Below are 230,686 nucleotides of genomic sequence, written 5' to 3' on the forward strand. Positions count from 1 at the left end.
GCACCATTTGATTTTCAATCAGGTACATCTATAAAAAGAAAACCTGCAGTGTCAATGCTAGCTGACAAAGCCATAAAAGCTATTTTGCATCTGGCCGCCATGAGTGCTATCAGATTAGATAATGATTTAAGAAAATATTATATCAGAAAAGTTGAAGAAGGAAAGAATAAAATGAGCATTTTAAACGCTGTAAGAAATAAAATAATCCATCGGGTTTTTGCGGTAATAAAAAACCAAATCCCTTATCAAAAAGATTTGGTTTTATCATAGAAATCGAAATGACAAACAGTACGTTTGAGCATTACATTGTGAGAGATTTATCCGCCATAAGATTGAAGATATTTCCTTAGATTAAGACATTGACTTCTCGCTCTTCAACTGCAAAGCCCTCTGCAAAAAACTCTGATGCAGTATTTTATTTTCAGCCTCATTAATAGCCTGAAGTAAATTATTCTGATTGTCTGCGATGTCACTCAAAATCGTCGTCATAATTGCCCACACGGGTTTCATTTTTTCGATAAGCTCCTGCCCTTTTGGGGTTAACTGAAGCAATCTTTTGCGTTCGTCGATTTTGTCTTTTTTAGATTTAATCAGTTTTTGTTTTTCAAGTTCTTTCAATAAACTGATGGTCGACGGATGTGTGTAACCAATTTCGTTGGCAATTTCAACAACGCTCAAAATTTCTTTATGATATAATGTATAAATTACAGGAAACCATTTGGGCTCAAAGTCAATTCCGTATTCTTTATAAAGCAGAGCGCCATCTTTGCGCAATTGCTCACTCAAACGCTGTAATCTTGTGGAAAGGGCTAAAATTCCTGATTCATCTATGATATTCATTCTTCTTATTTTAAAGGTAAATGACGGAAAACATGGTCCGGTTTCATTAACGGAAATTTCTCCGGAAGCAATTCTTGTTCGATGGCAACAAAATGATTTCGCTCATAAAAACGCAAAGCAGCTTCTAATTTCGAAATGGTTCCCAAATATATAGCATCAATTCCGTTTTCTCTAGCATATTGAATTAAAGTATCTAATAATTTTTGGGCAATCGAGAACTCTTTTCCGCGATATTCTTTTTTTACAAACATTTTTCTGATGGCAGCTTCTTTTTCATCAAACTTAATCAAAGCAATGGTTCCCACTAGTTCATCATTTACAAAAGCGCCCCAAAAACCGCCACCACCGCCATAATAAAAGTCTTTTATATTTAATAAATCAGGCTGGTCTTCTATTGTAATAGGAACATTAAATTCTTTCTGCTGAATGGTTAATATTAAATCTATAGCAGCTTCTGAATATTCATTTTCGATTGGAATAATTAACGGTTTCATATTTTTCTGTTTTTATAAAACAAAACTACGTAGTTAACTACATAAAAACAAATTTCACTCAAAAAAAGTTAGAAGTTAATTGTGAGACATTAGAAGTTCTTCCAAAATAAGCTTCAAACTTTTAACTTCTAACAAATAACTTCTAACTCCAAGTAATTTAAATGGTCGGAATTGTTCCTCCATCAATAACATATTCTGTTCCTGTGAGATAACGCGCTCTTGGTGAAACTAAAAAACCTACCAATTCGGCTACTTCTTCCGGTTGTGACGGTCTTCCAAACGGAATTCCGCCCAAAGAATTCATGACACTTTGAGTTGCTTCTTCAATGGTACTTTTGGCACTTTCTGCAATTCGTTCCATCATTCTGGTAGACGCTGTTGTCATAATCCAGCCTGGGGAAACGGTTAATACGCGAACTCCTTTTGAAGAAACTTCTTTTGATAATCCTTTGCTGTAATTGATTAATCCGGCTTTTGCTGCTGCGTAAGGTAAAGTCGAATCAAACAATGGCAACTTGCCTTGTATGGATGCAATGTGAATAATCACGCCTGATTTTTGCGCTAACATCGCTGGTAAAAAACCTCTGTCTAAACGAATGGGAGCCAGTAAATTGGACTGAATCGTGTTTTCCCAATCTTCATCATTCAAAACAGAAAATCCACCGCCCGGAGTTTCTGAACCGCCAAGATTGTTAATTAAAATATCAATCTTTTTGTGCGTTTTTAAAACTTCTTCAATTACTGTTTGAGTTCCTTCGCTTTTGCTGAGATCGGCTGCAATGAAATGAAAATTTTTGTTTTGATTTTCGTCTTCCGGTTTGTTTCTTGCGCTTATAATCACGGTTGCTCCCGCTTTTAGTAATCTTTCGGCAATGGCTTTTCCGGCTCCTTTTGTTCCTCCGGTTACTAATGCGATTTTGCCTGATAATTCGTTATCGAAATTAAATGTATCTCTCATGTCGTTTTTATTTTTTACAAAATTCTGACATATAGACGATTACCACAAGTACGGTAAATCGAATTGCATAGTGATAATTTTATCCCTATTGTGTTCTTTAGAATATTAGGCTAAATTTGTAGTATGCAGCCAAGAAAAATTCCACTCAACCTAAATTGCGGACTCGACCTTATTGCCGAAGTACTTTACGGCAAGTGGAAAATACGTTTGTTATGGTTTATTAACGAAGGACATAAAAGACCCAGCGAACTCCAGCGTAAAATTCCGGATGCTTCGAGACGCGTACTTCATATTCAGTTGAATGAACTGGAGAAACACGAGTTAATTTCGAAAGTTATTTATCCGGTAGTTCCGCCAAAAGTCGAATACAGCCTTACTGAATTTGGAAAAACCTTGATTCCTGTTATTTCTGCTTTGGGAAACTGGGGTGATAAAAATGAAGAAAGATTGCGTTCGCTTATTACAAAAAACACCTAATTCTCTATTATTAAAATGGAAAACCGAGACCATGAATATTACATGAACAAATGCATTGAACTTGCAAAAGTGGCCAAACGTAATGGCGACAGTCCGGTTGGTTCTCTTTTGGTGCTAAATGGTAAAATTGTTGGTGAAGGTATTGAAGGCGGAAAAACATTTAAGGACATTACTTTTCATTCAGAAATTGAAGCTGTTCGAAATGCCAGAGCCTTTCTTAAAACGCATGACCTTTCTGATTGTATTATGTACACAACGCACGAACCTTGTATTATGTGTTCATATGTGCTTAGGCATCACCAAATTAATACGATAATTATTGGTTTAGCTTCGGGAGATATTGGTGGTTTTAGTTCGCAATATCCTTTACTTAAAGATGAAACTATTAAAAAATGGAAAAAACCGCCGACACTTGTTTTTGGAATTCTGGAGGAAGAATGTAAACAATTGTCTTTATAATTCCTGGCTATTATTTTCTATAGTTGTAATGTATATTTTTTATCATTTGACTTACAATATTATTTTAAAATTATATTTCACCAGTCATTAGAATATTTTCTTTTACACCTTTATTTTTTAGCATTCTAAAGTGAGAACGCACCGCATGGTAAAAAGGATAAGAAGTATAAGGAAGATCATATTCCTGAGCATATCGCCTTATAATTGGCGTAATATAAGGATAATACGTATGACCAACTCCGGGGAAAAGATGATGTGCTACATGATGCGTGAATCCGCCGTATAAAAAATTGGCCAATTTACTATCTGTACTAAAGTCCTTCGTTACAATCATTTGATGCAAGGCCCAGCTCGCAGATAGATTCCCTTTATCATCTGTTACAGGAAAATGGGCATCTTCGTCAACATGTGTAGATACGAGTGCTACAACTCCCAGCATGCTTCCGGATAAATGCATAGCAAACCAGGCGCCTAAAACAACGTACCACGGCTGATTTAAAACCATCATGGGAATAAAAAGCAAATAGATAAGATTGAATGCTTTTGCTGCGAATAATTTATAAATTTCTTTTTTCGGGATTTGATCCACTACTTTCTTTACATAATTGTCTTTCTTTCCAAAAAAATCTTTAAAATCGCGAATATAAATCCAATTCAGGCTATACAACGGATAAATAAACCACATATAAATATGCTGATATTTATGGTAATTAAAAAGCGGACTGTTGGGAAAAATCCTGATGATGTCACTTTGTTTGATATCAATATCCCAATCGGGAACGTTAGGATACGCATGGTGAAGGCCAACATGACGGCGTATCCAAAGCCAGTGATTACTGCCAAAAAGTTCTAATGCATACGTAAACCATTCGTTGTGTTTTGGTTTTTTAAATAGTGCTCCATGCGCCGCATCATGAAATGCATTGATAAAAAGTACAATCATGTTGATACCGCACAAAATATAAAAACTATAAAGCAAAGGCGTGCTGTTACCTAATAACAGAATACAGGCATAAAATAAAAAAAAGAGTACTAAAAGTCCAATAGACTTAATGATATTCAATTGGTACAAAAATGAATTTTTTAAAACTGTTTCTCTGACTTCTCGTTGCAACATTTTAAAAAAATCATCAGTACCAGGTTTTAAATAAACCGGGCGTTTTAATTTTTCCATAATGGTTATTGGCTAGAAATTCTTATATCAAATTTAAAAAAAATATAAAAGACAATTATAAAATCCAACCAATTTTAACGCTGAATTTCATTCATAAAATACTAAATATTAAGTTATTATAGATGATTTTATATTTTTTATTGATTCAAAATCGGGTTTTATTTCTTCTAAAAAAAAAATATCCTTTTGATTACTATTCTTTCAAATTAAAAGAAAACTTCACGTATAGTTTTATAGAATATTATTTTATTCTTATAAAAACTCTATTTCTAAAAATGAAATTCTATTTATAATAAAAACAACTTTAGTAGTAAAAAAAATGTTAATTTTGATTGCCCCTTTACCAAAATCTACTAAAAATAACTTATGAAAAAAAATTTACATCTTCGATTAAATCAGATGAAAAAATTAAAGCCGCTATTCCTTTATGCTTTTTTTTTACTGATTTCATGGCAGGCCAATTGCCAGTACATTACAGAAACCCTCGCTCCTACGGCGGTTATTAAGGAAGGTTTATCATTAGAACAATCTTCAGACGGTCGAATTTTTATTGCCGAAAGAGGCGGAATCGTCAAGGTTTTTCAAAACAATGCTGTTTCAACCGTTTTTACCGTTACTACCGTTACAGATGCTGAACAAGGACTTCTTGGACTTACGCTGCATCCTGATTTTGCTACAAACGGTTACATTTATGTTTTTTATTCGATCGATGATGCAGGTGTGGTCAGACACCGCATTGAAAGAATACAAATCAACGCTGCCAATCAGGTTTTGGGCAGACAGGAAATTTTATTATTAGAACCTATTGGCGGCGGATTTCACAACGGTGGAGATTTAAAATTCTTTAACGGATTTCTCTATGTAACCGTTGGTGATAGTCAGCAAAATACAAATGCCCAGGATTTAGATACTTATAAAGGAAAAATTTTACGTTTGACAGAAAACGGATTACCAGCACCCGGAAATCCTTTTTACGGAAGCGGTTCTGTACAAAGACAAAGCATCTGGGTTTACGGTTTTAGAAACCCGTGGCGATTGGTGCCAAATACAAAAGCCAATAAATTATTTGTTTTGGATGTTGGAACTTCGTGGGAAGAGATCAACGAAATCAGCAATCCGACAATTCGAAATTATGCGTGGGGACACCCGCAAGGAAGCGACGGAAAACAGGATGAAACCAATTTGTTTACTAACCCGATTTTTACATACGCAACAGGAAGTATTGGTAATGCTTTGACAAACGGGCTTTTATATAATCCAACAACGTCTCGTTACCCAAATCTTTTAGGTAAATTTATTATTAAGGATTTTGTTCGAAATGCCATTCGTTCTTTTGATCCCAATGTTGAAGATCCGGTTTCTACCGAGTTTTATGAAGCTCCACAGCAACAGGCACTTGGTATGATGTTAGGTAACGACGGTTACATTTATTACTGTGCTTACGGAAATAACGGTTCGTTAATTAAATTAGATTATATTGAAACTGCAGCGCCAACAATTGTCAATCATCCGCAATCTCAAAGTATTATGGCAACAAAACCGGTTACTTTTGAGGTAACGGCAAGCGGTGTTGGGCAAACTTATCAATGGCAATTTAATAATGTAAACATTAACGGAGCAACGGCTGCCAGTTATACTATTGCAAGTGTAACCAATGCAAATGCAGGACAATACAAAGTTATTGTAACCAATACAGCAGGAAACGTAACGAGTAATCCGGCAACACTTACGGTAACACCGTTTAGTAATTCGCCTACGGTTGATTTAAAATTTCCCTTAGCGACTTTAAAATGGAATGCTGATGATGTTGTTAATTTTGAAGCTACAGCAACCGATATAGAAGATGGCGTATTGCCTGCCAGTGCTTTTTCCTGGAGTTTGGATCTTTTTCACGAAGATATTCCCGGCGCCGGACATTCACATCCCGGCGCGAGTCCGCAGGGCGTGAAATCGGGAACTTTTGTGGCATCCAATCAAGGTGAAAAAACACCAAACGTTTGGTACAGGTTTACCGTAAAAGTAACGGACAGCAACGGATTGACCGCAACAAAATTTGTGGATATCAAACCTAATTTAGTCGATGTTACCGTGACAAGTTCACCAGCGTTGCTTAATTTAGAATTCAACCAAAAACCTGTCGTTGCGCCTTCAACCAAACAAGTTGTGGCCAATGCCAAACTACAAACACTTAATGCGCCAACTCCGCAATATGTTGGTAATATTCAATATGATTTTGACCATTGGAGTCAGGGTGGAATTGTAAACCAGACATTTCAGGCACCAGCAACAGGTACTATAACTTATACAGCCTTTTACACAGCGACGACCCTTCCTTCCGCCCCATATCAGGGATTAATTTCTCAAATTCCCGGACTTATTGAAGCAGAAAATTACGACATTGGTCCTTCTTCTGTTTTTGACAGTAATGGCGGCGGCGATGCAGCATACAGAGCCGGCGACGGCGTGGGAACCGAAGCTTGTAATGAAGGCGGATTTAACATTTCGTATGTAGCTAAAAACGAATGGCTCAAATACACCGCAAAAGTCAATACAACAGGTAATTATGATGCAAAACTAAGAGTTGCAACGCCATACAATAATAAAGCACTTCACATTGAGGTTGACGGCGTTAATGTTTCCGGTCGATTTGCAATTCCAAATACAACGGGTTTTCAGGCATGGCAAACGGTAACCATACCAAATATTCCGCTAACTCAGGGTGTTCATGTTATCACGCTTTGGTTTGACGAAGCCGACGTTAACGTCAACAAAATGGAATTTTCATTATCAGGAAATGCAACAACTCCGGTTGCTGATTTTGAAGTTAATCAATCGATGGGATGTATCAATACTGGTGTTACTTTTACCTCTGTTTCGATTGGCACAGTTGATACTTATGTTTGGAATTTTGGTCAAAATGCAACACCGGCTACCGCAACAGGCGTTGGGCCCCATACGGTATTATATGGCACAGAAGGCGACAAAACCGTTTCTTTAACCGTGACTAATACGGCAGGAACGAACAAAAAAGAGATTACTTATATGGTTCATAGTTGTACTCTTGGTGTTGATTTCCCATCTGAAGATTCAAAAAATGTAATCGTTTTTCCGAATCCTTCTAACGGAATTTACAATCTTTCAAAGGAAATGGAATGGAAAATTTATTCCACTTCAGGAGCTAAAATTAAAGAAGGAAAAGGAAATCTGATCAATATTTCTGATCAGGCTTCGGGAGTGTATTTCATTAAAAATAATGAGAGCAGTAAAGCTATTCATATTGTAAAACAGTAACATTTTATAAAACACAAATTTCACTGATTTTCCCTAATTTAAATTTTTGTTAATTAGTGAAATTCGTGTTTAAAACAGAATTTAATATCTTTACTACATGATAGAAATAGGAATAGACAGTTTTGCTTCGGCAATGTATGGCGACAATAATACGCTGAGTAGTGTTGACGCTATGGAGCAATTGCTTCAAAGAATTGAGCTTGCCGATCAGGTGGGTCTTGATGTTTTTGGAATTGGAGAACATCATAAAAAAGAATTTTTAGATTCGGCTACAGCTGTCATCTTGAGTGCGGCTGCTGCACGAACAAAAAACATACGATTGGCAAGTGCTGTAAGCGTTTTAAGCGCTGCAGATCCGGTTAGGGTTTATCAGGAATTTGCCACTTTAGATTTGGTTTCAAAAGGAAGAGCCGAAATTGTTGTTGGCCGCGGATCTTCGATTGAAGCTTATCCCCTTTTCGGATTTAATCTAAATGATTATGATGCCCTTTTTAAAGAGAAATTAGAGTTATTATTGCAAATTCGCGACAATGAATTTGTAAGCTGGTCAGGAAAATTTCGTCCGGCCATCAATAATTTGGCCGTTTATCCGAGGGCTTTACAGGAAAAATTACCAATATGGCTTGGCGTTGGCGGAACTCCGGAATCGTTTGTACGTGCGGGATCACTTGGTTTGCCTTTAATGGTGGCCGTTATTGGTGGACAAACGTATCGTTTTCGTCCGTTGATCGATTTGTATCGCGAAGCCGGAAAAGCAGCCGGTTATAAACTAGAAGAATTAAAAGTAGGTTTGCATTCTCCTGGTTATGTTTCGGGATCTACCGAAAAAGCAATCGAAGAATATTATCCGGGTTATGCTGAACTTTGGACAAAATTAGGACTAGAGCGAGGCTGGCCACCTGTAACCAAAGACAAATTCAACGGTTTGATTGACGATAAAGGTGTTTTAGTTGTGGGAAGTCCAGAACGTGTTGCTGAGAAAATTTTGGGGCATAGCGAATCTTTGGGAGGAATTTCGAGATTTACTTTTCAAATGGATAATGCGGGACTTACGCATAAACAATTAATGAACTCTATAGAATTTATTGGTACAAAAGTTATTCCTTTGGTTCGTAAGGGGTAATGTCTTTTTACCACAAAGGCGCAAAGGTTTTACGCAAAGTTCGCTAACTTATTTCTCAAAGTCGCAAAGACGCAAAGTTTATTTTCTTTGCGTCTTTGCAACTTTGATAGATTAAAATAAACAGCTTTTCGGTAAAAAAACTTAGCGAACTTTGCGAAAAACCTTTGCGTTCTTTGCGATTAAATACGCCACGAATTTCACGAATCTACACGAATTATTTTTATCGCTAATTAGCATAAAACTTGTCTAATTTAGAGCTAAATCTAAAACGCTACTCCTCATACATTTCCATCCACAAACGTGTTTCTTCCAGGTCGAGTTCTTTTTCTATTTTTCTGAAAATTTCCTCGTTTACAGAACCTGATTTGTGCATTGTTTCCAGTTTTGAGCGCTCTACATTCAGTAAATCGATTTGTATTTTGGTGAAATCGTTGAAAATTTCACCTCCCATTATATTTCCTTTTCCGAAGAAATTTGCCGGAAGTTCGGTTTTCTGCAAACGGTTAAACTTTACTTCATACTTACTTTTGATATTATGCAGCAAATCATCATTCAATAAAGAAAAATTATCTTCGATGTGTGTAATAGTTTGAGAAACAATGATATTTCGAATTTCATATTCTTCGGCTAAAATAGAATAACGCTCAATTTTTAATTTTTTAATTACCCAGGGAAGTGTCAATCCCTGAATCACCAAAGTGGAAAGTATCACACAAAAAACCAGATAAATAATCAGGTTCCGCAACGGAAATACTTCTGTATCGTTATTAATCGTTAATGGCAAAGCCAAAGCCGCCGCCATGGATACAACACCGCGCATTCCGGACCAACCGAAAATAATCATATTGCGATAATCGAATTCTTCTTTTTGCCTAATTTTTTTACTGAGAAATCTTGGAACCAACGTTGCCGGAACCACCCATAAAAAGCGAACTAGAATAACCACGGCACTCACAGAAGCTCCCCAAATAAACAATGACAGACCAGAATAATCGCCAATTCCAGAAATAATCTGACGCAACTGAAGTCCGATTAAAATGAAGATTAATCCGTTTAAAATATTCGTAAGCACGCTCCAGATTGTATTGGTCATAATCCTGCTTTCGTGCGTAAAAATAGTTCCAGATCTGGCCGAAAGAAACAAACCCGTTGTTACAACCGCCAAAACACCCGAACATTCAAAATGTTCTGCTATTAAATAAGAAGCAAAAGGCGTTAAAAGTGTTAATGTCGCCTCGATAACATCGTCACATACAAACCTTTTATGAATAATACTCATGGCATAACCAACGACTAAACCAATCGCAATTCCTAATGTCGACATGATAAAGAAATTTAATCCTGCCTGCCAAAGCACAAAATTACCCGCTGTGATGGCTGCAAGTGCATATTTGTAAGCTACAAGTCCGCTTGCATCATTCAACAAACTCTCGCCTTCTAAGATCGCAATAAGGCGTGGATGCAAGCCCAGTCCTTTGGTTATGGCTGTCGCCGAAACAGCATCGGGTGGTGAAACAATAGCACCCAATAAAAAAGCCAACGGCCAGGAAATATCATCTATAAGATAATGTACAGCGACTGCAACAGAAACTGTTGTAAAAAGCACCAACCCAACAGCCGCAAGTGTTATGGGGCGAATTGTTTGTTTAAACTCAGACCAGCTTGTATACCAGGCGGCATGATACAAAAGTGGTGGTAGGAATATAATAAAAACGACTTCGGGATTTAATGCAATAACCGGAAGCCCGGGAATAATACTAATTGTAACACCACAAAGAACCAATACAATAGGAACGGGAAAATTATACCTTTTACTTAAAAGACTCAGGAATGCAACCCCGAATAACAACATGATGATTACTGTGATATTCTCCATTTTTAAATTTACTTTCTTGTGGTTTTATATTCGTTTTTGAAGAGTACGAATATAATATTTTACAAAATAACCGCCAATCTTTGTCAAAGTTTAAAACTTTGACAAAGATGACTCGCATACATACCAAAAAAAACGCCTCATTTCTGAGGCGTTTTTCAAGTCATGTTTTTTAATTAGTGGTGACCATCGTGGCTATGATCATTATTTTTGGAATTATTCCCTTTTGAGTTTTTTGAATTACCCTTTTTTGCATTATCCTTGTTCGGTTTCTGCTTGTTGTCAGGTTTGTTTCCTCTGTTTTTCTGAGGTTTTCCTTTATAACCTTTTGGATAATTGGTAACGTGTTTTTTATGATATGAATAAGGAGAATCTCCTTTGTAATCATTCAACACTACTTTGTAACCATCGTAAAGATCATAATTTCTGTATCTTGAAGGCAATCTTTTATCACGAACCCATTTACCGCTATTTTCATAAATATACTGGCTTTGAGCAACATCATAATAGATATCGATATCTGGCAAATAGTAATATCTGCTTTCATCATTTCCTTCAGGTCCCCAGCTTGGCGGTGTACCAATATTTACGTTTATTGATACTTGTGCATGTGCAAAAACACTCATTAAAAGCATTAGAGCAAGTCCTAATTTTTTCATTCTTTTAGTTGTTAAGTTTAAATTTGATTTGAATAAAGCGAAAGTAATGCCATTTTTCAGGTTTATCGAACTCATTATACCGAACCGCTAAACCAATCGACGAACACCTCTTTTTAACCGATACTCTTTATCAAATTTCAACCTTCAACTCAATATTTTCAAGAACTTTATTTCCATCCACCGCCTAAGGCGCGATACAAATCAACCAAAGCCTGCAACTTTTGCAAATTATCGTTTATACCGTTCAATTGTGCCGACAAAAGATTTTGTTCTGATGTTAAAACATCAGTATAATTTGTCGCTGAACTGTACTCTAAAAGCTGTTGTGTAAAATCAACTGCTTTTACTAGAGATTCAATTTGTTTCTGTCTCGAATCTTCTTTTTCAACCGCCATTTGGTACGAATACATTGCATTAGAAACCTCCTGTCCGGCAACCAAAAGACTCTGCTGGAAGTTATTTAAGGCTTGTAATTGTTGTGATTGCGCCGTTGTTAACCTCGCTTTGTTTAATCCCTGATTAAAAAGTGGCTGTGTTAATCCTCCAATTATCGAATAAAAAATAGAATTATCGAAGAAGTTTTTCAACTCTAAATTAGAAAATCCACCACTGGCCGTAAGCGTCAAACTTGGATAAAAATAAGTTCTTGCCAAATTTGTGTTTTCAAAAGCAACTCTGAAATTAAACTCTGCCTGACGTACATCGGGACGATTTTGCAATAACTGAGACGGTAAACCTATCGCGAGATTATCAGGAGTTTGCTGTTCTCCCAAAACACCTCTTTCGATTGGTCCCGGAGCCTGTCCTAATAAGATATTCAAAGCATTTTCGGTTTCACGAATGCTTTGTTTAATATCCGGAATCAATACTTCGGCAGCATAACGATTGGCTTCACTTTGTACCACGGCAGCACCAGTAACAATTGCACCTTCTTTTAAGGCTTTGATTGTTTCTACGTTTTTAACACGGGCTTCCAAAGTTTGCTGTGTAATTTCAAGTGATTTATCATAAGACAACAATAAAAAATAATTGTTGGCAATATCAGCAATCAATTGGGTTTGAACCGCTTGTTTTGCAGCATCTGTAGCAAGATAAGTGGCCAAAGCTGCTCTTTTTGTACTGCTTAGTTTTCCCCAGATATCTGCTTCCCATGACGTACTTAAACCTAATTTATAAGTTGTGGTTAACGTATTAATATTGATTCCTGCCGGAAAGTTAAGTCCTGCTTCTGATTGTTTGGTGCGTGTTACATTGGCATCCAGATTTAAATTTGGATAATAAGCCAATTTGCTTTGACGTAAACTGGCACGCGCCTGAACAATGTTTTCAATAGCATTTTTCAAATTCAGGTTTTGATCAAGGCCTTTCTGAATTAAGGCACTCAATTTTGCATCTTTAAAAACACTTTGCCAAGGCATATTCGCCAGATTTGTAGAATCGGCAGCGGCCTGATCACGAAACAGCTTATCTGTAGAAAGTGTCGTGGGACGTTCGTATTTTTTGGTAACGCAGGCACTTAAAAGTGTGGCTGCGATTACCATTAAAATATATTTATTTGAACTATGAGTCATTTTTTGTCTTTTAAATTACTACTCTTTATGAGCTTCTATCAATTGAACTTCTTCATCATCATCTTCATCGTAACCCTCCTTTGCAGGTCCGCTCACTTTTTCCTGTAAAGTCTGGAAAATGATAAACAATACCGGAATTACGAATACTCCCAAAATGGTTCCGATTAACATACCTCCAACAGCTCCCGTACCAATCGATTTGTTACCAACAGCTCCGGCTCCTGAAGCAAACATCAAAGGCACAAGTCCTAAAATAAAAGCAAAAGAGGTCATTAAAATTGGTCGCAAACGCGCTACAGCTCCTTCAATGGCAGCCTGAACAATTGGCAATCCTTTTCTTCTTCTGTCCAAAGCAAATTCGACAATCAAGATACCGTTCTTCGCCAGCAATCCAATCAGCATGATTAAGGAAATCTGCAAATAAATATTACTGTTTAATTTGAATATAATCGAGAACAAATAAGCGCCGGCCAATCCAAACGGAATGGAGAACAATACAGCAAAAGGCAAAATATAACTCTCATATTGAGCACTTAACAAGAAGTAAACAAATACAAGACATAATATAAAGATGAAAATAGTTTCACTTCCTGATGCTAACTCCTCACGCGTTAAACCTGAAAATTCATAACCGTAACCTGCAGGTAAATTTTCTGCCGCTACTTCCTGAATCGCTTTAATGGCATCTCCTGAACTAAAGCCCGGATTTGGCGCACCTGTAATCGAAATCGAAGTAAACAAGTTAAATCTTGAAATAGATTCGGGACCAAAAACCCTTGTCATTTTTACAAACTCTGTAATTGGCGCCATGTTTCCTGAAGCGTTTCTAACAAAAATTTTATTTAGTCCTTCTGTATTCGTTCTAAATTCTGGTGATGCCTGAATCATAACACGGTATTGTTTCCCGAATTTATTGAAATTCGAAGCATACAAACCTCCATAATACCCTTGCATTGTAGACAAAATTGTATTGATTGGGACTCCTGCATCTTTGGCTTTTGCCAAATTTATATCCATCATATATTGAGGAAAACCAGGATTAAATGGCGTTGTAGCGTATTGTATTTCAGGACGTTTTGATAATTTCTCCAGAAAATCAACATTTACTTTATAGAATTCGGCCGTTGTATGGCCTCCTTTATCCTGAAGCTGAAACTCGAATCCACCACTTTGCCCGAATCCCTGAATGGTTGGTGGTGAAATAAAGAAAATATTAGCTTCGCGAATACCGCTTGTTTTGGCAAAAAGCTGACCAATTACATCATTTACACTTAATTCACGTTTGTCCCAGGTTTCCAGTTTTACAATAACCATACTGTAAGCACTACCCGCTCCGGCCGTAAAGTTTTGCCCCACAATACGAAGTGTGTTTTTAACTCCCGGAATAGTCTTAGCAATACTGTCAACTCTTTTGGCAATTACATCAGAACGTTCCATAGAAGCTGATGGCGGTAAACTAATATTGGCAAAAACAGTTCCCTGATCTTCTGCCGGAACGAAAGCAGACGGCGTGGTTTTCATCATATAAAATAAAGCTGCACCGGCAATTAGAATCGAAGCCAATACAATCCATTTTTTAACCGAAAGGAAACTTACCGAACGTTTGTATCGCTCTGTTACATTATCAAATGCCACGTTAAACGCAGTGTAAAAACGCTGAATGAAACTTTTATGTTTGTGATCGTCTGCATGTGGCTTCAATAATAAAGCACATAAAGCCGGACTTAATGTCAAGGCATTAATCGCCGAAAGAATAATCGCAACGGCTAACGTAATACCAAATTGTTTGTAGAAAACTCCCGTAGATCCTGTAATAAAGGTAACCGGAATAAATACCGCTGCCATTACAAGTGTAATCGAAATAATCGCTCCCGAAATTTCATCCATCGCATCGATCGTAGCTTTCTTAGCCGATTTGTAACCGTGATCGAGTTTGGCATGCACCGCCTCGACGACCACAATGGCATCATCGACCACAATACCAATGGCAAGAACCATCGCAAAAAGCGTCAATAAGTTAATCGTAAACCCGAATAGATTCAGGAAGAAAAATGTTCCCACAATCGCAACCGGAACCGCAATGGCCGGGATTAATGTCGACCTAAAATCCTGAAGGAAAATAAAAACTACGATGAAAACCAGAATAAAAGCTTCAACTAAAGTGTGAATTACTTTTTCGATAGAAGCATCCAGATTTTCGTTAACATCCACAAGAAGCGTATATTTTACTCCTTTTGGGAAATTTTTTGCTGCCTCTTCAATCAGTTTTTTAGAGTTGTTAATTACGTCACGGGCATTAGAGCCGGGCGTTTGGCTAATTGCCATCGCTGCAGATTCTACACCGTTTGTTTTAATTGTTGACGAATAGCTCAAAGATCCTAATTCTACTTTTGCTACATCTTTCAATCGTAAAACTTGTCCGTTTCCAACAGATTTTATAACAATATCGCCAAATTCCTGAGCGCTTGTTAAACGTCCTTTGTATTTAATTACGTATTGAAAAGCCTGATCTCCGTTTTCACCGAATTTACCCGGCGCAGCTTCGATATTTTGTTCTGCCAAAGCAGCCGAAATATCACTTGGAATCAGTTTGTATTGCTGCATGATATCCGGTTTTAGCCAAATTCTCATCGAGTAATCTTTGGCACCAAAAACGGTTACATCTCCCACCCCAACAACACGTTGAATTTGTGGAACAAGATTGATCTTAGCATAATTTTGAAGGAAAGTCTGGTCGTAAGCTTTATCATCGCTATATAGCGAGAATATCAACAAGTTACTACTCTGGCTTTTCGTAACTGTTACACCGGCCTGAGTTACTTCTACAGGTAATAAACTTGTAGCTCTTGAAACCCTGTTTTGCACGTTTACCGCAGCCAAATCGGGATTTGTTCCTACTTTAAAGAATATTTTTATAGATGCATTACCGTCGTTTGTTGCTGTAGAAGTCATGTAAGTCATGTTTTCTACACCATTAATTTGCTCTTCCAGCGGAATTACGATACTTTTTAGTACCACATCTGCGTTGGCTCCTGTATAACTTGCCGAAACGTTTACCGTTGGCGGAGCAATATCGGGATATTGGGAAATAGGAAGCTCTATAAGCCCTAAAACACCTAGAATGACAATAATAACCGAAATTACTGTCGAGAGTACAGGTCTTTGAATGAATATTTTAAACATGTATTTTTATTTTAAGTCTGCGTAAACAGTTTCAGCATTCTGATTTTGAGTTTTAATCTGAGTTCCTTCTTTTAAAGAGGCAACTCCTTCTAAAACAATCTGATCTCCGGCTTTTAAACCGCTTGTTACCACATAATAATTTCCGGCTTTATTTTCTAAAATCGTAATATTTGCGTTTTTGGTTTTACCGTCTTTTCCAACTGTTACTGCGAAAATTTTATCCTGAAGTTCAAACGTAGCGCTTTGCGGAATAATTAATCCTTCTTTTACCTGAGTCGGAATTCTGACTGTTGCGCTGCTTCCGCTTCTGATGATTCCTCTTGGGTTTGGAAAACGAGCTCTGATGTTTACAGAACCGGTTTCTGTATTAATCAATCCGTTTACGGTTTCAATTTTTCCTTTTTCTCCGTAAATTGATCCATCAGAAAGCAATAAAGAAACTTGTGGCAATTGTTTGATTTTTTGTGCCAATGTTCCGGAACCTTCACTAAAACTTAAAAGTACTTTTTCGTTCATTGCAAAATAGGCATAAACGTTTCCGATACTGGAAACTGTCGTTAACGGTTCGGTATTATTGGAACTTACCAAACTTCCTAAACGAAATGGAATTGAACCTACAACACCATCAACCGGACTTGTAACTGTAGTATAACCCAAATTAGTTCTGGCATTTACCAGACTTGCATTGGCCTGAGCCAAAGTTGCCAAAGCAGAATCATAATTATACTGAGCTGTCTCCAGTTCGTATTTACTAATGATTTCTTTCTCAACAAGCGGTTTTACTTTATTTACAGCCAATTTTGCTGAACTTACAGCTGCCTGAGCGCTTTTAATGCTTGCTGTTGCGGTACGAACTTCCTGTTCATATTCCGGAGCGCTGATTTTAAACAAAGGCTGTCCTGCTCTTACAACCGCACCTTCATCAACAAAAATCTTGTCGATGTAACCTTCTACTCTAGGACGAATTTCTATATTTTGCTGTCCTTGTATACTCGCCGGATAATCAGTATTTAAAGTTGCTGATTCTGGCTGTATTACCAGTGTTTTATATTCCTTAACTTGTCCTGCAGCAGCGGCCTGAGCTGCTTTGTCATCTTTTTTACCACACGAGACGATAATAACTGATGCTGCGAAAATGCTTAAAAGTGATTGCTTATTCATTGGATATAATGTGATTTCTATAATTACGTTAACAAAATAAATGAATTAAGTTACGTAAAAATTTTCGAATAGACGAAGAGCGACGCACAATCGATAGAGATAACCTTAGAACCGACGGATTTTTATTCAAATTAAACAAGCGTTTAATTTTAAAATTCGTCGGTTCTAATATCGTTTTTAAAGGCTGTAAAACTCTCTATAGCGATTGCTTTAAAATTGCATTCAAATAAAATGTAATATTGTCCTTAAAAAAAAGAAAATATAATGTGGACAAACATCTTTAGACCCTATTTATTTGCAGGATTACACCTTTTGGGCTGGTTGTTATTGGGATTTCTAATGTTGTTTTACATTCCTTTAACCTGGAATGTAATTCTGCCTTCTGTTTTTTGGCTGTGGCAGATTATTGTACTCCTTTTGCTGATTATTATATTTTATTCTAATGCCAAAATCATCGTTCCAAAAACTATTATAAAAGACAATACTTCTCTGTTTTTAATCTGGGCTTTGCTCGCCATTGTTGCCATGCAGCTTATCGCCTATTTTTATACTTCGCAAACCGATCTTCATGCCAAAGTGAGCCTTGTTCTGGGTTTTAAAAAAAATAGAAATCCTTATTTTGATAATTATGCTTTTATGCTGACTTTAATGGTTTTAGGCATCAGTACAAGTTTGTCGATGTTACAATATTGGCAGAAAGCCGCACAACACAAACAAAAACTGGAACAGGATAAAACAATGGCCGAACTGGCCATGTTGAAAGCACAGATAAATCCGCACTTTTTTTTCAATTCGCTCAATAGTATTTATTCTCTTACTTATACTGATATCGAAGATTCGAGAAATGCGCTGCATACTTTAAGCAGAATGATGCGCTATTTACTTTATAGTACCGAAGAAACTACAACTTTGCTGAAAGAAGCCGAATTTATGAGAGATTTTATTGCATTGATGAAACTTCGTGCCAACAGCAAATTAACGATTACGACTGATATTCCGGAAAAAATACAGGATTATCCAATTGTTCCAATGTTATTACTACCTTTAGTAGAGAATGCTTTTAAACATGGAATTCATGCTACTGACAAAAGTGAAATTCATATTTCGCTTAGGCAAAATGGCAGCAATCTTGAATTTGAAGTCGAAAATACGTATTTTGAAAAATCTGCCACGACCAATGAAGGTGGTATCGGGTTAACAAATACAAAACGCAGACTTCATTTAATTTACCCGCACAAGCATTCGCTAACCGCGGGAATAGCCAAAAACGGCATGTATAATGTAAAACTGCAAATAACTTTAGAATAATGACAATATTAAAATGTATAGCAGTCGATGATGAACCTCTCGCATTAAAATTGGTGCAGACCTTTATTGAACAAACGCCTTTTTTAGAATTAACAGCGAGTTGTGATAATGCCGTTGAAGCCCTGACTTTAATTCGGGAAAAACAGCCCGATCTTGTTTTTTTGGATATTAATATGCCCAATTTAACGGGAATGGAGCTTGCCAGACTGTTGCAGGAACAACCCGGAGCTGTGCCAAAAATTGTTTTTACAACAGCTTATAATCATTATGCTATTGAAGGTTATCGTGTAAATGCCATAGATTATCTTTTAAAACCTTTTAGTTACGAGGAATTTTTGCGCGCTGCCAATAAAGTATTGCAAATAACAGAAGAATCTTCAAATCAATATCAGCCTATTACGGCAGATGATGAATTTATCTTTTTGAAAGTAGAATATCAATGGGTCCGAATATCCCTTAAAGATATAACCTATATCGAAAGTTTAAAAGATTACGTAAAAGTACATTTTGACGATTCTCAAAAAGCAATTCTTTCACTGATTTCCTTAAAAGCACTGGAAGAAAAATTACCATCATCAAAATTTATGAGAGTGCATCGTTCCTATATAGTATCTCTCGAAAAAATAAGCGCCATCAGTAAAAACTCAATATTTATCGACAAAGCCGAAATCACTGTTGGCGAACAATACAAAGAAACCTTTAAGGCAATTGTCGATAAATGGATTAAATAAAACCTATTGGGTGTAATACAAAAAGAATTAAACACATAGAAACATAGATTTTACGTTTTTTGAAAAAGTAAATCAAAAAAGAAAACCTGTTTCTAACACATAGCTATGTTTGTTAATGCAAGTGAAACGCCTTTTTTGAGTTTAACAATCTATGTTTCTATGTGTTAAAACAATTACAACTCAATACATTAAATAGATTAAACACCACATGTTATGGAAAAAAGAGCAAACAAATATTATCTTACACTAAGCCTGAAAGAATATGCAGACGGCCAAACTGAGCCGGCAAAAGAACTTGGAATAGAGTTTACTAATCACGACGAAATCTTCAGTATCATCGAAAGAATAAAAGACAAAAATATATTCGAAAATGATTCTGAAGCCACACAATTTGCACTTGGTTTGAAATTGTTCAGCGAAATCAAACTGAAACACCGCAAAAATCCGTTGTTTGACGAATTAAATGACGTGTTTCCTGTATTTATGAAGAAGCTTAAAAGTTTATAAAAAGTTTGCCACAAATTACACGAATTTTCACTAATTTTTTTTCTAAACTTCGCGGAAAACTTTAAGTCATTCGTGAAAATTCGTGCAATTCGTGGCAAAAAAAATAATATTTCTTTTAAAATTATGCTGTTCCCAAAGGAGCCTTTATCTTTGAAAAAAAAATAAAAAATGCCATTTGTACGTATCAGTCTTCCTAAGAAACTTTCGCAGGAAACAAAAAATAAAATCTCACAATCTGTTCATCAGTCATTAATAGCAGAATTTAATATTCCAAAAGATGATTATTTTCATGTTATTGAAGAACTCGAAACACAACAAATAAAATATCCCGAAAGCTATCTTGGAATTTCACATTCTGAAAACATAATCTACGTTCAAATCATTGCAGGACAAGGAAGAACATTAGAACAGAAAAAGAAATTATACCATACAATTGCTGCTACAATTTCTTCCGAAACTGAAATTACCATTAATAATATAATTATCGTTCTTTTAGAAAATAATGGATTAGAAAACTGGTCTTTTGGCAATGGCGAAATTCAGGAACCCAAACATTTAAAGAAGTAAAAGCTACCGCGAATTCACATTCTTATTCCTGAAATTAGTGCAATTCATGGCAGACTTCTTCTAATTATGAAACAATTTTAAAATTTTATGTAAATCTAAGCTCATTAAATTTTGGTAATTTTAGATTCCAAAATAGGAGATTATGATACGTAAACACGGATTAATTATTACAAAAACAGCAATAGATTTTGAAGTTGAAGGAGTTTTAAATCCCGCTGTTATTGCTGTCGACGGAAAAATTCATATTTTTTACAGAGCTGTTGCTTTAGGAAATCATTCTACAATAGGCTATTGCCGGCTTTCTGATCCTCTTACTATCGAAGAAAGATACGATCATCCTGTGATTGTTCCCGAAATGCCAAATGAAGAATACGGCGTTGAAGATCCGAGGATTGTGAAAATTGATGATCTTTATTATCTTTCCTACTGCGGTTATGACGGCGCAAATGCTTTTGGCTGCGTTGCCACTTCCAAAGATTTAAAAACTTTTGAGAAACATGGTATTGTAGTTCCGCAAATGAGTGGTGATGAACTTCGGTCTCTTATCAAAAATCAACAGGATTTAAATATAAAATATTTTCAGCCAAGTACCGGAAGCGCTTATGTCTGGGATAAAAACGTAGTGTTTTTTCCAAGAAGAATAAACGGAAAATTGCACTTTTTACACCGCATTCGTCCCGGAATTCAAATGGCGGCCGTAAATGAACTTGACGAATTAACTCCCGAATTTTGGAGAGAATATATGCTTGATTTTAAAAATCATATCGTTTTAGATCCAAAATATACCCACGAATTAAGCTATTTAGGCAACGGAGCACCACCAATAGAAACTGAACACGGTTGGCTTTTAATTTATCACGGCGTTCACGATACCATAAATGGCTACATGTACGTGGCTTGCGCTGCACTCTTAGACCTTGATAATCCTACCAAAGAAATTGCACGCTTGCCTTTTCCCCTATTTATTCCCGATCAGCCTTGGGAACTAAAAGGATACGTAAACTACGTTTGTTTCCCAACCGGAACTGTTTTAATTGATGACGAACTTTATATCTATTATGGCGCTGCCGATGAAGGTATTGCATGTGCATCTGTAAGCATCAGCACTTTATTAAAAGAATTACTGGCGAATAAAATTTAGGTCTTTTTCACGCTTTATTTGAAACAATAAGAATTATAAAGCAGTTTATTTCTTAAATTAGTTTCAAAATTAAAGTCATGGAAAAATTAACCAAAGAAGATATCAGTCAGGAAGTATTTGATTTATATGACGATTATGCGCATAATAAAATCAACCGAAGACAATTTGTCGAAAAACTTTCCATTTTTGCAGTTGGAACTGTTACATTGCCTTCTCTTTTGAGTTTTATGACACCCAATTATGTCGACAGCATTTTAATTCAACCCACAGATCCAAGAATAAAAAGCGGTTACATCAATTACGATTCTCCAAAAGGCGGCGGAAGCATTAAAGGGCTTTTGTCTCAGCCATCAGATACCAAAAAAAAATTACCCGGAATAATTGTGGTTCACGAAAATCGTGGCTTAAATCCTTATATTGAAGATGTTGGAAGAAGAGCCGCCATAGAAGGATTCATAACTCTTGCTCCTGATGCATTATCGCCATTAGGCGGTTATCCCGGTAACGACGACGACGGACGTGAATTGCAAAAGAAGCGAACCCGTGAAGAAATGCTCGAAGATTTTATTGCTGCATACGAATATCTCAAATCACATAAAGACTGCAATGGCTCTGTTGGCGTCGTCGGATTTTGTTTTGGTGGATGGATTTCGAATATGATGGCGGTAAAAATTCCGACTTTAAAAGCCGCGGTTCCTTATTATGGCGGACAGCCCACAAAAGAAGAAGCTGAAAAAATCACAACACCACTACTCTTACATTACGCTGGTTTAGATACACGTGTAAACGAAGGCTGGCCTGCGTTTCAGGAAGTTCTCAATAAAAATAAAGTCGAAAATATGGCTTATTTTTATCCCAACGTAAATCATGGCTTTCATAATAACACAACTCCAAGATACGATGAAGCCGCTGCCACTCTATCCTGGACAAGAACAATTGATTTTTTTAAGGAAAAATTGACATAACGCGCACATTCTCAAATGACAAAATTAAAAACTACGGTTTATTTTTATATTCCTAAAGACATTTCTTTACTTGATTTAAGCGGTGTTGTCGAAGTTTTTCAGGAAGCCAATAATCTGGGTTTTGATTATCAATTGAAGTTTGTTAGCAGTGAAACTTCCATAAAATCAAATTCGGGTTTAGAACTTTCTTCTTTAATGCATTTTTCTAAAACTGCCCCTCAAAAAGATGATATTGTTATTATTTCGGGATTTAGTACACAACAAATAGATTTACTTCCGGAAGATGTGCCGTTTTTTAATTGGCTTCATAAAGCAAATGCGAATAAAACCACGATTTGCAGTGTATGTACGGGAGCATTTTTATTGGCAAAATCAGGACTTTTAGATCATAAAGAATGTACAACACACTGGAAACTTCTGGAGAAACTCAAAAATGATTTTCCACTTTTAAAACCTCAAAAAAATACACTTTTCACCAAATCAGATAACATTTACACCAGTGCCGGAATTGTAACGGGAATTGATCTGGCTTTGTTTTTAATTGAAGAAAGGCACGGAAAAGACATTACCAATAAAATTGCCAAGGAACTTGTTGTTTATAAACGTCGAAACGGAACTGACGAACAGGAAAGCGTTTATTTGCAAAACAGAAACCATCGCGACGAAAAAATTCATACCATTCAGGATTGGATTATCTACAACCTAGAAAAAACATCAACTATTGAGTCTCTGGCCGACTTGGTTTATGTGAGTCCGCGAAATTTAACGCGTATTTTTAAAAAAGAAACCGGAATTACTATCGCCGAATACCGCACAAAACTAAGAATCGAAAAAGCCAAAAGTCTGCTGGCCAATTCACATTATAAAATTGAACATATTGCCCATTTATGCGGTTACAAAACTTCAAAACAATTAAGAGCGGTGCTTGAAGAACACGTTGATGCCTTGCCTTCTGCGCTAAAAATGATACTCTCTTAAAACACGAATTTCACGAATTTGCACCAATTTCTAATAGTTATCTTAGTTTGTAAAATTAATTTACACAAACTAATTAGTGTCAATTAGTGAAATCTGTGTTTGTCTTTTATAGCTTCAAATAGTTGTCTTAAAATGACTATTGTTTGTCCTTTTTCTGTAATTAGTTCCCAAGTATATTTGTATCAAACAATTAAAAACAACATGTTTGGTGTAATTGTTTTAACATATAGAGATGCGCGAAGAAACGAGTTTCTTTTTGATTTACTTTCTTCAAAATCCTAAAATCTATATTTCTATGTGTTTAATTATTACACCCATACATTTAAAAAAATACAAATGAAACTTAGAGAAAAAAATGCCGCGTTAATTTTAATTGATGTTCAAAAAGGTTTTAATGACGAAGATTTCTGGGGCGGCAACCGAAATAACAAAGATGCCGAAGCTAAAATTGCTCAAATCCTTGAAAAATGGAGATTACTTCAATTGCCTGTTTTTCATATTGTTCATAGTTCTGTACATCCAAATTCAAAACTTCACGCCTCAAACCCGGGATTTGAAATCAAAGACGAAGCAAAACCAATTGAAGGTGAACCCATAATTACAAAAAACGTGAATAGTGCTTTCATAGGAACAGATTTGAAAGAAAGACTGGATAATCAAAAAATCACAACCCTAGTTATTGTGGGTTTGACAACCAATCATTGTGTTTCTACCACAACCAGAATGGCAGGAAATTACGGTTATGAAACGTTGCTTATCGCCGATGCAACCGCTACTTTTGACCGAATTGGAATAAATGGAGAAAAATTTGATTCGGAATTAATTCACCAAACTTCTCTCGCCAGTTTAAATGGCGAATTTGCAGCAGTAATCACTACAGAAAAATTGCTGGAATTGGTATAAAAAATGTAAATTTGGACTATTAGTTTTACAACTTTTAAACTAAAACAAATAGTCCAGATGTTACGACCTTGGGAATTTGAAATTCAATTGAATAAAAAATCAGATAAAGCGCTTTACCTGCAAATTGCCGACGCTATAATTAATGCCATTAAATCCGGTAACTTAAACAGTGGCAACGCTTTACCCGGAAGCAGACAGCTTGCTGGTTTATTAAACGTAAACAGAAATACGGTAATCGAAGCTCTTGAAGTTTTAGTTGCCGAGGGCTGGTTAATTACGATGGATCGGAAAGGAACTTTTATCGCCGATATATTACCTGAGGTTATTCGAAACACAAAAAATCAGGAAAAAACTACTGTAATTATTGAAGAAGCAAAACCGCATCTTGTTTTTGATGACGGACTTCCGGACAGCCGTCTCGCTCCTATGAATGATCTGGCGCGTGCCTACAGAGAAATTTTTAACAGAAAATCGCGTTGGCAAATAATGGGTTACAGCAACGAGCTTGGAGATATCGAGTTTAGAAAAGCAATAGTGCAAATGCTCAATTTTAAAAGAGGAATGAATGTTTCTCCTGATCAAATTTGCATTACCCGTGGCAGTCAGATGGCGATGTATCTGGCGGCGCATTCCCTGTTTACAAATGGTGATTATGTGATGATTGAAAACCCCGGATATAAACCTGCCTGGGAAGCTTTTGAAAATGCCGGCGCGGGCTTGCTGCCCGTAAATGTGGCTTCAGATGGTTTAAAGGTAGACGAAGTCGAAGCATATTTGCAGCAATACAAAACCATAAAAGCCATTTATGTTACACCGCATCATCAATTTCCAACAACGGTTACGATGAGTTTAAAGAAAAGATTAAAACTTATCGAACTTTCTAATCAATACGGTTTTACAATTATTGAAGATGATTATGATAATGAATTTCACTTTGGCCAGCGCCCTATTTTGCCTATTTCCAGTTACAGCAACGCCGAAAACTTCATTTACATTGGTACATTGAGCAAAATTGTTGCCCCGGCTTTAAGAATTGGCTATTTGGCAAGCTCGGCTAAAATTGTTCAAAAAGTAGCCAAACACCGTAAAATGATTGATGTCCAAGGAGATAATATTATGGAAGAAGCCATTTTGAACCTTATAAACGAAGGAAAAATCAAAAGGCACCTAAAAAAAACAAATCTGATTTATAAAACAAAAAGAGATTTGTTCGAAGCGCTTTGCAATCAGTACCTTAAAGACAAAGTTACGTTTACAAAACCAGAAGGCGGTTTGGCTTTTTGGATGGTTCCAAATGCTAAAACGGATACAAAAGCAGTTTGCGAAAAATTACTAAGCAAAGGCATAAAATTAATGGATCCTGAAAAGTTTAGTTATGGAAGCCCGGTTTCGGGTTTTAGACTGGGGTACGCTTCTTTAACTGAACAGCAAATGGAAGAAGGAATTATAGCACTTTCAAAATTGCTGTAAACGTGCAGGCTTATAATCCTACTGCGAGAACATAAGTATAAAAACAACAAGAATTTCACTAATTGCCACTAATTTTCGTTCGTGAAATTATCTCACAAACTAAGTTAAGCATTGAAATTTGTGCAAATTAGTGCAATTTGTGTTTAAAATTGATTATACTATTTGTGTCCAGATGGTAGGTTTATGATCGAAACAATCTATTCTAATATCATTTGATTCTAATTTGATATTCATCAACTGACAATGTTTCGCTTTATTTTCTTCAGAATAATAATGACAGTTATAACACGTATTCTGGATATTAATAATCTGCAAATGATTCAATTGCTGAAGTAATGAACTAATAGTTCTCCACAAAATCAGTTTATCATTTTTATTTACTGATGTCACAATATCATATAGCGGATCTGTAAAGTTTTCTATTAAAAGCACTATTTCCAGGCCTTTTGCTGTTAACGCAACTGTGTAACTTCTGGAATCGTAAAGCTGTATTTCTTTCGATATATATTGTTTGTGTTCCAAAATCTTAATCGTATCGCTTACAGTGGCTTTGGTTAAATTAAATTCTTTTGCCAAATAACTTACAGTTGATTTATTTTTAGAATGGTACTTTATAAATATCAGAATCTGAATCTGTATTGGGCTCAAATCATATTTCTTTGCCTTTTCCCACAACAAAACCTTGAAAACCTGCGACAGACGCTCAAATCCAGCCACAATTTTCCCTTCAACATTGCTGTTTTGAATTTCTAAATCGAAAATATTTTTCATAATAATAACAAATAAAATAGACTGAAAGCCCCCAAACTTCCAGTCTACAAGATTAATACGTTGCGTTTTCAAGCTTTGTCAAAGTTTAAAACTTTGACAAAGCTCTGGCAGATAGACTAAAAACCCTAACTTTCGTCTACAACACAAAAATGAATTAATAACAATTCTCCATTTCAATAATAGAAAATCCGTTTTTAAGAATCTGATTTTCAATCTCCGTTGGCGCTTTGTCGATATGGCAAAATCTGCATTCGTTTGAACTCAAAGTCTGACCTTCTTGTAAAACAGATTTAAGATAAGTTCTTCCAAACTCATAAATCTTGTTTGCATCATCTGTATTTTCGTCAACAAGAATATCAAAATGCATCACTTTTCCGTCTTTTCTGGTTACATAAGTATCCCATACTGCTACTTTCATAATGTTATATTTATATGTTTTTAATGATTTACCCTGCTGGGTGTAATACGTAAAATTTAATTTAACACATAGAAACATAGATTTTATGTGTTTGAAAAAGGAATCAAAAAGAAACTAGTTTCTGACACATAGCTATGTGTATTAATGTAAGTGAAACGCCTTTTTTGAGTTCAATAATTCTATGTTTCTATGTGTTAAAAAAAAATTATACACAAAGAGTTAATTTATTTTTCTTAAAATGATATAAAAACCTCTCTGTAATAGTCCAGAGAGGTATTTTATTTACCCAATTACATCGGCCATTGAAGCACCAAAATTAATGTGTAATACATTTCCGTTTGGTGTTACCAGAGCCGGAACAGATTGAATACCTGCTTTTTGAGCTTCGGCAATTCGGGTTCTGTCTTCTCCTATATTGACTACTTCAACATCTTTAACTAAATTTAAAATGTCGTGTTCTGCGCTTACACAAACCGGGCAGCCTGCGTGATAAAAAATTGATTTACTCATTTGATTTGTTTTTAGTTAAACTTATTTTCTGAGACAAAATTAGTCAGGATACCTAACCATTAAATGATCCAGTTTTGTCATTTATAGGCGCTTACTGGTCCAGTTGCATTTAAATAATTGAAAGCTTAAACCAAAGACTGGACTATTCAAAATAATAAAAACTGGATTATTCATGCATTCCAGACAATTAGTAATTTTGCAATATGAAAGAGGAATTACTTTTTAATTTACAACAGATTCACACCCGTATCGAGAATGCCTGTAAAGCTTCTGGCAGAAATACATCAGAAGTTCAGCTTTTACTGGCAACTAAAACCGTTCCTGCAGCCAAAATCAGAATTGCAATTGAAGCCGGAGAAAGCTTAATTGGCGAAAATAAAATGCAGGAATTCCGTGATAAAGATGCTGAATTAAAGGATTTAAATATCGAACGCCATTTTATTGGGCATTTGCAAACCAACAAAATAAGGGACGTTTTGAAATACGTAACCTGCATTCACTCTTTAGACCGATTGAATCTTGCGCAGGAATTACACAAACAATTGAAAAAAGAAAACCGAAATCTGGATGTTTTTATACAAGTCAATACGTCATTTGAAGAAAGTAAATTTGGATTATCTCCTGTGGAAGTAATTCCTTTTATTAAAGAAATAAAAAAGTATGACACTTTAAAAATCAAAGGATTAATGACAATTGGTTTATTAGATGTCGAAAAAGAAAAAATGCTGCCGTCGCTTCGTCTTTTAAGAGAAATCAGAGACGACATTTATACTGAAAAAACCACAGAAATAACTGATTTGAAGCTTTCAATGGGAATGTCACAGGATTTGGAATTGGCTATAGCCGAAGGTTCAAATTTGGTTCGAATAGGGACTTCTATCTTTGGAAACCGGTTTTTAGGAAAAGAAATCTGGAATGAGAATATTGCAGAATAAAATCTAATTTTGCAGCAAATAAAATCCAAATGAATCTATACGAACTTACCGTAAACGATACCGAAAAAATTGCTTTGAATGATTTGCTTTTTAGCGATGAAAACAAAGCTGCCTTAATGCAAACCATCAAAGAGCATCAATATCTTGACGATTTAAAAAAATATAATCTTCAGGTTGACAATAAGATACTGCTACACGGGCATTCCGGTTGCGGCAAGACGACAACTGCAAAAGCGATTGCAACGGCTTTAAACAAAAATATCGTCATTATCAATCTAAGTACTTTAATTAATGCCCGAATTGGCGAAACTTCTAAAAATGTAAAAGCTATTTTTGACAAAGCAATTCGCGAAAAAGCAGTTTTATTTTTAGATGAATTTGACCAGATAGGAAAAAGCCGTGATAGCGAAGACAAAGATGTTGCAGAAATGAAACGTCTCGTAAATACCATTATTCAGTTGATGGATTATCTCCCAAGCGAAAGTTTACTTATCTGTGCAACAAACCATTATCATAACATTGATACGGCTTTATTGAGAAGATTTCAAATAAGATTAAAGTTTGAAATGCCAAATGAAAGTGAACTGGATCTTTATTATGATAAAATTCTAGCACCTTTTCCCCAACATTTACAAGACATTCAGCGCAAATACACTATTTCGTATGCTGAAGCCAAAGATTATGTTCATACCACAATGAAGAAGCAGATTATTGAGGAATTAGAGCTTAGAAATAATTGAAAACACATATTAATCAATTAAAAAACAACACATTTACACAACAATAGCAAACATAGCCAACGGTTTCAACCGTTGGAGCGCAATATATTTTCGTAATAATTTTACGATGCGATTTCATGAAATATTTTCATGATATATTTCATAATACGTTTTTTAATGATAGCGTTTTCATAATACGTCTCCCACAATTAAAACCGTGTATTATACCAAAATTCATTGATTTCAGCATAATATATAAAAATTTATAAAAAAAACAGAGTTTAGAAGATGAATCTAAACTCTGTCAAAATAATTAACCAAAACAAAGTAATCTTATCTTTATCTGCGGCCTCTAAAACCGCCTCCGCCTCTAAAGCCTCCACCGTTTCTAAATCCGCCGCCATTAACTCCGCCGCTTCGCTGTAAATTTTGAAAATTTCGCGTTTGTGTTTCTCCTCTGTCCCTTGCAAAATCAGAATGATTAAGACCATCAATTGTATTAGGGTGACCTGCCTGACCAAGCGGTTTATTAGGTTCACCTAAAACCCTGTCCGGTTTTTGAACATTATTATTTTGAATTTTATTTCCCGCATTCTGAATTTTATCTCCCGAATGTTGTGTAGATCCTAAAGTTCCGGCCTGAGTCCACCCTCCGTTTCCGTTATTATAATGACTCCAGTTTCCGTTGGCATCTTTTTTATAGACATGACCGTCATGTCCGGCATACAGACCATTATCTGTACGCACAGTAGTTCCTCCACCTCTGTGATGTGTAATTACACCCTCTTTTCCACCTGAAGTCTGATAACCCATTACCGTTCCACGTCTTGTGGTTACATGTCCCGACTGCACCCAATCATGTCCATTTGACGCTGCAGAATGCCCCCATTGCGCATACGCATTATGTCCTTGTGACGTAGCACCGTAATTTCCTGTCCACGGATTGTAAGCATGCGCCACCGTACGACCGCCATACCAGCCTTGTACGCTCGCTGCACGACCATATCTTCCGGTGGCGGGATTGTACCAGGCTGCAGATCCTGCAGATCCATAAGGGCCATAAACCGCTCTTCCGGCTGCCCAACCGCCTGTCCAGGGATTATAAACCGCTCCAACACCGTACGTGCAAGGCCACGGACGATAAATTGGATACATTGGACCGTAATAAAAATATGGCGGATAATAAAACCCTGTTCCATAAGTTAATATAGCGCCAAACATGGCGCCAACGATAAAAGCACCAAAATAACCTGCTGTCGTACTGCTTTCTACAGTTGTCTCAGTAACATTGGTCTGGGTAACATAAGTAACATTGTAAACCGGAGAGCTTGGCGGAATGGTATAAATTTCTGTGGGAACTGAATTTGTAACTTTCCATGGACCATTTGGAGTTGTAGACATAAACCAAACTGCCTGAAAACACAGATAATACAAATCTCCAACCTTTATTACTTTTTCCTGCGTATTGCTTGCATATTGAAGCGACGTTCCTTCAATTGGCTTAAACTGTGGGGTTCCGTCATAATTTACTTTTGCTTTAGCTTCGGCGTCAGCTTTTTTTACGATTGCCGTTGTAGGTACCTGAGCCAATAGCACGGCATCAGACGCTTCCTGAGTTCCTGGTACCGATGGCAATACGCTTGCACGCGGAGAATCTTTTGGGATTTTTGCAAAATCGGCAGGTAAACTAGTCGTCGCATAACTCCATGGTCCCGTTAACTCTTTAGATTTAAACCATCTTCCCGATAGCAAAACATAATATTGCCCGTCTTTTTCATCGGCAAAAACATCATTATCCGTATTATCAATATACATCAATTGCGTTCCGGGAACTTTTACAAATTTGGGAGCGCCATTTACGGCAATAAGTTCTGCAGGTTTATTGCTAAAGAAAACCTCTAAATTTATATTTGCCGCCGGGGGCGGAATCATTTTTTTAACCTCATCAAAATTTTGCCCCGAAGGTAACTTACTCATTTCCTTTGGCAGGCTTTGTGTTGTTGCCCATTTTCCTTTTAAATCTGTGGCAGTAAGCCATATATTTTCAACTAATAAATAGTATTTTTTTGAAGGTTTATCAAAAAACAAATCCCAGTTTGTATTGACAACATAACTCAGGTTTGTTTTTTCTATTGGAGCCAAAACAGGTTCGCCCTGAACAATTAATAAGATAGACGGATTTGCACTGTAAAAAATCTCCGGAGGATCATTTTTTACAGCCACACCTTTTGAAGGATTGTTGGTACGGCTTAAATCGGCCATAACGCGATCCAGAGCAATTGGGTTTCCTCCTTTTGGAATCAACTCTTTGAATAATTTTTCCATTTGTGGCTCTAATTTTTCTTCAAGAGCGGGAAATCTGACGTCGGCAACTTCGAGATTCTTAAAAAATACATTTCTGGAATCCTTATCAACCAGTGTTTCAGCTTTCATAGAGGCTACTCCAAGCACTTCTTTGCCGCCTTTTGGGGTTAGAGAAAATGCTATTTGAGCCGAGATTTCCTTAAAATCTTTCCATTGATCAACTTGTGGCTGGTAATAAACCAATTTTGATCCATTGAGCGTTACCTCGCGCGGCCAGCCAATATCTGTTGCTGCAATTGAATCTGAGGCGGTTGATTGGATTACTTCGGCAAAATTTTCATCTTTTTTGTCCTTTTTACAGGATAAAACAATAAAAATAGTACTAAATGCCAGTATTATAAAAAGTGCTTTTTTCATAATCTACTTTATTCTTTGATTCTACTTGATTTTCAATTCTGGATTAGGTCTATTCTTTTCTGATAAGATAAATCAGTATTTCTTCTTCTAATTCTTTTGATAAATTTTCATATTCTAATTTATGACGAAAGTCTTTTTCAAACTTTTTCCTGTATTTTTCACTATTTGCTTTACTATTACAATACTCATCACACATGGTTTTAAATTTATCATCTACCAAATACAAGATCTTTAAGGATTCTATGTATTCGGCAAATTTCGAGTTATATAGTTCGTTGGGAAGAGACATAAATATGTTTTTGTTTTAATAATTAGGTTAGATTTAAATCCTCAAAACAATACAAACAGAGTCGAAACAATCGGATCAACACCTCATTTTTGGTATCTACTAAATTATAAATAACTCTTAAACAAAATCTTACAAATAGGTTTCATTCTATAAAATGAAACATCAACTATGCTATTTTGAAACATCAAAAAACGAAAAAAAGTCATTTTTAAAGATCTGAGCGTCTTCAAAATATATTTATATTAGCGTTGCAAATTCCAACAAATCAAAAGATTAAAATCAATTTTAATTCAAAACAACCCAAACAATGACAACAGATATTATCGAATTGAATGATTTTATTGTCTTGATTGAACATTCAAACGCCGAAAAAACATTCATCCAGAAATGTGAAATTGATGGTGATACCGTTGGATTTGCTTTTTATGGTTCGGGAAATGTCGAATTGGAAATAAAACACAACCAGCAAACCAAATATCTGACCAATACAACCGGTTTGGCGATTTGTTTTTTTGGAAATCAGAAAGTAGAATTCTCTCATAAAATTGAACCTGACAAGCCTCTGCAGTCGATTAGTATTTTTTCTAAACTAAAAAATATGCACCTATTGTCTCAGGCAGAAAAAGAGATTTTTGAGAAACATTTGCCTGATTTATTAGATCCCCAAGAACATTTTGTAAAAGGTCCTTCATTTTATATGACGCTCGACATGCAGCTTGCCGTTCAAAAAATCTTCAATACAACTTATACCGGAAATACGAGATTACTCTTTTTGAAAAGCCAGATAAACGAACTTCTTTCTCATTTTTATGGATTGTTGTCAAGTGATCAAAAAAGCGATTTTTCGGAAAAAGATAAAAACAAACTATTTCAGGCCAAAGAAATCGTAACGCACAACTATTCAGAACCGCCATCAATTACACAACTCTCTAAAATGGTTGGACTTAACAGCAACAAGTTAAAAAAGAACTTTAAGGAGTTATTTGGCATTCCGGTCTTCAAATACATTCAGGAAGAGCGACTAAACAAAGCCTATGAACTTTTGCAAAACACTGACAAAACAGTACAGGAAGCTGCCTGGGATGTAGGTTATGAAAGCCTTAGTTCTTTCTCCAATGCTTTCTTTAAAAAATTTGGAACGCGCCCAAATGACGTCAAACAAAAATGCTTTTCAAACAAATCATAATTCTTTTGCAACAAATGATTTAATTCATTACGCAACACCTTTGTATCAGTATTCACTTTAAAAATATTGATATGAAAACACAGAAAATTTTAGTTCTTGGAGCTAACGGAAAAACAGGAAGCCGTGTAATTAACCGCTTGCAAAACAATAAAAATGTCGAAATTAAAGTAGGTTCCCGTACTGCAAAAACACCTTTTGACTGGCAAAATCCTGAAACATGGAACGCTGTTTTAACCGGAACAGATGCCGTTTACATAACATTTCAACCCGATTTAGCAGTTCCTTCAGCGGTAGAAATCATTCAGAAATTTACGGTTTTGGCCGCAAAACTTGGCGTTCAGAAAATGGTTTTACTATCCGGAAGAGGCGAAAAAGAAGCGCAGGTTTGTGAAGAAATAGTAAAAAACACGGCCAAAAACTGGACGATTGTCAGAGCGAGCTGGTTCAATCAAAACTTTAGCGAAAGTTTCTTTTTAGACCAAATATTAGCCGGTTTTGTGGCCTTGCCAAGAGCAGAAGCACTTGAACCTTTTACTGATGCCAATGACATTGCCGACGTTGTTACAGCATGTCTTTTGCAGGATAAACACAACGGCCAGATTTACGAACTTACAGGTCCTGAACTATTAACATTCCCCGAAGCTGTGACTAAAATTGCAACAGCCAGCAATAAAAAAATTGAATTTCAGGCATTAAGTTTAGAAGAATATACGCAAATGCTACAGGAATATCAAGTTCCTGAAGATCATATCTGGCTGATTAATTATCTATTTGAACAGGTTTTAGACGGAAGAAATTCTTCGATAACAAATGACATTGAAAAGGTGCTGGGACGCAAAGCAACTGACTTTTCAACCTATGCAAAAGAAGCAGCAAAAACCGGAATCTGGAATGCTGTAATCGTCTAATTTTAGTCTGATGAAATATCTTAAAATTCTGCTGCCAGGTACCATTGTATGGCTTTGTGTAAGTGTTTCTTTTTATATTTTAAGCTTTGTTCCACTAATAAATGGTTCCTTTAAATCACAAGCTATAATAGTAATGATATTCATTGTATTATATGCAAATGAAAGTGCGTTATTTTATTATAAAAAAGGAATAAAACTGCATGGATTGCTGCTCGGAATCATAATGTCGTTAACTGCATTACTTTTAGACGCTTTAATTACAGTTCCGTTTATCGAAATTCCGAATGGAAGGAGTTACTATAGCTTTTTCGGCAGTTCCGTTCTTTGGATTTTAGCAAGCATAAATTCCATAACGGTTTATTGTTTTTGGAGGATGAAAATTAAATCTAAAGTATAGTTTTGTATTGGAAAATTCCTTTCAAAACTTATAAAAAAATCCAATTTTGATGAATTGGATTTTTTTTATTCAATATTTGATTATCGATTTAAGTGATAAAACATAAAAATCTGGTTTATAAGATACTTATGAAAAAGTTACACAAAAGTTACATTTTTAAATTCAGCATAAAAAGGAGAAATACGGCCTTAAAAAAACTTCCTTTTTTCTTTTCAGTTACTGAATCAAAATCTTAAGATAAACTTCACCTTAAATCTTCTATTTTTGTATCGAAAGTTTACCAAAAAAATCTAAATTTGGAAACCCTAAATTCACACAAAACATTATGATTTTAAAAAGAAGTTTTATTGCTTTATTTACTCTGTTGGTCGGATTGTTTTTTGCGCCGGTTTCGTACTCGCAAAATGAGTCGCCAAAAACAGAGAATCCGAAAAAAGAAACGCGTTCAAAATTATTTGAAGAAAGTGCCACCGACAGCGATTACTTAATGGCAATTGAAAAAGCAAGTGCCGTTATGGAAACTGCTTTTAACGATGCTGATTTTGATGGCGCCAGTCATCACTTGTTTGGAGATATTAAAAGAACCCAAAGTAAACTTGATTTAATTTTAAATAGTTTGAAAGGCGCGAATCCCAATGCGCGTAACCAGCAAATGTACCGGATTGTTCTGAAAGAAATCGAACAGGAACTGGAAGAACAGAATACTGCCATCAATTTAAGAAATGAGAATCTTGAAAAAATCAAGAACCGGTTTATTGAGCTCCGCAAGGATAAAACCCTCGTTACGCTGATTAAAGATACTATTCGCCGTAAGCAGTTTAAAACAGAATTTGCCAATCTTAGAAAAAGATATAAAGCTACAGACAGCCTGATGACTAAAAATCAGGGGATTTTGAACAATAACAAGCGACTAACTGTTGAACGCAAAATTGCCGTTTCAAATGCTTTAATTGCGGTTGACAACAAGCTTGAACAGTCCGGAATCAGCATGCGTAAAAAAGAATATCCGTTTTTATGGAGCATAAACGATTCTGTACCAAAAGAAAAAGTGGCCCAAAATATTGGAGCAAAAGTAATTATTGAAGAAAGTGTTGCGGCTTATTATCTAAGCTATCGCGCCGGCGGATTAATTACTCTTGCGATTTTGATGGGAATCCTGGGCTGGTACATTTCACGTAATTTAAAATACCTGAAAGAAAACGGACATGCACAGAGCTTATCACTTTTTAATTTCAAATATTTAAATCGTGGTGTTATCATTCCCGTTGCTGTTATTGGTTTAAATATTGCAGTTGTTGGTAATTTATATGCTCCGGCATTGTTTATTGAATTCCTTCACTTGATTTTACTGGGACTTCTTACTATACTTTTCAAAAATCAATGGTCGGGTGTTTCGATGAGAAACTGGCTTTTGCTTTTAGGATTGTTTTTTATTCTTTGCTTTTTAGATTTATTCATCGGCGTAGGCTTATTTCAACGCTGTTGTTTTATCGTAATTAATATTTTTGGCATCAGATATGGTTTGGTACAAATTAAGAGCTTAAAAGAGCAATTATACATCAAAGGATTTTTTAAATGGGCTACCATTCTTTTTATCGGGCTGAATGTGCTATCGATACTGCATAATATTTTTGGAAGGGTTTCAATCTCAAACATGTTAAGTTTAACCGCTTTCATTTCGCTTACGCAGATTGTAGCATTGAGTGTTCTTTTGAAAATTATTCTGGAAATTATTATTCTACAGATCTATACAACAAGAATCAAACGCGGAATTGAAAAGATTTTTGATCACGAAAATTTATCTGAAACGCTCAAAAAGCCATTTATTATTGTAATTAGTTACATGTGGCTTGTTGTTATTGCTTCTGATTTAAATATCTGGGAAACTTTGCGTACTTCTTTCGGATCTTTGCTAAGTCATCCCAATACCGTTGGAAGTATTACATTTACTCTTGGAAACATTGTTTTGTTTTTTATTATCATCTGGGTGGCTCATTTACTGCAAAAATATGTGGCGTACTTTTTTGGAGAGATTGATGACGAAAACGAAGAAAACATCAACAAAAGACAACATTCAAAATTACTTATCACCCGACTTGTGGTTTTAATCACCGGATATCTTTTGGCAGTTGCTGCTTCGGGAATGCCTCTGGATAAATTAAGCATTCTTTTGGGAGCGTTAGGTGTCGGTGTTGGACTTGGACTTCAAAATGTTGTAAATAACTTCGTATCGGGTATTATTTTGATTTTTGATAAACCAATTCAAATTGGAGATGTTATCGATATCAGCTCAGAATCCGGCCGTGTAAAATCAATGGGATTGCGTACTACTAAAATCAACGCGCCAAACGGTGCCGAAATTATTATCCCGAATGGTAATTTATTATCTCAAAATATCACCAACTGGACTTATACGGATAATTTAAAACTGGTTGAAATTTCAATCGAAATTACTGGAGAAACAACTCCTGAAGCAATCAATGAAACAATTAGTAAATCTCTGGAAAATCTTCCGTTGGTAAATAATAGCAAACCTTCGCAAATTTATTATACTTCAATTTCTGAAGGAAAATATAAAATCCAGATTAAATTCTGGTGCAGCATTTACAAAACTGAGGAAACCGTTAGTGGTGCCCGTCAGACTTTGTTTAGTAATTTTAAAGCTAAAGGATTAACTTTTTCAACGTAAAAACTAATTCGCTTAAATTTTAAAAAGCCGTCAAATTATTTGACGGCTTTTTTATTGAGCTGATTTGTGACTTTTAAAATATGCAATTTAGTTGCATTAAATCACTTACCACTTATCAATTCATTGATTTTCAATATGCTATTAAATCATAACTTTAAGTAAATATGTAATCCCTACGGGATATTTTATCGGTGTACATTTATTTTTTCTACCAATAGTTAACTCCTAGCGGAGTAATACTAACAAATAATACCTCGAATAGATAAAATATTATACCAAAATAATATCTCGGAGAGATTACATATTGGTTGAAAAACATATTGGTTGAAAACATATTGATAGAAAATCATTATTTTTCATATTGTTTTTTGTCCCGTTGGGACTACACTTTATGAATTAAAATTTCTCGGCAAATTCTTTTGCAAAATCTTCCAATTTAATTTTCCCATCAACAGAGAAATTATTACTTAAAAAATGCGCGGCAATTTTTTCGCTTCTTAACCCTGATCCCATTTCGGTGTACATATTTGCCATTTCTTCCGGTAATCCGGCTTGCATCATTCCTTGTAAAGATTGTTCATCTGTAAATTCAATCCATGGTAAATCGGTTTTACCAATCGCATTTCCTAAAACATTGGCAACATCATTTGGCGTACGCACATCGCTAATAATATATCGGATATTTTTTCCGGTTGTGTCTTTTTGCAATTCTTCGGCTGCAGCAGCTGCAATATCTTTTGGATGCACAAATGGTATTTTAAGACTTGCAGGATAATTAGCTCCAGTAATCCCTGCTCCTTTTATCATAGGTACATCGTTATACAAATTAGTAAGAAGAATCCGGCACGTAAAAAAGTCACAGCTGTATTTTCTAATCCGTTGTATATTTTTTCAATTTGGTGCAATCCCACGATCGGACCGGTTCCTTTTTCTAAATCGGCACCAATACTGCTTAACATTACAACACGCTTTACTCCTGCTTTATTAATTGCTGCTGCAAAAGCTTTTCCTGCATTGGCTGTATTCGAAATTACATTCGAACCTCCCAAATTTGGTGGTGTCATCGCAAAAAGGGAATCAGCTCTGGCAAAAGTTGACGCCAAAAAATCAGCATCGCTAACAGAACCAATTGCAGCTTTTGCGCCTAAGTTTTCGATATCCGATTTTCTGTCAGCATTACTGCTTACAACTGTAACATCATGCCCTGAAGCAATTAAATTTTGTGCCAATGGTTTTCCTATGTTCCCTAAAGAACCTGTAATTATAATTTTCATCTTAAATTGTTTTTTATTTATAGAAACAAAGGTATATTTGTACTTACTTTTATACAAGTACTTACCCTAAAGTATGCATCATGACAGCAATTAAAGAATCATCTACTATACAGGAAAACAAGCAATACGCCTTAGACACTTGTCCGGTCACTTATGTAATGGAAAAAATTGGCGGTTATTGGAAACCCATTATTATCCACCATTTATCGATTGGCACTATGCGTTACAGCGAATTAAAAAGAACAATTCCGGCTATAACCGAAAAAATGCTGATTCAGCATTTGAAACAATTAGAAGCAGACGGTATTGTGATCCGAGAAGCAAAACCGGTCGTGCCTCCTTTTGTAACTTACAAACTGAGTAATTCAGGAAAAGGTTTATTACCGGTAATTGAAGCAATGGCGGTTTGGGCATTTAAAGAAAAAGACGGCGATTTTAGCACCGAAAACTAACAACTAAACAAACTGGCTTCTTAATAATGGACTGCCAGTTTTTTTATCATTTCATGTGACATTGCATCGGCATAAACACCAAAAGCGCTCATTAAAACACCTTTTATATCATATTTAACCGAACTGATTCCGTAAACAATATCTTCATCTCCCGGATCTGTATCGCCTTCAAAACGAAAATAATACTCAATATTAAATTCTTCCGGCGATAATGACTGCTTTCCGTTATTATACAAAATACAATCTTCGGCAATATTGAAATCTTTTGTAAATCCTTGCTCGCCCAACCAGCGAAGCGCTTCTGTAACAGTATCAAATGATGGTTTTGAATTTGAGTTTTCCATTGTTTTGGTTTTATAAATTTTAATATTAAAAACCATACCGACCACAATTTTAAAAAAATCAAGATCAATATGGCTTTGTAACTGAATTAAATAATTAGCCTATTTCTTCAGAAATTTTATAAACTCTTCATTAAATTTATCTTTTTCTTCTACAAATAAAGCGTGCCCACTTTTCTCAAACGGAACTAAAACAGAACCTAGAATAGCTTTATTCATTTCTTCCGCCAAGGCAAATGACACAATTTTATCTTCTTTTGCATTAAATATTAAAGTTGGCACTTTAATTTTAGGCAAATCAGCTCTTAAATCCTCGTCGCGCAAAGCAATCAGAGCCTGTTCCATTGCATATGGCGAAGACTGCATTTCGATTCCGCCCAACCACGCTCCTATTCCAGGAGAAACAGATGTTGGAGACAAAGTAAAATAACCGCCAATGGCTGCCAATAAAGCCGGACGATCGTTGTTATTTAATTCTACCCATTTAGAGATGTCTTCTTTTGTAAAAAACGGATAAGGATAATCGGCTTTTTTAGTATGACAGGGCGCTGCAGCAGCAAATAAGGCCAACTTATTAATATGTGCGGCATCGTATTTTGCAACATAATGCAACGCAATTGCGCCACCCATCGAATGTCCGCCAATAGTTGCATCCTTAATATCCAATTGGTCTAAAACTGCTTTAATATCTGTTGCAAACTGATCGTAATTGTATTTGCCGTAAGGTTTGTCAGATTGTCCAAAACCTCTTAAAGTAATACCAATAACGCGATAACCTGCATTGACCAAAGCATGATATTGATATTCCCACATTGCATCGCTTAACGGATAACCGTGAATTAACACGACAGGTTTTCCTTCTCCTACATCTGTAATATGCAATCTCACATTAGGCTCAACTTCAATATATTCTGCTCTTGCTTTTTTAGTTTCAGCCTTTTCGGTTGTTTGCTCTTCTTTTTTAGCACAAGATGTTAGTAAACTTATTGATAGGAATATCAATAACAAATTTGTTATTCTGTTTTTAGTTTTCATGTTTGGGTTTATTAGTTTTCGAAAAGATATTTTTTAAGTTCGGCACCAGCATGAACAAATAATGATTTTGTTTGGGGAATATGAGCCAGCGGGTTCAATAATCCGAAGTCATGAATGGTTCCGTTGTAACGAATAGTGGTTACCGATACTCCTGCTTCGTCCAGTTTTCTTCCAAAAGCTTCGCCTTCATCACGAAGAACGTCTGCTTCTGCAACCTGAATTAATGTAGGCGGAAAGTTTTTTAATTGCTCCAAAGTTGCGTTAAGCGGCGATGCATAGATTTGCGCACGTTCTGCAGGATCTGTGGTGTACAAATCATACATCCATTTCATTAACGGAGTGGTTAAGAAACGGTCTTTACCAAATTTTTTATAAGAATCTGTTTCAAAATCAGCAGCAACAATTGGCCAGAACATGATAAGAGATTTCAATTTTGGGCCGTTATTTTCGATTGCTTTTAATGCCGTTACTGCCGTCATGTTTCCGCCAACGCTGTTTCCAACTACAGAAATTGTACTTCCGTCAACATTAATTTGATTTCCGTTTGCGGCAATCCATTTTGTTGCTGCGTAGATTTCGTTTACGGCTTGTGGATATTTTGCATCTGGTGTTGGTGTGTAATTCACAAAAATTCCGGTTGCTCCAGACTGAACTACTAAATCACGAACCATTCTTTTATGGGTTGGATAATCTCCTAAAACCCATCCACCACCGTGAATAAAGATAAAAGCCGGTAATGTTTTTGTGTTTCCTTCAGGCTCCACTATATTTAGTTTTATAGTAAACCCGTCTTGTTCGATTGTTTTTTCAGATTCCTGAATTCCGGAATAATCAACTTCTACAGATTTTTGTGCGCCAACCAAAACTTGCCTTGCATCAAGAGGTGACATTGACTCGATTGGATCGCCGCCGCCTGAATTTAAGGCTGCAAGAAAAACTTTGATTTCTCTCGAAATAGCTGCATCATCTGCAACATTAGGAATGGTAATTTGATTTGTACTCATGATTTAAATATTAATTAAGGTTTCATTGGTTTACATCCAAACCGCATACCTTAATTTTAATCAATTACAAATCAATTACTTATAATTATTTTAGTTGTTCTATTTTACGAAATATCATAGATTTACAATCTCTTTTTTTTATTATTGTAAACCGGCCAATTTTTAAAAACATCTGCTATTATTCCGAAAAGTGTTCTTTTTTAATGCCGAGTTTTTTCATTTTTGAAATCAGGGTTGTCGAAGGAATTTCCAGTTTTATAGCGGCTCCGTTTGGACCGGAAATTCTGCCATTGCAAATTTTTATAATTTTAAGAATGTATTCTTTTTCAATTTCTTTTAATGGTTTTACCTGAAAAGCATTAAAATTGTTCAACGCCAGAATTTGTTCACTGTCTGATAAAAAACTCACATCGTTTATCATTGCCCCTTCTGATAAAAGAATACTTCGCTCGATGCAATGTTCCAGTTCTCTGATATTTCCGGGCCAGGAATGGTTTTGTATTGCTTTTAAAGCATTTGCAGATAAAGCGATATTTTTTTTATTGGTATTTTGAGCATATTTATTCAGGAAATAAGAACACAAATCAACGATATCATCTTTTCGGTTTCGAAGTGGCGGAATCATTATCGGGAATATATTCAGTCTGTAAAACAAGTCTTTTCTAAATCGCCCTTCTGCCATTTCGAGCTGTAAGTCGCGGTTGGTCGCGGCTATAATGCGAACATTTATTTTTATGGCTTTTTTACCTCCAATTCTTTCAATTTCCTTTTCCTGAAGTGTGCGCAGTAATTTTGTCTGCATTTCCAGAGGAAGATCTCCAATCTCATCCAGAAATAAAGTACCATTATGGGCCAATTCAAATTTTCCGATTCTTTTTTCTATTGCGCCGGTAAAACTTCCTTTTTCATGTCCAAATAATTCACTTTCGATAAGATTCGCCGGAATTGCAGCACAATTTACCTTAATCATCGGCTGATTTTTTCTGGACGAATTATCATGAATTTCGCGGGCTACGACTTCCTTTCCTGTTCCGCTTTCTCCCAAAATTAAAACGCCGCTGTCTGAAGGCGCCACTTGATCGATCAGCGTTTTTACTTTTTTAATGTGAGCGCTTTCTCCAATAATTCCGGTTGTTTTTTGATGCTGATTTTCATTAATAGACTGAAATATCTTTTGAGAAGAGACATTCCCGTTATTTTCTATTTTGTGTTTGATCAGAATATTTGAAACCGCCAATGCTAAAGGCATCGACAAACCTTTAAGCAATCGGATGGCGTTTCTGTCGAGATTTTGTGTTTTTTTAAAGAAAAGAAATAAAACCGAAGGATTGTTTTTATGATACTGCAAAGGTATTGCTGCCATTTCGCGTATTCCCTGCAAATTTATGTTGGCTAGAAAAGAATCAGACTTTGTTTTTTTATTCAAAAAAATATTATCGAGTACAACAGGATCTGCAGATTGCATTGCAACATTAAAAAGATCATCCTGAGTATCGTACAATTTTTTTTCGGTTGCCCTGAAAATTTTCTGATCGTTGTGGTAAAACAAATAATATTGTTTTTCGATGCTGTCTGTTGTTCCAATCGCAAAATAATCAAATGACAATGCCTCTTTTAATTTTCCGTTTACAATTGGAGAAAGTTCGTCGCAGGCAGAAACATTGGCAAAACTGCTGCTTAAAGAAAGCAAAAGATGGTGTTCTTTTTCGCGTTCCTGAATTGATTTTAATACTGCTTCTGTTTTGTCCATATTTATAATTTCAGAAAAAGAAGTAAATTTAAGATCAATAATGATTTACTTAATCATCAAATCGTAATAAAAATAGATTTTCTGGGCTTGTTTTCTATATTTCTAGTTTTATGTCCTTTTCCGGTTGTGTCTTCTACCAGAAGAATTTCACCGGTTTTAAAACTTCTTTTTTCTCCCAAAGAAGTCTCAATTTCTACACCTCCGTCCAACAAAATGATATATTGCTTTTGCGGAGCGTTATGAAAATCATAATCGTATGAAGCCAGAACTTCTCTGAAAATTATATTTTTGACAGGCTGAGATTCTGAAAGAAATCCAATTTCGCCTTTATCCATAAGCGGAATTATCACCTCTTCAAAATGGCTTTCTCCGGCGTCATCGCTGTATATTCGGGTTAATGAAAACATATTGTACCGTTTAAAAATTAGTTTATTAAAAGTAACCTTGTTTTATGTTGAGTTTTTTCATTTTTGAATATAAAGTCGAAGGTGAAATCTTCAACATTTCTGCCGCTCCGCCGGGACCAAATACTTTTCCGTTGGCGGCTTTTAAAACATTCAAAATATGTTCTTTTTCCATATCTGCCATCGATAAAATTTCGGTATCATTTTCTTTTTTTATGGCCGGAACGTCGTTTGAAATATCAAATTCTGTAATTTCATTTCCTGTTGCCAGTAAAACACTTCGTTCTATCAAATGTTCTAATTCTCTAATGTTTCCCGGCCAGTCATACTGTTGCAGTTGTCGCAAGGCATGATCTGAAATTATTCTGATATTCCTTTTTGCTTTCTCTGCATACTTATGGAGGAAATAATAGGCTAAATCTTCTATGTCTTCTTTTCGTTCTTTGAGAGTTGGCAATTCTAAAGGAAAAACATTCAAACGATAATATAAATCCAGTCTAAATCTTCCTTCGGCAACTTCAAAGGGCAAACATCTGTTTGTGGCCGCAATAACCCTCACATCGAGTTTGATTGTTTTTTCGCCTCCAAGTCTTTCGATTTCTTTTTCCTGCAAAACCCTCAATAGTTTTACCTGCGAATCTAGTGGCAGCTCACCTATTTCATCCAAAAAAATAGTTCCTCCGTTGGCTTGCTCAAATTTTCCAATTCTAATAGTATCTGCTCCGGTAAAAGCCCCTTTTTCATGACCAAATAATTCTGATTCTATCAGGGATTCCGGCAATGCAGCACAATTTACAACTACCAGAGGTTTTGATTTTTTTGGCGATAAAGAATGAATTAAATGGGCAATTTTTTCTTTTCCTGTTCCGCTTTCTCCCAAAATCATTACAGAAGTTTCTGTTGGCGCCACAATCTCAATTTTTTGCATTAAATCGAGCAGTTTTTTGTTTTTGCCAATGATTTCTATCTTTTTATTTTCTTTGGATGAAGGTTTTCCAAAAGTGTCATTGTTGCCATTTCCGTTTTCTACACTGTATTTATAGCGTGCAATATCCAGCATTACAAACAAATCACGTTCTCTAAACGGTTTTACCAAAAAACCATAAGGCTGGGTTTCTTTTACGGCATTTAAAATAGAATGATTGGTATTGGCAGAGATGTATAAAAAAGGTATTTTTTTAGTTTCCAATTCCCAGGCAAGATCAATTCCCGTAAGGTTTCCTTTTAAAATAATATCGAGTAAAACCCAATTTGGTTTTTGTGCGTCAATCAAAATTCGGGCTTCTTCAACAGATGCTGCAATTCCGCAAACTTCGTAACCTGATTTTACCAGAATCATTTTTAAGTCATTTGCGACAATAAATTCATCCTCAACAATTAAAATTTTCTCCTTCATTATTTATGATTTGATTCCATTTTTCTTAAAGTTTAATGTAATCGAAAGTCCGTTTTTACTTTCAACTTCAAAAGACCCTTCAATTTGATTGCTTAATCCGTACATTAAATTCATACCAAGCGAGTTTCTATTTTTCAACTCAAAATCGGGAACACCTACTCCATTATCAGAAATGATAAGCTGGTATAAATTATCCTGTTTTTCTTTAAGCAAAATTTTCACTTCGCCTTTGTGAGTTTCAGGATAGGCATATTTCAGGGCGTTTATGATGGCTTCATTCAAAATTAAGCCTAATGGCATTGCCTGCGCCACATCTAAATCGACATGATCAATATCCAACAAAAAAGCAATTTTATGGTCTGCATCAAAAACAGATTTTAAATAACTTACCAGTTCAGGAATATACCAGTGCATGTCTATCGTAGATAAATTGTCATTTTGATATAGTTTTTGATGTATCAGTGACATCGCAAACATCCTGTTTTGACTGTCTTGTATAGCCAAAAGTGCATCTTTATTTTCAAGATAAGCCGATTGGGTGTTTAAAAGGCTAATTACAACCTGCAAATTGTTCTTTACACGATGATGAAGCTCTTTTAGCAGCCATTCTTTATCCAAAAGTAGTTTTTTTAGGCTTATACTCTGGTCATTTATTTTTTCCTGTTTTAAAGCTAAATCTTTATTTATTTCATTTTTAGAGCTATAACATTTGTAGATGATCACAAAAATTAAAAAAAGTAATCCGAGTATTATTACAACATGGTATTTTGCAGTTTCCTGATAGAAATTACTTTTTTTAAGGTCTTTATAATTTAAAATATCTAATGAAATCTGTGTGAAATCAAAAAAGAAAGAAGCTTTATTGGGTTTTACAATTGTTTTTTGAAAATGCTCAGTTTCATAAATAAAAACAGAATCGTTTAGGGCATTGGTTTGCATAAAAAGGTTTTGATTCGTAATCCAGAACAGGATCACGAACCAAAAATGTATATGAAATTTTTTAAGACAGCTTTCTTTATACATAACCTGCAGCTCTGTTATTTAACTCATAACTTTGTTTCCACCTTGATATGATTGTTTTTTAAATAGCAAAAAATCATAAAAATCCCCGGAATCAAAACAGGTATTAATCCCCATTTTTTTCCGGCAATGGCGCCTAAAAAACAGCCAAGTAAAAAACCTCCAATGGTTACAAATTGCTTTTTAAAACTTAACTGACTGTTGGCGTCCTTAAATTTTGATTTTAATAAAGCACCAATATCAAGCGCTGCCTGTGTAACATTTCCGGTCATCATGGTCGTTGGACCGTGGGTTTCTTTGCTGAAGATTTTACCAAAAGCATTTTGCAGTCCCATTGCAAAAACAATTAACATGGCTATGATATACATCGTCCATAAATTATCCATTTTAAGATAATGGAATAAAACGGCCAATAATCCGCTGAGTGTTAAAATGCAGCCTTCCCAAAACAATATTCTATATTTTAAGCTGGATTTTGACGCAATATAACCGCCAATTATTACTGAAATAATGAATATGGGAAAGGTTAATAATTTTATCCAGGCATAAATATCATTTCCGTTAATGACCTGATACGCAAAAACAATAAAGTTTCCCGTTACGTGGGCAGAAAATAAAGTGTCTGCCGCAACAAAAGTCAGCGTATCACAAAAACCGGCTATTGTTGTAAGCAGCAATGTGATGTACCAAATGCTTTTGGACTGTTCCATAGTAATATCTTAATATTTATCTTAAATGAGAGCGTAACATCCACGCCATTTTTTCATGCGTTTCCATCAAACCTGTAATGTAATCACTTGTTCCTAAGTCCTGATATTCATTGGCATAAACTGTAATATTTTCACGTAAGTGTATAATAATACTTTCATGATCTATTAAAAGTTCTTTAATGAATCCTTTACTGTCGTTATTTTCTCTTACTTGTTCAGAAAGATGTGTCAATTCCAGAAATTCTTTTAAAGTCGCCGGTGCATAATGACCTAACATTCTGATTCTTTCTGCAACGCCATCGATTATTTCGTCAATCTGGTTGTATTGTCCTTCAAAAAATAAATGTTTGTTATAGAAATCATCACCTTCAACATTCCAATGTGCTTTTCTGGTTTTGGTGTATAAAATGAATTCATCTGCCAAAACCTGACATAATGAATGTGCTATTTTTGATAAGTTTTCCTGCTTGATTCCGATTTGAGTTTGCATGATTTAATTGGTTTTATAGTAAATTTAAAATATAATGATCTAAAGAATAAGTACCTGCGCCCAATGCTAATAAAAACAACAAAGTAACGGTGTATATGTACGGAACATCTCTAACTTCAAGAGAATCTTTTCTGTGAACAACAAAATATCCAACAGCTGTAACGCCAATTGTTGGCAGAATAAACAATCTTGTCCCTAGACCAAGAATGATAAAAAAGGGCACAATAGTATCTGAAAACGTGGCAACCAAACCATTTAACTTTTCCGGCAAATGCAACGGATTAGGTACATGTTCGCGTTCTCCGTTTTCGACCCTGAATTTTTTCATTCCGTGAACCCTGAACAATTCAACAGCAATTAAAATTCTAAAAACCAATAAAGCAATGTTGTTGATGTCGCTTCCAACATCTGAATAAAGTAGTAATTTAATTATTTCCATTTTTTTATGTATTAAAAAGCAAAACAAGAACAGCCCAATGCGCCCCAAAAAGCGTTGTAATTATTGACCGGAACCGTACTCAGTCGTGCGGCATTATGATCGTGGGCATGAATATCACAACTTCCTGAACAGCAATGAATTTGTGCAGCATTATTTATAGTTGAATTTGATTTTTTCAACTTTAAATCAATGGCATTTTTGTTGTGCGATTCGGCGTGATAATAACCGTTGTAAATATTGGTTGGCGACCAGTCCGGAAGTATCGGGATTGACGGCGGCGAAAACGAAGAGAAATCCCCTTTTGCATACACAATTTTTCCGTCAACAACCGTAAGAACCGATTCTATGTTTTTAATATCTTCATCGTCGACTGTAAAATAATCGCGGTCCAAAACCACAAGATCGGCCAGCATTCCGGTTTCAATATTTCCTTTTTTATTTTGTTCCTGCGAAAACCAGGCACTTCCCTGTGTATAAAGCTGTAACGCAATTTCACGGCTCAAACGGCTTTCGTTATACAATTGCAAACCACCAACGGTTTTACCAACTGTAAGCCAATACATGGAGACCCACGGATTGTAACTGCTTACTCTTGTTGCATCTGAACCTCCTCCAACCGGAATTTCCATTTCGAGCATTTTCTTGATTGGCGGTGTGTTTGCAGCGGCTTTTGCACCATAACGATCTGTAAAATATTCACCCTGATATGCCATTCGGCTTTGGATTGCGATCCCGCCGCCCAAAGCTTTTACTCTTTCGATATTGCGTTCGTCGATCGTTTCGGCATGATCAAATATCCAGGGTAAATTATTGAACGGGATTTCTTTGTTTACTTTTTCGAAAACATTCAAAAAACGGGTAATACTTTCATTATAAGTCGCATGAAGTCTGAAAGGCCAGCGATTTGCAACCAATAACCGAATTACTTTTTCTAATTCTGCTTCCATATTTTCGGGAAGATCAGGTCTTGGCTGCAGAAAATCTTCAAAATCTGCTGCCGAAAAAACCAGCATTTCCCCCGCTCCGTTATGGCGGTACATATCATCGCCCTGATATAATTTTACTTCCTGGATCCATTCATCAAAATCTTCAAACTCTTGTTTTGGGCGCTGCGTAAATAAATTATAAGCGATACGAACGGTTAGTTCTTTCTTTTCATTTAATTCATTTACCACTTTATAATCGTCCGGAAAATTCTGAAATCCACCGCCGGCATCAATAACACTTGTGATCCCAAAACGGTTTAATTCTTTCATAAAATGACGGGTCGAATTAAGCTGGTGTTCGTAGGAAAGTTTTGGTCCTTTTGCCAGGGTCGAATACAAAATCATGGCATTTGGCGAAGCAATTATCAAACCTGTTGGTTCTCCGTTTGCATCTTTTTGGATCACTCCACCCGCAGGCGCCGGAGTATCTTTGGTAAAACCTATTACTTTTAATGCCGCGCGATTCATAAAGGCACGATCGTATAAATGCAATATAAAAACGGGCGTTTCGGGAGCAATTGCATTAATTTCCTCTAGCGTTGGCATGCGTCTTTCGGCAAACTGAAATTCAGACCAGCCTCCTACTACACGCACCCATTGCGGCGATGGCGTTCTGTCAACCTGTTCTTTCAACATTCGCATTGCATCTGCTAACGACGGAACTCCATCCCAACGCAATTCAAGGTTATAATTTAATCCGCCGCGAATCAAATGAATGTGGGAATCATTTAGCCCGGGAACGACTCTTTTTTGATGCAAATCAATCAATTTTGTTGCTGCATCACTATATTCTAAAATTTCGCTATCGCTGCCAACTGCAATAAATTTTCCGTCTTTAATGGCGACAGCTGTTGCGTTTTTATAATTGGTGTTGAAGGAATGTATTTTTCCGTTGAATAAAATTGTATCTGCTTTCATATTCAAATCCTTTTTGGTTTTTATTTCCGTAAACACTCTATTCAATAAAGATACCTAAAGTTTTAAACAGTTATAATACAAGTGCTTTACCATTTTTACTCTAATTAAATTTTACGATATATCGCTAATTTATGATGCGTTTATCATATTCAGCAATTGTTACTTAATATTGTGTTTGTTTTTCTTTACTGTTATATAAATTTTCACTTGCAATAAAATCAATCTTTAAAGCTTTTATTAATTCAAAATTTGACTGGATTTTTTACTAATCGTGCACTTTTTTAGTTTTGAAATATTTAAAAGATAATTATGGTCGAATTCTTGTTTACGAAAGGATATTAAACAAAAAATGACATAGCTTTGCTATCCTGTAGTAAGATTTATATCCTCTGAAAAAGCAAATTTATTGGCCTCAGAAACTATTTATGCAGTAGTAAATTAGAACTAATTACAGCATCCAACTATACCTTTTATGTATCATTTACTTAGAAACTGTTTTTTAATTTTTCTCTTTCAATTGAGTTTTACTGCCTTGTCGCAACCTTTATTAAAACAAGAAAGTGATAAAATAAAAATTGAATTAAAAACAAAACTAAATGATACCACACGTGTTTTAAAATTGCAAAAACTGAGTTTATATTATGTTACAAAAGTTGGCGAGGAAAAAGCCGATATGGACAGCAGTTATATTTTTGCCAAACAAGCTGAATTAATCAGTGACAAAATCAGGTTTTATAAGGGAAAATGGATGAGCCATATTTTGTATTCTCAAATATATCGCGAAGGCGGAAATCCTTTTAAAGGCAAAAGAGAACTTAAGAAGGTTTTTGAAATTGCGCGAAAAAACAATACTTCCTGGCTAGAAGGCGAAGCTTACCGGGAACTGACCAATTATTATAGTCTTGACAGCGAGATTGCCGAACGAATAAAAGTGGTCGAAAAAGCTTATCAGTCTTTAAAAAAAGGCGGTTCTAAACAACAAATTGCCGATATTTTACTCTATTACGGCGGTCATTATTTTTTTATGGGAGATTTTAAAGCGGCCCTTCAAAAATTTAATGAAGCCAAAGCTATCTATGAAACCATTGGCGATACTAAAAATCAGAATTTATACAGTCATCTGGCCGAAACGTATTCGAAACTGGGTTTGTATACCGAAGCTGTAAAATTTGGACTGATTTCTATAGAAATTGGGGAACAAAATAAGGATGTCTATTATTTGACAGAAGATTATAGCAATTTGGCACTTACCTATTATAAAATGGAAAATTATGAACTGGCGTTAAAATACCACCAAAAATCTTTTGATGGCAGTTTAAAGTTATATTCTGAATTTTTACCTTTTTACAACGCGAGTTATATTATTAAAGATTTACTGAAACTTGGCAGGAAAAAAGAAGCCAAAAATTTTTTAGATACAACTGTTAAAGATTTAAAAATAACGGATGGAAGAGATTTAATCTGGCTTCAAATATCTTATATTGCTGTTTATGATGATTTTGGCTGGTACAAACTGGCCGATAAATATTGCAATAAACTAATAGAGCTTCAAAAAGAGAATAAAACACTTTTGCCTATAATTTCGAATCTTGAAATTAATAACAACATTGTAAATCATTTATTTAAAACTAAAAATTATCAACTGGCAGCAGAATATCTGGATCGCAATAAAAAACTGGGTGCTTCTATCAAAGACATTAATATGATAATTAATGGTCATATGATGGCTTTCAAATTAGATTCTGCCTCCGGAAATTATATTTCGGCAATAGCCAATCTTAAAAAATACCAAAAAGCAAAAGACAGTATCTTTAATGATGTGAAATTTTATCAGATTTCAGATTTAGAGATAAAATACGAAACGGCAAAAAAGGATAAAAACATTCAATTATTAACGAATGAAAGTGAACTTCAAAAAGTTAAAATAAAAAATGATAAAGTAGTAAAACTTATTGCGGGTTTAGTTTTAATTTTAGTACTTATTATTACCGCCTTGATTTTTAGAAGTTATAAAAATAAAAAAGACACTAATAAAGAGCTCCAGATTAGTAAAAGCAGAATTGAAAAGAAAAATAAAATCCTGCAGAATGTTGTAAAGGAAAAAGAATGGCTTTTGAAAGAAGTGCATCATCGTGTAAAAAATAATTTGCAGGTGGTGATGAGTTTATTAAACACCCAATCTGTTTATTTAAAAGAAGAATCGGCTGTAAATGCGATAAAAGACAGTCAAAACAGAATCAATTCGATGTCGCTGATTCACCAGCGATTGTATCAGTCAGAAGGGCTTTCGTGCATTAAAATGCCGGAATATATTAAGGAACTTATTAGCTATTTAAAAGACAGTTACAACACCAATTACAGTTTTGTAGTTGATGTTGAATATATTGAAATGCATGTTGCGCAGGCAATTCCGATTGGTTTAATCTTGAATGAAGCTATTACAAATGCGATAAAATATGCTTTTCCAGATGAGAAAAAAGGAAAAATTACCATCACGCTAAAACATTTTGAGGGTGATTCTTTTTTACTTGAAATTGCCGATAATGGCGTTGGGATTGAAGGGGAAATTGATATTGAAAAATACGATTCGTTTGGTATGAAACTAATGGAAGGCCTTAGTAGAGATTTAAACGGAAAGTTCAGTATTACAAGTTCAAACGGATTAAAAGTGTCTGTAATTTTTGTTTACGATTATGCTTTTACGGTCAAATAAAATTAAAATATCCAATATAAATTTAACTAAATCATTACTATGGAAAATCAGGGTAAAATTAGAAAAGTAGCCATTGTGGGTTATAACCGAATTCCGTTTGCAAGGGCAAATACTTTTTATTCAGACGTTAGTAATCTACAAATGATGACGGCAACGCTTGATGGCCTTGTGGCAAAATACAACCTGAAAGGCGAATTACTTGGAGAAGTTGTTGGCGGTGCTGTAATCAAACACACCATGGATAATAATTTGATTAGAGAGTGTGTTATGAAAACGGCTCTTGATCCTGCTACTCCTGCATGCGATTTACAACAAGCCTGTGATACCGGTATTGAAAGTGCTATTTATATTGCCAATAAAATTGCTTTGGGTCAAATTGATTCGGGAATTGCGTGCGGTGTCGATTCTATTAGCGATATGCCAATTGCGGTGAGCGAAAAATTGAGAAAAATATTGCTGGATGCAAGAAAAGCAAAATCATTAGGCGAAAAAATAAAGATATTTTTAAAATTGAGACCCAAAGATTTAGCTCCGCTTGTTCCGAGAAATGAGGAAGCACAAACCGGACTTTCGATGGGCGGACACACGGAAATTACGGCCAAATATTATCAGATTCCGAGGGAAGACCAGGATAAACTGGCGCTTCAAAGTCATTTGAATATGGCAAAAGCATACGACGAAGGCTTTTTTGATGATATGATTACGCCTTTTAACGGACTTGAAAGAGATAATAATCTTAGAAAAGACAGTACGCTTGAAAAACTGGCAAAACTTTCTCCGGCTTTTGATAAAGTAAACGGAACCCTTACGGCAGGAAACTCTACTCCACTTACTGATGGTGCTTCGAGTATTCTTTTGGCGAGTGAAGAATGGGCAAAAGAGCATAATTTACCAATTCTTGCTTACATCACGCATGCCGAAGTTGCCGCAATTGAATATGTAAAAAATCAACAAAATTTATTGCTTGCTCCGGTATTTGCTGCAACAAGAATGCTTGAAAAAGCAAACTTAACATTACAGGATTTTGATTTTTATGAAATTCACGAAGCATTTGCAGCTCAGGTTTTGGCTACTTTAAAAATTTGGGAAAGCCCGGAACTTACCACAGCATTGGGATTAAAGAAAAATCTTGGTGCTATCGACAGAAGTAAACTAAATGTAAAAGGAAGCAGTCTGGCAGCCGCGCATCCGTTTGCAGCTACAGGCGGAAGAATTATTGGCGTTATGGCAAAATTACTAAACGAAAAAGGTTCCGGAAAAGGTTTTATTTCTATTTGTGCCGCTGGTGGACAGGGAATTACTATGATTATTGAGAAATAATTTTTTTTCACCATATAAGTTATATAAGAGAATATAAGTTTTATGGTGTACTAATAAGAAATATAGTTAGCAGGCGAATTTTCACGCGGATTTTAAAAAGATTGTAAGCAGATAATCATCAAAATTAAATCTGCTCAATCTGCCAAATCTGCGTGAAAAAATTTTTACCCTTAATTTTTGTTAAATAAAAAATCCAGACGTTTGTCTGGATTTTTTTATTCTTAAAACGAATATTCTTCAACGCTTGCTAATGCTTTTGGTAAAGCATTTTCGGCAAAATCAGGAATTGCAGTTCCTTCTACACGAAAAACGGTAATATCTGTCATTCCCAGAAAGCCAAGTACGGCGCGTAAATACGGTTCTGAGAAATCGTATGCTTTGTACGGACCATCAGAAAATATCGCTCCTGAAGCAATTGACAAATACACTTTTTTATTCGTTACCAATCCTTTTGGTGATCCATCAGCATAACTGAATGTTGCCCCTGCCCTTGCCACCTGATCAATCCATCCTTTTAAAACTGCGGGAATTCCGAAATTGTACATTGGTACTCCAATTACAATAACATCGGCTTCTAATAAATCTGTTATCGCTTCGTTGGAGTATTTAACAGTTTCTTGCTGTTCTGCTGTATGTGCTTCTGCAGGTGTGTAAAATGCAGCCAAATCCAATCCGCTCAAATATGGTGAAGGCACTTTAGAAAGATCAGATGTTTTTACCTGACTTTCCGGATATTCTGCTGCCAGTTTTTCCAGAATGGCGTTTGATAATTTAATGCTAAACGATGCATCTCCTTTTAGACTTGAAGTTATATTCAGAATTTTTTTGCTCATGATTATTTATTAATTTGTTTTATGATACAAACTTATATACATTTACTATCCCTTTTATAGTACTATCCCCGAGGATAGCGCTATCCTTGAGGATAGTAACGCAATTGGTATGATAAAAAACGACGAAATAAAAGAATTTGCCCATAGACCACAGGAATGCATGGCCGCATTATTGCCTGTAAGAGACGCATTGGAAGTTTTAAACGGAAGATGGAAATTACCGATATTAATCGCTTTGTCTGACAGACCAAAACGATTTAAGGAAATTTCGAAAGACATTAACGGAATTACCGACAAAATGCTTTCGAAAGAACTTAAAGATCTTGAGATAAATAAATTGGTAACGAGAACGGTTTATGACACGTTTCCGCCAACGGTTGAATATGCGCGAACCGAACACAGCCAATCGCTTACTCATGTGATTATGGCATTGAAAGACTGGGGGAAATTACACCGCAAAGAAATTATTGGGAAATAATTAAAAATTGAGAATCTTTCTCATAACTATCTCAAAAAAAAAGCGTTTCACTTCATATTTTTTCACGCAGATTTTAAAAAGATTTTAGCAGATGCACGCAGATTATTATCGAAATCTAAATCTGTTCAAATCTGCCAAATCTGCGTGAAATAAAAATCTAAAATCTTTGTTGTTTTAAACTCTCACACTCGTAACCTACTAAGATTGGATTTACGGGATGACAATATTGGGGTTACTTTGCGTTCAAGGGATTAAAATCCCTTGAACGCAAAGTAAATCATTCCTCTGGAATTTTATATAGAGTTCCGGAGGAACGCAACATATTGTAGGGATGGATTTTAATCCATCATTTGTAATTAGAATGGCCAATCTTTGCAGAGTTTCTTGCGGAGATTTACTTCGTCTGTTCGCTATCGCTTGAGTCTCGTTCCTCGGAATAACAAACTAGACAAAAAGACTCTTATGAAAACGAGTGCCCTAGCCCCGATAGAAGTGGAAATCCTTTTGTGGCGGGGTTCGCCACAAAAGATTGGAACGGATAGCGGGATTAGCTCCTGATTAAATTCCAAATTTCAATTCTAAAATCTACACTCTAAATTCTAAAATTTTTCTTAATGCGAAAATCCAAATGAAATACTTAGGATAATTATTCCGATGACAATCGCAGTAATCGTAACATACAGATAATCTTTCTCTAAAAGAAAAGAAAACAGCGAAAGTAAAACACGAAATACCGGCGTAAGAAATAACAATATTACTCCAAAAAAGATGATCGATTCTCCGCTTCCGTGAATGACTCCGCTGTAAACATTGGCAAATACTTCAAAAATATTTCTGTCGTTTTCTTTAAATACCGAATAATCTTCGATGTCGCTTCCGTGGTGCATCAAATAAACAATTCCGCCAACAAAAGCTACTGATAATGAAATCCATACACCGTAGCGCAATAAATTACCTATAATGGTTTGAAAATCTTTTTCTCCAAATTTTTCTTGTGTCATAGTTTTAGATTTTTCCATTAATTCCGTTATAAATCATGTTTATTGCCAATACAAAAATCAGGCAGGCAAAAAAGATGCGCAGTTTTTTAGGGTTTGTTTTTACCAATATTTTTGCTCCGGCCATGGCGCCAAATAATACACCAATTACAACCGGCATACAAATTCCGGGTTCGATATATCCTTTTTGAATATAGATTACAGAACTTGCCATTGCGGTAACGCCCATCATAAAATTGCTGGTTGTGGTAGAAACCTTAAACGGAATTCGCATAATATTGTCCATTGCAATAACTTTAAAAGCTCCTGAACCTATGCCCAATAAACCAGACATCATTCCGGCAAGTCCCATCATGCTGAAACCGCCAATTACATTTTTGGTTCCGTAATGTACAACTTGCCCGTCGTGTGTAGGATATGTTCCCTGCAGATGAAGTTTTTTTGCTAAAGGGCTTGATTCGAGAACAATATGTTCTTCTTTTTTTCTTAAAGAATTTATAGCCGAGAAAATTAAAGTCAATCCGAATAAAACGGCTATGAATGAAGTTGGTGCAATAGTAGAAAGTAATGCCCCGCCAACTGCGCCAATTGTGGTGGCGATTTCGAGAAAAATTCCCAAACGCATATTCGTTATTCCTTCTTTTACATATGCCGCCGCAGATCCCGACGAAGTTGCAATTACCGAAACTAAAGCCGCTCCAATAGCGTAATGAATATCGACCCCAAGCACAACGGTTAAAAGTGGTATGATAATTATTCCGCCGCCCAGTCCTGATAATGAACCTATAAAACCGGCTAAAAAAGCCCCGAGAATCATAATCAGGGTAAATGTAAGTACTGTCATGTGGTATATTATTTGGCTACTAATTTACGAATACATATTGGCTATTGCGGTATTATACTTTTCAATATTATAATAAAAAGCTCACATTTATTTTAAACTGCTTGTTTTTCAATTAAATAACTACAACTTAAAAATGCCTTAAAAATTTTTAAAAACGTAAAAAATAGGCATTTGATTACGAAAAAAACGATTTGATGATATAATTTATTAAAAATGAAATAAATACTGCATTTTGAGTTTAGAAATGCAGATAATCCGATTTAAAAAAAATCAGCAAAAACGATACTGTTTTAATTGTTTTACACTAATTTTAAGCCGCAAAAAAAAGTTGCGTTAATCTTATAAACCCCAAATTTACAAGACTTTAACTGTAGTAATTTTATTATTGATTTATAAAACTAAAATGTATGGTACTTTGTTTTAAAAGGCTTTATTTATTGTTGTTTTTATTTGTATCAATTGGTTTGCAGGCGCAAACAGTAAGTACAAAAACGCTTATTTCATCTTCATTTCACAGTTCACATTCTTCTATCATTTTTAATACTGCTGTAAGTACTTCTGTCAAAAACTTTCTGCTTGCAATAAATGAAAAACAGGATACACAATTGTTTATCATAATTACTTTTTTATCCCTCCTGATGCTGATTTCCGGGCTTTTATTTCAAACTTACAGGAGTTTAAGCGCACAACGTTTGTTAAACAGCAAACAAGAAGAAATTAATTCTCAAAAAATAGACAGTCTGCTAAAAGAACAGGAATTAAATCTAATTAAAGCCTGGATTGATGGCCAGCAAAAAGAACGTGAACATATTTCCCGGGAAATATACAATACGATTGGTAAAAATTTAGCTGCTGTAAAACTCCAGCTAAATCATCTCAATAATAGTAATTTGAGAAACATTACAAAGATTAATGGGCAACTGGAAGAAACTTATAAACTAGTACGAAACTTATCTAATTCTTTGGTTCCCAAGAAATTTAGTCCTGATAAATTTTGCGAAGTTTTAGAAACGTATATCATCAATTTAAGTAATGCGAGCCAATTAAAAATTTCGTTTATTGCTTATCCGAAAAAAGAAATCAATTCTGTCAATGAACTGATTCAAATGGAAGTCTTTAAAATAGTTCACGAGCTTTTAAACCATACAATCAAATATGCAAAAGCTTCACAAATCGAAATTCAGATTAACCTTATTGAAGACGATTTGTGCCTTTTATTTAAAGACAATGGCACTGAATTTCATACTAAAAATTATATGATGGGATTTGGTTATATTAATTTGGAAACCCGAATTCACAATTTAAAAGGTTCGTTTGTAATGGATTCTAAGCTCAAATCCGGAACTGTTATTGAAATAGAAATTCCGACTTTAATTGAAACATCAAACACAAAAAACAAATTTAAAACTGTGAAAGGTATCAATTTAAAGAACCAGCTGGATGACTTGAAAAGCAGGCTTTAAATACACTCTAATTCGAAATTAATTACAATAATTTACTTAACAAGATGCACTTCAGCTATTTTTTGAAGTGCATCTTATTTTATAACAACCTGTAAATTATGAAATTATGAAAGCCTTTTTGTGTAAATATTTAAAAAACATAGGAGGTAAATTTGTAATACTAATTATTTTAAACCTTATTATTATGAATACTTCAAATCACAGAACCAGCAGCACTACAGGTGCAAAAATGTCGGACAAAAAATCTGATATAAAATCTACTACTTCGAAAACCAATGCGAAGTCTGCAACAGACAAAAAAGCGAATTCTAAAAAAAATTAATTTCATAAAAATAGTATTATGAAAATAGAAAAAAGAGAAGATTACGGTCGTCGCGACCGTAATTTTCATAATTCAGAAAAAGTTACGATTAGCGCCAGAGAACGAAGCATACAAGAGTTTGGATATTGGGACCTGGAAGATGATTTGAGTATTTATAGCCAAACAGACAGCCATCACCCAAGATTTGCTAAAAACCCTGATGAAGAAGAACAAATTATCAATCAGGACGATGCTATTACAAATGATGAAAATCAGGAAGAAGCAGACCAAAAGCTTGAGGACTATTATGATGAAGAAGAAAATGATATTTATGAAGAAGAGGAAGAAGAAGACTTGTTTCGAGATGCAGATTTATCAGGAAATGGCAAATTTAGAGTTGAATAAAACTTTACCTTCTTTACGTTAAAAACATAAGAAAACCGTTAGCAAAAACTAACGGTTTTTTGTTTTTATAAAACTTCTTAAAGCTGAGTCTCTTCATAGACCAAATTGGCAACTGCATCTACGGCCTGTGCGATAATTTGTTCCGGATTTCCGTCGAATTTAAATCTCTTTGCTATTTCTTTATCCGGAAAAATAATATGTACAAAAATAGTTCCAACGGGCTTTGAGGGAGTTTCGCTTCCTCCGGGACTTGCTAATCCTGTTAAGGCCACACAAATATCCGAAGTAACAAAACGATGGAAATTCTGCGCCATTAATTTTGTTACAATGGCAGATTCTGCCGTATGTTGTTCGATAGTTCCCTTTGGTATCAAAAGTAAATCTTCTTTCATCGACACATGATAACAAACCAGGCCGCCAATTAAGATTTGTCCTGAATTAATAACGGTAGAAAATTCATTACACAGTTTTCCTGCCGATGCGCTTTCTACAAAACTTATCGTCCATTTTTTGTCTATTAGTGCCTGGCAGCACTGTATTACTTTTTCACTTGGCATATTATTGAGTCGTTTTAAAGTTAATACATGTCAAAATAATTTAGTTTCAGTTTACTGTAAATTACAAATTCGCTTCTCTTTCCCAAAAACGATGTTTGGCTAATGCATCAATAAAAGAAGCCGATAAATATTCATCGCCTATTTGATCGCTTACCAAAATACCAACGTCTCTAATGGGTTTTTCGGAATCATTATTATTAACAAACGGAAGTATTTCTATTCCCTGACCTTCGGCAGCAATAAATTTGCAATGTTTGTAAGCATCGGTAAGAAATTCTTTGACATCGCCATTGTTCCTTAAACTTAAAATTCCTTTTCCGGCGGGTACAAATACAGCATCAAAAAGTACAGAAGCCGCCGTTAGGTAACTTTGATCAACCGGAATTTCTGAACCTTCTTCAGAAACTATGGTTCCTAAATGCGGCGCTATAATTTTTACAACCGCTCCGGCCTTTTTTAAAGCTGTTTTCATATTGCTTACCGATGCCGCATTTACGTCATCTGCACATAAAAAAGCAATTTGTCTTGTTACAATAGAATCTTTACCGGTTTCACTTTTTAAAATACTTAAAGCATCAGAAGTTTCTGTGGGTCTTTTTACAAAAGTCGGCTCGTATTTATTTGGGTCGGCATCTGCTCCTACTCCATGATTAAGGGGTTTTTCAAGTTCTTTGGGAACTTTCAATCCTAATCCTTTGGCCACTTTACTTACCAAAATCTGATCTACACGCGAGAGCAAACCAAGCATTCTTTCTCTAATGGCAACTGTTTCTACTTTTCCCAATTCAAAAGTCAAAGCTTTAATAATATGTTCTTGTTCTGTATCGGTCTGACTTTGGTAAAAAAGCGTTGCCTGACTAAAATGATCTGAGAAACTCGCACTTCTGTCGCGAACTTTATGCGCATCGATTCGCTCGTTAAAACTTGCAAATCCCCCTTCGTCTATTTTTGCCTGAAACGGGCATCCTCCTCCTAATGAATTTGGGTGATAACTTACTCTGCCTGTTGCAATTTCCTGACGCATATGTCCATCACGCTGGTTATTGTGCATTGGCGCAATGGTGCGGTTAATGGGGATTTCATGAAAATTCGGACTTCCTAATCTTGACAATTGCGTATCTGTATAAGAAAATAAACGTCCTTGTAATAAAGGATCATTTGTAAAATCAATTCCGGGAACAACATGTCCGGGATGAAAAGCAACCTGTTCTGTCTCTGCAAAGAAATTATCGGGATTTTTATTTAATGTCATCTTACCAATAATCGTTACCGGAACAAGTTCTTCGGGAACTAATTTAGTTGGATCCAGTAAATCAAAATCAAAAATATGTTCGTCTTTCTCCGGAATAATCTGCACTCCTAATTCCCATTCGGGGAAATTTCCTGATTCTATGGCTTCCCATAAATCCTGTTTATGAAAATCAGAGTTTTTACCGGATATTTTTTGTGCTTCATCCCATAAAACACTATGGGTTCCTAATTTTGGTTTCCAATGAAATTTTACAAAATGAGATTCGTTTTTATCATTTACAAATCTAAAAGTATGGACGCCAAAACCTTCCATCATTCGCAGGCTTCTTGGTATTGCGCGATCGCTCATTACCCACATAATCATGTGCATGGATTCTGGCATTAGCGAAATAAAATCCCAAAAAGTATCGTGTGCAGATGCTGCCTGCGGAATTTCGTTATGCGGTTCGGGTTTTACGGCATGAATTAGATCGGGAAACTTCATGGCATCCTGAATAAAAAAGACAGGCATATTGTTTCCTACCAAATCAAAAATTCCTTCCTGTGTATAAAATTTTACGGCAAATCCGCGAACATCACGCGCCAAATCTGTAGAACCTCTTGAACCTGCTACTGTAGAAAATCGAACAAAAACCGGTGTTTTAATACTCGTATCGTTTAAAAAACCCGCCTTAGTATATTTGTCCATTGGTTTATAAAGTTCAAAATAACCGTGTGCTGCAGAACCTCTGGCATGTACAATACGTTCTGGAATGCGTTCATGGTCAAAATGGGTAATTTTTTCTCTCAGAATAAAATCTTCTAATAAAGATGGGCCTCTTTCGCCGGCTTTGGCAGAATTATTATTGTCGTTTATTTTAACTCCCTGATTTGTCGTGAGAAACTGATTTTCGGCATTAGATTTATTTATATCCAGATCTCTGTCCTTATCATTTGGATGATCTTGGTTTGGCGTGGAATTTTTCATTTTAAATGGGTTTTATATTTTTAAGTAGTATCGTGATTGATCTGAATTCATTTGGCCAAATGACAGTTGATCGCTTCAACAAAAGTAATTTACAAACAAAACCAACCCATTACATGATTGTTTACAAAGCTTACAATATTTAAACATTTGATAATCAAACAATAATTCATAATGTTAACTATAAAATAAAAAATGATAAATTAAGATCAAACTGTTAATTATGAAAATAGAATTGATTTTTCTGTAAGATGTTAAACCGATTTCGATGGTAGATTTGTAATGAACATTTTTACAGACCTGAAACATTCTGCACTGATATGAGAAATCTTTATCAATTAAAACAATTTCAAATTTTACTTGCTATGAAAAATGAAAACAATAAAAATTACGGACAAGTTGAACGTAATTTTCACCACGATGATACTATTACAGAAACACATAATGATGCTTCGGTAAAAGATTTATTTGATAACGATAAACTTAAATATCAGGAAGATGATCTTCAATATAAAGAAGATGACCTTCAATATAAAGATGAAGAACTGCACGACGTAAATCATGAAACAAATGATTTTAACCGAAACGAAAATATTCCGAATGAGGAACGTGTGATTGATGAAGATGATTTATCTACAAACGATGATCGTGAACTTAACGAAGAAAATCTGGATCAGGAAGTTGAAAAAGATGGAGATCTCGACAACAACGAAAATGAAAAACTAGAGGAAAATGACGAACATTTTCACGAAAACCATCCTCGCGAATAACATAATGCCAAAAAAATTGTAAATCGAAAGCCGTTACATTAAGTATGTAACGGCTTTTTGGTATGCGAAATTCTGTAAAATTAACAGAAAACTATATAAAGATGAAAAACAGGACGAATTGTAACTTTAAAAGATTGATTTCATACCAATTAAACTAAAAACATATAAACATGGACATTACAACTCAAATTGTCTGGCTTTTTATTCTTGCCATTCCCATATCGTGCATTGCATGGACTGTAACTCATGAAGAAATTTTTAAGGAACCGCGGGAATGGTGCGTAAAACGTTCTCAAAATGGCCGCACAATAATAATCAGAAAAGCTTTTTATCTTTTTACCTGCGAATATTGTTTTAGTCATTATGTCACTATATTTTTTATCGCCTTGTGTGATTATAAACTTTTAATTGATGATTGGCGCGGTTATCTCATTGCCGGTTTTGCACTGGTTTTTGTTGCCAATGTTTATATGAGTCTTTTTGGTTTATTGAGACAGGCAATTAAGAAAGAAAAAGTCGAAATCAAACAAATAGAAACGACTGAAGAAGAACATAAAATACTGTATTAAAGGTTAAAATATGGGAATTATATAACAATCTGAAAAAATTATGTAAAAACATGATGGGTCTCCCCTATATTTTTGTCGTAATCCTAAGAATAACCCCATAAAAAAATCAGACAATATGAAACATTTGAACTTAAAACTTATCTTTTTTATTCTTGTTATCTGCGTTGCAGGAATTAGCTGTAGCGGTCATTGTGATGACGAAGATTTGGTAAGAAGAGAAAAAGAAGCGAATATGGCAGCAATAAAACAAACAGATTCTCTTGAAGTAGATTAAAAATAAAAAAGCCTGTAATTTTTTACAGGCTTTTTCATCTTTGGGCATTATGGTTTTTTATTTGTATCAGTACCTGTTCCTAAACCGCCGTCAGAACCAGATCCTGTGCCTCCTGTTCCTGTACTATCTCTACGTGTGGTAGAATTAGGAGTAGAAGGACTTGTAGTTTTAGACTTATCTGTATGCTGCTTATGGGCAGGATCGTTTTTATAAGTCGTTGTACTCTTTTTATTCGTCTTCTGTACGGTTGTAGTATCGGTCGTACTTTTAGATTGCTTTTTTTTCTGGGTATCTTGTGCCATGGCTGCACTTCCTAGAAACATAATCATTGCACATGTTAAAAATAAATTTTTCATAATATTGATTTTTACAATTAATAATTTGATTATAAACTATCTACATTTTTGTATTTAACTTACATGTACAAATTTTATAAAGAATTGCAACACCTGCTTATATTTTAAAGTTTTCATTTTTATAAGATTTCCACTTCATACTCACCTTTTTTAATTGTAAAAGGATTCATACCTTTGATCATGTTTAATAATTAAGTTTTATGAATATTCCTGATAATACACGCCCAAAAAAAACAACCCAGGATTTTCCCGTAGTTGGTATTGGAGCCTCTGCCGGAGGTTTGGATGCCTTTAAAAAACTACTTAAAACCATACCTCAAAATTCGGGTATGGCTTATGTTATCGTACAGCATTTATCACCGGATTATCCTAGTAATTTAACCGAAATATTAGCCCAGCATACTAAAGTACCGGTTCATGAGATTGTTAATGATATTAACCTCTCTCCCAATCACATTTATATTATTCCGGAGAGCAATAATTTGATTGCCGAAGACGGAGTTTTAAAACTGCACAAAAGAACCCGCAGTGATAAAACAAACAAAAGCATTGATATCTTTTTTGAATCACTTGCTCAGGTACATAAAAGTTTTGCCATTGGGGTAATACTTTCCGGAACTGCTTTTGACGGTACGATTGGGTTAAAAAAAATAAAAGAATTAGGCGGCGCAACAATTGCGCAGGAGCCTGAAACTGCTGCTTTTAAAGGAATGCCGCAAAGTGCGATCGATGCCGATGTGATCGATTATATACTGGCTCCTGAACAAATTGCCTCTCAGTTAATCGAAATTCGCAAAAGTTATATTACCAATCACGCTTACAGCGAAGAAGAAGACATTCTGAATCAAATTATAAATCTGGTGTTTTTAAGAACGGGAAATGATTTTCGTCATTACAAACAGCCTACAATAAGAAGACGTATTGCCCGCCGAATGGTTATTTTAAGAAGAGAAACCATGCAGGATTATTACAATATTCTTCGAAATGACAAAAACGAACAGGATGCGCTTTTTAACGATTTCCTGATTCCGGTTACGTATTTTTTTAGAGATGAAAAGTACTTTGAAACCTTGCCAAATCTGGTTTTTCCGCAGCTGATTAATAATATCGTAAACAATAATTTAAGAATTTGGGTAGCAGGCTGTGCTTCCGGCGAAGAAGCATATTCGCTGGCAATTTGTCTTCATGAATATTTATCTCAAAAAAATCTAAAGGAAGTCAGAGTTCAAATTTTTGCTTCGGATATATCCGAAAAATGCATTGCAAAAGCCCGGGCAGCGTTATATACGCCTCAGGATGTGCAGCAAATTTCTGAAATGAGACTGCACAATTATTTTACCAAGAGAGACGGGCATTATCATATCAATAAGGTAATTCGTGATATGTGTATTTTTGCGGTTCACAATTTTATAAAAGATCCTCCTTTTGCGAGAATCGATTTGGTTTCATGCCGAAATGTTTTAATATATTTTGACCCGTTTTTACAAAATAAAGTGTTGAGCTCTTTTCATTATTCCTTAAAAGAGAAAGGCTTTTTATTTCTCGGAAAATCAGAAACCGCAAGCAATGCCCCAAATTTATTTGAAAATGTGGGCAAACATGAAAAAATATACACACGCAAATTTGCTCCCGGACGTTATGTACCCGAAGCATTTAAGCCTGCACACGTTAGTGCGCGTGAAAAAACGACGAACTACGATGTGAAAAATGTTCCGGAAACTGATTTTAAAAAAATAGCTTCTGATATTTTATTTTCAAAATATACGCCGGCAAGTGTTATCATAAATGAGCATTCAGAAATTGTTCATTTTCATGGAGACACAAGTCCGTTTTTATTACCTTCTCCGGGTAAACCGAATTTTAATATCCTAAAAATGGCACGCGAAGGCATTAGTTTTGAGCTTCGCAACGCACTTTTAAAAGTAAAAAAAGAAAAAGAAAACCTCATAAAAGAAAATATCAAAGTTAAGGATCAGGATTATCTGGCATCTTTTGAGATACTTACGCTACCTTATGATGATTTGCACCTTATGGTTCTCTTTCATAAAAAACCTACTCCTGAAATCGATAATGATGCCAAATTAAATGCAAGTGCATCTGATAAACAACGAATTAAGGAACTGGAAAAAGAGCTTAACCAGATGCGCGAAGATATTAAACGCGTTACCGAAGAACAGCAGACCGCTTTTGAAGAACTGCAGACTACAAACGAAGAATTATTAAGCAGCAGCGAAGAACTTCAGGCAATGAATGAAGAACTGGAAACTTCTACAGAAGAACTTCAGTCGAATAATGAAGAATTAATGTGTGTAAATGATGAACTTCTGGATCGTCAGGAACAGCTTATTTCGACACGCAATTATTCTGAATCGATTGTAAAAACGATTCGCGAGCCTTTGCTTATCATCGATAAGGATTTTATTATAAAAAGTGCCAATCCTGCTTTTTACAAATATTTTCAAACAACAGAAGCAGAAACAGAAGGTCATGCCTTTTTTGAAATTGGCGACTGTCAATGGGATATTCCTGAATTTAAAGAACAAATTTTTCAAATGCTGGGAGAAAAAAATACCCTTGAAGATTTTAAGGTTGATACCTTTTGTTCCGGAATTGGCAAAAAAGTAATGATGGTAAATGCGCGTAAAATTGCACATTCAAAACCGGAAGGAATGATTCTTTTGGCACTTGAAGATATTACAGATTTAAGTGTTACAAATGAATTGCTCAAAACTAAAAATGCAGAATTAGAAAGATATAACAAACAGCTGGAATTGTTTACCTCTTCGGCAAGTCATGATTTACAGGAGCCGTTGCGAAAAATTAATATGTTTTGCAAAAGAGTTTTTGATACAGAAAAGGACTTATCAGAAAGCGGCAGACATAATTTAGAACGTATTTTGTTTTCGGTAAACAATATGAGTCAGTTAATTACTGATTTGATCAATTATTCGAGAATTAATTTTATCGAAAAAGAATTTAAAAAGACAGATCTGAATTTACTTTTAAAGAAGACAATTAATGATATGAAAGATGTAATTGCAGAAAAAAATGCGATTGTGATTACAGATCCTATTCCGCAATTAAACGTTATTCCGTATCAAATACAGCAATTGTTTACCAATTTAATTTCTAATTCAATTAAATACGCAAAAGAAAATGTTGTTCCCGAAATAAAAATAAGTTCACAACAGCCTACAAATGAAGAAGTAATCGAAGTTGGAGGAAATCTGCAGACACATTATCTTAAAATTTGTGTTACAGATAACGGAATTGGTATTGCCAAAAATTATGAAGCCAAAATTTTTGAACCTTTTTACAGATTACATAATAGTGATCAATACATCGGCAGCGGTCTTGGACTAACTTTGGTACAAAAAATTGTCAACAATCATCACGGCTTTATAAAAGTTTCAAGTAAAATCAACGAAGAAACAAATATGATTATTTATTTGCCGTTTAATTAATTCAAACATTAATATTCAATAACATAAAAAAAAGCGGTAAACATAATTTACCGCTTTCTTGTTTCTAATTTTTTAAATCTTTCTGGCCTTTACTTTTGCCATATTGGGTTATAGATTCCGTTTTACTCCAATATTCGACTATAGTACGAATAACTTCTTTAAATTTTTCGTACGTATACGGATTTACAACGTAACTTTGTGTTGGCAGCGAATATACATCGAGCACAAAACACTGATTAAATACCGTTGTAAAAAACAAACAGGGACAATTTAATTCTATACTCAAATTTTTGTACGGAATATGAGCTGTTTGTTTATCATCCATATGAAGCAGTACAATATCTGCAAAAATTAAAAATGCTGAAACATCATGTGTTGTCAGATAATTATAAGCATCATTCCCCGAATTAAAGCATAAAATTTTATTAGAAACTCCTAATTCAGAGAAAATTTGTGTAAATAACTTACGATCTCCCTGATTATTTTCTATAAGCACAATAGGTCCCTTTTGGTTCATAATAGTTCTTTTTAGTTATAAAATAAGATCGAAAAACAATCTTGATTACTGCCCTTTTTGTGGTAGCAAAAATCCTTATACAAAGATTTAAAATTTTAAGAAATTTAACTTTACAAAATAAATTTGAAAAATTATATAATTTTCATCGCTAAATTTACGCAAAAAATTCCTACATTAAATTAATGAAATTTATACAAGTTCTCAGCAAACACAACTGTTACCCTGATAATTATATAATTAGAAAATTAAATTCTATAAAGAAAAAGCAAGCCTGCATGCTTAAATTTGAAAATACTAGAAATTTTAAATCGAAACGTCATGGTCGAAAAGAATTACGATCCGGATAATGACAATTGTCCTGAAAAAGATACAGTCGAGAATCTGTTAAAATCAAAAATAGATTCTGATAAAAACAGCCAAACGGCAAAAGAATTTAGACATGATACTGCAAATCGAACCTTAAAAGAAAAGAACGATTTGAAACACATAAAAAATTCAGACGATACTAAAAGATAGTAAAGATTTAGAAAATAAAATCTGATGGAATAAAATCAGACCTTTACAAATGTTAAATTAAAAAACAAAAAATCATGGAAAATTTAAATTTCATTAATCCATTACTACACGGAATTATTCCTGAAGAATTAGAAAACAAAGCGCTAAGTTTTTCTACTAAACAATTGGTATGTGCAGGAGTAGGAACATTAATTGCCGGTGCTGTCTTAAAAAAAGCAGGTCACCAAAAAACCGGAGCAATGATCGCCGGTCTTGCTTTACCTATTCTGGCAACTGCGATTTATAAAAAAATAAAAAAATCGTCTGACGAAAAAGCTGTTTCAGGATATTCTGATACTGATATTGTAAATGAACATGCATAATATAAATTTTGTACTTCCGGGTTTCACTTTTGTTTTTAGTTTTTAAAATTAAATAGCAGAATGACAACTGGGAAGTACATTTTTTTTTTAAAACAGCTTATAAAAAAAACAGACTATGAACCCATAAATACTTTATTATGTCACTTTCCAAATACAACCAAAAACGTAATTTCAAGCAAACCGAAGAGCCTGAAGGCAAAATTGGCAAATCTGAAAAAAACCTCATTTTTGTGGTTCAAAAACATGCGGCTTCGCATTTGCATTATGATTTTAGGCTGGAACTGGATGGTGTTCTTAAAAGTTGGGCCGTTCCCAAAGGTCCGTCGATGAATCCTGAAGATAAACGACTTGCCATGATGGTCGAGGATCATCCATATGATTATAAGGATTTTGAAGGCTCTATTCCAGAAGGAAATTATGGCGCCGGAAATGTTATAGTTTGGGATAACGGAACTTATACTACGGCCGATGAAGAAGCTGTTTCGGCCAGAAAAGCATTAAAAGCCGCATTGCACAAAGGACATTTGAGTTTTGTTTTGAAAGGAAAAAAACTCAAAGGAGAATTTTCTTTGGTAAAACTTCATGGCAAACAGGAAAATGCCTGGCTCCTGATTAAAAAAAAGGACAAATATGCCACGGATGAAGATATTTTGAAGAAAAATAAATCTGTTCTATCGAATCAAACTTTAGAATCATTGGAGAAAAAAACGGAAAGTGCTTCAGATAAAAATGAAACTGAAGATGAAGATATATCCGAAGAAGCTGCTCCCAGGAAAAGCAAAACAGCAAAAACCAAAACAGACAAAAAAGAAACTATAGGCTTTGTTTCGCCAATGCTGGCAAACATTGTCGACAAACCTTTTGATGATCCTGACTGGGTTTTTGAAAATAAATACGACGGTTACAGAACTCTCGCCACTATTACACCGGATGAAGTGCATTTGTTTAGCCGAAACGAACTTTCGTTTGATAAAAACTTCAAACCTGTTTTAAAAGAATTGGAAAAAATAAAACATGAAGTTATTCTGGATGGCGAAGTTGTGGTTGAAAATGATGCAGGAAAAGCCAGTTTTCAGCACCTTCAAAATTATCTTAAAAATGGCGAAGGAAATTTAAAATATTATGTCTTTGATATTTTAAATCTCGATGGTTTTCCTACTGTCGATTTAACTTTACTTGAGCGAAAAGAACTTCTAAAAATGCTATTGGAAAAGTATTCTTTTTCGAATGTTTTTTATTCTGAACATACTGTCGAAAACGGACTTAAAAGCTTAGAAATTGCTACAAAAAACAATAGCGAAGGTATAATGGCAAAAAAAGCTAATAGTACTTATTTGGTTGGAAAAAGAAGCAATAACTGGCTTAAAATAAAAATTGCACAGCAGGAAGAAGCTGTAATAATCGGAATTACTGAACCTAAAAATTCCCGCAGTTACTTTGGTGCCTTGCTTTTGGGACAATATTACGGTAAAAGACTGGAATATATTGGCAAATGTGGAACCGGATTTACTGAGGAAGTCCTGAAAGATTTGTACACGAAATTTAAACCCCATTTTATTAAGGAATCTCCGGTTGTACAAAAAATAAAACTTCGGGATAAGATACAATGGTTAAAACCAAAATTTGTCTGCCAGGTTAAATTTACAGAATGGACGGATGATATGCGATTAAGACATCCCGTTTATCTGGGCTTGAGAGTGGATAAAAAAGCAAGTGAAGTTTTTTTGACTTCAAAAACCAAAACTTTAAATACAGAAGTTATGAAGACTAAAGAAAAACCAGAAACGACCAAAGAACAAGTGGAGACGAACAAAGAAAAAGATTATGATTTGAAAGTGGGCTCAAAAACGCTTCATCTTACCAATCAAGACAAAATATATTTTCCTGAAAGCGGAATTACAAAGGGCGAAATTGTGCAATATTATAATGAAGTTGCTGATTTCATTTTACCGTATTTAAAAGATCGTCCGCAATCTATGAATCGCTTTCCTAACGGAATTGATGCGCCAAGTTTTTATCAGAAAGATGTTGATGTGGATAAAATTCCATCGTGGTTAAAAACCAAAAAAGTATATTCAGAATCAAATGATGAACATCTGGATTATTTGATTTGCAATGACAAAGCGACTTTGCTTTATATGGCAAATTTAGGCTGTATCGATATAAATCCGTGGAATTCAACCATCAAACAAATTGAAAATCCGGATTGGCTCGTAATCGATATTGATCCTTCAAAAGACAAATTTGAAGAAGTTGTACAAACTGCCTTAACCGTAAAAGAGGTCATGGATGAATTTGAAACCGAATGCTATTGCAAAACTTCGGGAGCTTCGGGCTTACATGTATATATTCCGCTTGGAGCGAAATACGATTACGATTCGATTAAAATTTTCGCACAATTGGTGGCAACAGAAATTCAAAAACGAATTCCCGAAATTACTTCTCTGGAACGAAGCATCAAAAAAAGAAACAATAAAATTTATGTAGATTATCTTCAAAATCGCCGCGGACAAACTTTGGCTGCGCCCTACTCTGTTCGCCCTGTTCCCGGAGCGCAGGTTTCAACGCCTTTAGAATGGAGCGAAGTAACTCCAAAATTGCATCCGTCACAATTTACCATTAAAAATGTCTTGCCAAGATTTGAGAAAAAAGGCGATTTATGGGCACCTGTTTTAGGCAAGGGAGCTAATATCCAGAAAATCATTAAAAATTATGGATTGGGAGTTAAGGGTTAGTTATGAATTATGAGTTTTGAGTTTTGAGTTTTGAGTTTTGAGTTTTGAGTTTTGAGTTTTGAGTTTTGAGTTTTGAGTTTTGAGTTTTGAGTTAGAAATGTCATATATAAAAAAGAGACAAAAGTCTATATAGACTTTTGTCTCTTTTTTATTTTTAATCATTAACGATAAACGATAACTTATAACTCCTAACCCATAACTCAAAACTCATAATTCATAACTCAAAACTTTTTAAGACGATTTTTTCTTCTCTAAACTTGCTTTCAACATGTCTAATAAATCATCACTTTGTTTATGAACCACTTTGAGTTCTGGTGCTTTTACTTTTTTGCCTTTTGCTTTATTCTTAATTATTTTGAGGAGCTTATCTGTATATTCATCTTTAAAATTACTAATATCAAACTTCTCAGTAAGCTGATCGATTAGTTTTTCGGCCATATCCATTTCTTTTGTTTTCTTTTTAGAAAGTGCAGGAACTTTAAGTTCTTCTGTACTTCTAACTTCCTGTTCAAAACGAATTCGGTTTAAAAGAATCACATTTTTATAAGGCTTTAAAATAGCCAGGCTTTCTTTATTTCGCAAAACAAAACTCGTTACCCCAACTTTTCCGCTGGCTGCCAGCGCATCACGAAGTAAACCATATGCATTTGCCGCACCTTTATCAGGTTCCAGAAAATAAGGCTGTTCGTAATAAATACTTTCAATTTCTTTTTCGAAAGCAAAACTCTGAATATCTATTGTTTTGGTTTTAACGGCATCTGCAGCTTCAAAATCTTCATCTTCAAGAATCACATATTTATCATCAATTTTGTAGCCTTTTACAATGCTTGCAAACGTAACTTCCTTGCCGGTTTTTTCGTTTACACGCTTGAATTTTATATTAGAATGATCTTTTGCATCCAGCATATCCATATCAAGCGAGCTTTCCTGCACTGCAGAAAACATTTTTATGGGAATATTGATTAACCCAAAACTGATTGAACCTGTCCAAATTGACCTCATGATATGTTTTTTTAAAATTCAAATTTTTAAAATTCCAAATTCCAACTGCTTTGCTTAAAAATCTCAACTTCAATTTGGAATTTGGAATTTAATATTTTGGAATCTAAAATAATCTAGATATTTCCCTCAACCCAATTTAAAGCTTTATTGAATTCTAATTTTTTAAAGCCTTTAAACTCCCCCGGAACGATATAACTGAATCCGTTTGTGAAAGAAATAATCTCTTCAGAATCTGAAACAATAGCGGCCCTGTTCCATTTTCCCAAATGTTTGAGTCCGATCATGGCATCCTGAAGCCAGGCGCCTGCGGTAAAATTTTCCAGATCAGTATCTAAAACCAATAAAAAATTGATTTCGTTTAATTGCTTTACCAGTTTCTCTACAGCCGGAACTACTACTCTTTGAAAATCTTCTTTAGTTACTTCTGCCAATGCTCTAAAAGCAGCAACATTATCTGTTGTATCAATTTGATGTATCATTTTTTCTTTAATTAAATTATGGTAATTTTTAATTCAGTCAATTTTATAAATGCTGATTTTTTAAAGTTGATCAGGCATTTTTTACGTTGACTCAAATGTAAATCAGACGTCTGTTTTCTTTCTTATATTTTATCAGTTAAATTTTACAGAATATCAATTTATGAATCTGATTCAGTGATCTTTTGCGCTAACTTTTGATTTTTTCCGGTTACTCTATTTTTGAAAATGAGAGTACTTTAGGAAGTTGATAATGACCCAAAAAAACAATTAATCATGGAAAAAGAAAAACCAAAAAAATTTCCCGAACAAAAACAGAATTTGCCGGGAGATGAACATAAAATGACCCCACAACCTGAAATTATCAGAGAAAATTATAAAGGAAGCGGAAAATTATCCGGTAAGGTTGCTTTTATAACCGGCGGTGACAGCGGCATTGGCCGAAGCGTTGCCGTACATTTTGCCAGAGAAGGTGCTGATATAGCCATTGTTTATTTAAACGAAGACAAAGACGCGCTTGAAACAAAGGATTTAATCGAAAAAGAAGGTGGTGAATGTCTGATTATTAGCGGCGATTTAAAAGATGAGAAATTTTGCAAAGCTGCGGTAAAAAAATGCCAGACTCACTTTAAGAAAATTAATATTCTGGTAAACAACGCGGCTGTACAATTCCCTCAGGGCGAATTAGAAAAAATAACTTCAAAACAGCTTCACGAAACATTTGAAACTAATATTTACCCATATTTCTACATTACAAACGCTGTATTACCCCTTTTGCAGGAAGGCGATACGATTATCAACACGAGTTCGGTTACTGCATATCGTGGCAGCGAACATTTGGTAGATTATGCGAGTACAAAAGGCGCAATTGTTAGTTTTACAAGATCACTCTCTGCAATGCTGGCCAAGAAAAAAATACGCGTTAATGGCGTTGCACCAGGCCCAATCTGGACGCCATTAATTGTTGCCAGTTTCGATAAAGTAGCAGATTTCGGAAAAGATAATCCAATGGAACGAGCCGGTCAGCCCTCAGAAGTTGCGCCTGCGTATGTTTTTCTGGCTTGTGAAGACAGCAGTTATATTACAGGGCAATTTATACATATTAATGGTGGGGAAATTGTGGGCTAGTTTTTTGTCGCGAATTTGTTTGCAATGTTTTTTGCCACGAATTTCTTTGTAACTTTTTGTTTGTCGCGAATTTCGTTTTAAACGTTTGTTTGCCACGAATTTCACTAATTTTCTCGAATTTTTATTTAAAATATGAAAGCGGATATACTTAATTGGGTATATCCGCTTTTTTATGTTTGCGTTAAACCGGACAGGTTTTTTAAACCTGTCCGGTTTAAAGGCGTGACGTTATTTTGTTGGGCAATCGCCTTTATATTTTCCTTTGATGTATTCTGTAATTGGTCTTAATGATTTTTTTGTTTCTGGATGTCTTCCATTTCCATTTGAATTAAAAAAATCTGCTTTGTCTCCTATTTTTGCATACCATACAATTGCTTCTCCATCTGGTTTAAAACAAGTGGAAGTGTCACAAACAGATACCTTTTTAAAATCTAAAAGATGTTCATCATAATCAATTATTTCATTTGGATTTCCTTCAATTCCTTCTTTATATACAACTTCATAATGATCTTTTGACCACTGCATATTGTCCTTCTCAAAGAATGCTAAATAAATTGCTGTACCTGTACCTGTTAAACCAAAAGTAAATAGAATAGCAAATACGGTTCGTTTTGATTTTTTTAATAGCCTTAAAAGTCTTTCAATAAAACTTATTTTTCGAGGTGGCTCTTCTTTTATTCCAAATCCTCCTTGTGGCGTTTGAAATATAAATTCTCCATCATCATCTTCTACTTCTGGTTCTGGATTATCTATAGAGTCATTTTTTTTATAATCTAAAGATAAATCACTTGTTCTAAATCTACTAAAAGGTCGTGGTTGATAATCTACTAAAACAGCAGCAAGATCTACTTTATCCATTTCTAATGGATTTGTCTCTCCCTTATAGAAAGTCTCAATTGGTCTAAATTTATTTTTCTGCGCCTTAAATCCATTTTTATTATTAATATCAAAAGGCAAACCTAATAAAGCATTAAAAATGTTTAGATCAGTTTGATTCATCTTTTTCCCTTCGTATATCTCCCAACATAATTTACTGAGTTTAGATCGTGTTGGAGCACTCAAATAACTAGAATATTGGCCGTTTTTCACTCTTTCATATTCATTTTTAACAGCTTCTTTGTATTCATCTTCTGTATTGTTGTACATACGCTATAATATTTTTTAAAGGAATTTCAAGGAATTATAAGGAATAGTAAGGGGCAGAAAAACTATTTTGGAATTCCATGGAATTCCTTATAAACACTGGCTTGTAAGCGTCGCATCTTTGCGATATCAAATTAGTTAAACGTTTTAATCTGCAGGTTAAAAACAAATGTACAAAACTAGTTTTATTAACAAGTGAGGAAAACCGTAAAGCGGAGTTTATCCCGGGAAGTATAAATAAAATTTTATAGTTCTACTCACTTCACTTCCCACCAAAAACACGCATAGGTATTGTGCCTAAACAAAGATTCGGAACGATTCCGGACAGCCATACCTATGCTTAATTCTTAAAAATTTAATATCATGAAAAAATCAATTATATTAAGCGTATTCGCTCTTTTGAGCACAACTTTATTTTCTTGTACAGCAGACGAATTTGAAACTGCTGAGACAAAAACTGAAATAAAAAAGGATTCTATTCCAAATAATATACAAGCTGATTATCCGCCTGATGGACCTGGAGATGACCCGGTTAATATTACACCGCCAAAAAAATAATAGATAAAATCCTATAATCAACAATTAATTATTAAATTCGGGGAAAGTAACTGTCATGCTACGATCCCCGTTTTTTTGTTTTCTTCTTTTTATTTTTTTTATTTCCTGTAAGGAAAAAACAACCTTGGAAGTTCAGCCAAATCCACCTAAAAAAGAAGCTAAATTTCTGCAAGAGAAAGCAATGGAAAATTTTCAGAAAAGCAATTTTAATAGTTCTTTTTATTACTTCAACAAATCAAAAATAGCATTTGAACTTTCAAAAGATAGTGCTAATATAGTTTTCAATTTGCTTCAAATGGCCAATATTCAGCAAATAAATGGTGATTATTATGGCAGTAAAGAAACTTTGACTGAAGCATTGCCTTACGTTAAAAATGATAATAATTATATTGTTGCGATTAATAATTTTTTCGGAATTGCCGACAAAGAACTTTCTATCTATGATGATGCTGTTTTCTTTTACAATCAGGCTATAAAAGATTCTAAAGATGACGTTTCAAAGCAATCTCCCTTAAATAATATTGCCGTTGTTTACACTAAACAAAAAAAATACGAAAAGGCAATCGAAATATTAGAGTCAATCTTAAAATCAGGAAACTTAAACGACTCAAAATTCGTAAAAAGTAAAGCGCGAGTTATTGATAATCTTGGTTTTGCCTATTTTAAAAATAGAAATCCGGATAAAGGACTTCAACTCATGAACGAAAGTCTTCGATTACGAGGCAACGCCGAAGATTTTTACGGCAGTATAGAAAGTTATCTTCATTTAGCTGAATTCTATGCCAAAACCGATGCTAAAAAATCAAATGAATATGCTCAGAATGCGTATCAAATCGCCACAAAATTTCATAGTATCGATGAACGCCTGAAAGCGTTGTCGCTTTTAATTTCAAATGGTTCTGGCACTCAATATGCTCAAAAATACATTTCCTTAAATGATAGTATTACCAAAATTCGGAACAATTTTAAAAACAAATTTGCCAAGATTAAATACGATTCTAAAAAAGAGAAAGACGAAAACCAGAAACTGAAATTAGAAAAGGCAGAGAATTTACTGGCGCTTCAGGAAGCAAAATACCAAAAAATAGTCGGTTTTATTGGCTTTGTTTTTCTGGGAATCGTAATTGTGGTTCTAGTACGTTATTACAAAAATAAAAACCGAATTATAAGAATAAAAACCGCCTATGATACCGAAACCAGAATTGCAAAAGATATTCATGATGAATTGGCAAATGATGTTTTTAACGCAATCACTTTTACACAAACTCAACCCTTATCTGTAGAAAACACCAAAGAAACTCTAATTCAAAAACTGGATCATATTTATACGCGCGTTCGCGGAATTTCAAGAGAAAACAATGATATTGAAACCGGTGCAAATTATTCTGATAATTTAAAAGAAATGCTTTCGACCTATAACAGCAAATCTACAAACGTAATTATTAACAGCATCGAAAAAGTAAATTGGGATGCAATTGATGAAATAAAAAAGGTAACTATTTACCGGGTTTTGCAGGAATTAATGGTGAATATGAAAAAACATAGCCACGCACCGTTGGTTGCTTTGACGTTTGACAGCGATCAAAAATTTGTATTTATAAATTATGTCGATCGCGGAAAAGGTGCCGAAAAAAATAAAATTGTAAAAAATGGTCTACAAAATATGGAAAACCGTATTCTGGCCATAAAAGGAACTATTACTTTTGACACTGAACCTGATAAAGGTTTTAGCGTAAATATAAAACTGCCTAAATAAAGCCTATGTTTAAAAAAGTTATAATAGCCGAAGATCTTGATGCCATGAATTTAGGAATTCAGCAAGTCTTAAAAGATTTAAATATTGAAAATTTTCAACATTCAAAATATTGTGATGAAGCCTTACTAAAGGTGCGAAAAGCCATTCAGGATAATGAACCTTATGATTTATTAATTAGTGATCTTTCATTTAAAACAGATCATCGTGAAGTAAAAATTGCCAATGGCGATGAACTGGTACAAAAGGTTCGCGAATTACAGCCGAATATTAAAATTATAGCCTATTCTGTAGAAGATAAAAGTTATCGTATCAAATCACTTTTTGATAATGCGGGAGTTGATGCTTTTGTTCTAAAAGGCCTAAACAGCATTGAAGATCTAAAAAAGGCGATTAACTTACTATGTACTTCAAATGAAACCTTTATTTCTCAGGAAGTTGCTTTTGCTTTGCAGGAAAAAAACAATTTTGAAATCGATGATTTGGACATTAATATTCTGAAACATTTATCTCTGGGAATTATGCAGGATGATATTACCAATACTTTTCAGGAATTAGGCATAAAACCAAACAGCAAAAGCACCATCGAAAAAAGAATCTCAAAACTAAAAGATTTTTTTAAAGCTGCAAATACAGTTCATTTGGTTTCGATTACAAAAGATATGGGGATTATTTAAAATCCTATAATTCTCATTGTTAACTTTTAAGCTCCTTCGGGAGCTTTTTTTATTCCTTATATGCAAAAATTTTACGCGTTATGGTTTTCCGTAAAATACTGGTTTTTAATGGCTATACATTTGGATAATTAATTTAAACTAAAAACCGATGAAAATTAATATTCTCACGCAAGCACAATCGCCCTGTTCGTGCCTATTCAAAAAAAGAAATTACTTCTCGCTACGTTCACGAGCGGGACGCTCGCGCGACCAGATGATATATCAATTTGAGAAAGAATTATTAGAAACTGTTACACTTTATGAAACTGAATAAATCAAATATTATGAAAACAAAACATTACGCTATTTTAGGAATTGCTTTGTTCCTGACAATTTTAGCATTGACAAATCCCAACCAAGAAATACATAAAGAAAAAGTCAAAGTAAAACTGAATGAATTTTATGAAAAAGAAATGGCAAAAAATGATAATACATCTCCTAATCAGTTTTCGCAAGCCGGAAAATCAATGGGTATGATATTGGCAAAATCAATGATTAACATGGTTATTGATAATTCTATTAGCTCATCCAATTATATTCTTTTTTCGACAACAGATGTTACTTGGGAGGGGAAAACAAAAACTGTAGGCATAGGGGTTTTAGGAAATGTTTTTCTAACCTCAAATATAGATGATGCTATTAAAAAATAACTAAATAAAAACCAAATACTATGATAAACGATTTAAAAAAATTCTTAAATGAAGAACAAGATCCAAAAGCTGTTGAAAAGCTATTGGTAAAAGTTAATGGATTATTAACTTCGGGAGAACAAGTAGAATATATTGCTGTACAAAAAAAGCCGGCGATAAACTTATCTCCCGATTGTATCGCTTTAACCAACAAAAGAATCATCTTCTGCAGACCTAAAAATTTAGGATTATCAATGGATTTTCAGGATTACTCTTGGAAGGACATATTAGATTGTCATATGAAAGAAGGTATAATTGGTGCTACTTTTTCTATGAAAACAATCAAAGGAAATATGAATATGCTCGATTATTTACCTAAAGCACAGGCCAGAAAACTGTATCAATTTGCTCAGCAAAAAGAAGAAGAAATGATTGTTTACAGACGTGAACACGATCTTGAAAATAAGAGAGCAATTGCCGGGGGAGGAATTATTGTTAACGCTGGTGCTCCAATACCTCAAAACGTTGAACAAAAAGAAGATCCCTTGGAAACTTTGCAAAAATTGAAAAAGTTACTGGATAGTGAAATTATTTCACAAACAGAATTTGACACAAAAAAAACAGAAATATTATCTAAAATGTAAATTATGAAAAGTAAAACAACAGCAGCTATTTTAGCATTTTTTTTAGGAGGAATTGGAATTCATAAATTCTATTTAGGGCAATCAATTCAAGGTATATTTTATATCTTATTTTGTTGGACATTCATTCCAGCCATACTTGCATTTTTCCAGTTTTTTGGATTAATATTTATGTCAGATCATTCATTTAATGTGAAATATAATAATGGGTTTTAATTCTAAAATCCCGTATAACTACGCTATCTCAAAACATTCCTTCTAATTACATTTATCAAAAAATGCCTGTGAAATTTAAAATTACATTATTTGCTTTTGTTCTCTCCTTTTTGAGTTGCAAAAGAGAAATTCCGCCTACTCCACAAAAAATAAAATCATTCTACAAGGAGGTAATTACGCCTGATGACAGAAAAGTGATTACACCCGCAGAAGCAAAAACCTATCATGTAGACACAGAATATCAATACGAATACAGAACCGGAAACTCTGGTCATTATGAGTATAATTATGATGTAAAAGGCGTGAGTACCAAAGGTGATTCTGTTTACGGAAACATTAATGTTGAAGGTAAATACGGTGCGGGAATCTTAATGTTTGATACCATAAACGATATCGAAATTAACACGGAATGGATTGATTACGGAAAACTTAAAGCTACTGACAAAAATGGAAATGAATATTACTTAAAAGTTCAATAATTGCCAACTCCCAAACCTGCCAAAATGAAATATACTACAATCCTGCTTTTTATAGTTCTGAGTTCTTTTCGTCCTGTTGAAACCAAGGTATATATCTGCGGGCCAACGGGTGCAAAAAAATACCACTATAAGGAAACTTGTCGCGGCTTAACGGCCTGCCGACATGAATTAACTAAGGTATCTGAATCTCAGGCGCAAGGTTATGGTTTAACACTTTGCGGATGGGAAGACTGATTTGACTGTAGCTTTTTTTAAACTGTTATTGAGGACAAAAGGAAAATTTTTCTTTTGTCCTTTTTATTTGTAAATATTACATATCATTCTATTATTTAACACTTTAACAAAACATTAAAATTTATTTTATTAGAAAAATATTACAATTTAAAAGAAAATTTATTTAACTTTAACAATAATTAACATATGATTTCGGCTACAAAATCATAAACATTCTAATCTAAACCCAATTATTCATTTGAAATAAACTAGTTTTTCGAGATTGCATTAGCGCCTATTTATTTTATAGTTCTATTAATTAACGTTATAACACTAAATCAATGAAATACAATAAACTAATATTCGCCTCTTTATTATTTTGTAGTATCCAGATTTTCGGTCAGGTTTACACCGAAAAAATAGTTGGACAAAAAAATCAACAACTTAAAGACAGTCTTAAAGTAGAAGAATACCCTTATGCCTTACCTATCTGGGGTGAAAAAGTAGCTCAAAAAGGTTACAAACTGCCCTATTCTGCCGGACTTTCGGTTAATTATTTCTGGCAGGATTCTGAGATTGAAATCGATGGTCTGGAAGTTGGTTTTAATAATGGACCTCAATATAATTTAGATGAAATTGTACGATTTGATAAATCTAGTGTAGAAGCCGGAGCTCTTACCATTAGGCCTGATATCTGGCTGCTTCCTTTTTTAAATATTTATGGAATTTTCGGTAAAGGCAAATCAACAACAAAAATAAATGCGGGAATATGGATTCCTGACGCTGATAATAACTGGTCGCAAATAGCCAGTTTTAATACAAAAGCAAATTTTGACATCACTACTTTCGGATTTGGTATGACGCCTACTATTGGTATTGGCGGCGGATGGCTGGCTCTTGATATGAATATGTCCTGGAGCGACGTAAGCGCGCTGGATAAACCGGCTTTTTCGTATGTTTTCGGGCCACGATTGGGTAAAACTTTCCAATTTAATAAACACGACCAAAATATTGCCATTTGGGTTGGTGGTTTTAGGGTTCATATTTCCGGTGACACACAGGGAAATATTCCTTTCTCGGATATTTTTGAAGTAGAGGGTCTTCAGGAAAAAGTAAATAACGGGTTTGCAAAAGTGGATGAAAACCAAACTAAAGTCGATAATTGGTGGGATACTTTAACACCTGCACAGCAAAAAAATCCGGCCAATATTGCCAAACATAATACTGCAAACCGCGCACTTGAATCTGCAGGAAACATTTTAACTTCATTGGATGGCGCTATTAGTACAATAGATAATTCATCTGTTCAATATTCGCTTCAAAAAAGACCAAAAGATATGTGGAATTTTATTGTAGGATCTCAATTTCAATACAATAAACACATTATGTTAAGAGTAGAATGTGGTTTTTTAGGAAGCCGTACTCAGGTTTTAGGTGGTCTTCAATATCGTTTTGGACTTTAATCCATTCTTCTATGAAAAAAGGTTTGTTATTACTTATCGCTTTCTTTTGTATGACTTCGGCGCGATCGCAGGTATTAATTTCCCTGATTTTTGGGGATAAACTTAACTCGCCTTTTTTAGAATTTGGTTTGGATGGAGGTCTTAATTTTTCGACGATTTCTAATATGGAAACCTCAGGAACGGAACTGGGTTTTAATCTTGGTTTTTATTTTGATATTCGGTCAAAAAAAAATCCGGCATGGATGATTAATACCGGAGTTATTGTAAAATCGCCAATGGGTGCCCACGGATTGCCTGTTTATTCTTTAGATGATGCTAATCTCGATAATACGTTTGCAGGAGGAAAAGTCGATAGGGAAATTCGGTATTTTAATGTTCCTATTTTGATCAAATATCAATTCAAAAATAATATTTACCTGAAAACGGGTCCACAATTAGGGCTTTTGGCGAAAGCCTTTGATAAATTTCATCAGGAATATAATAAGGAAGATGTTGTTTATAAAAACAATATCAGAGACAAAATACATGTTATTGATGCCGGAATTGCTCTCGGCGCAGGTTATCATATGAATGTTGGAAATGGCTTAAACATTACGGTTCAATATTATTACGGATTAGTTCCTGTAATGAAAGGCGACGGACCAAACCAATACAATCGATCGCTGTATGTAACCGCCGGAATACCAATTGGAAAAGGAAAAGCTGCTCAAAAAAGAGCTGAAAAAGAAGCTGAAATGTATAAGGTTATTTTGCCTGAGGAGAAGAAAAAATAGAATATTTACTTTTTTATCATCCCGACAGAGGAAGGATCGCACTAGAAATTCCGTACGCATGATCAATAATCTTTGTCGAGTTTCGAGTGCGATCCTTCCTCCATCAGGATGACAAGATTGTGGTTACTTTACGTAAAAAAGCTTTGTCAAACTTTGAAAGTTTGACAAAGCTGAAAAAGAAAAAACCTGCTCAAATTAATGAGCAGGCTTTTTACTAAAAAAATAAACTAACACAAAAACTTAATTATAACCTTGATTTTGTTTAAACACTTTCTGGTCTATAACGGTTTGCGGAATTGGAAATACTCTTCTAAAAGGTTGAGAAGCAGCTTTTGCTGTTCCGGCCAAATCAAATTTGCCAAAACGGATGCTTTCCGGTCTTCTTTGTAATTCCCAATACAATTCGAAACCTAATTCTTTATACAATTGCTCTGAATCTAATGCTGTAAGTGCTTTTCCGGGAGCATTTCCGTATAGAGATTCTCTTTTTCTGCTGGTGCGTAATTTGTTCAAATCGTCCATTGCTGCAACTACACTTCCTTTTCTAAAATAAGCTTCAGCTCTCATTGCATAAACTCCGCCTAAACGAAACAACGGAATATCAACATTACTGTTACCGTTTCCTCCTTCGGGATCAAATTCGTATTTAAAAACACGAGCTCCCTGATTGATTTCGTTTTGAGCAAAAACAGATTTAGTAGGATCTGAAAAAGTCAATGATGGTGTAAAGTTCATTCTTGTAGTTGTACTTTTTTCCATAACCAAAGGAGAAACTTTAATACGATTACCAACCATTTCCAAAGATCCTGAAGCTAACAATACAGGTCCATATTGAAGTCCGGCCTGAATTCCTCTGTTAAAATGGAACCAAGGCAAAGCCGGGCTGCTTTTAGGTACAATGTCTGTTGCAGGAACACTCACATCTGTACCATCATTCATAAACCACGTTCCATCAGCATATTGATAATGTTGTTCAAATCTTGGATCATCATGATTTCCATCCCAGGATGCATAAAATTCAGGAGTTGTACAAGCTGCATTTGTTCCTCTGTTTGCAGCAGATGTTCTCTGGTTACGCTCCATACATACATAAGCAAAACTGTTTGAACCATTACGGATGTAATCTATTTTTTGAGAAATCGCAAAAATAAGTTCTTTACCATTCTCGTTATCTCTTGCAAAGTTTTTGAAGAAATCACTTTCTAAACTAAATTTCCCTGAATCGATTAATAAGGAAGTGTAATAAATAACACGGTCCATATCGGTTCCTGTGCTGCCTGTTACCGCTGCTTCATTAAAATTAAAAGTTGATCCTGCATTGTAACGATCTTTAAATACCGCACGATTCAAGTACATATTTGCTAAAAAAGCATAAGCAGCTTGTTTGGTAAAACGTCCGTGATGTGTTCTTTGTGTGCCAATGTCTGCCAAATCAGGAATTAAAGCTTCAACATCTGTAATTAATTTATCTATCTGAGTATCTGCTTTTAAAATTTGCAAAGGTGCATCTACGTTTATTGGATCTCTAAAAGGTGCTTGTCCGTAAAGATCTAAAGTCGTGTAAGTGTAATACGCTAAAAGTGCTTTTGCTTCGGCTAAAAACAATGCTTTTTCCGGAAAAGTATTTTCTTCTGCCGACTTAATTGCAGTCAAAGAACGTGTAATTCCGTTTGTCAATAAATCCCAGTTACTTACAATAATTGCATTACTGGAACTCCATGTAAATTCGTGCATGTCTCTCCATTTTCCACCATCTCCCCAGTCACTTCCGCGGGTTGGTAAAATAGCTTCATCCGTCGTGTATTCCTGCATGGCAAAAACGGCTCCGTGATCTGTAAAAGTTCCGTCACCCAATCTGTCGTAAGCTGCGGCAAGAGAACCTGCAGGATCTGTAGCGTCTGTTCCCAATTTTTCATCCAATACAGCTTCATCAAGATCTGTGCAGCTATTTAAGAGAAAAATAAAAGAGAATATTGTTAAAATTTTTATGCTAAAAAATGTCTTTGTCTTCATGATAAATTATAATTTTAAAGTTGCTCCAAAACTGAAAGTTCTGGACGTTGGATAAGCAGCGTAATCAATACCAATAGATTGGTTTCCACCGTTCGATTTCGGACTGTTGATTAACGGATCGTAACCTGTATAATTCGTAATTGTTATTAAGTTAGACCCTGTTACATAAAGCGTTAATCCGTTTAACCAGCTTACGTTTCTTAAATCAAAATTGTATCCTAAACGCGCTGTATTTAATCTGATAAAATCTGATTTCTCTAAGAAAAGCGTTGATAAAATTGGCGCATTTGTTGCATTTGCGCCAGACTCATAATATCCTGTAGCAACGTTTCTGTCAGAAGCCAAATTATTGATATTTAAGGCATTCAATCCTGTATTATTCAACAAATAACCTCCTGTCTGACCAATGATTGAAAATGAAAAACTAAAGTTTTTATAGGTCATATCACTATTAAGTCCGTAATAAAAAGTGGGTAACGCTCCTTCGATAATAATTCTGTCGCTGTTATCAATTTTACCGTCTCCATTTTGATCTTTAAAAACATTTCCACCTTTATCATCAAATCCGGTATGCTCTAACAAATAGAAAGAACCTGCTGCGTAACCGCTTTTATAAATATTAGCATTTACTCCGGATTGTCCAGGCCCTGAAATAGTTCCTGTTAAGATTTCTGAAACAGGTAAATCTTCAATTTTGTTTCTTAATGTAGCTCCGTTTACATCAATATTCCAGGTAAAATCTTTTGTATTTACTATTTTTGAACCTAACATAACTTCCAAACCTTTATTAACGATTTTCCCGTCAATGTTTGTCCACACTGTTGTTGTTGGTTTTAAAGGGCTTGACGGAACGTTTAAGATGGCATCTGTAGTTGTTTTGCTGAAATAATCAACAGTTCCGTACAATTTATCACTCCATAAACTAAAATCTACACCTATATTAGCTTGCGTAACCACTTCCCATTTTAAATCAGGATTTGCCGTTCTTGTTACAGAAACTCCGTTTACCAAATTCAAATCATCATACAAATAATATCCGTCAGGCCCAGATAATGAATAACTTGCCTTAGTCAATTTGTTTTGAACTTCCTGATTTCCGGTTTGTCCCCAACTCGCTCTCAATTTTAAATTGTTTATAGCTGTCACATTTTCCAAGAAGCTTTCTTTAGAAATATTCCATCCTAAAGCAAATGAAGGAAAGTAACCGTATTTGTTATTATCACCAAAACGGGTAGAACCATCGGCTCTCATCGAAGCCGTTAAAAGGTATTTATCGTTGAAAGTATAATTCAATCTTCCAAAATAAGACTGCAATTCATTTTCCTGCGCATAACCTGTAGTTCCTGACTGTGTTCCTGCAAAACCAGGATTAATAGATGGTTTTATACCAACGCCCTGAGCAGCAATTCCGTCAATACTGAAACTTGTTCCCGATTTTTCAAATTTTTGATACGAGAATCCGCCCAAAACCTCAAATTTATGTTTGTCCAACAATAAATTATATGTCAAATAATGCTCAACCAAAGAGTTTTTAGAGTCTAAATTATTCTGAACATATTTCCCTTTTGGATTCAAATCGGTTAAGTTTGGATAAATCGTCGTATTACGTTCAGCGCTGGAACGATCTACACCCACGTTTAATTTATATTCTAATCCGTCGATGATTCTAAAAGAAGCTTCAAAATTTCCTAAAACTCTCAACGTGCGCGTTTGATCCTCATAAATACTCAATAAATAAGCAGGATTATAATGCGCGTTCATGTTGAAGTTGGTGTATTTTCCATCAGCATCAAAAACAGATCTTGTTGGGTTTGCCATCAAGGTGTGTACAATTAATTGCCCGTTTGAACCACCATCATCACTTGTAGGAACTCCATCATCTTTCGTTTCACTCGCTGTAAGATTCACTTTTATTTTTAAACGTTTGTTGTCTAAAAATGATTCAGCAGCATTAATTCTACCCGAAAGACGTTTGAAATTACTGTTACGAATAATTCCTTCCTGATCCATTTGCGCAACAGATGCGTAATAATTACCTGATTCTGTTTGTTTTGCAAAAGACAAAGCATTGTTTGTAGTCACGGCACTTCTGTAAATTACATCTTGCCAGTCTGTGTTTCCACCGTGATCAAAAGCCGGATCTTTGATAGCGCCTCGGTACTGCTCTGCGCTTAAAACATCTAATTTGTGCGCTACTTTCGAAACTCCCATATAAGAATCAAAAGTTAAGGTTCCCTCCCCTTTTGATCCTTTTTTTGTTGTAACCAAAACAACTCCGTTAGAACCTCTTGCACCGTAAATAGCCGCTGCAGAAGCATCTTTTAAAACTGTAATCGATTCTATATCACTTGTATTCAAAAAGTTTAATGGATTTTTTGCAGATGATGCCCCAAAACCAACATTGCTTCCCGTTGGACTTACGTCATCGTTAGACAGCGGCATTCCATCTACAACAAACAAAGGTGTACTTCCGCTTCTGATAGATCCAACTCCACGAATCGTAACATTTACGCCAGCTCCCGGCTCCCCGCTTGTGTTTACAACACGAACACCGGCCACTTTTCCCTGAATTAAATTATCTACAGAAACGTTTACTCCTTGTTTAAAATTTGCTGCTTCAAGCTGAGTTACAGCTCCCGTAACATCTTTTTTAGACTGTTTTCCATACCCTACAACCAAAACTTCGCTTAATTCTGATGTATTTGGTTCCAGCTGAATAGTCATGAAATTCTTTTGTACACCAACTGTTTTGGTTTTATATCCTAAATACGAAACTTCGATCGTTTTTCCTTCTGTAACAGAAAGTTCAAATTCACCATCAAAATTAGAAACAGTAGCGTTTTTTGTAGCAGTTTCTAAAACTGTTACACCTGGCATTGGCACTCCATTTTCGTCAATAATTTTCCCTTTAATTTTAATTTTTTCTGCTTCAGATGTTGTTTTTACGACAACCGCTGTTTTCTGAATCAAAACCAATTTTCCATTAATATTATAATTGAAATTGGCTTTTTTAGAAAGGTCACTTAAAATTACATCAACAGCTTCGTTGCCATAATTTACTGTATAGGTTGTGTTATCTGCAATAATTGCTTGTCCGTAACTAAATTTATAGTCCGTTTTTTTACTTAGTTTTGAAAAGATAGATACTAAAGTTGCTTTTTCTATTTTATTTTCTACTTTTGATTTTTTAAGAATAGTTGTACTGTAACCGCTTTGAACGCACAGCAACGCCAGAATTAAAAAGAAAATTCCCTTTGGAAGATTTAAATTGATTCGTTTAAAATACATGATTTAAGTTATTGGTTTTTCGATACTTAATTATTAATCGCAGTTGTTCTCAGCAACTGCTTTTTTTTGATTTTAGTTCACTTTTACTATTTCGCCATAAACTTTAAATTTTAGGTTTGTGATATAATTGATTTGCTCTAAAACATTTTCTAATGTTGCGTCCTTCTTTATGAACACCGTTAACGGCGTTGCTAATACAAGTTCATTATCGTATTGAAATGAAACTCCGTATTTATATTGTAAAATGGTAATTACCTGTTTAAGTGTAGTTTGGTTGAGCGTTACATCACTCGCGTACCAATTGACCATAAATGATTTGTCTGCCAGTAGTTTAGTTAGTTTTTTATCTTCAAACAAGGCTTCCTGATTGGGAATCAGGTCAACGCTCTGACCATTTGAAGTAACATTTACTTTTCCGGTTACGACAATTACTTCGCATTTTGATTTTGACATCTGAATGTGAAAAGAAGTTCCCACAACTCTGGTTTTAATTTCGCCGGATGCAATAATAAAAGGATGTTTTTTGTCTTTGGCTACTTCAAAAAATGCATTTCCTTTTAGTAAAGAAACTTTTCTTTCGCTTCCGCTAAATTTTTCCGGATATTGAAATAATGAATTTGCTGCCAGATAAATTTTCGAGCCATCACTTAATTGGATAGACTTGGGGATGTCTGATGTTTTAAATGTTAATTGCTTTTCGATTGAAAAGTCAGGTTTGAAGAAAAATCCCAAACCGGCAAGAAAAAGAATACTGGCAGCGGCCATACATCTTAAATACGAATTGAAGTTTTTCTTCTTCAATATTCGAAGTTGAATTCCTTCATATATATTTTGAGAAACTTCAGTAGAATTTCCCATTACATTATCATCCCATTTTGAATTTTGATATTCACTTAAAGCAAAATCAGTCAGCAAATTTTCTTCTGTTTTTGAAGTTTTATTTCGAGAACTTTTATCAACAAGATATTCTAAACTGTGTTTTAATCTTTTTATCATAATACTTATTATTCCCTTTGGTGTAATTTTCAACACATAGGAACATAGTTTTTTGCTTACTTAAAGTCGTTTCACTTGCAGTAACAAATCATAGCTTTTACGTTTCGCTATGTGTGAAAAAACTAGTTTTTTAAAATTCTTCTTTTATTAGAAGAAAAAAATCTATGTTTCTATGTGTTAAAATAATTACACCTAACAGGTTTTATTATCTATAAGTACGGGAATGAAGAAATCGTACTATCCGGAAATATTATGAAACCATTAACAGAAAGTTATCTTAAAACTTTTGATGTAAAATAATGAATGGAGCAAGCCAGGCAAGGTCTTTCAGGCCTTCACGCAGTTGTTTTAATCCCGAAGAAATTTGATTTTTTACCGTTTGTTTCGATATTCCAAGTTCATCCGCAATTTGATCAATCGTCATATCCTGCATTTTATACATCAGCAAAACTTCTTTTCTTTTTTCAGGAAGCTTATCCAATAAAGAGTAAAGCAAATCCATCAATTCAGGATCGATCGTTGCAAAATGATCAATTACATAATCTTCGAATTTATCTTCCAGAATTGTCTTGTCGAACTTATTATTTTGGTAATGTTTAAAAACCTGATTTTTTACTGCTCTGAACAAATAAGGCTCGATTGCATTGATTTGGATATCATTTCTTCTTTCCCATAAATCGACAAAAACATCCTGAACAATATTCTGTGCCAAGTCTTTATCCTGAGTCATCGTATACGAAAAAGCCGTTAGCTTTTTCCAGTACAGCGTATACGTTTCTTCAAAAATTTCAGGATTCTTCATAGGTTATCTGGGTGGCATTTGTTGATGTAAAATAATAAAATGTTGAACCATTGTTTTTTTCCTGAAGATTATCTTTCAATTAAGAAATCAATACGTTTGTTTTATTAATACTACGTTTTTGAAATAAAAATGATAATTGATTTGCGATTTCTTTTTCTTTAACTAACACATAAATCAAATACTATTTTTAAATTAGTGTCATCCAAAAAAAGGTAATTTTCTTTTGCTGCGTCCTCAGTATTAATAATTTTACACTTAAAAATCATGAAACAAATTTTGTTTACATTATTTCTTGCCGGCGCGATTTCTAACGCTGCTCAGGCACAAAATGACACGCTAAAAATTAACCAATTACAGGTTATTGGTTCTCACAATAGTTACAGACATGCCATTGAAACCGATTTGTACAATACAATTCAGGCCAAAGACACTTCGCGTTCTCTAAAAGGCTTGCAATACACTCATATTAGCCTTACAGATCAATTAAATAAAGGTTTACGTAATCTTGAAATCGATGTTCAGGGAGATGCAAAAGGCGGAAAATATGCGCACCCAAAAGGTTTGGACATTGCAAAATCTCAGGAACCTTATGATCCAAATGGAGAAATGAAAAAACCGGGTTTTAAAGTTTTTCATATGATTGATATTGATTTTAGAACATCTTGTTACACACTTCAAAATTGTCTGGCAGAATTAAAAAAATGGTCGGACGCAAATCCTGATCACGTTCCGGTTTTTATTACTTTGGAACCAAAAGACGATGATAGTTTTTTAGGTACAAAAGCAGAGAAATTTACACCCGAATTGTTCGATGCACTGGATAAAGAACTTCGAAAAGGTTTAGGAAATAAATTGATAACGCCGGACATGGTGCGTGGAAAATACAAAACGCTCGAAGAAGCGGTTTTAAACAACAACTGGCCAACGCTTAAAAAAGCAAAAGGGAAATTCTTGTTTATTTTGGATAACAACGGAGCCAAAAGAGATTTGTATGCCTTAAATCATCCTTCACTAAAAGGACGTGCCGTTTTTATTAATGCCGAACCCGGAAAACCGGAAGCTGCAACTTTATTCCGCAATAACTCTGAAGATCCAACAATTAACGATTTAGTTAAAAAAGGATATATCATCAGAACCCGTGCCGATTCTGATACTAAAGAAGCACGCAAAAATGATTATTCGCATTTTGAAGCGGCTAAAAAATCTGGTGCACAAATCATAACAACTGATTATTATTTACCAAGTACGTTTTTCGATTCTCCTTATCAGATAAAATACGATGACGGAACTTATGTGAGGGTTGATCCTGTTAATGGAGTGAAGTAGTTTTCAGTTTCGGTCTCATTTTTAGTTTGTTGCGTGTATATTTTTACCGCAAAGAGCGCTAAGCTTTTTTTATTAGCTGTCTGTTTGCAGGCTTAAAAAGTTCGCAAAGCTTTATACAAAGCTTTGCGAACTTTGCGTTTTAAAAAATATTATAATTATAAATCTAGTTTTAAAATATAGCCCGCGGTTTCAACCGCGGGATCCCAACGTATATCGTAAAATAAATATCTGAACGTCCCTGCGGTTGAAACCGCGGGTTATATTCGCAAAAAATTCGCAAATATTTTTGCAGATAGCTTTGCGAACTTTGCGTTTTAAAAAAGATTATAATTATAAATCTAGTTTTAAAATATAGCCCGCGGTTTCAACCACGGGATTCCAACGTATATCGTAAAATAAAATCTGAACGTCCCTGCGGTTGAAACCGCAGGCTATATTCGCAAAAAATTCGCAAATATTTTTGCAGATAGCTTTGCGAACTTTGCGTTTTAAAAAAGATTATAATTAAATCTAGTTTTCAAATATAGCCCGCGGTTTCAACCGTGGGATTCCAACGTATATCGTAAAATAAATATCTGAACGTCCCTGCGGTTGAAACCGCAGGCTATATTCGCAAATCTTTTTGCAGATAACTTTGCGAACTTTGCGTTTTAAAAAAGATTATAATTATAAATCTAGTTTTCAAATATAGCCCGCCGTTTCAACCGCGGTATTCCAACGTATATCGTAAAATAAATATCTGAACGTCCCTGCGGTTGAAACCGCAGGCTATATTCGCAAATCTTTTTGCAAATATTTTTGCAGATAGCGTTGCAAACTTTGCGTTTTAAAAAAGATTATAATTATAAATCTAGTATTCAAATATAGCCCGCGGTTTCAACCGCGGGATCCTAACGTATATCGTAAAATAAATATCTCAACGTCCCTGCGGTTGAAACCGCAGGCTATATTCGCAAAAAATTCGTAAATCTTTTTGCAGATAGCTTTGCGAACTTTGCGTTTTCTAACCACAAGCTAAAGCAAAAAATCTTTACACCCTTCGGTTAAATTATCGAACGTTTTTAGCAACGAATTCACGAATCATTATTCTATAATCAAATAGAAAAAATTCGTGAATTCGTGGCTATTTTTTTTTCCTATTTTTATTATTAAGGTTGCTTCGTTCCTCGCAATGACTTTCTATAAACTTTTGTCTATAAAAAAAATCTGCATTAATCCGTTTAAATCCGCGTCATCCGCGTACCATTTTTGCTCATTTCAAACTCTTAACAGCTCCCGTTTTCAAATCAACACTAAAATGATCTGCAGGAACTTCATGCATGAATTTGTTGAAGATGATTAAAAATAATCGAAGTTGATTTTGAAGAGGTTTTTCTTTTGAAGTGTCTTCTTTATGATTTTCAAAAAACATTTGTGAGAGAACTTTGTATTGTTTGGCTCTTTTTTCGCCAACATCTGTCAAAGCCAGTTCATCGGCGCTTCTAAAACGATAAAAATCTACCAGAAAATCGTAACCTGTCCAGTTAAAATCTTCTTTTTTCAGATTGTTTTCTGCTAATATTCTATTTGTTTTTTGTTGTGATTCTGCCCATTCTTTTGCGGTACTTTCTTTATTTTTCAGAATAAAATCAAAGTCTTTATCGGATTGAATATTAGCCAAAACCAATAATTCTGAAGCAGAAATATGCAGGAAAAAATCTTTGAAAGCCGAAGGCCAATCATCTGATAAAAAGCGAAGGCGAACTAATTCCTTCAAATGAAAATCGGTAAAATCGTGGTAGTTTTTGGTTTCTAAAATGGCTTTGTTCCAAATGTCTTTGGTTTGCTGCGATTCTAAAAACTGATATTCCATTTTATACAAATCAAAAAGTTCGTTATACCCTTTCACTTTATCGATTGTAATCGTTTGAATATCTACAAGATTATCTTTTTGAATCGTTAATAGTTTATAAGCAGGAATATACGCCGCCAAAGATGGTGTTTGAATATTGACCAACGTGTTGCCTTTTGAGGTGGTGCGAATTCCGGTGTCGTTAATGTGCATGTGTCCGCCAAAATGAATTTTTAATCCCGCATCTGCAAAAGTTTGCGCTACTTCTTCAACCGGAACTCTGTTCAATTGCCATTTGTTTGGACCAAGCATTTCTTTTATTTGCGCAGAAGCGTCATCATTAAAATCAATCATCGGAAAATGACTAAAAGCAATTAAGGTTTTGCCTTGTTTTTTGGCTTGGGCCGAAATATCTTCGACCCATTTTATCAAATGTTTTTTATTCGAAAGCACATTATTATATCCGGTACTGGCTTCTGAATAATTTTTAGAATCTTTGGCGTCTGCAGTTGCATTTTTCTTCGGAATATAAACATTGCCGTCTATCGCCATAAGCCAAAGCCCGTCAACTGGTTCAACAACATAGCTTACGTCCGGAACTTCGTAGCCTGGTGCTACTTCATAAACTCTGTTTGGTAATTTTGCAGCTTCGGATGCTTTTTCGAAACTATAATTTTCAGCTGTATAAGTTGCAAAAGGTGTTGCCCAGAATTTGTATTTTTCATTAGGATAAAAACCAAAATTTTTCAATCCTTCTGTAATTCCCAAATAACCCATTTTGGCAATATCGGCTGTTATTACAACAGGCTGTTCAATAGTTAAATTTGGCTTATACAGGCCTTCTTTACTATAAATGGGCTGGCTTTTGCCTTCTTTGCCTAAAAAATCTTCTTTGCCGGATTCTTGTGCAAATGGCCCAACGGGATCGTGATTTCCGGTTGTAATGAAAAATTCAATGCCGTATTTTTTTCTGTATTGATTTAGAATCGTTTCTAATCCTCGCACGTGAATGGGCTGACCATCATCTGTATAATCACCTGGAAGTGCAACAAATTTTATCTTTCGCTTTGCGATATCATCAAGAGCAGCGATAAAAGCAAAATAGTTTTCATTGAAAATTCGGGTCGAATGCAATTGAGATGCCATTGTTCTCAATAAAGTATATTTTCCTGTTTTGGGATTTAAAACACCGCGATAATCATTATCTGAAAATTTCCCGAATAAATCCTGTAAATGCACATCTGATAAAAAAGCGATCTGAACGCCGTCGAGTTTGGTTTGTTTTTGCGCCGAAATAGTACAATTACAAAAGATAAATAGTAGAAATAGAACTGAATTTTTAGAAAGAGAAAATATTTTGGTAATCATAGGTTATGTTTTTGCAAATGGGGAATTAGAAAGCTTGGGGATTACTTTCATTTGCAATTTTATCGATTATAACTTAAAGTTGGTTTACGCTATTGTTATGGAAATGATAATGTTTAAGACGAGCCAGCCTGTAAGGTTTTCGAAACCTTGTAGGTTTGGGATATTAAGTAATATCTAAAAGTTTTTGGAAACCTTAGAGAATTGAAATATAATCACTTATCGATAGAAATTAGAAATTTCAAAATATCTTCGGTGCTTAAAATATAATCCGGTGTGGTATTTAAAATGGCATTAGAAGGCATATAAGGCATTTCTGCCGATTTAGGATCCTGTATTACAATGATTCCGCCTGCATTCTGAATGGCTTTTAATCCTTCTGTACCGTCTGTGTTGGAGCCTGAAAGTAAAATCCCGACTAGATTAGGACCATAAACCTCTGAAGCAGATTCAAAAGAAACATCAATGCTGGGTCTGCTGTAATTTACTTTTTCTGAAATATCGAGGGCAAAAAAATCATCTTTTTCAAATAATAAATGATAGTTTGAAGGAGCAACATAAATAAATCCGGGCATTAATTGCACTTTGTCTTCAATAAGTTTTACCTCGGTTTGGGCTTTAAGGGTTATTAATCCTTCGAGGGTTAAATCATCTGTTCCTCTTCGATGCAGGACAATTACGAGCGCAAAAGATGTGAATAAGGGCAAATCGGGTAAAATTTGTAATAGTGCATTCAAACTTCCTGCCGATCCTCCTATAATAACTACTCTTGTATTCGATATTATTTTACTTTCCTCCATATTTTCTCTTTCTCTAACTGCTTGTATTTAGTTGTAGATATCGAATATTTTATGGTTTCTTTGGTGCCGAGTGCCAAAAAACCCAAAACTGCTAAACTTGCATCAAATAAATTGATGACTCTTTTTTGTAAATCATTATCAAAATAGATTAAAACGTTGCGGCATAAAATAAAATCAAACTCATTGAATGAATTATCTGAAACTAAATTATGCTGCGAAAAAACCATTTTTTGGGCCAGTTCTTCATTGAATTTTGCAATGCCGTAATTGGCGATATAATAACTCGAAAAATCTTCCTGCCCGCCGGAATCTCTGTAGTTTTCTGAATATTCTTTCATCATTCGCAAAGGAAAAATGCCTTTTTTGGCTGTCTCCAATACTTTCGAATTAATATCTGTGGCATATATCAATGATTTATGCAAAAGCCCCGCTTCTTTTAGCATTATGGCCATCGAATACACTTCTTCGCCGGTGGAACATCCTGCATGCCACAAACGTATGAATGGTTTTGTGGCAAGCAAGGGCAATATTTCGGTTCTGACAATTCTATAAAAAGTCGGATCCCGGAACATTTCTGTAACGTTTACAGTAATTTCGTCGATTAATCTTTTATAATAATCAGAATCGTTTCTAACCTTTGATAAAAATTCATAAAAATTCCTGAATCCATCTAAATTGTAAACTCTATTAACGCGCCTTTTTAATGATGCTCTAGAATAACTTCCAAAGTCAAAACCATAATATTCGTAAATATCATTTATAAGGGTTTCTAACTCAATGTCTTCTATCATAACAATTTTAAATTTTACTTAAAACGTGCATCAATTTATCTACGTCTATAGGTTTTGAAACATAATCATCTGCGCCTGCTTCAAGGCATTTTTCTTTGTCGCCCGTCATCGCCTGGGCCGTAACGGCAACAACTAATGTATTTTTTCGTGACGGAATATTTTTTATAATCGGAATTGCGTCGTAACCATCCATTTCCGGCATCATCATATCGATTAAAATAGCATCGATGTGTTCGTCTGTTTTTAATAATCGTATTGCCTCTTCGGCACTTAAACTAGACAAACAATCGAATGATTTGGCACGCAAAACGTTTACCAAAGCAAATATATTTCTTGAATCGTCGTCAATAATCAAGAGTCGTTTTTTTTCCATATTTTCAGCAATTTTGCATTAAATTTTATCGTATAACCACACACGCAATAGCGACAATAACTGATCTATATCTACAGGTTTTGTAATATAATCTGATGCTCCTGCCTTAATGCATTTTTCTCTGTCGCCTGTCATTGCTTTTGCTGTTACGGCGATTAAGGGCAAGGTCAGGAATTTAGGAATTGTTCTGATTTTTTCGGCAGTCTCATAACCGTCCATATTGGGCATCATCATGTCCAGCAAAACAATATCAGTATCGGGATTTTCTTCTAATACCTTTATGGCGTCATTACCATCGAATGCGGTAATTACATTCATTTTAAAGACTTCGAGCGCTTTTGTTAAGGAATAAATATTACGAACATCGTCATCTACTATCAATACTTTTTTATCATGTAAAATATTGTTTAGTAAATTTAGTTTTTTGTAGCTTTCTTTTTTGCCATTTGGACCTTTATTTTCTTCTACCAAGTGTAAAAACAACGAAACCTCATCGAGCATTCTTTGGTAAGAATGGGCTGTTTTTACGATAATAGAATCGGCATATTTCTTAATTTTTACTTCTTCTTTAAGCGAAAGGCTTTTTCCAGTAAACACAATTACGGGAAGATTTTCTAATCCAGGGCTTTTTTTAACGCCATCCAAAATTTGATACGCTTGTTTATCCGGAATTCCCATATCGAGAATCACACAATCAACTTCTGTTTTATTCAACGCTTTTAAGCCTTCAGCAACTTCGCTTTTTATCTCAGAATTAATATTATAAGTTTCTAAGAAATAGGCTAATGCTTTGGCATGCTTTGGGTTATCTTCGATAATTAAAACCTTTTGAGATTCTTTGGTTATAATATGTTCGATACGCATAAAAACCTCCGGAATCTTATCAAAAGCAACCGGTTTGTCAAGAAAATCAACGGCTCCTTTAAGCAAACTTTCCTGCTTTAATTTGTGCGATGACATAATATGTACCGGAATGTGTTTGGTTTGATTGTTGTTTTTTAATTCTTCCAAAACTTCCCAACCGCTTTTTATCGGCAATTCGATATCCAATAAAATGCCGACAGGTTTGTACATCAAGGCAAAATTTAAGGCATAATCCCCGCGAACGGAAACTACAACTTTATAGCCATTTTTTCTGCTAAATGCCAAAAGTGATTGCGCAAAATTGATATCATCTTCTACAATCAAAATAACTTTATCTTCTTCGGTAATGATATCTCTGTCATCTTCAATTTCATCCGGAATTACGGCAGACAAATATTTGTTTTGTAGCTTTCTCGATTCCTCAGTCTCAACTGTTGCAATTTCCATTGGCGGCGGCGCTTTATCCACAATTAATTTTTTGCTTATCGTTCCGTAAACCGGTAAACATAAAGTAAATGAGCTTCCTTCTCCTTCTTTACTATGCAGAATAATTTCTCCACGAAGTAATTTTGCCAATTCTCTACTAATGGATAATCCCAAGCCTGTTCCTCCATATTTACGTTTTGTAGAACCATCTGCTTGTTGGAAAGCTTCAAAAATTAACGGTTGTTTTTCTAACGGAATTCCGATTCCTGTATCTTTTACAATAAAGCAGATTACTTTATCATCGTCTTCGTTTATTTTTATTTCGACACTTACAGACCCTTTTTCTGTAAATTTAATAGCATTTGAAATTAAGTTTTTCAGAATTTGCTCTAATCTCATTTTGTCTGTTTTAATGACAATTGGAGCATCTTTAGACATAATTTCGAATTGGATTCCTTTTTCTTTGGCAACCTGAGAAAATAAACTCGAAAGTGTATCTGTAATTTCTTTAGTTGAAACATCTAAAAATTCAAGCTCCATTTTTCCGGCTTCGATTTTAGATAAATCCAAGATTTCATCGATTAAACCAAGTAAGCTGTTTCCTGAACTCTGAATCACTTTTGCAAATTCAACTTCTTCACTATTCATGCCTTTGCCATTGTTTTCAGACAACAATCGGCTTAAAAGTAAAATAGAATTTAAAGGTGTTCTTAATTCGTGCGACATATTTGCCAAAAACTCTGATTTATAACGAGTTGTAAGCTCCAATGCTTCTGATTTCTTTTGAATTTCGTTGTTTCTTTCTTCTAATAAAACACTTCTTTCCGAAAGTTCTTCGTTGGTTTGCTCCAGTTCTTCCTGTTGCACGCGAAGTTCCTCTTCAGATGCCTGCAGTTTTTCTGTTTGTGCTTCTAATTCGGCATTAATTGCTTCTAATTCACTATGCTGAACACGTAATTCTTCTGATTGTGATTGGGTTTCTTCTAACAACTCCATAACACGTTTACGGTTTTGCGTAGATTTAATGGAAATACCAATATTATTTGCTATGGTTTTAAGAAATTCTAAATGCAATTGAGAAAATCCGTAAATGCTCGCCAGTTCCAATGCTCCTTCTACTCTGTTGTCAATCAACGGAACTGCCACAATATGAGTTGGTTTTATTTCGCCTAAAGCATAATTTATATGAATAAAATCTGCCGAAAGTGTTTTTAATTCTAAAAGTTCGCCCGAAATAATTGCCTGACCTAAGAGACCATCGCCTTTTTGAATTGTTTCTCTGCTTTTTGTTGGAATATAGCTGTATCCTGCCGTAAAAGCAAGTTCATCACCTTCTATAACATAAAAAACGCCGGCACTGCTGTTTGTATAATGACACAAATATTCGATAACATCTTTTGCCAGTTCTTTCAAGGATTTATCACCCAACATAACATTATTAAGACCTGCAACACCACTTTGTATCCACTCTTTTTCTGACAATAAACTAAAAGACTGTTTTAGCGCACTGCTCATGCTGTTCAGTGATTCTCCAACACTTCCCAGTGCATCTGCTTTGGTATCGTCTACACGAATATCATAATTACCACTCGAAATATTTGATGCAATTGTACTAATTACTTCAATTCTCTGGGCGGTTTCTATATCTTTTTGTTCTAGTTCCCTTTGAAGCTCTGAACGTTCGTTGTAATCTTTTAAAATTCTGATTAAAAAGACGACCGAAATCAAAAATGCAATAATAAACGCAACCACAATTAAAATGGTACTATACGTCCCATAACGTTCTGAAGTTTCGTTTCGTTGTTTTAAAAGAGCTTGTTCGCTTGTCTCAATTCGTTTAAAATAATTTCTAAGCTCGTCCATCATGGCACGGCCTTCATTTAAGTCAAATGTGGTATTGTTTTTTCCTAATCGTTTTTTAACAATTTGGTTGTTTAGATATTTAAAGAAATTAGAGCGAAGTGTTTTTAATTCTGCCAATGCTTTTTGCTGTACGGGATTGTCAATTGTAAGCTCTTCCAGTTTTTCAAAATAGGTATTTGATTCGGCTTCATAGGAGTTGTATCTGCCAACAAATTCTTCTTCTCCTGTAATTAAATAACCTCGCATGCTGGTTTGGGCATCTGTAAGCGACGCAGAACCCTGGTTTAAGTTATAAATAACATCCTGAGTATGATTGACCCAAAAGTTACTTTTCAATAAGTTTTTTATACTAATAAACGATGCCGTAGAACTGATCATTAATACAAGTAATGAAACCAGGGAGCTGATTAGTAAATTTCTTTTAAAGTTGTTTTTCATAGGTTATAATCCGATTTGATTAGTTTTCGTATTGTAGGGGAAGAATGATTATAAAACTGGCGCCTTTGCCCAATTGACTTTTTGCGGTGATTAATCCGTTGTGTTTATCGACAATTTTTTTGGCAATGGCCAGACCAATTCCGGTACCTTCATAAGTTTGGCGGTCGTTAAGACTTTGAAAAATAATAAAGATGCGGTCGAGATAAATTTCGTCAAAACCTATTCCGTTATCAGTTACTGTGATTCGGCAAAATTTTCCATCAGAAGCAATTTCGCTGTCAAAATCTTTTGTTTTTATTCGTTCAGAAGTGATTTCAATAACCGGAGTTTCTACATTTCCGGAAAATTTAAGCGCATTTCCTATCAAATTCTGAAAAACCTGGCGCAACTGGCTCGGAATACTGTCTATTGTTGGGAGTTCGCTTGTTTTTATAACCGCACATTTGCGTTCTATCAAATAATCAAAATCTGACAGGACTTCCTGTAAAACAATATTTAAGTCTGTTTTTTCAGGTTTAACTTTTGAAGAAAGTCGTGAGTAAGCAAGCAAATCTGTAATCAGGGTCTGCATCCTTTCGGCAGCTTTTATGGTTCTGTCGACATAATCAACTCCTTTTGCATCTGTGGTTAAATAAAGCTCTTTTATGATTTTAATAAAGATCTGGATTTTTCGGATTGGCTCATTTAAATCATGCGAAACCACCCATGCAAATTGCTGTAATTCGTGGTTCTTCATTTCCAGTTCTTCATTTTTAGAAACCAGTTCTTTTGTTCTCTCGCTGATTTTAACCTCTAAATTATCCTGAGCCTCTTTACGAATTTTAATTTCTTTTGAAAGTAAGTCCTTCATGACTTTCAATTGATTTTGCTGATCGTAAATTTTAAGGAAAGTTTTTACTTTTAAGATAAGTAAGTCAGTGTCGACAGGTTTTGTAATATAATCGACTGCCCCAGTTTCATAACCTTTAAAAATGTATTTTTTTTCGATGCTTATAGCCGATAAAAAGATAACTGGTATGTCTTTGGTACGTTTATTTCCGGAAAGAATTTTTACTACTTCAAAGCCATCAAGTCCGGGCATTTGAACATCCATTATAATAAGACAATAATTTGTTTTAAGGATTTTCTTTAAAGCTTCTTCTCCAGACTCTGCTGTGTCGACCTCAATATCATGCAGTTCAAGTGTTTTTTTTAAGGCAATTATGTTAGCCCGAATATCATCTACAATTAATATCATTTTATTTGGGGAGTAAAACGTTATGAATTAAATTTTAATTAATTCGGATTAAAATTGATTATACTTTTTCAAAAGTTGATTATTCTTTTAAAAACTTTCGCTCAAACTTTCAAATTTATAAAAAAAAAGAAGTTCTCTCTTTTATCGTAATTGAAATTAGTTTCATAATTCCCATGTTGAGTTTCAGAATTTCCATTTTAGTTTGATATATAAGATATTAGATTTCTCCTACAAGTTTTAATCTGACTTTTGAACGTAGCTATTTTCATTCAAATAGTAAAAAATAAGAATTAATTGAGATATTCTTTTTATGCTTTGAAGTTAAGCGTATTAAAAAATTAGAGTTAAATTTAATTGAGAATTTTGATAGAGAATTTATCCTCAAAAAATAGATTTAAATAAAAAGACTTATGAATTTAACCGATATTATTGGACTCTTTGCCGGAATCTGTGTAACAATATCCGTAGTGCCACAAATCCTGAAAGTTTGGAAAACAAAAAAAGTAAAACAAATTTCTCTTTTAACTTTTAGCGTTTTGACTTTCGGAATTGCCGTTTGGGTTGTTTATGGTATTCTTAAAAATGATATGCCAATTATCATCACCAACAGTGTTTCGTTATTTCTGAATTTGATAATGGTTTACTTTATTATTTATTATGAAAAGGAAAGTTAACGAATAAAAAACAGCTTATAAAAGTTGTTTTATGTTTATCTCATTTTGTTATAAAAATCACTTTCCCGTTTGTATAAATAAATGGCAGGATTCTTTAGATCTTCATTATGAGTTTCTTTTTTAGCATTTGATTTTCGATATACTTTTTTTGTAGCATAACCTTGTTTTTTCAATATTATATTAGCAGCATTTGAATTTACTTTCAAGCTAAAAAATCCTAAACTGTCTGTCTTGGTTATAGCATTGTTAATGATAATTTCTACATTTTTAAGCGGTTTATCTGTGTCGTAATCATGAACATTACCTTCGAAGGTGTAGTTTTTGCAACTGCAAAAAAGTAGTATGAGTAAGATGAATTTTATTTTCAATTTATTGTTTTTTTTTGTTGAGAGTTTTTGAATTAATTTTTTGGTAAACTTTTAGTGGGTTTTAAAACTTGTCCAACATATTAATCATTTAAAAATTGTTGGTTATTTACCACTCTTTATATTCTATTTTATTTTGGTCTTCTATTTTCCGTTTTAAAGAGATCGTTTACTTATAATTAATCAATTTTACCAGAACTTTATTTTAAATTAATTTTAGAATAAGAATCCAAAAAAGTATCACTAGAAATACTATCAGTAATTATTGTTTTTATTTTAAGAATCCTTTTATCTTGATAATAATAAAACCTTTTAAAATTAACCTTTGTATCAAAATATTCGACATATAAATTCATCTCTTGAAATTGGTCATTTTTATTCTTTATAATATCAACTGAAAGAATCTTGGCATTATCGGGTAGATACTTTAAATTATTATATTTAGGTAATCTAAAATTGCAATCATTATAAAAATGTTGATTGTTATTATTTTTATTTACTTTACAGTTTTCTTTAATAATATTTTCAATTTCTTTTTCATTTTTTAAGAAATCTAAATTTTCTATTGGCATTACATTTACACACCTAGTTGGATTCGCAAAATATTTAATATCCTTTATCGACGTATAATAATTAATATACCTGATATTTCCTCCGGCAATTCGTTCTTTTCGTTCTTGATTATATATGAATTCATTTACTAACAAATCATTATTTATTTTTGAAAATGTTATTGAATCACTTTCCTTACTGCTACCGTAAACTCTAGCATATTCATCATTTTCTTTATGAAAATAATGGTGAATATTTATATTACTATTAGAATGAATAATTAAATAATCATTCTTAGTAACATTGCAAGCAGAAAAAATAAAAAATAAAAGACCAATAATAATGTTACTCTTTTTCATTCATTACTTTTCTAGATTATATTCTCTAAATAAATTTAATTTTTATCATTACCGTTTTTTCAATAGCAGGAAAATAATCAATTTGTTGCCATTTTTAAAATAATAAGCATAAGTCTTAATTGTATCTCTCTTTCTTTTAAATAATTGTATGACAATTACACTTTTTCATAATCAAAAATTATCAGGTTTGCGATCAGAAATAAAAAACGAGATTAATTTACTATCGTAAAATGTAAAACTAATATATCCTGTCCTTTTTTTGTTTACTATAAAAGCCGATATAAAAGCGGCTCTCTCAAGTGGAGTCACTGGTAATCCTGATGCATTTTTATATGAGTCTTTAAAAACTTTTTTAAATTGAGATAATGTCAGGTTTTTAGATAATATGATTTTCTTATTTTTATAATAAATAATTCCAGTTTTTTTAGATAATTCAAAATCAAAATAATCCACAAAAGCCTTATTTTTAGTCAGTAATAGTGAAACTTCACTATTAGAAAATGAATTGATAAGCTTTGAATTATAATGTAAAGGAATCTTTTCCGTAGTATTCATTTTTTTAAAATTATTATTCAATTTTCCGTAGATTATCTCTAAATCTTTGAAATTTTTATACTCAAAATATAATTCCCTATTATCAATTTTAATATTTTTAAACAATATTGTATCATATTTTTTATTTTGAGAAAGTAAATTGCTTACAATTAATACAAACCATATTATATAATATTTTTTCATAATTATTTTAGTTCTTTGTAAAAAATGCTTCCGGCATGCGTTGATAATATCTCAAAACAAGGTGTGTATTTAAGTTTGTCTTGTTTGTTTACAACTTCGTATTCCTCTTTATAAATTATTAGATCTTTTAAATTGTCAAGTTTATTTTGATAATCTTTTTGTAATGATTCAGTTGTTTTTGGATTGCTAATTTTATTTTGTAATGCTTCTTTTACATTACTATAAAAAGTTGGAGACAAATTTTTAGGATCGGTTATTCCTTTTCTTTTACCATGTACTCTTTGCCTAAAATGATTTTCTTGTTTCCATTTAGCATCAAATCTTCCTGTCAAAACATCTACACCATCCCATGAATCTGCTCCATTGCTATAATCAGTGCCGTTAGTCAGCGCATTAATCACTGCTGCAATAGCAGTTTGCATTACAGTACCATTCCTTTTTTTATTTTCTCTTTTTCTAAATGATATAGCCCCAGCACTATCTTTTCCATATGCTACATTTTTTTGATGTTTAAAATTTACATATGCGATAGCAAATAATTCCCATTTAACATCTAAATTGTACTCTAATGAACACTCTCCATATGCTATTGATGCTAAATTTATAAATTTCTCATGAGTAATCTTCACATCATTTTCTTTCAACAATTTAGTATTATTATAAGTCACCAAATCATTTCCATTTTTATTTTTTTGAGTTGATTTCCCATCACAAACATAAACATCCTCTACACTTCCTTCAAAATCAGGTTCATTTATTTTACCTTCAAAAGTACCATCTTTATTATAAAAATGTCCGTTTATGTATATAATACGGTCTTCGGTTTCTTCTTTTGGTTGATAACATATGGGCTGAGTTGGTAAGGATGATACCTGCCAATGTTTTACAAAATCTTGTGAATAGCCATAATTTTGAATTGCAGGTGAAATTGTCAAAATAATTTGCATATTTTCTGTTCCCCAGGAATGAAATATTTCTGAGAATTCTATCAAATAGGCATCATTAAATTTATACTTTCTTATTGCACTATCTTCATTTCCTTTGCTATAAAAATGTATTTCTCCTTTTTCCATTCTCTCTGTTTCCTGATCGACTTTTTTGACCATATTGTGCCAAAAAACATCATCGCTTTCTTGTGAAACAAAACTTAACCGAAGCAATCCTCCTTCAAGGTTACTGCTAGGCGAACCGTCTCTTGCTACATATCTGTAATAATTTGTGTCTACCCATAGTAATTCCCGCTCCATGCCTAAAAGAAACAATTTTGCTGATGTCAAAGCACTTCTAGTTTAAATGTTATTTTTTATAAAAATAGTAAAATTCTTATAATAAAAAAGAATATTTAAAATAAAATACGTTTTTTCATACAATTCACCATTAATCGTTTAGAATCGATTCTAATAAATTAAAAGAATGAAATAGAGATAAACAAAAAAAAACAGCTTATACAAAAGCTGTTTTTTGATCTTACAAGTTAAAGGTATATTAGGCTGTTTTAGCTAGCGAATTTTGGGAATAATGCTTGTTTATGGTATGATATCTCTCTTTTATTAATCTTGGAAAATAACTTTTGCGTCCAAGACCAATTGAGAATAAAACTTCTGAAAAATTCATGTTCGAAATTCTTTTTAGTTCATCTATTTGTTTTGTTGCCAAATTCATAAACGGGGCAATCATTGTGGCATAGTTATAACTATGTTGGGCTATCTCCAGATCCAGAATTGTGCTCATAATGCTTTTTTGAAGCAAACTTCTAACCGTTCCCTTTTGTGGAATTGTTTTAAGTTCTTGTAACTTTTGGGTAATTTTTGGATTTTGCTGTCCGATATAAATATAATTTCCGGATTCGTTTGTAAAAACTTTTTTCAAATGAGAAATCAATTCAAAACTCTCTTCTTTTAAAGAAACCGCCAAAGGCATCACGATCAATGAAAACTGAATGCGTTTGAAACTTTCAAAATACAAAACGCTATTAATTGTAGAGGTGTTGTTTAAAATACCGGTTTGCTGCTTTTTAAGGCTTTTTTTATCACCATTTGCACCAAAACTATGTGTTAGGCTTCCTTCTTCACAATAAGCAAAAAATATTGGCGCTCCCTGAAAAGATTCTATGCTCATACTTACTTCGTTATGAAACGTAAGATCAAAATGCATATATGATATTTCTTTTTCAAAGTGAGTTCCTGTAATTTTTCCTTTTGCCCACTTTGATTTTATCGCTAAATTATAGTCATTATTATTAGTGGTTAACTCACCTCCGAAACTATCGGCTAAATCATTAAATATTGTATTGAATTCTCCTGTATTTAAGTAAAGTTTTTTCATTTTGGTTTGGCTTAATAAATTGGTTAGTACTTCTTTATGTACAATCTTATTATTAGGTTTGTCATTCCTGTTTTATAATATTCAAATTTCGTACATATCTTCAGCCAATTTATTATACAATTTCAGGCAGATTTTTCATAATTAATATCTTACCAATAAAAAGCAATTCGTAAATAATATAACCACAAAAAAAAACAGCTATTCAGAAATTAATCCGGAATAACTGCTTTTCCTGCAAAATAAAATAGTCCAACGTCTAAATCGGTTCGTTTATATCTGAGTTTTGAGCATAATTTTCTTCAGGAATATCTTTAAAGAATTCTGCTTCTTCCAGATCGGCCATTGGTCCATATCCAATTAAATGAGTTCCTTTTATTTTATCTTTCGTTTCAATAACATATAAAATCGACATATCGTCAGGATCACTCATTCCTTCATAACGGTGATGGGCTACAATAGTTATATCTTCTGGCTTATAAGCCTGTTTTGTTTCTGAATCTATCAAAGAATTGTTAACGAACAAAAAATTGCTTGTATATCCATCTTCTTCATATTTCTTTATATAGTCTGTTTCGTGTTTTGACATTTCCTTTTTCATGACCTGATATTTTAGTTAAATGTTAGCAATCTTGTTTATTCAAATTTCTTCATTAAAAAAAGATACGTTTAACTCAAAAGATTTAAATTTTATCTCAATTAAAAAAATTAAATTTAATTACCATTTTGCCTAATCCACTTAAAAAGATTGTGCAAATTTCTTTATAAATTAGTATATTTATTGCACATTTTTAACAGACCTTGGTTACTTAAAGTAAAAAAGAAAACAAACTTTCATGATAGATTTGAATCAGGATTTCCTTTCGAAAGGAGGCGAAATGGGAGCATTAACCCGTGCTAAAGATTGGAGTAAAACTGCTGCAGGTTCAGTCGAAACATGGCCGCAAAGTCTGCGTACAACATTAGGAATTTTATTAAATTCAAAATTTCCAATGTTTTTATTTTGGGGACCCGAGCATATTTGTTTTTATAATGATGCTTATCGGCCAAGTTTGGGTAATGATGGCAAGCATCCTTCTATTTTAGGCCAAAAAGGAGTTGATTCCTGGCCGGAAATCTGGGACTTTATAAAACCTCTTATCGATCAGGTTATTTTAGAAGGTGAAGCAACCTGGCACGAAGACCAACTATTGCCTATATATCGTAACGGAAGAATGGAAGATGTTTACTGGACTTTTAGTTACAGTCCCGTAAATAACGAATCCGGAAAACCCGCAGGTGTTTTGGTTATTTGTAATGAAACAACCGAAAAAGTAAAATTAGTAAAGAAATTAGAAGACAGCAATTCCCGCTATCTCAATAACATTTTGCAAACACCAAGTGCCATGTGTGTTTTTAGAGGTCCTGATTATGTAGTTGAAATTGCAAATACGCTTATGCTCGAATTATGGGGACGAAAAGAAAATGAAGTAGTGAACAAACCCATTTTTGAAGGACTTCCGGAGGCCAAAGGACAGGGCTTAGAAACTATTCTTGAAAATGTTTATAAAACCGGGCAAAAATTTGAAGCACATGAACATCTGGTTAAACTTCCCCGTGAGGGAAAAATTGAAGATGTATATATAAACTTTGTATATGAAGCTTTGAAAGAACCAGATGGGACTATTTCTGGTATTGTAGCTCTCGCCCTTGACGTCACTTCACAGGTACTTGCGCGAAATACAATCGAAGAAAGTGAGAGAAGATTTAGAAATACAGTGCAGCAAGTACCGCTTGGTATTGCCATATTAAAAGGTCGAGACCTGATTGTAGATATGGCCAATCCTACCTATTTACAAATTATTGATAAGCAGGAAAATGATATTCTGGACAAACCATTATTTAATTCTGTTCCTGAGGCCAAAGAAAGTACTGAGCCACTTCTTTTGAATGTTCTTGAAACTGGAAATCCTTATTTTACAGATGAATTTTCGGTAACGCTAAATCGTTACGGAAAACAGGAATTATGTTATTTTAATTTGGTTTTTCATCCTTTAAAAGAAGAAAACGATACTATTTCGGGCGTTATTGTTGCCGCTTATGAAGTTACAGAAACTGTAAAAACGCGTCACTTTATATCTGAAAGTGAAGCCGCTTTTAGAAAACTGGTTATGCAATCGCCAATTGCAATGGCTATTTTTAGAGGAAAAAACCACACTATTGAAATGGCCAATAACACAATGATGCATGTTATTTGGCAAAAAACGGAAGAAGAAACTATTGGAAAACCAATTCTTGAAGTTTTCCCGGAACTGGCCGAACAAAAATATCCGGAACTGCTTGACGACGTTGTAAATAATGCAAAGATTATAAAAGAAAAAGAAGCTGTTGCTTATGTTAATATTAAAGGAAAACTGCAGAAATTTTATCTTGACTATCAATATACTCCTTTGTTTGAAAAAGATGGCGAAGTATCTGGTGTAATGGTCACTGTTAATGATGTTACAGATAAAGTTGAAGCGCGAAAAAAAGTTGAAGATGCAGAAGAAAGAGCGCGTTTGGCCGCCGAAATTGCCGAAATCGTAACCTGGGACCTGAATATACCAACACAGGAATTAATTTATTCTGAAAATTTGCCTTCGCTTTTTGGTCTTGAAAAGGAAACAAAAGTAACAAGACCGGAAATTCTGACTATGATATATCCTGATGACAGGCCTATCTTAGAAAAAGCATATGAGATTGCACTAACGACCAGCATTTATAAATACGAATCAAGAATTATCAAACCCGATAATTCGGTTAGCTGGATAAAAGCGCACGGGAAAATATTTTTTGATGAAAATGGCGAGCCCGCAAAAATGATTGGTACTATTATAGATATTACCGATGAAAAAAATGCTCATCAGATATTAATGAAAAGCGAGGAAAAATTCAGACTTCTTGCTGATTCTATGCCACAGCATATCTGGACAAGTGATTCATTGGGAAATATAAATTATTTCAATCAGTCGGTTTATTCTTATTCGGGGCTTAAAAGTGAAGACATCGAAAAAAATGGCTGGCTGCAAATTGTTCATCCTGATGATCGTGAAGAAAATATAAAAGTTTGGGTAGATGCTATTATTACCGGAAAAGACTTTTTACTAGAACATCGTTTTCGTCGTTATGATGGTCAATATCGCTGGCAATTAAGCCGTGCAATTCCGCAAAAAGATGCACAGGGAAATATACAAATGTGGGTTGGAACAAGTACAGATATTCAGGATCAGAAAAATTTTACCGAAAATCTCGAAAAACAGGTATACGAACGTACGGCCGAATTGGAGCAAAAAAACAAGGATTTGATTAATATGAATATTGAATTACAATCTTTTGCCTACATTTCCAGCCACGATTTACAGGAACCTTTACGAAAAATACAAACTTTTGCCAGTCGCCTTTCTGATTTGGATGAACAAAATATTTCGGCGAAAGCCAAAACATATTTAAACCGTATCGAAGTTTCGGCAAAAAGAATGCAGACTTTAATTCAGGATCTCCTAACCTATTCCAGAACAAATTCGGCCGACAGGGTTTTTGTAAAAGTAAATCTGGATGAAATTGCCGAAGAAGTTATTAGTGATTTCTCTGAACGTATTGAAGAAACGAATGCAGTGATTGATTTAAAGCCTCTGGGAGAAGCAACTGTTATTCCTTTTCAGTTTAGACAGTTACTGCATAATTTGATCGGGAATGCTTTGAAGTTTTCTAAAAAAGGACAAAATCCGTATGTTGAAATTAAGGCGCGGAAAATTAAAGGCTACGAAACAAAAATCCCAGTTGATTATCCGGATAAAATGTATTATCATCTTACGATATCTGACAACGGAATTGGTTTTGCTGATGAATATAAGGAGCGAATTTTTGAGGTTTTCCAGAGATTAAATACCGAAAGCGAATTCTCCGGAACCGGAATTGGTTTAGCCATCGTTAAAAAAATCGTTGAAAACCACAAAGGTATCATTCGCGCACATAGCGAAAAAGGCAAAGGAGCAACTTTTGAAATTTACTTACCGGAATAAAATAAAAAAACACCAAAAAACTATTTGAATTTGGTGTTTTTTTTATCTATTATATTATGTGTTTATGATTTATAAACAAAGTTTTTAGGTCCGGGAACAAAGTTTTTCCAGTCAATTTCCAGAGCGTGTTCTATAGATTTTACAATATCTTTCATTAAAACTGGCTTGGTAATAAAAAAACTAGCGCCAAGTGTACGGCATTTTTCTATAATACCCGGCTCATTTGAAGTAGAGAAAATAACAATTGGAATGTCTTTTTTTTCTTCAGAATTTCTAAGTTCTGCCAAAACATCAAAACCATTTTTACCAGGCATATTTAAATCTAAAAAAACAACGTGCGGAGTTGGCGGCGGATTATAGATTGCCGTTAATAATTTCTCTCCGCCATTATAAGTTAAAAGATCAATTTTTTTAGGCAATGATTCAACAGCATCGGCGAAGATGCTTAAATCATCTTCATCATCATCTGTATAGAATACGGTTAAATCTGTCATATATATCGAAATGGTATAATTACGTACCAAAGATAGTCAAATAAATAAATATAACAATCGATTTAAATCATCATAAAAAAGCAAATAATAGAAATCTCATAACTTATAATTTTAATTCTATAAGAACTAAAAATCTAAAAAACAGCAACTTTACAAATAATAATATTTCATAAATATCATTTGTACAACAGTCAAATTAGTATTTAAAAAACTTTACAAATAACTTAAAATATAGAGCCATGGGAGATCATAAAGACCTTGCAAACGAATTTGCTGTAGATAAAATAAAAGATCTTGCAGAAAATATCAAAACCTGCATGTTGTGTACTTATAATCTTGAAAATAAATTACAATCGCGACCAATGTCTGTTCAAAAAATTGACGATCTGGGTCAGCTTTGGTTTTTATCTGATAGAAATAGCAGCCAAAATGCAGAAATTACACAAAATCCAACGGTCGAAATCTTTTTTTCTGAACCGCATGATAAATTTTTAACCCTGCATGGAACTGCCAGTATTTTGTACAATCCTGAAATAATTCACGAATTATATGATCCTATTATAAAAGTCTGGATGCCAGGTGGCGAAGACGATCCAAATTTGAGCATTATTAAAGTAATTCCGGAAGATGGTTATTACTGGAACAATAAAAACGGAAAAATGGTTGCCATTGCAAAAATGACCGCAGCTTTTGTTACCGGAAAAACAATGGATGACGGAATTGAAGGAAGTTTGAAATTGTAGTTTTTTAGACATTTTTGTCATTTCGACGAAGGAGAAATCACATCCAGAGAGCAACGTACTGTATGCTCAGCAAATGTGATTTCTCCTTCGTTTATAATAATACTTTTTATTCAAAATGACCATTAAGAAATTCAAATGTTGGATTTTGATCCTTAATTAGTTTCATCTTTTTATCTCTATTCCATTTTTTCAATTCTTTTTCTCGTGCTATTGCTTCATTAACCCAAACAAACTTTTCATAATAAACTAAAAATTGAAGTTCATATTTTGATGCGAATGTCTTGACATTTAATTCAATATTTTCTTTATGCTGATTTAATCTCGATCGTAGATTATTTGTGATACCGATATAAAATGTAGATCGATATTTATTTGTTATTATGTAAATGTAGTAAGAATGAAAACCTAATTGAGGATTTAACATGTGGCTTTTTTTTATGCTAAAAATACTACATTTAACAAGATAAGCAAATATGTATTTTCAAAGGGTGACAAATCATATTTGCTGAAAATACAGGATGTTGCTCTCTGGATGTGATTTCTCCTTCGTCGAAATGACAAATCATGCGCTAATTTATATTATATCTAATTTTTTACAGTTAATTCCAGATTTTTAAACTCCAAAGCATTCAAAATTCCTGCTTCGCTTGCTGTATTATTAAAATAAACGAAGCCTGGTTTATCTTCAATTTTCTTTTTTATACTTTCTAATTCTTCTGAAGAATAACTCGAATAAAACAGTTTTTTATTTCCGTGAAAACGAACATACGTAAGTGGAAATTGGGTTAAAATATCTTCTGGTAATCCTGGATAATTTACGCTGCAAAAAGTTATGTTATATTGTTGAAAAGCATCCCAAACTTCCTGATTCCACCAGCTTTTATGCCGAAATTCAACTACATTTTTAAAGCTTTTATCCAATACTTTCACAATAGTCTCAAGTCTTTCTTCTGTATAATCAAAACTTGGAGGAAACTGAAAAAGTATACAGCCCAGTTTTTCTTCTAAACCATCATCGCATACATTATAAAATTCTGCCATTTGCTCTTTACAATCCACAAGCTTTTTAATGTGTGTGATTTCTTTGGGGGCTTTTACTGAGAAAAGAAAATTATCCGGCGCTTTTTTATACCAGTTTTCCATTATTCTGATGGTTGGAAATTTATAAAAAGTACCATTCATTTCATAGGTATTAAAATGCCGGCAATAAAAATTGAACCAATTTTTGGTTGGTAAATCTTCAGGATAAAAGATACCTTTCCAAAAACGGTTATTATAACTTGAACACCCTATTTGTATTTCTTTTTTCATATGTATAATTGTTGACAGTTGGTACAGAAAAAACTACGGCGTTTTTTTATTCCGGTATGTTTTTTTATAAAAGGAAGACTGCATCTCAAACAAGTTTTTTTAGTATGTGCCAGCCAGTGTTTTTTTAGTTCAAATTTCTTTTTCCATTCTAAAAATTCGAAACTGTAAATGGAGCATTCATCAATTATTTCGACTATTTTATCGTGTGGAATTTTCCCCGTTAAAGATTCCGGATGAACATGGCATCGGTATAAAACTTCATTTTTAATAATATTGCCTACGCCAGAAAATATATTCTGATCCAGAACTGCATCACAAATCATTTGGTTGGGAATTTCCCCCAGACTTTGTTTTGCTTTTTCGGGACTCCATTTAATATTCATTACATCTTCTTCCCAATCATAATGCAGATTGATATCACCCTCTAAAATTTTAATAGAACAAGTATAAAAATTAAGTTCTCCGTTTGAGAAAACGAGACTTAATCTTGGTGTGGTTTCTTTTCTTTCGTTAATGCGATAAGTGCCAAACATTAGCAAATGAATTTTAACCGTAAAATCATCAAAACAAATTAAATAATGTTTTCCCCAGGTTTTAATCGCTTGTATAACTTTACCTTCTATTCGCTCTAAATCAATAGCGCTGTTTCCGGAAACCGAAATTACTTTTTGTCCTGCAAATTGTTCAGTTTCTTCTTTCAGAATTACGATAGACGGACCTTCGGGCATAATAATATTTTTTTTTATTTTTTGATTTAAATTTTAAAAAAAGAAAAAAGTGCAGCTTTTATCACTGCACTTTTTAGATATTTAGAAAACTACGCTTCGTCTTCTTCGGCAGCCTCAACATTAATTGCGTTTACAGCAACTTCTGTTAATAGCTTATCAGCACCTTTTTCTTCGTCAAGAGTTAATTCTAATAAAGAAGCGGCTTCTGTAAGACCAAGTGTTTCAGCAAATTGTCTTAAAGTCCCGTAAGTTGCAATTTCGTAATGTTCGATTTTCTGGCTGGCAGCAATAATTCCTGCATCACGAACAACGCCAACTTCAGTTTCTTCAAGGATGCTCTTACCTTCTTCAATTAGCCCCTTCATTGCATCGCATTTTTTTGCAGTTGCTTTTTTACCAATACTTTCAAAAACCTGCTCCAATCGGGTTACATGCTCTTCAGTTTCTGTTAAATGGTTTGTAATCGCATCAATTAGTTCTGCAGACGTTGCATTTTTTGCCATTAGCGGAAGCGCTTTTGTCAAAGCTTTTTCTGCCCAGTAAATGTCTTTTAATCCATCTTCAAACAGTTCTGTAAGCCCAGATGCAGCATTTGATTTTGGTTTTGTTACTCCTGCTTTGGTTGTTTGTTTTGGTGCAGCTTTTTTTGTCGTAGTCTGTTTTTTATCTTTAGTTTCCATGATAAATAATTTAATTGTTATTAATAATTGTAAAAGTACTTTTGATTGGTGCCAAAGAGTTATAGTATTTCTTACATTATTTACAATATAATCATCTGTGAATTATAGAATTAGCGATTTTAATTCTATAAGACAATCCTACACCTTACTAATTAGATTTGTAGTATACGAACAAATAAAATTAACTTGTCATGGAAACTACTGATAAAAGAAATAGCGCTGTAGAAAATAGAGATCCTCGCAATCAAAATTTAAACAGACAAAACAACATTATGAATGATAAGCTCTATAGTAATAATGAAATCAGAAGGGCTAACCGTCAGGGCGATGTTAAAAATTATGGTTTTACTATAAATGGATATGATCCTAATAAAGCCATTCCGGATCAGGAACGTATTACAAATGAAGATGATTTAGACGATTTGAACGACGATTTTCATCAACCGGGCGATCTTGTAGATGACGCAGATGATTTGAATGATGAATTTGATAATCCATCGGATAATGTAAATGATGATTTTACCAATTCTGCAGATGAATTTAATGAGGAAGATGAGGAAGAATACGAAGAGGACAGAGAAGAAGAAGAAGAAGAACTTGACGATCATACACATACTACCGGAGATCTTCTTTATGATGAAAATGCAGATAATCTCAACGACGAATTCGATAATCCTTCAGACTCTGAAGAATTAACAGAATCAGATGAAGATTTACAGGAATTAGATCCTGATGACGACGATGATGATCTAGAAGACGATTTGGAACCAGGAGAAATTGAGGAAGAAGATTCCGGAGATGATTATAATGATAATGATCCCAGAAAATTCTAAATTAAAATAGGGATTTAAAAAAAACGGCGTTACTATTAATAGTAACGCCGTTTTTTTGCCTAAAGCAATTATTTAATCCCCAATTTTAGTCAGCGTCGGAATATCATCCATTCTCTCCAAACGCTCAGCAAGACCTATTCTAGCCTCTGTTAATTCAATTTCGGCTTTGCCCAATTCTCTATACCATTCTTCTTTTCCTGTTTCAGCTTTTTCGATTTTACGCATAATCTCGAAAATTTCGCCTTGAGCTTCCATAACGGCCAGTCTTTTATAGTACGTTAAACTTTCTGTCATGTGCGCAAGTGCAATCATAGCAGTTAAAAACGGATGGTTGTTGGTAACATTTACATCTCTTACCCTGCCATGTTCAAGTTCTACTTTTAAGGCAAAAGCAAACTCTTCCATATTAAATCGTTCGTGCCTGCTTTTTGGGTTCAAATAAGCCTTAATAGCTTCAACATTATCCATGGTCGAAAGATCAACATCTGTATCTTTATCTTCGCTTAAATCTCTGTAAACCACAGCTGCAATAGCACGTGCTTCATCAATTGTTGGGTCGTTTTCAGGATTTTCAAAATCTCTTACCGACCAATCCCAATTTTCGGGATGAACAGGTTTGATGTATTTTTCACAAAAATCTGTTACATCATTTTTTAAGCTTACCATTTTGTCATCTCTTTTGATATAAACATCCTGATAAGCACCACTTTTTGTTCCCATTTTATTTTAGATTATTAGTTTAAAATTAAAACGACACATGTACCAATGGTAATGTGTCGTTTTGTCCCCAACTTGAATCCCTTTTATATTTCTCAAAGTTGCAACATAAAAAAGGAAACCGTTAACTCAAAACGTTCAATTATTAGCTCAATCCATTTCATAATGAAAATTCGGGCTGAAAATTTCCGATTAATTCTGAAAAAGCAATTTCAGAATGCGAAAAATACTTTTGATTACTTTTGGTTTTTCTCGCTCTTTCAAAATATTTTTCGATAGAACCATCTTCATAACTCGCCACAATTAACGGATGTACATAATAATTTTTGCACACATTTTTTGTATTTCCCAAAGCTTCTGCCGTAGTTTCAAAAGCGGTTAAAATATTCTTTTTAATTTCTTTTTCGTCAGTTGTAACTCCAATATCCATTAAAGTTTCAAAAAATATTAAAGAAGCGGCCCAGGTTCTAAAATCTTTGGCGCTAAAATATTTTCCCGTAATTTCATGCAAATAGCAATTGACCATATTACTGTCCAGAACTTTACGTTCACCATTTTCATCGTAATATTTAAAAACCTGCCAACCCGGAATTTCCTCACAGCGGCTCACCAGTTTTATCAACTGTTTATTTCTTGTCGTTATGGTATGCTGCTTTCCTTTTTTTCCAACAAACTCAAACCGAAGTGAATTTTTATCGATATTGATATGTCTTTTTCTCAAAGTCGAAAGCCCGTATGATTTATTGTCTTTGGCGTATTTTTCGTTTCCTATTCGAATATGGGTTTCTTCCATTAAGCGAATTACAAGTGCTGTAACTTTATTTTTACACCATTCTTTTTGTTCTAAATCTTCATCGACCTGTTTTCTTATTTTAGGCAGGTATTTTCCGAATTCGGTTATTTTATAGAATTTAGTCTGATTCCTGATCAGGTTCCATTTTGGATGATAGCGATATTGTTTTCTGTTTTTAACATCAGTTCCAACAGCCTGAAGATGACCGTTTGACAAATCTGCAATTCGCACTTTTTCCCACGCAGGCGGAAGCACGAGGCTGTTAAAGCGTTTTATTTCATTTTTTGCTTTTATACATCTTCCGTTTTTTTTATAAACAAACCCCTCACCTTCTCTGCAACGCTCGATCGTTAAGCTATTGTCGCTTACATATACTAAATCTAATTTTTCGAGAACCAATTGAGGAGATTGTATCAATTGTTTCATTAATTTTTCCTGAGAGAGTTTGGCATTCATAATTTATTGAAGAGATAAATTTTGTATTCTAGTTATTGCGTAATGATTTGATTAGGCTTCTTTTATTCATATAAGAGCGGCCTTCCACTCCAACTTTCCTAGCTTGCTGATAGAGCTCTTCTTTCGTCCATTCCTCATATGGTTTTGTTCTTCCGGCTTTTTCTTCTCCTTTAGTTGAATTAGCCGTTTGTCCATATTTTTCGTTACTTAAAGCCTTGTGTATAAGAGTTTCGTAATGTTCTTTGTTCTTAATTCCGGAATTTTGCATGACGATTAAATTTTATGGTTAATAATCAGTAAAGTGTAATGTCAAAGGTCTTTAAAAACAGCCTGAAATTCGTTATATAATTCTTTTGTATACTTTCATAATTAACTATACACCAAAGGGTTTAAAAACAAAAAATCCCAAATTCCTGGGAATTGGGATTTTTTTGTTTTGAAGTTATGAGTTTTGCATTATGAGTTATGAGTTATTCGCTATGCGTTTTGGAATTTGGGATTTTAGAATTGGAATTTGTTTTTATCAAGATAAACATCAACTTCCAGATGTTTATCTTTCATTAAACTTAAGGCAAAAGCTGCTCCGGCCGAAGTAAAAACTGAATAGTCAAAAGCGCCTTTTATTCCCGTTGAAAATGCCATTGACAATGCAAAAAGCAATAATAAACAGCCGCTAAGCCTGGCAAACAGTTCGGTCTTGAAACCTAAAAGAAGAAAAACAGCAAAAATTACTTCTGCCGCTGTGGCAATTATCGCCACGGGATTAATCAAACTTTCAGGAATTAACGGATTTAATAATTTGGTATATGCTACGAAGTTTTCCCAATTTCCCCAAACCGAAACTTCTTTACTCCAAAGTCCGAATCGATCTGCAACGGCCGAAAGAAAACTGATTGAAAGTGCCAAACGTAAGAATATTTTAACCGATTTTTGATTTATTATTGATGGCATTTTTTTGTGATTTTAAATTATTATTAAATAATCTTGTATCAAAGATAGTTGGTTTCCGTTTTCAAAAATAAGATTCTAACTTAACGGCTAGCGCGAGCGTCCCGCTCGTGAACGCAAAGAATGTAAGATTTAAATTGGAACGGGCACGAGTGGGACGCTCGCGCTAGCGGGGCGAAGAATATAAATTTTTAAAAAGAAGTTTTAATTTTTGATTTTAATTCTTTAATAAAATCAGATTCTTTTAAATCTTCATTTTTAATGATAAATGAAGTCCTGTTTTTTAAAGTTATAAAACTGTAATTTTTCGTGATATATGTCTTTTTAATAGTATGCCACTCATAAAATTTTGCAACACTGTTATCAAAATTATTAAATTCTATTCCATCTGTTTTTATTTCTATGGATTTTTCTCCTAATAAACCGGGTTGTGAATCTATTATTTTTTTAATTTTTAAATGTTTTATTATATCAGGAATAATACTAATGACAAGCAAAGCAAAAAAGAAAAAACTAACTGAAATAAATAAAAATTCTGGCCAATTAAAGTCTTTGTATACAAATGTATAACTCACTATAACTGAAACCAGAGAAAAGTAAGTTATCAGAAATATGTACCTTTTCGTCATTAATTCTTTATCTGCTTTTTTATAATCTTCCCGATCTAATGTGTAATTTATTTTCAATGTTTATTTATTTTTAATTTAATTAAGCTTTGGTTTAACCACTCATTATACCATTCTGTAAAATTATATCTGTTTTTATTTTCTGTTGATAACGGATAAATTCCTTGATCATTTGCTCTGTCATCAATCCAAATATTTCCTTTTTCAACTCCGGAAACTACTAAAAAATAATAAATAGCACAGCCATAATGACATACTCTAATACTACCAAAAACATGCTTTTCATTATAGTAATCTTGTTCCCAACATTCAAATTCTTCACTATCCATAAAGTTTTCATCTTCTGTATTTCCATTAAAGTCTGAATTCCATTTTTCTGTGTAAGGAAATCTTGTTTTAAGAAAATTATCATTCTCAATTTCTAGTTCTAAATTCCAGTCTTCTAATTTATAAAGTCCATAAGCAGGACCAACTCCTCCATTTCCTGTATATTTTATAAAATTTCGATAATCTGCTGGAAGCTTTATATTATTGAATTTCTCAAACTCTGCAATTTCAGATTCACGTAAACAATTATTTAATTTGTATTTATGAATTTTAGAACCAAATAATTTAAATGGTTTCATTTTAAAAAATCCATTACCATCGTTTTTTTTAAGTTGTAATATTTTTTCTTTTTCGATAGTCATGCTCAATTAAAATAGGTTCTGATTGTTTGTTTGGTAATTACTTTTTGTCCTTTTATTTCACCTGCGCTACATTTTTGATACTTTTTTAATTGATCAATTCCAGCTTTTACAAATTGCATTTTATACTTTTCTCTGTTGTTTTTTTCAAGTCTATTATAATCGTCTAAATGATATCCGCTAGGCTTTCCTTTTTTATCAATGTAAAAACTAATGTCAATTCCTGCTCCATAATAAATCTTATCTTTTGCTAGTTGCTTTTTAAATTTAGCATCTAATAAAATGTGTATTGAGTTTTCAGATGTTAATCTTTCAATTTTTGGTTTTATATCACAATCCCAACTTCGAATAGTATCGTTTGATTTACTTAACATTATATCAGCTTCATTAAGCAGATTTTGCTTAAAATTTGAATTAAACTTTTTAGCAAGCATATTATCCATGTATGCACCATAACACCCTTGCATTCCTTCTTCAACTGGAGCATCATCAATCATTTCAAATCTAAAAATCAAATTATGCTTTTTACATAATATCCTAATATACTTTTCTTGTCTCAAATCATAATCACCTTCACCATTTGGCATACTAAAAACTAATTCTCCTTTTTCAATATCTTTTTTTGCCCATTGTATTCCATTTCCACAAATTCTATCTTCTGATTTTGGATGCTGAATATAAGTGTGAATATTTTCTAATTTAGGAAGTTTTATAATTTTAGAAGTATCCAATGGAATACTTTCTTCTGAATTTTGTTTACAGCTAAAAATGCTCAAAAGTAATAAAAGGGAGAAAAAGTTTTTTTTCATAGACTTAGGTTTCCAAGTTTAATTATGTAGCTAATATAAAAAACTATTAAATATATCATCTTGAAATCCTGTAACATTATATAAAAATACTGTAAGACAATCCTAACACATCCTAAATAATTTTACATCATAACATTTAAACCATAAAATCATGAAAAAGTTACTATTAGCAGGAAAAGCTATTTTAGGCGCAGCACTAATCATTATATTTTTGAATTCTTGCAAAAACGAAACTAAACAAGAAGACCCAAAAGAGGTTGCTGAAGATGCAAATGAAACTAAATTTGATTCTATAGACAGTAAAGAAGATGATTCTCAATATTTAGTGGATCAGGCTGAAATCAACTTAGAAGAAATCGAAATAGGAAAACTAGCTCAAACTAAAAGTACAAATGCAGAAGTGAAAAAATTTGGTAAAATGCTTGTTGATGAGCACACTAAATCAGCTTCTGAAGTGAGTACTCTGGCTAAAACAAAAAACTTTACACTGCCAACTTCTTTAACTGAAGACGGTCAGGATAAATACAATAAATTAAATGAGAAATCAGGTGTTGATTTCGACAAAAAATTTGCTGATATGATGGTTGACGGTCACGAAAAAGCAATCGATAAAATCAAAAAAGCAGCAGAAAACGCAAAAGATGCAGACGTAAGACAATGGGCTTCTAATAGCATTCCTGTTTTAACAACGCATTTAGAACATGCCAAAGTTTTAAAAGAAAGTTTGGATAAAAAATAAAAATTGGTACTGGTATTTTTTTTTGAGAAACCCCTTAAGAGTTGAATTGCTTAAGGGGTTCATTTTTTTTTATTTAGGGACAAAGGTGCAGAGTTGCAAAGGTTCAAAGGTTTAGTTCTTTGTCAATCTCTCGCAAAATTGCAAAACGTAAGTTTTAAAACCTTTGAACCTATGTTCCTTTTACCACTTTGAACCTGTTTTTAAAACCCTTTGAGCCTTTGTAACTGTGCCACTTTGAACCTATTTCAAAGAAGCCATATCAATCACAAAACGATATTTGATATCTCCTTTAAGTAATCTTTCGTAAGCATTATTTACATCGTTTACTCCAATTACTTCGATATCTGCGGTGATGTTGTGCTCAGCACAGAAATCAAGCATTTCTTGAGTTTCTGCGATTCCGCCAATGTTTGAACCGGCGAAACTTCTTCTTCCCATTAAAAGACTGAAAGACGTTACAGGAAGCGGTTCCATTGGAGCACCAACTAAAACCATATTTCCATCTACTTTTAGTAAATTCAGGTATTCATCTATATTATGCTGAGCCGAAACGCAGTCTAAAATAAAATGTAAACTTCGTGCATATTTTGCCATTTGTTCAGGATCTGAAGACAAAACAACTTCGTCTGCTCCTAAACGTTTTGCATCTTCGGTTTTAGATAACGAAGTGGTAAAAACGACAACATGAGCTCCCATAGCTTTGGCTAATTTGATTCCCATATGCCCTAAACCACCAATACCCACAACTCCTACTCTTTGTCCAGGACCTACTTTCCAGTGTTTTAACGGAGAATACGTTGTAATTCCGGCACAAAGTAAAGGCGCAACTCCGGCAAGATCAAGTTTATCCGAAATATGCAATACATAATTTTCATCCACAACAATACTTTCAGAATAACCGCCAAACGTTTGTCCACCCAAATGAACGTCAGGAGAGTTGAAAGTCAAAGTATTTCCAGGCTCACAAAATTGCTCTAAGTTTTCTTTACAATGCTCGCATTCTCGGCAAGAATCAACCATACAGCCTACTCCGGCTAAATCTCCAACTTTGAAATTCTTTACATGATCGCCTATTTTTGTCACTCTTCCCACAATTTCGTGTCCGGGAACAATTGGGTAAACAGTTCCGTGCCACTCGTTACGGGCAGAATGCAAATCAGAATGGCAAATTCCGCAATATAAAATCTCGATTTCAACATCGTGCGCCAGTACGCCTCTGCGTTTGATGTCTAGTGTTTTTAATAGTGCTTCAGCAGCTTCTGTACCAAAGGCTTTTATGTTTTTTGTTTCCATTTTAAGGGGTTTAGATTTTTTGTTTCAAGTTTTTCTTTGCTTCAGGTTTCAGGTTACTTTTTTTAGACATAAAGGTGCCAGGTCGCAAAGATTAAAACTTAAGACCTTAGCAAATCAGCATCTTAGAACCTTACTTCTTCACTCCGTAACTAAAATACTCATCATCAGTTACACTGTGTAACCAGCTTCCTGAGCCTTTGTCGATTTCTGTGATGATGGCGATGTAAGAGAATTTACTAAATGGTGTTGCGCCGTACCAATGTTCTACTCCCGGTAAAATAGTAAGCACTTCATCTTTATGAAGTAATCGTATTGCATGCCCTTTTTCCTGAAAATAACCAATTCCATTTGTGGCGATAAGCAATTGCAAACTTGCATTAACGTGCCAGTTGCTTCTTGCGCCAGGCTCAAAAGTTACTTCTTTGATCATTGTATTTTCAGGGTGAATGTCGCTGGTTTGTTTTTTATAGGAAACATTACCAGTCATATAAGTATTGGGCACTTTCCCTTCTTCGATAACGGTAGAATAAGTTGTTGACATAATAATTGGTTTTGAGTTTGGTTTATTAAAGACTATTATATTGCTCATCAGTTACAGGCTCAAGCCAGTCTACAATTCCCAATTGGGTATTTGTACTGATCGCAATATGAGTAAATTCGCTTTCTGGAGATGCTCCGTGCCAATGTTTAACTTCGGGCTGAATATTTACCACATCACCTTCATTTAGCAATTGAATTGGTTTCCCAACTTCCTGATAGTAACCTGTTCCGTGCGTTACAATCAAAATTTGTCCTCCGGGATGTGTATGCCAATTGTTTCTTGCGCCGGGTTCGAAAACGACATTACCAACTGCAGTATTTAAAATTGGGTCGTTTGGCACCAGCATTTTAACCCAGGCTTTTCCTGTAAAATAATCTGCCGAAGCCAAATCGCCTTTAGGAAAAATTTCATTTAATTGATTTTCTGTAGTTTTCATAATTATTTGTTTTTTACTATCGGGAAAACTAAATTAATAAAGCAAGAATGCGCTTTTAGAAGTTTTATTTAGTTCGCAGAAACCGATAAAGGATTAATACTAATTATTTCGAGGTAAAATTACTTTAGTAAATGCGATCTTAAATAACGATAATCAAACAAAAAATTAAGAATATGAAACAATTTACATTCTTAACGATTTCGGAATTGTACCTGTAAGTCTTTTAAAGTAATTATTAAAATAACTCGGATATTCAAATCCAAGTGAGTAACCAATGTCGGCAATGCTCCAGTCTGTGTGTTGCAATAAGGCTTTGGCTTCACCAATAATTCGTTCAGTAATATGCGCTGTAGTAGGTTTTCCGGTCACTTCTTTAACCGAACGATTTAAGTGGTTTACATGTACAGCAAGACTTTGAGCATAATCCTGCGGAGTTTTTAATATAAGCGGCTGATCTTTAGTTTCAACGGGAAATTGTCTTTCCAGCAATTCCAAAAATAAAGAAGTTATTCTGGAAGATGCATTTTTATGTTTAAAGAAATTTTCCGACGGCTGCATTTTCATCGATTCGTGCAAAATCAAATTGATATAATTACGCATTAAATCATCTTTAAAAACATAATCTGTTTCTTGTTCTTCGATCATTTTTTGAAACAACGAGTCTACAAAAACTTTCTGTTCTGTTGATAATGAGAAAATTGGAGTTCCGCCAATTTTAAATAAAGGCGATTCATGAAGACTTTCTGAACGGTCGTTTACTTTTAAAAAATCTTCGGTAAAAACACAGGCATATCCTTCATAAGTAGGCGAAAGCGTATCCCACGAATATGGAATGTGCGGATTTCCAAAGAATAAAATAGTTCCGTCAGTTTCGATTCCCCGATCTGCATAATGAATAAGACTTTTGCTGGTATTAATACAAATTTTGTAATAATCCCTGCGGTTATAGGTCGGGATTTTACTTATATCACCATTTATCTCATAAACTTTAAACCCTTTTAACTTTAAATCGTTAATTCCGAGGTCTGTTGCCTGACATGCGCTTTGCTCTTTCATTTTACAAAGTTATGAAAATCAAATAAAAGTCAAGAAAGTTTTTTTTGTTTCAGGTTTTAGGTTTTAGGTTTTAGGTTTTAGGTTTTAGGTTTTAGGTTTTAGGTTTGTGTAATAAACCCAACAGGTTTTAAAAACCTGTTGGGTTTGAAATACGTTACTAATTTACGCTCCGTTTGTCATCTCGACGGAGGAGAGATCACAAACGGAACGCTGCAAAGATTGGCGATTTTAATTTCGGATGATGGATTAAAATCCATCCCTACAATATGATCCGTTCCTCCGGAACTGGTTTTGTGTCCAGTTCATTTCGAGGAACGAGAAATCTCCGTAAGAATCTCGACAAAGATTGGATTCTTGTTGCGGAGTTACTTGCGGAGATCTCTCCTCCGTCGAGATGACAAAACTGCGTGTAAACTTTAGTTTATAGACAAAGTTTGAAACTTGAAACAAAACAACCTGAAACCTGAAACTTTTTCTACAAGAAATGCAATTTTTCTTCCTCAAGATCTAAATGCAAAATATGCTTGCGCACAATTTCTTCATCAATTCGGTGATCTTTGTTTTTATCTGTGAGCCATTGTCTTTGCAGGTTTAATATTTCTCTGTAAACTTTTTTGGCTTCTTCGGTCATTAAAATATCTTCGTTGTTAGAAACGCTTGCATCTTCCCATTTTACTGCGAGCTGCTGCAATACTTTTTCAGTTTCAAGATGTTGACTGTAGTTTGTTTTTAAATGATTCAGCGCCTGTTGAGAAAGCATTCGTCTTAACTTATTATACATTTCATCATCGGGCATAATAAAATCAGGATCCTGCATATTGAGTTTTTTAATAAGCCACGGCAACGTAAGTCCTTGTAAAAGTAATGTGGTCAATATAACAACAAAGGTGATAAAGAGAATCAAATTTCTTTGCGGAAATGCTGCTCCGCCCTGTGCGTAAACCGGAATCGACAATGCCGCTGCCAACGATACAACGCCTCGCATACCGGACCAGCCAATAATTACAATTCCTTTGTAACCCGGATGTCTGGAATCTGCAACTGTTATAAAATTTCGGGCTATCAAAGTGACAATTACAGCCGCATACGCCGATATTAACCTCGCAATAATCAAAACCAATGTAATCAAAAGACCATAACCAATCGCTGAGGGAAGACTCACATCTCCCAATCCAGAAGTAATTTCTGGCAAATCCAGACCAATAAACATAAAAATTAATCCGTTGAGGATAAAGCAAAAACTTTCCCAGACATTCACGCCGCGTAATCGCGATGTACTGCTTAAAAACGAAAGTCGGTTATTGGATAATAATAATCCCCCACTTACAACGGCAAGAACACCGGAACTGTGAATTTCTTCGGCAACAAGATAAATAACATAAGGCGTTACGATAGAAAATACGATATCTATATTGGCATCTGTGGGCAAATATTTATGCACTTTCATAAAAATAAAACCAATTGCTACGCCAACTCCAACTCCTGCAATTACCATCCAGCCAAAACTTGTTACAGCATTATACCAAACAAACTGTCCGGTTCCTGCGGTTATTAGCGCAAAGCGAAAAATAATTAGCGACGACGCATCATTCAGCAAACTTTCGCCTTCTAAAATAGAAGACAGTCGGCGGGGCACTTTTACAAATTTCAAAATGGCGCCCACACTCACGGCATCAGGAGGCGAAACAATTCCGCCAAGCAAAAAACCAAGTGCGAGTGAAAATCCCGGTATAAAATAATTTGAAACCAGTGCTACCGAAAGTGCTGTAAAAAACACCACCAAAAAGGCAAAACTGGTTATAATGCGTCGCCAGCGCCAGAGTTCTTTCCACGAAATTTTCCAGGATGCTTCGTACAATAATGGCGGAAGGAATATGAAAAAAATAAGTTCGGGATCGATACGTAATTTTGGAATTCCGGGTATAAAACTAATCGCCAGTCCCGCCAAAACCAATAAAACCGGATAAGCAACTTTTATTTTGTTGCTCGCCATAATCAGGAAAAGGATAACTATGACGATACCGATATAAAACGCGAGATTATCTAACATTTGAGAATTTTATTAAAAATTTATAAAGCTATAATCTTTTCAATATCAATATTAGGAAATATTTTTTGGATAAAGTAATTTCAATTGGCTGCGTTTTATTTAAACACATAGAAACATAGCTTTTTATTTTAAATTAAAAATTGAGAATTAAAAATTAAAATAATTCACAAGGCCGTTATGTACATTTGAACACATAGAAGCATAGAACTGTGCGTTTAAAAAGGCCTTTTACTTAGTTCAAATGCAGGTGAAAAAACCTTGATTTTCTAAAACCAGCTTCAAGTTAATTTTTAATTTTTAATTCTCAATTTTAATTAAAAAAATTATTTAACACTAACCGTTCCCGTTTTTAATCCTTTGGCTGTAGCCGATAAAATAACTTCGCCCACATTTTCGTCTTTTTGAATAATGATTTGAGCGTAGCCGTTAAATAATTTTCGCTTCCATTGTTCTGCCGGCGTAATTACCTGAATAATTCCGGGATCAGTATTCATCACATCCCAGTCTTTATTTTTTTGCAAAGGCGGCGCAATAATCTGAATCGTGTTTAAACCCTGTTTTAAAACAGCCGCATTCAAAACATATTTTTGATCATCATCTGTACTTGCCGGAATTTTATTTCCGTTCACAAAAACGACTGCGTTTATTCCGATTTTTTTATAAAAGAAAGTAACGGTATTGGTTTTAATATTGTTTTTTAAATCAAATTTTCCGCGATACACATATGCAGGAGCCTGATTTTTATAATCTCTGTCCTTAAAAGCTTCTTTCCAGTTATTATCTGCTTCAACTGTAATTTGGTTAGGAATAGTAGCCGAAGCCAATTTCTTCTCCTCAAAATTAGTTATAGCAACAAGTTCTATGTTATCAATAAATTTATCACTTTCTAAAGATGTTGGGTTACCATTTCCTACTCCAAGAATCTTTCCGCCTTTTATAGAAAAAATCATTTCGTGATTTGCAGTTGGTACATGCGCGCCTTTTTCATCTGTTGTTTCAGCTGTAATAACCATAACATTTGCATTCAAAATGTTTTCTTTATCAACAGAAAGTTTGATGTTTTGAGCATTTTCTGTCGTTTTCTGAACGTCCGAAAGTACCTTTTTGCCATTTTTATAACCAATCGCCTCAAGCGTTCCCGGTACATATTTTACCTTCCATTCTAAATGTCCATTTTGCTCCATTTTCTTTTTACCGAGACTTTCTTTATTCAGGAAAAGTTCTACTTCATCACAATTAGAATGTACCCAAACATCAATTTCTTTTCCTGTACTCCAGTTCCAATGCGGCATAATGTGCAAAACAGGCTCAGTTCCCCACCACGATTTCAAATAGAAAACATTGTCTTTCGGGAAACCGCAAACATCCATCATTCCAAAATACGAAGTAACCGATGGCCAGCCATAAGGTGTTGGTTCTCCGCGATAATCAAAACCTGTCCAGATAAACATTCCTGCTAAATATGGTCTTTCTGCATAAAATTTCCAGCCTTCTTCAATACTAAAAAAACTTGGTCGCGGTTTTTTGTCGTAAGCACTTTGATAATGTTTGGCATCATCTGTAAAATAAACACCACGCGTTGCAAATGTCGAACCTTCCTCTGTTCCCATTCCCGGTTGTTGTTTAAACTGATTTCTGTGTGCATCAATATCACCGTTGCCCATGTAATTATATCCCATAATTTCGACAACAGATGAAATTCCGCTTTTAAAACCGCTGCTAATTCCCACCGTTACAGGCCTTGTAGCATCGATACCTTTCGTAAATTCCTGCATCACATTCGTAATACGTTCGCCTGTAATATTGCCTTCAATATTCCATTCTTCATTTCCTACCGACCAGCAAAAAATACTCGGATGATTGCGATCGCGTTTTATCATGCGTTCCAAATCATTCAAATGATACTCATTAATTCCCATCAAACGGGTTTCATCAATAACCAGCATCCCCAGTTTGTCGCACGCTTCAAGCAATTCAGGCGTTGGCGGATGATGCGAACAACGATACGCGTTCGAACCCATTTCTTTCAGTTTTTTGATTCTGAAATATTGCAATTCATCTGGCAAAGCGGTTCCAATTCCGGCATGATCCTGATGATTGTTTGTTCCTTTTAGTTTTACCGATTTTCCGTTAAGGAAAAAACCTTTCTCGGCATCAAACTTTATAGTTCTAATTCCGAACGAAGTTTCATAACGGTCTATAATTTTTCCTTCCTGTTTAATTTCAGTTATTAAACGATATAAGTTTGGGTTTTCTATATCCCATAATAATGGATTATTAACCGTTAATTTTGAAGTGTAATTTGTTGTTTTATAAAAATTTGGAGCAGTTCCATTTTCAGAAACCGTTGTAATTTGTTTTCCCAGAGCATCCAAAATCGTCTGAACAATTTCGATTGCTCCTTTATAATTTCCTTTGTTTTCGATAGTAGTTTCAGCCGAAACTTCCGCTTTATTTTCTTTTATTTCAGAAGTTACATAAGTTCCGTTTTGCGCCACATGAAGCGGATTGGTTTTCTTCAAATAAACATGTCTGTAAATTCCCGCGCCTTCATAAAACCAGCCTTCTTCCATTGAGGCATCAACACGCACAACAATTGTATTTTCTCCGCCGTAATTTACGTAAGACGTTACATCATATTCAAAACCGTTGTAACCGCTTTCTTCTGTTCCGAGTAAATAGCCGTTGAAAAATACTGTTGAATTCCTGAAAACGCCGTCAAATTTTAGGGAAATAATTTTGCCTTTATCAGTTTCGGGAATACTAATTTTTTTTCGGTACCAGCCAATACTTTTTTCAGGAAAACCTTTTCCGGCAGTTTTAAAACCGTGACTAAAACTCGCTTTTTCACTAAACGATTGTTCAACTGCCCAATCGTGCGGAAGATCTAATTTTCTCCATGCTCTGTCATCAAAATTGCTTGCTGCCGGTCCGTCTCCAAATCCTGTTTTGGTTAAATACGAGAAATATCCGGTTGCATGACCAAAATCTTTTTCTGTATCAAATAAATGTCCAAATGAAAATCGCCAATCTTTATCGATCAGAGTCAAATCTCTTTCTGATTTATTTTGTGCCGAAGCAGAATAGAAAATAAGAAAAATAAAACAGAACAGAATTCCTTTTGAAAAAATAGCTTTCATAAAACGTGGTTAACGGAAATGGTTTGAAAATAGCGATAAAAATATTGTTTTTAATTTGATTAAAATAATAGTATTTTATCAAATCTTGTTTATTTCCCTTTAAATTAAGCGTAAAAATTAGATATTAAAAATTTAGAATGATTCTACTAGCAGTTCTTTAGGAAGATCTTGTTCTTTTGGTGTAATTTTATATTGAAATTCAACCAAAAAAAATAGTACCATGAGTGTTATTAAAGATGAAGATACGCTTCTTAGCACTATTAAGCGTATAGATCAGGAAATTGACAAACTAAATGATCAAAAAATAGTTGCTTTTTTTGATCATCTTGGATTGAGCGAAAGAGACGATGTGCCAAAGAATTTTCTGGATTTTGAAACCATCCTTATTGTTGTGCCAAACCGACATATTTCGCATCAATTAAAATATTTTAAATATTCAATCGCAAGACTTTCTTTCGTTACTAATCCGTATGCGAAAAACATTCACGTTTATGATTTTAAAGAATGGGATAGCGTGACGAGAAACAAAACACAATTTCAGGTAAGAGAATTGCTAAAAACCAATTTTGGAGGCGTAAGAACTATTATTGATGGGTTAAACTAATCTGAAATAACTAAAATGAAGTGGATCACAAGAGAAAGACCAAAAATTGACAGAATTGCATGCCCGTGGCTGATTCAAAAATTTGTTGATCCTGAAGCTGAATTTATTTATGTTCCTTTTGATCAGGTTATAACCAAAGCAAAAGAATTAGATGCGATTCCTTTTGATATTCCTGATGTCGAATTTACACATTATAATGAAGAATGTACTTTTGATTACATTATAAAAAAGTATCAAATTAAGGATCCTGCGGTATTAATTATGGCAAAAATTGTTCGTGGCGCAGATACGGACAGACACGAAATCGCAAAAGAATCGGCAGGACTTTTAGCAATTTCTGCAGGACTTTCTTATAATATCACAGACGATTTAGAATTGCTAAAAAACGGAATGATCCTTTATGACGCGCTTTACAGCTGGGCCGGGCATCTATATAAACAAAACCATTTGCAAAATAGTCCCTTCGAAAATTTGCTTCATGAAGTGTACAATAAATTTTTAAACGAAAAAAAATCAAGCAAAAAAACACCTTCCTGGGTTACGGATTTAAAAGAAATAATCCAGGATCAAATTGACGCTCAATTTACTTTTGATCTCAAAAAAATTTCCAATGATTTAGAACTCAATCCTTCTTATTTATCGCGGGAGTTTTCTAAATACTTTGAAGATTTGAATTTTGGCGAATATGTTCGAAAATTACGCATCGAAAAAGCCATAAATCTTATCCAGAATTCAACTTACACGCTAACTGAAATCGCTTACATGACAGGCTTTTCAGATCAAAGCCATTTTACGAGAATATTCAAATTGCATACAGGAAAAAATCCGTCTTCGTATAGAAAAAATGCTCTGAAAAGTAATTCAGATGGAAAAAGTAAATAACTCCTATTATCTTTTTATTTCAAAAATATTGATAAACTTTTTCTCTAGCTTTTGCCGTTTTCGCTCTTCATACCATCTCGAATAGAAAGCCAAAAAAAGTAAAAACAAATTAACAATTGTAGACGCTCGTCTTAATCCTCTTGCGAAAAAAAGAAAAAATATATTAATTGCCACAATCAAAATTATTGGAGAATAGTGCGACCAAAATTGCTGGTATTTATTACCCGCTTCCACAATATATTCTACTGTGACTCTATCATTAACTATTTTATACTTTCCATTTATTATATAATATGTTGATGCCTTTAATGAATTAACAGTCAGACTAAAATTGTTATCATCAAAAAATCCATAAAAAGGCTTTACTGCACCAGATAAAGGAAAAACTCTAACCTGCCCCAATGCTGCTTTTGGAGAACCAATTTCTGTATTATCGATTAATCTTCTTCGAAATTCAGACAAACTGAGGTTTGATTGCATAAATTGATTTGTTTCAGGTTTTGTTTGGTTTCAGGTTTCAGGTTTCAGGAAGAATCTTTGTCAAAGTTTTAAAACTTTGACAAAGATCTGTAAAGCAATTAACGTTCACGTTTATCCGCTTTGTGTAAACTTTAGTTTATAGACAAAGTTTCGCAATCCAAAACCTGAAACTTGAAACCTGAAACAAAACTTTTACTGTCCTACAATACTCTTCACCATTTCATTCAAGGCATTCCCATGAATATTTTTAGCCACAATAATTCCGTTTTTATCAATAAGAAAATTTAAAGGAATTGATTGCAGCATATAATCTCCAACAACTGGTGAAGTCCAGTATTTTAAATCACTTACTTGTGTCCATGGCAATTTTTGTTTAGCAATTGCTGCCAGCCAAAGCGGTTTTTTAGTATCCATTGAGACGCTGTAAATCAAAAATTTTCCCTGATAAGTGTTGTATAATTTCAGCAATTCAGGATGTTCTTTCGTACAAGGCCCACACCAGGATGCCCAGAAATCAACCAAAACCAAATCTCCTCTTAAAGAAGAAAGCACAACATTGTTTCCTTTTGGATCCGGAAGATCAATTTCCGGTGCGATGTCTCCAACATCAGTTCCAACAACCTGAGCTTTTGAGTTTGTTACAATGCATAATAAGAATCCTAAAATAAGTAAAGTTTTTTTCATAGTAATTATTGATAAGTTTGGGGTATCTCTTTATTTCATTAATCTCCATAAGTCTCCATCTTTTTGTCATTTCGACGTAAGGAGAAATCTCCGCAAGTAACTCCGCAACGAGAATCCAATCTTTGTCGAGCTTCTCGCGGAGATTTCTCCTTACGTCGAAATGACAACATTGTGTATAAACTTTGCGACTCTGCGTCTTTGCGAAATTAATCTACGAACAAATATAAATACTTCTTTATAAATCCTCCTCTCCTTCTTAAAATTATCCTAAAAAAATTTCTTTAAATTGGTATATCGGGAAAAGTCGATATATTTGCACCATGGAAAATATAGAAATCTTTAAAGCATTATCTAATAAGTCCAGATTGCAAATGCTGGAATGGTTAAAAGAACCTGAAATAAACTTTCCGGATCAGCTTCAGCATGCAGGATTTGAACACGGAGTTTGTGTTGGGCAAATTCAGGCCAAAGCCGGTTTGACGCAATCAACAGTTTCAGAATACCTGTCTATTTTACAGCGCGCCGGATTTATAGAATCTAAACGCGTAGGACAATGGACTTACTATAAACGCAACGAAGGTGCCTTTGAAGCACTCAGTAAATTAATTCAATCTAATTTGTAAATTACTATGAGTACAAACAACCTGTTTTCTCCATTTAACTTAAAAACGTTAAATCTTAAAAACCGAATCGTAATGGCGCCAATGACGCGTTCATTTTCTCCAAACGGAATTCCAACTGATGAAGTAGCCGCTTATTATCAAAAAAGAGCTGAAGGTGAAGTTGGTTTAATATTATCTGAAGGAACTGTAATCGACAGACCATCCTCATCAAACGACGGAAATGTGCCTCATTTTTATGGCGAAGCTTTAAATGGATGGGAAAAAGTAATTAAAGAAGTTCACGCTGCAGGTGGTGCAATGGGGCCACAAATCTGGCATATGGGAATTATGGATAATCACCATTCAGGTTGGGTTCCGCCAGTTCCTTTTGAAGGTCCGTCAGGATTAAACCGACCAGATTTCAGCAACGGAAACACCATGACTGAAAAAGATATCGCAGATACTATTATTGCTTTTGGTAAAGCTGCTGCTGATGCCAAAAGATTAGGTTTTGATACGATTGAAATTCACGGTGCTCATGGTTATTTAATCGACCAGTTTTTTAGAGCTGAAACTAATTTACGTACCGATATTTATGGTGGAAAAACATTGCCGGAACGTAATCGTTTTGCAATTGAAGTAGTAAAAGAAATTAGAAAAAAAGTTGGAAATGACTTCGCAGTAATCATGCGTTTTTCTCAATTTAAACCTTCTGATTACAATTATAAACTGGCTAAAAATCCACAGGAATTAGAAGCTTGGCTTAACCCTCTTGTTGATGCAGGTGTTGATATTTTGCACTGTTCTCAACGTCGTTTTTGGGAACCTGAATTCGAAGATTCTGATTTGAATTTCGCAGGATGGGCTAAAAAAGTTACGGGAGCACCAACCATTACGGTAGGTTCTGTTGGGCTTTCTGGCGATTTCTTCGGCGCTTTTGCAGGAGAAAGTTCTGAGCCAACTTCTTTGGAAGAGTTAAACAGACGTTTCGACCGTGGTGATTTTGATTTAGTTGCCGTTGGAAGACCTCTTTTATCTGATCCTAATTGGGTTGCTAAAATCAAAGCCGGAAAAACAGATCAATTGAAAGGTTTCAGTAAAGAAGCTTTGGGAGCATTGGTTCTTGAATAAGTTTTTTTTTTAAAGGTTCAAAGATACAAAGGTTCAAAGGGACAGAGTTTTTCTTTGAACCTTTGTTATTTTGTACGTTTTATAATCGTAGAGACGCACAGCAGTGTGTCTACACAATGCATATCCACAAAGAAAATAGACAAAAAGGGATGAAACATATAAAATGTTCATCCCTTTTTTTAATCATCATCTTCATCACCTGATTCGAAAAATTCATTTGGATCAAAAGGAATATCTTCATCCGGATCTTTATCATGCGCGTTTACACCAGGCGGATTAAATAATCCCCAACTGTCTTTAATGTAATTCCACATATCAAAATTTGCAACCCAATCAATAAATAACAATCGAAATTCTTCAATTGTATTTCGCAGTAATTCAATATAATCTTTATCTGTAATACCTTCTTCATATCGTAAACTACCGGCCTGAACATATAATTCCCTTGCTGCTTTGCGAATGATAGTTGCATTTTCCATTCGAAGATCATATAAATCTCCTCCTTCTGCTCCGGCGATTTTTACAGGAATCAACATTGCATTTTCTAACATATAACGAACTGTCGTTTCTTGCAAAAATTCGTTTTCTACAGGAATTATTTGAACCAGTCCCTCTGTTAGTCTAAAAATTTGTTCTGCCTTTTGATATATTGGCATATCATCAGTTTTGTCTGCTTCTGACATTTTTTTTATCGTTTTTTGTTCTTCCAAATTTAAAATTTAATAAACGAAAAATGAGAATGAATTAAATTACATTTTTATTTATTTCGACGTTTTTATTCTTTGTCGACATACTTTGTGTAGACGCACTGCTGTGCGTCTCTACGATTATGGAATCGGATAATTGGAATCGGATAATTTGGAATCGAATAATTTGGATCGAATAATTTGGAATCGGATAATTTTATTAAATAAAAAAGGGATGAAACACAAACGTTTCATCCCTCAATTTGAATATCTACAACTAACAAAATTAGAAATTCAATATTTTTATTTAGGTTCAGAGTTGCATAGGTTCAAAGGGACAAAGTTTTTCCCTCTGCACCTTTGTTACTTTGAACCTTTTATAAAGAAACTTTTCTTTTTTGAAATTTACTTTGAAGCCAGTTTCTAATCGGTTCATCGTATAATTTCAAACATAAATACGCCATTACGATGCTGGCAACTAAAACGCCAATGCCGACTAAATAACCATCTGCAAGCGAAACTTTATTATCTACAACCCAAGCTGTAAACCAATAAATTAAAGGATAATGTGTGATATAAATTGGGTATGAAATATCACCTAAAAGCTTACATATTTTAGATGAAAATGCACTTTTAATTTCTCCGCCGGCGCCAATGGCAACAATAAGGGGAAAAACCAGAATAATACAAATAGATTCATATAAACCATTCATCCATAAAGTGTTTTCGTCACCAAATCTTGGTAAGGCAAGCACAATTGTGATTAAAATACTGCAAACCCAGAAAGCGCCTTTTATGTGAGTTAATTTTCCTAAACGGGAAAGTAAAATCCCTGCAAAAAACGGATACAATAAACGCGTAAAACCAACATTCATTTGTTCCAGATTTAAGGACCAGCCGCCAATAACATCTCCTTTTGGGCCAAAAACGGTATAATTAATAAGTAAACCGGCAAATATCAGGACAAAAAAACCAAGTACTTTATTTGAGAATTTACGAAAAATTAAAGCGTACAAAATATTGGCTATATATTCGAAGAATAATGACCATGCAGGTCCATTTAAAGGATGCATTTCGCCCCAGCCCCTGATTTCTAATGATGGCGGAATTGGTAATAAGGTAAATCCAATAACCATGGTTACTATTACTTTCCAGGCTTCCATTCCGGCAATCATCGGAAATAAAATATCCGACGCCTGAAAGTAATAGAAAATGGCGCCAATAATCATTCCCATAATGACCATGGGCTGCAAACGTATTAAACGGCGTTTGTAAAATTCCCATTGCGACATTTTTACCCAGCGATCATCATATGCATAAGCGACAACAAATCCGGATAAAAGAAAAAAGAAGTCAACGGCAAGATAACCGTGATTGATGATTTGTATAAAACGATTTCCGCCGCCAAAAGCTTCAAAAATATGGAAAGCAACGACTAAAATCGCCGCCACTCCGCGTAAACCGTCTAAAATTTCGTAATGTTTTTTTGGTTGAATATCTGTAGAAATAGAACTCATAAAAATGGTTAATTGTTAATGGTTGATGGTTAGTTTTTAATTTTATTGAGATTATTTACTGCAAAGAACGCAAGGTTTTTACGCAAGGTTCGCAATGTAAAGTTGCAGAAAAGTTCGAAAAACTTAACGCAAAACTAAACAATTATCTAATTTTCAAATTATCTCAATTATCTAATTAATCTACTCTTGATGATTTTTCAACCATTCCAGTCTTCTTTGATCCGGTAAATGGGTTACTTTGAAGTTTTCGAATTTGGCTTCAAAACCTTTTCCGTCTGGAGAAGCGGCCATTAACCCAACCATAACAGGCGTATTGTCCTGCAAAGGCGCATTTCTGGCCAGGATATAATTTTTATCATCAAAAGAGTAGAAAACTTCCACAGCATCCAATCTTCTCACGACTTTTATCCATACAAATGGCGGTGCTTTTTCTACAGTTGTTACGCTCCAATCGCTTTTGTCATGTGTTACAACGGTGCTGATATTAAATTTTCCATCCACAAACTCCACTCCTGTTTTGATATAGTTTTTTTCATCAATACGAAGCATTAATCCCATTTGGTCAAAACGGGCGATGTAGCTTCCGGTTAGTTTTACTTTGGCTTCAAATTCGCCGCCGTAAGTGGCATAATAAAATGGTGCGTCATCAACCGTGAATCCGTAATGCGAAATTCGCCAGTAATCGCTATTTGCTGTAACGTTCATGATTAAGGCATTGTTTTTAATTTCCCATTTTTCAGGTTCATTAAACCATTGCATTTTGTTCAGACTTTGCGCCGAAAGATTCTGTGCCAAAAATAAAATTACGGCACTAAGTACAATTTTTTTCATGTGATTTATATTTTTTAAAACATTATTTTTTTATTTTTTTACCATTAAGATATTAATTTAGTTAAGTTTAAGTTCGTTGGCTTAACTTTCTTGATCTGTTTTTTTTAACCACAAAGCTTAATTAACTTAATATCTTAATGGTAAAATTATTTAAGACAAAGCCTCCTAATATTTTACCTACAACTTACTTCTAAAAGCAAAGCCGCAATTTTTTACAATTGCAGCTTTACAACCAACCAATTTAGAAATAATGAAACTATTGAAGTGAGAATCCCACTTTAGATTTTATATCTGTTGAAGAGGCACCAACGATTGCTTCAAAAGCGCCCGGTTCTGCAACCCAGTCGTGTTTTTTATCATCAAAAAAGCTCAAAGCTGTTTTATCAATTGTAAAAGTCACCGTTTTTTCTTCTCCCGCTTTAAGCGAAATTTTCTCGAATCCTTTTAATTCTTTTATCGGACGAACTAATGAAGATTTTAAATCGCTGATATAAAGCTGAACAACTTCTGAACCTTCACGGGTTCCTGTATTTTTTACTTTTACAGAAAACGTAATTTTTCCATCAGCAGAAACTTGTTTTTTATCCGCTGTCACTTTTCCGTATTCAAAAGTCGTGTAACTTAATCCGTGACCGAAAGAGAATAATGGTTTTGCTTTTTGTTTGTCGGCATAACGGTATCCAACAAAAATGCTTTCATTGTATTTCACATCATCTCCACCAGGAAATTCTCCTAAAGCGTGCGCACCATTATCAGACAATTTTACAGGAAAAGTAAAAGTCAATTTTCCTGACGGATTTACATCTCCAACTAAAACAGCTGCTAAAGCATTTCCTGCTTCTGTACCTAAAAACCAGCCTTGTACTATTCCCGGAACTTCTTTTACCCACGGCATTGCCACGGCATTTCCTGAAATATTTACAAAAACTATATTTTTATTTACTTTCGCCAATTCAGCAATTAATTTGTCCTGACCATAAGAAAGTTCTAGTCCTTTACGATCGTGGCCTTCTGCATCCTGATTGTCGCTTTTGTTTAAACCTCCAATAAAAAGCACAATATCAGCATCTTTGGCTACTTTTAGAGCTTCTGCAGTCAGTTCAGCAGCAGAACGTTTGTCTTCTAAACTTACTTTTGCAATAACGCCGTTATAATTACTTGTCGGATCTCCCACATAACCGCGAGCGTACACAATTTCAGCCTGATTGCCAATTCTTTTCTTTAGACCTTCAAGCGGTGTAATTTCATATCTTGCTTTCAATGAAGAACTTCCTCCGCCAACAGTCATCATTTTAATAGCATTTTCACCAATTACAGCTATCTTTTTAGTTTTCGAAAGATTAATTGGCAAAATATTATTGTTGTTTTGAAGCAATACAATTCCTTCTTCGGCAATTTTTAAACCTGCTTTTGCGTGCTCTTCTGTTCCAAAAGATCCAAAAGGACGGTTTTTATTCATCGTTGTCAGGAAAGACAAACGTAAAATACGGCTTACTTTCTCGTCTAATTCTTTCGTTCCCACTTCGCCTCTGGCAATCATAATAGAGTATGGTTTTGCCAAAAAGTAGTTGTCATAAGCATTGCTCGTTCCCCACGAAAGTCCGTTTGTCCAGGAACCAAATTCCATATCCAAACCATTGTGAATTGCTTGTTTAGTGTCATTAACGCCACCCCAATCTGAAACTACAACGCCTTTAAAACCCCATTCTCCGCGAAGAATATCATTCAACAAAAACTCATTATGGCAACATTGCTGTCCTTTATATTTATTGTACGAACCCATAATGGCCCAAGCATCACCTTCTTGTACTGCAGCTTTAAAAGCCGGCAAATAAATTTCGTATAACGCTCTGTCATCAACAATTACGTTAACAGAATTACGATTTGTTTCCTGATTATTTAAGGCAAAATGTTTTACGCAAGCCGCAACTCCGTTTGACTGTACTCCTTTAATATAAGGAACCACCATTTTTGAAGTCAGGAAAGGATCTTCTCCCATATATTCAAAATTACGACCGTTTAATGGGGTTCTGTAAATATTAACTCCAGGTCCTAATAGTACATTTTTATTACGGTAACGTGCTTCTTCACCAATTGATTTTCCGTATAAAGAAGCCATTTCTTTGTTCCATGTTGCAGAAAGTGCGGTAAGCGCAGGAAAAGCAATACAGGAATCGTTTGTCCAGCCTGCCTGATCCCATTCGTCCCATTTAACTTCGGTACGAATTCCGTGTGGTCCATCGGTCATCCAGTTTTCCGGAATTCCCAAACGCGGAACACCAGGCGAACTAAATTTAGATTGTGCGTGAATCATGGCAATTTTTTCGTCGGTGGTCATTTTCGAAAGTGCATCTGCCACACGCTCTTCAATCGACTTTTTATCATCAAGATAAACCGGAACTTTGTTTTGGGCATTTATCCCAATCGAAGTCAACAAAAGTAAAACAACAATTGTTTTAACGTTTTTAAACATAACTATAATTTATTAAAGCATTAATTTATATCTAAGATAGCTTTGTGTCAAAAGTACCCTTTAATAATATTGTAAAGCTAAAACGTTATAGTATGCATGAGATTTTTAAACGAAAAAAAGTAGTGAAATAAAAATTTAAACTATTGATTTACAAATATTTAATAAATTTTAAAGCCCAAAAAAAGTAGTGGTTTTAAAACAAAACATTACACTTTAAGTGAAATTAAACCTATTTTCATGACCATTTCTTCAAAATCATTTCGCGAAACTGCGGCTTTATTTCGAGCTCTGGTTCTGTAGTTGTAAATTGTGCTTAAAGAGTAACGCAGAAAGGCAGCAATTTTTACGCTGTCAGTAATTCCGAGTCGGATTAAAGCAAAAATTCTAAGTTCTGTATTGAGTAATTCACCTTGTTTCAAAACGATTTGTTCTTCTTTAATCAGCAATTCGTTAAAGTCTTTCACGAAAGTGGGATATAAATTCAGAAATATAATATCGAAGTTTTTATACAATTCTTCAAGTTCATTATCAACCAAAGTTGTTGATTTGAGCATTTTATAAATTTCGTCAAACTGTTTCGCCGTTGCTTTTTTATTTAAAATAATGCGATAGTTTTCTAATTTATTGATGTATGCCGAACACAAATTGAAAAAATGCGCAATATATTCTTCCTTAACGTGATTCGATTCTGATAATTGCGAATTACGTTCCTGCAACTGATTATTGGTTTCGGTAATATCTTTGTTTAATTCGGCCAGTTTTTGACTTGTTTCGTATAATTCTCCACGAATTCTAGAAACTTTTTTCATTTGTTTGTAAACGTAAATAACCGCCACAATCAAAAATACAGAAAGTAAGCTAATGCATAAAAGATACAATTGCAATTCTGTTTTTCTTTTGGCTTCTTTTTCTAAATAAACGGTATTGATAATAGAATAAACCTCTGACATTAAAAGTGTTCGAAATTGTACATTGCAATAAAGCGCATCTTCAATTGCAGATTGTGTGAGTTTGTACGCCATATCGACATCACCAGCTTCATAAAAAACCAAAGCCAGTTCCTGAAGCGACGCATTATCTTTATTTGCGTTTTTAATATCTGCAGTGGCAGAAAGTGCGTAGTATTTTTTTCTTAATTCTAATTGATGTGTTCCCTCATAAATACTGCCTAAAAGATAGGTAATCATGGCATATTGCGGATTATCTTCTTTGGTGGTTTTCAATAAATCCAGTAATTGTTTTTTCGAAATGTCTATCTTTTTCTGGGACATTCGCTGCTGAATTTTATTAATCTGATAGTTTAAAGTATTTGGATCTAAAACCATTAGCAGCGAATCACGGTATTTTCGTATTTGCTCAATGTATTTTATATCGTAACTATTGGCCGCATAATGCTCAAAAAATTCACGATACGCGACATAGTAATTAGGAAGCAATGTTTTTGATAATGCTTTTTTGTTGATACTTTTTAAAATAGCTTCAGATTCACGGTATTTTCCCGAAGAAGAATATAGCGTAACCAATTGAATGTTGGCTAAATCTGAAAGTTCTTTGTTTTGAAGTTCTTCAGCAATTTTCAAATTCTTTTTTACATAAAAAATAGCCGAATCTGAATTGAATTTTTGGTATTCTGTATATAAAGTTTTATTGTAATTGTATTCCTGTTCTTTGCTTAAATCAGCCGATTTTATTTTTTTGAAATTTAAAATGCGCTCTTCTTTTAGCTCCACATATCGCTGTTTATTTTTTAGCGCGTCGTTTAGTTTCTTCAAAATAGTATCTGTACTATCCGATGCAAAAACAGGATTTCCTAAAAGAACGAACAAACAAAACAACAGATAATTTTTCAAACCAATTAAGATATAATGAGACTTACAAATATAAGAAAGTGCGCAAACAAAAATGAATTATTTAGTAAGTCGTAAAATTTGAACTTTAGTAACAAAAAATCAAACAATAAAAAATTTAAACTTCTGTCGGGCTAGGGCAATCATTTTCATAAGAATATTTTCGTGCAGTTTGTCATTTCGAGGAACGAGAAATCTCCGCAAGAAACTCCGCAACGAGAGTCCAATCTTTGTCGAGTTTCTTGCGAAGCTTTCTCCTTCGTCGAAATTGACAAGATGGGATTACTTTGCATTTCAAGGGATTAAAATCTCTTGCTACAAAATAAATCATTCCTCGGAATTTTATAAAGAGTTCCGGAGGAACGGATCATATTGTAGGGATGGATTTTAATCCGTTCATTACAAAATAGCCAGTCTTTGTCGAGCTTCTCGCGGAGATTTCTCGTTCCTCGAAATGACAAACAGTACGTTTTAACGTTACATTACAAAAGATTTTTCTACCAGATCTGCGTGAAAAATATAAAAGGATTTAATTTATAAATTAACATCGAATCGATACCTTAAACATACCAAATTCATTAGACTTTCGTAAATTTGATTTTATTAATTCTCTAATTTAAACCACCAAAATATGCCACATTTTATTATTGATTGTTCCGAAAACGTAATCCGAATGAGATCTGCAGATGAAATCATGCAGGTTGTTTTTGATGCCGCTTTGTCTACGGATCTTTTTATTGCTTCTGAAATTAAGGTTCGCATTAATCCCTTTGCGTATTATAATAACGGAAATAGTTTAGACGATTTTATTCACGTCTTTGGATATATTATGGAAGGTCGAAATACAGATCAAAAAGCCCAATTATCAAAAGCGATTGTAACTAAACTGAATAAAATTCTTTCTGAAGTTCCGGTAATTTCAATTAATATCAAAGATTTTGAGAAAGCCAGTTATTTTAATAAAACCATGATTTAGAACCTAAAATGACAGACAATGATATTACTAAATTGATTTCATTGCTATTTTGTCATAAAAAAAATAATTCCACTTGTTTATTCAAATCTGAATATTAAAGTGGAATTATAGCCTTAATCAATTTTTATCTAACCAAAAATATACTTGTAATTAAGGTTTAAGCTCTGTAAACTTACTATCTGCTTCAAAAGCTTTTTTTACTTTTTCAACTGTAATTTCTTTTGCTACCGAAAACTCAGCTGTTTTTTTAATGTCTTCAGATGAAGCTCCAACCAAAACTTTATACGTTCCGGCTTCTGCAATCCAGGCGCTTTTATTTTCTAAAAACGAAGCCAGATCTTTTGGAGATAATACCAATTGCAATGTTTCACTTTCGCCTGGTTTTAGTTCTTTGGTTTTACCAAAAGCTTTTAATTCTTCTTTTGGTTTATCAATAGATTTTGCGGGAGCCGAAAGGTAAACCTGCACTACTTCTTTACCAGAAACTTTTCCTGTGTTTTTTACGGTGACAGAGACCGTCAGTTTGTCTTTAAAAGTTGGTGCACTTAATTTTACGTCTGTATAATCGAATGTCGTATAAGAATTTCCAAAACCAAACTCGTAAGATGGTTTTACATTAAATGTGTTGTAATAACGGTATCCAACATAAACGCCTTCTTCATAAGTTACCTCTTTCGGATTATTGGCAGGAATTCCGGGGAAATTTTTTGCCGAAGGTGTATCAGCATATTTCATAGGAAAAGTCATTGTCAATTTTCCAGACGGATTTATTTTTCCTGAAACTACATCAGCAACAGAATGTCCGCCTTCCTGACCTGGCTGCCACGCCAGTAAAATAGCATCTACTTTATCTTTCCATGAAGCTGTTTCGATTACACCGCCAATATTTAAAATAACGACAACTTTTTTTCCTTTTGCATGAAAAGCTTTTGAAATTTTATCCAGCATTTCAAGTTCTTCCGTTGCCAGATTGAAGTCATTATCAACTACTCTGTCGTTAAATTCTCCAGAGTTTCTTCCTAAAGTAACGAATGCAATTTCAGAACTTGCTGCTTTTTTAGCAATAAAAGCATCATCCAATTTCAATTCAGGAAGTCTTTCCGGCAAAGCCATAACTCCTTTTTCTTTTCTTCTTTCCTTTTCAGCAAGTACTTCTTTATCAGCGTATGGTTTATACAAATCAACTAATTCCTTATCTAATTTGTAACTTGCAGCAGTCAAACCTTCTAAAAGGGAAACCGTGTGTTTATTGTTGACACTTCCGCTTCCTGTTCCGCCTGTAATCCAGGCGTAAGACGTAACGCCAAATACAGCAACTTCTTTTTGTTTGTCAGCAAAAGGCAATGCATTATTGGTGTTTTTAAGCAAAACTATTCCCTCAGCAGCTGCATTTCTGGTTACTTCGGCATTTTTTGTTAAATTAGGTTTATCGCTGTATTTATATTTGGCAAAAGTTGGTGTGCGGAAAATATATTCTAAAATTCTTTTTGCATTTGCATTTGCCACTTCCTGAGATAATTTACCGGAGTTTAAAGCTTCCAACAATGCTTTTTTCTGTACCGGAATTCCTGGCATCAAAAGATCGTTTCCGGCAATCATTTGTTTTACAACATCAGAACTGGAGCCTTTTTGTATGCTTTCAAAACCCGGAAAACCGCCAAACCAGTCTGTCATTACAATTCCTTTAAAACCCCATTCTTCTCTCAAAACCTGAGTTAATAAATCTTTTCTTGCAGACGTATATTCGCCGTTAAGTTTGTTGTATGAAGACATTACAGTCCACGGCTGCGATTCTTTCACCGTGATTTCAAAACCTTTTAAGTACAATTCCCGAATTGCTCTTTCAGATACATGCGCATTAATTGTTAAACGGTTGGTTTCTTCGTTATTAACCGCAAAATGTTTAATCGAAGTTCCAACGCCCTGCGACTGAATTCCGTTTACGATTGCTGCTGCAGTTTTCCCTGAAATCAGTGGGTCTTCAGAATAATATTCGAAGTTTCTTCCGTTTAAAGGATTTCTGTGGATGTTTAAAGCCGGCGCTAACAAAACGTCAACACCATATTCTTTTACCTCATTTCCCATTGCTTTTCCAACTTCTTCTAACAGTGCTTTATTCCAGGTTGAAGCCAAAGCCGTTCCTACCGGAAATGCCGTTGCATAATAGGTTTTTGTATCATTATCTCTTGTTGGCTGAATTCTTAAACCCGCTGGGCCATCGGCAACAACCGTTGCAGGAATTCCGAAACGCTCAAAAGCAGCAGTTCCGCCGGCAGCTCCCGGAACCAAACCTTTTTTAGAATCTCCAATAGGACCTGTTAAAACTTCGATTCCCGGCATTCCCGTTCCGATAAGCAGTTCTGCCTTTTCTGCGTTTGTCATTTCCTTGATAATCGCATCAATTCTTTGATTATTAGAAAGACGTGTATCTTCCCAAAGATCTAATTTTCCGTTTCTGTTATAATCCGTAAAAGTAAATCCTTTAATAGTTACCTGTGGTGGATTCGTTTCATCATTTGGAATGGTATTCCATGAAACATTAGAAAGTACTAACGCGGTTAAAAGTGACAACTGCGCTGTTTTTATAATTGTTTTTTTCATAATTGGAAATTTAGAAAGTGGTTGAAAATAGTAAAGTTGTAGTATTTGATAATTTTCATTGCTTCATTATGAAGCAATATTAATTACTTTTTTCCGTATCAACAAATAAAATCCCTTAAATTTTCATTTATCATAATTTTACAGAAATAAACCAAATAAATTATTACCGAAATAAATATTCGATTAGGAATAATTTAGAATAAAAAAAGAACCAGAAGGATTGATTTTACAGGAATTTTTAGAATTTTTGCATTATTACACTCATTTATAATTCTCAAAAAGAGTAAATTTGAAAACAAATCAACACAATGGAATTTAAAAAATTACTTGAACAGCAATCTGAAGAAGCGTTTAAAAAATATATTCCGACGCTTTCTATTGACTGTGCTATTTTTAGCTTTCATGAAAATTCCCTTCATGTTTTGACTGTAAAAATGAAGGATCAGGATGCCTGGGGACTTCCCGGAGGTTATGTAGAAAAAGAGGAAAACGTAGATGATGCAGCAGTTCGCATTTTAAAAGACAGAACCGGAACAGAAAATATTTACCTGCAGCAATTTTATACTTTTGGAAATTTAAAACGTTCTGAAAGTGCTTTTGAAGCTTATGATGATAGCATTTGGAACAAACAGCGTTTTGTCTCTATAGGATATTATGCGTTGGCGGAATATTCACAAGTGAAATTAGTGATTGATCAATATTCTAGTGTGGTAGAATGGAAATCTATTGATGATTTACCCGCATTTATGATGGATCACAGAACCATTTTTGATAAAGCCTTACTCACACTTCGGGAACAGTTAAACAATCATCCAATTGGTTATAATCTTTTGCCTGAGAAGTTTACAATGCCGGAACTTCAAAAATTATATGAAGCTATTTTAGGAAAAAAATTGAACCGCGGAAATTTCTATCGCAAAATTCTTCGTTATGATATCCTGACCAAATTAGACGAATCACGTAAAGGCGGCGCGCACAAAGCTCCGGATTTGTATAGTTTTGATTTGGAGAAATATAATAGTGCTTTAAAAGAAGGTTTGAAGGGAAGCTGGTGATTTTTTTTCACCATATAAGTGATGTAAGTTTTTTTTTATAAACTTTGGCGGTGTTTATTTTTTCCACAATCAAGAATTTTTCATAGTAAAGAAACCACAATATTGTCCTCCCGAGGAACGAGGGATCTCATCAAGTAACTCGACAAAGATTGGCGATTTTAATTGTGGAGTTTCTTGCGGCGATCCCTCGTTCCTCGGGAGGACAAAAATACGTATCGCATACTTGATCGTAAAAAAAGCTTTGTCAAAGCTTAAACTTTGACAAAGCTGCTGTTAAGCAAAACTTTTAAATGAACTTATATGACTTATATGGTTTAAAGATTCGCAGCAATTGGAGCCGCCAAACAACTCTCCGGAATATCAAAAGCGTTTACCAAAGCCACAGCATCAGGGCGAATATCCCAACAAAGCTGGTTTACGATTTTACGGATTGTTTTGGTTTTTACGGCTTCCATATACCCGTCTTCAAGATACCAGGCTTTGTTTTTTTCTATCTGCGAAAGCGCGTATAATTGGTATAATTTTGTCAATATTTCTTTTGATTTTTCATCTTCAACTGTTTTTATGGCTTCCTGAAATTGCTCTAAAACAATTCTTTCCAAATATGCCTGCGCTACATCAATCATTTGATGCTGGACCACATTAAAGGCATCGTAAGGTTCTAAACCGCCATCGACCAATTTTTTGATACGTCGGGCTGCAGACGCCAAAATTGTTTTTTCTCTATGGATAAATGCCTGCAAATGAAACTCAGAATCTAATAAATGTTCATCGTCTGTTCTTCTGGTTGCAATTGGATTTTTTTCAGAAATCGCCACTTTTGCATTTTCGTATACATAATTGATGATTCCCAATGAACCCATTTCTCCAAATGCTTTTCTGAATTCAGCTAAACGATTTTTGGCAACTAATTGCATTAAAACGGTATTATCACCTTCAAAAGTGGTGTAAATTTCGGTGTCGTTTTTTAAATCGTCGATTCTGTTTTCAGATAAATAACCTTTGCCGCCAATGGCTTCACGGCATTCCTGCAAAATATCTCTGGTGCTCCAGGTTGAATAGGATTTCATTCCGGCTGCAAGGGCTTCAATTTCCTGCATTTCGGCTTCGGTTTTATTCAGGAAACGATTCGTAAGGTATTGTAATGCAAAGTGAACGGCATAGGTTTTCGCTAAATGCGGAAGTAATCTGCGTTGGTGCATTCTGTAGTTTAAAATCGGAACTTCTGATCCGCCTTCGGGACCAAATTGTCGGCGTTGATCACTGTATCGAATGGCAATTGTCAATCCGGATTTTGCTGCTGCCAATGCTGAGCGCGGAATCCCGATTCGGCCACCAACCAAAGTACCTAACATCGTGAAAAAACGTCTGTTATCACTCGGAATAGGACTTTCAAATTCACCTTTTTCATTTACAGAAGCAAATCTGTCGAGCATATTTTCTTTTGGAATTACAACCTGATTGAAACGAATTGTTCCGTTATCAACGCCATTTAATCCCATTTTATGACCGCAATCGCCAATGGTAATTCCGTTTAACGTATTTCCGTTTGTATCGCGCAGCGGAACCACAAAAGCATTTACGCCGTAATCGTGATCGTTAATAATTAACTTGGCAAAAACGGTTGCCATTTGTCCGTGAACGGCCGCGTTGCCAATATATTCTTTTTGCGCTTTTTCATGCGGTGTATGAATCGTAAATGTTTGATCGTTATGATTGTAAGTTGCCGTGGTTTCTAATCCTTTTACGTTTGAACCGTGATGTGTTTCGGTCATGGCGAAACAGCCCGGGATTTTTAGCGAACCAATATCATTTAAATATTTAGCATAATGCTTTTCGGTTCCTAATGATTGAACGCTCATGCCCCAAAGTCCAAACTGAACGCCAAATTTGATCACCAAACTTAAATCGTGATAACTCAACGTTTCCATAATCGCAAAATAATCGGCTATGTTTTCTCCTCCACCGTATCGCTTTGGATACGCCATATTTCCGAGATTTTCTTCGGCTAAAATTTTACACCAATCGTAAACGGTTTGACGATAAACATTGATGTCTGTAGAAGTTTCATAAGCAAATTCAGGTCTTGAAATAACTGATTTTACTTTTTTTATAATTGCAGCTTCTTTTCCGTCTAAAAGAGCTGTTATTTTTTGAATATCAAAATTAGAATCTGTTTTTGAAGTTGCTGTAAAAGATTCTGCTTTGGTTTTAAAGTTCTGAATTACTTCTTCGCCCAAAACACCCAAATCATTTTCGAGTTTTAAAAATTCCGGTCTTAAAGTCGAAATATCTACGTCTTTTTCTGAAAGTGCTTCGGCAATATCAAAAACCGATTTTATGGATGATTTATCTTTTATACTGCCTTCAATATCCTGTTTCCATTGCGACAATTCATTTCGCGTAGGCGGATTTGAAATATCAACTTTAGAAAGAAGCTGTTGTTTTTCTTCCGGCGAAAGCCAGGTCAAATCATTAATAAATGTTTGAATAGTGGCAAACTCTTTCTGTGTTAAAAGATCATCTGACCACACTAAATAAAATAAGGGAATGAAGGCTTGTAATTTGGTATTTTTCATAAGATTTTGAATCTGGTTGTTTTGCTTTTTTACCACAAATTACACAAATTTTCACAAATTTTTTACCAGCTTAATTTTATAGCTAAAATTAAGAAATTCAATTCGTGGAAATTCGTATAATTCTTGGCAACTTTTAATATGCATTATTACATAAAAAAACAGAAATGAAAAATACTCATTCCTACTTAAATATCCTGTTAAGATTCTGGTAATTTTATGAATGTTTTAGAAAAAGAAGTTGCCACGAATTACACTAATTTTCGCTAATTTTTATCTTCTAATCTTATAAATAAGGTTATAAAGTTTTAATTCGTGAAAATTTGTGCAATTCGTGGCAAACAAAAATTAGCCACAACTTCACGAATGTTCATCAAATATCATTTGAAATCTGACTATGTCAATTTGGAGTTTTCAGGTTCGTGAAGTTTGTGGCAAAAAGTTTAAGCGTTTTTTGAAGCCGGCGTATATCGTTGCTTCAACGCAAAAAGGTGATGCGAGTTAAACACTAAAACGGCTATAAAAATAATACTGTAAGCTGTTATTTGTAAAATCGTGATATTTTCGTGATACACAAAAGTGGCCAACCCGAAGGCAATCATTGGGTTTATGTTCAACAACATTCCAACTGTTGATGAATTAATGCCGGAAAGTGCATATAAATTAAGGAACAACGGGAAAATCGTAAATAAAATAGCAATGGTTTCGATACAGAAATAAAACTTAAATTCTGTTGGAACCGGACCGCTGTACGCCGGATAAAATGGCAATAAAATCAAGGCTGCCAAGGTTATATGAAACGTAAGAACGATAAATTTGTCAAAACCTTTATTGACACGCTGGCTTACTAAATAACAGGCATAGGTAAATCCTATTATAATGCTGAAAAACATATCCATAATATCGGCATACGACAAAAGTAAACAGCCGGAAATACTTAATCCTACAGAAATCCATTGGGTTTTGCTTAGTTTTTCATGCAAAAGAAAATACGCCAAGAGAGTCGTTAAAATTGGACAAACCAAATACGCCAATGAAGTTGCTTTTACACTAACATGATTCATTACATAAATGAATGTGAACCAGTTTAACATCAGGAAAACGCTTCCGCCAATGTTTAATAAAAGTGCTTTTCGTTTTTCTGATTTTGGTAATGCTTTGAAGGTTTCGATTGTTTCTTTTACTTTTTTTCGTTTGAAAGCAAAAGAAATCAGCAACATTAAAATACTACAGCTAAAAACACGAAAGAATAAAATATCCAATGAGGCATATTCGTGAATTGGTTTTAGCACAAGGCTAAAAAATCCCCAAATGGTGTATGCCGTTATGGCTGCGATGTAGTATTTTGTTGTTTTCACGGATTTTGGTTTTTGGTTTGTTTTTGTGATGAAACAAATTTCTTAAAAATAAATAAGCAATACAGATACAGTTTTTGTAAATTGCACCATAACAGTTTTTTTTTATGAGAAATTCTAATTACTTGTATCTGCAATTTGCCGACCGGATTGAAAAGCAAATCAAATCGGGCGTTTTAAGTGTTGGCGATAAACTGCCTTCGATTCGTGAAGTAGTGGCCGAAACCGGTTACAGCATGAGCACGGTCAGCAAGGCGTATTACGAAGTCGAGAGCCGATCTTTGATTGAATCGCGGCCGCAATCCGGCTATTATGTGAGTAATACATCTGCAAGAATTATCACGGAACCTTCACCGAGCAGTCCGGTTTTGAAATGCCTAAACATTGATCGCGAGGATTTAATAGATCAGGTTTACCGCAATATGACGGATAAAAGTATTACGATGCTTTCTTTGGGCTTTCCATCGAATGAACTTTTGCCAATTGCCAAGTTGAACAAGGGAATTATTCAGGCAACACGCCAACTCGCAAATAGCGGAACGAGTTATGAGGAAGTGCAGGGAAATTTGAATTTAAGGAAAGAAATTGGACGCTGGTCGTTTACGTGGGGTGGCTCGCTGACAGAAAATGATATTATTACAATGCCGGGTTGTACAAGTGCTATATCGCATTGTTTGATGACTTTAACGAAACCCGGCGATACGATTATTACAGAAAGTCCTGCATATTTTGGTGTTTTGCAACTGGCTAAATCACTCGGTTTGTATATTATGGAATTACCAACAAATATGACAACGGGAATTGAACTGGACGCTTTAAAAAAGGCGCTTGCTACAAAAAAAGTAAAACTTTGTTTGTTGATGAGTAATTTTAGCAATCCGTCTGGAAGTATGATGCCGGTTGAACATAAAAAAGAGGTTGTAAAGCTGATGGAATTCTATGATGTTCCGTTGATTGAAGATGATATTCACGGTGATTTGTACTTTGGCTCGAGCCGACCAACGAATTGCAAAACTTACGACGAAAGCGGCATTGTGCTTTGCTGTAGTTCGGTTTCTAAAACTTTGGCGCCGGGTTATCGCGTGGGTTGGGTTTCGCCGGGGAAATTTAAAAAACAGATTCTGCGAAATAAAATTTATCACACGCTCTCCTCGCCTACTATTACGCACGAAGTTGTGGGTGATTTTTTAAAAAACGGACGTTATGAAAATCACCTTCGCAAAATACGCCAAATCTTACATCAAAATTGCAATAATTATATCAATACGGTTTTAGAATATTTTCCGGAAGGAACAAAAGTGAGCCAGCCTCAGGGCGGTTTTTTTCTGTGGATTGAATTGGATAAAAGCATTGATACGGCGGCTTTTTATCATTTGGCTATGCAACATAAAATTAGCTTTGCGCCAGGAAGAATTTTCTCTTTTCAGGATCAGTTTTCGAATTGTATGCGACTGAGTTTTGGTTTGCCGTGGACAAATGAATTGCGACATTCTATACAGACGTTGGGGAAATTGCTTAAAACCTGATGTTGTATTGCGATAAACCCGACAGGTTTTAAAAACCTGTCGGGTTTGATATACGTATAGTTTGTCATTTCGACGCAGGAGAAATCACACATGAAACTCTACAAAGAAAATCGACAATCTTTGTCATGAAACGCAGATGACACGGATTTGCTTTGCAAAGACGCGGATTTAAACGGATTTTTACCTTAATTACAAAAACTTAGTTGGTAGGAACGAAGGATAACATCCGCAAATCGACAAAGATTGGCGATTTTCTTTGCGGAACTTCTAGTGTGATCCTTCCTTCGTCAGGATGACAAACTGAACAAAAAAACCTTATGGAAACGAGTGCCCTAGCCCCGATAGTAGTGGAAAGCCCGGAGCTAAAAAAACTAATTTTTCTTGCCAGAAAACAGCGACCAGCGGAAGCTCGTTTTATGGCTTAGAAAAATAGTTTTTTTAGCGAGGACTTGAAACGGATAGCGGGATTAGCTTCTAATAAAAATTTAAATTCCAATTTTGAAATTCCAAATTCGAGATCCAAATTACAATTTTGAAATTCCAAAAATAAAAACAAAAAAACCAGACAACACAAAAGCGTTGTCTGGTTTACAATTAAATAGACTAATATTAATTAAAGAACAAAGTACTCGTTTCCGGTAAGTTTTGCCGGTTCTGGTTTGAGATCAAATTCTTTAATGATGTCAAACTCAACCTGAAACTCGTTTAGCATTTGCATTAAATTCTTTTCGATTGCCTGAGAAATAGCCGTTACCGGCGTATCTGTTGGTCTGTTTTCGAAAGGGTCCTGCAAGTGAATTGCCATTTTTTCGATCAAAAAGAAGGTTCCTGCAATAATTGTAATTAAAGGTATCGCGAACCAGCTTAATAAATCAATTAATCCGAAAGGCAATAAAATAATAAACAAACACAATGTCATTCTGATATACATACTATATGTGGTTGGGAAAATCGTGTTTTTAATTCTTTCACATTTACCCATCGCGTCACATAATCTTGTCAATGTATTGTCAATTTCCACTTGTTGATAAGTGTTGAAACGCTTGTCTTTTCTGGCATTTCGCAAATCTCTGGCGTGCAGTAATAAAATTGCATTTGGAATATTCTGATGATTTTTTACAAAATTCAGTTCTTCTTCGGTAATGAAATTTTTGATGGGTTTTATGGCATCTTTATTTCGCAAAGCCTGCCCTAAACTGTAACACCATGCAATTTGTCTTTTAGTAAAATTTTCCTTAAAATCATTGGCTTCAACAGAAAAATCAGGGTCTTTATAAAACGTTAATACTTGTCTAATCAACGTTCTGGATTCATTTACGATTGATCCCCAAATAATTCTTGCTTCCCACCATCTGTCATAAGCCTGATTGGATTTAAAGGCTAATAATAAGGATATAATGGTACCAACCATTGTTGGTATTGCGATCGGAATATCAACGGAAATATTGATGAAATAGTGGTGAAAAACTTCAAATAATATGGTATAAGCCATTACAAGACCTAATTCCACCTTAATTTTTCCGAGAACGTACCTCATTGGAATTCTTTTCTTTAATAACATATTTTTTAGTTTTAAATTAAACTTATTTTGTTTTTAAGAACGGGACTTATGCCAATTCTTCGTAAAGCGATAAAACAGGAAGTCCCAGTTTATCTGTGCTATTTTCTTTCTTTGTTTTTTTGAATTTGATTTTTTCGCCTTTACGGGTTTCTACCAATAAATCGATATCATATTTTGAAATGGCTTCAGACAAATAAGGTGCAAATTGTTCGTAATTGTCATCAAAATTGGCCGTTTGGCTTACGATTTCATAAGAGAAATTTTTGCTCAAAAACTGCTGAACATCTTTTACATGCATGCTTGCTCTGGCATTTTCGATGTAAAGTGCTTTATTGAAATCATTTTTAAGAGATTCTGCACCTAAATGTAAAATTGGGCATTTTTGATTCCCGGCTAATTTTACTGCATATTGATGAATGCGCTTTGTTTCTTGCTTGTAAGAATGTGTGAGAATAACTAGTTTTATGGCAAAGGCATCGATAATTCCTTTAAAAATTGGTGCAGAAAGTCCGTATTGATTGTGCACTTTTATTTTGCAATTATCTGTGTGCGCGATAATGTAACGGCACGTTTCCAAAACTTCTTCCTGGCTTGTGGTTAGGCTTGTTTTCATTTCACGCAAAAATTGTGAAGATGAAAAAGTATCCGGAGTATCAGAAACCATCATTAATATAATCTCGCAATTGGTATTTTTTGCCTGATTAACTGCTGATTTTACAGCGCTGATAGTATCTTGTTCTAATGTGGTAGGTATAAGGAAATTTTTCATATGTATAATCGTTTAGTTTATACATACAAAATAACATCGTGCAGATTAGAAGGATATTAATCTAAAATTAGAATTTCCTAAGATTCAACATTAGAATTTTTAATGTTGGTTTTCTTTACTTTTTTCTTAAAAATAATGGTTACGATTGTTCCTTTGTTTTGTTCCGATTGTACCTGGATTTCACCATCGTGCATTCTGATAATTTTGGATGCCAAAGGAAGTCCTAAACCGTAGCCAATATATTTGGCAGCAATTTTTCCTCTAAAGAAAGGTTCGTATAAGTGCGGAATATCTTCTGGCGGAATTCCAATTCCGATATCGTTTATTGAAATCTTAATCCAGTCACTATTAGCCGAAAGCGTCACGAAAACTTCATTATTATCAGAGTATTTGACACCGTTTGTAATAATATTATTGATTGCCAGCTCTAAAAGTGGTTTATTGCACGGAATTAAAAGTAAATTAGAATCTGTTGGAACAAAATTCAGTTTGATACTCACGCGGTTGTCCGGATAAATTTTATCCAAATCAGATTTTACATCCATTAATAATTCATCGATTCTGGCGATATCCAAAACCTGTTTTTTGCCGTCGTAGCCTGTTTGGGTCAATTTTAATAAACTTTCGGTTAGATTTCCTAATCTTGAAGCCTGACTGTAAATGTTTTGTAATGATTCGATATATTCTGAAACTTCTCTTTCTTTTAAAAGCATAATTTCAGACTCGGCAATAATTGTGGTAATTGGAGTTTTTAATTCGTGAGAAGCATTATTAATGAAGTTTGCCTGAATTTCGAAAGAGGTTTCCAATCTATCCAGCATATCGTTAAAGGTATGGGTAAGATCTGAAATTTCATCAGAGTTCTTGACTTCAGGCAGCCTGTTATGCAAATTTGAAGCGCTAATTCGATTTACCTCTCTCGTAATTCTCGCCACAGGGTTAATCACGCGTTTAGCCAGAAGACGCCCTAAAAAGAAGGCCAGAATTATAAAAGCAAAACCGCCAAAAACTAATATTTTTACGATATAAACGGTTGTCGTTTTTCCGCGTCGGTCTCTTGCCCCCACAATTACAATATATTTCTGATTGTTTTCGGTGAAAACCTGACCTAAATAATACTTGCTGTTTATTTCAAAATAGTCTTTTCCCGTTTCGAGAATAGTAGAATAAAATGAATTGGGTAAATTTAATTTTGTATTATAGTCAAAACTATTGGCGCTGTTGATTTTAAGAACATATTCTTCTTCTTCAATAAGTTCTTCCAGTCCGTTTTTTTTAAGATTGCTGTAGTATTTTATTTTTTCGGGATCGTCCTGAAAATGAATCGAAGCCACGATTTTTGCTCTGTCTTCTAGTCTTTTTAAGAAATGATATCTGTTGTTTTCACGAAATAATACAAAAACTACAACGCACAATAACAGCGTACTAAAGGTAGAAAGTGCAACATAAGTAAAAGTAATTTTTTTTCTTATATCCATTTTATTCTTGTATAACGTAACCTAAACCTTTCATGGTATGAATAAGTTTGGTTGTAAAAGGTTTGTCTATTTTTTTTCTTAAATAATTGATATAAACATCCACAACATTGGTGTTCATATCAAAATTAATGTCCCAGACATTATCTAAAATCTGGTCTCTGGATACAATTCTGCCCGTATTTTTGGCTAAATAATAGAGCAGCTTAAACTCTTTAGCAGTTAAAACAATCTGTTCTCCTTCGCGTTTTACCGTTTTTGCCTGACTGTTTATTTCTAAATCTCCAATTACTATGGCATCTACTTTTTCAGTTTCCTGATGAGCTCTTCGGTTTAAAGCGTTTACTCTTGCATCGAGTTCGCCAAACTTAAAGGGTTTTACCAGATAATCATCGGCTCCGGCATTGAGTCCGGTTACAATATTTTCTGAAGTTCCAAGTGCTGTTAAAAGCAAAATTGGGACGAAATTTTTATCGGCACGTAATCTTCTGCAAATTTCAATTCCGTTAATGTCAGGTAACATTACGTCTAAAATTACTACATCAAAAGTATAGTTTTCAATCATCTCCAAAGCCGTTTTACCATCAAGAGCTACGCTGACATCATTGTTGTTTTCAGCAAAGCCTTTACGTAAAATAGAGAGTAGATTTGGTTCGTCTTCGACTATAAGTAATTTCATTGATAGAGGTATTATTAACAAAAATAGCAATTGAGTTTAAAATATAAATCACAATAATTTAGAATTATGAATTTATTATGAAGAAATCATTTTTGAAGTGGAAAAAATGAAGTTCTCGTTATTAATGGGTACAATAACAAAGAAGTCTTATTTTAAAAGGTTTCTCCCGCATTTAGATAAAATCCTTTAGAACTATTGCCCCAGGCCTGATCAACAATCAAATTGGTTCGGGTTGCTTTATCTATTAAGATTCTCAAACCTAAACCCGCTGCAGGCTGAACGGAATGAAAAAGTTTTGTATTAGTATCCGGATTACTTGTAGTTACAAAATTCGTAAATACAACTCCGCTGAACATTTGATTACAGGTAATTGGAAAACGAAATTCAGATGCCAGATAAATTAAGTTTGTTCCTCTGAATAATCCTTGTGTATAGCCTTCTCCGCTTCGGCTCCGTTGATCCCAGCCAATTGCCGGTAAATTTAAGTAAGGAACTTTACCACTCGTCACAAATTGTCCATAAGCCCAAAGTGCTAAAATATATCGTTCATTTTTTTGTGAAACAGGAATGAAGTTACGATATTCTGCAAAAAGAATATTACTATTATCTTGATTTTTAAACAATACGGGATTAAAACGATAATTTAAATTGGCAAACCAGCCGCGACTTGCATTAACCTGATTGTCCCTTGAATCGTAAACTAAATTAAGACTCACACCTGTCAAAAAATACTCCAGATTATCAAATTTATATTTTTGACTATAGTCGTAATGATAAGTCGTTTTTCCGTTTTCCAGATCCAGTTCTTTATCTACTATATTAGCGTACCAATCGATATTGATTCCACCACCAACATAAAAATTCTTTTTCACTTCAAAAGAAGCAGTTTGGTGAAATTTAAAATAATTATAATCCATTGGCTGCGCAAGCGAATCAATTCTAAACCCCTTTGGTTTATCTCTGGCGGGCGGAATTATATTGGTACCTAAGCCATAATTCGGCTGTGAAAATATATAGATTCGATAATCACCACTTAAAAATATCTTATTATTTTTTAATAAAATATTGTTTTTGATATTTACCAGCCATTGTTTTTTCGTAGTATAGGTTATTCCAACATTCGCTATTGAATATTTATCGGCTTTTTCTTTTCCTTTAAAAGTATATTGCGCAACTGCTCCATAAAAAAATCCCGTCGCAGGCTGTGAACCAATCGCCGGAATAATTAAAAAGAAACTGTTTTTTATGGGTTTAACCACGTAAACAGAATCTTTCTTTTTGAAGATTTCTACTATAGTTTTTGGAGGACAAAGTTGTGAAGTAATAGAATCGGTTTGAGCAATTGAAACAGAAGGTATAAAAAACAGTAATCCTAAGATTTTATATTTCACTTGAAAACAATTATTTTTTAAAAATTTTACCATTTGAAAGCTTTAATTTTTTCGAATAATAATTAACCTTATCGTAAATATAAGTCTTATTTTCAACATCTTACACTAATACACTTACAAATTAAATCGATATCTCAAGTAAATATTATTGAAGAGAAGCATTAAAAGAGATCAATTATCTGAGTTAATTATTATAATTTCGCTTTAAATAATCAGCAAGACAACTTTGAAAAAAGAATCAGAATATTTCCTTGATAAAGAATACGATACCATTATTTATGGTAAGGACGATCTTAATTTTAAGGATTTTGAATGCTGTATTTTTAATAATTGTAACTTTTCTGCCTGTACTTTTCTGGCCGTGACTTTTATTGATTGTGTTTTTAATGATTGTATTTTTAGTGAAGCTAAAATCAATTATGTAGCTTTTAGAACTGCTACATTCAATCGATGTGAAATTAAAGAAGTGAATTTTGCAATGTGTGATAAACTGATTTTTGAAGTTCATTTTTACGATTGCATTCTCGATTTTTCGAAGTTTTACACTTTAAAAATAAAGGGAACTACTTTTAACAATTGCAGTTTAATCGCTGTAGATTTTATGGCAACCGACCTTACAAGTGTTTTGTTTGAGAATTGTGATTTATATCGATCTGAATTTGATAAAGCCATTGCCAACAAAGCCGATTTTAAAACGAGTTATAATTATACTATTGATCCTTCAAAAACAAAATTAAAGAAAGCTGTTTTTGCTTTGAAGGAAGTAAAAGGGCTGTTGTTTAAGCATGATGTTGTGGTGAGTTAAGCAAAAATCGAACACCAATTTCACGAATTGACACTAATTTTAATACTTAGCGAGTTGGTGAAATTAATTTCAACAACTAATTCGTGTCAATTCGTGAAATTCGTGTTTAGAATTTCTTCTCCATCACATAATCTTCCATCAAATAACCATTTCCAATTTCTATGTCAACTGTTTCCTTAATTTCAAAACCTATTTTTTTATAGAAACTTAAAGCAGAATTAAAACGATTTACGTTTAAAACTAATGTTGTTGAATGGTTCTCTAAAGCCATTTTTGCAATTTCATCAATAACTGTTTTACCAATGCCTTTTCCCTGCGTTTCTGGCAAAAGATAGATTTTATGAATTTTCGTAATGGCTTCATTTTTATAATGATGCTCAATTCCGATAAAACCAATTGTAGATTCTGTATCTGAAATTAGATAAAATAATTGTTCTTTATTCTTGATTTGCTTCGTCAGCGCTTCATCAGAATAAAACAAACCTAACATATAATCTAATTGCGTCTGAGACAAAATTTCGCCATAAGTAATAGGCCACGTGATATTTGTAATTTCCTGAATTGTTTTGATATCACTTAAACCTGCTTCTGAAATTGTAATCATATTCTAAAATGCTTTATTATTTAGTGAAAATCTGGTTTTCCTGTTCGCTTACGCGGATGAAAGTTGTACGTTTTGTCAGTTCTTTCAATCTTGAAGCACCAACATAAGTACAAGTACTTCTTAATCCGCCTAAAATATCTAAAACTGTATTTATGACTTTTCCTCTAAAAGGAACTTTAACTGTTTTTCCTTCGCTTGCTCTGTATTCTGCTACTCCTCCAACATGTTTGTCCATTGCAGTTGTCGAACTCATTCCGTAAAATTGTTTGAATTTTTCGCCGTTGACTTCGATTAATTCTCCTCCACTTTCTGTGTGTCCGGCCAACATTCCGCCCAACATTACAAAATCTGAACCTGCACCAAAAGCTTTGGCTACATCGCCTGGCGTACTGCAGCCGCCGTCGCTGATAATATGTCCGCCTAGACCGTGAGCTGCATCGGCACATTCTATAATTGCCGAAAGCTGTGGATATCCAACTCCAGTTTTTACACGTGTTGTGCAAACCGAACCTGGTCCAATTCCTACTTTTACAATATCTGCTCCAGCCAACAATAATTCTTCGACCATTTCTCCGGTAACGACATTTCCGGCAATAATTACTTTATCAGGATATTGTTTTCGGGTTTGTTTTAAAAACTGCACAAAATGCTCTGAATAGCCATTGGCAACATCAATGCAAATGAATTTCAGCAACGGATTTTCGGTAATAATTTGACCGATTTTGGTAAAATCTTCTTTTCCGGTTCCAGTGCTAATGGCTATATAATCGTAGAAGTCTGGTGTAACTTTCGATAAAAAAGTCTTCCATTCTTCTGGTGTATAATGCTTGTGAATGGCTGTAAAGAGTTTTTCTTTCGCCAAAACTTCTGCCATTTCAAAGGTTCCAACTGTATCCATATTCGCTGCCATAATCGGAATTCCTGTCCAATTTGTGGTGCTGTGCAAAAATTTAAAATTTCGTTCTAAAGAAACTTCAGACCGGCTTTTTAGCGTTGATCTTTTTGGGCGTATCATTACATCTTTAAATCCTAATTTCAGATCAGTTTCTATTCTCATAAGTTTGAAGTTTTGGTTACTTTCAAATATAGGAATTTTTGATTTTAGATTGTGGATTTTAGACTTTAGATTATTGAAAACTTTGTGGTTAATTATGGTACGAGGTGACGCGGATTCGCTATGCGAAGACGTGAATTTTACACGGATTTTTATTTTAATTTCGCAGAGATTCACAAAGATTGCACGGAGGTTCACCAAGTTTTTAATTGGAGCGCGTTTCGACTTCGCTCAACATGACAAACCTGAAACTTGAAACTTTTTAAAAACTTGAAACAAAAATTTTTCTATCCATGAATTGTTTCGCCTTTTCCGTAGTTGGTAATGATCGATTCTTCGAATGCTAACCATTCTCTCCAGCGTTTTTCTACGTCAATTCCTACTCCGTATTTTCTGGCGTATGTTATGAATGTAACGTAATGTCCGGCTTCGCTTTCCATTAATTCTCTGTAGAAAGTAGCTAACTCTTCGTCCTGGATATTTTCAGATAAAACTTTGAAACGTTCGCAGCTTCTGGCTTCGATCATGGCTGAAAACAATAATCTTTCTACAAGACCAGAAACTCGGCTTCCGTCGCCGCTTTTCTTCATATATAAATACAATTCATTTACATAATCGTCTTTGCGCTCGCGGCCTAGTTTTAATCCTCTTTTGATAATGATATTGTGAACCTGTTCAAAATGATCGATTTCTTCTTTGGCTAAAGCCAATAAATCTTTGACCAAATCCTGATGCTCAGAGTTATTGGTGATAATGGTAATCGCGTTTGTTGCTGCTTTTTGCTCGCACCAAGCGTGATCTGTCAGGATTTCTTCGATATTTTTTTCTACAATATTTACCCATCTTGGGTCTGTTGGCAATTGTAATCTTAATACGCCCATGTCTCTCTTTTGTTTTTGTTATTTGTTTAAGGTTTTCTTTGTTTCAAGTTTCAAGTTCACACAGAAACTAAAAAAGTTTAAAGTTTTGCTTTACGTCTTTTTACGCGCCACAAAACTTTAAACTTGAAACTTTAAACCTGAAACTTTTTTAATATACGAAAATCGGTCTTTCGCTCATCATTTCGTTTACTTCGTTTGCTACTTCTTCGATTACGGCTTCATTAGTATGATCAGCCAGTACTCTGTCGATTAAAGCTACGATAGTTTCCATATCTTCTTCAACTAAACCACGAGTTGTGATTGCAGCTGTTCCTACACGAATTCCTGACGTAATAAATGGTGATTTATCATCAAACGGAACCATGTTTTTATTTACTGTGATTTCTGCTTTTACTAATGCATTTTCAGCTTCTTTACCAGAAATATTTTTATTTCTTAAGTCAATAAGCATCATGTGATTATCAGTTCCGCCAGAAATGATTTTATATCCTCTTTTTACGAAAGCATCGGCCATAGCGTTTGCATTTTTTTGCAATTGCATAGCGTATGTAAAGAACTCATCTTTTAATGCTTCACCAAAAGCAACCGCTTTAGCAGCGATAATGTGCATTAAAGGTCCACCTTGATTTCCAGGGAAAACAGCAAGATCTAATAAAGAGGACATCATTCTGATTTCTCCTTTTGGAGTTTTTAATCCTTGTGGATTTTCAAAATCTTTCCCCATTAAGATCAAACCTCCACGTGGTCCACGCAAAGTTTTGTGTGTTGTTGTAGAAACAATATGACAATGTGGAATTGGATCGTTCATTAATCCTTTTGCAATTAAACCTGCCGGGTGAGAAATATCAGCAAATAAGATTGCTCCTACGCTGTCAGCAATTTTTCTGAAACGCTCAAAATCCATATCACGAGAATAAGCCGAAGCTCCTGCGATGATCAATTTTGGCTGTTCTTTTGTTGCAATTTCCTGAATTTTATCATAGTCTAAACGACCAGTTTCTGCATCTACACCATAAAAAACCGGACGGTACAAACGACCTGAAAAGTTTACCGGAGAACCATGAGTTAAGTGACCACCATGAGATAAATCAAAACCTAAAATAGTATCACCCGGATTTAAACAAGCGTGGTAAACTGCAGTATTTGCCTGAGAACCAGAGTGAGGCTGTACGTTTGCATATTCAGCACCAAATAATTCTTTTGCTCTGTCAATAGCAATTTGCTCAATAACGTCAACTACTTCGCAACCGCCGTAGTATCTTTTGCCAGGATATCCCTCGGCATATTTATTAGTTAAAACAGAACCAGCTGCTTCCATTACTTCGTCACTTACAAAGTTTTCTGAAGCAATAAGTTCTAATCCGTGAATTTGTCTGTCTTGTTCCTCTAGTATAAGGTCAAAAATTTGTTCGTCGCGTTGCATTTTTTCGTTTTTCGTTAATTTCCTGCAAAAATACAAAAAAACGTTTGTCAAACTGTTAGATTATGATATATTTGACATAGAATTTTTCAACAAATAATTAACATTCACATGCCAATAACCGCCAACGATACCAAAAGAAAATCATGGTTAGAAGTACCAGAAAATAGTGACTTCCCTATTCAAAATATTCCTTTCGGTGTATTTCTTACCAAAGAAAATGTCGTTACAGTAGGAACTCGAATTGGCGATTATGCTATAGATTTAGGGGCTTTACAACAATTAAACTATTTTGAAGGAATAGATTTAACCGATGATATGTTCATGCAGGACACGCTAAATGATTTTATTTCTGATGGAAAAAAAACATGGCGTTTGGTTCGAAACCGTATCGCTGAAATTTTCGACGAAACAAATCCAAAACTTAGAGATTCAACAAAAGACAGAGATATTGTTATTTTTAAAATCGACGATGTTGAGATGCAATTGCCTGTTTTAATTGGCGATTACACTGACTTTTACTCCAGTAAAGAACATGCTACAAATGTTGGTAAAATGTTCCGCGATCCTGAAAATGCCTTATTACCAAACTGGCTACACATTCCGGTAGGTTACCACGGTAGGAGTTCAACTATTGTTCCGTCTGGAATTCCGGTTCACCGACCAATGGGACAAACTTTGCCGGCAGGCGAAAAGTATCCTGTTTTTGGTCCGTCTCGTTTAGTAGATTTTGAATTGGAAACTGCTTTTATTACAACTGACGTCAATATAATGGGAGAAAATATCCCAACTTATGAAGCCGAAGATTATATTTTCGGAATGGTTTTATTGAATGACTGGAGCGCACGCGATATTCAGAAATGGGAATATGTGCCGCTTGGACCATTTTTAGCTAAAAATTTTGCTACGTCAATTTCTCCCTGGATTGTGACTATGGATGCTTTGGAACCTTTTAGAACTAAAGGTCCGAAACAAGATCCATCGCCGCTTCCTTATTTACAAACTAAAGGAAAAAAAGCTTTTGATATTCATTTAGAAGTTTCAATTCAACCTGAAGATCAGGAAGAAACTGTTGTTTCTAAATCAAATTTTAAATATTTATACTGGTCTATGGCTCAGCAATTGGCACATCATACCTCAAACGGATGTCGTGTAAATTCTGGCGACATGATGGGTTCAGGAACAATTTCTGGTCCAACTCCGGATAGTTTTGGTTCTATGTTAGAATTAACCTGGGGCGGAAAAAATCCAATAAAATTAAAAGATGGCAGCGAACGTAAATTTATTGAAGATAATGATACGGTAATCATTAGAGGTTTCTGCGAAAATGCCGAAGTAAGACTTGGTTTTGGTGAGGTTTGCAGCCAATTATTACCTCCTTTTATCAGACCATGAAGAGCAGATAAATTATCTTAAGAGATATAAAAACAGAAAACCTTGGTTATCGCCAAGGTTTTTTTATACTTTATTTTTAAGTAAATAATTTTATGTTTGAATCTCGCAAAGTCGCCAAGGCGCAAAGTTTAAAGGCAAAACTTAAAAATAAAAACTTTGCGCCTTGGCGACTTTGCGAGATTATTTTTTACACAAACTAAGCCGGAATCTGCTGGCTCAAACAATGCAAAGTTCCAAATCCCCAAATAAAATCAATACAGCTAATTCCGATTACTTCTCTATCCGGGAAACATTCTGAAAGTATATTTAAAGCTACGCGATCATTGCTGTCATTAAAAGTTGGTACTAAAACGCAATTATTCAGAATTAAGAAATTAGCATAACTTGCCGGTAATCTTAAATCTTCAAAATCTACACGTTTAGGCATTGGTAATGCTACAATAGTTGGCGATTTTCCGTCTTCTAATTTTGCGTTTTGCAAGCGTTTTAAGTTATCTTGTAAAGGCTTGTAATTAGCATCATTTTTATCTGTTTCAACAATCGTTACAATAGTATCTTCGTTTACGAATCGACATAAATCGTCAATATGTCCGTGTGTATCATCGCCTTCAATTCCGTCTCCCAGCCAAATTACATTTGTAACTCCAAGATATTCTTTAAAAACAGCTTCGTAATCTTCTTTAGTGAAATTTTTATTTCGAACCTGAATTGTTGGATGCATCAAACATTCTTCAGAAGTCAGTAAAGTTCCTTTTCCATTTACATCAATTGCACCACCTTCAACAATAACCGGTTTTCCTTTATACATTACTTGTGTAAGCGGAACATCAATAAAATCAGCAATTTTACCCGGAACAAATTTATCTAATTGGTAATTTTTATATTTTGCCCAACCATTAAAATTGAAGTTTAATGCTTCTCTTTTCGAACCATTTTTTACAATAATTGGTCCTGAATCACGCATCCAGCTTCTGTTTGTTTTATGAATGATATAAGAAACGTTAGCAATATTTACACGAGCGCTTTCAAGCATTCCTGCTACTTTTTCTTTTAGTTTTTCATCAGCTACGACTAAAAAAACGGTTTCAAAAGTGGCTACTTTTTTAATAAATTCTACAAAAGCCCATTGAACTGCTTCGTATTTTCCCGGCCAATCATTCCCGTTATGCGGAAAACACAATACAATTCCTTGTTGTTTTTCCCATTCTGCCGGAAATCTTCTATTATTTGTGGTCATAAAAAAGTTTCTAAATTAAAGAGTACAAAGATAATCATTCGTAAGGATTATAAAACAGCTTAAAAGACTTCAGATCCATATTTATAACATTATCGTTTAAAAATTAAGTTAAAGATTAAATAATGAAGACTTAATATACACGCTACAATCGCTAATTACTTTTGACGAAACTAAAAACTAAAATAATATGAAAAAATTAAGTCTTTCATTATTAGCAATAATGACCATTTTTGCGAGCTGTAATAATGATGATAATTCTAACAACGAAGAACCGGAAGTTGTTATAAATGAAAATCCTGCAACCTTTAAAGAAATTGGTTCTATAACTATTGGAGGAGAAGCTGCTGCAGAAATTTCGGCTTATGATGAAAAAACTAAAAGATTATTTACAGTAAATAATAGCGGAACAAATCAGATTGATGTAATTGATATCAATGATCCGACAAAACCAATTAAGATTGGTAAAATTGATTTGACTCCTTATGAAGGTGCTTCAAATAGTGTTTCTGTTTTTGACGGAAAACTGGCTGTTGCTCTGGAATCAACCGCTAACAAACAAGGAAATGGAAAAGTTGTTATTTTCAACACAACTGATTATAGTTTAATTAAACAAGTTACAGTTGGTGCTTTACCTGATATGATTACTTTTTCGCCTGACGGAAAATATATCATGACTGCAAATGAAGGTGAGCCCAATACTGATTATTCCCAAGATCCAAACGGAACGATTTCCATTATAGAAGTTACTAATAATTATGCGGTTACAACTTTAGATTTTGCTTCTTTAAGCGGTCAGGCCGAAACTTTGAAAAAAGACGGATTCAGAATTTCAAAAGTTGCTAAAAGTTTTGCTCAGGATATAGAACCGGAATATGTAACGATTTCTGATGATTCTAAAACGGCCTGGGTTACTTTACAGGAAAATAACGGTGTTGCAAAAGTTGATTTAACTTCAAAAACGATTACAGCAATTTATCCGCTAGGTTTTAAGGATTTCAATACGGCAGATAATGCGATTGATGTAAGTGATAAAGATGATAAAATTGCTTTTAATCCGTGGAAAGTAAAAGGTATGTTTATGCCGGATGCTATTAGTCATTTTTCTGCGAATAATGTTCCTTATTTTGTTACTGCAAATGAAGGCGATGCAAGAGAATACACAGCAAACACAGATATCAAAAGGATGAAAGACATGACATTGGATGCGACTGTTTTTCCTGATGCTGCTACTTTAAAACTAGAACCTAATTTAGGCAGATTGAACCTTATTGCCGATATGGGCGATACTGACGGAGATGGAGATCTGGATGAAATGGTTGCTTTTGGTGCACGTTCTTTTACAATATGGAATGGAAATACTGGGAAAATCGTTTATGACAGTAAAAATGATGTTGATAAAAAAACAAATGAACTGGGAACTTATGATGACAAACGTAGTGATGACAAAGGCTCTGAGCCTGAAGCCGTTGTTGTTGCTAAAATGGGAAATCAGAATATATTATTTGTTGGTCTTGAAAGATCTGATGCTTTTATAACTTATGATGTTACCAATCCTGCATCGCCACAATATTTACAAACTGTAAAAACAGGTGACGCGCCAGAAGGAGTTTTATTTATTCCTGCCTCAAAAAGTCCAACCAAAAGAAGTTTACTTGTTGTAAGCAGTGAAGGTGATGGAACTATTAAAATCTATCAGCCTGATTTGAAATAAATTTTATTAGTATTTCTAAATATAAGGGACAAAGTAAATTGTCCCTTTTTTGTTGTTCACTTATTTAATTTTAGATAACAAATTCTCATAAATATCAATTAAAAGATGGGAATTATGTAAAATCAGCAAGACATGTTTAGAACAGAATTTGTTTATGATTGCTCTAAGTTTGTCGTGAGTTTAAAAAAATTCACCAAAACAAATTTAAATCACAGACATCATGAAAAAGAAATTAGCTTCCCTATCAATTTTATTATTATCATTTGCAGCAGGAGCTCAAAATGTGGCAACGACATCTAATCAACCTTCTGTTGACACCCCTGCATTTAACAAATGGTCTATTGAATTGAATGGCGGTGTTAACAAACCTATCAGAGCAATATCTTCTGGTTATTCCACCGCAACACTTAACCCTTTCCACGCAGATCTGGGGGTAAGGTATATGTTTAGTCCAACGTTTGGTGCAAAACTAGATGTAGGATATGATCAATTCCAAGAACGCGATGACACACGAAACTTCGAAAGCAGATATGTTAGAACAAGTTTACAAGGTGTTATCAACATTAGCAGAGCCTTGAATTTTGAGACTTGGACAAAAACAATTGGGATATTAGTACATGGTGGTGTTGGTGTTGCACAAATAAGCACTGAAACGGGATATGGCGGACAAGATTACATGGGGCATGGGATTTTGGGCTTAACAGGACAAATCAAATTAAGTAACAGAGTTGCCTTAACAGGAGATTTCACTGGAATTGTAAATGCAAGACAAAACTGGAACTTTGACGGAATGGGGCGTACGAACACAGGACCAATAGATGGTATATTATTAAACGCATCTGTTGGTTTGACTTTTTACTTAGGTAAAAATGAAAAACATGCTGACTGGTATGCGGAAGAAAATGACAGATTAAATAAATTAGAAGACAGAGTTGGTCTTATAGAAAATGGACTTTTAGATACTGATAAGGATGGCGTTGCCGATTTATACGATTTAGAACCTAATTCAATTACCGGTGTTGCTGTAAATACAAAAGGACAATCTATCGATACCAACCAAAATGGTGTTCCTGATGAATTAGAAAGCTATTTAGACAAAACTTATGCTAAAAAAGGCGATAATAATCTAACAAACAATACTGTAGAAGAATTAATTAATGGTGGATACGTAAATGTATACTTCGACTTTAACTCTTCTAAACCAACGAATGCGTCTTTATCTGGTGTTGATTTCTTAGTGAAATACTTGAAAAACAATCCTGGAAAATCTGCAGATATTATTGGATATGCTGATGAAATTGGAAATTCAAGTTACAACACTGAATTATCAAGAAAAAGAGCTGAAGCTGTGAAAAAAGTGGCAACTAATGCCGGGATCGATGCTTCGAGACTTAATGTAATTGCTAATGGAGAAGACACTTCTGTGAATAAAAATTCTAAAGAAGCACGTCAAATCGTTAGAAGAGTTACCTTCCAGGTGAAATAATAAAATCAGAATCTATATTAATTTCAAAAAGGCGGTTTCAAATAGTTGAAACCGCCTTTTTCCTTGCAATAAAAAAAGGACAAAATTTTCATTTTGTCCTTTTTAATTATTTAAAAAATCTCTTACTTATCTATCGCTCTTTTTGTAATATCGCCAAAAGCATCAATTCTTCTGTCTCTGAAAAATGGCCAGTTTTGGCGAACATTTTCCTGTAAATCCAAATCAACTTCGGCAATTAGAATTTCTTCTTTATCGTGAGAAGCCTGAGCTAAAATTTCTCCTTGAGGACCGGCAATAAATGAAGCTCCCCAAAACTGAATTCCTTCAGTTCCATCAATATATTGCTCTAAACCAATTCGGTTTGCAGCAGCAACAAAAACTCCGTTTGCAACAGCGTGACCTTTCATTACGTTCATCCACGCTCCATATTGATTTTCTCCGTATTGTTCTTTTTCTTTTGGATGCCATCCAATTGCTGTTGGATAAAATAAAACTTCTGCTCCTTTTAAAGCTGTAATACGAGCTGCTTCAGGATACCATTGGTCCCAGCAAATAAGAGTTCCAACAGTTCCTTTTTTAGTTTCGATAGCCTGAAATCCTAAATCTCCCGGAGTAAAATAGAATTTTTCATAAAAATGAGGATCGTCCGGAATGTGCATTTTACGGTATAATCCGGCTTCTGTTCCATCTGTATCTATAATATAAGCACTATTGTGGTAAATTCCTGCCATTCTTTTCTCAAAGAAAGGAACGATAATTACTACTCCTAATTCTTTTGCCAATTCGCTAAAAGCAATAAATGAAGTACTGTAAAGTGGTTCTGCTAATGAAAAATTGTCTACATCTTCGCTTTGGCAAAAATAATGGCTGCTATATAATTCAGGAAGTAAAATAACCTCTGCGCCTTTATTGGCAGCATCTTTTACCCAGCTAATACATTTTTTAAGATTATTTTCGGCTACATCATTCAGATTTAACTGAACAACGGCAATTTTATATTTTCTTTTCGACATGTCATAAAATTTTAGAAGTGCAAAAATACAAATTTTGTAGGTATTGCGTAATTCCATTTAGAAAATAATATGCTTTTTTGTTTTATTTAAGAATTACTTTTTTAATAATAATTGTATCATCATCAAATTGTACCTTAATAAAATAAATTCCGGAAGATTTTCCTGAAAGATCAATTTTTTGTACACCGGTTAAGTCTGGATTAATATAATTCAATAATTTACCTGTCTGATCCATTACTTTTATCGAGTTAATATTTTTATCCACAAAAGAATCAATATTTATAATTCCGTTTGTTGGATTTGGATAAAACTTCAAATCACTTTTAAAAATTGGTGTTTCCAAACCTAAGGTATTTGCAGTAAACGAAAGAGTTTCTGAATAGATAATATCGTTTCCAATATTCGCTTTTATTCTATAATAATATTTTTGCCCGTTAATAAGATTATCTGCAATCGCATTTAGCGGCAAAGTAGAGTATGGATAAGCAAATGAAGGGCTGCTTCTTACAGTTGTTCCAAAATTTTCTGTTGTACCATATTCAAATTCTATGTTGCTAAAATAATCTGCAGAACTCGTTACTAGTCCATTCAACTGAACTGAATTATTTTTTACAATGCCAATATTAAAAGGTGTTAATAACTGTTTACCGGAAAGATTCAGCACCGCGTCCTTACTGTATATAATCTCGCTGCCACTAAGAGCTTTTACTCTGTAAAAATATACTTTATCAGGATCTAAATTGCTTAATAGCGCAGTAAGATAATCTCCTGACTCAGCAGCTATCTGGTTGGGATTTGCAACAATAGAATTTTCATAATTTAAAGTTCCGTATTCAAAGACTATATTTGTTATAAGCTTGCTATTGGACTGAATAAAAGCATTTAATGTTACATCATTTCCTTGTATAGTCGGATTTAATAAATAGATTTCATAAGCTGTTATCGTAGTAAATGATGTTATTTCGCTATAAATCTTCTCTCCCTGATGAACCGCTTTAAGCCTTACATAATATTTTGTAAGGGGCTTCAAATTAATTAAATCATTTGTTACTTTTTCTGTTGTATTGGCTTTAACGACGGTATTATTTAAAATGATTTCATAACTGGAAAAATCTTCTTTTGTGCTATATTGAAATTCAAGACCTGAAATATTATATTGATAAGAAACAGCAGTAGCTGCTACTGCTGCCTTCCCTGCAGAAGAATAATAAATAGGTTCGATGATGAGTTTGTAATCCAGTTCTGTTTTAAACGTCAACAGTTCGCTATAATGTTCAACATTATTTCTAGATATTACAATTCTAAAATAATAGTCTTTATTGGCTAGCAAATCTTTAATTGGGAGTTTAAAATCAACAGATGAATCGGCATTTAAATTATTAGGATTGATTTTAATTGTATTAACTATAGAATTATAAAAATATTCTACTCTTATATTTTCAATACTTCCTTCGTTTGATGCAACGCTTCCTGATAATGTTGCTGATCTGCTAAACACGTCTGATGCAGGATTAAGTTGAAGCGAAAAAGGCTTAAAATCAACCTTACTTTTTAATATTTTTCCATTACCTGCAGCCAGGTAAATATCTGTTCCGTTTATTGAAATACTGGTCGTTTCATAGGTATTTTCTAATGTAGATATTTTTTCCCAAATTATCCCTCCGTTATCAGTCTTATATAAATACCCATCTTCATTAACTATGTATCCTATATTTTTTGAATAAAACTTTAGAAATGTGTAAAATCCATAAGGAAGTTTAGATTGTATCCAGTCTTTTCCTCCATTACTAGTTTTATAAACTGTACCATAATAACCTAAAAAATAGCCATTTTCAGCATCAATAAAATCCATTGATCGTACGTCTTCTTCTCCACTAAAAACAACAGACCAATTTTTACCGCCATCGATTGTTTTATAAAATTTTTTATCATAATAATTATGTGCGTATCCAGTATTTTCGTCTAAAAACTGCATTTTAGCAAAACTATGATTAGAACACTGCTCCCATGTTTGTCCACCATCAACGGTTTTCATAACCTTTTCCTGATTGTATCCACCACTAATGTAAGCGACGTTTTCATTAATTAAAGAAATTGCATTAATCCCTTCATCGATAACATCAATTAACATATTCCAGGTAACTCCTCCATCTGTTGTTTTAAAATATGCACCTCCATATGTTCCTCCTGTCGCTGCGTAACCAATATTTTCATTTAAAAATTTAAATGTACTTACAGAATGATATCTATCATAATCAATCTCTCCAACAAGAGCCCAATCTTTACCAGCGTTACTTGTTTTATAAAATGAATTACCAACTTGGGCATATCCTAAATCTTTGGTTAAAAAATCCAGTTTATTTACATCATTATAGGTAGGAGAATTTTCAGTCCATGTTTTTCCTCCATCGATAGTTTTAATTATTCGGCCTCTTGCTCCAGTTGCAAAACCTGTATTAGCGTCCAGAAAATGTATTCCATAAATAGAAGTATTGTAGATGCGCCCCTGTTGAAATCCTGCCCAGGTCCAGTTTAATCCTCCATCGATTGTTTTAAAAATCACTCCATGATCTCCTCCTGCATAACCTACGTTTTCATTTACAAAAGAAAATGTATAAAGAGCATCTGAGCTCTTTGGAATTTCTGTCCATGTTTCGCCTCCATCTACTGTTTTATACAAGTTATAATGTTCTCTTGATGCAAAACCTATATTTTTATTAATAAAATAAACTGTATAAAAATTAGAGGGGCTAATATTTGATGTCATGGTTGTATACCAAGTAAGTCCTCCGTCAACGGTTTTAAGCATTGTACCGTAATTACATGCTGCACTTCCTACTAGTTCTGATGTAAAAAAGGTTTTATTGATGGCTCCTTTTGTAACATTTAATTTCTTCCAGGTTATTCCTCCGTCAAAAGATTTTATTATAAAATTCTCGCCTGAGATAATAACCGTATTCGCATCGATTATATTTACAGTATTAAAATCCTCTTCATAATCAGTATAAATTTCTTTCCAACTTGAACCAGAATCAGTCGATTTCAGAATAACACCAAAATTACCAACAATAAACCCGATATTATCCTTAAACTTAAGATCATTACCGCTATTGATATTTTGTTTCTTTTTCCAGGAAGCACCCGCATCCAGTGTTTCTAAGAGTTCATAAGCATTAATAATATAACCAACATTTGGTGATACAAATTGAACTACTTTACCTGTTCTATATGCCGGTCTTGGATTAAGTAATTCCCAATCTTTTTGGGAAGTTACTGAAGGAATCAGGAAAAAAAACGAGAAAAAAGAAAGCAAGCAAAAATGTAAAGTTTTTATCATAATTTAGATTGGTTTATCGCTCAAAAATAAGCAAATTATAATTCAATCATAATTTAACTTTCCAAATTAAAAGTAACTGATTACGAAAACTAAACCTCTCTTATAGCCCCGATAGAAGCGATATACTTTTTCTGTCCGCCGCGGCGGACAGGAAAAGATATAGCGAATAGCGGGACTGATGTTCTTTTGAAAACAAATCCTTCTGCTTCAAAAAATAAAAAACCGTTCTATAAATGAATTATAAAACGGTTTTAAAATATTTAATTTATTAAAATAAATTATTCAATAACAACTGTTGTTGAAATGTATTCTGTTTCTGATTTGGCAAGTCTCAAATAAAAAGTCCCTTTAGTTTGTGGAGTAATTTTATATACTGTTACTCTTCTTTCAGGAGTTGTTTTTGCGCAAGTAGCTATAGGATACTGAGCTTCTACCTGATAAACCAGTACTTTATTATATTCTACTTCTACTAATTGGTGAAATTCTCCACAACCATTTTCCGACGTAAACTCTATATCATAACTAAGTTCCTGACCTACTTTTCCTGTAGTAGGACCTACAACAGATGTCGCATAAGCTGTTTTGTAAACAACTTTTGGATCTTCCGGTGCATCATTATCACTGCTGCATGAAGTTAACACAGTTACGAATAACATTATAAGTGCAATGGATTGTAATTTAAAATTTTTCATAGGGTGATTGTTTATTCTTATTTTTTACATAGATACTAATAAGTTGTTTTGGTTGCCTGAAAAAATTGTTAAAATTGAATTTTTAAAAATAACCAACAACAAATCAACGTTTTATATCATCAATTATTTTGCCACTTCTTTCTTTTTAAATATCATTTTAAAAAGATTTACAATTCCTAAAACGACAAACCCTAATGCCAGACCGATTACAAATTCTTTTAAAATGGAAGGCAATTTAATTGTAGGCACCACATGGTGGAAGAATGGGATGTAATGAACGAAGATACCTCCGGCAACTAAAAGTAATGCAATTGTACCAATTACCGTTAAACCTTTAATAACCAATGGAAGTGCTTTTACCAATATATTACCTATAAATTTTGAGATACTTTTTTCTCTTTTACTAAATTTAATAAGTTTATAACCAGCTTCATCCATTCTTACAATCAGAGCAACAATACCATAAACTCCAACTGTAGCAATTACAGCAATTATTGATGTTACCACGATTTGCTGCATTAACGGCTCATCGATTACTGTTCCCAAAGCGATAATTACAATTTCTACAGATAATATAAAATCGGTTACAATTGCTGATTTTATTTTACCTTTTTCAACAGCCAGGATTTCTTCTTCTGTTAAAACTTCTTCTGTTATTCCTTCTGATTCTTCGTGTTTGTGAGGAAAAATAAATTCGTATATTTTTTCTGCTCCTTCGTATGCCAGAAATAATCCTCCAAGTACAAGGATTACAATAATTGCAACAGGTAAAAATGCACTTAATAAAAACGCAATTGGCAAAATGATAATTTTGTTAAGGAGTGAACCTTTACTAATTGCCCACAATACCGGCAGTTCTCTTGATGATGCAAATCCTGAAGCTTTTTCAGCATTTACAGCTAAATCATCGCCCAAAATACCTGCAGTTTTTTTTGCTGCAATTTTGCTCATTACTGCAACATCATCCATAATTGCTGCGATATCATCTAATAGTACGAAAAAACCTGATGCCATTTTATTTTTATTTTTTGCGAATTTAATACTTTTAAATTAATTAATTTCTACAAATTAATGACTGCATTGGCCCAATAGCACCCAAATAATAATAAATACAAAAATAGTTCCGAAGCATCCGCCTCCTAATTTTTTTGCGCCGTAACCTGCCAATAATCCTCTAAATAAGTTATTCATAATAGTTGTTTTAAGTTAGGGTAAAGATGATCAAATAAATAGCGTTTTTCTTTATAACAATTTTGAAAAAAGTTTCATTATTTACGGATTTAATTTAAGCATTAAAAAAAACACCAGTGTCTCCACTGATGTTTTTTGAATATTTAAACTAAAAAAATTACTCAACAGGCTGTGTTTGATTTCTAAAAACCAATTTACCATCAAAGGCGTCAATTAAAATAATACTGTCTGTTGTGATATTTCCCGCGAGAATTTCTTTTGATAATTGATTCAAAACTTCTCTTTGGATAACACGTTTTACCGGTCTTGCACCAAATTCAGGATCAAAGCCTTTGTCTGAAAGATATTTGATTCCCTCTGGCGTTGCATCCATTGTAATGCCCTGTAAAGCCAGCATTTTACTAACGCTCTTCAATTGTAAACTCACAATTCTTGAAATATTATCAACTGTTAATGGCGTAAACATTACGATTTCGTCGATACGGTTTATAAATTCAGGGCGAACAGTTTGTTTCAATAATCCTAAAACTTCCACTTTTGCAGCTTCGGTTGCGGCTTCTACACTTCCTTTTAGATTTTCAAATTTATCTTGTATAATCTGACTTCCCATGTTGGATGTCATGATGATAATCGTGTTTTTAAAATCAGCCAAACGACCTTTGTTGTCTGTCAATCGGCCTTCATCTAAAACCTGCAATAAAATATTGAAAGTATCTGGATGTGCTTTTTCTATTTCGTCTAATAAAATTACTGAATATGGTTTTCTACGCACCGCTTCTGTCAATTGTCCACCTTCATCATAACCCACATATCCCGGAGGCGCACCAACCAAACGGCTCACACTGTGACGTTCCTGATATTCACTCATATCAATACGCGTCATCGCATTTTCATCATCAAAAAGATATTCTGCTAATGCTTTTGCAAGCTCTGTTTTACCAACTCCGGTTGTTCCTAAAAATAAGAATGTCCCTACTGGTTTTTTCATATCCTGCAATCCGGCACGGCTTCTTCGAACGGCGTCACTCACAGCTTCAATCGCTTCTTCCTGACCTACTACTCTTCTGTGTAATTCTTCTTCCAGATGAAGCAGTTTTTCTCTCTCTGTCTGAAGCATTTTCATGACCGGAATTCCTGTCCATTTTGCAACAACTTCGGCAATATCTTCGCGGGTTACTTCTTCTTTAATTAAAGAATTCCCAGATTGATATTCCTGTAATTGTTTTTGTAAAACATCAAGACGCTCTTGTGCTTCTTTTATTTTTCCGTAACGAATTTCGGCTACTTTTCCATAATCTCCGTCACGTTCAGCGCGCTCTGCTTCGTATTTAAAATCTTCAATTTCTAATTTTACAGCCTGAATTCCGTCTACAACATCTTTTTCAGATTTCCATTTGGTGTAGATTTCGTTGCGTTCTTCTTTCAAATTCGCCAAATCCATGTGAAGAATTTTCAGCTTGCTTTCCTCTTTTTCACGTTTTATGGCTTCAATTTCAATTTCCAATTGCATTATTTTACGATCTAAAACATCCAGTTCTTCTGGTTTAGAATTGATTTCCATACGCAATTTAGAAGCTGCTTCGTCCATCAAATCGATTGCTTTATCTGGTAAAAAACGATTTGTAATATAACGTTGAGATAATTCTACAGCCGCAATAATCGCTTCATCTTTGATCTGAACTTTATGGTGCGTTTCGTATTTTTCTTTTATTCCACGTAAAATTGAAATTGCACTTTCGGTATCCGGTTCATCAACCAAAACCTTTTGAAAACGACGCTCTAAGGCTTTATCTTTCTCAAAATATTTTTGATATTCATCTAAAGTTGTTGCTCCAATCGCTCTTAATTCACCACGAGCCAAAGCCGGTTTCAGGATATTTGCCGCATCCATTGCGCCTTCACCTCCACCTGCGCCTACAAGTGTGTGAATCTCATCAATAAATAAAACGATATCACCTTCGGCAGCTGTAACTTCTTTTACGACTGATTTTAAACGTTCCTCAAATTCTCCTTTGTATTTTGCACCGGCAATAAGTGCTCCCATATCCAGAGAAAAAACAATTTTGTTTTTTAAGTTTTCTGGTACGTCGCCATCTACAATTCTGTGCGCCAAACCTTCTGCAATAGCGGTTTTACCAACTCCGGGTTCACCTACCAGCATTGGATTATTTTTTGTTCTACGGGTAAGAATTTGCAATACACGGCGAATTTCTTCGTCACGCCCAATAACCGGGTCCAGTTTTCCTGTACTTGCTAATTCGTTTAAGTTTTTAGCGTATTTATTTAAGGCATTATATGTTTCTTCTGCAGATGCCGAAGTTACTCTTTCGCCTTTTCTAAGTTCTTCAATAGTAGCTTTTAAGCCTTTTCCGGTGACGCCCTGATCTTTTAAAATTTGGGCTACTTTACTTTTCGAATCGAAAATTGCCAGAATTAAATGTTCGATCGAAACGTATTCGTCGTTCATTTTTTGTGCGATAATTTCAGCTTCATTCAAAGCTTTATTGGCATCTCTGGAAAGCATGATATCGCCTCCTGAAACTTTTGGAAAACTCTGAATTGTTGAATCTAAAATTTGCAAAAACAAGGGCACATTTACGTTGAGCTTCTTCAAAATAAAAGGCGCTACATTTTCATCTACTTCAAAAATAGCCTTAAAAATGTGTTCGTTTTCTATTTGTTGCTGCCCGTTGCGTTGTGCGAGTTGCTGTGAAAGCTGAATGGCTTCCTGGGATTTAGTTGTAAATTTATTTATGTTCATATTTTTTACGATTTAGGATTGATTTTTTATTTTTGATATTCGATTAAATTAAAATTAGAATTTATTGCATTAAGTTTTAACTTTAAATAGGCTAACTTTGCTTCTATATTTCAAAATATATTCCACACTAAAATTACAGACAAAATGGCGCTTCATGTAGCTTTTTAGCTAATTATTAACGTCAAAAAGTCATAAAACAAGTCAAATATGAGTTTTTTAAATTCAATCTTCGGAAATTCAGAGAATGCAGATTCTCCTAAAAGCAATGTAAACTGGACTGAATTGACTGATGTATTACAGTTACAGGAAATTGAAGCTATTTCTAATGACAAGCCGGTTGTCATTTTCAAACATAGCACAAGATGCAGTATTAGCCGAATGGCTTTAAAACAATTTGAGCGTGAATTTGAATTAAATGATACAGTTGATGCTTACTTTCTTGATTTAATTGCACACCGTGATATTTCGAATGAAATTGCACAAAAATTTAATGTATATCACGAATCTCCCCAATTGATTCTAATCAAAAACGGAAAAGCTGTGTATGATGTTTCACACAGCGATATTGATGCAGAAGCATTGAAAAGTAAAGTTTAAAATTAAACTTAAATTACTTACCATTAAGACATTAAGATTCATTAAGACTAAACTTTATTTTCTTAATCTCTTAATGGTAAAAAAATTAAAAACTTCCGTCGGAGCCTCCTCCGCTAAAGCCTCCTCCTCCAAATTCCATTGGAGATTCTGTTTTTACTTCTGGTTTTAAGCCGAAAGTCGAAGCTACAATTAAAGCTTCGGCATTCAATAAGGCATTTGAATTATTAATTCTGTCCGGTTTAAAAGTTACTCCAACTTCATTATTTTTTAATTTTCTTATTGAAAAATAAGCTATCGTAAATAAAACCATTCCCCCTAGTGTTAGCGCTACTTCTATTGGTAAAACAGAATAATAGAATCGTATTGTGTAAATTGAAAAAGCAATAGCTAAAAAGCTAATCCAAAGCATAATTCTGTCTTTGGTCCTTAAAGCTTGCACCAAATAAACAGCCGGAACAATAAACGTAAAAGCATAGAAAAAATAAGAAAACGGAATATCCTGTCCGGGAAGAACTTCATTTCCTAAAAGTTCGGCTGAGAGTTCTCTTACTACCAAATAATTACACGAAAGATAAAAAAGAATCAAACAGAAACTATTGGCTAATAAAAGTCCGTTATAATAATAACTTTCTGTTAGACTTTTAATTTTGACCTTAGTGAAGAAATAAAAAACTCCTGCAAGTATCATGGCTACAAAAGGCAAAATTGTTTTTCCGATAGTTCCAATTTCAAACATTCCATAAAATAAAACTGCCGACAAAGCCAGACAAAAAACTAGCATCGATAATAGGTGTAAATATCTTCTGTAAGCCAAAAATGAAGCAATGGAAACGAAAATTGCAATTATCAATTCATATCCTTCTGTTGTAATGGCAACTGCAAAACCAATATTCATGATCATTCCCAAAATAAAAGCATCATCTAAACCATGTCTGTAATATTTTTGATTGGATAATACTTCTGCACCCGCAAAACCAACTCCTGCAAAAAGATAGCAGCAAATTTCAAAGAAGAATCGTTCTCCGCTTAGACCCAGTAATGAAATTGTGCCGCATATTGACGAATACAAAAATGATCCTAATAAAAAAAATCCTAATCGCACTAAAATATTGTTGTGCGCTTTAAAATCTGGTAATTGCTTTTTTATGATATCTTTTTGTTCTTTGCTGATAAAACCTGCTTTTTGCAAAGAATCTGCTTCTTCTAGCAAAGCTAAATCGTCTAATAATTTTTTATCGTGTATAATCATTCTGCTATTTCTTTGTTGAATTTTTTAATCAGTTTAATAAATAATACAATTGAGCCAATAAAATAAGCTGGCAGCATTAAAACAAATAACATCCAGATATCTGAAAAATCTACAGACTCAAAAATTCGGAATAGTATAATATTGAAACCTACGTAAGCGTAAACAATCATAAAAACGTACAATGAAATAGCCCTGAGTTCGTGACTGATTTTATAAAAATAAAAAGAGGAACCCGCCAGAATAAGAGCAAATAAAAGCCAAATGCCAGTATAATCGTTTATTAAATTATTGATTGCAGCAATGCTAATAATATGCAAAGCAAAAGTGAGATAAATAATATTGAAGTGTGTTTTTAATTGAATTCGAGAGCTATAAACTGTCCATAAAATAAGTAAAACACCTAACATTATGGCAGAATAACTCAGGCTTTGATCTGCATAAAAGTTATTTTTATTTAGTAAATCCTGAGGTGTTACCGAAAGCCCTATATAAGCTGCTAAACCAGTTATTGCAATGGTTAGAACGCTTTTGTTATCAAAATAATAAGCACAGCAAAAACTGACTACGGTTGGAATCAAAGTTGCCAGACCATAATGCGTACCAAACGCCTCATATTGAAACTGTAGATATCCTATAAAAATACAAGTCAAAATATTGCCAGCCAAAACCAAATACTCCAGAACAGGATGTTCGAAAACTGTTTCTTCTTTTTGAAATCCTTTTGAGTTTTTAAAACAATAATAAAAGCAAACACAAACGAGTATAAAGAGAATCGATAGAATGGCGACATGCCCAATACTGTCAATATTTTTATAAATTAAAACCCCAATTCCCGAAGTAAAAAGTAAGACAGATAAATAAAGAAAAAACTTTAATTCGGCATTCAGCGAAAAAATATTCAGACCGCGGTAAATTTTAATTTCCTGATATTGATTTTCAGTAATTAGATTTTTGTCTAAAAGTTTTTGGGTTGTGTGCTCTTCAAATTTTATCATACTATAAATTTAAGATAACTAATTATCCAAATGTATGTATTTCGCCTGAATTTTTTCTATTTTAAATTGAGCAGTGATTATTCAAAAAAAATGCGCCAGAAACTACTGGCGCATTTAAATATTATAATTTTAGATATGATCCTTAATTATTTTTGGATTTTAATATCTGCAACAATTCTAGGATTAGATCCAACTCTAGTTACAGATTTAACATAGATAACTCCTTTTTTACCAGCAGCATTTTTAAACAAAACTACAAGAGGTAATTTACTATCTGGAAATGCTTCACCATCATCAGTAATAGTTAAACTATTTAAATCTTCTCCTTTTTCTAATTTATTGAATTGCTCAATAGTATACTGATTTGTAACATTATTAATGAAATCTGTATTTTTTGCCGTACTACCAAGACCATCTTCTGAATCATTAGGGCTAACGAAAAAATTCAAAGAAGAACTACCTCCGTAAAAAGCTATATCAACCTTTGGCAAAGTAGCAGCGTCAATTTGGCTCTTTTTGTAAGATTTACCAGTTTCTGTTGAGAAGAAACGTCCTGCATCAAATCCTTCAGAATAATCTAAAGAAAAAGTTACATCTTTAAACGTTTTTAAAGTTGCTGTATCAACAACTTCAGTTTCATTTTTGTCATCATCACTAGAACAACCAGTGAAGATTGATGCGCAAATAAATAATACTACTGCAAATTTTTTTGTAATGTTCATTTTCATAAATTTTTAAATTTGGTGCGAATATAATCTGAAAATTCAAAAATTTTAATAATTTTTTAACAGAAAAAAACCGCTAATTTGAGCAGTCAGAATTTAAAAACATTAACTATTAGGAAATAAGCACTTTAAGTATTTTGCTTTTTATTAATTTTTAGAGAAATATTTTTTTAGTTGTAATAGAATTCCTGATTTTAAAAATATCATATGTATTTTACTACGCTAATCTTGTATAAAAAAACCGATTTGTAAATACAAATCGGTTTTTATGAATTGAAAATACTTTAAAAAGCAGCTTTCATTTTATCTTTAATAGCATCTAAACACAGATTATTAATACTGCCTTCGTGCGTGTGTTTTGTTTCTTTTGGAGATTGATATGTTCCGCCTTCCAATTGTTCGGCTACCGCTTTATAAGCATCTCTAAACGGCATTCCAGCCACAACCATTTCGTTTAAAGTATCCACTGTAAACAGATAATCATATTTTTTATCTTTTAAAATATTGTCTTTTACTGTAATATCTTTTACCGAAAAAATGGCAATATCAAGACATGCTTTTAAGTTTTGAAGTGCCGGAAACAAACCTTCTTTTAAAAGCTGTAAATCTCTGTGATAACCGCTTGGCAAATTATTGGTGATTAAAGTGATTTCGTATGGAAGCGCCTGAATCTTGTTGCATTTTCCTCTGATTAATTCAAAAACATCTGGATTTTTTTTGTGTGGCATAATGCTCGAACCTGTTGTAAGATGCGCTGGCAAACTAATAAAATCAAAATTCTGGCTCATATACAAACAAACGTCCATTGCAAATTTTGATAGTGTTGCTGCAACGCTGCTCATTGCAAAAGCAACGGTTTTCTCGGCTTTTCCACGGCTCATTTGCGCGGCAACAGCATTGAATTTTAAGGTTTCAAAACCCAATTCCTGAGTTGTAAACGTTCTGTTGATTGGGAAAGAACTTCCGTAACCTGCTGCAGAACCTAACGGGTTCTGATCTACAATTTTTGAAGCTGCGTTTAACATCGTTACATCATCGATTAAACTTTCCGCATAAGCAGAAAACCACATTCCGAATGAGGATGGCATGGCGATTTGTAAATGTGTATAACCTGGCAACAATACATTTTGGTGCTTTTCTGCCGATTCCATCAACAAGTCAAACAATGTTTTTACTTGTTCTTTTAAAGCTTTTAATTCATCTTTTAAATACAAATGAACATCAACCAAAACCTGATCGTTACGAGAACGCGCCGTGTGGATTTTTTTTCCGGCATCGCCCAATTTTACGGTTAGTAAATATTCTATTTTAGAATGTACGTCTTCAAAACTATCTTCAATTTCGAAATTTCCAACGACAATATCTGCAATGATATCGTTTAAGGCATCAACTAGAGAAGTTGTTTCTTCCGCAGTTAATAATCCAATTTGCCCAAGCATTTTAGCATGTGCAATTGAACCTAAAGCATCGTATTTTGCCAGAACCAAATCAAGTTCACGATCGTTTCCAACAGTGAAATGTTCGATTTGTTTATCTGTTGGTATTCCTTTTTCCCAAAGTTTCATAAGATGTATGTTTTTTTGTTTCACAGAGTTTCTCAAAGAAAGCTCAGAGATTCACAAAGTTTTTATTTATTACTATGTTTCTTTATTACCTGAATGCCCTAGCCCCGATAGTAGTGAAAATCCTTTTGTGCCGGGGTTCGGCACAAAAGATTGTAACGGATAGCGGGATTAGCTCCTAAATGAAATTAAATTCCAAAAGAAAAATCCTTCGAGTTCGCTCAGGAGGACAAATAGGATAATTATAATTTAAAGAAATCGGTTAGTATTTTAATATACAAATCGACTCCTTCTTCAATTTCGTTAATGAAAATAAATTCGTCTGCGGAGTGTGACCGCAGGGTTTCACCTGGTCCTAATTTTAAGGACTGACAGCTTAAAACCGACTGATCTGAAAGCGTTGGAGATCCGTAAGTTGTTCTTCCTAAAGCGATTCCGGCCTTAACCAAACCATGTGCGATTGGAATAGACGATGCATTTAAATGCATCGATCTAGGCGTAACTTCGGCATTTACATTGGCTTTTACAACCTCCAAAATTTCGGTATTCGAATAACGATCTGTTACACGAATATCAACAACCAAATCGCATTCTGATGGCACAACATTGTGCTGTTTTCCGGCGCTGATTTGTGTTACGGTCATTTTTACGGGACCTAAAACTTCAGAAATTTTATCGAATTTATAATTTTTAAACCATTCCATTACGGGAATTGATTTATATAATGAATTATCATCGTTTTGATGCGCCGCGTGACTTGCCGTTCCTTTTACTTTTACATCAAGAACCAGCAAACCTTTTTCAGCTACAGCCAGTTGCATTAAAGTTGGTTCTCCAACAATGGCACAATCTAACTCTGGTAAATGTTTTAAAACACTGTTTAAACCGTTTTTTCCGCTGCTTTCTTCTTCGGCGGAAGCCACCATTACGATATTATGTGACAAATTTTGATTTTCGTAAAAATGAACAAACGTTGCCAGTAACGAAACCAGACATCCTCCTGCATCATTACTTCCTAATCCGAATAATTTACCGTCTTTTTCAATCGCTTTAAACGGGTCGTTTGTATAGGCTTGGTTTGGTTTTACGGTATCATGATGTGAATTCAGTAAAAGTGTTGGTTTATTTTCGTCGAAATATTTATTGAAAGCCCACACATTATTGTTTTCTCTTTTAAAAGGAATCTCGTTTTGATTGAACCAATTTTCTATTAAAAGTGCCGTTTGATCTTCTTCACTTGAAAATGAAGGGGTTTCAATCAAATTCTTTAATAAACTAATTGCTTCCTGGGTAAGCGTTGCAATATTTTTCATAGTTATGGTTTCTTTGCCGCGAAGGCACGAAGTCACAAAGTTTTTAATTAAATCCGTGACATTTTTAATTTGCGCAAATTTCTAAAATTAATATTTAAAACAACTTCCGCAGCTATCTTTTTTTTGCCACCAATTACACAAATTTTCGCTAATTTTTTTAAATTTTAATTCGTGAAAATTTGTGCAATTCGTGGCTATATCTTTTATAACGTAATTGTTGTGTGCAAAACGTCTGGATTTTGAAGCATTTTATGATGCCCGATTTTGATTTTCTGCACGCCTCTTGATAAACTATTAAAGCAATTATCTAATTTCGGAATCATTCCGGAATGGATTACTTTTTCTGCTTTTAGTTTGTTGTATAATTCTTCGTTTATTGCCGTTATTACAGATGAATCATCTTCTGAATCTTGCAAAACTCCTTGTTTTTCAAAACAATATGTTAGTGTAACACCAAAAACTTCTGATAATGCAATTGATAATTCACTCGCAATAGTATCGGCATTTGTATTTAAAAGTTGTCCATTTTTGTCGTGCGTAATAGCGCAGAAAACAGGAACTATTCCTGCTTCAAGCAGCGTTTTCAATAAAGATGTATTGACTTTTTTTACATCGCCTACAAAACCGTAATCAATTGTTGGATGATTGCGTTTTGTGGATTGAATTAAATTTCCGTCCGCTCCCGAAAATCCCATTGCATTGTTATTTTTTGCCTGCAATTGTGCGACAACGTCTTTATTGATTTGTCCGGCGTAAATCATTACGACAACATCAAGCATTGCAGCATCGGTAATTCGGCGGCCGTCAATCATTTGAGGTATTAAACCAATGTTTTGTGCCATTTTTGTAGCCGATTTTCCACCACCGTGAACCAAAACTTTGTATCCTTCTATTTTAGAAAAGTCGGTTAAGAATTGTTCTAATTCTGTTGGATTGTCGATAATGTTTCCACCAATTTTTATTACTTTAACATCCATTGCTTTCAAGGTTCAGAGGAACAAAGGTTCAGAGGCACAAAGGTTTTTTTGATGGTTTTAAAAACCTTTGAACCTTTGTCGCTTTGAGCCTTTACACCTCAAATTATAACTTCTTTAAAATCTTTTGTAAAACTAATTGTGCCGAATACGTTCTGTTATTCGCTTGCTGAATTACGATTGAATTCTCGCTGTCAATAACTTCATCGCTTACAATTACGTTACGACGAACCGGAAGGCAATGCATAAATTTTCCGTTGTTGGTTAAAGCCATTTTTTCGGCCGTAACGGTCCAATTTGAATCGCTGTTGGTTACTTTTCCGTAATCGTTGAAGTTGCTCCAGTTTTTAACGTAAACAAAATCAGCATTTTCGAATGCTTTGTTTTGATCGTATTCGATTTTGCAATCTTTTGTTATTTCCGGACTTAACTCGTAACCTTCAGGATGTGTGATTACAAAATCCATATCTTTTTGCATTTGCATCATTTCTACGAATGAATTGGCAACTGCCTGAGGCAACGCTTTTGGATGCGGCGCCCAGGATAAAACAACTTTTGGTTTGTGTTTTGTTTTGTATTCTTCCATCGTAATCGCATCAGCCAGAGATTGCATTGGGTGACGAACTGCACTTTCCATATTCACAATTGGCACTGTTGCATGTTTCAAAAATCCTGAAATTACAGTTTCAGCATAATCTTTTTCTTTGTCTACCAAACCTGCAAAAGCACGAATCGCAATAATATCACAATACTGAGATACTACTTCTGCCGCTTCTTTAATATGCTCTGAAGCGCCTGAATTCATGACAGCTCCGTCTTCGAATTCTAATGTCCAGCCTTCGTTGGTAAAATTCATTACCATAACATTCATTCCTAAATTTATAGCCGCTTTTTGAGTACTCAAACGCGTTCTTAAACTCGGGTTAAAGAATAACATTCCTAAGGTTTTATTCTTTCCTAATTTTTGATTTTTAAGCGGGTTCTTCTTTATTTTTAACGCGCCTTTTACCCATTTTGATAATGAGTCGATATCTTGTATTGAAATATAATTCATGATTTTTTTGTTAGTTGTCTAAAATTAGACGCTGATTAAACTGATTCGCTATCGCGAAGACGCTGATTTATACGGATTTTTCTATTCTTAATTTTCTATTATTTTCGAAAATCTTCCGCTTAAATTCTGGTTTTGTTCCAAAATTTAAAAGTAATCCTACTTCGCAATTTGTTCCTTTTAAATAGTTTAATATTTGATTTTCAAACTCTTTCACTATACAATCTGCTGCTTTTAATTCTAATATAATTAAATCTTCTACTATCAAATCGGCATAATATTGTCCGACTCCAATTCCTTTATAATAAACTTCTATTTTCTTTTGAGCTTCAACCTTTAAACCTTTACTTTTCAATTCTAAATACAACGAATTTTGATAAACTCTTTCTAAAAAACCATATCCCAATTCATTATACACTTCATAAAAAGTTTTAATAATGATATCAGTTAATTCTTGATGCAATAATTTCATTTTTTCTAATTTTGAACGAAATATAATACATAAAAATTATAATCGATTATAAAATCCGTTTAAATCTGCGTCTTCGCGATAGCGAATCCGTTTCATCCGCGTTCAATTTACAAAATCTTAGTAAACGAAATTTCATCCTTTAATGCTTTTAAAATAAAATTATCATTTAATCCGTTTACGATCCAGGTTTCTATTTTGGCGGCTTTTGCGATTCCTGCTGCTTCGATTTTGGATTGCATTCCGCCTGTTCCGTGTGATGATTTTGATTCTCCGATTTCTTTTTCTAATACTTTCAGATCATTTACCAATTTTATCGTTTCAGGATTTTCATCGTGAATCGAATCTTTGGTGTAAATTCCATTTGTATTGGTTGCAATAATCAGAATATCAACATTTAAAAGAACCGCCGTTAATGCTGCTAATTTATCGTTATCTCCAAACCGAATCTCATCTGTGGCAACGGTGTCGTTTTCATTAATAATCGGAATGTAATTGTTCTCAACCAAAACATTTATCGTATTGACAATATTTACTTTCGACTGATCTTTTTCGAAATCTGAATAGGAAAGCAAACATTGTGATGTCAATAATCCTAAATCGCTGAAATTTTCATGGAAAATCCGCATTAAATGAGGTTGTCCTATTGAAGCTAAAGCTTGTTTCAATGCAATTTCTTTTCCTTTACTTTCTAGTTTTACAAATTGTTTGGCAGCTGCAATTGCTCCGGAACTTACGATTACAAATTCGTAATCTTTGTTTAATGCGGCGATCTGCATACCAATATCTTCGATCTTTCCCCGCGAAATATGATTCGTCTCTTTGGTTAAAGTATTACTTCCTATTTTTAATAAAATCCGTTTTTTGCTCATTTTTGTTTTGGTTTTGCCACAAAGGCACTAAGGCACTAAGTTTCTTTTTACCGCAAAGGGCGCAAAGTTTTTTTTATATTGTTTGTTTTTGCAAATGGTAAGTTCGCAAAGCTTTATCTAAAGATAAGATCAAAATTATCTAATTATCTAATTGCCCAATTATCTCAATTACCTAATTTGTCCTTCTCCGTAAACGTACCATTTATTGGTTACAAGATGTTGTAAACCAATTGGTCCGCGTTGGTGTAATTTATCTGTGCTTATCGCTAATTCTCCACCCAGGCCAAATTGTCCGCCATCTGTGAAACGGGTTGAGGCGTTGTGATAAACTGCTGCGGCATCAATTGATTCCATAAATTGTTTTGCAATATGTTCATCTTTTGTAATTATTGCTGCCGAATGTCCTCCGCAATATTTGTTGATTTTTTCGATTGCATGTTCTTCAGAATCAATTGTTCCGATTACGATTTTATAATCTAAAAATTCTTCATACCAAATATCTTCATTTTGAAGCGTTTCGGTATTTTCGAAATTTTCTAATGATTTATCGACGATTACTTCAACTTTTGATTCAATCAAAGCTTCGATTAACATGGCGACAAAACCTTCAAAATTGGGTAATCTTGAATCGATTAAAACTTTATCTAAAGCATTACAAGCTGAGATTTTAGACGTTTTAGCATTCAAAATTACTTTTAAAGCCAAATCGGTATCTGCATTTTGATGAACGTAAACAAAATTGTTTCCGCGACCGCTAACAATTACAGGACAAGTGGCGTGTTGCTTGACAAACTCAATTAATTTTTCTCCGCCTCTCGGAACAATTAAATCGACTTTTTGAGTTGGTTTTTCTAAGAAAGCCTGCGTTTCTACGCGATTATAATTCAGATATTCCACCCAATCTTTTGAAACTCCGTTTTCTTCTAAAGCTTTATGCCATAAATCAACAATCTTCAAATTTGATTTTAAGGATTCTTTTCCTCCTTTTAATAAAATCTTATTTCCGGATTTAAAAGCAATTCCACCCGCTTCAATTGTAACGTCCGGACGAGATTCGTAAATAATTAATATGGTTCCGAATGCTGCAGTTTTATTTACGACTTTTATTCCATTATCATGAACAAAATGAAAACGCTCTACTCCAACCGGATCTTCCTGAGAAGCCAGTTGATTTAGTGATAAAATCATCTCGTCAACCTTTTTATCATCTACTTTCAGGCGTTCTTCCATCGCTAAATCTGAGCCGTCGTAAGCCAATAAATCTTCCTGATTGGTGAGAATTATTTGATTCCGCTCCTGCCCGACGAGTTTTGCCATAGAATGTAAAACGAGATTGCGTTTTTCGATTGATAATGGGTTCATTTTTTTTGGTTTAATTGGTTAATCGTTAATTCGTTTAATCGATTAACCAGTTAAACGATTAAACGAATTAACATTTGTGGCAACTTAGTTCTGAAGCTCTTCCAAACTTTCTTTTAAAGCTACAATAAAAGTATCTATATCTGATTTTTTAACTGTTAACGGTGGCAAAATTCTTAATAGATTTTTGTTGTTCGCACTTCCTGTAAAAATATGTTTCTCAATAATTAGTTTTTTTCTTAAAGCTGATACATCAAAATCAAACTCAACGCCAAGCATTAATCCTTTTCCTTTAACTTGTTTGATTCCAGGAACTTGTTTGATTTGTTCCGAAAAATAAGCTGAAACTTCGTTTACATTATCCTGTAATTTCAGTTTTTCCATTACATCCAAAACTGCAATTCCTGCTGCACAAGACAAATGGCTTCCGCCGAAAGTAGTTCCTAATAATCCGAAACTTGCTTCAAATTTTGGAGAAATTAAAATGGCTCCAACCGGAAATCCGTTCCCCATTCCTTTTGCAACTGAAATAATATCAGCATTGATTCCGTGATGTTGAAAAGCGAAGAACTTTCCGCTTCTTCCATATCCTGATTGTACTTCATCTAAAATTAAAACAACATTATGTTTTTTACAAGCTTTTTCCAATGCCTGAAAAAATTTTGTTGTTCCTTGGTCTAAACCTCCAACTCCCTGAATTCCTTCGATAATTACAGCTGTAACATCTCCTTTTGCCAATTCAGCTTCAACTAATTCAATTTGATTTAATGGTAAAAAAGTAACTACTTGCTGTGCATTTATTGGTGCCACGATTTTTTTATTATCAGTAACAGCAACCGCTGCAGAAGTTCTTCCGTGGAAAGAATTATCAAAAGCTACAACTCTTGATTTTCCATTATGGAAAGAAGCTAATTTTAATGCATTTTCGTTTGCTTCGGCTCCGGAACTGCATAAAAACAATTCATAATCTTCTAATCCTGAAAGTTTTCCTAATTTTTGAGCCAATTCTACCTGCAAAGGATTCTGAATCGCATTTGAATAAAATCCTAAATGATCTAATTGATTTTTAAGTTTTTGTACATAATCAGGCTGCGTATGGCCAATCGAAATTACCCCATGTCCGCTATATAAGTCTAAATATTCTACTCCGTTATTGTCTGTAATTGTGCAGTCTAATGCTTTTACAGGAGTTATATCGTAAAGTGGGTATACGTTGAATAAATTCATGTTTTTTTGTTTGTTTTGTTTCAGGTTTCAAGTTTCAAGTTGGCACAGAACGTGAAACTTGGAACTTTGAACTTGAAACTGATTTAAGTTCAGTATTCTTATTTCAAGTTACGTACAGAACGTGAAACTTGAAACTTTAAACCTGAAACAAATTTTTCCTAAAATCCGCTTGGTTTCAAATGTAAACCGGTGGTTTCTTCCAGTCCAAACATCAAATTCATGTTTTGAATCGCTTGTCCTGAAGCACCTTTGGTTAAGTTGTCAATGATTGAGGTAATCAAAATCCGGTTTCCTTTTTTCATTAAACTGATGATACATTTGTTGGTCTGCACGACTTGTTTCATATTGATATTTGTCGTTGTTACGGTTACAAATGGTTCATTTTTATAGAACTCTTCGTATTTGGCAACGGTTTGTTCAAGACTTTCGTCGGATGTTGTGTATAAGGTTGCAAAAATTCCTCTTGGAAAATCTCCTCTGTTTGGAATAAAAAGCAACTCGCTTTCAAAATCATCCTGCAACTGAACCAGGCTTTCTGAAATCTCTCCTAAATGTTGGTGTTCAAAAGCTTTATAATGCGACATATTATTGTTTCTCCAGCTGAAATGTGACGTTTCTGAAAGTCCAACGCCAGCGCCTGTGCTTCCGGTTGTGGCATTAATATGAACGTCATTATTTAGTAAATTAGCTTTCGCCAAAGGCAACAAAGCCAACTGAATCGCTGTCGCAAAACAACCCGGATTTGCAATATAATTCGCTTTTTTGATCTCTGCTTTATTCAATTCGGGTAAACCGTAAATAAAATCTTTTCCTTCAAAATGAGCATCTTTGTTCAATCTGAAATCATTTCCTAAATCGATGATTTTAGTATGACTTGCAAATTGATTTTCCTGCAAAAATGAAATCGATTTTCCGTGTCCAAGACATAAAAAGACAACATTTACATCCGGATTTATTTCATCAGTAAAATTCATTTCAATGTCTCCCATCAAATCGTGGTGTGCCACAGAAAGCGGTTTACCCGAATTCGTCGTGCTGTAAACAAAATCAATGTTTACATTGGGATGATACATTAATATTCTGATCAATTCTCCGGCAGTGTAGCCCGAACCACCAATTATTCCGATATTAATCATGAGTTAAATGGTTTACAGATGAAAATATGTTTTGTGCATTTCCTAAAATCTTAATAAATCCTTTTGCATCGTCAGATGTCCAGGCATTGTTCATTTCTCCGTATTGACCAAAACCTGTGTTCATCAAATCATTTTTAGATTCGATTCCGTCAAGCGAAAAATGATATGGTTTTAACGAAACAGTTACAGTTCCGTTTACTGTTTTTTGTGTGTCTTGCAAAAATGTCTCAATGTTACGCATTACAGGATCTAAAAACTGACCTTCATGAAATAACATTCCGTACCAGTTTCCTAGTTGTTCTTTCCAGTATTGCTGCCATTTACCAAGCGTGTGTTTCTCTAATAAATGGTGTGCTTTTATGATAATTAAAGGTGCAGCAGCCTCAAAACCAACTCTTCCTTTAATTCCGATAATGGTGTCTCCTACGTGAATATCTCTACCAATCGCATAAGCATTGGCTAGTTTTTCAAGCTTTACAATATTATTTTCAGGCAAATCTTTTTTACCGTTTAAGGCCACTAATTCTCCCTGTTCAAAGTGTAAAGTCACTTTTTCTTCTCCTTCTTTTTGCAATTGCGAAGGATAAGCTTCACTTGGCAAAGGCTGTCCCGAAGTTAAAGTTTCTTTTCCTCCTACGCTGGTTCCCCAAAGTCCTTTATTGATTGAATATTGTGCTTTTTCCCAAGAATAGTGAACGCCGTTTTTAGCCAAATAATCCACTTCTTCTTGTCTGGAAAGTTTTAAATCTCTAATTGGTGTAATAATTTCAATTTCCGGGGCAATGGTCTGGAAAATCAAATCAAAACGAATTTGATCATTTCCTGCTCCTGTACTTCCATGTGCGATAGCGTTTGCTCCTACTTTTTTAGCATATTTAATGGCTTCAATTGCCTGAAAAACACGCTCTGCACTTACTGACAATGGATATGTATTGTTTTTTAATACATTTCCAAAAATCAAATATTTTATAGCTTTATCGTAATATTTGTCTATGATGGTTAGGTTGGCGTGTTGCGCACTTCCTAGTTCATAAGCTCTTTTTTCGATTGCTGTTAATTCTTCTTCACTAAATCCTCCTGTATCTACAAGTACGGTATGAACTTCGTATCCTTTTTCATTTTTTAAATATTTCAAACAATACGAGGTATCTAATCCTCCACTATAAGCTAATACAACTTTTTTCATTTTTTATAATTTAGGCTAATACTTTCGTACTTAGCAAGTTTGAGATTTATTTTATTTGTTTTTAAGATAAAAAAACAAAAGACATTATTTTATTTAAGAATAAGGCTTGTTTAATTTTCTTTAATCTGCTCAAAACAGCTTCGTTAAAAGGATGTCTTGGCGGACCTTTTGGTTTGTCTTTTGGATCATAAAGCATTCCTGTACACAGGCACATTTTGTTTTCTTTACTTTGCAGAATTTGAAAATTAGTACAAGTTTTACAACCCGCCCAAAAACTCGGATCTGTTGTAAGCTCTGAGAAAGGCACTGGTTTATAACCCAAATCAGAGTTGATTTTCATTACTGCCAAACCGGTCGTAATTCCGAATATTTTTGCATCAGGATATTTCTGTAGAGAATAATCAAAAACTTTCGATTTTATCTGTTTTGCTAAACCTAAGTTTCTGTAGTCCGGGTGCACAATTAAACCAGAATGTGCCACGAATTTTCCATGCTCCCAACTTTCGATATAACAAAAACCTGCAAATTTTCCATCTGCCAAAGCAATCATCGCATCACCGTTCGACATTTTTTTCTGAATGTATTCAGGAGTTCTTTTAGCAATCCCAGTACCTCTTAATAAGGCAGATGATTCTATCGTATCGCAAATTTCCTGTGCGAATTTAAAGTGTGCTTCCTGAGTTACAACAATAGAGATTTTCATTTCAATAGTTGAAGTTAGAGTTAAAAATTAAAACGTATTGTTTAGTTTGAAATCTTGAAACCCATCCAATAAAGTTAGATAAAATAGAAGTAACATTCTCAAAATCAAAAAGTTGATTTAGAAAATAATTAAAATAAGATATACTTTTAGGATATGTTTGTCCAATGGACAAATTATGTGATTTCAAAATGAAAAATGAATATAAATAAATACGCGGCGAAAAACTCTGTGAATACTATAGAGATAGTATCCGTACTTCGGGAGAAGTTACAGGTGAGTTTGTCCGTGACAAAGAAGTTATATATAAACTTATTTTATTCATCGGTGCAAAAGTACACTATTTTTTAATTATCAAAACAAAAAAATAAAAATCTAACATTTTTTTAATGGAATGTTGGTTTTCTATAAGGTTCTGAGTTGCTAAGATTCTGAGGTTCTGAGTTTTTTACTGAACCTGAAACTTTAAACTTGAAGCCTGAAACTAAAAAACAAAACCCGATAGCTTTAATAACTATCGGGTTTTAAACATTTTAATATTTTTTGATTTATTTTTTAGTAAACGGAATTACTTGTCCGTTACCTAAAACAATCATATCAAAACCTGTTTTTGATTCGTTAAACTTGAATTTTAAACCTGCTCTTTTTGATTCGAATGTATCTTTTTCATTTGCAACAGGAGATAAACTAAATTTTGGATAGTTTGGAAGTTCTGCGCTTAAAATGCTGTTTTTCTCTGTCATTTCAATTGTCAAAGGTGATTTGGTAGTAACATAATTTCCTAAATAACCATCAAGAATAATGTCTTTTTCAATTTTGCCGTTTCCCGCTTTCCAAACATTATTGCTTTCGTTATAATCTGGAAAAGCATGATCGGGATCTAAAGTAATGCTTTCTATTTCTTCTGTAGAATTATGTTTGAAAGACCAATCGTTGTTACGCTGCCAGATTTCTACAGGTAATTTAACTCTGGTTACTTTTCCGCTTTTTGTTTTTACATCCAAAATAATTGGCATTGGCATTTTGTCGAAATTTTCAACTGTAATAACCACTCCTTTTGCAGGATCATTTTTTACATATTTAATAGAATTGATCCCCTGATCAAATCTCCAGTTGTTTACAAACCAGCTTCTCCAGAACCAGCTTAAATCTTCTCCGGCAACATTTTCAATTGTTCTGAAAAAGTCATCCGGCTGCGGATGTTTATAAGCCCAACGCTCTACATAAGTACGTAATGCTTTATCAAAACGCTCCTCTCCTAAAACCTGCTCTCTTAAAATTACCAATCCAGCGCTTGGTTTTGCGTAACATAAAACTCCAATATTTGCTTCCTTCATATTATCAGGAGAGCTCATAATAGTTTCTAATTTTGGATTTGTATAATATTCTGCATCTTCGTGTAAGTTAGAAGCCGGCTGTTTGTACTCTCCGTTATTGAAATCGTAAGAACTTACAGAGTTGATAAAAGTATTAAAACCTTCATCCATCCACGCAAAATAACGTTCGTTTGAACCTACAATCATCGGGAACCAAATGTGTCCAAATTCATGATCTGTAACTCCCCATAAATCATCTCCTTTAGATTTCCATCCGCAAAAAACAATTCCCGGATATTCCATTCCGCCTTCATTTCCTGCTACGTTTGTAGCGGCAGGATAAGGGTATTCGAACCATCTTTTTGAGTAATTCTCGATAGATGCTTTTGTATATTCCGTAGAACGTCCCCATGCATCATTTCCTGCACTTTCTACCGGATAAGCCGATAAAGCCAACGCTTTTTTGCCACTTGGCAAGTTTATTTTTGCTCCGTCTAAGATAAAAGCCGGAGACGATGCCCATGAAAAATCACGTGCATTTTTAATTTGATAATGCCATGTTTTTTCAGCAGTTGCATTTGTATTTGCTGTGGCAGCAACTTCATCTGCAGAACGAATCATTACCGTTTTATCGCTTTGTTTGGCTTCTCCATAGCGCTTAAATTGTTCAGCAGAAAACACTTCTGATCCATTTAATAATTCACCTGAACCTACAACATAATGATTGGCAGGAGTTGTTATTTTTACATCAAAATCACCGTACTCTAAATAAAACTCAGAAGCCCCTAGATACGGTGCAGTATTCCAGCCTCTTACGTCATCATACACACACATGCGCGGGTACCATTGTGCAATGGTGAAGATTTTTCCGTTTTTGGTTTCTAAAACTCCCATTCTGTCTGATCCCTCAAAAGGTGCAATGAACGAAAATTCGATTTTAATTTTTACAGATCCTCCTTTTGAAGCTAATTCTTCCGGAAGGAAAATTTGCATTCTTGTATCTGTAACTACGTATTTTACATCAGTTTCTGTTTTTTTCTTTCCAGAAATTACTTTTACCGATTTAATTTTATTTCCGCCCTCAAAAACCTGACCCTGCGCTCCGTTACGGCTTCCTGTTAAAGGAACAACAGCATTTCCTCTTGAGTCTTCTTTAAATAAATTTTGATCTAAATTCAACCAAACAAAAGACAATTTATCAGGACTATTATTGGTATATGTAATTTCGTCTGTACCAGTAATTTCATTTGTAGTCCCGTTTAATTTTGCTGTTATTTGATAATCAGCTCTGTTTTGCCAGTATTCAACTCCCGGCTGACCGCTGGCAGAACGAGTTGGACTACCATTTTTAGTGTAAAAATGTGGTGCAAAAGCATCGTGGTAATTGTAATTATTAACAGGGGTAACTGCTGTTGTAGCTGGCGTTTGTTGCGCCCAAACAGAAGAAATCCCTACAAACAAAGCCATGGTTAATAAGGCTTTTGTGGATTGTTTTTTCATATTTTTTAGCTGTTTATGTAGCAAATTAATGAAAAAAAAAGCTATTTACAGAGAAAAAATTAACCTTAAATTAAAGTTTAGCAAAATTTTATAAAAAAAATAATTTAAGCGATTTTCTTAAAAAACTAAATTTTATAAAATATATTTACATCACTTTTAAAACTAATTTCTTTCAATTAAACTATTTTGAATACAACTATATCAAATTCAACGCTTACAGCTTCTATCAAACATGCCGGAGCTGAATTGTTTTCTTTAAAAAACAATCAAAACCAAGAATATATCTGGGAAGGGAATCCTGATTTTTGGGGAAAACATTCTCCTGTTCTTTTTCCGATTGTGGGAACTTTAAAAAACAATACTTATACTATTAATGAAAAAGAATATCAATTGCCAAGACACGGATTTGCGCGTGATATGGAGTTTCAATTAATTGATAAAACCGAAAATAGTGCCGTTTTTTCCTTGCAGTCCAATAGTGAAACACTGAAAAAATATCCTTTTGATTTTGAATTGCAGCTTATTTATACGCTGAATGAAATCACTTTAGACATTGCATACAAAGTAATTAATAAAAGTGAAACCAAAATGCCTTTTTCTATAGGCGCACATCCGGCGATTGCTTTACCTAAAAATTTTGATAATTATTCTTTTCAATTTGATAAAGAAGAAGATTTAGAATATTCTCTTTTAGAAAATGATTTGATTTCGAATAAAACAGAAAGTTTGCAAACTATTGAAAATCTGGTTCCGCTGAATTATAAATTGTTTGAAAATGATGCGTTGGTTTTTAAAACTTTAGAATCTAATTCACTTACTATTCTTGAGAATTCAAAACCTTATATAAAAGTTGATTTTGCAGATTTTCCGAGTTTAGGAATCTGGACAAAAAATCAGGCCCCATTTGTCTGTATTGAGCCGTGGTTTGGTTATTCAGACACGGCCGAAAATTCAGGGGATTTATTCGAAAAAGAAGGGATTTTGATTTTAGATGCCAAAGAAACATTTAATTCAAAATTTAGTTTACAAATATTATAAAAATAAAAAAATGCTGGAATTTAACTTTTCTCCATTTCCAATCATAGAAACCGAACGTTTGCTTTTAAGAAGAATTACGAATGACGACGCAAATGAAATTCTTGAATTGCGCTCGAATCCGGAAACTATGAAATATATTCCGAGACCTTTGTTAAAAAACACTGAAGATGCACTCGGGCACATTGCAATGATTGAAGAAAAAATTGAAACTAACATCGGAATCAATTGGGCAATTACTTTAAAAGAAAGCCCTAAATTATTAGGAATTATTGGTTTTTACAGAATGCAGCCTGAAAACTATCGTGCAGAAATTGGATATATGTTATTACCTGATTTTCACGGAAAAGGGATTATTCCTGAAGCCGTAAACAGGTTAAACAGATATGGTTTTGATGATTTAAAATTGCACTCTATAGAAGCTGTTATCGATCCGGAAAACTTTGCTTCTGAAAAAGTTTTACAAAAATGCGGTTTTGTTAAAGAAGCTCATTTTAAAGAATCTGAATTTTATGAAGGTCGCTTTCTGGACAAAGTAATTTACTCATTGTTAGACAAGTAAACTTTTAAAGATTTTATATCCAAAAATATAATCAAATACTCTGTTTTTTTTAACATACAGCAAGTATTAGTTGCGTTATATTTGCATCCGAAATAAGTAATTTTTAACTTATTTATCACTATGAAAATCTTGTTTATGAAAAAATTACTTGTTCTGTTTGTTCTTTTCTTTTCTATTCAATCACAAAGTCAGACTTATATTAAATTTAATGCCGCTACGGCTATAGTTGGCATACCTAATATTGGAGTTGAAACAAGCATTGGAGAAAAACTTACTTTTAGTGTGGACGTTATGGCTTCTTTTTGGGAATCTTTCAATGGCCATAGCCCAATGAAGTTTTATACTTTGACTCCTGAACTTCGTTATCATTTTAAAGAAAAATACAACGGATTTTATGTTGGCGGACATGCCGGACCGGATATTTATGAAATACAAAAATGGAATTATTTTGATTCAAATAAATATGAACACGGTTTTGGTTACCGTCTGGGTGTTTCAGTTGGGTATAATATCAAACTAAATGATAAATTCCTTATAGATATTTTTGCCGGAGGTGGCTGGCACCAGGGATTTTATCATGGATATTATAATGATGGAACTCCGGGAAGATATGAAACGGCACCGAATTGGAATAAAAGCGGTGAATGGCTGCCATATCGTGGCGGAGTAATGATTTCGTATAAATTATAATTACTTTGCCAGCTTAGGCAATGTTTTTACATATAAATCCTCTACTTTTTTGCGTGCCCAATCGGTTTTTCTTAAAAAGGTCAAACTTGATTTTATACTCGGATTTGAAGTAAAACATTTTATAGGAATTAATTCTGATAAGGTATCAAAACCATAATATTCTACTAATGTTTCTAGTATTTTTTGAAGGGTAACTCCGTGTAAGGGATCTTTAGATTGTTTTTGCATTTTTGTACTTTTATATAATATTAAAAAAGACCATACTCCAAAAAGTATGGTCTTTTCATTTTACAAAATTACTGAATTGAAATTTAATTCAATCGACTACTATTAGAATATAAATTTAAATCCTACAGCAAGTGGAGTTGTTAAATTTGAACCTCCCACTAAATAAGCAGAATCTACATTTGCCATATGAGCCAACCCAAAATTTGTAACAGTTGTTTTTTCGCCAAGTACAGGATCAATTGTAGTTGATGTAAAATTCACCAGATCATAAGAAAATTCAACAGAGAAATTTTTGGTTACGAAATAATCAAATCCGCCTGAAACAGAAAGTCCAAACTGGTTTATTTTAGTGTCGTTTTCTTTTTCTTTACCTGTGATAACCGGCAAAGCTGCCTGTCCGAAGAAATAAAGAGAACCAGCAACATTCCAATATTTTCTTGCTAATGGCTGAATTACAATTAAATCTGTTTTTGCTGGTGCTGAATTTAATGTTGGATCTGACTTCATGTTAATATAACCAAATCCCGCTCCAACAGCTACCGATGGTGTTACAAATGTACCTACAATTGGTATTACTGATATATTTGTATTCTTTACATCTCCGGTTTTGGTTTGCTGATAACCAAATTGAGATGTTACAAACCAGGCGCCTTTTAAACCCTGAGCAGATTCCTGAGCTTTTGCCGTTAAACTTACTAATACAATACTGATTAATGTTACAATTTTTTTCATTTTAAAGTTTGTTAAATTATTTAACAAACTTACCAGTAAGGCTTTTTTTTAAAAATGATTAAAATCATAGATTAAAAAAAATCTTTAATTATCTTAGATTCTCATTTTTAATTATCTTAGGACTACTAAAGTTTTCAATTTTGTTTTACATTTGCACACTATGTTAAAAACAGTCAATATACTTAATAAAAGAGCTCGATTTGATTACGAAATCATCGACACTTATACCGCCGGAATAGTTTTATCCGGTACAGAAATTAAATCTATACGATTAGGAAAAGCCAATATTACAGAGAGTTTTTGCGAATTTAGTAATTTGGAACTTTTTGCTATTAATACTTATATCGAGGAATATTCTTTTGGAAATCAATTCAATCATAAATCCCGAAGTGAGCGAAAATTGCTTCTAAATAGAAAAGAATTAAAAAGTCTTCATAAAAGTGTTCAGGCAAAAGGATTAACTATCGTTCCGTTAAAATTGTTTACCAACGAAAAAGGTCTTGCTAAACTGCAGATTGGTCTTTGTAAAGGAAAGAAAAACTACGACAAACGTGAATCTCTTAAAGAACAGGACACAAAAAGAGATTTAGACAGAATTAAAAAAGCGTACAACTAAATCTTAATTTACTGTAAAACAGCAATTTTAAATATTTTATACTTATTTTTACTACAATTAACTTTAATAAAAAAGTATGAAAAAGTATATTATTTTGTTCACTGTCTTTGCTTTTTTTAGTTGTGGCAGTAATACTTCTATTGTAAGTAGTTGGAGAGATCCTAAAATTACTGTGGCTCAGGAACATTTTAAAAAAGTTTTGGTCGTTGTTCTGGTAAAAGATGAAGCTTCCAGAAGAACGGCAGAAAATAGAATTGCTGCCAGTAATGAAATTTTTAAAACTTCATATCAATACCTGAACGAAAGTACTTCTCAACTTACTAAAGAGCAAAAATTAAAAATCCTGCAAGATGAGAATTTCGACGGAGTGATTACAATGCGTTTAGTAAGCACTGAGAAAGAAACCAATTATGTTCCGGGAACTTATACCGGAATGTATTACGGAGGTTTTGACGGAATGTACACAAATGTCTATGGTTACGGTTTCGGAAATTGGTACGGAATGTATTCGCCCAGCTTTTATGATCCCGGATATTATCAGGAAACCACATCGTATATGGTCGAAACCAATATTTTTTCATTAAAAGAGAATAAACTGATCTGGACGGGAACAACAAAATCTGAATATGTTACAGATTTAGGACAGACTGTAGATGCTATTATGCAAGCTGTTGTTGCAGAAATGAGAAAAGACGGCTCTTTGCCTCCAAAATAAAATTACAGAAAGCAATATTTACTTATTGCTTTTTTTGCATAATTTAAATTGACTAAATTTGTCAAGACATTTATAATTATTAAAAATGAAAACGCTTCTTAAAAACGCCCGTGAGCAAAAAGGATTAAAAACTCGTGAGGTTGCACAGCTTTTGGGTATTGATCAGGCTTTAATAAGTAAATTTGAAAGCGGTACACGAAAACCAACGAAGGATCAAATTTCTAAATTAGCCCAGCTTTTAGAAATAGATTACGAAACTTTAATGATTGCGTGGTTAAAAGAAAAAATTCTTTATGAAATTGGAGATAATGAATTTGCATTAAAAGCTATAAAAGCAGCACAAGATGAAATCAAATACAACAAAACAGTTTCTAACTTAAAAATATCAACTTCTTTAGAAAAATTATTAAATCAAATTGATATTCTAAAAGAGAAACTAGATAGCTACAAGCAATTTGATAGTTATAAAATTACACAGGCTCTTGAATTAGAGTATACTTTTGAAAGCAATCGAATTGAAGGAAACACGTTGACACTTCGAGAAACAGATTTGGTAATTAATGAAGGCTTAACGATTTCAGGAAAAAGTATGAGGGAGCATCTTGAGGCCATAAACCATCAGGAAGCAATTGGTTTTATAAAGGATTTAATGAGTAAAAATAATTCTATAAATGAACGTGATCTTTTATCAATTCACAACTTAATTCTTAGAGGAATAATTCCGGAAGATGCGGGCCGCTACAGAAAAGTACAGGTCATGATCACAGGAAGTACGCATATGCCTCCACAACCATTTTTGGTTGCCAAAGAAATGGAAGATTATTTTATTTGGTATGAAATCAATAAAAACAAATTACATCCCATTATTCTGGCTGCCGAAATGCACGAAAGATTGGTTACAATTCACCCTTTCATTGATGGAAATGGAAGAACTTCGCGTTTGATTATGAATTTAATCTTAATGCAAAAAGGGTATTTAATTGCCAATATAAAAGGAGATTATGAAAACAGAATGCAGTATTACCAATCTCTCGAAACCGCTCAGAACAAAAACAACAAGGAAGACTTTTTAATGTTTATTGCTCAAATAGAGAAAGAAAGTTTAGAAAGATATATTAGTATCATTGCTCAATAAAACCAAAACACGAATTTCACTAATTTACACAAATTAAAAACTGATTACGTTTGTGAAATAATTTCACAAGCTGAATTAGTGACAATTAGTGAAATTCGTGTTTAAAATTAATTTCTATCTTCTAATAAAGGAACAAATCGAAACTCTCCAAATTCATGTTTTTCGAATTGTGTTTCGTTTTTGCGAATCAATAATGTCATAATCTGAACATCTTCGCCTAACGGAATAACCAGTCTTCCTCCTATTTTTAATTGCGCCATTAATGGCTGCGGAATAAAAGGTGCGCCCGCCGTAACAATAATACTATCAAACGGTGCATGATTTGGCAAACCTTTGTAACCGTCTCCAAACGAAAGATGTTTGGGGCGAATATTTAACTTTGGAAACAGGTTCGAAGTTGCTTTAAACAATTCATTTTGCCTTTCTACACTATAAACTTTAGCGCCAAGCATAAACAAAACAGCTGTTTGGTAACCAGATCCGGTACCAATTTCCAGGATTTTATGATCCTTTTTTACTTCTAATAATTGCGATTGAAATGCAACTGTATAAGGCTGCGAAATAGTTTGTCCCGCTCCTATAGGAAATGCCTTATCCTGATAAGCATAATCTTCAAAACTTGAATTTAAAAAAAGGTGTCTTGGGATTTTTTTTATCGCATCCAAAACCGCTCTGTCAGTAATTCCTTTTTGTTCTAAAGTGCTTACTAATTGATTACGAAGTCCTTGATGTTTGGCAGTGTCTTTCAAAATAGGTTTATTTTATTTTGGTAAAATTAATAAACTAAATACTAAATCAAATATTGATTTTTAATTATTAAATCGCTAAATCTTTATTGTATTAACTTTTACTTTCAACAAATAAATTATATTTTTGTTTAAAATACATTCTCATGTTAAAAGTAGGAGTTTTAGGTGCTGGTCATCTAGGTAAAATACATTTACGCTTATTACAACAATCTGACAAATACGAATTAGTTGGATTTTACGACGAAAATCAGGAAAACGCCGAAAGAATTTCAAAAGAATTCGGTTATAAAAACTTCAGCACCATTGCAAAATTAATCCACGCTGTGGATGTAATCGATATTGTAACGCCAACACTTTCTCATTATAAGTGTGCAAAAGTGGCGATCAAATCAGGAAAACATATCTTTATAGAAAAACCAATTGCCAATACTGTTGAGGAAGCTGAAGAAATTATAGCTTTAGCAAAAGAATACAACGTAAAAGGGCAAGTTGGTCATGTTGAGCGCTTTAATCCCGCGTTTATTGCAACAAAAAACATGATCGAAAATCCCATGTTTATAGAAACGCATCGTTTGGCCGAGTTTAACCCGCGTGGTACAGATGTTCCTGTGGTTTTAGATTTAATGATTCACGATATTGATGCTATATTGAGTGTTGTACATTCAAAAGTAAAAGATATTCATGCAAGTGGCGTTTCTGTAATTAGTGATACTCCGGATATTGCCAATGCCCGAATTGAATTTGAAAATGGTTGTGTTGCCAATTTAACAGCGAGCAGAATCTCAATGAAAAACATGCGCAAAACACGCTTCTTTCAAAAAGATGCTTACATTTCTGTTGACTTTTTAGAGAAAAAGTGCGAAGTAGTTCGTATGAAAGATGCGCCGGAAGTTCCCGGAGATTTTGATATGATCCTGCAAAATGCCGAAGGTGTAAAAAAACAAATCTATTTTACAAATCCTGATGTTGAGCAAAATAATGCAATTCTGGATGAATTAGAATCATTTGCAAACGCAATCAATACAAATACAACACCTGTAGTTACGTTAGAGCAAGCTACAGATGCTTTAAGAGTTGCGTATCAGATTATTGATTGTTTCGACAAATAATATAATTTTAAAAATAAAAATAGCCACGAATTCACTACCTTAATTGGTGAATTCGTGGCTAAATCATAAATATAATACCAATATATAAAATGAAAACGATAGCTGTAGTTGGTGCAGGAACAATGGGTAACGGAATTGCTCATACTTTTGCACAAAGTGGTTTTACTGTAAAACTTATTGATGTTTCTGAGAAATCTTTAGACAAAGGAATGGCGACTATTGCCGCGAATTTAGACAGAATGTTGTCTAAAGGAACAATTACTCAGGAAGATGTTGCAAAAACTATCACCAATATTATTACGTATACTGATATTAAAGACGGAGTTGTTGGCGTTGATTTGGTTGTTGAAGCAGCTACAGAAAATGTAGAACTAAAACTAAACATCTTCAAGCAATTAAACGAAGCTTGTTCTCATAATACGATTTTAGCGACGAATACTTCTTCAATATCCATTACACAAATTGGAGCTGTAGTTGCACATCCTGAACGCGTTATCGGAATGCACTTTATGAATCCCGTTCCAATTATGAAATTAGTTGAAATCATTCGTGGATACAATACCAGCGATGAAGTCACTAAAATTATCATGGATTTATCAGTTAAATTAGGAAAAACACCTGTTGAAGTAAATGATTATCCTGGTTTTGTAGCTAACAGAATCCTGATGCCTATGCTAAACGAAGCCATCGAAACGTTATATAATAAAGTTGCCGGAGTTTATGAAATTGATACTGTAATGAAATTAGGAATGGGACACCCGATGGGACCGCTTCAACTTGCTGATTTTATTGGTCTTGATGTTTGTTTGGCCATTTTAAATGTAATGTACGAAGGTTTCAAAAATCCTAAATATGCTCCTTGCCCATTATTGGTAAATATGGTAAGAGCTGGAAAATTAGGAGTGAAATCCGGTGAAGGTTTTTATGATTATAGTGAAAGCAAAAAAGCAGAGAAAATCTCTAAGCAGTTTATCCTTTCATAAAAAATAAATGCAATGTCAATAGCATCAAATTTAAATAGTATTAAAGCAAGTTTGCCAGAACATGTAACATTAGTTGCCGTTTCTAAAACCAAACCTGTTTCAGACTTAATGCAAGCCTACGAAGCTGGCCAACGCATTTTTGGGGAAAACAAAATCCAGGAAATGGCCGAGAAATGGGAAGAAATGCCAAAAGATATTCAGTGGCATATGATTGGTCATGTGCAAACGAATAAAGTCAAATTTATGGCACCCTTTGTGAGTTTGATTCACGGAGTTGATAGTTTGAAATTGTTACAGGAAATCAACAAACAAGCATTAAAAAACAATAGAGTTATTGATTGTTTGCTTCAAATACATATTGCCGAAGAAGAAACTAAATTTGGTTTAGACGAAAATGAATTAAATGAACTTATTTCTTCATCTAAGTTCAAAGAACTCAAAAATATTCGTACCTTAGGTTTAATGGGAATGGCAACATTTACAGAAAACCAAAACCAAATCAAAAAAGAATTCCAACATTTAAAATCGATTTTTGATTCGATTCAAAATGAAGATTTTTCCATTATTTCCATGGGAATGTCCGGCGATTACCAACTTGCAATAGAATATGGAAGCACCATGGTACGTATTGGAAGCAGCATTTTTGGAGGTCGCTAATTTCAAAAAACCTACAATTGTAAGTCGCACTACGGCGCGTCTCTACACACAAAACTGATTACTGAATACTGATACTGAAAACTAAATTTGTACGCAATACTAGACATAGAAACTACTGGAGGACAGTTTAATGAAGAAGGAATTACCGAAATCGCCATTTATAAATTTGATGGACACGAAGTAGTTGACCAATTCATTAGTCTTGTAAATCCCGAAATTCCGATTCAGCCCTTTGTGGTAAAATTAACTGGGATTAATAATGCCATGCTGCGCTCTGCTCCCAAGTTTTTTGAAGTTGCTAAACGAATTATAGAAATCACTTCAGATTGTATTATTGTTGCTCATAACGCTTCTTTCGACTACCGAATTTTACGTACAGAATTCAGACGTTTAGGTTACGATTTTGAAGCCAAAACCCTTTGTACAGTAGAACTTGCTAAAAAATTAATTCCCGAGCAGCCTTCTTATAGTTTAGGAAAACTGGTTCGCGCACTCGGAATCCCGATGGCAGACAGGCATCGTGCCAGCGGAGATGCTATGGCAACAACGAAGCTTTTCAAAATGCTTCTTGAAAAAGATCTGGAAAAAACAATCGTAAAAGATTTTATAAAACTCGAAGTCGAAAAAGGGATATCACCAAAATTAATGGATTTAGTGGGACAAATGCCTTCTAAAACCGGTATTTATTATATTTATAATGAAGGCGGTACATTAATTTATATCGGCAAAAGCCAAAACATTCGAAAAAGAGTAAATCAGCATTTTACCGGAATTACAACCAAAAGCAAAAAGATTCAGGCAGAAGTTTTCACTATTACTTATGATGAAACCGGAAGCGAATTGATTGCTTTGCTTAAAGAAAGTGAAGAAATAAAAGTAAACCGACCAAGGCATAATCGCTCACAGAAAAAAACTTTTTTTCCGTTTGCTTTATATGCTGAAAAAGATTCCAACGGTTATCTGAACCTAAAACTTCAAAAAGCGGATGGACGTAAAAAAGAAATTACATCCTTTATTTCTTTACAGGAAGGTAAAAACATGCTGTTCAAATTCACAGCCAAATATCATTTATGCCAAAAATTGACAGGTTTATATCAATCCAAAAAAGAATGTTTTCAATATAAAATAAAAGAATGTGACGGTGCCTGTATTGGCGAAATTAGTGCGGAAGAATATAATAGCCGTGTACAACAATTTATATCAGAACACAGTTTCGAAAACAAAAACATGATTATCATCGACAGAGGGCGAAATGTAAATGAAAGAAGTGCGGTATTAATCGAAAACGGGCAATACAAAGGCTATGCTTATTATGATTTGAATTATCAAATTATGAATATCGACATCCTGAAAAATATTTTAATCCCAATGCAAAACAATCGCGACGTAAAAAACATAATTCAAAATTACGTTCGTAAAAGTAAATCAGTCAAAATACTTCATTTTTAACAAATAAAAACTTTCATTATATTTGTAAGTTATGAAAAAGATGAAATCAAGATACGAACATTTTAGAGAAAAAATCAAGATCGTTCTATATGGCACAAACACCATTTTAGGAAGAATGTTCGATTTAGTACTTCTGGGACTTATATTATTGAGCGTTCTTTTGATAATGATGGAAACCGTTCAGGGAATTAATCAAAAATACCACTCTCAACTGATTATTTGCGAATGGATAATTACAGGATTTTTTACTATCGAATACATTTTAAGAATAATTTCGATTCAAAAACCGGTAAAATATGTTTTTAGTTTCTACGGAATCATCGATTTACTTGCTGTTTTACCCATGTATTTGTCTATATTTTTCCCCGGAGCAAGCATACTTTCCATCGTCAGAGCTTTGCGTTTCTTTCGATTATTCAAAATATTACACATTCCGCAAATATCACATCAATCTATACAGCTTCGGGAAGCTATTGAAGCCAGCAAGGAAAAAATTCTTGTATTCATTTACTTCGTTTTGATAAGTACCATAATAATCGGCTCAATAATGTATTTAGTTGAAGGAAAAGAATCTGGATTCACGAGTATCCCGATAAGTATTTACTGGACAATTGTAACGTTGACAACTGTTGGTTATGGTGATATTTCTCCACAAACTCCTTTAGGACAATTCATTGCAGCTTTAGTAATGATTTTAGGTTACGGAATTATAGCCGTACCAACCGGAATCGTTACAGCAGAATTTGCAAAAAGCAGTTTAAAAAACAGTAATAGCGTAAGTGGAAAAAAAACATGCAGAAAATGCAATTCTCAAGTACATTTTGATAACGCAAAATACTGTTATCAATGTGGAACAGAATTGCCAAATAATTAATTTAAGAAGCTAATCCAGCTGTACATTACAACTCCTCCTTATCTTTGTTGTTTTTTTAAGGCATAAAAGGAGCTTCTAAAGTCGCTCTTTTATCCCAAAAAAAACGAACAAACATAAGTCCGGGGTTTCCATTTCCATCTGGGCTAAAAAATATGAAATACTTAATTACCATTGTCGGACCAACAGCCATAGGCAAAACAGCCTTGAGTATTGCTTTGGCAAAACATTTTAACTGCGAAATAATCTCATGCGACAGCCGTCAGTTTTTTAAAGAAATGACCATTGGTACTGCAGTTCCAAATCAGGACGAGCTTAAAGCAGCAAAACATTATTTCATTCAAAATAAATCTATTTTCGAAAATTATACCGTTGGCGATTACGAAAAAGAAGCACTTTTAAAATTAGAAGAATTATTCCAAACAAATGATTTTGCTATATTAATTGGTGGTTCTGGTTTATATGTTGATGCAGTTTTAAAAGGATTTGATGAATTCCCCGAAATTGATTCTTCTGTAAGAGCAGAAATAAATTCTAATTACGAAAAACTCGGAATCAATTATTTACAGGAACAATTAGAACTTTTAGATCCGGAATATTTTCAAAAAATAAATTTAGAAAATCCACAGACTTTACAAAACCCGCAGCGAATGATGCGTTTTGTAGAAGTTTGTATCGGAACACAAAAACCATATTCCTCTTTTCTAAATCAAAAGAAAAACAATAGAAACTTCACTCCTATTTTAATTGGTTTAGAAGCTGAAAGACAAGTGATTTATAACAGAATTAATCAGCGTGTCGATATTATGATGAACGAAGGTTTATTAGAAGAAGCAAAGGCCTTGTATCCTAATAAAGCATTAAATGCATTGCAAACGGTGGGTTATAGAGAATTATTTAGTTATTTTGACGGAGAATTCACCCTGCCATTTGCTATAGATGAAATCAAAAAAAACACACGAAGATTTTCCAAAAGACAATTGACGTGGTTCAAAAGAAATGAAGCCACAAAATGGTTTGATTACGCAACAGATAGAAAACAAATAATAGATTATATAGAAGATTTTTTAAAGTAAAAGCAAAATCTTTCTTCTTTCTCTATCTCTAAATCAATCTAAATCTAATATCAAAAATCTAAAATAAGAAAATGCCAATATCTCCAAATTTCACATCGGTTTTAAGCAAAGAATGGGAAATCAATTTTACACAATGCACGCCAAACGGTTTTTTAAAATATACCGATTTGTGTAATATTCTGCAGTTAACCGCCGCAGCACATTCTGAAGTTGGCGGCATTAGCTTTTTTGATATGCAGGAATTTCATCAGGCATGGGTTTTAAGCCGAATGCGTGTTGAAATTACCGCTTTACCAAAATGGCAGGACATTGTTACAGTAAAAACATGGATCAATAGTTTAGAAAATTCTCGCTCAGTTCGTGCCTTAGAAATGTATGTAAATGGCAAAAAAATAGTAGGCTGTGAAACCTATTGGGCTGTTTTCAATACGCAATTACGCCGTCCGGAAGCTTTAGCTCTGCCTTACGAACATTTTGAATTGTTTCCGGAAAATCGAGCCACCACTGAAGGTTTTTCAAAAATCAATATCAATCACGAAAAAGGGGCCATTTTTGAAAAAACAGTTTATTTATCAGATTTAGATATTGTAAATCATGTTAATAACGTAAAATATTTAGAGTGGTGCCTTGATCATGTTGATGAAAAAAGAATTTTAAAACAACAAGTAAAAAGCTTTGAAATGAACTTCATGAAAGAGCTTTCGCTTAAAGATAATGTGGTAATTCACGAAAGTGAAGATGATGATCACACGACCGCGACATTCAGTATTACCAAAGGCGAAAAGACCTGTTTTGCTTTGGAATTGCATTGGAAATAATTATTGCCCACTGATTAAACGGATTGAATGAATTTGCACCGATTTTTATTTTTATTTGAATTCGTGCTCATTCGTGGAATTCGTGGCAAAAAAAACGATGCAAGTTTGCATCGTTTTCTTCAATATTAAAATTATTTTGATTTCTTTTTTGAACCTTTTTTGGATTTCTTCGGCTTCTTTTTCTTTTCAAGCAGCTCAATTTTGCCTTTAATTCTTTTCTCCACTTCCGTAATATCAGAATCAAAAGCAAACTGTAAAGTTGTAAGTTTAGCATTTTTAATTTCCTTTAAAGCCTTTTTAAACTCTTGTTGAGCTTCAAGAAGAATCGCTTTCTTTACAAAAATTTCAGATTTATTTATTCCTTTTATGGTTAAAGCAAAGTCGATCAGCTTTTGAGCTTCTTCATAATCTTCATTCAAAATTAAAATATGCAAATAATACGGATATACCTCAAGTGCATGAATATTAATGGCTAAAGCTTCCTGAAAATAGTTTTTTGATTCTTCATAATTCAATAATTGCTCTGCCTGAATTCTTCCATATAAACACAAAACCATTGTATTTTTTGCATCATACGAAAAAGCATAATCTAAAGATTCAATCGTTTCTTCAAGCGAATAAGGATAATTATCCAAAGCCTGAAAAAGGTATTTATCAATTGTTTTCATTTCTTAAATCTGTTTTTAATTTCTGTCGAATTCCTTTGTAACTTTTAAGCACTTTATTTTTCTTGAAATCACTTCCTGTAAAAGTCCTAACCGGATCGCCACGCTGAACATTCAGTTGGTTTTCCCATTGTTTTCCAACATAACTTTTAAGTTGTTGCAAAGTTTCGTCTTCTAATTTTTTTAATAGTCTTTCTGTTGCCAGTTTTTTGTTTTGATGCTGCGATCGGCTGTCCATTGCTACAACCGCAATTCCGGTTGGAATATGCGTTGCCCTAACCGCCGAACTGACTTTATTAACGTGTTGTCCACCCGCACCGGAACTTCTCATTGCCTGATATTGAATATCGTTTTCCGAAATTGACGCATTTTTTTCCGGTTCAATCTCAAAAATGCCAATAAACCAATTTTTACGTTTGTGCATTTTACGAAACTGGCTTTGCCCAATCCATTGAATCGTTCCAATCCAGGAATTTACAAATGTTGCTGCATTTTTACCTTTCACAGCAATTGTTGCCGTTTCAACAGTTCCATTTTCAAAACCAACTTCTCTTTGTAATAATGTCGTTTCCAATTGCTGTTCCTGAGCTTCTTCCAACACTTTTTTAAGCACTTGGGCAACCACCCAAGTGCATTCTGCAGGTCCGCGACCCGCTGTTATTTGAATTATTTTTTCCATTTTTAATTTCTTTTTAGCGGTCCATTCTAACGATTCTCGGAGTAAAAGTTCCCAGAACTTCAACTAAATCCGTTTGATTAGCCATTACTTTTGTAATATCCTTGTACGCCATCGGAGCCTCGTCGATATTTCCTCCAATTAACGTGACATCATTTGATTTTAAAACTTTTTTGATTTCACTTTGGGTAAAAGTAGCTTTACACTTCGCTCTTGAAAATAAACGCCCTGCACCATGTGAGGCTGAATTTAAACTCTCAGCATTTCCTTTCCCTTTCACAATATAGCCCGGAGCTGTCATCGAACCAGGAATTATTCCCAATTGACCATCTGCCGCAGGGGTCGCACCTTTTCTATGTACGATACATTCCTGACCATTTACGATTTCTTTCCAGGCAAAATTGTGATGGTTTTCAATTGTTACCACTACCCTTTTTCCTATGGCTTTAGCAATTCTTCTATGAATATCATCGTGACAGGCTTTGGCGTATTCTCCTGCTAAATTCATCGCCAGCCAATATTCCTGGCCATCATGCGTATTTAAATCCAGCCACGCTAAATGCTGTACATTTTTTGGTAACGGACATTGTTTGGTTGCCAAATACGTGTAATGTTTCGCAATATTAGCGCCTAAACCACGTGATCCGCTATGTGAAAGAACAGCGAAATATTCACCGGCTCCTAACTTCCATTCATTTTCCGGATTGTCAATTTTTGCAATTCCAAATTCTACGAAATGATTTCCTCCGCCTGAACTTCCCAATTGCTTATACGCTTTTGGCAAAAGATTCTTTAATAACGGAATATCCTGAAATTCACTTCTGTAAAAAACATCATGATCTGCTTTTGCTGCATGCGTTTCGTTCATTCCAAACTTGGTATTGTCTTTTAAAATCGCCTCCAATTGATGCTCTTTTCCTTTAAAATGCGACGCTGGTAAGTCAAAAATCGACAAACTCATTCTACAGCCAATATCGACTCCAACTCCGTAAGGAATAACGGCATTATCTGTTGCTAAAACTCCGCCAATTGGCAATCCGTAACCTGAATGTGCGTCCGGCATTAAAGCTCCGGCAACTGAAATTGGTAACTTTAAAGAATCATACAATTGAAATTTAGCTTGCTGATCAATTTCATTTTCACCAAAAATTGTAAAAGGCACACGTGTCGTTTTAAGCTGGTGCATTCGAACCTGAACCGGTTTGATTAAACCTTCAGCCACTTTTCCCCACGTTCCATTTCCCTCAAATTTTTCAGGATAAAGCAAAACTTCTTTGGCTTCTGCTAAAATGGATTCCTTTTTTTCTCTTTTTCTATATCTGTTTATTTGCCCAAGGGCAATGTTTATTGAATTATTTTTTGGAAAGCCTAACTTAATCAGGTCTTTTCCGGATAATTTATTTCCCATGATTTATATCATTTTCATCTGCATATTGTTGATACAATACATGCAGACTTTTATTTTTAATTGGATTCTTCTCTTTCGGATTCTGGTAAACTTTCCAGCCCGAATAACGAGCATATCCCGTAAGTAATCTGTTTATTTTATGGTTTAAATTATAATTGGTAATATAATTTTCTAAAATCTGAAGCTCACTTTGTAAATCTGAATCAACTGGTTTTTTATGCGTTATAATATTCGGCCTTACCCGTAGCACAAATCTCCAAGGCTCATCAAATCGATAATAAATTATATCTCTCCCAAGTTTATTTGACCATTCTTTGGTTAATGTAAAGTAGGATTTCTCTTTTTCAGTCAAATCTAATTTCTTGCAATCCCAATCACTAATAGAAATCATTTTCAAAAACTGCTCTGATGGAACAGAAATTTTCTTTCCAAATTTTCTTTTGCGTTTGGTAAATGATTTTTCATTTGAATACTGATATGTATTAATTTTTTCCAATAAATTCATGAAAAAATCTGAATTTAGACCAACTAATACATCTGATCTTAAAACAAAAAACCGAACCCAGCCTTTTTGATAGGGTTTGTCTAATGGCACGGGTGGTGAATTCCAAACGGCATTAAACAATTGCTTCCTTTGAACGTAATTTTGACGTAATTCTTTTTCGAAATCTTCTTTTACTAACCTTTTCTTCTTTTTTTCACTTTTAAAACGACTACACAATGCATAATCATCTTCAGTGTAATTTTCCATTGAAAAAGTCTACTAAAATTAAATTGCTGAATCTTTTTACCCTTTCGGATAAATAATAAAATCGATTATTCGGGAAAATTTGAAGTGTCTAGAATAAAAAAAGCCCGAAACTAAATGTCTTCGGGCTTTTTTATATATCTAAAAATGAATTTCTAAGATTGAAATAAGCCACGAAGAAGCGCTGCACCAAATCCGTTTGGTGTGAAGCTTTGAGATGATAATGTAAGTACAAACATTTTTCTTCGTTTTAAAGGGTTATTATTTTTTTCGTCTGCAAATATTGTGAATTGTTTTTTGAATTTCCAAATTTATTTTAAAAAAAATCTCTTTAAAAATAATTAAGGTAAATTTAAAAATTATAAAAACAGAATTATGTATCTGGAAAATAAATAACTATACCTGAATATTAGATTTTAAAAAATAAATTCCAAATTCCAATTTTTGCAACGTTTATCACTTCAATTCTGGGACAAATGATGCTCAAAAAGCATTATTGTCGTGAAATCTTTAAGCAGTAAACTAAAATTTGAGCATAAAAAAAGCCCTGAATTCTCAGAGCTTTCTTTTTTTTTGGATGAACTAGTTTGTTATTCTATAACTTATTCAGATACTTTGCTTTTAACAACTAATCTGAAACCTTCTCCGTGAATGTTAAGAATTTCAACATCTTCATCAGATTTTAGGTATTTTCTCAATTTAGCAATGTAAACGTCCATACTTCTTGAAGTAAAGTAGTTGTCATCTCTCCAGATTTTTGTTAAAGCTAATTCTCTTGGCATTAAATCATTTTCATGCAGAATCAACATTTTAAGCAATTCATTCTCTTTTGGAGATAATTTTATTGGCTCTTCGTTTTCGAAAGTTAAAAATCTAAGTTTAGAATTTAAGTGGAATTTACCAATATTAAACTCAAACTGAACTTGTTCTGCTTTTGTATCAGCCGATTTTCTTTGAATAATAGCTTTGATTTTCATCAATAAAACTTCTGAATCAAAAGGTTTATTTAAATAATCATCAGCTCCGGCCTTATATCCTTTTAACACATCCTCTTTCATAGATTTTGCAGTTAAAAATATAATTGGCACTTCGCTATTTTTCTCTCTAATCTCTTTGGCTAAAGTATAACCATCTTTATAAGGCATCATTACGTCAAGAATACATAAATCATATACATCCTTCTTGAATTTCTCGAAACCTTCCATACCGTTTTTAGCTAAAGTAACTTCAAAGTCATTTAACATTAGATAATCTTTAAGAACTGCCCCAAAATTAAGGTCATCTTCTACTAAAAGTATTCTTTTGTTATTATTTTCCATATTTTAATTTATTAATGGTATTTTTATTATAAAGGTGCTACCTTTTCCTTTTTCGCTTTCAACATATACTTGACCATTGTGATCCTCAACTATTCTTTTTACATAAGCCAGACCTAAACCGTGTCCTTTTACATTATGTAAATCTCCCGTATGTTCTCTATAAAACTTCTCAAAAACTCTTTTTTGAGCTATTTTACTCATACCAAGTCCATTATCTTTAACTTTTATCAGAACCATGTCTTTAACATTTTCTGTAAAAATTTCAATTTCCGGAATATCCGGAGAATATTTTATTGCATTTTCTAAAATATTTACCAAGACGTTTGTAAAATGAACTTCATTTACTAAACATGTTGTTCTCGCGGCATTTAGATGTTTAACAACGGTTCCGTGTCTATCTTCTAAAATTAGATTCACGTGTTCGATTGCGTCATCAATTATATCATGAATAGCAGTTGGCTCCTTAGTGATATCAAGTTCTCTTTTTTCTAATTTAGAAATTCGAAGAACATTTTCTACCTGAGCATGCATTCTTTTATTTTCATCTCTGATCATTTGAAGATAGCGAAAAACCTTTTCTTTATCTTCAATAATTTTGGGGTTTCTTATCGCATCAAGCGCTAAGTTTATTGTTGCAATTGGAGTTTTAAACTCATGCGTCATATTATTTATAAAATCGGTTTTGATTTCAGAAATATGCTTTTGACGTAACAATTGATTCAATGCACTTGTATAAGCTACAATTATAATCAGCGTAAAAACGATTGATAATATTGTAATACTCAATAATTCTGATAATAAAAATTTCTTTTTGTGAGGAAACGTTATAAATAGTTCATATTTACTATTCCCTTCATTATCCGTATATATTGGTATATGATAGCTTGCATCTTTATCATAATGAAAACCATCAGATTTTATTTTTGTTGCTAAACCACTATTAAGAACGCCAAACTCAAACTTGGTTTTTACACCGTATTCTTCCAGTTCCTTTTTTAATAACTTTTGCAGCTTATCTTTTGTAATTCTACCCTCGATTGGAGTTAGAGAAGCAATATCTTTATATTGAATCTGTTGCTGAACTTTATTTAAAATATCAAGACTTCCTGATTTTTCAATCTTTAAATCCGGAATAATACTTTGTCCTAAAGTATTATTATCGATATTGTTATTGTTATTGTAAACTTCAGTTACTCGTTTCGAGCTAAAATTTTTAAATCTTTCGCTGCTAAACTTTTTGTTAAAAAGTGATCCGCTTATGTCGTAATCTTCAGACGTAAGTGTATTCGAATAAACAATTGTTTTATTTGTTTTTGTGTTTCTTTGAACGTAAAGAACTTCCAGTAAATCTTCTTTCTTTGGGATTTTACCTGTACTGTCTTTTATGCGATTGTATTTGTCGTAAAAACTATACTCTTCCTGCTGTTCAAGTTTATCAGCAACACTCCCAATCACTTGGGTAACGTGGTATTTAAATTGCTCGTCGTTATTTTTAAACGAAGAATTGAACCAAAATACCTGAACCAGAATTATCCCTATTAAGGACAAACTCATCAATAAAACAAGTATTCTAAAAAATAATTTATTCATCGAAACAAAATTAATATTTTAACAATATACTAAATAATACATTAACCAAATATTAACATTTAAGACTGATTTTGTTTAATATCTAAAATTTTAAGAATTTTAACAACTTCTTCCTTAGCATTTTTAAGATTATCGTTATTAATAACAAAATTGCTTCTGGAAATTCGATTTTCATCATTCCATTGCATTTTCATTCGGCTTAAAACTTGTTCTCTTGTGGTATTGTCGCGTTTTAAGACCCTTTCAATTCTAACTTCTTCGGGCGCAGTAACTGTTATTATTAAATCACATTCTTTATAACGCCCGCTTTCAAATAATATAGCAGCTTCATAAATTACATATGGATAACTTTTATGTTGCAATAACCATACCTCAAAATCTTTTTTTACAGCAGGATGCACTATTGCATTTAATTTAGCTAGCTTATCTTTATCATTGAATACAATTTCGGCAAGTTTAGCACGGTTCAAAATGTTATTTTCAAATAAGGCTTCACCAAATGAGGTTTTTATCTCCTCAATAATATCTTCAGATTTCATTACATTTCTTGCACCATCATCTGCGATATAAACCGGAACTCCCATTTCATTAAAGTAATTTGCAATGGTGGTTTTACCACTACCAATTCCTCCTGTCAAACCAATAACTTTTGTCATACTATACTTTAAAAAACATACGAGGAAAAGCTTCTTGTGGTTTTTTCTTTAAAAGGATGATCTTTATATAAGATTCTAAAAAGCCAGTTCCGTATCCGTAAAATTGTTTCCATACAGCAATAACAGATAAGTATCCAATTTTGATACTTTTATTCTGAATACTTGCTGCGAGAAATATTATAACGAAATATACGAAATATAATTGTAATAAAATATCAATATTGAAAATTAACAGTAAAAAAGCTAATAATAAACCTAATATAAAAACCGTCGGAAAGAAGAAGGTAAGCTTATTATGTTCTGGATACCAACTATTTAATATTGGTCTCGCCTTGCCAAATTTATTTACCTGAACAGCAAATTTTTCCCAGTCAATTCTGCGTTTATGGTACACAAAAGCCTCAGGAAACAATCTGGTTTGAAATCCAAGATTCCATAAACGAATAGATAAGTCGGGATCTTCGCCTGGATGAATGTTTCCAAAACCTTTTGAAGCCTCAAACGCTCCCTTAGAAATCCCCATGTTAAAACTGCGGGGCTGAAATTTATTGATCTTTTCAGAGCCACCGCGAATACCGCCGGTAGTAAGAAATGAAGTCATTGCAAAATTAATGGCTTTTTGAATATCGGAGAAACTGGCTAAAGCTCTGTCTGGCCCACCGAAACAATCTACATAATTATCATCTAACTCCTTGCGAACTTCTGTTAAGTAATTTGGAGGAATTATACAATCTGAGTCAAAAATGATAAAATAATCACCTCTGGCTTTTTGCATACCAAAATTTCTTGAATCTCCCGGCCCTGAATTCTCTTTAAAATAATAAGATATATTTAGCTTTCCCTGATATGTCATCACGACATCTTTACAGGGAATCGAAGAACCATCTTCTATCAGGACAATTTCAAAAGCTTCATTATAATCAGATTTGGTTAAGCTTTCTAAAAGTTCATCAACTTCATCCGGACGATTATACACGGGTATAATTAAAGAAAAAATCATAATGGAATATGCGTTATTGAGTAGTGATTGTTTTAAATTTCAAAATTTCAGCAAAGATATGTTATATTAACAAAAAAACCATTCGCCGCAACGAATGGTTTCTTATATGTAGTACTAATTTGTATTTATTTTATACTTTCGATATTTACAACTTCATTTGCTTCGGCTTTATAATCAACTCCTGCAAATTCAAAACCAAACAGATTTAAGAAATCATTTCTGTATCCTGCCAAATCACCAATTGCAGGTAAAGTTTCGGTAGTTGCTTCTAACCAAAGTTTAGCTACTTTTTCCTGAACATCATCACGCATTTCCCAATCGTCGATTCTGATTCTTCCTTTTTCATCTACAGGAACTTCTGATCCTGAATATAATCTATCTTTAAACAAACGCTGAATTTGCTCAATACAACCTTCGTGTATTCCCTCTTCTTTCATAATTTTATACAAAAGAGAAATATACAACGGGATAACCGGAATTGCAGAACTTGCCTGTGTAACTAATGCTTTGTTTACAGAAACATAAGCCTTACCTCCTATTGATGCCAAACTATCTGTAATTGAGAATGCTGTAGCTTCTAAATGGTCTTTTGCACGACCAATTGTACCTTTTCTGTATACAGCTTCTGTTAATGATGGCCCGATATAAGAATAAGCTACTGTTGTAGCTCCTTCAGCCAGTAAATTTTCAGCTTTCAAAGCATCAATCCACATAGTCCAGTCTTCACCGCCCATTACAGCAACTGTATTTTCAATATCTTCTTCGTTTGCAGGAGCAATCGAAACTTCAGTAACATTTCCTGTATGAAAATCTACTGTTTTATTTGTAAAAGTTTGTCCGATTGGCTTTAAAACAGAACGGTGCAAAACTCCGGTAACAGGATGCTGACGAACTGGCGAAGCCAAACTATAAATTACAAGATCAACTTGTCCTAAATCTGCTTTTATTAAATCCAAGGTTTCTCTTTTTATTTCATTTGAAAAAGCATCTCCATTGATACTTTTTGCATATAAACCTGCTTTGTGAGCTTCAGTTTCAAAAGCTGCTGAATTATACCATCCCGGAGAAGCTGTTTTACCTTCAACTGGCGGTTTTTCAAAAAATACTCCAATTGTAGCTGCATCAGACCCGAAAGCACTTGTGATTCTTGAAGCCAATCCGAAACCTGTTGAAGCACCGATAACCAGTACTTTTTTTGCTCCGTTGATTGGACCTTTTGATTTTATATATTCTATTTGATTTTTTACGTTTTGCGCGCTTCCATCAGGATGTGCAGTCAAACAAATAAATCCTCGCATTCTAGGTTCTATAATCATCTTGTATTATTTATTGTATTAATTCAATTTCAGTTTTAATTTTTCAAAAATAGACATTTTATCCTTAACCCTTTTCATGTTGGCATCCATATTGTCTATAAAATTTGGATTTAAAGCATTTTTCTTCGCCAACTTATAGAAATTATAAGCTGCAGTATAATCGCTTTCATACTCAGCCATTCTTCCTAATTCACTGTTAAATGAAGAATAATCAACATTTTCAAGATTATTAAATGTAAAATCAATATGCTCTTTAGCTTCTGCATATCGACCAATATCTATTAACAAATAAGTGTAGTTTAAATAAGGCGCAGGATATTTTGGTTCAAATTTCATTGCCAGTTTATAATGATAAATTCCTTTATCATAATTACTTAACTTATTGTAGTAGATCCATCCTAAATGATTGTGGGCTTTTCCAAAATCGGGATATTGAGATAATATTTCTTCCAGCATCTCTTTTCCGTCGGCAATATTTCCTTCAGATATTAATGAATCTGCCTTAATAAATTGATTTTCGTAAAAGCTTAAACTTTCCATACCTATACCTTATATCTTAATTTAATAATTCTTTTGCATGATTTAATGCCGAGTCAGAAATATTAGCTCCGGAAAGCATTTGTGCTATTTCTGTGATACGTTCGTCCGGCGCTAAAAGTTTTAATTCTGATTGTGTATCATCTGCAACAGTAGATTTGAAAACTTTAAAATGCGAATCGCCTTTTGCAGCAATTTGCGGTAAATGCGTAATGGCAAATATCTGCATTTTCGCGCTCATTTCTTTCATGATTTCGCCCATTCTAATGGCAATTTCACCGGAAACTCCAGTATCAATCTCATCAAAAATTAAAGTTGGCAATTTTGAATACTGTGCTAAGATTGCTTTTACAGCCAACATAATACGTGACATTTCTCCGCCTGAAGCTACTTTTTTCAACAAACCAAAATCAGTTCCTTTATTGGCAGAAAATAAAAATTGTAATTCATCTTTTCCATTTTGAAAATACGTTTCAGATGGTAAAAGTTCCATTTTAAATCGAACATTTGGCATTCCCAGCGTTTCTAAAATAGAAATTAACTGATTTGATAATACCGGAATGGCGTCTAATCTGTTTTGACGAATCGTTTCTGAAAAAGTATCTAATTCGTGCGCTTTTTGTTCAATTGCTTTCGAAAGAATTTCAATTTCTTCTTCTATATTACCCAGTTCAATAACTGCATTTTCAAGATTTGCCTGAATTTCCAATAACTCATCAACCGTATTTGCCTGATGTTTTTTCTGCAAATTATAAATTAACTGCAATTTTTGGTTGGTTAATTCTAATTTTTCAGGATCGTTTAATAATTTCTCCGAAGCATTTTGCAATTCTTTTGAAACATCATCAAATTCTATGGTTATGCTTGTAATTCTTTCAAATAAATTTTGATATTCAGGCGAAAATGCAGTTATTTTTTGCAAAGACGTCTTGATTTCATTCAGATTATGAAAAACACCAAATTGCTCTTCGTTTGCAATTACCAATGATTTATCAATTGATTCTTTGATAATTTCAACATTATTCAGTTTCTCAAAATCGGCTTCTAATTCTTCTTGTTCACCTGATTTTAATTTGGCTGCAACCAATTCATTTAATAAAAAAGTATTGTATTCCTGTTCTTTGCCAGAATCACTTTGCTTTTTTAATAAAGCGTTCAATTTAGATTTATCTGATTTATATGTTTTTAATAATTTTTGATACGCTGCAATTGTATCAAAATTATTAGCAATGGCATCAATTATTTTAAACTGAACACCTTCATCCGATAATTCCTGAGTTTGCTGCTGCGAATGTATATCAATTAAAAACAAGCTTAAATCTTGCAATTCCTGAAGATTTACAGGACTGTCATTTATAAAAGCACGTGATTTTCCAGAAGGCAAAATTTCACGTCTGATTATAGTATCATCTTCATAATCCAGATCATTTGCTTCAAAAAACTCTTTTAAGTTATATTTTGAGATTTCAAAATGAGCTTCAATTACGCATTTTTCTTCTTTATTTTTCAATGAAGTCAAATCGGCTCTTTTTCCTAAAACCAATCCTAAGGCTCCTAATATAATAGATTTACCAGCTCCTGTTTCACCTGTAATTATAGAAAAACCTTTTGAAAAATCAATAGACAATTTTTCAATCAGGGCGTAGTTTTTAATCGACAGCGAAGTTATCATAGGATAAATATGTGAAAATAAAATTAATGAATAAAGTTAAAATTGAAAAGTCAATTAAAATTTAATTTGTGACCATTTAGTAGAATTTAATGGCGAAACCTTATTCAAGACGTCTGTTAAATCTGTAACCGGAATACTTGGCCCGCCAGAGAAAATAGAAACAATTTCATCTGATTTAGCATCAAAAAATACCCGGGTTAAAAAAGCATTTGGCTTAACTGAGTTTAATTTCCCTATTAATGCTATAGATGATTTTACTTTTTCTTTTGATGTTTTTAAATCAACAGTCATATTATCTAATCCTGTGTGATATAAAAAACTGGTTTGGCGTAAATCACTATATGTTGGTGAAACCAAATCGTTTATTAAATAATAACGGTTTTGAAGTCCATCAGTCTGGCTCCAGCCTTTAGAACCTCCCTGCTGTGCAACGTTTGCAATATTTTGAGCAGTTTCAAAATACGGACTTCCGGCGCCCATTTGAAAAGTATCGGCATCTAATCCTAAAATTATATAACTATAAAAAGAGACAACAGAGACTAAATTTGATTCAAATGTAGTTGGATTAAATAATAAAGGCTGATACTCTGTATAAGTAAAATTAAAGTCTTTATCATTATAATTTAAGACAGGCGAAGAATATGTCGAATTATAAATTAATCTCGAAGATTGTACCTGAATTGTACCTGTAAACTGATCTGAACTATTTGACGAAAGTGTAATATACATGGAACAATTAATTCTTTCATTTTGTTTTAAAAGCGCCCCTGTCCAGTCTGTTTTATTTACAAATTCAGATAATGAGGTCTGAAGTGTTTTAAAAACCTGTTGATTTGGGTTTGGGAGTCTTTCAGTATTTATAGTTACAGTACAATTTAGCTGTTGCGCCTGCGCAAAGCCAAATATTAAAAATACTAAAAGAGTAACTATTTTATTGTTCATACAAGGTAATGTTTGCTTTATCGAAATTCGATTTAGCTATTCTTATTCCGTTTTTTGATTAAAAAATCTGTGGTATTTAAGAAAAATGTAAAATTACTTTATTTAAAATATCAACCGCAACCGATTCTTTTGTTTTTAATTCCATTGGTTCAATTTTAAAATCCTTATCAATAAAGGTAACTTTATTGGTTTCTTTTTTAAAACCTGCACCTTCATCCTGCAAGGAATTAAGAACTATCAAATCTAAGTTTTTTTTCTGAATTTTCAACTTAGCATTTTCAATTTCATTTTCAGTTTCTAAGGCAAATCCAATTAAAAACTGATTTTTTTTAGTATTTCCTAACGACAATAATATGTCTTTAGTTTTTTCAAGTTCAATTGAAAACTCATCAGCTGCTTTTTTAATCTTCTGAGAAGCAACTATTTTAGGTTTATAATCAGCAACGGCAGCAGCGGCAATAGCAACATCCGCATCGTTGTAATGTGCATAACAAGCATCGTACATTTCTTGCGCAGAAATTACATTTATCACTTCAATTGAAGTATTTTTTGCCTTAAAATGTGTTGGTCCCGAAACTAAAATAACCTGAGCACCCAAATTGGCAGCTGCATTTGCAATATCAAAACCCATTTTTCCAGAAGAATGATTCCCTATAAAACGTACAGGATCTATTGCTTCGTAGGTTGGGCCGGCAGTTATTAGTATTTTTTTTCCTTTTAATGGCAACTTACTTTCCAGATCAGCTTCAAGAAAAGCAATGATATTTTCAGGTTCTGCCATTCTTCCTTCTCCGGATAAACCGCTGGCCAATTCGCCACTTTCTGCAGGAATCATAACATTACCAAATTGCTTTAAAGCTTTAAAACTAGATAGTGTTGAAGGATGTTTGTACATATCCAGATCCATTGCAGGAGCAAAATAAACGGGACATTTAGCCGATAAATAAGTAGCAATTAAAAGATTATCACAGTTTCCTGTTGCCATCTTGGATAATGTATTGGCAGTTGCGGGAGCAACTATCATTAAATCGGCCCATAGACCTAATTCAACGTGATTGTTCCAAACCGCATCCTGATCATCCTCATTAAAAAAAGTAGAGTGTACAGGATTTTTTGATAACGTAGATAACGTAAGTGGAGTTACAAAATCCTTAGAAGCAGGTGTCATTATCACTTGGACATGTGCACCTGCTTTTATAAAGAGTCGTACTAATGTGGCTGTTTTATACGCTGCAATTCCACCAGAAACTCCCAGTAAAATCTTTTTTCCGTTTAAAACTGACATTATACTATATTATTTGTTTGAACCTCTGTGGTAAGTTTTACCGTCTAACCATTCCTGAACAGCTAAAGCGTGTGGTTTTGGTAATTTTTCGTAAAATTTAGAAACTTCGATTTGTTCTTTATTTTCAAAAACTTCTTCAAGACTGTCATTATAAGTAGCAAACTCTTCTAATTTCTCAGTTAATTCTTTTTTAATTTCAGAATTAATTTGGTTTGCTCTTTTAGCCATAATGGTAATTGCTTCATACACATTTCCTGTTGGCTCTTCAATAACTGTTTTATTGTATGTTATTGTATTTACAGGAGCATTCGTCTTTTTTAAATCCATGACTTTATTTTATTTAGTAAATTTTTGTAAATCAGTTTCAACTCTGGCATTCATTTCGTCTGCCTGTTTTTTGTATTTTGTAGCGCTGTTAAACTTAATTAAGTTATTGTAAGCTGCTTTGGCAACATTTAAACGTTCCTGCATTTTTGAAGGAACACTATTTATTGCTAATTGGTATGCTGAATCGTATTTGTAAAACAATGCATCTTCTTTAAAAGGTGTTCCTGGAAAATCAGCGATAAAATTATCAAACGCAATTAATGCTGATTTATAATCTGAAATCGTATTATAACCTTTTGCATTTTCGTATGCTTTTTTCTCCAGTTTACCGTTCAAAATTTGTACAGCGGCATTTGCCTGAGGAAGATATTCTGAATTTGGATAATTATCTATAAAAGCCTGTAATTTCTCTAAAGCTTTTACTGTATCTGTTTGATCCAGGCTATAAATTGGCGATAATTTTGAATAACTGAAAGCTCCTAAAAATGCTGCTTCCTGAACTTTTTCGCTTCGTGGATATCCTGAAACAAAACTTTCAAACTGATAACCGGCCAAATAATACTGTTTTGTTTTATAATACGACTGAGAAAACATATAAAACAATTTCTCTGCCTGAGGTTTACCTCTATATGTTGGCGCTAGTTGTTCAAAAAGACGAATAGCCTTATTATATTTACCTGCCTCATACATTTTTGTTGCTATTTCAAATTTTGCCGCAACATCTTCATTTTTCAATGCTTTTTGGTAATCACTACAAGAACAAAAAAGGACAACAACAATTAATAGAGATACTATTTTTTTCATTTTCTTACTTTTATTATGATTTCTTAGACAATTGTGCCAAAGCAAAATCACACCGAAGTTCCGGTGGCAAATTTAGTTATTAATTTAGCTACTACAAAATATTTTTTGGTATATTAAAATACCCTTAATCCTGCTCTACTTTGATGCTGTGTTTCACAAATTCGTTTAATCTGTTTGCTAGCGAATCGTCTACAGAAACTAATGGCAAACGTACTGTGTTCTCAGCAATACCAAGGGCTTGAAACACTTGTTTGATTCCTGCAGGATTTCCCTGTTCGAAAATCATATCAATACAATCTGATAAAAAGTATTGCGTTTTAAACGCTTCATTTACTTTTTTATTAAGACCTAAACGAATCATTTCTGAAAATTCTTTAGGAAAACCTTGCCCGATTACGGAAATTACACCTGCCCCGCCCGCTAAAACAATTGGTAAAGCGATCATATCATCTCCTGAAATTACAAGAAAATCTTTTGGTGCATTTTTTATTAATTGCATTGCCTGCACAACATCACCGGCAGCTTCTTTTATCGCTACAACATTGTCAAAATCTTTGGCAAGACGTACTACTGTCGATGGCAGCATATTGCTTGACGTTCTTCCTGGTACATTGTATAAAATTACCGGAATTGGAGACGCTTCTGCAACAGCTTTAAAATGCTGATAAATACCTTCCTGAGTTGGTTTATTATAATATGGTGAAACAGACAGAATAGCTTCAAAAGCTGAAAAATCTCTTGTTTTTAATTCTTCTACAACCTGCATAGTATTGTTTCCTCCAACACCAAGTACTAATGGTAACCTTCCTTTATTGATCTCAATTACTGCATTAATTACCTGTTCTTTTTCGTCTTGTGTCAGGGTAGCATTTTCTGCCGTTGTTCCCATTACTACAAGATATTCAACTCCTCCATCAATCGAAAAATTTACTATTCGCTGTAACGCTTCAAAATCAATTGAGAAATCTTTTTTAAATGGTGTTACAAGTGCAACGCCTGTTCCTATTAATGATTGCATATTCTAATTTATAATTTATTTTATACTTTTTAAATACTTAAACAATTCAGAAATGAAAAGTTTATAATTCTCTAAATCAGTATTTATCATCCATCGATTTAATTTTTCATCGACTGATGCAAACCCGACTTTAAACTTCGCTTTTGATTTGCTGGTTATCATCATCAAAATTGGTTTTTCAATTTCATAATAACTAATCAAAAGGTCAAATTCTGTCTCGACAAAATCATTTAAGAAATCTACCGTAATCCCACCTTTCCAACTGATATTTTTTTTACCAAAAGTAGTTTCTGAATACGTTTTTTTCTTCTTTAATTTGCCTCTATACTGAACAATTTTTATGTTCTCTGGTTTAATTCCGTTTGAGACTAATTCGTTTATTAACTCATTAGAATGTCGAAATTTACTTTCATCAACCAGCAATCCAATTGTTTGTATATTACTTGTAAATACTTCGTTTTTTACTTTATGTAAGTTATTTTTTAATGATTTTTTTACAAAAAATTCCTTTATATAATTTAAAAACATAGTACTTTTACAAATTACAAAATTAATTATTTAAGTCGCATTTAAAATGGTAAATCTAAAAAAGTATAACGGAGTTTTAAAACTTTTTGTTATATTCTTAACACTTTTTTTTATAGTTTCCTGCAGTAACAAAAACTACAACTTAACAAAGATCGAAGGAAAGCAGCTTCCTGTTACCGAAAAACAGGCTGAAACCCCTGAAATTGAGAACTTCATAAAACCATATAGAGAGCATATTAATAAAGATCTGGACAGCGTTCTGGCTTATTGTCCTGAAACTTTGGATAAAAGCACGGGGAAATGGCAAACTACGATTGGTAATTTAATGGCTGATGTTTGTGTAGAAAGAGGAAATCTTGTTTTTAAAGCGCGTGAGAAAAAAAGTATCGATTTATGCTTATTGAATCATGGCGGGATAAGAGCCATTTTACCTAAAGGAAATGTGACCAGCAGGAATGCTTTTGAAATTATGCCTTTTGAAAATAGTCTGGTTGTAATGGCATTAAAAGGGGATCAAATTCTTGAAATCGCTTCTTATATTATTAAGGCGCAAAAAGCGCAGCCATTGTCTGGTATGACTTTTACAATTGCAAAAGACAAAACCGCAAAAAACATTTTAATTCAGGGAAAACCTCTTGACCTTAATAAGATTTATTATGTTGCTACAAATGATTATTTGGCTAACGGCGGTGACAGCATGGTTTTCTTTGCTAAAAGTGTCCAAAAATTTGACTTGAATTATAAACTTCGAAATGTATTTATTGATTATTTTAAAGAAGTTGATACAATTCCTGTTCCAAGAGATATTCGAATTACTGAAGAATAAATATTAAAAAGTTTGCCACGAATTACACTAATTTACACTAATTAGTATTGTGTTATTTCATTATCAAATTCGTGAAAATTCGTGAAAATTCGTGAAATTAGTGGCTAAAAAATCCTTTACAAAAACCTACAAAGATCTTTCCTGAAAAAATATATACAATGAAAAGAAGAGAATTTATCGAAAAAACAGCTGCTAGTACTGCCTTATTAAGTTTAGGTTTATCATTAAGCAGTTTTGAAACTAACGATATTAAGCATTTAACTGTTTTACATACAAATGATGTTCACAGTCATATTGATCCTTTTCCTGCTGATGATCCTCGTAATCCGAATAAGGGCGGTGTTTCTCGCCGTGCGGCGCTTATAGAAACTATTCGTAGAGAAAACCCAAATGTACTTTTATTGGATGCGGGCGATATTTTTCAGGGAACTCCGTACTTTAATTATTATGGTGGAGAATTGGAGTTTAAATTAATGAGCATGATGAAATATGATGCTTCAACTATTGGAAATCATGATTTTGACAATGGTCTTGATGGTTTGTATGCACAAATGCCTCATGCAACTTTTGAGTTTATCAATTCCAACTACGACTTTAAAAATACGGTAATGAACGGGCTTGTAAAACCGTATAAAATTTTCAATAAAAACGGAATTAAAGTAGGCGTTTTTGGTGTGGGAATTGAACTTTCAGGTTTGGTAGACAAACAAATGTATAAGGAAACTGTCTATAATAATCCTGTAGAAGTTGCGCAGGATATGACTCAATTATTGAAGAAGGAAGAAAGATGTGATTTGGTAATTTGTCTTTCGCATTTGGGTTATAACTACAAAGACGACGAAACTAAAATTTCTGATTTAAAATTCGCAGCATTAACTCAGGATATTGATTTAATTATTGGCGGACATACACATACTTTCTTGGATAAACCAACGATTGTAAAAAACAAAGCAGGTGAAAATGTGTTAGTTAACCAAGTGGGCTGTTACGGAATAAATTTAGGCCGAATTGACTTTTATTTTGATAAGAATAAAGCGCATACAAATGAAGGAAAATCAATTATTGTATAACATTTTTTTATGCGATTTTGCTTTTTTAAGAAAATAAGAAACCATAAAGTAGTACGCCAGAATTTGGGTTATATCCCGAATTAAAATAAGTACAATGGAGTATGAGAAGTATTCGCAGAAAATGAAAAATATATCTGACAACATAAAGCTAATAGCCATCAGGCTCATTAAAAAAGCTACATAAGTGCCTTTTGTGATGTAATTTACAAATGCATAATAACACAAAAGGCTTAAAATTATTCCGTAAAAAGTATAAAGCCAGTTAAACTTTTTCATATTATCTGATTGTAAACTCAAGACTGAAATCAATAAATAGACAATAAAAATTACTACTATTGAGATGGGCAAAATATCTCTTTTTCTGAATTTTATTCTTTCGTGTCTGGTAATAAAAATTCTTAAAAGCAATATATAAACAATCAGAAAACTTAATACACCACCAAGTTCTGAAATTTCTACATCCATCAATTCGAAAACCTGGCCAATAAAACAAAATAAAAAAACAAGTGCTTCGGTTTTTCCTATTTTATAATCATTGCTGATTAAAAAGTAAAAAAAAATAGCTGGCAATACAATTGATTTAGCATAAACTGCCATAACATCATGCTGCATACAATTAAAAATAATTGTAAACAGCAATGCTAAAAAATATAAAATCAACGACGGTTTATTCGCTTTCATTTAGTTTATTTATAAAATCCTGTTCAGATAATATAGGTATATTTAATTTTGTGGCTTTTTCTAATTTGGCTGGCCCCATATTATCTCCGGCAACTACAAAATCTGTTTTTGCAGAAATTGAACTTCCCACTTTTCCTCCATTGTCCTCGATTGTTTTCTTTAAATCATCTCTTGAAAACTGCTCGAAAACACCTGAAACGACAAATGTTTTTCCAACGAATTTTTCTGTTGCATCCGGATTTATATTTTCAACAATTTCAAATTGAACTCCGTAACTTTTTAAGCGTTCAATTATCCTTTGGTTTTCTTCATTTTCAAAAAACTCAACTACACTTCTTGCAATCCTTTCCCCTATTTCATCTACTAAAATCAAATCCATTAAAGTAGCTTTGCTTAGCGCATCAATATTTTTATAATGTTTGACTAATTTTTTGGCTACGGTTTCTCCAACAAATCGAATTCCGAGTGCAAAAAGAACGCTTTGAAACGGAATTTCTTTTGATTTCTCAACGCCGTTTACCAAATTCTCAGCTGATTTTTGCGCCATTCTTTCTAAGTGCAAAATATCATCTACTTTTAATTCGTATAAATCGGCATAGTTATGAACTAAGCCATTTTTGAAAAGCAAGGCAACGGTTTCGCCGCCAAGACCTTCAATATCCATTGCTTTTCTTGAAATATAATGCTGAATTCGCCCAATAATCTGAGGAGGACAACCGTAAAAATTAGGGCAATAATGATTGGCTTCTCCCACATTTCTAACCAATTCCGTATGACATTCCGGACAATAGGCAATGTATTGTGTTGGTTCTGAATTTTCAGGACGTTTTTCTAAATCTACTGCTATGATTTTGGGAATAATTTCGCCGCCTTTTTCAACAAAAACGGTATCGTTTATTCTGATATCTAATTTCTCAATTTGATCTGCATTGTGTAAAGATGCTCTCTTTACAATGGTTCCTGCCAATTGAACCGGCACTAAATTAGCAACCGGAGTTATGGCACCGGTGCGCCCAACCTGATACGTAATTGAATTTAATATAGTCGAAACCTGTTCTGACTTAAACTTATAAGCAATTGCCCAGCGCGGTGATTTTGCAGTATAACCTAATTCCTGCTGATGCTGAATGCTGTTTACTTTTACTACAACGCCATCGGTTTCATAAGGTAATTTGTGACGGTGTACATCCCAATAATCAATAAAATCAAAAACTTCCTGAAGGTTATTTACCAGTTTTGCTTCGCTTGGTACTTTAAAACCCCATTTTTTTGCCGATTCTAATCCTTCAAACTGTGTCGAAAAAGGTAAATTGTTGCTGGTTACCGTATATAATAAACATTCTAGCGGACGCTTTGCAACCTCAGCACTATCTTGTAATTTTAAACTTCCCGATGCTGTATTTCTTGGATTTGAATAAGGAGTTTCGCCAATTTCGATTAATTCCTGATTCATTTTTTCGAAACCTTTATAGGGCAAAATAATTTCGCCGCGAATATCGAATTTATCCGGATAATCACCTTTTAATTGCAACGGAACAGATTTTATGGTTTTGATGTTATTAGTAACCTCATCACCCTGAAAACCATCTCCACGAGTTAAAGCCTGAACTAATTTTCCATTTTCGTATGAAATACTTATAGAGGCTCCATCGTATTTTAATTCGCAGGTATATTGTAAATCAACATTTCCCAGAACTCTTTGAATTCGGTTTTCCCAGTCGACCAAATCTTCTTTTGAATAAGAATTATCCAAAGAATACATGCGATATTGGTGTGCAATGGTTTTAAAATTTTTGGTTACTGTTCCTCCTACTCTTTGCGTTGGGGAATTTTCATCAAAAAATTCGGGATGTTTGTTTTCTAAATCCTGCAGCTCCTTTAATTTAATATCAAAATCATAGTCTGAAATTGTGGCATTATCAAGTACATAATAATTGTAATTGTGTTGGTTAAGTTCGTTTCTTAAAGCCTGAATTGTGTCTTGAATACTCATAAAAATATTAAAATGGTGCTGGTTGTAATTTAGAATAACTGTAACTTCAAAATTAGGATATTTTTGTTGAAAAGCATTTAAAAACCTGAAAGTTTTAAAATCAAAAATCAAGTTGCAAAAAGATGCAACTTGATTTTCTTCTTGTCCATTATTCTTTAAAAGAATCAACAAATCTTAAAAAGAATCAAACAAAAACCAACTTCCAAATGGTTTTAACATTTATCAGGACTGATAAAAAAGTTTTAAATAGAAATAGGTTTTATTTTTGGATAATGATAAAATCAGAACGTCTGTTTAATACATGTTCTGCATCTGTACATTTTACTCCATTTTTACATTTATTAATTAATCGGGTTTCACCATAACCAATGGCACTTTCAATTCGCGAAGGATCAATGTTTTGTGAAATAAGATAATCACGTGTTGATTTTGCTCTGTTATCTGAAAGTTTTAAGTTGTAAGCATCTTTTCCGCGAGAATCTGTATGTGATTCAATTTTGATACGGATGTTAGGAAACTTCTGCATGATGAAAACTACTTTGGTTAATTCTTCAACTGCCAAAGGTGTAATATCAAATTTATCATAATCAAAATAAATTGGGTTTACATCCACTTTCTCGACTCCTTTTTTCTTCACAACCAAATCATCATAATTACTTAGTTCGAAATTAATATTCGGAATTTCACCTTCATTTTCCTTTGTGGTTTCTACCGTTTTTTCGTCGCTGCTGTAATTCGGTTTTGCTGCGATCATTTTAACTGTTTTTCCGCAAGGAACAATTAAAGCATATTTACCTTCAAAATTGGTTTTTGTCTCTCCCAAAATATCACTGAAAGAATTATATCCCATAATGGTAACGTCTGTAAGCGGTAATTTTGTTTTTCTGTCGATTGCAATTCCCGAAATAGTCTGATTGCAAACCGGATCTCCTTTTGTAAAGGAATAAATATCATCATCGCCTTTTCCGCCTTCTCTGTTGGAAGATATATAGCCTGAATGACCTGTTTTATCAATTATATAAGCAAAATCATCTTTATTGCTGTTTATTGGAGGTCCCAGGTTTTTTGGGCTTGAAAAACTTCCATCAGGTAAAAATTTGCTTTCATAAATATCAAGATCACCTAAACCATAATGTCCATCTGAAGAAAAATAGAGTGTTCCCTGACTGAAATACGGAAAAACATCATTACCAATAGTATTAATTTTTGGTCCCAGATTTTGTGGCGAACTCATTGTTCCGTCTGCAGCAATTTTTACAAAATACAAATCACTTTCACCAACTCCGCCGGGCATATCTGAAGCAAAGAAAAGCCATTGTCCGTCTTCACTTAAAGAAGGGTGACCAACTGAATATTCATTACTATTAAAAAATACATTTTGAGGATTTTCGAGTTTATTTCCATCTAAAGTTCCCTTCACTATCTGAAAATTATTGGTCTTAGTTTCATCTACAACCAATTTATTCTTTTTGACAATGTTGGTAGTATAATAAATTGTTTTTCCGCTGGCATCAAATGTGGCTGTAGCTTCATGATATTTTGACATAACATTTGGTAAAAATACCGTTTCGTTAAACAAACTTGCATCGGCCGGGTTTATTTCTGCAACATATAAATTAAGAAATGGCTGATTGTTCCAGGTATACAACTTCTCGCTAAATTTT

The 230,686-nt window shown here is 33.9% G+C and carries 214 protein-coding genes (1 of these 214 cut by a window edge); 79 read left to right on the forward strand and 135 right to left on the reverse strand.

The window, feature by feature from the left end; all coding sequences use genetic code 11:
* The coding region (locus SD960_RS09895) for a transposase (RefSeq protein ID WP_318802586.1) at positions 1-270 on the forward strand (270 nt) is incomplete at its 5' end.
* An 81-nt stretch (positions 271-351) separates the two neighbouring features.
* Here the strand turns inward: SD960_RS09895 and SD960_RS09900 are convergent.
* From SD960_RS09900 to SD960_RS09910, 3 genes are all read right to left on the reverse strand, one after another.
* Positions 352-840, reverse strand: coding sequence for a MarR family winged helix-turn-helix transcriptional regulator (locus SD960_RS09900; protein ID WP_318802587.1), 489 nt, complete (start codon positions 838-840; stop codon positions 352-354).
* Positions 841-845: 5 nt separating this feature from the next.
* Entirely contained in the window at positions 846-1,334 is a 489-nt protein-coding gene (locus SD960_RS09905; protein WP_318802589.1) for a GNAT family N-acetyltransferase, read from the reverse strand.
* Between the two features lie 157 nt (positions 1,335-1,491).
* Positions 1,492-2,292: an SDR family oxidoreductase gene (locus tag SD960_RS09910; RefSeq protein WP_318802592.1), complete on the reverse strand. Its 801-nt coding sequence runs from the start codon at positions 2,290-2,292 to the stop codon at positions 1,492-1,494.
* A gap of 123 nt (positions 2,293-2,415) precedes the next feature.
* Here SD960_RS09910 and SD960_RS09915 point away from each other — a divergent pair, with 123 nt between their 5' ends.
* Both SD960_RS09915 and SD960_RS09920 read left to right on the forward strand, forming a co-directional pair.
* Entirely contained in the window at positions 2,416-2,769 is a 354-nt protein-coding gene (locus SD960_RS09915; protein ID WP_318802594.1) for a helix-turn-helix domain-containing protein, read from the forward strand.
* 15 nt (positions 2,770-2,784) lie between these two features.
* Entirely contained in the window at positions 2,785-3,228 is a 444-nt protein-coding gene (locus tag SD960_RS09920) for a nucleoside deaminase (RefSeq protein WP_318802596.1), read from the forward strand.
* A gap of 70 nt (positions 3,229-3,298) precedes the next feature.
* On the opposite strand, the gene SD960_RS09925 is transcribed toward SD960_RS09920, so the two are convergent.
* On the reverse strand, positions 3,299-4,402 hold the full coding sequence (locus SD960_RS09925) for a fatty acid desaturase family protein (protein ID WP_318802598.1): 1,104 nt from the start codon (positions 4,400-4,402) through the stop codon (positions 3,299-3,301).
* A gap of 366 nt (positions 4,403-4,768) precedes the next feature.
* On the opposite strand from SD960_RS09925, the gene SD960_RS09930 reads away from it, so the two are divergent.
* Both SD960_RS09930 and SD960_RS09935 read left to right on the forward strand, forming a co-directional pair.
* Positions 4,769-7,693 (forward strand): PQQ-dependent sugar dehydrogenase, encoded by a 2,925-nt coding sequence (locus SD960_RS09930; protein ID WP_318802599.1) that lies wholly within the window; start codon positions 4,769-4,771, stop codon positions 7,691-7,693.
* Positions 7,694-7,793: 100 nt separating this feature from the next.
* Positions 7,794-8,816 carry an LLM class flavin-dependent oxidoreductase gene (locus tag SD960_RS09935; RefSeq protein WP_318803077.1) on the forward strand — a complete coding sequence of 341 codons (1,023 nt, stop codon included), beginning with the start codon at positions 7,794-7,796 and terminating at the stop codon, positions 8,814-8,816.
* A 271-nt stretch (positions 8,817-9,087) separates the two neighbouring features.
* On the opposite strand, the gene SD960_RS09940 is transcribed toward SD960_RS09935, so the two are convergent.
* The 5 genes from SD960_RS09940 to SD960_RS09960 all read right to left on the reverse strand — a co-directional run bounded on the left by SD960_RS09940 (position 9,088) and on the right by SD960_RS09960 (position 17,263).
* Positions 9,088-10,692 (reverse strand): Na+/H+ antiporter, encoded by a 1,605-nt coding sequence (locus tag SD960_RS09940; RefSeq protein ID WP_318802600.1) that lies wholly within the window; start codon positions 10,690-10,692, stop codon positions 9,088-9,090.
* A gap of 173 nt (positions 10,693-10,865) precedes the next feature.
* A complete protein-coding gene (locus tag SD960_RS09945; RefSeq protein WP_318802601.1) occupies positions 10,866-11,348 on the reverse strand; it encodes a hypothetical protein in 483 nt (160 codons plus the stop codon).
* 167 nt (positions 11,349-11,515) lie between these two features.
* The gene (locus SD960_RS09950; RefSeq protein ID WP_318802604.1) at positions 11,516-12,919 is read right to left on the reverse strand and encodes an efflux transporter outer membrane subunit; all 1,404 of its coding nucleotides are present in this window, start codon (positions 12,917-12,919) and stop codon (positions 11,516-11,518) included.
* 18 nt (positions 12,920-12,937) lie between these two features.
* On the reverse strand, positions 12,938-16,102 hold the full coding sequence (locus SD960_RS09955; protein ID WP_318802605.1) for an efflux RND transporter permease subunit: 3,165 nt from the start codon (positions 16,100-16,102) through the stop codon (positions 12,938-12,940).
* A 6-nt stretch (positions 16,103-16,108) separates the two neighbouring features.
* Positions 16,109-17,263 (reverse strand): efflux RND transporter periplasmic adaptor subunit, encoded by a 1,155-nt coding sequence (locus SD960_RS09960; protein ID WP_318802607.1) that lies wholly within the window; start codon positions 17,261-17,263, stop codon positions 16,109-16,111.
* A 264-nt stretch (positions 17,264-17,527) separates the two neighbouring features.
* Here SD960_RS09960 and SD960_RS09965 point away from each other — a divergent pair, with 264 nt between their 5' ends.
* The 9 genes from SD960_RS09965 (at position 17,528) to SD960_RS10005 (ending at position 25,833) form a co-directional block, all read left to right on the forward strand.
* A complete protein-coding gene (locus SD960_RS09965) occupies positions 17,528-18,571 on the forward strand; it encodes a sensor histidine kinase (protein WP_318802609.1) in 1,044 nt (347 codons plus the stop codon).
* Positions 18,571-19,302 carry a LytR/AlgR family response regulator transcription factor gene (locus SD960_RS09970; protein ID WP_073393878.1) on the forward strand — a complete coding sequence of 244 codons (732 nt, stop codon included), beginning with the start codon at positions 18,571-18,573 and terminating at the stop codon, positions 19,300-19,302. Before SD960_RS09965 ends, SD960_RS09970 begins: the two co-directional genes overlap by 1 nt.
* A gap of 213 nt (positions 19,303-19,515) precedes the next feature.
* Positions 19,516-19,809, forward strand: coding sequence for a DUF3861 domain-containing protein (locus tag SD960_RS09975; protein WP_318802613.1), 294 nt, complete (start codon positions 19,516-19,518; stop codon positions 19,807-19,809).
* Between the two features lie 168 nt (positions 19,810-19,977).
* On the forward strand, positions 19,978-20,376 hold the full coding sequence (locus SD960_RS09980; protein WP_318802615.1) for a tautomerase family protein: 399 nt from the start codon (positions 19,978-19,980) through the stop codon (positions 20,374-20,376).
* Between the two features lie 142 nt (positions 20,377-20,518).
* Positions 20,519-21,517, forward strand: a complete 999-nt coding sequence (locus SD960_RS09985; RefSeq protein WP_318802616.1) for a pesticidal protein Cry7Aa — start codon at positions 20,519-20,521, stop codon at positions 21,515-21,517.
* Positions 21,518-21,594: 77 nt separating this feature from the next.
* The gene (locus tag SD960_RS09990; RefSeq protein ID WP_318802617.1) at positions 21,595-22,482 is read left to right on the forward strand and encodes a dienelactone hydrolase family protein; all 888 of its coding nucleotides are present in this window, start codon (positions 21,595-21,597) and stop codon (positions 22,480-22,482) included.
* A 15-nt stretch (positions 22,483-22,497) separates the two neighbouring features.
* Positions 22,498-23,460: a GlxA family transcriptional regulator gene (locus tag SD960_RS09995; RefSeq protein WP_318802618.1), complete on the forward strand. Its 963-nt coding sequence runs from the start codon at positions 22,498-22,500 to the stop codon at positions 23,458-23,460.
* Between the two features lie 336 nt (positions 23,461-23,796).
* Positions 23,797-24,363 carry a cysteine hydrolase family protein gene (locus SD960_RS10000; RefSeq protein WP_318802620.1) on the forward strand — a complete coding sequence of 189 codons (567 nt, stop codon included), beginning with the start codon at positions 23,797-23,799 and terminating at the stop codon, positions 24,361-24,363.
* Positions 24,364-24,420: 57 nt separating this feature from the next.
* The gene (locus SD960_RS10005) at positions 24,421-25,833 is read left to right on the forward strand and encodes a PLP-dependent aminotransferase family protein (RefSeq protein WP_318802621.1); all 1,413 of its coding nucleotides are present in this window, start codon (positions 24,421-24,423) and stop codon (positions 25,831-25,833) included.
* Positions 25,834-25,986: 153 nt separating this feature from the next.
* On the opposite strand, the gene SD960_RS10010 is transcribed toward SD960_RS10005, so the two are convergent.
* The 3 genes from SD960_RS10010 to SD960_RS10020 form a co-directional block, all read right to left on the reverse strand.
* Positions 25,987-26,604, reverse strand: coding sequence for a MarR family winged helix-turn-helix transcriptional regulator (locus SD960_RS10010; RefSeq protein WP_318802622.1), 618 nt, complete (start codon positions 26,602-26,604; stop codon positions 25,987-25,989).
* Between the two features lie 154 nt (positions 26,605-26,758).
* Positions 26,759-27,022 (reverse strand): DUF2024 family protein, encoded by a 264-nt coding sequence (locus SD960_RS10015; protein WP_318802623.1) that lies wholly within the window; start codon positions 27,020-27,022, stop codon positions 26,759-26,761.
* A gap of 282 nt (positions 27,023-27,304) precedes the next feature.
* Positions 27,305-27,532 (reverse strand): thioredoxin family protein, encoded by a 228-nt coding sequence (locus tag SD960_RS10020; protein ID WP_318802625.1) that lies wholly within the window; start codon positions 27,530-27,532, stop codon positions 27,305-27,307.
* 203 nt (positions 27,533-27,735) lie between these two features.
* Between SD960_RS10020 and SD960_RS10025 the strand changes: the two genes are divergently transcribed.
* Complete coding sequence (locus SD960_RS10025; protein ID WP_318802627.1) at positions 27,736-28,467, forward strand: YggS family pyridoxal phosphate-dependent enzyme; 732 nt, start codon at positions 27,736-27,738, stop codon at positions 28,465-28,467.
* Between the two features lie 29 nt (positions 28,468-28,496).
* Positions 28,497-29,207: an ATP-binding protein gene (locus SD960_RS10030; protein ID WP_318802629.1), complete on the forward strand. Its 711-nt coding sequence runs from the start codon at positions 28,497-28,499 to the stop codon at positions 29,205-29,207.
* Positions 29,208-29,525: 318 nt separating this feature from the next.
* Here the strand turns inward: SD960_RS10030 and SD960_RS10035 are convergent, their stop codons facing one another.
* On the reverse strand, positions 29,526-31,907 hold the full coding sequence (locus SD960_RS10035) for a hypothetical protein (protein WP_318802631.1): 2,382 nt from the start codon (positions 31,905-31,907) through the stop codon (positions 29,526-29,528).
* 49 nt (positions 31,908-31,956) lie between these two features.
* Entirely contained in the window at positions 31,957-32,196 is a 240-nt protein-coding gene (locus SD960_RS10040; RefSeq protein ID WP_318802633.1) for a hypothetical protein, read from the reverse strand.
* A 307-nt stretch (positions 32,197-32,503) separates the two neighbouring features.
* Here SD960_RS10040 and SD960_RS10045 point away from each other — a divergent pair, with 307 nt between their 5' ends.
* The 4 genes from SD960_RS10045 (at position 32,504) to SD960_RS10060 (ending at position 37,376) form a co-directional block, all read left to right on the forward strand.
* On the forward strand, positions 32,504-33,382 hold the full coding sequence (locus tag SD960_RS10045) for an AraC family transcriptional regulator (protein ID WP_318802634.1): 879 nt from the start codon (positions 32,504-32,506) through the stop codon (positions 33,380-33,382).
* 71 nt (positions 33,383-33,453) lie between these two features.
* Complete coding sequence (locus tag SD960_RS10050) at positions 33,454-34,290, forward strand: NAD(P)H-binding protein (RefSeq protein WP_318802636.1); 837 nt, start codon at positions 33,454-33,456, stop codon at positions 34,288-34,290.
* Between the two features lie 133 nt (positions 34,291-34,423).
* Positions 34,424-34,687, forward strand: coding sequence for a DUF5367 family protein (locus tag SD960_RS10055; RefSeq protein ID WP_318802637.1), 264 nt, complete (start codon positions 34,424-34,426; stop codon positions 34,685-34,687).
* Positions 34,688-35,012: 325 nt separating this feature from the next.
* Positions 35,013-37,376: a mechanosensitive ion channel family protein gene (locus SD960_RS10060; RefSeq protein ID WP_318802638.1), complete on the forward strand. Its 2,364-nt coding sequence runs from the start codon at positions 35,013-35,015 to the stop codon at positions 37,374-37,376.
* Positions 37,377-37,772: 396 nt separating this feature from the next.
* Here the strand turns inward: SD960_RS10060 and SD960_RS10065 are convergent, their stop codons facing one another.
* A complete protein-coding gene (locus SD960_RS10065; protein ID WP_318802639.1) occupies positions 37,773-38,183 on the reverse strand; it encodes a hypothetical protein in 411 nt (136 codons plus the stop codon).
* Positions 38,180-38,650: an NAD(P)H-binding protein gene (locus SD960_RS10070; RefSeq protein ID WP_318802641.1), complete on the reverse strand. Its 471-nt coding sequence runs from the start codon at positions 38,648-38,650 to the stop codon at positions 38,180-38,182. The genes SD960_RS10065 and SD960_RS10070 overlap by 4 nt, the downstream gene beginning before the upstream one ends.
* Positions 38,651-38,730: 80 nt before the next feature.
* Here SD960_RS10070 and SD960_RS10075 point away from each other — a divergent pair, with 80 nt between their 5' ends.
* Positions 38,731-39,102: a helix-turn-helix domain-containing protein gene (locus SD960_RS10075; RefSeq protein ID WP_318802643.1), complete on the forward strand. Its 372-nt coding sequence runs from the start codon at positions 38,731-38,733 to the stop codon at positions 39,100-39,102.
* Positions 39,103-39,122: 20 nt separating this feature from the next.
* On the opposite strand, the gene SD960_RS10080 is transcribed toward SD960_RS10075, so the two are convergent.
* The 11 genes from SD960_RS10080 to SD960_RS10130 form a co-directional block, all read right to left on the reverse strand.
* Entirely contained in the window at positions 39,123-39,446 is a 324-nt protein-coding gene (locus tag SD960_RS10080; protein WP_318802644.1) for a phosphoribosylpyrophosphate synthetase, read from the reverse strand.
* Between the two features lie 99 nt (positions 39,447-39,545).
* Positions 39,546-40,478, reverse strand: a complete 933-nt coding sequence (locus SD960_RS10085; protein ID WP_318802647.1) for an alpha/beta hydrolase — start codon at positions 40,476-40,478, stop codon at positions 39,546-39,548.
* A gap of 11 nt (positions 40,479-40,489) precedes the next feature.
* The gene (locus SD960_RS10090) at positions 40,490-41,482 is read right to left on the reverse strand and encodes an alpha/beta hydrolase (RefSeq protein ID WP_318802649.1); all 993 of its coding nucleotides are present in this window, start codon (positions 41,480-41,482) and stop codon (positions 40,490-40,492) included.
* Positions 41,483-41,660: 178 nt separating this feature from the next.
* Positions 41,661-43,232: a sigma-54-dependent Fis family transcriptional regulator gene (locus tag SD960_RS10095; RefSeq protein ID WP_318802650.1), complete on the reverse strand. Its 1,572-nt coding sequence runs from the start codon at positions 43,230-43,232 to the stop codon at positions 41,661-41,663.
* A gap of 56 nt (positions 43,233-43,288) precedes the next feature.
* A complete protein-coding gene (locus SD960_RS10100; RefSeq protein ID WP_318802651.1) occupies positions 43,289-43,639 on the reverse strand; it encodes a hypothetical protein in 351 nt (116 codons plus the stop codon).
* Between the two features lie 25 nt (positions 43,640-43,664).
* On the reverse strand, positions 43,665-45,032 hold the full coding sequence (locus SD960_RS10105; protein ID WP_318802652.1) for a sigma-54 dependent transcriptional regulator: 1,368 nt from the start codon (positions 45,030-45,032) through the stop codon (positions 43,665-43,667).
* Between the two features lie 3 nt (positions 45,033-45,035).
* Complete coding sequence (locus SD960_RS10110; RefSeq protein ID WP_318802653.1) at positions 45,036-45,971, reverse strand: sensor histidine kinase; 936 nt, start codon at positions 45,969-45,971, stop codon at positions 45,036-45,038.
* 107 nt (positions 45,972-46,078) lie between these two features.
* On the reverse strand, positions 46,079-46,762 hold the full coding sequence (locus SD960_RS10115) for a YoaK family protein (protein ID WP_318802654.1): 684 nt from the start codon (positions 46,760-46,762) through the stop codon (positions 46,079-46,081).
* A gap of 16 nt (positions 46,763-46,778) precedes the next feature.
* Complete coding sequence (locus SD960_RS10120) at positions 46,779-47,252, reverse strand: DNA starvation/stationary phase protection protein (RefSeq protein ID WP_318802655.1); 474 nt, start codon at positions 47,250-47,252, stop codon at positions 46,779-46,781.
* Between the two features lie 13 nt (positions 47,253-47,265).
* Positions 47,266-47,691, reverse strand: coding sequence for a DoxX family protein (locus SD960_RS10125; RefSeq protein ID WP_318802657.1), 426 nt, complete (start codon positions 47,689-47,691; stop codon positions 47,266-47,268).
* Between the two features lie 11 nt (positions 47,692-47,702).
* A complete protein-coding gene (locus SD960_RS10130) occupies positions 47,703-49,595 on the reverse strand; it encodes an amidohydrolase (RefSeq protein ID WP_318802658.1) in 1,893 nt (630 codons plus the stop codon).
* A gap of 472 nt (positions 49,596-50,067) precedes the next feature.
* On the opposite strand from SD960_RS10130, the gene SD960_RS10135 reads away from it, so the two are divergent.
* Positions 50,068-52,308 (forward strand): histidine kinase dimerization/phosphoacceptor domain -containing protein, encoded by a 2,241-nt coding sequence (locus SD960_RS10135; RefSeq protein WP_318802659.1) that lies wholly within the window; start codon positions 50,068-50,070, stop codon positions 52,306-52,308.
* Positions 52,309-52,347: 39 nt separating this feature from the next.
* On the forward strand, positions 52,348-53,628 hold the full coding sequence (locus SD960_RS10140) for an acetyl-CoA C-acetyltransferase (RefSeq protein WP_318802660.1): 1,281 nt from the start codon (positions 52,348-52,350) through the stop codon (positions 53,626-53,628).
* 221 nt (positions 53,629-53,849) lie between these two features.
* On the opposite strand, the gene SD960_RS10145 is transcribed toward SD960_RS10140, so the two are convergent.
* Positions 53,850-54,461 carry an FMN-dependent NADH-azoreductase gene (locus tag SD960_RS10145; protein ID WP_318802662.1) on the reverse strand — a complete coding sequence of 204 codons (612 nt, stop codon included), beginning with the start codon at positions 54,459-54,461 and terminating at the stop codon, positions 53,850-53,852.
* A gap of 109 nt (positions 54,462-54,570) precedes the next feature.
* Between SD960_RS10145 and SD960_RS10150 the strand changes: the two genes are divergently transcribed.
* On the forward strand, positions 54,571-54,939 hold the full coding sequence (locus SD960_RS10150) for a winged helix-turn-helix transcriptional regulator (RefSeq protein ID WP_115845380.1): 369 nt from the start codon (positions 54,571-54,573) through the stop codon (positions 54,937-54,939).
* Between the two features lie 611 nt (positions 54,940-55,550).
* Here the strand turns inward: SD960_RS10150 and SD960_RS10155 are convergent.
* Together SD960_RS10155 and SD960_RS10160 are read right to left on the reverse strand one after the other, a co-directional pair.
* Positions 55,551-55,940 (reverse strand): DUF1634 domain-containing protein, encoded by a 390-nt coding sequence (locus tag SD960_RS10155; protein WP_318802664.1) that lies wholly within the window; start codon positions 55,938-55,940, stop codon positions 55,551-55,553.
* 4 nt (positions 55,941-55,944) lie between these two features.
* The gene (locus tag SD960_RS10160; RefSeq protein ID WP_318802665.1) at positions 55,945-56,781 is read right to left on the reverse strand and encodes a sulfite exporter TauE/SafE family protein; all 837 of its coding nucleotides are present in this window, start codon (positions 56,779-56,781) and stop codon (positions 55,945-55,947) included.
* A 407-nt stretch (positions 56,782-57,188) separates the two neighbouring features.
* Between SD960_RS10160 and SD960_RS10165 the strand changes: the two genes are divergently transcribed.
* From SD960_RS10165 to SD960_RS10175, 3 genes are all read left to right on the forward strand, one after another.
* Positions 57,189-58,244, forward strand: coding sequence for a hypothetical protein (locus SD960_RS10165; RefSeq protein ID WP_318802667.1), 1,056 nt, complete (start codon positions 57,189-57,191; stop codon positions 58,242-58,244).
* Between the two features lie 184 nt (positions 58,245-58,428).
* Positions 58,429-58,566, forward strand: a complete 138-nt coding sequence (locus SD960_RS10170; protein ID WP_318802669.1) for a hypothetical protein — start codon at positions 58,429-58,431, stop codon at positions 58,564-58,566.
* Positions 58,567-58,584: 18 nt separating this feature from the next.
* A complete protein-coding gene (locus SD960_RS10175) occupies positions 58,585-58,950 on the forward strand; it encodes a hypothetical protein (protein ID WP_318802671.1) in 366 nt (121 codons plus the stop codon).
* Positions 58,951-59,027: 77 nt separating this feature from the next.
* On the opposite strand, the gene SD960_RS10180 is transcribed toward SD960_RS10175, so the two are convergent.
* Together SD960_RS10180 and SD960_RS10185 are read right to left on the reverse strand one after the other, a co-directional pair.
* Complete coding sequence (locus SD960_RS10180) at positions 59,028-59,507, reverse strand: CinA family protein (protein ID WP_318802674.1); 480 nt, start codon at positions 59,505-59,507, stop codon at positions 59,028-59,030.
* Positions 59,508-59,568: 61 nt separating this feature from the next.
* The gene (locus SD960_RS10185) at positions 59,569-61,725 is read right to left on the reverse strand and encodes a catalase (protein WP_318802676.1); all 2,157 of its coding nucleotides are present in this window, start codon (positions 61,723-61,725) and stop codon (positions 59,569-59,571) included.
* 362 nt (positions 61,726-62,087) lie between these two features.
* Here SD960_RS10185 and SD960_RS10190 point away from each other — a divergent pair, with 362 nt between their 5' ends.
* The 3 genes from SD960_RS10190 to SD960_RS10200 all read left to right on the forward strand — a co-directional run bounded on the left by SD960_RS10190 (position 62,088) and on the right by SD960_RS10200 (position 63,335).
* Positions 62,088-62,492, forward strand: a complete 405-nt coding sequence (locus SD960_RS10190) for a hypothetical protein (protein WP_318802678.1) — start codon at positions 62,088-62,090, stop codon at positions 62,490-62,492.
* A 170-nt stretch (positions 62,493-62,662) separates the two neighbouring features.
* Positions 62,663-63,061, forward strand: a complete 399-nt coding sequence (locus tag SD960_RS10195) for a hypothetical protein (RefSeq protein WP_318802680.1) — start codon at positions 62,663-62,665, stop codon at positions 63,059-63,061.
* 115 nt (positions 63,062-63,176) lie between these two features.
* Positions 63,177-63,335, forward strand: a complete 159-nt coding sequence (locus SD960_RS10200) for a hypothetical protein (RefSeq protein WP_318802681.1) — start codon at positions 63,177-63,179, stop codon at positions 63,333-63,335.
* A 47-nt stretch (positions 63,336-63,382) separates the two neighbouring features.
* On the opposite strand, the gene SD960_RS10205 is transcribed toward SD960_RS10200, so the two are convergent.
* The gene (locus SD960_RS10205) at positions 63,383-63,691 is read right to left on the reverse strand and encodes a hypothetical protein (RefSeq protein WP_318802683.1); all 309 of its coding nucleotides are present in this window, start codon (positions 63,689-63,691) and stop codon (positions 63,383-63,385) included.
* A 200-nt stretch (positions 63,692-63,891) separates the two neighbouring features.
* Here SD960_RS10205 and SD960_RS10210 point away from each other — a divergent pair, with 200 nt between their 5' ends.
* Positions 63,892-67,155 (forward strand): CheR family methyltransferase, encoded by a 3,264-nt coding sequence (locus SD960_RS10210; protein ID WP_318802685.1) that lies wholly within the window; start codon positions 63,892-63,894, stop codon positions 67,153-67,155.
* 64 nt (positions 67,156-67,219) lie between these two features.
* Here the strand turns inward: SD960_RS10210 and SD960_RS10215 are convergent, their stop codons facing one another.
* Positions 67,220-67,672: a hypothetical protein gene (locus SD960_RS10215; RefSeq protein WP_318802687.1), complete on the reverse strand. Its 453-nt coding sequence runs from the start codon at positions 67,670-67,672 to the stop codon at positions 67,220-67,222.
* 318 nt (positions 67,673-67,990) lie between these two features.
* On the opposite strand from SD960_RS10215, the gene SD960_RS10220 reads away from it, so the two are divergent.
* The 3 genes from SD960_RS10220 to ligD all read left to right on the forward strand — a co-directional run bounded on the left by SD960_RS10220 (position 67,991) and on the right by ligD (position 71,285).
* Positions 67,991-68,188: a hypothetical protein gene (locus SD960_RS10220; RefSeq protein WP_318802689.1), complete on the forward strand. Its 198-nt coding sequence runs from the start codon at positions 67,991-67,993 to the stop codon at positions 68,186-68,188.
* 74 nt (positions 68,189-68,262) lie between these two features.
* On the forward strand, positions 68,263-68,550 hold the full coding sequence (locus tag SD960_RS10225) for a PrgI family protein (protein ID WP_318802690.1): 288 nt from the start codon (positions 68,263-68,265) through the stop codon (positions 68,548-68,550).
* 137 nt (positions 68,551-68,687) lie between these two features.
* A complete protein-coding gene (ligD, locus tag SD960_RS10230; protein ID WP_318802691.1) occupies positions 68,688-71,285 on the forward strand; it encodes a DNA ligase D in 2,598 nt (865 codons plus the stop codon).
* A 231-nt stretch (positions 71,286-71,516) separates the two neighbouring features.
* Here ligD and SD960_RS10235 read toward each other — a convergent pair whose 3' ends face one another.
* Together SD960_RS10235 and SD960_RS10240 are read right to left on the reverse strand one after the other, a co-directional pair.
* Complete coding sequence (locus SD960_RS10235; protein WP_318802692.1) at positions 71,517-72,287, reverse strand: Ku protein; 771 nt, start codon at positions 72,285-72,287, stop codon at positions 71,517-71,519.
* Positions 72,288-72,400: 113 nt separating this feature from the next.
* Positions 72,401-72,766 (reverse strand): STAS/SEC14 domain-containing protein, encoded by a 366-nt coding sequence (locus SD960_RS10240; protein WP_318802694.1) that lies wholly within the window; start codon positions 72,764-72,766, stop codon positions 72,401-72,403.
* Between the two features lie 273 nt (positions 72,767-73,039).
* Between SD960_RS10240 and SD960_RS10245 the strand changes: the two genes are divergently transcribed.
* Positions 73,040-73,891: an SDR family oxidoreductase gene (locus SD960_RS10245; RefSeq protein WP_318802696.1), complete on the forward strand. Its 852-nt coding sequence runs from the start codon at positions 73,040-73,042 to the stop codon at positions 73,889-73,891.
* Between the two features lie 228 nt (positions 73,892-74,119).
* Here the strand turns inward: SD960_RS10245 and SD960_RS10250 are convergent, their stop codons facing one another.
* Positions 74,120-75,037 carry a hypothetical protein gene (locus SD960_RS10250; RefSeq protein WP_318802699.1) on the reverse strand — a complete coding sequence of 306 codons (918 nt, stop codon included), beginning with the start codon at positions 75,035-75,037 and terminating at the stop codon, positions 74,120-74,122.
* A gap of 360 nt (positions 75,038-75,397) precedes the next feature.
* Here SD960_RS10250 and SD960_RS10255 point away from each other — a divergent pair, with 360 nt between their 5' ends.
* From SD960_RS10255 to SD960_RS10300, 10 genes are all read left to right on the forward strand, one after another.
* Positions 75,398-75,592, forward strand: a complete 195-nt coding sequence (locus tag SD960_RS10255; protein ID WP_318802702.1) for a hypothetical protein — start codon at positions 75,398-75,400, stop codon at positions 75,590-75,592.
* A 124-nt stretch (positions 75,593-75,716) separates the two neighbouring features.
* Complete coding sequence (locus SD960_RS10260; RefSeq protein ID WP_413230379.1) at positions 75,717-77,348, forward strand: ATP-binding protein; 1,632 nt, start codon at positions 75,717-75,719, stop codon at positions 77,346-77,348.
* A gap of 5 nt (positions 77,349-77,353) precedes the next feature.
* Positions 77,354-78,022, forward strand: a complete 669-nt coding sequence (locus tag SD960_RS10265; RefSeq protein WP_318802708.1) for a response regulator transcription factor — start codon at positions 77,354-77,356, stop codon at positions 78,020-78,022.
* A 323-nt stretch (positions 78,023-78,345) separates the two neighbouring features.
* A complete protein-coding gene (locus tag SD960_RS10270) occupies positions 78,346-78,711 on the forward strand; it encodes a DUF4359 domain-containing protein (RefSeq protein ID WP_318802710.1) in 366 nt (121 codons plus the stop codon).
* A gap of 20 nt (positions 78,712-78,731) precedes the next feature.
* Positions 78,732-79,334 carry a PH domain-containing protein gene (locus tag SD960_RS10275; protein ID WP_318802711.1) on the forward strand — a complete coding sequence of 201 codons (603 nt, stop codon included), beginning with the start codon at positions 78,732-78,734 and terminating at the stop codon, positions 79,332-79,334.
* A 3-nt stretch (positions 79,335-79,337) separates the two neighbouring features.
* Complete coding sequence (locus SD960_RS10280; protein WP_318802713.1) at positions 79,338-79,547, forward strand: TM2 domain-containing protein; 210 nt, start codon at positions 79,338-79,340, stop codon at positions 79,545-79,547.
* A 62-nt stretch (positions 79,548-79,609) separates the two neighbouring features.
* Positions 79,610-80,026, forward strand: a complete 417-nt coding sequence (locus SD960_RS10285; RefSeq protein ID WP_318802715.1) for a hypothetical protein — start codon at positions 79,610-79,612, stop codon at positions 80,024-80,026.
* 24 nt (positions 80,027-80,050) lie between these two features.
* On the forward strand, positions 80,051-80,260 hold the full coding sequence (locus tag SD960_RS10290) for a hypothetical protein (RefSeq protein WP_318802716.1): 210 nt from the start codon (positions 80,051-80,053) through the stop codon (positions 80,258-80,260).
* A gap of 320 nt (positions 80,261-80,580) precedes the next feature.
* Positions 80,581-81,702 (forward strand): hypothetical protein, encoded by a 1,122-nt coding sequence (locus tag SD960_RS10295; protein ID WP_318802717.1) that lies wholly within the window; start codon positions 80,581-80,583, stop codon positions 81,700-81,702.
* An 11-nt stretch (positions 81,703-81,713) separates the two neighbouring features.
* Complete coding sequence (locus tag SD960_RS10300; protein WP_318802720.1) at positions 81,714-82,475, forward strand: porin family protein; 762 nt, start codon at positions 81,714-81,716, stop codon at positions 82,473-82,475.
* A 240-nt stretch (positions 82,476-82,715) separates the two neighbouring features.
* On the opposite strand, the gene SD960_RS10305 is transcribed toward SD960_RS10300, so the two are convergent.
* The 4 genes from SD960_RS10305 to SD960_RS10320 all read right to left on the reverse strand — a co-directional run bounded on the left by SD960_RS10305 (position 82,716) and on the right by SD960_RS10320 (position 89,574).
* On the reverse strand, positions 82,716-84,488 hold the full coding sequence (locus SD960_RS10305) for a RagB/SusD family nutrient uptake outer membrane protein (protein ID WP_318802722.1): 1,773 nt from the start codon (positions 84,486-84,488) through the stop codon (positions 82,716-82,718).
* A gap of 6 nt (positions 84,489-84,494) precedes the next feature.
* Positions 84,495-87,776, reverse strand: a complete 3,282-nt coding sequence (locus tag SD960_RS10310; RefSeq protein ID WP_318802724.1) for a TonB-dependent receptor — start codon at positions 87,774-87,776, stop codon at positions 84,495-84,497.
* 72 nt (positions 87,777-87,848) lie between these two features.
* The gene (locus SD960_RS10315) at positions 87,849-88,772 is read right to left on the reverse strand and encodes a FecR family protein (RefSeq protein WP_318802726.1); all 924 of its coding nucleotides are present in this window, start codon (positions 88,770-88,772) and stop codon (positions 87,849-87,851) included.
* A gap of 277 nt (positions 88,773-89,049) precedes the next feature.
* Positions 89,050-89,574, reverse strand: coding sequence for an RNA polymerase sigma-70 factor (locus SD960_RS10320; RefSeq protein WP_318802728.1), 525 nt, complete (start codon positions 89,572-89,574; stop codon positions 89,050-89,052).
* Between the two features lie 264 nt (positions 89,575-89,838).
* Between SD960_RS10320 and SD960_RS10325 the strand changes: the two genes are divergently transcribed.
* On the forward strand, positions 89,839-90,900 hold the full coding sequence (locus SD960_RS10325; protein ID WP_318802731.1) for a phosphatidylinositol-specific phospholipase C1-like protein: 1,062 nt from the start codon (positions 89,839-89,841) through the stop codon (positions 90,898-90,900).
* A gap of 1,252 nt (positions 90,901-92,152) precedes the next feature.
* On the opposite strand, the gene SD960_RS10330 is transcribed toward SD960_RS10325, so the two are convergent.
* The 6 genes from SD960_RS10330 to SD960_RS10355 all read right to left on the reverse strand — a co-directional run bounded on the left by SD960_RS10330 (position 92,153) and on the right by SD960_RS10355 (position 100,888).
* Complete coding sequence (locus SD960_RS10330; protein ID WP_318802733.1) at positions 92,153-94,099, reverse strand: metallophosphoesterase; 1,947 nt, start codon at positions 94,097-94,099, stop codon at positions 92,153-92,155.
* Positions 94,100-94,311: 212 nt separating this feature from the next.
* On the reverse strand, positions 94,312-94,896 hold the full coding sequence (locus SD960_RS10335) for a chemotaxis protein CheB (RefSeq protein ID WP_318802734.1): 585 nt from the start codon (positions 94,894-94,896) through the stop codon (positions 94,312-94,314).
* Entirely contained in the window at positions 94,878-95,687 is an 810-nt protein-coding gene (locus SD960_RS10340; RefSeq protein WP_318802736.1) for a protein-glutamate O-methyltransferase CheR, read from the reverse strand. Before SD960_RS10340 ends, SD960_RS10335 begins: the two co-directional genes overlap by 19 nt.
* Before the next feature lie 7 nt (positions 95,688-95,694).
* The gene (locus SD960_RS10345; protein WP_318802738.1) at positions 95,695-96,060 is read right to left on the reverse strand and encodes a response regulator; all 366 of its coding nucleotides are present in this window, start codon (positions 96,058-96,060) and stop codon (positions 95,695-95,697) included.
* An 18-nt stretch (positions 96,061-96,078) separates the two neighbouring features.
* Positions 96,079-99,651: a response regulator gene (locus tag SD960_RS10350; RefSeq protein WP_318802740.1), complete on the reverse strand. Its 3,573-nt coding sequence runs from the start codon at positions 99,649-99,651 to the stop codon at positions 96,079-96,081.
* 19 nt (positions 99,652-99,670) lie between these two features.
* Positions 99,671-100,888, reverse strand: coding sequence for a response regulator (locus tag SD960_RS10355; RefSeq protein ID WP_318802742.1), 1,218 nt, complete (start codon positions 100,886-100,888; stop codon positions 99,671-99,673).
* A gap of 410 nt (positions 100,889-101,298) precedes the next feature.
* Between SD960_RS10355 and SD960_RS10360 the strand changes: the two genes are divergently transcribed.
* The gene (locus tag SD960_RS10360) at positions 101,299-101,562 is read left to right on the forward strand and encodes a SemiSWEET transporter (protein WP_318802743.1); all 264 of its coding nucleotides are present in this window, start codon (positions 101,299-101,301) and stop codon (positions 101,560-101,562) included.
* 35 nt (positions 101,563-101,597) lie between these two features.
* Here SD960_RS10360 and SD960_RS10365 read toward each other — a convergent pair whose 3' ends face one another.
* The 6 genes from SD960_RS10365 to SD960_RS10390 all read right to left on the reverse strand — a co-directional run bounded on the left by SD960_RS10365 (position 101,598) and on the right by SD960_RS10390 (position 106,487).
* Positions 101,598-101,930: a hypothetical protein gene (locus SD960_RS10365; RefSeq protein ID WP_318802745.1), complete on the reverse strand. Its 333-nt coding sequence runs from the start codon at positions 101,928-101,930 to the stop codon at positions 101,598-101,600.
* A 197-nt stretch (positions 101,931-102,127) separates the two neighbouring features.
* Positions 102,128-102,838 carry a hypothetical protein gene (locus tag SD960_RS10370; protein WP_318802747.1) on the reverse strand — a complete coding sequence of 237 codons (711 nt, stop codon included), beginning with the start codon at positions 102,836-102,838 and terminating at the stop codon, positions 102,128-102,130.
* A gap of 171 nt (positions 102,839-103,009) precedes the next feature.
* Positions 103,010-103,576 (reverse strand): hypothetical protein, encoded by a 567-nt coding sequence (locus SD960_RS10375; RefSeq protein WP_318802749.1) that lies wholly within the window; start codon positions 103,574-103,576, stop codon positions 103,010-103,012.
* Positions 103,577-103,578: 2 nt separating this feature from the next.
* Positions 103,579-104,853: a type VI secretion system tube protein TssD gene (gene tssD, locus SD960_RS10380; protein WP_318802750.1), complete on the reverse strand. Its 1,275-nt coding sequence runs from the start codon at positions 104,851-104,853 to the stop codon at positions 103,579-103,581.
* Positions 104,854-105,061: 208 nt separating this feature from the next.
* Positions 105,062-105,901: a hypothetical protein gene (locus SD960_RS10385; protein ID WP_318802752.1), complete on the reverse strand. Its 840-nt coding sequence runs from the start codon at positions 105,899-105,901 to the stop codon at positions 105,062-105,064.
* Between the two features lie 256 nt (positions 105,902-106,157).
* Complete coding sequence (locus SD960_RS10390; RefSeq protein ID WP_318802754.1) at positions 106,158-106,487, reverse strand: hypothetical protein; 330 nt, start codon at positions 106,485-106,487, stop codon at positions 106,158-106,160.
* Positions 106,488-106,734: 247 nt separating this feature from the next.
* Here SD960_RS10390 and SD960_RS10395 point away from each other — a divergent pair, with 247 nt between their 5' ends.
* Complete coding sequence (locus SD960_RS10395) at positions 106,735-109,938, forward strand: PAS domain-containing protein (RefSeq protein WP_318802755.1); 3,204 nt, start codon at positions 106,735-106,737, stop codon at positions 109,936-109,938.
* A gap of 62 nt (positions 109,939-110,000) precedes the next feature.
* Here SD960_RS10395 and SD960_RS10400 read toward each other — a convergent pair whose 3' ends face one another.
* A complete protein-coding gene (locus tag SD960_RS10400) occupies positions 110,001-110,432 on the reverse strand; it encodes a response regulator (RefSeq protein ID WP_318802758.1) in 432 nt (143 codons plus the stop codon).
* 239 nt (positions 110,433-110,671) lie between these two features.
* Between SD960_RS10400 and SD960_RS10405 the strand changes: the two genes are divergently transcribed.
* The gene (locus tag SD960_RS10405) at positions 110,672-111,175 is read left to right on the forward strand and encodes a pyridoxamine 5'-phosphate oxidase family protein (RefSeq protein WP_318802760.1); all 504 of its coding nucleotides are present in this window, start codon (positions 110,672-110,674) and stop codon (positions 111,173-111,175) included.
* Positions 111,176-111,281: 106 nt separating this feature from the next.
* Here the strand turns inward: SD960_RS10405 and SD960_RS10410 are convergent, their stop codons facing one another.
* The 4 genes from SD960_RS10410 to SD960_RS10425 all read right to left on the reverse strand — a co-directional run bounded on the left by SD960_RS10410 (position 111,282) and on the right by SD960_RS10425 (position 113,894).
* Complete coding sequence (locus SD960_RS10410; RefSeq protein WP_318802763.1) at positions 111,282-111,599, reverse strand: GIY-YIG nuclease family protein; 318 nt, start codon at positions 111,597-111,599, stop codon at positions 111,282-111,284.
* Between the two features lie 161 nt (positions 111,600-111,760).
* Entirely contained in the window at positions 111,761-112,486 is a 726-nt protein-coding gene (locus tag SD960_RS10415) for a DUF72 domain-containing protein (RefSeq protein ID WP_318802765.1), read from the reverse strand.
* Positions 112,483-113,214, reverse strand: a complete 732-nt coding sequence (locus SD960_RS10420) for a DNA-formamidopyrimidine glycosylase family protein (RefSeq protein WP_318802767.1) — start codon at positions 113,212-113,214, stop codon at positions 112,483-112,485. Before SD960_RS10420 ends, SD960_RS10415 begins: the two co-directional genes overlap by 4 nt.
* 89 nt (positions 113,215-113,303) lie before the next feature.
* Positions 113,304-113,894 (reverse strand): ferritin-like domain-containing protein, encoded by a 591-nt coding sequence (locus tag SD960_RS10425; RefSeq protein ID WP_318802770.1) that lies wholly within the window; start codon positions 113,892-113,894, stop codon positions 113,304-113,306.
* 191 nt (positions 113,895-114,085) lie between these two features.
* Between SD960_RS10425 and SD960_RS10430 the strand changes: the two genes are divergently transcribed.
* Positions 114,086-114,727 carry a hypothetical protein gene (locus tag SD960_RS10430; protein ID WP_318802771.1) on the forward strand — a complete coding sequence of 214 codons (642 nt, stop codon included), beginning with the start codon at positions 114,086-114,088 and terminating at the stop codon, positions 114,725-114,727.
* Between the two features lie 72 nt (positions 114,728-114,799).
* Here the strand turns inward: SD960_RS10430 and SD960_RS10435 are convergent, their stop codons facing one another.
* The 7 genes from SD960_RS10435 to SD960_RS10465 form a co-directional block, all read right to left on the reverse strand.
* Complete coding sequence (locus SD960_RS10435) at positions 114,800-115,447, reverse strand: DUF5661 family protein (protein ID WP_318802772.1); 648 nt, start codon at positions 115,445-115,447, stop codon at positions 114,800-114,802.
* Between the two features lie 157 nt (positions 115,448-115,604).
* Complete coding sequence (locus SD960_RS10440; protein ID WP_318802773.1) at positions 115,605-116,693, reverse strand: DNA topoisomerase IB; 1,089 nt, start codon at positions 116,691-116,693, stop codon at positions 115,605-115,607.
* Positions 116,694-116,721: 28 nt separating this feature from the next.
* A complete protein-coding gene (locus tag SD960_RS10445) occupies positions 116,722-116,961 on the reverse strand; it encodes a Rho termination factor (protein WP_318802775.1) in 240 nt (79 codons plus the stop codon).
* Between the two features lie 233 nt (positions 116,962-117,194).
* On the reverse strand, positions 117,195-117,644 hold the full coding sequence (locus SD960_RS10450; RefSeq protein WP_318802777.1) for a DoxX family protein: 450 nt from the start codon (positions 117,642-117,644) through the stop codon (positions 117,195-117,197).
* 188 nt (positions 117,645-117,832) lie between these two features.
* Positions 117,833-118,327, reverse strand: coding sequence for a hypothetical protein (locus SD960_RS10455; protein WP_318802779.1), 495 nt, complete (start codon positions 118,325-118,327; stop codon positions 117,833-117,835).
* A complete protein-coding gene (locus SD960_RS10460) occupies positions 118,324-118,893 on the reverse strand; it encodes an SMI1/KNR4 family protein (RefSeq protein ID WP_318802781.1) in 570 nt (189 codons plus the stop codon). The genes SD960_RS10455 and SD960_RS10460 overlap by 4 nt, the downstream gene beginning before the upstream one ends.
* A gap of 65 nt (positions 118,894-118,958) precedes the next feature.
* Entirely contained in the window at positions 118,959-119,762 is an 804-nt protein-coding gene (locus SD960_RS10465; protein WP_318802783.1) for a hypothetical protein, read from the reverse strand.
* Between the two features lie 151 nt (positions 119,763-119,913).
* Here SD960_RS10465 and SD960_RS10470 point away from each other — a divergent pair, with 151 nt between their 5' ends.
* Complete coding sequence (locus tag SD960_RS10470) at positions 119,914-120,501, forward strand: DUF4142 domain-containing protein (RefSeq protein WP_318802785.1); 588 nt, start codon at positions 119,914-119,916, stop codon at positions 120,499-120,501.
* A gap of 240 nt (positions 120,502-120,741) precedes the next feature.
* Here SD960_RS10470 and SD960_RS10475 read toward each other — a convergent pair whose 3' ends face one another.
* From SD960_RS10475 to SD960_RS10490, 4 genes are all read right to left on the reverse strand, one after another.
* A complete protein-coding gene (locus SD960_RS10475; protein WP_318802787.1) occupies positions 120,742-121,794 on the reverse strand; it encodes an NAD(P)-dependent alcohol dehydrogenase in 1,053 nt (350 codons plus the stop codon).
* Positions 121,795-121,924: 130 nt separating this feature from the next.
* Positions 121,925-122,335 (reverse strand): cupin domain-containing protein, encoded by a 411-nt coding sequence (locus tag SD960_RS10480; RefSeq protein ID WP_318802788.1) that lies wholly within the window; start codon positions 122,333-122,335, stop codon positions 121,925-121,927.
* 25 nt (positions 122,336-122,360) lie between these two features.
* Positions 122,361-122,771: a cupin domain-containing protein gene (locus tag SD960_RS10485; RefSeq protein ID WP_318802790.1), complete on the reverse strand. Its 411-nt coding sequence runs from the start codon at positions 122,769-122,771 to the stop codon at positions 122,361-122,363.
* Between the two features lie 183 nt (positions 122,772-122,954).
* Positions 122,955-123,827: a helix-turn-helix domain-containing protein gene (locus tag SD960_RS10490; RefSeq protein ID WP_318802791.1), complete on the reverse strand. Its 873-nt coding sequence runs from the start codon at positions 123,825-123,827 to the stop codon at positions 122,955-122,957.
* Positions 123,828-123,971: 144 nt separating this feature from the next.
* Here SD960_RS10490 and SD960_RS10495 point away from each other — a divergent pair, with 144 nt between their 5' ends.
* Positions 123,972-124,097, forward strand: a complete 126-nt coding sequence (locus SD960_RS10495) for a hypothetical protein (protein WP_318802793.1) — start codon at positions 123,972-123,974, stop codon at positions 124,095-124,097.
* A gap of 205 nt (positions 124,098-124,302) precedes the next feature.
* Here SD960_RS10495 and SD960_RS10500 read toward each other — a convergent pair whose 3' ends face one another.
* A complete protein-coding gene (locus SD960_RS10500) occupies positions 124,303-125,877 on the reverse strand; it encodes a Na+/H+ antiporter (protein ID WP_318802795.1) in 1,575 nt (524 codons plus the stop codon).
* Positions 125,878-126,200: 323 nt separating this feature from the next.
* The gene (gene galA, locus SD960_RS10505) at positions 126,201-129,017 is read right to left on the reverse strand and encodes a beta-galactosidase GalA (RefSeq protein ID WP_318802797.1); all 2,817 of its coding nucleotides are present in this window, start codon (positions 129,015-129,017) and stop codon (positions 126,201-126,203) included.
* 220 nt (positions 129,018-129,237) lie between these two features.
* Between galA and SD960_RS10510 the strand changes: the two genes are divergently transcribed.
* On the forward strand, positions 129,238-129,621 hold the full coding sequence (locus SD960_RS10510) for a hypothetical protein (RefSeq protein WP_318802800.1): 384 nt from the start codon (positions 129,238-129,240) through the stop codon (positions 129,619-129,621).
* Positions 129,622-129,636: 15 nt separating this feature from the next.
* A complete protein-coding gene (locus SD960_RS10515) occupies positions 129,637-130,503 on the forward strand; it encodes a chromate resistance protein ChrB domain-containing protein (RefSeq protein WP_318802803.1) in 867 nt (288 codons plus the stop codon).
* A gap of 6 nt (positions 130,504-130,509) precedes the next feature.
* On the opposite strand, the gene SD960_RS10520 is transcribed toward SD960_RS10515, so the two are convergent.
* Positions 130,510-130,965, reverse strand: coding sequence for a hypothetical protein (locus SD960_RS10520; protein ID WP_318802805.1), 456 nt, complete (start codon positions 130,963-130,965; stop codon positions 130,510-130,512).
* Between the two features lie 210 nt (positions 130,966-131,175).
* Positions 131,176-131,667, reverse strand: a complete 492-nt coding sequence (locus SD960_RS10525; RefSeq protein WP_318802807.1) for a TlpA disulfide reductase family protein — start codon at positions 131,665-131,667, stop codon at positions 131,176-131,178.
* A gap of 320 nt (positions 131,668-131,987) precedes the next feature.
* Between SD960_RS10525 and SD960_RS10530 the strand changes: the two genes are divergently transcribed.
* The gene (locus SD960_RS10530; protein ID WP_041518777.1) at positions 131,988-132,290 is read left to right on the forward strand and encodes an ArsR/SmtB family transcription factor; all 303 of its coding nucleotides are present in this window, start codon (positions 131,988-131,990) and stop codon (positions 132,288-132,290) included.
* Between the two features lie 6 nt (positions 132,291-132,296).
* Positions 132,297-133,400, forward strand: coding sequence for an NADH:flavin oxidoreductase (locus tag SD960_RS10535; RefSeq protein WP_318802814.1), 1,104 nt, complete (start codon positions 132,297-132,299; stop codon positions 133,398-133,400).
* A gap of 179 nt (positions 133,401-133,579) precedes the next feature.
* Here the strand turns inward: SD960_RS10535 and SD960_RS10540 are convergent, their stop codons facing one another.
* From SD960_RS10540 to SD960_RS10560, 5 genes are all read right to left on the reverse strand, one after another.
* Complete coding sequence (locus SD960_RS10540; protein ID WP_318802816.1) at positions 133,580-134,083, reverse strand: hypothetical protein; 504 nt, start codon at positions 134,081-134,083, stop codon at positions 133,580-133,582.
* 380 nt (positions 134,084-134,463) lie between these two features.
* Positions 134,464-135,603, reverse strand: coding sequence for an acyltransferase (locus tag SD960_RS10545; protein ID WP_318802818.1), 1,140 nt, complete (start codon positions 135,601-135,603; stop codon positions 134,464-134,466).
* 180 nt (positions 135,604-135,783) lie between these two features.
* Entirely contained in the window at positions 135,784-136,434 is a 651-nt protein-coding gene (locus SD960_RS10550; protein WP_318802820.1) for a DUF1349 domain-containing protein, read from the reverse strand.
* 256 nt (positions 136,435-136,690) lie between these two features.
* On the reverse strand, positions 136,691-138,907 hold the full coding sequence (locus SD960_RS10555; protein WP_318802821.1) for a glycoside hydrolase family 3 C-terminal domain-containing protein: 2,217 nt from the start codon (positions 138,905-138,907) through the stop codon (positions 136,691-136,693).
* A gap of 206 nt (positions 138,908-139,113) precedes the next feature.
* Positions 139,114-140,757, reverse strand: coding sequence for a DUF6377 domain-containing protein (locus SD960_RS10560; RefSeq protein WP_318802824.1), 1,644 nt, complete (start codon positions 140,755-140,757; stop codon positions 139,114-139,116).
* A 628-nt stretch (positions 140,758-141,385) separates the two neighbouring features.
* Between SD960_RS10560 and SD960_RS10565 the strand changes: the two genes are divergently transcribed.
* A complete protein-coding gene (locus SD960_RS10565) occupies positions 141,386-141,730 on the forward strand; it encodes a 5-carboxymethyl-2-hydroxymuconate Delta-isomerase (RefSeq protein WP_318802825.1) in 345 nt (114 codons plus the stop codon).
* A gap of 150 nt (positions 141,731-141,880) precedes the next feature.
* Here SD960_RS10565 and SD960_RS10570 read toward each other — a convergent pair whose 3' ends face one another.
* Entirely contained in the window at positions 141,881-144,331 is a 2,451-nt protein-coding gene (locus SD960_RS10570) for a glycoside hydrolase family 3 C-terminal domain-containing protein (protein WP_318802826.1), read from the reverse strand.
* 308 nt (positions 144,332-144,639) lie between these two features.
* Between SD960_RS10570 and SD960_RS10575 the strand changes: the two genes are divergently transcribed.
* A complete protein-coding gene (locus SD960_RS10575) occupies positions 144,640-145,386 on the forward strand; it encodes an NUDIX hydrolase (RefSeq protein ID WP_318802828.1) in 747 nt (248 codons plus the stop codon).
* A gap of 314 nt (positions 145,387-145,700) precedes the next feature.
* Here SD960_RS10575 and SD960_RS10580 read toward each other — a convergent pair whose 3' ends face one another.
* Both SD960_RS10580 and SD960_RS10585 read right to left on the reverse strand, forming a co-directional pair.
* Positions 145,701-147,965, reverse strand: coding sequence for an acyl-CoA dehydrogenase (locus SD960_RS10580; protein WP_318802830.1), 2,265 nt, complete (start codon positions 147,963-147,965; stop codon positions 145,701-145,703).
* 440 nt (positions 147,966-148,405) lie between these two features.
* A complete protein-coding gene (locus SD960_RS10585) occupies positions 148,406-149,320 on the reverse strand; it encodes an EamA family transporter (protein ID WP_318802831.1) in 915 nt (304 codons plus the stop codon).
* Between the two features lie 104 nt (positions 149,321-149,424).
* Between SD960_RS10585 and SD960_RS10590 the strand changes: the two genes are divergently transcribed.
* A complete protein-coding gene (locus SD960_RS10590; RefSeq protein WP_318802833.1) occupies positions 149,425-150,843 on the forward strand; it encodes a PLP-dependent aminotransferase family protein in 1,419 nt (472 codons plus the stop codon).
* 613 nt (positions 150,844-151,456) lie between these two features.
* Here the strand turns inward: SD960_RS10590 and SD960_RS10595 are convergent.
* From SD960_RS10595 to SD960_RS10615, 5 genes are all read right to left on the reverse strand, one after another.
* On the reverse strand, positions 151,457-152,404 hold the full coding sequence (locus SD960_RS10595) for a bestrophin family protein (protein ID WP_318802834.1): 948 nt from the start codon (positions 152,402-152,404) through the stop codon (positions 151,457-151,459).
* Positions 152,405-152,450: 46 nt separating this feature from the next.
* Entirely contained in the window at positions 152,451-153,173 is a 723-nt protein-coding gene (locus SD960_RS10600; RefSeq protein WP_318802835.1) for a hypothetical protein, read from the reverse strand.
* Between the two features lie 77 nt (positions 153,174-153,250).
* A complete protein-coding gene (locus tag SD960_RS10605; RefSeq protein ID WP_318802838.1) occupies positions 153,251-154,651 on the reverse strand; it encodes a HAMP domain-containing sensor histidine kinase in 1,401 nt (466 codons plus the stop codon).
* A gap of 1 nt (position 154,652) precedes the next feature.
* Entirely contained in the window at positions 154,653-155,327 is a 675-nt protein-coding gene (locus tag SD960_RS10610) for a response regulator transcription factor (protein ID WP_318802839.1), read from the reverse strand.
* A gap of 152 nt (positions 155,328-155,479) precedes the next feature.
* Positions 155,480-156,718 (reverse strand): BamA/TamA family outer membrane protein, encoded by a 1,239-nt coding sequence (locus SD960_RS10615; protein WP_318802841.1) that lies wholly within the window; start codon positions 156,716-156,718, stop codon positions 155,480-155,482.
* Positions 156,719-156,944: 226 nt separating this feature from the next.
* Between SD960_RS10615 and SD960_RS10620 the strand changes: the two genes are divergently transcribed.
* The gene (locus SD960_RS10620) at positions 156,945-157,523 is read left to right on the forward strand and encodes a pentapeptide repeat-containing protein (RefSeq protein ID WP_318802843.1); all 579 of its coding nucleotides are present in this window, start codon (positions 156,945-156,947) and stop codon (positions 157,521-157,523) included.
* Positions 157,524-157,629: 106 nt separating this feature from the next.
* On the opposite strand, the gene SD960_RS10625 is transcribed toward SD960_RS10620, so the two are convergent.
* The 4 genes from SD960_RS10625 to glyA all read right to left on the reverse strand — a co-directional run bounded on the left by SD960_RS10625 (position 157,630) and on the right by glyA (position 161,485).
* On the reverse strand, positions 157,630-158,127 hold the full coding sequence (locus SD960_RS10625) for a GNAT family N-acetyltransferase (protein WP_318802844.1): 498 nt from the start codon (positions 158,125-158,127) through the stop codon (positions 157,630-157,632).
* Positions 158,128-158,143: 16 nt separating this feature from the next.
* Complete coding sequence (locus SD960_RS10630) at positions 158,144-159,184, reverse strand: GMP reductase (RefSeq protein ID WP_318802846.1); 1,041 nt, start codon at positions 159,182-159,184, stop codon at positions 158,144-158,146.
* A 284-nt stretch (positions 159,185-159,468) separates the two neighbouring features.
* Positions 159,469-160,062 carry a tRNA-(ms[2]io[6]A)-hydroxylase gene (locus tag SD960_RS10635; RefSeq protein ID WP_318802848.1) on the reverse strand — a complete coding sequence of 198 codons (594 nt, stop codon included), beginning with the start codon at positions 160,060-160,062 and terminating at the stop codon, positions 159,469-159,471.
* Between the two features lie 148 nt (positions 160,063-160,210).
* Positions 160,211-161,485, reverse strand: a complete 1,275-nt coding sequence (glyA, locus tag SD960_RS10640) for a serine hydroxymethyltransferase (protein WP_073393767.1) — start codon at positions 161,483-161,485, stop codon at positions 160,211-160,213.
* Positions 161,486-161,593: 108 nt separating this feature from the next.
* Here glyA and fahA point away from each other — a divergent pair, with 108 nt between their 5' ends.
* Complete coding sequence (gene fahA / locus SD960_RS10645; protein ID WP_318802851.1) at positions 161,594-162,877, forward strand: fumarylacetoacetase; 1,284 nt, start codon at positions 161,594-161,596, stop codon at positions 162,875-162,877.
* Between the two features lie 196 nt (positions 162,878-163,073).
* Here the strand turns inward: fahA and SD960_RS10650 are convergent, their stop codons facing one another.
* Complete coding sequence (locus tag SD960_RS10650) at positions 163,074-164,114, reverse strand: agmatine deiminase family protein (protein WP_318802852.1); 1,041 nt, start codon at positions 164,112-164,114, stop codon at positions 163,074-163,076.
* A gap of 187 nt (positions 164,115-164,301) precedes the next feature.
* On the opposite strand from SD960_RS10650, the gene SD960_RS10655 reads away from it, so the two are divergent.
* Both SD960_RS10655 and SD960_RS10660 read left to right on the forward strand, forming a co-directional pair.
* The gene (locus SD960_RS10655; protein WP_318802854.1) at positions 164,302-165,825 is read left to right on the forward strand and encodes a choice-of-anchor I family protein; all 1,524 of its coding nucleotides are present in this window, start codon (positions 164,302-164,304) and stop codon (positions 165,823-165,825) included.
* Positions 165,826-166,045: 220 nt separating this feature from the next.
* Positions 166,046-167,311 carry an OmpA family protein gene (locus SD960_RS10660; RefSeq protein ID WP_318802855.1) on the forward strand — a complete coding sequence of 422 codons (1,266 nt, stop codon included), beginning with the start codon at positions 166,046-166,048 and terminating at the stop codon, positions 167,309-167,311.
* A 122-nt stretch (positions 167,312-167,433) separates the two neighbouring features.
* On the opposite strand, the gene SD960_RS10665 is transcribed toward SD960_RS10660, so the two are convergent.
* The 6 genes from SD960_RS10665 to clpB all read right to left on the reverse strand — a co-directional run bounded on the left by SD960_RS10665 (position 167,434) and on the right by clpB (position 176,305).
* A complete protein-coding gene (locus SD960_RS10665; RefSeq protein ID WP_318802857.1) occupies positions 167,434-168,324 on the reverse strand; it encodes a carbon-nitrogen hydrolase in 891 nt (296 codons plus the stop codon).
* 82 nt (positions 168,325-168,406) lie between these two features.
* Entirely contained in the window at positions 168,407-171,661 is a 3,255-nt protein-coding gene (locus tag SD960_RS10670) for a YCF48-related protein (protein WP_318802860.1), read from the reverse strand.
* A 278-nt stretch (positions 171,662-171,939) separates the two neighbouring features.
* Positions 171,940-172,353: a hypothetical protein gene (locus tag SD960_RS10675; protein ID WP_318802862.1), complete on the reverse strand. Its 414-nt coding sequence runs from the start codon at positions 172,351-172,353 to the stop codon at positions 171,940-171,942.
* A 123-nt stretch (positions 172,354-172,476) separates the two neighbouring features.
* Positions 172,477-173,367, reverse strand: coding sequence for a DUF808 domain-containing protein (locus SD960_RS10680; protein WP_318802863.1), 891 nt, complete (start codon positions 173,365-173,367; stop codon positions 172,477-172,479).
* Between the two features lie 54 nt (positions 173,368-173,421).
* The gene (locus SD960_RS10685) at positions 173,422-173,544 is read right to left on the reverse strand and encodes a hypothetical protein (RefSeq protein ID WP_042564396.1); all 123 of its coding nucleotides are present in this window, start codon (positions 173,542-173,544) and stop codon (positions 173,422-173,424) included.
* Between the two features lie 157 nt (positions 173,545-173,701).
* Positions 173,702-176,305 (reverse strand): ATP-dependent chaperone ClpB, encoded by a 2,604-nt coding sequence (clpB, locus tag SD960_RS10690; protein ID WP_318802868.1) that lies wholly within the window; start codon positions 176,303-176,305, stop codon positions 173,702-173,704.
* A 207-nt stretch (positions 176,306-176,512) separates the two neighbouring features.
* Between clpB and ytxJ the strand changes: the two genes are divergently transcribed.
* Positions 176,513-176,902, forward strand: coding sequence for a bacillithiol system redox-active protein YtxJ (gene ytxJ / locus SD960_RS10695; protein WP_318802869.1), 390 nt, complete (start codon positions 176,513-176,515; stop codon positions 176,900-176,902).
* Between the two features lie 85 nt (positions 176,903-176,987).
* Here ytxJ and SD960_RS10700 read toward each other — a convergent pair whose 3' ends face one another.
* The 15 genes from SD960_RS10700 to SD960_RS10770 form a co-directional block, all read right to left on the reverse strand.
* Positions 176,988-178,151: a hypothetical protein gene (locus tag SD960_RS10700; protein ID WP_318802871.1), complete on the reverse strand. Its 1,164-nt coding sequence runs from the start codon at positions 178,149-178,151 to the stop codon at positions 176,988-176,990.
* The gene (locus tag SD960_RS10705; protein WP_318802872.1) at positions 178,148-179,146 is read right to left on the reverse strand and encodes a DUF2157 domain-containing protein; all 999 of its coding nucleotides are present in this window, start codon (positions 179,144-179,146) and stop codon (positions 178,148-178,150) included. The genes SD960_RS10700 and SD960_RS10705 overlap by 4 nt, the downstream gene beginning before the upstream one ends.
* Before the next feature lie 146 nt (positions 179,147-179,292).
* Complete coding sequence (locus tag SD960_RS10710; protein ID WP_318802874.1) at positions 179,293-179,868, reverse strand: hypothetical protein; 576 nt, start codon at positions 179,866-179,868, stop codon at positions 179,293-179,295.
* A gap of 287 nt (positions 179,869-180,155) precedes the next feature.
* On the reverse strand, positions 180,156-181,436 hold the full coding sequence (gene argH / locus SD960_RS10715; RefSeq protein WP_318802875.1) for an argininosuccinate lyase: 1,281 nt from the start codon (positions 181,434-181,436) through the stop codon (positions 180,156-180,158).
* Positions 181,437-181,675: 239 nt separating this feature from the next.
* Positions 181,676-182,746: a M20 family metallo-hydrolase gene (locus SD960_RS10720; RefSeq protein ID WP_318802878.1), complete on the reverse strand. Its 1,071-nt coding sequence runs from the start codon at positions 182,744-182,746 to the stop codon at positions 181,676-181,678.
* Between the two features lie 203 nt (positions 182,747-182,949).
* A complete protein-coding gene (gene argB, locus SD960_RS10725) occupies positions 182,950-183,723 on the reverse strand; it encodes an acetylglutamate kinase (RefSeq protein WP_318802881.1) in 774 nt (257 codons plus the stop codon).
* 103 nt (positions 183,724-183,826) lie between these two features.
* On the reverse strand, positions 183,827-184,774 hold the full coding sequence (locus SD960_RS10730) for an N-acetylornithine carbamoyltransferase (protein WP_318802884.1): 948 nt from the start codon (positions 184,772-184,774) through the stop codon (positions 183,827-183,829).
* A gap of 67 nt (positions 184,775-184,841) precedes the next feature.
* A complete protein-coding gene (locus tag SD960_RS10735; RefSeq protein WP_318802886.1) occupies positions 184,842-185,243 on the reverse strand; it encodes a GxxExxY protein in 402 nt (133 codons plus the stop codon).
* Between the two features lie 107 nt (positions 185,244-185,350).
* On the reverse strand, positions 185,351-186,112 hold the full coding sequence (gene proB, locus SD960_RS10740; RefSeq protein WP_318802887.1) for a glutamate 5-kinase: 762 nt from the start codon (positions 186,110-186,112) through the stop codon (positions 185,351-185,353).
* Positions 186,113-186,280: 168 nt separating this feature from the next.
* Positions 186,281-187,474 (reverse strand): glutamate-5-semialdehyde dehydrogenase, encoded by a 1,194-nt coding sequence (locus SD960_RS10745; protein ID WP_318802890.1) that lies wholly within the window; start codon positions 187,472-187,474, stop codon positions 186,281-186,283.
* Between the two features lie 84 nt (positions 187,475-187,558).
* Positions 187,559-188,698 (reverse strand): aspartate aminotransferase family protein, encoded by a 1,140-nt coding sequence (locus tag SD960_RS10750; RefSeq protein WP_318802891.1) that lies wholly within the window; start codon positions 188,696-188,698, stop codon positions 187,559-187,561.
* A gap of 158 nt (positions 188,699-188,856) precedes the next feature.
* On the reverse strand, positions 188,857-189,834 hold the full coding sequence (argC, locus tag SD960_RS10755; protein ID WP_318802892.1) for an N-acetyl-gamma-glutamyl-phosphate reductase: 978 nt from the start codon (positions 189,832-189,834) through the stop codon (positions 188,857-188,859).
* On the reverse strand, positions 189,827-191,020 hold the full coding sequence (locus SD960_RS10760) for an argininosuccinate synthase (RefSeq protein ID WP_318802894.1): 1,194 nt from the start codon (positions 191,018-191,020) through the stop codon (positions 189,827-189,829). The genes argC and SD960_RS10760 overlap by 8 nt, the downstream gene beginning before the upstream one ends.
* Positions 191,021-191,081: 61 nt before the next feature.
* Positions 191,082-191,723, reverse strand: coding sequence for a GNAT family N-acetyltransferase (locus tag SD960_RS10765; RefSeq protein WP_318802897.1), 642 nt, complete (start codon positions 191,721-191,723; stop codon positions 191,082-191,084).
* A gap of 545 nt (positions 191,724-192,268) precedes the next feature.
* Positions 192,269-194,536: a M1 family metallopeptidase gene (locus tag SD960_RS10770; protein WP_318802899.1), complete on the reverse strand. Its 2,268-nt coding sequence runs from the start codon at positions 194,534-194,536 to the stop codon at positions 192,269-192,271.
* Between the two features lie 186 nt (positions 194,537-194,722).
* Here SD960_RS10770 and SD960_RS10775 point away from each other — a divergent pair, with 186 nt between their 5' ends.
* From SD960_RS10775 to SD960_RS10785, 3 genes are all read left to right on the forward strand, one after another.
* On the forward strand, positions 194,723-195,574 hold the full coding sequence (locus SD960_RS10775) for an aldose 1-epimerase family protein (protein WP_318802902.1): 852 nt from the start codon (positions 194,723-194,725) through the stop codon (positions 195,572-195,574).
* A gap of 10 nt (positions 195,575-195,584) precedes the next feature.
* Positions 195,585-196,133, forward strand: coding sequence for a GNAT family N-acetyltransferase (locus SD960_RS10780; RefSeq protein WP_318802903.1), 549 nt, complete (start codon positions 195,585-195,587; stop codon positions 196,131-196,133).
* Between the two features lie 135 nt (positions 196,134-196,268).
* Complete coding sequence (locus SD960_RS10785) at positions 196,269-196,823, forward strand: DUF3575 domain-containing protein (protein ID WP_318802905.1); 555 nt, start codon at positions 196,269-196,271, stop codon at positions 196,821-196,823.
* Here SD960_RS10785 and SD960_RS10790 read toward each other — a convergent pair whose 3' ends face one another.
* Both SD960_RS10790 and SD960_RS10795 read right to left on the reverse strand, forming a co-directional pair.
* Entirely contained in the window at positions 196,824-197,051 is a 228-nt protein-coding gene (locus tag SD960_RS10790) for a VF530 family protein (protein ID WP_318802908.1), read from the reverse strand. It lies immediately after the preceding gene.
* Between the two features lie 102 nt (positions 197,052-197,153).
* Positions 197,154-197,783 (reverse strand): outer membrane beta-barrel protein, encoded by a 630-nt coding sequence (locus SD960_RS10795; RefSeq protein WP_318802910.1) that lies wholly within the window; start codon positions 197,781-197,783, stop codon positions 197,154-197,156.
* Between the two features lie 160 nt (positions 197,784-197,943).
* On the opposite strand from SD960_RS10795, the gene smpB reads away from it, so the two are divergent.
* The 3 genes from smpB to SD960_RS10810 all read left to right on the forward strand — a co-directional run bounded on the left by smpB (position 197,944) and on the right by SD960_RS10810 (position 200,249).
* Positions 197,944-198,399, forward strand: coding sequence for an SsrA-binding protein SmpB (smpB, locus tag SD960_RS10800; protein ID WP_154781794.1), 456 nt, complete (start codon positions 197,944-197,946; stop codon positions 198,397-198,399).
* Positions 198,400-198,475: 76 nt separating this feature from the next.
* On the forward strand, positions 198,476-199,114 hold the full coding sequence (locus tag SD960_RS10805) for a hypothetical protein (RefSeq protein ID WP_318802914.1): 639 nt from the start codon (positions 198,476-198,478) through the stop codon (positions 199,112-199,114).
* A gap of 85 nt (positions 199,115-199,199) precedes the next feature.
* The gene (locus SD960_RS10810) at positions 199,200-200,249 is read left to right on the forward strand and encodes a Fic family protein (protein WP_318802915.1); all 1,050 of its coding nucleotides are present in this window, start codon (positions 199,200-199,202) and stop codon (positions 200,247-200,249) included.
* A gap of 107 nt (positions 200,250-200,356) precedes the next feature.
* Here SD960_RS10810 and SD960_RS10815 read toward each other — a convergent pair whose 3' ends face one another.
* Positions 200,357-200,998, reverse strand: coding sequence for a protein-L-isoaspartate(D-aspartate) O-methyltransferase (locus SD960_RS10815; RefSeq protein WP_318802916.1), 642 nt, complete (start codon positions 200,996-200,998; stop codon positions 200,357-200,359).
* Between the two features lie 143 nt (positions 200,999-201,141).
* On the opposite strand from SD960_RS10815, the gene SD960_RS10820 reads away from it, so the two are divergent.
* The 7 genes from SD960_RS10820 (at position 201,142) to SD960_RS10850 (ending at position 207,961) form a co-directional block, all read left to right on the forward strand.
* Entirely contained in the window at positions 201,142-202,107 is a 966-nt protein-coding gene (locus SD960_RS10820; RefSeq protein ID WP_042564371.1) for a Gfo/Idh/MocA family protein, read from the forward strand.
* A gap of 89 nt (positions 202,108-202,196) precedes the next feature.
* The gene (locus SD960_RS10825) at positions 202,197-203,090 is read left to right on the forward strand and encodes a 3-hydroxyacyl-CoA dehydrogenase family protein (RefSeq protein ID WP_318802918.1); all 894 of its coding nucleotides are present in this window, start codon (positions 202,197-202,199) and stop codon (positions 203,088-203,090) included.
* A gap of 12 nt (positions 203,091-203,102) precedes the next feature.
* Positions 203,103-203,747, forward strand: a complete 645-nt coding sequence (locus SD960_RS10830) for a YggS family pyridoxal phosphate-dependent enzyme (RefSeq protein ID WP_318802920.1) — start codon at positions 203,103-203,105, stop codon at positions 203,745-203,747.
* Positions 203,748-203,834: 87 nt separating this feature from the next.
* A complete protein-coding gene (locus SD960_RS10835; RefSeq protein ID WP_318802921.1) occupies positions 203,835-205,196 on the forward strand; it encodes an exonuclease domain-containing protein in 1,362 nt (453 codons plus the stop codon).
* 31 nt (positions 205,197-205,227) lie between these two features.
* Positions 205,228-206,070 carry an ion transporter gene (locus tag SD960_RS10840; RefSeq protein WP_318802923.1) on the forward strand — a complete coding sequence of 281 codons (843 nt, stop codon included), beginning with the start codon at positions 205,228-205,230 and terminating at the stop codon, positions 206,068-206,070.
* Between the two features lie 152 nt (positions 206,071-206,222).
* Entirely contained in the window at positions 206,223-207,143 is a 921-nt protein-coding gene (gene miaA / locus SD960_RS10845) for a tRNA (adenosine(37)-N6)-dimethylallyltransferase MiaA (RefSeq protein WP_318802924.1), read from the forward strand.
* A 71-nt stretch (positions 207,144-207,214) separates the two neighbouring features.
* Positions 207,215-207,961 (forward strand): acyl-[acyl-carrier-protein] thioesterase, encoded by a 747-nt coding sequence (locus SD960_RS10850; RefSeq protein ID WP_318802926.1) that lies wholly within the window; start codon positions 207,215-207,217, stop codon positions 207,959-207,961.
* A 131-nt stretch (positions 207,962-208,092) separates the two neighbouring features.
* Here the strand turns inward: SD960_RS10850 and SD960_RS10855 are convergent, their stop codons facing one another.
* From SD960_RS10855 to SD960_RS10935, 17 genes are all read right to left on the reverse strand, one after another.
* The gene (locus tag SD960_RS10855) at positions 208,093-208,629 is read right to left on the reverse strand and encodes a hypothetical protein (protein WP_318802927.1); all 537 of its coding nucleotides are present in this window, start codon (positions 208,627-208,629) and stop codon (positions 208,093-208,095) included.
* Entirely contained in the window at positions 208,616-209,305 is a 690-nt protein-coding gene (gene prfH / locus SD960_RS10860) for a peptide chain release factor H (RefSeq protein WP_318802928.1), read from the reverse strand. The genes SD960_RS10855 and prfH overlap by 14 nt, the downstream gene beginning before the upstream one ends.
* Before the next feature lie 13 nt (positions 209,306-209,318).
* Complete coding sequence (locus SD960_RS10865) at positions 209,319-210,710, reverse strand: RtcB family protein (protein WP_318802930.1); 1,392 nt, start codon at positions 210,708-210,710, stop codon at positions 209,319-209,321.
* A complete protein-coding gene (locus tag SD960_RS10870) occupies positions 210,700-211,461 on the reverse strand; it encodes a hypothetical protein (protein ID WP_318802932.1) in 762 nt (253 codons plus the stop codon). Before SD960_RS10870 ends, SD960_RS10865 begins: the two co-directional genes overlap by 11 nt.
* Before the next feature lie 599 nt (positions 211,462-212,060).
* Positions 212,061-212,777, reverse strand: coding sequence for a response regulator transcription factor (locus SD960_RS10875; protein WP_042564360.1), 717 nt, complete (start codon positions 212,775-212,777; stop codon positions 212,061-212,063).
* Positions 212,778-212,780: 3 nt separating this feature from the next.
* Positions 212,781-214,367, reverse strand: a complete 1,587-nt coding sequence (locus tag SD960_RS10880) for a HAMP domain-containing sensor histidine kinase (RefSeq protein ID WP_318802936.1) — start codon at positions 214,365-214,367, stop codon at positions 212,781-212,783.
* A 59-nt stretch (positions 214,368-214,426) separates the two neighbouring features.
* Positions 214,427-215,023 (reverse strand): dephospho-CoA kinase, encoded by a 597-nt coding sequence (coaE, locus tag SD960_RS10885; protein WP_318802938.1) that lies wholly within the window; start codon positions 215,021-215,023, stop codon positions 214,427-214,429.
* A gap of 1 nt (position 215,024) precedes the next feature.
* Positions 215,025-216,023, reverse strand: coding sequence for a glycosyltransferase (locus SD960_RS10890; RefSeq protein ID WP_318802940.1), 999 nt, complete (start codon positions 216,021-216,023; stop codon positions 215,025-215,027).
* 125 nt (positions 216,024-216,148) lie between these two features.
* Positions 216,149-217,339 (reverse strand): enoyl-ACP reductase FabV, encoded by a 1,191-nt coding sequence (gene fabV, locus SD960_RS10895; protein ID WP_318802942.1) that lies wholly within the window; start codon positions 217,337-217,339, stop codon positions 216,149-216,151.
* Between the two features lie 18 nt (positions 217,340-217,357).
* On the reverse strand, positions 217,358-217,879 hold the full coding sequence (locus SD960_RS10900) for a hypothetical protein (protein ID WP_318802944.1): 522 nt from the start codon (positions 217,877-217,879) through the stop codon (positions 217,358-217,360).
* A 16-nt stretch (positions 217,880-217,895) separates the two neighbouring features.
* Positions 217,896-219,548: a DNA repair protein RecN gene (recN, locus tag SD960_RS10905; protein WP_318802945.1), complete on the reverse strand. Its 1,653-nt coding sequence runs from the start codon at positions 219,546-219,548 to the stop codon at positions 217,896-217,898.
* A gap of 54 nt (positions 219,549-219,602) precedes the next feature.
* Positions 219,603-220,490, reverse strand: coding sequence for a DUF4835 family protein (locus tag SD960_RS10910; protein WP_318802946.1), 888 nt, complete (start codon positions 220,488-220,490; stop codon positions 219,603-219,605).
* A 76-nt stretch (positions 220,491-220,566) separates the two neighbouring features.
* Positions 220,567-221,775 (reverse strand): bifunctional phosphopantothenoylcysteine decarboxylase/phosphopantothenate--cysteine ligase CoaBC, encoded by a 1,209-nt coding sequence (coaBC, locus tag SD960_RS10915; protein WP_318802948.1) that lies wholly within the window; start codon positions 221,773-221,775, stop codon positions 220,567-220,569.
* A 9-nt stretch (positions 221,776-221,784) separates the two neighbouring features.
* Positions 221,785-222,102, reverse strand: a complete 318-nt coding sequence (locus tag SD960_RS10920) for a DNA-directed RNA polymerase subunit omega (RefSeq protein WP_007807938.1) — start codon at positions 222,100-222,102, stop codon at positions 221,785-221,787.
* Between the two features lie 9 nt (positions 222,103-222,111).
* Entirely contained in the window at positions 222,112-222,906 is a 795-nt protein-coding gene (locus SD960_RS10925) for an outer membrane protein assembly factor BamD (RefSeq protein ID WP_042564351.1), read from the reverse strand.
* A gap of 124 nt (positions 222,907-223,030) precedes the next feature.
* On the reverse strand, positions 223,031-223,924 hold the full coding sequence (gene dapA, locus SD960_RS10930) for a 4-hydroxy-tetrahydrodipicolinate synthase (protein WP_318802960.1): 894 nt from the start codon (positions 223,922-223,924) through the stop codon (positions 223,031-223,033).
* 15 nt (positions 223,925-223,939) lie between these two features.
* Positions 223,940-224,452: a DUF6913 domain-containing protein gene (locus SD960_RS10935; RefSeq protein ID WP_318802961.1), complete on the reverse strand. Its 513-nt coding sequence runs from the start codon at positions 224,450-224,452 to the stop codon at positions 223,940-223,942.
* Between the two features lie 46 nt (positions 224,453-224,498).
* Here SD960_RS10935 and SD960_RS10940 point away from each other — a divergent pair, with 46 nt between their 5' ends.
* Entirely contained in the window at positions 224,499-225,278 is a 780-nt protein-coding gene (locus SD960_RS10940; protein WP_318802962.1) for a 5'-nucleotidase C-terminal domain-containing protein, read from the forward strand.
* A 158-nt stretch (positions 225,279-225,436) separates the two neighbouring features.
* The gene (locus tag SD960_RS10945; protein WP_318802964.1) at positions 225,437-226,348 is read left to right on the forward strand and encodes a metallophosphatase; all 912 of its coding nucleotides are present in this window, start codon (positions 225,437-225,439) and stop codon (positions 226,346-226,348) included.
* Here SD960_RS10945 and SD960_RS10950 read toward each other — a convergent pair.
* The 3 genes from SD960_RS10950 to SD960_RS10960 form a co-directional block, all read right to left on the reverse strand.
* Complete coding sequence (locus tag SD960_RS10950) at positions 226,334-227,029, reverse strand: lysoplasmalogenase family protein (RefSeq protein ID WP_318802966.1); 696 nt, start codon at positions 227,027-227,029, stop codon at positions 226,334-226,336. The two genes, SD960_RS10945 and SD960_RS10950, sit on opposite strands and share 15 nt — an antisense overlap.
* Positions 227,016-229,022 carry an NAD-dependent DNA ligase LigA gene (ligA, locus tag SD960_RS10955; RefSeq protein ID WP_318802969.1) on the reverse strand — a complete coding sequence of 669 codons (2,007 nt, stop codon included), beginning with the start codon at positions 229,020-229,022 and terminating at the stop codon, positions 227,016-227,018. The genes SD960_RS10950 and ligA overlap by 14 nt, the downstream gene beginning before the upstream one ends.
* A 259-nt stretch (positions 229,023-229,281) precedes the next feature.
* Positions 229,282-230,686, reverse strand: partial view of an OmpA family protein gene (locus SD960_RS10960; protein WP_318802971.1) — the 3' portion only. The gene runs 533 nt beyond the window's last position; only the last 1,405 of its 1,938 coding nucleotides appear in the window; its start codon lies beyond the right edge, outside the window — the gene reads right to left on this strand; the stop codon is at positions 229,282-229,284.

Origin of the sequence: Flavobacterium sp. MMLR14_040, from assembly GCF_033657265.1 — a bacterium.
GTDB lineage: Bacteria > Bacteroidota > Bacteroidia > Flavobacteriales > Flavobacteriaceae > Flavobacterium.

Excerpts from the sequence above, each read along its gene's own strand:
- SD960_RS10910 (WP_318802946.1), bottom strand. The coding sequence starts at position 220,490 with ATGAACAATAAAATAGTTACTCTTTTAGTATTTTTAATATTTGGCTTT.
- SD960_RS10075 (WP_318802643.1), top strand. The coding sequence starts at position 38,731 with ATGACAGCAATTAAAGAATCATCTACTATACAGGAAAACAAGCAATAC.
- SD960_RS10215 (WP_318802687.1), bottom strand. The coding sequence starts at position 67,672 with ATGAACCAAAAGGGACCTATTGTGCTTATAGAAAATAATCAGGGAGAT.
- SD960_RS10290 (WP_318802716.1), top strand. The coding sequence starts at position 80,051 with ATGAAATATACTACAATCCTGCTTTTTATAGTTCTGAGTTCTTTTCGT.
- fabV (WP_318802942.1), bottom strand. The coding sequence starts at position 217,339 with ATGATTATAGAACCTAGAATGCGAGGATTTATTTGTTTGACTGCACAT.
- SD960_RS10830 (WP_318802920.1), top strand. The coding sequence starts at position 203,103 with ATGTCAATAGCATCAAATTTAAATAGTATTAAAGCAAGTTTGCCAGAA.
- SD960_RS10710 (WP_318802874.1), bottom strand. The coding sequence starts at position 179,868 with ATGAACATTACAAAAAAATTTGCAGTAGTATTATTTATTTGCGCATCA.
- SD960_RS10530 (WP_041518777.1), top strand. The coding sequence starts at position 131,988 with ATGGAAAATATAGAAATCTTTAAAGCATTATCTAATAAGTCCAGATTG.
- SD960_RS10750 (WP_318802891.1), bottom strand. The coding sequence starts at position 188,698 with ATGAATTTATTCAACGTATACCCACTTTACGATATAACTCCTGTAAAA.
- SD960_RS10825 (WP_318802918.1), top strand. The coding sequence starts at position 202,197 with ATGAAAACGATAGCTGTAGTTGGTGCAGGAACAATGGGTAACGGAATT.
- SD960_RS10625 (WP_318802844.1), bottom strand. The coding sequence starts at position 158,127 with ATGATTACAATTTCAGAAGCAGGTTTAAGTGATATCAAAACAATTCAG.
- galA (WP_318802797.1), bottom strand. The coding sequence starts at position 129,017 with ATGAAAGCTATTTTTTCAAAAGGAATTCTGTTCTGTTTTATTTTTCTT.
- SD960_RS10785 (WP_318802905.1), top strand. The coding sequence starts at position 196,269 with ATGAAAAAATTACTTGTTCTGTTTGTTCTTTTCTTTTCTATTCAATCA.
- SD960_RS10135 (WP_318802659.1), top strand. The coding sequence starts at position 50,068 with ATGTATCATTTACTTAGAAACTGTTTTTTAATTTTTCTCTTTCAATTG.
- SD960_RS10840 (WP_318802923.1), top strand. The coding sequence starts at position 205,228 with ATGAAAAAGATGAAATCAAGATACGAACATTTTAGAGAAAAAATCAAG.
- SD960_RS10160 (WP_318802665.1), bottom strand. The coding sequence starts at position 56,781 with ATGACAGTACTTACATTTACCCTGATTATGATTCTCGGGGCTTTTTTA.
- SD960_RS10475 (WP_318802787.1), bottom strand. The coding sequence starts at position 121,794 with ATGGAAACAAAAAACATAAAAGCCTTTGGTACAGAAGCTGCTGAAGCA.
- SD960_RS10310 (WP_318802724.1), bottom strand. The coding sequence starts at position 87,776 with ATGTATTTTAAACGAATCAATTTAAATCTTCCAAAGGGAATTTTCTTT.
- SD960_RS10410 (WP_318802763.1), bottom strand. The coding sequence starts at position 111,599 with ATGTTAAATCCTCAATTAGGTTTTCATTCTTACTACATTTACATAATA.
- SD960_RS09995 (WP_318802618.1), top strand. The coding sequence starts at position 22,498 with ATGACAAAATTAAAAACTACGGTTTATTTTTATATTCCTAAAGACATT.
- SD960_RS10430 (WP_318802771.1), top strand. The coding sequence starts at position 114,086 with ATGGAAACTACTGATAAAAGAAATAGCGCTGTAGAAAATAGAGATCCT.
- SD960_RS10145 (WP_318802662.1), bottom strand. The coding sequence starts at position 54,461 with ATGAGCAAAAAAATTCTGAATATAACTTCAAGTCTAAAAGGAGATGCA.
- glyA (WP_073393767.1), bottom strand. The coding sequence starts at position 161,485 with ATGCAACGCGACGAACAAATTTTTGACCTTATACTAGAGGAACAAGAC.
- SD960_RS10390 (WP_318802754.1), bottom strand. The coding sequence starts at position 106,487 with ATGTCAAAACACGAAACAGACTATATAAAGAAATATGAAGAAGATGGA.
- SD960_RS10220 (WP_318802689.1), top strand. The coding sequence starts at position 67,991 with ATGGTCGAAAAGAATTACGATCCGGATAATGACAATTGTCCTGAAAAA.
- SD960_RS09905 (WP_318802589.1), bottom strand. The coding sequence starts at position 1,334 with ATGAAACCGTTAATTATTCCAATCGAAAATGAATATTCAGAAGCTGCT.
- SD960_RS10175 (WP_318802671.1), top strand. The coding sequence starts at position 58,585 with ATGAAAATAGAAAAAAGAGAAGATTACGGTCGTCGCGACCGTAATTTT.
- SD960_RS09990 (WP_318802617.1), top strand. The coding sequence starts at position 21,595 with ATGGAAAAATTAACCAAAGAAGATATCAGTCAGGAAGTATTTGATTTA.
- SD960_RS10240 (WP_318802694.1), bottom strand. The coding sequence starts at position 72,766 with ATGATACATCAAATTGATACAACAGATAATGTTGCTGCTTTTAGAGCA.
- SD960_RS09955 (WP_318802605.1), bottom strand. The coding sequence starts at position 16,102 with ATGTTTAAAATATTCATTCAAAGACCTGTACTCTCGACAGTAATTTCG.
- SD960_RS10450 (WP_318802777.1), bottom strand. The coding sequence starts at position 117,644 with ATGCCATCAATAATAAATCAAAAATCGGTTAAAATATTCTTACGTTTG.
- SD960_RS10025 (WP_318802627.1), top strand. The coding sequence starts at position 27,736 with ATGAAAGAGGAATTACTTTTTAATTTACAACAGATTCACACCCGTATC.
- SD960_RS10610 (WP_318802839.1), bottom strand. The coding sequence starts at position 155,327 with ATGAAATTACTTATAGTCGAAGACGAACCAAATCTACTCTCTATTTTA.
- SD960_RS10795 (WP_318802910.1), bottom strand. The coding sequence starts at position 197,783 with ATGAAAAAAATTGTAACATTAATCAGTATTGTATTAGTAAGTTTAACG.
- SD960_RS10685 (WP_042564396.1), bottom strand. The coding sequence starts at position 173,544 with ATGAATAACTTATTTAGAGGATTATTGGCAGGTTACGGCGCAAAAAAA.
- SD960_RS10720 (WP_318802878.1), bottom strand. The coding sequence starts at position 182,746 with ATGAAAAATATTGCAACGCTTACCCAGGAAGCAATTAGTTTATTAAAG.
- SD960_RS10300 (WP_318802720.1), top strand. The coding sequence starts at position 81,714 with ATGAAAAAAGGTTTGTTATTACTTATCGCTTTCTTTTGTATGACTTCG.
- SD960_RS10420 (WP_318802767.1), bottom strand. The coding sequence starts at position 113,214 with ATGCCCGAAGGTCCGTCTATCGTAATTCTGAAAGAAGAAACTGAACAA.
- SD960_RS10055 (WP_318802637.1), top strand. The coding sequence starts at position 34,424 with ATGATATTCATTGTATTATATGCAAATGAAAGTGCGTTATTTTATTAT.
- SD960_RS10855 (WP_318802927.1), bottom strand. The coding sequence starts at position 208,629 with ATGAAAACAATTGATAAATACCTTTTTCAGGCTTTGGATAATTATCCT.
- SD960_RS10275 (WP_318802711.1), top strand. The coding sequence starts at position 78,732 with ATGATAAACGATTTAAAAAAATTCTTAAATGAAGAACAAGATCCAAAA.
- SD960_RS09910 (WP_318802592.1), bottom strand. The coding sequence starts at position 2,292 with ATGAGAGATACATTTAATTTCGATAACGAATTATCAGGCAAAATCGCA.
- SD960_RS10590 (WP_318802833.1), top strand. The coding sequence starts at position 149,425 with ATGAGAAATTCTAATTACTTGTATCTGCAATTTGCCGACCGGATTGAA.
- SD960_RS10015 (WP_318802623.1), bottom strand. The coding sequence starts at position 27,022 with ATGAAAGTAGCAGTATGGGATACTTATGTAACCAGAAAAGACGGAAAA.
- SD960_RS10210 (WP_318802685.1), top strand. The coding sequence starts at position 63,892 with ATGAATATTCCTGATAATACACGCCCAAAAAAAACAACCCAGGATTTT.
- SD960_RS10600 (WP_318802835.1), bottom strand. The coding sequence starts at position 153,173 with ATGAAAAATTTCCTTATACCTACCACATTAGAACAAGATACTATCAGC.
- SD960_RS09970 (WP_073393878.1), top strand. The coding sequence starts at position 18,571 with ATGACAATATTAAAATGTATAGCAGTCGATGATGAACCTCTCGCATTA.
- SD960_RS10705 (WP_318802872.1), bottom strand. The coding sequence starts at position 179,146 with ATGATAAAATTTGAAGAGCACACAACCCAAAAACTTTTAGACAAAAAT.
- argB (WP_318802881.1), bottom strand. The coding sequence starts at position 183,723 with ATGGATGTTAAAGTAATAAAAATTGGTGGAAACATTATCGACAATCCA.
- SD960_RS10205 (WP_318802683.1), bottom strand. The coding sequence starts at position 63,691 with ATGAAAAATTTATTTTTAACATGTGCAATGATTATGTTTCTAGGAAGT.
- SD960_RS10570 (WP_318802826.1), bottom strand. The coding sequence starts at position 144,331 with ATGAAAAAAACAATTATAAAAACAGCGCAGTTGTCACTTTTAACCGCG.
- SD960_RS10395 (WP_318802755.1), top strand. The coding sequence starts at position 106,735 with ATGATAGATTTGAATCAGGATTTCCTTTCGAAAGGAGGCGAAATGGGA.
- SD960_RS09960 (WP_318802607.1), bottom strand. The coding sequence starts at position 17,263 with ATGAATAAGCAATCACTTTTAAGCATTTTCGCAGCATCAGTTATTATC.
- SD960_RS10850 (WP_318802926.1), top strand. The coding sequence starts at position 207,215 with ATGCCAATATCTCCAAATTTCACATCGGTTTTAAGCAAAGAATGGGAA.
- SD960_RS10650 (WP_318802852.1), bottom strand. The coding sequence starts at position 164,114 with ATGACCACAAATAATAGAAGATTTCCGGCAGAATGGGAAAAACAACAA.
- SD960_RS10760 (WP_318802894.1), bottom strand. The coding sequence starts at position 191,020 with ATGAAAAAAGTTGTATTAGCTTATAGTGGAGGATTAGATACCTCGTAT.
- SD960_RS10370 (WP_318802747.1), bottom strand. The coding sequence starts at position 102,838 with ATGAAAAAGAGTAACATTATTATTGGTCTTTTATTTTTTATTTTTTCT.
- prfH (WP_318802928.1), bottom strand. The coding sequence starts at position 209,305 with ATGGAAAAAATAATTCAAATAACAGCGGGTCGCGGACCTGCAGAATGC.
- SD960_RS10565 (WP_318802825.1), top strand. The coding sequence starts at position 141,386 with ATGCCACATTTTATTATTGATTGTTCCGAAAACGTAATCCGAATGAGA.
- SD960_RS10555 (WP_318802821.1), bottom strand. The coding sequence starts at position 138,907 with ATGTTTAAAAACGTTAAAACAATTGTTGTTTTACTTTTGTTGACTTCG.
- SD960_RS10340 (WP_318802736.1), bottom strand. The coding sequence starts at position 95,687 with ATGATAGAAGACATTGAGTTAGAAACCCTTATAAATGATATTTACGAA.
- SD960_RS10325 (WP_318802731.1), top strand. The coding sequence starts at position 89,839 with ATGAAACAAATTTTGTTTACATTATTTCTTGCCGGCGCGATTTCTAAC.
- SD960_RS10295 (WP_318802717.1), top strand. The coding sequence starts at position 80,581 with ATGAAATACAATAAACTAATATTCGCCTCTTTATTATTTTGTAGTATC.
- SD960_RS10870 (WP_318802932.1), bottom strand. The coding sequence starts at position 211,461 with ATGGAAAATTACACTGAAGATGATTATGCATTGTGTAGTCGTTTTAAA.
- SD960_RS10385 (WP_318802752.1), bottom strand. The coding sequence starts at position 105,901 with ATGAAAAAACTTTACTTAAATACAGGAGAATTCAATACAATATTTAAT.
- SD960_RS10130 (WP_318802658.1), bottom strand. The coding sequence starts at position 49,595 with ATGAAAGCAGATACAATTTTATTCAACGGAAAAATACATTCCTTCAAC.
- SD960_RS10875 (WP_042564360.1), bottom strand. The coding sequence starts at position 212,777 with ATGGAAAATAATAACAAAAGAATACTTTTAGTAGAAGATGACCTTAAT.
- SD960_RS09925 (WP_318802598.1), bottom strand. The coding sequence starts at position 4,402 with ATGGAAAAATTAAAACGCCCGGTTTATTTAAAACCTGGTACTGATGAT.
- SD960_RS10245 (WP_318802696.1), top strand. The coding sequence starts at position 73,040 with ATGGAAAAAGAAAAACCAAAAAAATTTCCCGAACAAAAACAGAATTTG.
- SD960_RS10890 (WP_318802940.1), bottom strand. The coding sequence starts at position 216,023 with ATGATTTTTTCTTTAATTATACCCGTGTATAATCGTCCGGATGAAGTT.
- SD960_RS10510 (WP_318802800.1), top strand. The coding sequence starts at position 129,238 with ATGAGTGTTATTAAAGATGAAGATACGCTTCTTAGCACTATTAAGCGT.
- SD960_RS10865 (WP_318802930.1), bottom strand. The coding sequence starts at position 210,710 with ATGGGAAATAAATTATCCGGAAAAGACCTGATTAAGTTAGGCTTTCCA.
- ytxJ (WP_318802869.1), top strand. The coding sequence starts at position 176,513 with ATGAGTTTTTTAAATTCAATCTTCGGAAATTCAGAGAATGCAGATTCT.
- SD960_RS09965 (WP_318802609.1), top strand. The coding sequence starts at position 17,528 with ATGTGGACAAACATCTTTAGACCCTATTTATTTGCAGGATTACACCTT.
- SD960_RS09920 (WP_318802596.1), top strand. The coding sequence starts at position 2,785 with ATGGAAAACCGAGACCATGAATATTACATGAACAAATGCATTGAACTT.
- SD960_RS10745 (WP_318802890.1), bottom strand. The coding sequence starts at position 187,474 with ATGAACCCATTATCAATCGAAAAACGCAATCTCGTTTTACATTCTATG.
- coaE (WP_318802938.1), bottom strand. The coding sequence starts at position 215,023 with ATGACAAAAGTTATTGGTTTGACAGGAGGAATTGGTAGTGGTAAAACC.
- SD960_RS10500 (WP_318802795.1), bottom strand. The coding sequence starts at position 125,877 with ATGTTAGATAATCTCGCGTTTTATATCGGTATCGTCATAGTTATCCTT.
- SD960_RS10920 (WP_007807938.1), bottom strand. The coding sequence starts at position 222,102 with ATGGATTTAAAAAAGACGAATGCTCCTGTAAATACAATAACATACAAT.
- SD960_RS09945 (WP_318802601.1), bottom strand. The coding sequence starts at position 11,348 with ATGAAAAAATTAGGACTTGCTCTAATGCTTTTAATGAGTGTTTTTGCA.
- SD960_RS10900 (WP_318802944.1), bottom strand. The coding sequence starts at position 217,879 with ATGGAAAGTTTAAGCTTTTACGAAAATCAATTTATTAAGGCAGATTCA.
- SD960_RS10485 (WP_318802790.1), bottom strand. The coding sequence starts at position 122,771 with ATGAAAACTACAGAAAATCAATTAAATGAAATTTTTCCTAAAGGCGAT.
- SD960_RS10415 (WP_318802765.1), bottom strand. The coding sequence starts at position 112,486 with ATGAAAAAAGAAATACAAATAGGGTGTTCAAGTTATAATAACCGTTTT.
- SD960_RS10655 (WP_318802854.1), top strand. The coding sequence starts at position 164,302 with ATGAAAAAATTAAGTCTTTCATTATTAGCAATAATGACCATTTTTGCG.
- SD960_RS10330 (WP_318802733.1), bottom strand. The coding sequence starts at position 94,099 with ATGATTACCAAAATATTTTCTCTTTCTAAAAATTCAGTTCTATTTCTA.
- dapA (WP_318802960.1), bottom strand. The coding sequence starts at position 223,924 with ATGCAATCATTAATAGGAACAGGCGTTGCACTTGTAACACCATTTAAA.
- SD960_RS10125 (WP_318802657.1), bottom strand. The coding sequence starts at position 47,691 with ATGGAAATAATTAAATTACTACTTTATTCAGATGTTGGAAGCGACATC.
- SD960_RS10790 (WP_318802908.1), bottom strand. The coding sequence starts at position 197,051 with ATGCAAAAACAATCTAAAGATCCCTTACACGGAGTTACCCTTCAAAAA.
- SD960_RS10115 (WP_318802654.1), bottom strand. The coding sequence starts at position 46,762 with ATGGAACAGTCCAAAAGCATTTGGTACATCACATTGCTGCTTACAACA.
- SD960_RS10035 (WP_318802631.1), bottom strand. The coding sequence starts at position 31,907 with ATGAAAAAAGCACTTTTTATAATACTGGCATTTAGTACTATTTTTATT.
- SD960_RS10345 (WP_318802738.1), bottom strand. The coding sequence starts at position 96,060 with ATGGAAAAAAAACGACTCTTGATTATTGACGACGATTCAAGAAATATA.
- SD960_RS10580 (WP_318802830.1), bottom strand. The coding sequence starts at position 147,965 with ATGAAAAATACCAAATTACAAGCCTTCATTCCCTTATTTTATTTAGTG.
- SD960_RS10425 (WP_318802770.1), bottom strand. The coding sequence starts at position 113,894 with ATGGAAACTAAAGATAAAAAACAGACTACGACAAAAAAAGCTGCACCA.
- SD960_RS09950 (WP_318802604.1), bottom strand. The coding sequence starts at position 12,919 with ATGACTCATAGTTCAAATAAATATATTTTAATGGTAATCGCAGCCACA.
- SD960_RS10190 (WP_318802678.1), top strand. The coding sequence starts at position 62,088 with ATGAAAAATGAAAACAATAAAAATTACGGACAAGTTGAACGTAATTTT.
- recN (WP_318802945.1), bottom strand. The coding sequence starts at position 219,548 with ATGATAACTTCGCTGTCGATTAAAAACTACGCCCTGATTGAAAAATTG.
- SD960_RS10940 (WP_318802962.1), top strand. The coding sequence starts at position 224,499 with ATGGTAAATCTAAAAAAGTATAACGGAGTTTTAAAACTTTTTGTTATA.
- SD960_RS10165 (WP_318802667.1), top strand. The coding sequence starts at position 57,189 with ATGGTACTTTGTTTTAAAAGGCTTTATTTATTGTTGTTTTTATTTGTA.
- proB (WP_318802887.1), bottom strand. The coding sequence starts at position 186,112 with ATGAGCAAAAAACGGATTTTATTAAAAATAGGAAGTAATACTTTAACC.
- SD960_RS10000 (WP_318802620.1), top strand. The coding sequence starts at position 23,797 with ATGAAACTTAGAGAAAAAAATGCCGCGTTAATTTTAATTGATGTTCAA.
- SD960_RS10100 (WP_318802651.1), bottom strand. The coding sequence starts at position 43,639 with ATGTTTTCATTAACCCGAATATACAGCGATGACGCCGGAGAAAGCCAT.
- SD960_RS10670 (WP_318802860.1), bottom strand. The coding sequence starts at position 171,661 with ATGATAAAAACTTTACATTTTTGCTTGCTTTCTTTTTTCTCGTTTTTT.
- SD960_RS10070 (WP_318802641.1), bottom strand. The coding sequence starts at position 38,650 with ATGAAAATTATAATTACAGGTTCTTTAGGGAACATAGGAAAACCATTG.
- SD960_RS10140 (WP_318802660.1), top strand. The coding sequence starts at position 52,348 with ATGGAAAATCAGGGTAAAATTAGAAAAGTAGCCATTGTGGGTTATAAC.
- SD960_RS10680 (WP_318802863.1), bottom strand. The coding sequence starts at position 173,367 with ATGGCATCAGGTTTTTTCGTACTATTAGATGATATCGCAGCAATTATG.
- SD960_RS10945 (WP_318802964.1), top strand. The coding sequence starts at position 225,437 with ATGAAAAGAAGAGAATTTATCGAAAAAACAGCTGCTAGTACTGCCTTA.
- SD960_RS10045 (WP_318802634.1), top strand. The coding sequence starts at position 32,504 with ATGACAACAGATATTATCGAATTGAATGATTTTATTGTCTTGATTGAA.
- SD960_RS10435 (WP_318802772.1), bottom strand. The coding sequence starts at position 115,447 with ATGGGAACAAAAAGTGGTGCTTATCAGGATGTTTATATCAAAAGAGAT.
- SD960_RS09930 (WP_318802599.1), top strand. The coding sequence starts at position 4,769 with ATGAAAAAAAATTTACATCTTCGATTAAATCAGATGAAAAAATTAAAG.
- SD960_RS10950 (WP_318802966.1), bottom strand. The coding sequence starts at position 227,029 with ATGAAAGCGAATAAACCGTCGTTGATTTTATATTTTTTAGCATTGCTG.
- SD960_RS10545 (WP_318802818.1), bottom strand. The coding sequence starts at position 135,603 with ATGAGTTCTATTTCTACAGATATTCAACCAAAAAAACATTACGAAATT.
- SD960_RS10400 (WP_318802758.1), bottom strand. The coding sequence starts at position 110,432 with ATGACAGATTTAACCGTATTCTATACAGATGATGATGAAGATGATTTA.
- SD960_RS10360 (WP_318802743.1), top strand. The coding sequence starts at position 101,299 with ATGAATTTAACCGATATTATTGGACTCTTTGCCGGAATCTGTGTAACA.
- clpB (WP_318802868.1), bottom strand. The coding sequence starts at position 176,305 with ATGAACATAAATAAATTTACAACTAAATCCCAGGAAGCCATTCAGCTT.
- miaA (WP_318802924.1), top strand. The coding sequence starts at position 206,223 with ATGAAATACTTAATTACCATTGTCGGACCAACAGCCATAGGCAAAACA.
- SD960_RS09915 (WP_318802594.1), top strand. The coding sequence starts at position 2,416 with ATGCAGCCAAGAAAAATTCCACTCAACCTAAATTGCGGACTCGACCTT.
- SD960_RS10880 (WP_318802936.1), bottom strand. The coding sequence starts at position 214,367 with ATGAATAAATTATTTTTTAGAATACTTGTTTTATTGATGAGTTTGTCC.
- SD960_RS10320 (WP_318802728.1), bottom strand. The coding sequence starts at position 89,574 with ATGAAGAATCCTGAAATTTTTGAAGAAACGTATACGCTGTACTGGAAA.
- coaBC (WP_318802948.1), bottom strand. The coding sequence starts at position 221,775 with ATGTCAGTTTTAAACGGAAAAAAGATTTTACTGGGAGTTTCTGGTGGA.
- SD960_RS10540 (WP_318802816.1), bottom strand. The coding sequence starts at position 134,083 with ATGTCAGAAGCAGACAAAACTGATGATATGCCAATATATCAAAAGGCA.
- SD960_RS10265 (WP_318802708.1), top strand. The coding sequence starts at position 77,354 with ATGTTTAAAAAAGTTATAATAGCCGAAGATCTTGATGCCATGAATTTA.
- SD960_RS10095 (WP_318802650.1), bottom strand. The coding sequence starts at position 43,232 with ATGGACAAAACAGAAGCAGTATTAAAATCAATTCAGGAACGCGAAAAA.
- SD960_RS10805 (WP_318802914.1), top strand. The coding sequence starts at position 198,476 with ATGAAAAAGTATATTATTTTGTTCACTGTCTTTGCTTTTTTTAGTTGT.
- SD960_RS10305 (WP_318802722.1), bottom strand. The coding sequence starts at position 84,488 with ATGAAGACAAAGACATTTTTTAGCATAAAAATTTTAACAATATTCTCT.
- SD960_RS10350 (WP_318802740.1), bottom strand. The coding sequence starts at position 99,651 with ATGAAAAACAACTTTAAAAGAAATTTACTAATCAGCTCCCTGGTTTCA.
- SD960_RS10335 (WP_318802734.1), bottom strand. The coding sequence starts at position 94,896 with ATGGAGGAAAGTAAAATAATATCGAATACAAGAGTAGTTATTATAGGA.
- SD960_RS10440 (WP_318802773.1), bottom strand. The coding sequence starts at position 116,693 with ATGAATGCCAAACTCTCTCAGGAAAAATTAATGAAACAATTGATACAA.
- SD960_RS10180 (WP_318802674.1), bottom strand. The coding sequence starts at position 59,507 with ATGCCAAGTGAAAAAGTAATACAGTGCTGCCAGGCACTAATAGACAAA.
- SD960_RS10090 (WP_318802649.1), bottom strand. The coding sequence starts at position 41,482 with ATGAGTACAAATCAAATTACCATTCCTAATGTTGCAGATGATGCAGCT.
- SD960_RS10550 (WP_318802820.1), bottom strand. The coding sequence starts at position 136,434 with ATGAAAAAAATTGTACTTAGTGCCGTAATTTTATTTTTGGCACAGAAT.
- SD960_RS10040 (WP_318802633.1), bottom strand. The coding sequence starts at position 32,196 with ATGTCTCTTCCCAACGAACTATATAACTCGAAATTTGCCGAATACATA.
- SD960_RS09985 (WP_318802616.1), top strand. The coding sequence starts at position 20,519 with ATGATACGTAAACACGGATTAATTATTACAAAAACAGCAATAGATTTT.
- SD960_RS10490 (WP_318802791.1), bottom strand. The coding sequence starts at position 123,827 with ATGAAAGAGCAAAGCGCATGTCAGGCAACAGACCTCGGAATTAACGAT.
- SD960_RS10480 (WP_318802788.1), bottom strand. The coding sequence starts at position 122,335 with ATGTCAACAACTTATTCTACCGTTATCGAAGAAGGGAAAGTGCCCAAT.
- argC (WP_318802892.1), bottom strand. The coding sequence starts at position 189,834 with ATGATTAATATCGGAATAATTGGTGGTTCGGGCTACACTGCCGGAGAA.
- smpB (WP_154781794.1), top strand. The coding sequence starts at position 197,944 with ATGTTAAAAACAGTCAATATACTTAATAAAAGAGCTCGATTTGATTAC.
- SD960_RS10405 (WP_318802760.1), top strand. The coding sequence starts at position 110,672 with ATGGGAGATCATAAAGACCTTGCAAACGAATTTGCTGTAGATAAAATA.
- SD960_RS10235 (WP_318802692.1), bottom strand. The coding sequence starts at position 72,287 with ATGAGGTCAATTTGGACAGGTTCAATCAGTTTTGGGTTAATCAATATT.
- SD960_RS10065 (WP_318802639.1), bottom strand. The coding sequence starts at position 38,183 with ATGATAAAAGGAGCAGGGATTACTGGAGCTAATTATCCTGCAAGTCTT.
- argH (WP_318802875.1), bottom strand. The coding sequence starts at position 181,436 with ATGAAACTTTGGGAAAAAGGAATACCAACAGATAAACAAATCGAACAT.
- SD960_RS10270 (WP_318802710.1), top strand. The coding sequence starts at position 78,346 with ATGAAAACAAAACATTACGCTATTTTAGGAATTGCTTTGTTCCTGACA.
- SD960_RS10085 (WP_318802647.1), bottom strand. The coding sequence starts at position 40,478 with ATGAAAACTAAAAACAGAATAACAAATTTGTTATTGATATTCCTATCA.
- SD960_RS10150 (WP_115845380.1), top strand. The coding sequence starts at position 54,571 with ATGATAAAAAACGACGAAATAAAAGAATTTGCCCATAGACCACAGGAA.
- SD960_RS10730 (WP_318802884.1), bottom strand. The coding sequence starts at position 184,774 with ATGAATTATATTTCAATACAAGATATCGACTCATTATCAAAATGGGTA.
- SD960_RS10195 (WP_318802680.1), top strand. The coding sequence starts at position 62,663 with ATGGACATTACAACTCAAATTGTCTGGCTTTTTATTCTTGCCATTCCC.
- SD960_RS10010 (WP_318802622.1), bottom strand. The coding sequence starts at position 26,604 with ATGAAAAATATTTTCGATTTAGAAATTCAAAACAGCAATGTTGAAGGG.
- SD960_RS10315 (WP_318802726.1), bottom strand. The coding sequence starts at position 88,772 with ATGATAAAAAGATTAAAACACAGTTTAGAATATCTTGTTGATAAAAGT.
- SD960_RS10660 (WP_318802855.1), top strand. The coding sequence starts at position 166,046 with ATGAAAAAGAAATTAGCTTCCCTATCAATTTTATTATTATCATTTGCA.
- SD960_RS10225 (WP_318802690.1), top strand. The coding sequence starts at position 68,263 with ATGGAAAATTTAAATTTCATTAATCCATTACTACACGGAATTATTCCT.
- SD960_RS10375 (WP_318802749.1), bottom strand. The coding sequence starts at position 103,576 with ATGAAAAAATATTATATAATATGGTTTGTATTAATTGTAAGCAATTTA.
- SD960_RS10770 (WP_318802899.1), bottom strand. The coding sequence starts at position 194,536 with ATGAAAAAACAATCCACAAAAGCCTTATTAACCATGGCTTTGTTTGTA.
- SD960_RS10030 (WP_318802629.1), top strand. The coding sequence starts at position 28,497 with ATGAATCTATACGAACTTACCGTAAACGATACCGAAAAAATTGCTTTG.
- SD960_RS10595 (WP_318802834.1), bottom strand. The coding sequence starts at position 152,404 with ATGTTATTAAAGAAAAGAATTCCAATGAGGTACGTTCTCGGAAAAATT.
- SD960_RS10665 (WP_318802857.1), bottom strand. The coding sequence starts at position 168,324 with ATGTCGAAAAGAAAATATAAAATTGCCGTTGTTCAGTTAAATCTGAAT.
- SD960_RS10820 (WP_042564371.1), top strand. The coding sequence starts at position 201,142 with ATGTTAAAAGTAGGAGTTTTAGGTGCTGGTCATCTAGGTAAAATACAT.
- SD960_RS10765 (WP_318802897.1), bottom strand. The coding sequence starts at position 191,723 with ATGAAAATCTCTATTGTTGTAACTCAGGAAGCACACTTTAAATTCGCA.
- SD960_RS09980 (WP_318802615.1), top strand. The coding sequence starts at position 19,978 with ATGCCATTTGTACGTATCAGTCTTCCTAAGAAACTTTCGCAGGAAACA.
- SD960_RS10170 (WP_318802669.1), top strand. The coding sequence starts at position 58,429 with ATGAATACTTCAAATCACAGAACCAGCAGCACTACAGGTGCAAAAATG.
- SD960_RS10280 (WP_318802713.1), top strand. The coding sequence starts at position 79,338 with ATGAAAAGTAAAACAACAGCAGCTATTTTAGCATTTTTTTTAGGAGGA.
- SD960_RS10120 (WP_318802655.1), bottom strand. The coding sequence starts at position 47,252 with ATGCAAACTCAAATCGGAATCAAGCAGGAAAACTTATCAAAAATAGCA.
- SD960_RS10810 (WP_318802915.1), top strand. The coding sequence starts at position 199,200 with ATGAAAACGCTTCTTAAAAACGCCCGTGAGCAAAAAGGATTAAAAACT.
- SD960_RS10515 (WP_318802803.1), top strand. The coding sequence starts at position 129,637 with ATGAAGTGGATCACAAGAGAAAGACCAAAAATTGACAGAATTGCATGC.
- SD960_RS10355 (WP_318802742.1), bottom strand. The coding sequence starts at position 100,888 with ATGATATTAATTGTAGATGATATTCGGGCTAACATAATTGCCTTAAAA.
- SD960_RS10080 (WP_318802644.1), bottom strand. The coding sequence starts at position 39,446 with ATGGAAAACTCAAATTCAAAACCATCATTTGATACTGTTACAGAAGCG.
- SD960_RS10285 (WP_318802715.1), top strand. The coding sequence starts at position 79,610 with ATGCCTGTGAAATTTAAAATTACATTATTTGCTTTTGTTCTCTCCTTT.
- SD960_RS10105 (WP_318802652.1), bottom strand. The coding sequence starts at position 45,032 with ATGAAGGAGAAAATTTTAATTGTTGAGGATGAATTTATTGTCGCAAAT.
- ligA (WP_318802969.1), bottom strand. The coding sequence starts at position 229,022 with ATGAGTATTCAAGACACAATTCAGGCTTTAAGAAACGAACTTAACCAA.
- SD960_RS10050 (WP_318802636.1), top strand. The coding sequence starts at position 33,454 with ATGAAAACACAGAAAATTTTAGTTCTTGGAGCTAACGGAAAAACAGGA.
- ligD (WP_318802691.1), top strand. The coding sequence starts at position 68,688 with ATGTCACTTTCCAAATACAACCAAAAACGTAATTTCAAGCAAACCGAA.
- SD960_RS10250 (WP_318802699.1), bottom strand. The coding sequence starts at position 75,037 with ATGTACAACAATACAGAAGATGAATACAAAGAAGCTGTTAAAAATGAA.
- SD960_RS09975 (WP_318802613.1), top strand. The coding sequence starts at position 19,516 with ATGGAAAAAAGAGCAAACAAATATTATCTTACACTAAGCCTGAAAGAA.
- SD960_RS10200 (WP_318802681.1), top strand. The coding sequence starts at position 63,177 with ATGAAACATTTGAACTTAAAACTTATCTTTTTTATTCTTGTTATCTGC.
- SD960_RS10935 (WP_318802961.1), bottom strand. The coding sequence starts at position 224,452 with ATGTTTTTAAATTATATAAAGGAATTTTTTGTAAAAAAATCATTAAAA.
- SD960_RS10575 (WP_318802828.1), top strand. The coding sequence starts at position 144,640 with ATGGAATTTAAAAAATTACTTGAACAGCAATCTGAAGAAGCGTTTAAA.
- SD960_RS10780 (WP_318802903.1), top strand. The coding sequence starts at position 195,585 with ATGCTGGAATTTAACTTTTCTCCATTTCCAATCATAGAAACCGAACGT.
- SD960_RS10060 (WP_318802638.1), top strand. The coding sequence starts at position 35,013 with ATGATTTTAAAAAGAAGTTTTATTGCTTTATTTACTCTGTTGGTCGGA.
- SD960_RS10005 (WP_318802621.1), top strand. The coding sequence starts at position 24,421 with ATGTTACGACCTTGGGAATTTGAAATTCAATTGAATAAAAAATCAGAT.
- SD960_RS10155 (WP_318802664.1), bottom strand. The coding sequence starts at position 55,940 with ATGACACAAGAAAAATTTGGAGAAAAAGATTTTCAAACCATTATAGGT.
- fahA (WP_318802851.1), top strand. The coding sequence starts at position 161,594 with ATGCCAATAACCGCCAACGATACCAAAAGAAAATCATGGTTAGAAGTA.
- SD960_RS10465 (WP_318802783.1), bottom strand. The coding sequence starts at position 119,762 with ATGAAAAAAAACTTTTTCTCCCTTTTATTACTTTTGAGCATTTTTAGC.
- SD960_RS10675 (WP_318802862.1), bottom strand. The coding sequence starts at position 172,353 with ATGAAAAATTTTAAATTACAATCCATTGCACTTATAATGTTATTCGTA.
- SD960_RS10635 (WP_318802848.1), bottom strand. The coding sequence starts at position 160,062 with ATGGGCGTATTAAGATTACAATTGCCAACAGACCCAAGATGGGTAAAT.
- SD960_RS10630 (WP_318802846.1), bottom strand. The coding sequence starts at position 159,184 with ATGAGAATAGAAACTGATCTGAAATTAGGATTTAAAGATGTAATGATA.
- SD960_RS10445 (WP_318802775.1), bottom strand. The coding sequence starts at position 116,961 with ATGCAAAATTCCGGAATTAAGAACAAAGAACATTACGAAACTCTTATA.
- SD960_RS10110 (WP_318802653.1), bottom strand. The coding sequence starts at position 45,971 with ATGCAAACCAATGCCCTAAACGATTCTGTTTTTATTTATGAAACTGAG.
- SD960_RS10605 (WP_318802838.1), bottom strand. The coding sequence starts at position 154,651 with ATGGATATAAGAAAAAAAATTACTTTTACTTATGTTGCACTTTCTACC.
- SD960_RS10470 (WP_318802785.1), top strand. The coding sequence starts at position 119,914 with ATGAAAAAGTTACTATTAGCAGGAAAAGCTATTTTAGGCGCAGCACTA.
- SD960_RS10700 (WP_318802871.1), bottom strand. The coding sequence starts at position 178,151 with ATGATTATACACGATAAAAAATTATTAGACGATTTAGCTTTGCTAGAA.
- SD960_RS10535 (WP_318802814.1), top strand. The coding sequence starts at position 132,297 with ATGAGTACAAACAACCTGTTTTCTCCATTTAACTTAAAAACGTTAAAT.
- SD960_RS10020 (WP_318802625.1), bottom strand. The coding sequence starts at position 27,532 with ATGAGTAAATCAATTTTTTATCACGCAGGCTGCCCGGTTTGTGTAAGC.
- SD960_RS10525 (WP_318802807.1), bottom strand. The coding sequence starts at position 131,667 with ATGAAAAAAACTTTACTTATTTTAGGATTCTTATTATGCATTGTAACA.
- SD960_RS10255 (WP_318802702.1), top strand. The coding sequence starts at position 75,398 with ATGAAAAAATCAATTATATTAAGCGTATTCGCTCTTTTGAGCACAACT.
- SD960_RS10460 (WP_318802781.1), bottom strand. The coding sequence starts at position 118,893 with ATGAAACCATTTAAATTATTTGGTTCTAAAATTCATAAATACAAATTA.
- SD960_RS09900 (WP_318802587.1), bottom strand. The coding sequence starts at position 840 with ATGAATATCATAGATGAATCAGGAATTTTAGCCCTTTCCACAAGATTA.
- SD960_RS10735 (WP_318802886.1), bottom strand. The coding sequence starts at position 185,243 with ATGAAATTATTGCATCAAGAATTAACTGATATCATTATTAAAACTTTT.
- SD960_RS10185 (WP_318802676.1), bottom strand. The coding sequence starts at position 61,725 with ATGAAAAATTCCACGCCAAACCAAGATCATCCAAATGATAAGGACAGA.
- SD960_RS09940 (WP_318802600.1), bottom strand. The coding sequence starts at position 10,692 with ATGGAGAATATCACAGTAATCATCATGTTGTTATTCGGGGTTGCATTC.
- SD960_RS10925 (WP_042564351.1), bottom strand. The coding sequence starts at position 222,906 with ATGAAAAAAATAGTATCTCTATTAATTGTTGTTGTCCTTTTTTGTTCT.